The sequence below is a fragment of the Rothia sp. HMSC069C10 genome, from assembly GCF_001812205.1.
GTDB lineage: Bacteria > Actinomycetota > Actinomycetes > Actinomycetales > Micrococcaceae > Rothia > Rothia mucilaginosa.
Genome location: NZ_KV808297.1, coordinates 1 through 201,984, shown reverse-complemented (window position 1 = coordinate 201,984; position 201,984 = coordinate 1). Strand labels below are relative to the sequence as shown.

Annotated in this window: 135 protein-coding genes and 8 tRNA genes; 111 read left to right on the top strand and 32 right to left on the bottom strand. The window is 60.5% G+C overall.

Going from position 1 to position 201,984, the window contains the following annotated elements; genetic code table 11:
• Nucleotides 1-555 precede the first annotated feature (555 nt).
• The 19 genes from HMPREF2842_RS03075 to HMPREF2842_RS02985 all read left to right on the top strand — a co-directional run bounded on the left by HMPREF2842_RS03075 (nt 556) and on the right by HMPREF2842_RS02985 (nt 25,392).
• Nucleotides 556-627 (top strand) — tRNA-Gln (locus HMPREF2842_RS03075).
• Nucleotides 628-649: 22 nt separating this feature from the next.
• Nucleotides 650-722, top strand: a tRNA-Glu gene (locus HMPREF2842_RS03070).
• A gap of 510 nt (nt 723-1,232) precedes the next feature.
• A tRNA-Val gene (locus HMPREF2842_RS03065) sits at nt 1,233-1,307 on the top strand.
• Between the two features lie 108 nt (nt 1,308-1,415).
• A complete protein-coding gene (locus HMPREF2842_RS03060; protein ID WP_070642970.1) occupies nt 1,416-2,264 on the top strand; it encodes a PD-(D/E)XK nuclease family protein in 849 nt (282 codons plus the stop codon).
• A gap of 384 nt (nt 2,265-2,648) precedes the next feature.
• Nucleotides 2,649-3,254, top strand: coding sequence for a peptide deformylase (gene def, locus HMPREF2842_RS03055; protein WP_070506019.1), 606 nt, complete (start codon nt 2,649-2,651; stop codon nt 3,252-3,254).
• A gap of 6 nt (nt 3,255-3,260) precedes the next feature.
• On the top strand, nt 3,261-4,229 hold the full coding sequence (locus tag HMPREF2842_RS03050; RefSeq protein ID WP_070642664.1) for a methionyl-tRNA formyltransferase: 969 nt from the start codon (nt 3,261-3,263) through the stop codon (nt 4,227-4,229).
• Entirely contained in the window at nt 4,226-6,217 is a 1,992-nt protein-coding gene (locus HMPREF2842_RS03045) for an RsmB/NOP family class I SAM-dependent RNA methyltransferase (protein WP_070642662.1), read from the top strand. The genes HMPREF2842_RS03050 and HMPREF2842_RS03045 overlap by 4 nt, the downstream gene beginning before the upstream one ends.
• 54 nt (nt 6,218-6,271) lie before the next feature.
• Nucleotides 6,272-6,973, top strand: a complete 702-nt coding sequence (gene rpe, locus HMPREF2842_RS03040; RefSeq protein ID WP_070642660.1) for a ribulose-phosphate 3-epimerase — start codon at nt 6,272-6,274, stop codon at nt 6,971-6,973.
• 351 nt (nt 6,974-7,324) lie between these two features.
• Nucleotides 7,325-8,398: an ABC transporter substrate-binding protein gene (locus HMPREF2842_RS03035; RefSeq protein WP_049356631.1), complete on the top strand. Its 1,074-nt coding sequence runs from the start codon at nt 7,325-7,327 to the stop codon at nt 8,396-8,398.
• A gap of 140 nt (nt 8,399-8,538) precedes the next feature.
• Nucleotides 8,539-10,590, top strand: a complete 2,052-nt coding sequence (locus tag HMPREF2842_RS03030; RefSeq protein WP_070642658.1) for a peptidase — start codon at nt 8,539-8,541, stop codon at nt 10,588-10,590.
• A 198-nt stretch (nt 10,591-10,788) separates the two neighbouring features.
• A complete protein-coding gene (locus HMPREF2842_RS03025) occupies nt 10,789-11,835 on the top strand; it encodes a hypothetical protein (RefSeq protein ID WP_049342129.1) in 1,047 nt (348 codons plus the stop codon).
• Between the two features lie 145 nt (nt 11,836-11,980).
• Nucleotides 11,981-13,048 (top strand): FecCD family ABC transporter permease, encoded by a 1,068-nt coding sequence (locus HMPREF2842_RS03020; RefSeq protein WP_080974537.1) that lies wholly within the window; start codon nt 11,981-11,983, stop codon nt 13,046-13,048.
• The gene (locus HMPREF2842_RS03015; protein ID WP_049342128.1) at nt 13,048-14,154 is read left to right on the top strand and encodes a FecCD family ABC transporter permease; all 1,107 of its coding nucleotides are present in this window, start codon (nt 13,048-13,050) and stop codon (nt 14,152-14,154) included. Before HMPREF2842_RS03020 ends, HMPREF2842_RS03015 begins: the two co-directional genes overlap by 1 nt.
• Nucleotides 14,154-14,996, top strand: a complete 843-nt coding sequence (locus HMPREF2842_RS03010) for an ABC transporter ATP-binding protein (RefSeq protein ID WP_049347404.1) — start codon at nt 14,154-14,156, stop codon at nt 14,994-14,996. The genes HMPREF2842_RS03015 and HMPREF2842_RS03010 overlap by 1 nt, the downstream gene beginning before the upstream one ends.
• 532 nt (nt 14,997-15,528) lie before the next feature.
• Nucleotides 15,529-16,932: an enterochelin esterase domain-containing protein gene (locus HMPREF2842_RS03005; protein ID WP_141752173.1), complete on the top strand. Its 1,404-nt coding sequence runs from the start codon at nt 15,529-15,531 to the stop codon at nt 16,930-16,932.
• Nucleotides 16,933-17,199: 267 nt separating this feature from the next.
• A complete protein-coding gene (locus HMPREF2842_RS03000) occupies nt 17,200-18,900 on the top strand; it encodes a (2,3-dihydroxybenzoyl)adenylate synthase (protein WP_049354603.1) in 1,701 nt (566 codons plus the stop codon).
• A gap of 66 nt (nt 18,901-18,966) precedes the next feature.
• Entirely contained in the window at nt 18,967-19,194 is a 228-nt protein-coding gene (locus HMPREF2842_RS02995) for a phosphopantetheine-binding protein (RefSeq protein ID WP_005507422.1), read from the top strand.
• A 256-nt stretch (nt 19,195-19,450) separates the two neighbouring features.
• The gene (locus HMPREF2842_RS02990) at nt 19,451-23,845 is read left to right on the top strand and encodes a non-ribosomal peptide synthetase (protein ID WP_210398783.1); all 4,395 of its coding nucleotides are present in this window, start codon (nt 19,451-19,453) and stop codon (nt 23,843-23,845) included.
• A 680-nt stretch (nt 23,846-24,525) separates the two neighbouring features.
• Nucleotides 24,526-25,392: a hypothetical protein gene (locus HMPREF2842_RS02985; RefSeq protein ID WP_070642655.1), complete on the top strand. Its 867-nt coding sequence runs from the start codon at nt 24,526-24,528 to the stop codon at nt 25,390-25,392.
• Between the two features lie 83 nt (nt 25,393-25,475).
• Here HMPREF2842_RS02985 and aceE read toward each other — a convergent pair whose 3' ends face one another.
• Complete coding sequence (gene aceE, locus HMPREF2842_RS02980; protein ID WP_070642652.1) at nt 25,476-28,208, bottom strand: pyruvate dehydrogenase (acetyl-transferring), homodimeric type; 2,733 nt, start codon at nt 28,206-28,208, stop codon at nt 25,476-25,478.
• 480 nt (nt 28,209-28,688) lie between these two features.
• On the opposite strand from aceE, the gene HMPREF2842_RS02975 reads away from it, so the two are divergent.
• Together HMPREF2842_RS02975 and gndA are read left to right on the top strand one after the other, a co-directional pair.
• A tRNA-Val gene (locus HMPREF2842_RS02975) sits at nt 28,689-28,761 on the top strand.
• A 171-nt stretch (nt 28,762-28,932) separates the two neighbouring features.
• A complete protein-coding gene (gndA, locus tag HMPREF2842_RS02970) occupies nt 28,933-30,405 on the top strand; it encodes an NADP-dependent phosphogluconate dehydrogenase (RefSeq protein WP_005505596.1) in 1,473 nt (490 codons plus the stop codon).
• 220 nt (nt 30,406-30,625) lie between these two features.
• Here gndA and epsC read toward each other — a convergent pair whose 3' ends face one another.
• The 7 genes from epsC to HMPREF2842_RS09345 form a co-directional block, all read right to left on the bottom strand.
• On the bottom strand, nt 30,626-31,210 hold the full coding sequence (gene epsC / locus HMPREF2842_RS02965; RefSeq protein ID WP_049347410.1) for a serine O-acetyltransferase EpsC: 585 nt from the start codon (nt 31,208-31,210) through the stop codon (nt 30,626-30,628).
• Between the two features lie 298 nt (nt 31,211-31,508).
• Nucleotides 31,509-32,444 (bottom strand): cysteine synthase A, encoded by a 936-nt coding sequence (gene cysK / locus HMPREF2842_RS02960; RefSeq protein ID WP_005505601.1) that lies wholly within the window; start codon nt 32,442-32,444, stop codon nt 31,509-31,511.
• A gap of 401 nt (nt 32,445-32,845) precedes the next feature.
• Nucleotides 32,846-33,622, bottom strand: a complete 777-nt coding sequence (locus HMPREF2842_RS02955) for a DUF6318 family protein (protein WP_012903318.1) — start codon at nt 33,620-33,622, stop codon at nt 32,846-32,848.
• Between the two features lie 117 nt (nt 33,623-33,739).
• Nucleotides 33,740-34,720 (bottom strand): DUF6318 family protein, encoded by a 981-nt coding sequence (locus HMPREF2842_RS02950; RefSeq protein ID WP_049349020.1) that lies wholly within the window; start codon nt 34,718-34,720, stop codon nt 33,740-33,742.
• A 107-nt stretch (nt 34,721-34,827) separates the two neighbouring features.
• Entirely contained in the window at nt 34,828-35,670 is an 843-nt protein-coding gene (locus HMPREF2842_RS02945) for a DUF6318 family protein (RefSeq protein ID WP_070642649.1), read from the bottom strand.
• A 271-nt stretch (nt 35,671-35,941) separates the two neighbouring features.
• A complete protein-coding gene (locus tag HMPREF2842_RS02940; protein ID WP_070642647.1) occupies nt 35,942-37,138 on the bottom strand; it encodes a DUF6318 family protein in 1,197 nt (398 codons plus the stop codon).
• Nucleotides 37,139-37,406: 268 nt separating this feature from the next.
• On the bottom strand, nt 37,407-37,961 hold the full coding sequence (locus HMPREF2842_RS09345) for a DUF6318 family protein (protein WP_246823162.1): 555 nt from the start codon (nt 37,959-37,961) through the stop codon (nt 37,407-37,409).
• A 918-nt stretch (nt 37,962-38,879) separates the two neighbouring features.
• On the opposite strand from HMPREF2842_RS09345, the gene HMPREF2842_RS02930 reads away from it, so the two are divergent.
• Nucleotides 38,880-40,826, top strand: coding sequence for a dynamin family protein (locus HMPREF2842_RS02930; RefSeq protein ID WP_049342117.1), 1,947 nt, complete (start codon nt 38,880-38,882; stop codon nt 40,824-40,826).
• 48 nt (nt 40,827-40,874) lie between these two features.
• Complete coding sequence (locus HMPREF2842_RS02925; protein ID WP_070642643.1) at nt 40,875-42,752, top strand: GTPase; 1,878 nt, start codon at nt 40,875-40,877, stop codon at nt 42,750-42,752.
• Nucleotides 42,753-42,853: 101 nt separating this feature from the next.
• Here the strand turns inward: HMPREF2842_RS02925 and HMPREF2842_RS02920 are convergent, their stop codons facing one another.
• Nucleotides 42,854-43,750, bottom strand: coding sequence for an IclR family transcriptional regulator (locus HMPREF2842_RS02920; RefSeq protein WP_371259997.1), 897 nt, complete (start codon nt 43,748-43,750; stop codon nt 42,854-42,856).
• A gap of 410 nt (nt 43,751-44,160) precedes the next feature.
• Here HMPREF2842_RS02920 and leuC point away from each other — a divergent pair, with 410 nt between their 5' ends.
• On the top strand, nt 44,161-45,603 hold the full coding sequence (gene leuC / locus HMPREF2842_RS02915; protein ID WP_049356655.1) for a 3-isopropylmalate dehydratase large subunit: 1,443 nt from the start codon (nt 44,161-44,163) through the stop codon (nt 45,601-45,603).
• Between the two features lie 26 nt (nt 45,604-45,629).
• Nucleotides 45,630-46,223 carry a 3-isopropylmalate dehydratase small subunit gene (leuD, locus tag HMPREF2842_RS02910; protein ID WP_005505627.1) on the top strand — a complete coding sequence of 198 codons (594 nt, stop codon included), beginning with the start codon at nt 45,630-45,632 and terminating at the stop codon, nt 46,221-46,223.
• Between the two features lie 154 nt (nt 46,224-46,377).
• Here the strand turns inward: leuD and HMPREF2842_RS02905 are convergent, their stop codons facing one another.
• Nucleotides 46,378-47,829 (bottom strand): transcriptional initiation protein Tat, encoded by a 1,452-nt coding sequence (locus tag HMPREF2842_RS02905; RefSeq protein ID WP_070642639.1) that lies wholly within the window; start codon nt 47,827-47,829, stop codon nt 46,378-46,380.
• A gap of 691 nt (nt 47,830-48,520) precedes the next feature.
• On the opposite strand from HMPREF2842_RS02905, the gene murA reads away from it, so the two are divergent.
• From murA to mutM, 15 genes are all read left to right on the top strand, one after another.
• The gene (gene murA, locus HMPREF2842_RS02900) at nt 48,521-49,954 is read left to right on the top strand and encodes a UDP-N-acetylglucosamine 1-carboxyvinyltransferase (protein ID WP_049347430.1); all 1,434 of its coding nucleotides are present in this window, start codon (nt 48,521-48,523) and stop codon (nt 49,952-49,954) included.
• On the top strand, nt 49,954-50,811 hold the full coding sequence (locus HMPREF2842_RS02895; protein WP_049347432.1) for a lysophospholipid acyltransferase family protein: 858 nt from the start codon (nt 49,954-49,956) through the stop codon (nt 50,809-50,811). The genes murA and HMPREF2842_RS02895 overlap by 1 nt, the downstream gene beginning before the upstream one ends.
• A 111-nt stretch (nt 50,812-50,922) precedes the next feature.
• The gene (locus tag HMPREF2842_RS02890; RefSeq protein ID WP_070642638.1) at nt 50,923-52,041 is read left to right on the top strand and encodes an NAD(P)H-dependent glycerol-3-phosphate dehydrogenase; all 1,119 of its coding nucleotides are present in this window, start codon (nt 50,923-50,925) and stop codon (nt 52,039-52,041) included.
• A 141-nt stretch (nt 52,042-52,182) separates the two neighbouring features.
• Nucleotides 52,183-52,632: a hypothetical protein gene (locus HMPREF2842_RS02885; RefSeq protein ID WP_141752172.1), complete on the top strand. Its 450-nt coding sequence runs from the start codon at nt 52,183-52,185 to the stop codon at nt 52,630-52,632.
• A 115-nt stretch (nt 52,633-52,747) separates the two neighbouring features.
• On the top strand, nt 52,748-53,866 hold the full coding sequence (locus HMPREF2842_RS02880; RefSeq protein WP_049347437.1) for a D-alanine--D-alanine ligase family protein: 1,119 nt from the start codon (nt 52,748-52,750) through the stop codon (nt 53,864-53,866).
• A gap of 660 nt (nt 53,867-54,526) precedes the next feature.
• Nucleotides 54,527-56,185 carry a PT domain-containing protein gene (locus HMPREF2842_RS02875; protein ID WP_246823161.1) on the top strand — a complete coding sequence of 553 codons (1,659 nt, stop codon included), beginning with the start codon at nt 54,527-54,529 and terminating at the stop codon, nt 56,183-56,185.
• 78 nt (nt 56,186-56,263) lie between these two features.
• The gene (locus HMPREF2842_RS02870; RefSeq protein WP_070642634.1) at nt 56,264-57,619 is read left to right on the top strand and encodes a thiamine-phosphate kinase; all 1,356 of its coding nucleotides are present in this window, start codon (nt 56,264-56,266) and stop codon (nt 57,617-57,619) included.
• Between the two features lie 254 nt (nt 57,620-57,873).
• Nucleotides 57,874-59,214, top strand: a complete 1,341-nt coding sequence (locus HMPREF2842_RS02865; RefSeq protein ID WP_070642632.1) for a DAK2 domain-containing protein — start codon at nt 57,874-57,876, stop codon at nt 59,212-59,214.
• Nucleotides 59,211-62,858 carry an ATP-dependent DNA helicase RecG gene (locus tag HMPREF2842_RS02860; protein WP_083309200.1) on the top strand — a complete coding sequence of 1,216 codons (3,648 nt, stop codon included), beginning with the start codon at nt 59,211-59,213 and terminating at the stop codon, nt 62,856-62,858. Before HMPREF2842_RS02865 ends, HMPREF2842_RS02860 begins: the two co-directional genes overlap by 4 nt.
• Nucleotides 62,859-62,967: 109 nt before the next feature.
• Nucleotides 62,968-63,597, top strand: coding sequence for a 16S rRNA (guanine(966)-N(2))-methyltransferase RsmD (gene rsmD, locus HMPREF2842_RS02855; protein ID WP_070642630.1), 630 nt, complete (start codon nt 62,968-62,970; stop codon nt 63,595-63,597).
• 145 nt (nt 63,598-63,742) lie between these two features.
• Nucleotides 63,743-64,219: a pantetheine-phosphate adenylyltransferase gene (coaD, locus tag HMPREF2842_RS02850; protein WP_060824643.1), complete on the top strand. Its 477-nt coding sequence runs from the start codon at nt 63,743-63,745 to the stop codon at nt 64,217-64,219.
• 234 nt (nt 64,220-64,453) lie between these two features.
• Nucleotides 64,454-65,062, top strand: a complete 609-nt coding sequence (locus tag HMPREF2842_RS02845) for a YceD family protein (protein ID WP_012903341.1) — start codon at nt 64,454-64,456, stop codon at nt 65,060-65,062.
• 30 nt (nt 65,063-65,092) lie between these two features.
• On the top strand, nt 65,093-65,296 hold the full coding sequence (gene rpmF, locus HMPREF2842_RS02840; protein ID WP_005505656.1) for a 50S ribosomal protein L32: 204 nt from the start codon (nt 65,093-65,095) through the stop codon (nt 65,294-65,296).
• Between the two features lie 16 nt (nt 65,297-65,312).
• Nucleotides 65,313-66,002 (top strand): ribonuclease III, encoded by a 690-nt coding sequence (gene rnc / locus HMPREF2842_RS02835; RefSeq protein WP_049354558.1) that lies wholly within the window; start codon nt 65,313-65,315, stop codon nt 66,000-66,002.
• A 41-nt stretch (nt 66,003-66,043) separates the two neighbouring features.
• Nucleotides 66,044-67,060: a bifunctional DNA-formamidopyrimidine glycosylase/DNA-(apurinic or apyrimidinic site) lyase gene (gene mutM, locus HMPREF2842_RS02830; protein WP_070642628.1), complete on the top strand. Its 1,017-nt coding sequence runs from the start codon at nt 66,044-66,046 to the stop codon at nt 67,058-67,060.
• Nucleotides 67,061-67,261: 201 nt separating this feature from the next.
• On the opposite strand, the gene HMPREF2842_RS02825 is transcribed toward mutM, so the two are convergent.
• From HMPREF2842_RS02825 to HMPREF2842_RS02815, 3 genes are read right to left on the bottom strand one after another with little or no spacing between them, the layout of a single operon-like run.
• On the bottom strand, nt 67,262-68,518 hold the full coding sequence (locus HMPREF2842_RS02825; protein WP_070642626.1) for an NAD-dependent epimerase/dehydratase family protein: 1,257 nt from the start codon (nt 68,516-68,518) through the stop codon (nt 67,262-67,264).
• Nucleotides 68,519-68,551: 33 nt separating this feature from the next.
• Nucleotides 68,552-71,566, bottom strand: a complete 3,015-nt coding sequence (locus HMPREF2842_RS02820) for an alpha/beta fold hydrolase (protein WP_070642623.1) — start codon at nt 71,564-71,566, stop codon at nt 68,552-68,554.
• A 56-nt stretch (nt 71,567-71,622) separates the two neighbouring features.
• Complete coding sequence (locus HMPREF2842_RS02815; protein ID WP_005505662.1) at nt 71,623-72,675, bottom strand: 3-oxoacyl-ACP synthase III; 1,053 nt, start codon at nt 72,673-72,675, stop codon at nt 71,623-71,625.
• A gap of 321 nt (nt 72,676-72,996) precedes the next feature.
• Here HMPREF2842_RS02815 and HMPREF2842_RS02810 point away from each other — a divergent pair, with 321 nt between their 5' ends.
• The 6 genes from HMPREF2842_RS02810 to adhP all read left to right on the top strand — a co-directional run bounded on the left by HMPREF2842_RS02810 (nt 72,997) and on the right by adhP (nt 82,894).
• Complete coding sequence (locus HMPREF2842_RS02810) at nt 72,997-76,281, top strand: chromosome segregation SMC family protein (protein ID WP_083309208.1); 3,285 nt, start codon at nt 72,997-72,999, stop codon at nt 76,279-76,281.
• A 269-nt stretch (nt 76,282-76,550) separates the two neighbouring features.
• Complete coding sequence (trpB, locus tag HMPREF2842_RS02805; protein ID WP_049349065.1) at nt 76,551-77,888, top strand: tryptophan synthase subunit beta; 1,338 nt, start codon at nt 76,551-76,553, stop codon at nt 77,886-77,888.
• Nucleotides 77,888-78,742 carry a tryptophan synthase subunit alpha gene (trpA, locus tag HMPREF2842_RS02800; RefSeq protein ID WP_005505666.1) on the top strand — a complete coding sequence of 285 codons (855 nt, stop codon included), beginning with the start codon at nt 77,888-77,890 and terminating at the stop codon, nt 78,740-78,742. The genes trpB and trpA overlap by 1 nt, the downstream gene beginning before the upstream one ends.
• Nucleotides 78,742-79,758: a prolipoprotein diacylglyceryl transferase gene (gene lgt / locus HMPREF2842_RS02795; protein ID WP_049352449.1), complete on the top strand. Its 1,017-nt coding sequence runs from the start codon at nt 78,742-78,744 to the stop codon at nt 79,756-79,758. Before trpA ends, lgt begins: the two co-directional genes overlap by 1 nt.
• A gap of 290 nt (nt 79,759-80,048) precedes the next feature.
• Nucleotides 80,049-81,431 (top strand): phosphoenolpyruvate synthase, encoded by a 1,383-nt coding sequence (locus HMPREF2842_RS02790; protein WP_070605398.1) that lies wholly within the window; start codon nt 80,049-80,051, stop codon nt 81,429-81,431.
• A gap of 422 nt (nt 81,432-81,853) precedes the next feature.
• A complete protein-coding gene (gene adhP, locus HMPREF2842_RS02785) occupies nt 81,854-82,894 on the top strand; it encodes an alcohol dehydrogenase AdhP (protein WP_012903352.1) in 1,041 nt (346 codons plus the stop codon).
• Nucleotides 82,895-83,829: 935 nt separating this feature from the next.
• On the opposite strand, the gene HMPREF2842_RS02780 is transcribed toward adhP, so the two are convergent.
• A complete protein-coding gene (locus HMPREF2842_RS02780) occupies nt 83,830-85,752 on the bottom strand; it encodes a GH25 family lysozyme (RefSeq protein ID WP_070642614.1) in 1,923 nt (640 codons plus the stop codon).
• Between the two features lie 722 nt (nt 85,753-86,474).
• Entirely contained in the window at nt 86,475-87,047 is a 573-nt protein-coding gene (locus HMPREF2842_RS02775; protein ID WP_049354549.1) for a flavodoxin domain-containing protein, read from the bottom strand.
• Between the two features lie 522 nt (nt 87,048-87,569).
• Here HMPREF2842_RS02775 and pyk point away from each other — a divergent pair.
• On the top strand, nt 87,570-89,033 hold the full coding sequence (pyk, locus tag HMPREF2842_RS02770) for a pyruvate kinase (protein WP_070634728.1): 1,464 nt from the start codon (nt 87,570-87,572) through the stop codon (nt 89,031-89,033).
• A gap of 202 nt (nt 89,034-89,235) precedes the next feature.
• Here pyk and HMPREF2842_RS02765 read toward each other — a convergent pair.
• Nucleotides 89,236-89,318, bottom strand: a tRNA-Leu gene (locus HMPREF2842_RS02765).
• Between the two features lie 347 nt (nt 89,319-89,665).
• Between HMPREF2842_RS02765 and ffh the strand changes: the two genes are divergently transcribed.
• From ffh to HMPREF2842_RS02725, 8 genes are all read left to right on the top strand, one after another.
• Entirely contained in the window at nt 89,666-91,243 is a 1,578-nt protein-coding gene (ffh, locus tag HMPREF2842_RS02760) for a signal recognition particle protein (RefSeq protein ID WP_070642611.1), read from the top strand.
• 112 nt (nt 91,244-91,355) lie between these two features.
• Complete coding sequence (locus HMPREF2842_RS02755; RefSeq protein WP_070642606.1) at nt 91,356-94,208, top strand: hypothetical protein; 2,853 nt, start codon at nt 91,356-91,358, stop codon at nt 94,206-94,208.
• Nucleotides 94,209-94,220: 12 nt separating this feature from the next.
• Entirely contained in the window at nt 94,221-94,709 is a 489-nt protein-coding gene (locus HMPREF2842_RS02750; RefSeq protein ID WP_070642602.1) for an NUDIX domain-containing protein, read from the top strand.
• A gap of 272 nt (nt 94,710-94,981) precedes the next feature.
• Nucleotides 94,982-95,404, top strand: a complete 423-nt coding sequence (gene rpsP, locus HMPREF2842_RS02745) for a 30S ribosomal protein S16 (protein WP_005505689.1) — start codon at nt 94,982-94,984, stop codon at nt 95,402-95,404.
• 2 nt (nt 95,405-95,406) lie between these two features.
• The gene (locus tag HMPREF2842_RS02740; RefSeq protein ID WP_012903360.1) at nt 95,407-95,652 is read left to right on the top strand and encodes an RNA-binding protein; all 246 of its coding nucleotides are present in this window, start codon (nt 95,407-95,409) and stop codon (nt 95,650-95,652) included.
• A gap of 181 nt (nt 95,653-95,833) precedes the next feature.
• On the top strand, nt 95,834-96,508 hold the full coding sequence (gene rimM, locus HMPREF2842_RS02735) for a ribosome maturation factor RimM (RefSeq protein ID WP_012903362.1): 675 nt from the start codon (nt 95,834-95,836) through the stop codon (nt 96,506-96,508).
• 3 nt (nt 96,509-96,511) lie between these two features.
• Nucleotides 96,512-97,456, top strand: a complete 945-nt coding sequence (trmD, locus tag HMPREF2842_RS02730; protein WP_070642596.1) for a tRNA (guanosine(37)-N1)-methyltransferase TrmD — start codon at nt 96,512-96,514, stop codon at nt 97,454-97,456.
• A 209-nt stretch (nt 97,457-97,665) separates the two neighbouring features.
• Nucleotides 97,666-97,953, top strand: coding sequence for an antibiotic biosynthesis monooxygenase family protein (locus HMPREF2842_RS02725; RefSeq protein WP_012903365.1), 288 nt, complete (start codon nt 97,666-97,668; stop codon nt 97,951-97,953).
• Nucleotides 97,954-98,624: 671 nt separating this feature from the next.
• Here the strand turns inward: HMPREF2842_RS02725 and HMPREF2842_RS02720 are convergent.
• Nucleotides 98,625-99,041, bottom strand: a complete 417-nt coding sequence (locus tag HMPREF2842_RS02720; RefSeq protein ID WP_005505696.1) for an MmcQ/YjbR family DNA-binding protein — start codon at nt 99,039-99,041, stop codon at nt 98,625-98,627.
• Between the two features lie 92 nt (nt 99,042-99,133).
• Between HMPREF2842_RS02720 and ettA the strand changes: the two genes are divergently transcribed.
• Entirely contained in the window at nt 99,134-100,813 is a 1,680-nt protein-coding gene (gene ettA / locus HMPREF2842_RS02715) for an energy-dependent translational throttle protein EttA (protein WP_070642592.1), read from the top strand.
• Nucleotides 100,814-101,060: 247 nt separating this feature from the next.
• Nucleotides 101,061-101,636, top strand: a complete 576-nt coding sequence (locus HMPREF2842_RS02710; RefSeq protein ID WP_135007788.1) for an HdeD family acid-resistance protein — start codon at nt 101,061-101,063, stop codon at nt 101,634-101,636.
• A gap of 134 nt (nt 101,637-101,770) precedes the next feature.
• Here HMPREF2842_RS02710 and HMPREF2842_RS02705 read toward each other — a convergent pair whose 3' ends face one another.
• Nucleotides 101,771-102,679, bottom strand: coding sequence for an acyl-CoA thioesterase (locus HMPREF2842_RS02705; protein WP_049345634.1), 909 nt, complete (start codon nt 102,677-102,679; stop codon nt 101,771-101,773).
• Between the two features lie 205 nt (nt 102,680-102,884).
• On the opposite strand from HMPREF2842_RS02705, the gene HMPREF2842_RS02700 reads away from it, so the two are divergent.
• Both HMPREF2842_RS02700 and HMPREF2842_RS02695 read left to right on the top strand, forming a co-directional pair.
• On the top strand, nt 102,885-103,748 hold the full coding sequence (locus tag HMPREF2842_RS02700; protein ID WP_070642588.1) for a DUF8185 domain-containing protein: 864 nt from the start codon (nt 102,885-102,887) through the stop codon (nt 103,746-103,748).
• Between the two features lie 275 nt (nt 103,749-104,023).
• On the top strand, nt 104,024-104,629 hold the full coding sequence (locus HMPREF2842_RS02695) for a phosphatase domain-containing protein (RefSeq protein ID WP_049327794.1): 606 nt from the start codon (nt 104,024-104,026) through the stop codon (nt 104,627-104,629).
• Nucleotides 104,630-104,772: 143 nt separating this feature from the next.
• Here HMPREF2842_RS02695 and HMPREF2842_RS02690 read toward each other — a convergent pair whose 3' ends face one another.
• Complete coding sequence (locus HMPREF2842_RS02690) at nt 104,773-105,930, bottom strand: SGNH/GDSL hydrolase family protein (protein ID WP_246823160.1); 1,158 nt, start codon at nt 105,928-105,930, stop codon at nt 104,773-104,775.
• Nucleotides 105,931-106,180: 250 nt separating this feature from the next.
• The gene (gene pepN / locus HMPREF2842_RS02685) at nt 106,181-108,730 is read right to left on the bottom strand and encodes an aminopeptidase N (RefSeq protein WP_070642580.1); all 2,550 of its coding nucleotides are present in this window, start codon (nt 108,728-108,730) and stop codon (nt 106,181-106,183) included.
• Between the two features lie 379 nt (nt 108,731-109,109).
• On the opposite strand from pepN, the gene HMPREF2842_RS02680 reads away from it, so the two are divergent.
• The gene (locus HMPREF2842_RS02680; RefSeq protein WP_070642576.1) at nt 109,110-109,601 is read left to right on the top strand and encodes a ribose-5-phosphate isomerase; all 492 of its coding nucleotides are present in this window, start codon (nt 109,110-109,112) and stop codon (nt 109,599-109,601) included.
• Nucleotides 109,602-109,704: 103 nt separating this feature from the next.
• Entirely contained in the window at nt 109,705-110,589 is an 885-nt protein-coding gene (locus tag HMPREF2842_RS02675) for an Fpg/Nei family DNA glycosylase (protein ID WP_070599857.1), read from the top strand.
• Nucleotides 110,590-110,695: 106 nt separating this feature from the next.
• On the opposite strand, the gene HMPREF2842_RS02670 is transcribed toward HMPREF2842_RS02675, so the two are convergent.
• The gene (locus HMPREF2842_RS02670; protein ID WP_049327799.1) at nt 110,696-110,941 is read right to left on the bottom strand and encodes a hypothetical protein; all 246 of its coding nucleotides are present in this window, start codon (nt 110,939-110,941) and stop codon (nt 110,696-110,698) included.
• A 373-nt stretch (nt 110,942-111,314) separates the two neighbouring features.
• Nucleotides 111,315-111,388 (bottom strand) — tRNA-Gly (locus HMPREF2842_RS02665).
• Nucleotides 111,389-111,655: 267 nt separating this feature from the next.
• On the opposite strand from HMPREF2842_RS02665, the gene HMPREF2842_RS02660 reads away from it, so the two are divergent.
• From HMPREF2842_RS02660 to HMPREF2842_RS02635, 6 genes are all read left to right on the top strand, one after another.
• Nucleotides 111,656-111,730, top strand: a tRNA-Pro gene (locus HMPREF2842_RS02660).
• A 107-nt stretch (nt 111,731-111,837) separates the two neighbouring features.
• Nucleotides 111,838-113,139: a trigger factor gene (gene tig, locus HMPREF2842_RS02655; protein ID WP_070642571.1), complete on the top strand. Its 1,302-nt coding sequence runs from the start codon at nt 111,838-111,840 to the stop codon at nt 113,137-113,139.
• A 319-nt stretch (nt 113,140-113,458) separates the two neighbouring features.
• Nucleotides 113,459-114,112, top strand: a complete 654-nt coding sequence (locus HMPREF2842_RS02650; RefSeq protein ID WP_005505718.1) for an ATP-dependent Clp protease proteolytic subunit — start codon at nt 113,459-113,461, stop codon at nt 114,110-114,112.
• A 5-nt stretch (nt 114,113-114,117) separates the two neighbouring features.
• Entirely contained in the window at nt 114,118-114,807 is a 690-nt protein-coding gene (locus HMPREF2842_RS02645; RefSeq protein ID WP_012903382.1) for an ATP-dependent Clp protease proteolytic subunit, read from the top strand.
• Between the two features lie 500 nt (nt 114,808-115,307).
• Nucleotides 115,308-116,630, top strand: a complete 1,323-nt coding sequence (gene clpX, locus HMPREF2842_RS02640; protein WP_049342216.1) for an ATP-dependent Clp protease ATP-binding subunit ClpX — start codon at nt 115,308-115,310, stop codon at nt 116,628-116,630.
• A gap of 188 nt (nt 116,631-116,818) precedes the next feature.
• Nucleotides 116,819-117,460, top strand: a complete 642-nt coding sequence (locus HMPREF2842_RS02635; protein WP_070642565.1) for a DsbA family oxidoreductase — start codon at nt 116,819-116,821, stop codon at nt 117,458-117,460.
• Between the two features lie 157 nt (nt 117,461-117,617).
• Here the strand turns inward: HMPREF2842_RS02635 and HMPREF2842_RS02630 are convergent, their stop codons facing one another.
• The 3 genes from HMPREF2842_RS02630 to valS form a co-directional block, all read right to left on the bottom strand.
• Nucleotides 117,618-119,201 (bottom strand): LssY C-terminal domain-containing protein, encoded by a 1,584-nt coding sequence (locus tag HMPREF2842_RS02630; RefSeq protein ID WP_070642561.1) that lies wholly within the window; start codon nt 119,199-119,201, stop codon nt 117,618-117,620.
• A 183-nt stretch (nt 119,202-119,384) separates the two neighbouring features.
• The gene (locus tag HMPREF2842_RS02625; RefSeq protein WP_049345611.1) at nt 119,385-119,591 is read right to left on the bottom strand and encodes a hypothetical protein; all 207 of its coding nucleotides are present in this window, start codon (nt 119,589-119,591) and stop codon (nt 119,385-119,387) included.
• A 732-nt stretch (nt 119,592-120,323) separates the two neighbouring features.
• Nucleotides 120,324-123,056: a valine--tRNA ligase gene (valS, locus tag HMPREF2842_RS02620; RefSeq protein ID WP_070642557.1), complete on the bottom strand. Its 2,733-nt coding sequence runs from the start codon at nt 123,054-123,056 to the stop codon at nt 120,324-120,326.
• A gap of 537 nt (nt 123,057-123,593) precedes the next feature.
• Here valS and HMPREF2842_RS02610 point away from each other — a divergent pair.
• The 9 genes from HMPREF2842_RS02610 (at nt 123,594) to HMPREF2842_RS02570 (ending at nt 140,121) form a co-directional block, all read left to right on the top strand.
• Complete coding sequence (locus tag HMPREF2842_RS02610; RefSeq protein ID WP_070642550.1) at nt 123,594-123,911, top strand: penicillin-binding protein; 318 nt, start codon at nt 123,594-123,596, stop codon at nt 123,909-123,911.
• Nucleotides 123,912-124,034: 123 nt separating this feature from the next.
• Nucleotides 124,035-124,835 carry an SDR family oxidoreductase gene (locus HMPREF2842_RS02605; RefSeq protein ID WP_005505741.1) on the top strand — a complete coding sequence of 267 codons (801 nt, stop codon included), beginning with the start codon at nt 124,035-124,037 and terminating at the stop codon, nt 124,833-124,835.
• A gap of 539 nt (nt 124,836-125,374) precedes the next feature.
• The gene (locus tag HMPREF2842_RS02600; protein ID WP_070642546.1) at nt 125,375-127,201 is read left to right on the top strand and encodes an LPXTG cell wall anchor domain-containing protein; all 1,827 of its coding nucleotides are present in this window, start codon (nt 125,375-125,377) and stop codon (nt 127,199-127,201) included.
• Between the two features lie 740 nt (nt 127,202-127,941).
• Nucleotides 127,942-129,969 (top strand): adhesin, encoded by a 2,028-nt coding sequence (locus HMPREF2842_RS02595; RefSeq protein WP_070642544.1) that lies wholly within the window; start codon nt 127,942-127,944, stop codon nt 129,967-129,969.
• A gap of 297 nt (nt 129,970-130,266) precedes the next feature.
• A complete protein-coding gene (locus tag HMPREF2842_RS02590; RefSeq protein ID WP_070642539.1) occupies nt 130,267-132,072 on the top strand; it encodes a propanediol dehydratase in 1,806 nt (601 codons plus the stop codon).
• Nucleotides 132,073-132,521: 449 nt separating this feature from the next.
• Nucleotides 132,522-134,351, top strand: coding sequence for a hypothetical protein (locus HMPREF2842_RS02585; protein WP_246823159.1), 1,830 nt, complete (start codon nt 132,522-132,524; stop codon nt 134,349-134,351).
• Between the two features lie 474 nt (nt 134,352-134,825).
• A complete protein-coding gene (locus tag HMPREF2842_RS02580) occupies nt 134,826-136,304 on the top strand; it encodes an enoyl-CoA hydratase (protein WP_246823157.1) in 1,479 nt (492 codons plus the stop codon).
• A gap of 179 nt (nt 136,305-136,483) precedes the next feature.
• Nucleotides 136,484-139,297, top strand: a complete 2,814-nt coding sequence (locus HMPREF2842_RS02575; RefSeq protein WP_070642527.1) for an HtaA domain-containing protein — start codon at nt 136,484-136,486, stop codon at nt 139,295-139,297.
• 83 nt (nt 139,298-139,380) lie between these two features.
• Entirely contained in the window at nt 139,381-140,121 is a 741-nt protein-coding gene (locus tag HMPREF2842_RS02570) for a sirohydrochlorin chelatase (RefSeq protein ID WP_065423850.1), read from the top strand.
• Nucleotides 140,122-140,259: 138 nt separating this feature from the next.
• On the opposite strand, the gene nirD is transcribed toward HMPREF2842_RS02570, so the two are convergent.
• Nucleotides 140,260-140,586, bottom strand: coding sequence for a nitrite reductase small subunit NirD (nirD, locus tag HMPREF2842_RS02565; protein WP_049350096.1), 327 nt, complete (start codon nt 140,584-140,586; stop codon nt 140,260-140,262).
• Nucleotides 140,587-141,132: 546 nt separating this feature from the next.
• Between nirD and nirB the strand changes: the two genes are divergently transcribed.
• On the top strand, nt 141,133-143,802 hold the full coding sequence (gene nirB / locus HMPREF2842_RS02560; RefSeq protein ID WP_070642522.1) for a nitrite reductase large subunit NirB: 2,670 nt from the start codon (nt 141,133-141,135) through the stop codon (nt 143,800-143,802).
• Nucleotide 143,803: 1 nt separating this feature from the next.
• Nucleotides 143,804-144,715: a uroporphyrinogen-III C-methyltransferase gene (gene cobA / locus HMPREF2842_RS02555; protein ID WP_070642518.1), complete on the top strand. Its 912-nt coding sequence runs from the start codon at nt 143,804-143,806 to the stop codon at nt 144,713-144,715.
• Between the two features lie 313 nt (nt 144,716-145,028).
• Here the strand turns inward: cobA and HMPREF2842_RS02550 are convergent, their stop codons facing one another.
• Nucleotides 145,029-145,994, bottom strand: a complete 966-nt coding sequence (locus HMPREF2842_RS02550; protein ID WP_070642513.1) for a DUF6318 family protein — start codon at nt 145,992-145,994, stop codon at nt 145,029-145,031.
• Nucleotides 145,995-146,331: 337 nt separating this feature from the next.
• The gene (locus HMPREF2842_RS02545; RefSeq protein ID WP_070642510.1) at nt 146,332-147,276 is read right to left on the bottom strand and encodes a DUF6318 family protein; all 945 of its coding nucleotides are present in this window, start codon (nt 147,274-147,276) and stop codon (nt 146,332-146,334) included.
• A 1,461-nt stretch (nt 147,277-148,737) separates the two neighbouring features.
• On the opposite strand from HMPREF2842_RS02545, the gene ileS reads away from it, so the two are divergent.
• The 17 genes from ileS to HMPREF2842_RS02460 all read left to right on the top strand — a co-directional run bounded on the left by ileS (nt 148,738) and on the right by HMPREF2842_RS02460 (nt 171,355).
• Nucleotides 148,738-152,079 carry an isoleucine--tRNA ligase gene (gene ileS, locus HMPREF2842_RS02540; protein ID WP_070642507.1) on the top strand — a complete coding sequence of 1,114 codons (3,342 nt, stop codon included), beginning with the start codon at nt 148,738-148,740 and terminating at the stop codon, nt 152,077-152,079.
• 132 nt (nt 152,080-152,211) lie between these two features.
• The gene (locus HMPREF2842_RS02535) at nt 152,212-153,876 is read left to right on the top strand and encodes a bifunctional folylpolyglutamate synthase/dihydrofolate synthase (protein WP_070642503.1); all 1,665 of its coding nucleotides are present in this window, start codon (nt 152,212-152,214) and stop codon (nt 153,874-153,876) included.
• 432 nt (nt 153,877-154,308) lie between these two features.
• The gene (locus tag HMPREF2842_RS02530; protein WP_070642500.1) at nt 154,309-154,986 is read left to right on the top strand and encodes a TenA family protein; all 678 of its coding nucleotides are present in this window, start codon (nt 154,309-154,311) and stop codon (nt 154,984-154,986) included.
• A gap of 346 nt (nt 154,987-155,332) precedes the next feature.
• Nucleotides 155,333-155,995: a vitamin K epoxide reductase family protein gene (locus HMPREF2842_RS02525; protein ID WP_070642495.1), complete on the top strand. Its 663-nt coding sequence runs from the start codon at nt 155,333-155,335 to the stop codon at nt 155,993-155,995.
• Between the two features lie 283 nt (nt 155,996-156,278).
• The gene (locus tag HMPREF2842_RS02520; RefSeq protein WP_005505761.1) at nt 156,279-156,518 is read left to right on the top strand and encodes a hypothetical protein; all 240 of its coding nucleotides are present in this window, start codon (nt 156,279-156,281) and stop codon (nt 156,516-156,518) included.
• Between the two features lie 583 nt (nt 156,519-157,101).
• The gene (locus HMPREF2842_RS02515) at nt 157,102-160,917 is read left to right on the top strand and encodes an Rne/Rng family ribonuclease (RefSeq protein WP_070642492.1); all 3,816 of its coding nucleotides are present in this window, start codon (nt 157,102-157,104) and stop codon (nt 160,915-160,917) included.
• A 525-nt stretch (nt 160,918-161,442) separates the two neighbouring features.
• Nucleotides 161,443-161,754, top strand: coding sequence for a 50S ribosomal protein L21 (gene rplU / locus HMPREF2842_RS02510; RefSeq protein WP_005505764.1), 312 nt, complete (start codon nt 161,443-161,445; stop codon nt 161,752-161,754).
• 40 nt (nt 161,755-161,794) lie between these two features.
• On the top strand, nt 161,795-162,052 hold the full coding sequence (rpmA, locus tag HMPREF2842_RS02505; RefSeq protein WP_005505766.1) for a 50S ribosomal protein L27: 258 nt from the start codon (nt 161,795-161,797) through the stop codon (nt 162,050-162,052).
• A 194-nt stretch (nt 162,053-162,246) separates the two neighbouring features.
• Nucleotides 162,247-163,854: a GTPase ObgE gene (gene obgE, locus HMPREF2842_RS02500; protein ID WP_070642488.1), complete on the top strand. Its 1,608-nt coding sequence runs from the start codon at nt 162,247-162,249 to the stop codon at nt 163,852-163,854.
• Nucleotides 163,855-164,249: 395 nt separating this feature from the next.
• On the top strand, nt 164,250-164,999 hold the full coding sequence (nadD, locus tag HMPREF2842_RS02495) for a nicotinate-nucleotide adenylyltransferase (protein WP_049338424.1): 750 nt from the start codon (nt 164,250-164,252) through the stop codon (nt 164,997-164,999).
• Nucleotides 164,992-166,059, top strand: coding sequence for a sulfite reductase subunit alpha (locus tag HMPREF2842_RS02490; RefSeq protein ID WP_070642483.1), 1,068 nt, complete (start codon nt 164,992-164,994; stop codon nt 166,057-166,059). Before nadD ends, HMPREF2842_RS02490 begins: the two co-directional genes overlap by 8 nt.
• 66 nt (nt 166,060-166,125) lie before the next feature.
• The gene (rsfS, locus tag HMPREF2842_RS02485) at nt 166,126-166,563 is read left to right on the top strand and encodes a ribosome silencing factor (RefSeq protein WP_005505774.1); all 438 of its coding nucleotides are present in this window, start codon (nt 166,126-166,128) and stop codon (nt 166,561-166,563) included.
• A gap of 203 nt (nt 166,564-166,766) precedes the next feature.
• Nucleotides 166,767-166,839: transfer RNA gene (locus HMPREF2842_RS02480), tRNA-Ala, on the top strand.
• A gap of 112 nt (nt 166,840-166,951) precedes the next feature.
• A complete protein-coding gene (locus tag HMPREF2842_RS02475) occupies nt 166,952-167,926 on the top strand; it encodes a cation diffusion facilitator family transporter (RefSeq protein WP_070642480.1) in 975 nt (324 codons plus the stop codon).
• A gap of 344 nt (nt 167,927-168,270) precedes the next feature.
• The gene (locus HMPREF2842_RS02470) at nt 168,271-169,671 is read left to right on the top strand and encodes a glutaminase (RefSeq protein WP_070642477.1); all 1,401 of its coding nucleotides are present in this window, start codon (nt 168,271-168,273) and stop codon (nt 169,669-169,671) included.
• A gap of 307 nt (nt 169,672-169,978) precedes the next feature.
• Entirely contained in the window at nt 169,979-171,037 is a 1,059-nt protein-coding gene (locus HMPREF2842_RS02465; RefSeq protein WP_070642473.1) for a polysaccharide deacetylase family protein, read from the top strand.
• 45 nt (nt 171,038-171,082) lie between these two features.
• Nucleotides 171,083-171,355 (top strand): hypothetical protein, encoded by a 273-nt coding sequence (locus HMPREF2842_RS02460; RefSeq protein ID WP_239661600.1) that lies wholly within the window; start codon nt 171,083-171,085, stop codon nt 171,353-171,355.
• Nucleotides 171,356-171,452: 97 nt separating this feature from the next.
• Here HMPREF2842_RS02460 and HMPREF2842_RS02455 read toward each other — a convergent pair whose 3' ends face one another.
• The 3 genes from HMPREF2842_RS02455 to HMPREF2842_RS02445 all read right to left on the bottom strand — a co-directional run bounded on the left by HMPREF2842_RS02455 (nt 171,453) and on the right by HMPREF2842_RS02445 (nt 174,332).
• Nucleotides 171,453-172,034, bottom strand: a complete 582-nt coding sequence (locus tag HMPREF2842_RS02455) for an excalibur calcium-binding domain-containing protein (protein WP_070642470.1) — start codon at nt 172,032-172,034, stop codon at nt 171,453-171,455.
• Nucleotides 172,035-172,290: 256 nt separating this feature from the next.
• Complete coding sequence (locus HMPREF2842_RS02450; RefSeq protein WP_070642467.1) at nt 172,291-173,016, bottom strand: DsbA family oxidoreductase; 726 nt, start codon at nt 173,014-173,016, stop codon at nt 172,291-172,293.
• Nucleotides 173,017-173,207: 191 nt separating this feature from the next.
• A complete protein-coding gene (locus HMPREF2842_RS02445; RefSeq protein ID WP_070642463.1) occupies nt 173,208-174,332 on the bottom strand; it encodes a polysaccharide deacetylase family protein in 1,125 nt (374 codons plus the stop codon).
• Between the two features lie 177 nt (nt 174,333-174,509).
• Here HMPREF2842_RS02445 and HMPREF2842_RS02440 point away from each other — a divergent pair, with 177 nt between their 5' ends.
• The 10 genes from HMPREF2842_RS02440 to HMPREF2842_RS02395 all read left to right on the top strand — a co-directional run bounded on the left by HMPREF2842_RS02440 (nt 174,510) and on the right by HMPREF2842_RS02395 (nt 190,050).
• Complete coding sequence (locus HMPREF2842_RS02440) at nt 174,510-175,619, top strand: App1 family protein (RefSeq protein ID WP_070642460.1); 1,110 nt, start codon at nt 174,510-174,512, stop codon at nt 175,617-175,619.
• A gap of 786 nt (nt 175,620-176,405) precedes the next feature.
• Nucleotides 176,406-176,630 (top strand): glutaredoxin-like protein NrdH, encoded by a 225-nt coding sequence (nrdH, locus tag HMPREF2842_RS02435; protein WP_005505794.1) that lies wholly within the window; start codon nt 176,406-176,408, stop codon nt 176,628-176,630.
• 74 nt (nt 176,631-176,704) lie between these two features.
• The gene (nrdI, locus tag HMPREF2842_RS02430; protein WP_049338466.1) at nt 176,705-177,235 is read left to right on the top strand and encodes a class Ib ribonucleoside-diphosphate reductase assembly flavoprotein NrdI; all 531 of its coding nucleotides are present in this window, start codon (nt 176,705-176,707) and stop codon (nt 177,233-177,235) included.
• Nucleotides 177,208-179,388 carry a class 1b ribonucleoside-diphosphate reductase subunit alpha gene (gene nrdE / locus HMPREF2842_RS02425; protein ID WP_070642457.1) on the top strand — a complete coding sequence of 727 codons (2,181 nt, stop codon included), beginning with the start codon at nt 177,208-177,210 and terminating at the stop codon, nt 179,386-179,388. Before nrdI ends, nrdE begins: the two co-directional genes overlap by 28 nt.
• Before the next feature lie 147 nt (nt 179,389-179,535).
• A complete protein-coding gene (gene nrdF / locus HMPREF2842_RS02420) occupies nt 179,536-180,513 on the top strand; it encodes a class 1b ribonucleoside-diphosphate reductase subunit beta (protein WP_049342043.1) in 978 nt (325 codons plus the stop codon).
• A 300-nt stretch (nt 180,514-180,813) separates the two neighbouring features.
• Complete coding sequence (locus HMPREF2842_RS02415; protein ID WP_070642452.1) at nt 180,814-181,857, top strand: zinc-dependent alcohol dehydrogenase family protein; 1,044 nt, start codon at nt 180,814-180,816, stop codon at nt 181,855-181,857.
• A 232-nt stretch (nt 181,858-182,089) separates the two neighbouring features.
• On the top strand, nt 182,090-183,802 hold the full coding sequence (locus HMPREF2842_RS02410) for a formate--tetrahydrofolate ligase (protein ID WP_005508799.1): 1,713 nt from the start codon (nt 182,090-182,092) through the stop codon (nt 183,800-183,802).
• Between the two features lie 1,286 nt (nt 183,803-185,088).
• Entirely contained in the window at nt 185,089-185,862 is a 774-nt protein-coding gene (locus tag HMPREF2842_RS02405; RefSeq protein ID WP_070642449.1) for an MBL fold metallo-hydrolase, read from the top strand.
• Between the two features lie 126 nt (nt 185,863-185,988).
• Complete coding sequence (gene uvrA / locus HMPREF2842_RS02400; protein WP_070642446.1) at nt 185,989-188,877, top strand: excinuclease ABC subunit UvrA; 2,889 nt, start codon at nt 185,989-185,991, stop codon at nt 188,875-188,877.
• 45 nt (nt 188,878-188,922) lie between these two features.
• Nucleotides 188,923-190,050: a GNAT family N-acetyltransferase gene (locus HMPREF2842_RS02395; RefSeq protein WP_070642440.1), complete on the top strand. Its 1,128-nt coding sequence runs from the start codon at nt 188,923-188,925 to the stop codon at nt 190,048-190,050.
• A 200-nt stretch (nt 190,051-190,250) separates the two neighbouring features.
• On the opposite strand, the gene HMPREF2842_RS02390 is transcribed toward HMPREF2842_RS02395, so the two are convergent.
• Nucleotides 190,251-191,732: a glycoside hydrolase family 1 protein gene (locus HMPREF2842_RS02390; RefSeq protein ID WP_005508795.1), complete on the bottom strand. Its 1,482-nt coding sequence runs from the start codon at nt 191,730-191,732 to the stop codon at nt 190,251-190,253.
• A 142-nt stretch (nt 191,733-191,874) separates the two neighbouring features.
• On the opposite strand from HMPREF2842_RS02390, the gene HMPREF2842_RS02385 reads away from it, so the two are divergent.
• The 6 genes from HMPREF2842_RS02385 to HMPREF2842_RS02360 all read left to right on the top strand — a co-directional run bounded on the left by HMPREF2842_RS02385 (nt 191,875) and on the right by HMPREF2842_RS02360 (nt 201,706).
• Complete coding sequence (locus HMPREF2842_RS02385; protein ID WP_005508794.1) at nt 191,875-192,573, top strand: lipoate--protein ligase family protein; 699 nt, start codon at nt 191,875-191,877, stop codon at nt 192,571-192,573.
• Between the two features lie 68 nt (nt 192,574-192,641).
• On the top strand, nt 192,642-193,532 hold the full coding sequence (locus tag HMPREF2842_RS02380) for a fumarylacetoacetate hydrolase family protein (protein WP_070615825.1): 891 nt from the start codon (nt 192,642-192,644) through the stop codon (nt 193,530-193,532).
• A gap of 869 nt (nt 193,533-194,401) precedes the next feature.
• Nucleotides 194,402-197,116, top strand: a complete 2,715-nt coding sequence (locus HMPREF2842_RS02375) for a Rib/alpha-like domain-containing protein (RefSeq protein ID WP_070642437.1) — start codon at nt 194,402-194,404, stop codon at nt 197,114-197,116.
• A 116-nt stretch (nt 197,117-197,232) separates the two neighbouring features.
• The gene (locus HMPREF2842_RS02370) at nt 197,233-197,658 is read left to right on the top strand and encodes an ArsR/SmtB family transcription factor (protein ID WP_049356821.1); all 426 of its coding nucleotides are present in this window, start codon (nt 197,233-197,235) and stop codon (nt 197,656-197,658) included.
• Between the two features lie 132 nt (nt 197,659-197,790).
• The gene (gene thrS / locus HMPREF2842_RS02365) at nt 197,791-199,824 is read left to right on the top strand and encodes a threonine--tRNA ligase (RefSeq protein WP_070642434.1); all 2,034 of its coding nucleotides are present in this window, start codon (nt 197,791-197,793) and stop codon (nt 199,822-199,824) included.
• Nucleotides 199,825-200,191: 367 nt separating this feature from the next.
• Nucleotides 200,192-201,706, top strand: coding sequence for an ATP-dependent nuclease (locus tag HMPREF2842_RS02360; RefSeq protein ID WP_070642431.1), 1,515 nt, complete (start codon nt 200,192-200,194; stop codon nt 201,704-201,706).
• Nucleotides 201,707-201,984: the final 278 nt, after the last annotated feature.

Here is a 201,984-nt window from a genome sequence, read left to right as displayed (position 1 = left end):
GTCGCGAGTTCAAGTCTCGTCAACCGCTCCGCTCAAGCCCCGAGGTTCGCCTCGGGGCTTTTTTGTTGTCTCTGGGGTTTTATTGTCTCCGGGGTTTTAGTTTTTGGAGGTGCGGGGGGCGGGGTCCTGTGATCTTTCCCGAGGCGGTTGCTTGGGTGGGTTGACTGCCAGACTATCTGACTACCTGGCTACCTGGGTGCTGGCTGCCGGGCTATCTGACGACCTGACTGTCCGGTCATCTGGCTATCGGGAGGCAATACAGGAAAAATCTTCAAAAAAATTTGGGATGCAAAGCGTGCGGGGGAGAGGTTAAAGCCACTCTCTGAGCCCCTTGGAAGCTGCTTTGAGGGGTGAAAATCGGCCCCAAAACCCTCCTTTTGAAGAAATTTAAAAAACTTTTTAACCCCAAAAACCCCGGAAACACGCGGAAGTAGCGGGCATAAAACCGTGAATGTGAGGCGGCTCTCTAGATTTCGGCTTGCACGCCTCCAGAAAGACCCGTATAGTTATTACTCGTTCCGGTGATAAGTCGAAAGGCGAGAAACGGAACGGTAATGGGATATGGTGTAATTGGCAACACGAAGGTTTCTGGTTCCTTTGTTCTAGGTTCGAGTCCTGGTATCCCAGCTAACCTCCTCACGGAGGTTGCGGCCCCATCGTATAGCGGCCTAGTACTCCGCCCTCTCACGGCGGCAACACCGGTTCAAATCCGGTTGGGGTCACACTAGAAATAAACCCTCAGTCTTCTGGCTGAGGGTTTATTTGTTTATCCGGTAAAGACTGGTTTTAGATTCTACGGTGCCGCCGTGAGCCTCTCACGGCGCCGCTCCTTACGTCGCGGCACTCCGGGGCATGATGGATTTCCTCGCGCGCTCGGCATCATGCCCCTCCGTCACCGTTACAAACCGGTTGGGGTCACACTAGGAAAAGCCTGGTTTCTTCGGAAGCCAGGCTTTTTTGTTTATCCAGTGAAACCGGACTGAGATTCGGTAATGACTTAGCGACTTCAGCCATGGTTAAAAGCTATCCCTCAAAACGCTAACCCAGCCCCAAAGTCCGTACCTCATGACCAGAGTCCATAAGTCATTACTGAACCTGCAGTCACCTCTGGTGGGATGATCTTTTAGATTCCATGGTGCCGCCGCATACTCCTCGAGAAGGGAACGGGAAGAAAAAAAGGGGAGCGCAAAATTTGACCTTCACGCCAAGCCTCGGTATAGTCTTATCCGTAAGCGTGATTGGCGCAGTGGTAGCGCGCTTCGTTCACACCGAAGAGGTCACTGGTTCGAACCCAGTATCACGCACCAATAACCCCCGTTTCAAGGAACGGGGGTTTTATTATGCCCACCGGTATTTGTGTCCACAAGCAGTACAAACCCAGCCGCGGACACAACCACCCGAGAATGAGGTACCCCGTGACAACACCCGAACTCGCCGCAGCCACCGACTACGGACGCATGTACGCGCGCGTCCGCGGAGGAGAACCCCTCGTCCCCTCCATCACCACCGTCATCGGGCAGCACGCCAACGACCTCAGCGGCTGGCACGGGTACATGGCCGCCAAAGCCGCCCTCGAAGACCAGCGCGCCTACCGCGCCACCGGATCCCACGGCCTCAAATTCGCCATCATCCGCGACGCAGCCAGCGCCTCCGAACGATACCGCGACGCAGCCGCCGCCCGAGGCGACCGCGTCCACAACTACGCCGAAGCCGTCGCCCTACGCGCCATGGGCCGCGAACACAACCTCGACGAAAGCCGCGAACAGCTCATCATCAACGGCGAACAAGCCTACGCCGACCGCTTCGACGAATGGTGGGAAGCCTTCAAGCCCCGCCCCCTTGCCGCCGAAGTCACCATCTGGAACGACACCGTCGGCTACGCGGGAACCCTCGACCTCGTCGCAGAAATCGCAGGCCGAACCTGCATCATCGACTACAAAACCAAAGGCACCGACAAACGCGGCCGCGTCAAAGCACTCGACGAAAAAGTCGTCATGCAGCTCGTCGCCGGACTCAAAGCCGAAGAATCCCTCCTCGACCCCGACGCAGGCACCTGGGAACCCTGGAAATACGGCGACGCGCCCGTCCTCATGGGCGTGGCACTCGGCGAAACGCAGGTGCTGCCGCAGCAGGCAAACCCCGCGGTGCTCGAACGCAACTGGTACAAGTTCTGCGCCCTGCGCCGCGTTTGGGAATTCGACCGCCAGGTCCAAGAATTTGAAGACCCCGCGCTCATGCCCGTAGTACCGCCGCCCGCGGCATAAACCAGTACCCCCCGCCGACTAGAAGACTGGGCGGCATAGGGGAGTAGCGGGTATAGGGGAGAGGCTCAAACCCCCTGAGGAGGTGAGCACGGGGAGATGAGCGCTGGGAGGTGAGGCTCAGCCCTCACCCTGCCGCCTCCACCCCCAGCGCCTCGATTCGTTCTAGATTCGCGCTACTGAATCGGCGACAATAGAACAATAGGCAGAACGGCGTGCACCTGCTGTGAAGAATGCGCCCGCTGTGAAGAACCTGCTCCTGGGAGAACCCTCCTGCCGAGAGAGCCCGCCAGCGCAGTTTCACCCGCGAGGTTCTATCAGCGCAGTTCTGCCGCCATATTGAAATCCGTAAGCACATTCCCGGCACCCCGCCGGCAAAGGAGAACCATGACCATCCTGAGCATCCGCACCGTAGGCGACCCGGTGCTGCGCAGCGTTTGCGACCCCATCACCGTCTTCGACGACGACCTGGCACGACTTATCGACGACATGCTAGAAACCATGTACGACGTGGGCGGCGTGGGCCTTGCCGGCCCGCAGGTTGGCATCTCCAAGCAGATCTTCACCTTCGGCGGCATTGACGACCGCGAAGGCTACATCATCAACCCCGTGCTTGAAGTCGGCGAAGAAGACCAGGAAGGCGGCGAAGGCTGCCTGTCCGTGCCCGGTCAGAAGTCCGCGACCCCGCGCAAGAACTGGGCGCGCGTGACCGGCGTAGACCGCCACGGCGAACCCCTCGTGCTGGAGGGTGAGGGTCTGTTCGCGCGCATGCTGCAGCATGAGACCGACCACCTGCACGGCAAGCTGTTCATCGACCGTCTCGTGGGTGAAGACCGCCAGCGTGTGATGCGTGCCCTGCGCGCCGCAGACTACAACACTGTCGCCGCGAAGACCGTGACCGAGCGTGCAACCCGCGTGGGTGGTGCCTTCGGCGGCGGTGGCGCGTTCGGTGCAGGCTCTGCCGGTTCCTCCTTCGGTAGCTTCGGAAAGTAGGTCCACATGCTCAACATTATTTACGCAGGCACCCCCGACGTTGCTGTGCCTCCGCTCGACTACCTGGCGAACTCCGATAAGGTTCGCTTGGTTGGCGTGCTCACCCGCGAAGACGCCCCCGTGGGCCGCAAGCGCGTGCTCACCCCCTCCCCGGTCGCGCAGCGCGCCGAAGAGCTCGGCCTGCCCATCGTGAAGGCAAACCGCTGGAACGACGAAGCCGCCGCAGCCATTGCCGAGCTGAACGCTGACGCAGCCGCCGTGGTCGCCTACGGTGCGCTGCTGCCCCTGCCCGCGCTCGAATCCCTGCGTTACGGCTGGGTCAACCTGCACTTCTCCAATCTGCCCGCATGGCGCGGCGCCGCCCCCGTGCAGCGCGCCCTCATCGCCGGTGAGCAGGAAATTTTCTCCACCACCTTCCTGCTCGAGGAAGGCCTGGACACCGGCCCCACCTTCGAACAGGAATCCACCCCCGTAGCCGCCGACGACACCGCAGGCACCGTGCTGATGCGCCTCGCCACCAGCGGCGGCGCGCTGCTTGAACGCACCTTCGAACGCCTCGAAGCGGGCGAGAACGGCACCGTGCAGGTCGAGGACGAGTCGGTCAGCTACGCCTCCAAGATGAGCATTGCCGACGGCCGCCTCACCTGGACCGAACCCGCCGAGCAGATCCTGGCACGTTTCCGCGGCGTCACCCCCGAACCCGGCGCATGGTGCGAACTGGGCGAAAACCGCTTCAAGGTCGGTGGTCTGGCGGTTGCCGATGAGCGCCTGGTGCAGTCCCTGACCGAGGCGAACGGCGGCCCCCTCGCACCCGGTGCGGTGCGTCTGCACGCGAAGAAGGTACTGGTCGGCACCGGTACCAAACCCCTGATGCTGCTGCAGGTTCAGCCTGCCGGTAAGAAAATGATGGATGCGCCCGCGTGGGCTCGCGGCGCTGGCAAGGACATGGCGGAAGGCCTGGTGGTACTCGCATGAGCAACGAAAAGCGCCCTTACAAGGGAGGACACGGCAAGCCCGGTCACTCCGGTAACGCTGGCAACGGCAAGTTCGGCCAGGGTAGCGGTCAGGGTAAGTTCAATCAGGGCGGCGGTCAGGGTGAGGGCGGTGCGAAGCGTAAGCGTCGCCGCCGCTCCGGCGCTGGCAGCGGCTCTGGTGTGAGCGAGCAGAACCGCCAGCAGTCCCAGAGCTCCCAGCGTACTCAGAACCAGCGCTCCCAGAATCAAAGCTCGCAGGGCCGCCCGCAGAAGTGGGACAACAACTCCCGCAGCGAATCCCGCACCGGCCGCCGCTTTGACGGCCTGACCAGCGTCGAACGCGCCGCACGCCGCGCCAAGACCGAGCACGACGACACCAAACGCGGTGGCGGCGGCACCTCCCAGCGCAATAAGAGCGGCCACGAACGCAACCGCCGCTCCATGTCCGCCCGCGAATTCTCCGCGGCGGCACCCTCCGCACGCTCGCGTACCGCAGACACCGCACGCGCAACCGTCTTCGACGTATTGCGCTCCGTGGCGGAATCCGACGCCTACGCGAACCTCGTGCTGCCCAAGGCGATTCGTAGCCACCGCCTCGACCACCGCGACGCAGGCTTCGCAACCGAGCTGACCTACGGCACGCTGCGCCACCAGGGCACCTACGACGCAATCCTCAGCCGCTGCGTAGACCGCCCCATCGAGAAGGTCGGCACCACCACCCTGATCGTGCTGCGTATGGGCGTGCACCAGCTGCTGAACATGCGCGTTCCCGCCCACGCGGCGCTGAACCAGAGCGTGTCTCTGGCACGCGAAAAGATCGGTGCGGGCCCGGCAAGCTTCATCAACGCGGTGCTGCGCCGCGTCTCCGAGCGCACCCCCGAAGAGTGGTACGAACTCATCATCGAGAACGCGAAGGACGACACCGAGCGCATGGCGCTGCTCGCCTCGCACCCCGGCTGGATTGTGCGTTCCATGCGCCAGGCACTCGTCGCGCACGGCCGCCCCGCCTCCGAAATTGAGCAGCTGCTCGAAGCGGACAACCTCGCCCCCGTGGTGAACCTGGTTGCGCTGCCCGGCCTGGGTAGCCTCGACGAGGCACGCGAACAGGGCGCCGTCGACGGCGAGCTGGTTGAGGGTTCGGCACTGTACGCCTCCGGCGACTTGGCACGCCTGGAATCCGTACGTGAAGGCACCGTCCGCGCGCAGGATGCTGGCTCCCAGCTGGTGGCACGCGCGCTCGCCGCAGCACCCCTGGACGGCACCGACACCGCATGGCTCGACCTGTGCGCAGGCCCCGGCGGTAAGGCGGCGCTCCTCGGCGCGCTCGGTATTCAGCGCGGCGCATCCCTGGTCGCCAACGAGGCGGCACCGCACCGCGCGCAGCTCGTGGAATCCTCCATGCGCCCCCTGCCCGAGGACAGCTACACGGTACTCACCGGCGACGGCCGCCAGATCCGCGAGACCCTGCGCAAGAACGCCTCCGACCTGCCCGGATCCATTGAGCCCGGTCAGCTTTTCGACCGTGTGATGGTGGATGTGCCCTGCTCCGGTCTGGGCGCCCTGCGCCGCCGCCCCGAGGCGCGTTGGCGCAAGTCCCCGCGCGATATTGCCGAGCTGCTGCCCCTGCAGCGTCAGCTCCTGGATGCGGCCATTGAGGCGACCCGCCCCGGCGGCGTTATCGCCTACGTGACCTGCTCCCCGCACGCGGCAGAAACCCAGAACATTGTGGCTGAGGTGCTCGAAAGCGGCGCGGTCAGCCTGCTCGATTCCGCCGCAGTACTGCGCGAAGTCGCCCTGCACACCGAAGGCGCGAACGGCGAGCCCGTGAGCGTGCTGGCGGGGGAGAAGGACCCCGGCCACACCCCCGAGATCAAGGTCAAAAAGGGTGCGCCGGTCGTGAAGGCTTCGGAGAACCCGACCACCGCGCAGCTGTGGCCGCACGTGCACGGAACCGACGCAATGTTCCTCGCCCTGCTGCGTAAGAACTAGCCGCTTCACCGCCTAGCATCACCCGCCATACGGCACGGACTTGAAAGGAACCCCATGGGTATTGCCATTAACCCGTCGATTCTCTCGGCGGATTTCGCGAACCTGCAGCGCGAGCTGGAGCGCATTTCCACCGCAGACGCCGCGCATATTGACGTGATGGACAACCACTTCGTCCCCAACCTCACCTGGGGTCCGCCGGTGGTCAAGCGTCTGCGCGAAATCTCCCCGGTGCCGTTCGACGTGCACCTGATGATTGAGGACGCCGACCGTTGGGCACCCGAATACGCCAGCATGGGCTGCGAATCGGTGACCTTCCACGCGGAGGCGGCTATCGCCCCCATCAAGCTGGCGCGCACCCTGCGTGCTGAGGGTGCGAAGGCGGGTATGGCGCTGCGTCCGGCAACCGCCGTGGAACCCTACCTGGACATGCTCAGCGAACTGGACATGCTGCTAATCATGACCGTGGAACCCGGCTTCGGCGGTCAGGCGTTCCTGGAGGTGACCCTGCCGAAGATCGCCCGCGCCGCCAAGGCGATTGAGGGCGCGAACCTGCCGGTGACCGTGCAGGTGGACGGCGGCATCACCGAAGAGACCATCCTGCGTGCCGCGGAGGCGGGCGCAACCTGCTTCGTTGCCGGTAGCTCGGTCTACGGTGTGGATGAGGCGCTCGGCGGTCCGGAGGCGGCAATCGCCTCCCTGCGTGCGGCGGCCGCATCGGTCAAGCGTTCCGGCACCGGATGCGGTTGCGGCTGCTAGCGGCGTTTGCTTGTAACGGTGCCCCGCATCTATGACACCCCCGCGTCTATAAAACCTCAACGCCCCGTTGTGAAGTCTGCGCCCCGTCGCGGCTCTTCGCGGCGGGGCGTTTTGCGTGCCATGCTTTCTCAACCGCCGCAGATTTATAGCAGGGTAACAGCAGGGGAGAGGGCCTGTTTAAATGACATAGTGTCAGCAAGACTATGACAAAGCGTGATATATGTTACCCCGCGCAATTCCGCGGCAAAACCGGGTATCCTGGCGGTCAGAGAAGGCAAACAGAACACATCTTGATGTAACACTCAGATATCTGTAAGGTTAGGTATAGTTTAGTCAAATCTAGGGGGAACTATGTCTTTCAACCGAACCGAGCTGACCGACGCCGAAAACCACGGCGCATCGGGCGTTAACCGCCGCGCATTCTTCGGCCTGGCGCTCGCCTCCTCGGCTGCTCTCGCCCTCGCGGCATGCAGCAGCGAGACCACCACGACCACCACTTCCGGCGGTTCCACCTCCGGCGGCAACAGCGGTACCCGCACCATCAAGGACATTGACGAGGAGAACGTAGAAGTCCCCGCCAACCCGCAGAAGGTTATCGTCCTCTCTGAGCCCACCCTCGACGGCCTGCTCGCCCTCGGCGTGACCCCCGTCGGTTCCGTCTCCGGTCGCGGCCAGTCCGGCGTGCCCAACTACCTTGCCGACCGCGCCAAGGGCGTGCAGATTATCGGCACCGTCGCCCAGGTCAACTACGAGCAGATTGGCAACCTTGATCCCGACCTGATTCTGGTCGACTCCACCGGCGTAGACAAGCGCTCCGAGGCCTTCGAAACCCTCAAGAAGATCGCTCCCGTCGTCTACTGCGGCTACGCGGGTGGCGACTGGCGCATCAACTTCCGCAACGTTGCTAACGCCATGAACATGGTCGACAAGGGCGAAGAAGTCATCAAGGCATACGAGACAAGTGCCGCTACGCTGAAGAACCAGCTCGCCCCCAAGTACGGCGACAAGACCTTCTCCATCGTCCGCTGGGCAGGCAACGGCCCCGCCCTGATTCTCAAGGAACTGCCCGCCGGTCAGGTACTCAACGACCTGGGCCTCAAGCGCCCCGAGTCGCAGGACCGAAACGGTCAGGGCCACTCCGAGCCCGTCTCCCTGGAGAACCTGGCAACCATCGACGCGGACTACATGTTCCTGGGCACCCTCGGCGGCGCAAGCCAGCAGAACCCGAACGCGCAGGGCTCCGCAGGTCTGCAGGGCGCCGAAGAAGCACTGAATAAGGCGAAGGAAACCTCCGGCTTCACCAACCTGAAGGCAGTCAAGGACGACCACGTGATTCTCGTGGACGGCTCCAAGTGGACCTCCACCGGCGGCCCGCTGCTGCTCGAGGGCATTATCGAAGACGTCAAGAAGGCGCTTCCGCTCTAAACGCCCTGTTCTGAACACCCCGTTCTAAATACCCTGTGAAGCAATCACCCGCTGAAGCTTCCGCCACCCTTCCCGCCGCGACCTAAAAACCGCGGCGGGAAGGGGATGCACGACCCACCACACCATCCTCAAGGACCACAATGACCGAAACTCGACCCGTGCGCACCGCAGCCCGCTACGGTGCCGTCGTGGCTCTCGCCGGCGCGCTCATCACCCCCGGAGCAGCGCTGACCGGCACCACCATTGCTTACGCGGACACCCCCGCCGCCACCCAGCAGGCTGATAAGGCTACCGTGACGATTTCCACCGAGAAGTGGCGCGAAGGTAAGCTCGTGCTACGCGGCACCGGCTTTACCAGCACCGCACCCGGTCGCGGCGCAGTGTTCGCAGTGAAGTTCCTCGACGCCCTGCCGGATGAAGCGCACCAGGCGATTAACCCGATCACCAAGAAGGGTGGCAACTCGCCCGCAAACTTCATGGGAACCGCCAAGGAGGACGGCACCTTCGAGGTTGAGGTGTCCCTGCCGACCCCCGAAAACACCGGTCTGACCGCTGAACAGCTGAAGAACAAGGGCTGGACCGTGGAGGGTACCAGCCACCGTATTCAGGTGCTTTCCGGTTCCCTGGGCGGTACGGATGCGGACGGCAACACCTACGACCGTCGTGCATCTGTGTCGCAGAATATTACGTTGAGCGACCCGGCTCCGAGCCCGGCACCGACCGCGGATCCCTCTGCTACCGCTGAGCCCAGCGCAACTGTAGAGCCTTCTGCGACTGCCGAGCCTACTGCGGAGCCCTCTGCTACCGCTGAGCCTTCTGCGACTGCCGAGCCTACCGCGGATCCCTCTGCTACCGCAGAACCCACCCCGGCACCTACTGCAGACCCCACCCCGGCACCTACTGCAGACCCCACCCCGGCACCCAGCGAAGACTCGAAAACCTGCACCCCCGCTGACGGCTCCTTCACCCCGCGCCTGAGCATCGAGAACCCCAAGGCGGTTCAGGGCGGCAAGCTGCACCTGACCGGTGACGGCTGGTGCAACCCTGAAGACAAGAAGGCATCCGTTATCGGTCTGAAGATTGACGACGGCAAGGTATCCCGTAACGACGCCACCGCGGTCAACGACAACCGCACCATCTGGGCTGTTATCACCCCCGATGAGAACGGCCATATCGACGCCTGGATTGACCTGCCCACCCGCGACAACGCAGCCTTCAAGAATGACGAAGACGCCGCCAAGTACGCCTCCGGTGAGCACACCCTGCGCCTGCTGACCGGTAGCCTGCGTGAGGGCGACCGATCCGGAACCTACGGCGGCGCCAACAGCCAGGGCGGCATCAACACCACCTTCACCATCGGTGAGTACGCCCCCGTTGATGCACCCGAGCCGGTCAACGCCTCCGAACTGACCGCTGGTAATGGCGTGCAGGTGAGCCGTGACGGCTCCACCGTGACCGTGACCGTGCCGAACGCTGAACCGGGCACCTGGGTGTACGCCGCAACCTACCTCGGCAACTCCCCGCAGACCCTCTACGGCTCCGGCTGGAAGCGCCTGGATGGCAACCGTAGCTTCAGCTACGAAACCAGTGTGAGCATGCCCGCCGCAACCTACCGCGTGGTCGTGCACAACGGCAACCAGGGCGCTGACAATGCGGTGCTCGGTTTTGCTGACATGACCGTGGAACGTGCTGTTACCCCTCGTCAGGACGTTTCCCGCGATGAGCAGGACGCCACCGACCAGCTGGTCGAAGAGCTGAACGAGAACCCCGCAACCGCAACCTCCACGGCACCTGTGCCCATGCGTAACGCGGGCGGCCGCATCAGCACCCGCGCCACCGACGTGGACGCATCCCTCGCCGCGCTCTCGCAGAGCACCGCCCCGGTCGTGAACCGCGTGCAGGCTAAGGCGAAGGTTCAGAACGCGCAGAAGAACCTGGCAACCACCGTGCAGAAGACCGAAGCCAACGCGAAGAAGGCAGTGAAGGCTGCCGCCGGTTCGCAGAACTCGCAGAACACGCAGGGCTCACAGAACTCCGCCGCAGGCACCAAGGCACAGGGCCCGACCATTGAGGGTACTGAGCTGACCGGTCTGACCAAGTGGCTGGTCAACAACGCCAATAACCTGCTGCTCTCGGCGGCTGGCCTGGTGGTTTTGGCTGCGGCTCTGCTGCTGCGCACCTCCAAGAAGTAAGCTTTCTGACCACACATTCACACCGGCACCGGCTCACGCCCCACACTCTTGACCTCGAACCCTTGAACAGGGGAGTGGGCCGGGTGCCCCTCCAACCACTCGGGTCACGACCCGCTGAACTGCACCGACCTACTGAACTTCACTGACACGAACCCGGTAGCGTTCAGCTTCGACCCCGGTAATTTTGAAAGGACCACCATGCGTGCACCTTTTTCGGGAGCCCCGAAGGCATCCCTGACCTCTAAGGCGCTGACCGCCTGCGCTGCCGCAACCCTGGCGCTGGGCTTGGGCGTTGGCACTGCATCCGCTCTGCCTCCGGGCGGTGCGAAGGCATCTACCCCCGGCACCTCTTCGACTGTTTCCTCCTCTGTGAGCGAGCACGGCGTGATTTCCTTTAGCGTGAGCGGCTTCCCCGCAAACACTGTGGTGTCCGTGAAGGTGGACGACGGTAACCTGTGCCCCTCCGATGCGGCACAGGGCGCTTGCGTGGTGCACCAGCAGAAGACCGATGGCAACGGTAACGTCTCCGGTTCCTTCGTTCTGCCGGATGTTGGCGCTGGCACTCACACTCTGCGTTTCCTTGCAACTGGTGAGAAGCGTGACAAGGACGGCAAGTACCTGGGCACCGAGGCGTACAGCAACCGTAGCCCCGAGTTCACCGTGGTGGGTGAGGGCGGTTCGGATAATTCCTCCTCGAACTCTTCGGGTTCTTCCTCGAACCGCGGCTCTTCCAGCTCGAAGAGCAACGGTGGTTCCTCGAACGGCGGCTCGAACTCTAACAACTCAGACTCTGCAGACGAGGCTCAGGGCTCTAACGATTCCAACGAGTCCTCGTCCAATGGTGGTTCGAACGGCTCCTCGAATGGTTCTGCAGGTGGCGCGGCTGAGGCTGAGACCGTGTACACCGACGCTGAGGGCAACACCATCACTAAGGAGGAGTACGACCGCCTGAACGCGGAAGCTGACTCTTCCGGTACCTCCGGTACCTCTGGCTCTTCCGCTGCGCCTGCTGCTTCGGCTTCTGCAAATGCCCAGAAGAAGGCGACCGCTTCGGCGAGCGCATCTTCTTCGTCTTCTGCGCGCGGTACTGCGTCGAACCCGAGCGCTTCAGCTTCGGGCGCGGCTAACACCGCATCCACCGTTCAGACCGTGACTTACGGTGCTGCGTTCCCGTGGATTGGCGTGGTGGTTCTGGGCGTAAGCATTGTGGGTGCCGCTGCGCTGCTGCTGACCCGTAAGCGCTAAGACTTAACGTCGGATGCGGGTGGGGGAGTAACCCGCCCGCTCCGGCGTTTCTCTCATTATCTACCGGTGTGCCGGGTGCCCCTCGTGTGGTGTGGGTGCGCCGGGTGTGCCTCCCCGTTTTCTTGTATCGAGCATAAGGAGCATAGTGGCCTTCACGAGCTCATTGTCCCGAGATGTTCAGCAGGAGAGTACGTCCCGTCAGGGTTCTGTGATTCAGGGGCAGAAGTTGGGTAAGCGCCTGGCTTTTCTGTTCTTGTTTGCGGTGCTTTTGGTGGGGGCTGTGGCTGCTTCTTTGCTGTTCGGGTCGAATAATCTTCCGCCGGATCAGGTTCTGGCTGTTTTCAATGGCACTGCTTCTGAGCAGGCGCAGACGATTGTGATGGAGCAGCGCATTCCGCGTACCTTGGTGGGTCTTGCGGCGGGTGCGGCGTTGGCGGTTGCCGGGTCTTTGATGCAGTCGTTGACTCGTAACCCGCTGGCTGAGCCCGGCCTGATGGGTGTGAATGCCGGTGCTGCGGTGGCTGTGATTGCTTCCGTGGTGGTTTTTGGCGTGATGGGTATTTGGCAGTACATGGTTGCTGCGACGATTGGTGGCGCGTTGGCTGCGGTGCTGGTGTACACGCTGGGTCGTGGTCGTGACGGGTCGATTGTGAAGCTCGCTCTGGCGGGTGTGGCGATTTCTGCGGCGCTGTCGGCGATTGCACAGGGCCTGATTTTGGCTGATCAGGATGCATATAACGAGTTCCGTGTGTGGGTTGCCGGTTCGCTGGAGGGCCGCGGTATGGATATCGCGTCGACGGTGGGTCCGGTGATTCTGCTGGGTATGCTGGTGGCGTTCTTTGTGGCTCCTGCGATTAATGCTCTGAGTATGGGCGAGGAGGCGGCGACCAGCCTCGGCGTGAGTGTGCGTACGACCCAGAATTTGACGTTGCTGGCGGTGACGGTGCTTGCCGGTGCGGCGACTGCTGCGGTGGGTCCGATTGGTTTTGTGGGTTTGGCGGTGCCGTTTGTGGTGCGTGCCCTACTCGGTAATGATGTGCGCTGGGTGAATTATGGTTCGGCGCTGTTGGGTCCGGTGTGGCTGCTGTGTGCTGACGTGTTGGCGCGTGTGCTGGTGGCTCCGCAGGAGACTCAGGTGGGTATTGTGGCGACTCTTGCCGGTGCCCCGGTGTTCTTGTTCTTGATGACTCGTCGTAAGGTGGAGGCTCTCTAATGTCGAATTCTTCCGCTGTTTCGACGGCGACCGTCACCACTGCAGCTAATCGTTCTGCGCGTCGTAGCGGCCGCGATTTGGGTGGCCGCCCGGTGTTGACTGTGCGCGGTCCGCTGAGTGCTCAGGTGCCGTGGCGTGTGCTGATTTTGAATGTGGCGTTGGTGGTGCTGATTGCGGCGCTGGCGTTTTGGGGCATGTTGCAGGGTGATTATAAGATCGCCCCGGAGAAGCTGATCCCGGCGCTGCTGGGTGAGGGCAAGCAGATTACGGTGACTTTCGCTCAGCAGCGTGCGGCGCGTATTGTGGCGGCGCTTCTGGTGGGTGCGGCGCTTGGTCTCTCGGGTGCGATTTTCCAGGTGATTTCGGGTAATGCCCTGGGTTCGCCGGATATTATCGGCTTCACGAATGGTGCTGCGACCGGTGCGCTGTTGCAGATTATTGTCTTCAATTCCGGCCCCGTTGAGGTTGCTCTGGGTGCTGTGGTTGGTGGCTTGGCGACTTCGGTGCTGGTGTGGCTGTTGACGCGCCGCACGGGCCTGCATGGCTTCCGCTTGGTGCTGGTCGGTATTGGTGTGGGGTCGACCCTGGCGGCGTTCAATGCGCTGCTGGTGGTGCGTGCTTCGCTGACTCAGGCGCAGACCGCGGCGTCCTGGCTTGCCGGTTCGCTCAATGACATCACGTGGGAGCGCACCTACGCGCTGATGGGTCTGCTGCTCGTGGTGACTCCGCTGTTGCTGATGCTGGTCCGCCCGCTGGGCGCGATTCGTTTTGGTGACCAGGTGGCATCCGGTTTGGGTGTGAGCGTGAACGCGTACCGTGTGGCGGCTCTGTTTATCGGTGTGCTTCTGGTTTCGCTGGCGACCGCGACGACCGGCCCGATTGCCTTTGTCGCCCTGGCGGCACCGCACATCGCGAAGACCCTGTCTCGCAGTGGCGGGGTGGGCTTCACCTCCGCGGCACTTATGGGTGCGCTTATGGTGCTCGGCTCTGACCTGATTGGCCGATTCGCTGTTCCCGGACGCATCATTCAGGTGGGTGTGGTGACCGGCGCGATTGGCGGCCTGTACCTGATTTACCTGATTTACCTCGAAAGGAAGAAGAGCTAGTGAACGCTAGTGTGACGACCCGCCTTGAAGGCGAGAACATGGTGGTTGCCTACGGTGAGCATACGGTGCTCAACGGGGTAGATTTTCAGGTGCCGGAGGGGGAGCTGACCGTTATCTTGGGCCCGAACGCCTGCGGTAAGTCGACCACCCTGAAGGCTCTTGCCCGCGTGAACCCGCTCAAGCAGGGTGAGGTTCGCCTGGACGGCACCCCGCTGCCGCAGATGAAGTCCCGCGCTATCGCGAAGATCTTGGCGATGCTGCCGCAGACCCCGGAGGCGCCTAGCGGCGTGACCGTGGCAGATGTGGTGGCGCGCGGCCGCTACCCGCACCAGTCGCTGCTGCGTTCCTGGTCTGATGAGGACGAGCGCGCCTGTGTGGAGGCGATGCAGGCGGCGAACGTGCTGGAGCTTGCTGAGCGTCCCATTGAGGCGCTTTCGGGTGGTCAGCGTCAGCGTGTGTGGATTGCCATGACCCTGGCGCAGCAGACCCCGCTGATTCTGCTCGATGAGCCGACCACTTACCTGGACATCACGCACCAGATCGAGGTGCTGAACCTGACGAAGAAATTGCATTCCGAAGGGCGAACGGTAGCCGTGGTGTTGCATGACCTGAACCTTGCTTTCAGGTATGCTACTCATGTTGTGTTAATGAAGCAGGGCCGGATTATCGCTCAGGGCGATCCGCGTGCGATAATTACACCGGAACTTATCCAGGAAGTTTTTGACCTGCAATCGGTTATTATTCCTGATCCATGCACTGGCACCCCTTTGGTTATTCCGAAGGAGAACCAAACAATTCATATTGCCGCTGACGCTATTTCGGCGGCCCGCGAAAGCGAATAGTTTTCGCCCCTAAGCCGCGTGGGAGTTAGCGCCAACCGTCTCAGTACGGGTGGAAAAGCTCGGCATTGCGCCGAGTAGCGAACGTTAGGATCTGAGGGACCCAGGATCCCCTGCGCGTAGGGCGCCTACCCGGTGCTCGCCCGTCTTTGACGCATGAACGGCTCCGAGCACTGGGTAGGTTCCATTTTGGGAACCCGTAGATGAGGCACCGAGACTGCCGCATGAGACCTTCACTGTTTGAAGGTTTGATGCACGGTCTCGGTGCCTCATCTCTTTTAACTTCTGGGCTGGGCTGGTCTTAGGTGGGGCTGGGCTGGGTTGGTCTTAGGTGGGGTTGTGGCGGCTTGCGCTTGGGTTTTAGGAGCCCGCGCTCGCTGTCATGAATGTCATGTTGTGGTTCTTTCGCTTTTCCCTTTGGCTGGAGTTTGGGTAAGGGATACCATAGAGTGAGGTAGTAGAGGCTAACTAACGATAATGCGCCTCCTCACCGATTCTCACCGATTGAGTGTTTCCACAGACCAAGGAGGAACCGTTGGGCGAGCACGAACCCACCGCGACCGTTCCCGCGCAGAGTATTTCTGCACAGAATACTTCTGCCCAGAACACTTCTGAACAGGCTACTTCGGCGCAGCCGCGTACCGTTGCGCCGACCGTGCGCCCGGCCCCTCCCAAGATCCCGCGCCCCGTACCGGCACCGCGCGTGGACAGTCCCCTCATCAGCGCCCTCATCGCCGAGGCGGTCAGCCCCGAAGAGCTGAACGCCCGCATCCTTGAGGTCGTCTCCGAAGGCACCCCCATCATCGAGCCGGTGCACCGCGAAGACGGCAGCATCAGTGAGAACGAACGCATCGTTACCTTCCTGTACCACAACGAGCAGGCGGAGCAGGTGCTCATGTTCATTAACCGCCTGACCGATGAGAAGAACCTCGACCGTTCCCTCATGGCCCGCATCGAGGGCACTGGCTGGTGGCAGCTGAGCATACAGATGGAAACCACCTGGCGTGCCTCCTACAACTTCTTGCCGGCGCTGCCCGGCGAGCGCCCCGCCTGGCTGGGTGATGACGACCAGGTGCGCCTGCGCGCCGCCCTGGATTCCGGCGAGGGCGACCCGCTGAACCCCGAGACCGCGTGTAACCGTATCGGTCGTTGCATGGGTGTGGTGCAGCTTGAGCACGCGCCGGTGCAGGAGTTCCTCCTGACTCAGGAAGAGATTGACGCGCTGCCCGCCCCCGAGTGGATGCAGACCTCTGATGGTCACCAGTATGTGCTCGGTCGCGTGGGCGACCCCGCCCCGGATGCGCCGCTGTTCATCCAGTTCGACGGTGAGATGTGGTTCAGCCAGGGCATGGAGCAGACCCTCAACCGCGCCCACGAGGCCGGTCGTATTCCGGCGATGCACGTGTTCTTCCTGCACTCTGGCGGTCGTGAGAACCGCTGGAAGGAGCTGAACGGCGACAACCCGATTGCCGACTACCTGGTAGAGATCGCGTTCCCGCACCTGGAGGCAGTGCACGGCATTAAGACCGCGCCGCAGAACATTGTGATTAACGGTCAGTCGCTGGGTGGGCTGTCCTCCTTGCTGGCGGTGCTGAGCCGCCCGGAGGCGTTTGGCGGCGCGATCGCGCAGTCTTCGTCGCTGTGGCAGCCGCAGGTCATGGACCGCCTGGACGAGCTTGAGGCGGCGGGTGAGATCGACCGCCTGCGCCACCTTTACCTTGAGATTGAGGTGGGGGAGCAGGAGTGGGTTCTGGTACCGCCTCACCGCGAGTTGAAGGAGCGCCTGGAAAAGCTGGGCCTGAAGAATGCGCGTTGCACGGCCTTCAACGGCGGTCACGATTATGCGTGCTGGCGCGGTGCGATTGTGCCGGCGTTGGAACGTATTATTGCTGCCCGCCGGGAGGCTGAGCGCGCTGAGCGGAGCTTAGCTGAGGAGTAGCGAGAGATCGCCTAGGGATCCTGCACGGGTAGAGCACACCCCGCATGGTGGGCGTGCGGGGTTCCCGTTAGGGTAAACACCGCCGCGCCCGTATCCTAGAGAAGTACAGCCTAAGAGAAGTGCAACACTACCGCGCCGCGAGGGGTGCCGAAGGGTACCCGGCGCAGGTTGCGCACCCGCCCTCATTGACGAGATGGCATCACGCTGCGAACGCACGCAGCACGTGAGCGCTATAGAAACCGCAAACGACACAGAAATCGAGAGAAGATGACCGTAGAACGTAGCCCCCTGGCCCCCACGCCGCTCATCCCCGAGTCTTTTGCCGCGAAGTACCGCGAAGCCGGCTACTGGATTGACCAGACTATCCCCGAGTTCCTGCTAGATACATGCCGCGCAAAGCCGCACTTCCCGGCGCTGGTGGCGCTCTCGCACGCGCAGCTCGATGAGGACGGCAAGCCCCAGCAGATTCGCCTCTCCTACGGTGAGCTGGAGGCGGCAGGTCGTGCCGCTGCGGCGCGCCTCGTTCAGGCTGGCGTGCAGCCGGGCGACCGTGTGCTGCTGCAGCTGGGTAACACCGCCGAGTACCTGGTGTACCTGCTGGGTATTTTCTGGGCGGCGGCGCTGCCGGTGTTCTGCCTGCCGCAGCACCGCACCACCGAGCTCGTGCACTTTGCGACCCGCACCGACGCTGCGGCGCACGTGTTCTCTTCGCTGACCCCGGGCGCAGATTTCACCGCCCTGCACGAGGACGTTGCCGCCGAGCTGCGCAAGAACTCCCTGGAGCCGCCGGTTGCTATTGACGTTGCGGAGCCGCTGACCCCGCTGACCGAAGAGGAGCTCGCTGAAGAGTTCGTGCCCGGTGTCATTCAGAACACCGAGAACCTGCGTGCGAGCGAGCAGGTGGCGTTCCTGCAGCTCTCCGGCGGTACGACCGGCATTTCGAAGCTGATTCCTCGCACCCACGCCGCCTACCTGTACTCGGTGCGCGGCTCGGTCGATATCTGCAAGCTGAACAACAACACGACCATGCTCGTGGTGCTGCCCGCCGCCCACAACTTCACGATGAGCTCGCCCGGTATTCTGGGCGTCATGTGCGCCTCCGGCAAGCTGGTGTTTGCGGCGGATCCGTCCCCGCAGACTGCGTTCCACCTCATTGAGATGGAGGGCGTGACCACCTCCGCGCTGGTGCCGCCGCTGGCTCAGGCGTGGGTCGCCTCCGCGGAGAAGCGCGGCGTGTCCCTGCCGTCCCTGCAGACCCTGCAGGTGGGCGGTTCGAAGCTGGCTCCGGCGGTTGCAGGCAAGATTGAGTCGGTGCTCGGCTGCACCGTTCAGCAGGTGTTCGGCATGGCTGAGGGCCTGGTGAACTACACCCGCTCGACCGACCCGATTGAGATGCGTCTGAGGACTCAGGGTTACCCGATTAGCCCCGACGACGAAATCCTGATTGTTGATGATCAGGATCAGCCGGTTAAGCGCGGCGAGAGCGGCCACCTGCTCACCCGCGGCCCGTACACGATTCGCGGCTACTACCTGGAGGAGAACGCGAACCGTTACGGCTTCACCGAGGACGGTTTCTACCGCACCGGCGACATTGTGCGACTGGTCGCAGGCAAGTACCTTGAGGTGACTGGCCGCGCGAAGGACCAGATTAACCGCAACGGCGAGAAGATTGCCGTGGACGAAATCGAAGAGCTGGCGCTGACCCACCCCGACGTTTTTGACGCCGTGGTTCTGGGCATCCCGGATGAGACTGTGGGCGAGCGCGTGGGCCTGGTCATTGTGCCGCTGGAAGGCGCCGACCTGGGCGAAAACCCGCGCCGCACGATGCACGAGTTCTTCACTTCGAAGAAGCTCGCCGACTTCAAGATCCCGGAGCGCGTGCAGGTTCTGCAGGAGCTGCCCACCACGAACGTGGGTAAGATTTCTCGCCGCGAACTGCGCGCCAAGCTTGCCGAAATTTTCGGCTAAACCCTTTGAGCTGACCATTTTCGGCTAAACCGTACGCCCTTATTCCTACCCCTATTGAGGAGAAAAATGTCCGCATTTGAGACCCTGCGCCCCATCATGGAGAAGTACATCGTCGAGCCCGACTCCCTGCAGACCGCTTTTGACGAGCCGACCACCGACCTGTTCTCCCTAGGCATGGACTCTATGGGCGCATTCGCCCTGCTCGACGACCTTGCCGCTGAGGGCGCCGTGATTGAGTTTACCGAGCTGGTAGAGAACCCGACCGTGGAGTTCATCGCCTCCCGCCTGGGCTAAGCGTTACCGCACCCCGAGTGCCCGCCTGCCGCGAATGCAGGCGGGTACCCGGGGTGTTTGCTACTCGCCTCGTTTTTCTTTGCGCAGGTTTTGTGCCGTGTTGTGTGGCTGCGTTTACCCTTGTCAGCGCACTTCTGCCAACGCACTTCTGCCAGCGTGAAGCGGCGGAGCAGTAGCCTACCTTTCACACTTACCTTTCACACACCGCATATCATCCCTAATCCAGACCCCTAATCCAGACCTTTGAGAGGCCACCATGGGCGTAGCTGATACTACCGCACCCGCTAGCTTCGGGACTGCTTCCGACCTTCGCACCGCCGCGAACCCCTCCGCACAGCACAGCGCTGACAGCCCCTGGCTGCCGCTGACCACTAACGCGCGCGGCATCTACTTTGCCGCCGCGATTGACCCGACGAACCCCTGCTACAACACTGCGGAGGTTCTGCAATGCCCCGCAGATACCGACCTCGCTCTGCTGCGTGAGGCTTTTGAACAGCTCTACCGCGAGAACGAGGGTTTCCGCGTGCGCACCCGCATTGCCGATGGCGCCGCCTCCCAGCAGATTCTGCCGCTTGAGGCGTTCCTCGAGGGTATTGACCTGCTCGTGGACGGAGGCGAACTGGACGGGGGCGAACTGGAGGAGGGCGAGCTGAACGGCACCGCAGAGGCGGGGGAGGAGAACGCCTCTGACCTGCCTGACTCAGCCCTGCCTGACTCTGATTTGCCCGCGCCGGTGCGCGCCTGGGCACAGCGCCTGCTCGCCCAGCCCCTTACCACCGATGAGGGCGTGACCGTGCGCAGCGCCGTGGCGCGTTACGGCGGGTTCCTCTGGGTGTACCATTCCTTCTCCCACGTGGTTGCCGACGGATTCGCCGCGTTCAACGGCCTTTCCCGCGTGGCGGCGATATACCGCGCCCTGTCCGCCGGTCAGCCGGTTCCGGCAACCCGCCGCATGAGTCTGCAGCAGCTGCTCGACGCGGACGATGCCGCCTCCAGCGCCCGTGACGAAGACGTCGCCTTCTGGGAGGCGAGCGGCGCCCTGGAGCAGGAAGACACCTCCCTGGCGGGTCGTACCGCATCCCCGTCGGCGCAGTCTGTGCGCCTGGCGTTCAGCATTGATGTGCCCACCCAGCAGGCTCTGCTGGATGCGGCAAAGCAGCACGCCGTCTCCTGGCCCGTGCTGGCGACCGCCGCTGTCGGCTCGTACCTGGCGCGTGTGGGCGGCTACCCGCAGGCTTCGTTCGGCGTGCCGCAGATGAACCGCATGTTCGCCCGCACCCTGCCGGAGGCGACCCGCGCCCTGGGTACGGCGAGCGCGCAGACCGGCTGTACCGCGGTGAATGTGTTGCCGGTGCAGGTTGCGGCGACCGGCCCCATCACGGAATCCCTGCACTCGGTGAAGGAGCAGTACGCCCGCAACGCTGAGCATCCGCTGGCTCGTCAGGAAGACCTCGAGCGTACCGCGCGTAATGCCCAGTCCAGGCTGTTTGGTGCGCAGATTAACGTGGTGCCCTTTGACGCGGTGCTGCCGCTGGCGGCGCCCTCGAAGGACGAGTCCGGATCCGCGGTACCGACCGCGCGTATTCACAATATCTCTGCCGGTCCCGTTGCTGACGCGACCTTCACCCTGCGCGGCATGCCCGGCCGCGGCAACAGCATCTCCTGCGAGATTGACATGAACCCGGCGCTCTACACCGCTGAGGAGCTGGAACGTCACGCCGCCCGCCTGAGCGAGTGGCTACCCGCCTACGCCGCGGAGGCGCAGCGCGAGGACGCCTCCCTGAACAATCTCGGCTTGGCGACCGAGGCGGAGCTTGCGACCCTGCGCGAGCTGACCGCCCCGGCGCTGACCGAGCACCCGCTGGAGTACAAGACCCTGCTGGGTCGCTTCCATGACGCGGTGGCGGCACATCCGCAGGCGCTCGCGGTGCTGGATTCTGCCCCCGCGCCCGGTGAGGTGCTCACCCCCGAGTCGGAGCGCGCCTACGCTTTTGACCGCGCCCTCACCTACGCCGAGCTGGATGAGCGCGCCCGTGCGCTTGCCGCGCAGCTGCTGGACTGGGGTGTTCGCCCTTCCGACGCGGTGGGTCTGCGTGTGCACCGCGGCGCCGAGCAGTACGTGGCGCTGTACGCCCTGCTGTACGCTGGCGCCACCTATGTGCCGGTGCTTCCGGATCTGCCCGCTGAGCGTGTGGGCGTGATGATGGAGGACGCCGAGTGCTCCCTGCTTCTGCACGGCCCCGGCCTGCACCCGCTGAACGCGGAAGAGCTGAACCCGCAGGAACCGCAGCGTCACGCGAACCTGCCGCAGCATACTCTGCCCCTACTGAGCGCCGAGGAACCCAACGGGGAACACTCCTCAGCACCCGCCGCAGAGGAGCTTCCGGGCGCGAAAACCGGTCTGGACGAGGACGCTTACGTGCTCTTCACCTCCGGCTCCACGGGCAGGCCTAAGGGCGTTGCCATCAGCCACCGCGCGATTGATAACCGCCTGCGCTGGCAGCAGCACCAGATTCCGGTGGGGGAGGGCGACCGCGTTCTGCACAAGACCCCCATCTCCTTTGACGTGCACGTGTGGGAGCTGTACTGGCCTCTCGCCGAGGGTGCCGCCGTGGTCATTGCCGCGCCGGAGGGTCACCGCGACCCCGCCTACCTGGCGCGAGTGATTGCCGAGCAGTCCGTCACTGCGGTGCACTTTGTGCCGACCATGCTGTCGGCGCTGACCTCTTCGCCGGCGGCGCGCCGCATCCTGGCTGATGCTGGCTTCGGTCAGGATCGAGAGCAGCCCCTGCGCTACGTGGTCTGCTCGGGTGAGGCGCTGCAGAAGGACCAGGTGCAGGCTGCGGGCGAGGTTCTGGGCGTGTACCCGCTGAACCTGTACGGCCCGACCGAGGCGGCGGTGGATGTCACCTTCTGGGAGACGTCCAACGACCCGCAGCGTGAGAGCGTGCCCATTGGCGAGCCGGTCTGGAACACCGGAACCCTGATTCTTGACCCGACCGGCCACCCCGTGCCGGTGGGCGTGACGGGCGAACTGCACCTGTCGGGCGTGCAGCTGGCGCGCGGCTACAAGAACAACCCGCAGGCGACCGCGGCGGCTTTCGTGGAGCAGGCTCCCGCCGGTGCGCTCGTACTGCTGAACGGTGAGAGTCAGCGCCTGTACCGTACGGGCGATTTGGCGTGCTGGGAGATTCTTCCCGATGGCCGTGCCGTCATTGGTTACCGCGGCCGCACGGACTATCAGATTAAGGTGCGCGGTCAGCGCCTGGAGCTGGGCGATATTGAGATGGCTCTTGCAGCGGTTGAGGGCGTGAGCGCTTCGGTGGCTCTGCTGTACCGCGGCCTGCGTGAGCCCGCCCTGGCGGCGGTGCTGGAGGTCGGCGACGTGCCCGCTGAGCGTGCTGAGCAGCTGGTGGAGGCGGCGCGTGAGCATTGTGCGCAGGTTCTGCCGGACTACATGGTGCCGACCCTGTGGCACACCCTGCCTGCTCTGCCGGTGAGCCCCTCCGGTAAGGCGGATCGCAAGCTGTTGGCGTCCCTCGACCTGACCCCTCAGACTTCTGATGCTGAGGGCCCGCACGGCCTGCTGGAGCAGCAGCTGTGCTCGATTATTGCCGGTGTGCTGGGTCGTGAGCGTTTCGGCGTGGATGAGGATTTCTTCGCCTCGGGTGGTCATTCGCTGGCGGCTCTTGAGGTGATTGCCGCGGTTGAGGAGCAGCTGGGTCTGAGCGTGAGCATTGGTGCGCTGTTTGCGCATCCGACAGTGCAGGCTTTGGCGGCGTCCATTGCGGGCGAGCGTGGCGAGGGTGCGGAGTTCGCGCCGGTTCTGCCGCTGCGTGAGCACATTTTGACTCAGCGCGAACACGTTGTGACTCAGCGTGAGCAGCCCGTTGTCCCCGATACTACCGGTGCCCCCGCGCCGCTGTTTATTCTGCCGCCTGCTGGTGGTTTGGGCTGGTGCTATGCGGGGTACCTTTCGCATCTTCCGGCTCAGCAGGGTGTGTATGCTGTGCAGGCTGAGGCGTTCTCTGACCCGAATGCCGGGTTTGCGTCGAGTTTGCAGGAGCTGGCTGAGGGCTACCTGAAGCTGATCGAGAAGACCCTGGCGGAGCGTTCGTTGCCGCGTCGTTTTGCGTTGATGGGCTGGTCTGTGGGCGGTACTGCCGCGGTGCAGGTGGCGGCTCTGGCGCAGGCTGCGGGTGCGCAGGTTGAGCGCGTCATCCTGTTGGATGCGTATCCTTCGGAGCAGTGGCAGGGCGTGCCTGCGCCGGATGAGCAGGAGAGCTTCCGCGCGCTGTTGCGTATGGGCGGTTTGCCGGAGCCTGCCGCCGATGAGCGGCTTGATTTGCCGGGTACGTTGGAGCGTCTGCAGCGGGCGGGTTCGGCGATGGGTTACCTACCGGAGGAGAAGCTGGGCGTGTGCTTGGGTAGTATGCGTGCTTCAGCGGCACTGATGCGTGGTGCTGAGCAGGCGTTCTTTGAAGGGGACGTGTTGCTGGTGGGTGTGCCGCATGAGGATCAGCCGTACCTGGATGCGGAGGGTTGGTCGGCGCATGCGTCGTCGTTCCGTTCGGTGCTGCTGGAGGGTACGCACCCTGACCTGGTGAATCCGACGCGTCTGGCGGAGGTGACCGGCCACTTCGCCGGCTAACCCTCTATAACTGATGTAGCCCGGAGGTAATAGTCGTTACCTCCGGGCTACATCGGTTAAAACATGCATGCGTGTTCTTATCATAAAGAGTATCTTTTAGGTGATTTTAGTCATATAAAAGATTTGTGTAAAAAATTATCGGTACACAAATGGCGCAAAATGCCAAATTTTACAGACCTTATTATACACATACACTCTTAAATTTTGTGACACATGACTCATTTGTTGCTTGAAAAGACTCCTTAATGAGTGCTAGATTGAAGCCACCTCTTAAATATGATTCCGATTACATAGATTGGGATTGTATCTAAGAGAACGACTCGGCATACACCAGGTCTTGAAACGTATCTCACTCATGCAGAAGGATATCCTTCTCAAAACACTAGGAGTTTACGATGAAGCTCTAGAACATTCTCCTAGTAGTCATGACGCTGCAGACCCCCCTGTGTATTGTCTGCACATAGCGGCTTGATCCTTTCGTCATGGGTGCGCTCCCAAACTAGTAGGTATTCCCCCATGCCCGAAGTCCTGCTTGAACTTTGGTTCAGCATAGGGCTTAGCATAGACAACTGATTCCCTAAGCACCCGTATTACTGGGCACTACATGGTGATTATCGCCAGAGCATAACCCAGCTTTCTTTACTACCGCATATTCTTTATCCAATTAAGGAGGGAGAATTATGAACCTCAAGAAATTCTTTCAACCCGCAATGGCTATAACGTTTGCATTCACGTTAGCCTGCACATCCTGTTCTGCAGGCCCGCAACTAGAACGTGATGAAACAGCCCAAGCAACTCTAGACTATAAAAACAACCAAATCATTACTCCACTCGAAGAATACAATGACCTTTTAGATGAAAATTCCCAGTATTACACTCGAGCCTTGGAAATTCTCAGGCAGCGCTGTTTCGCAAAACACGGCCAATCCTATGAAATATATATCCCGGATGTAGAAGATAGGAAATTCTTTTCGTCCGGTCGCGAGTTTGGCCTCTGGAACCCCGAATACGCCGCCAAATATGGAAACTACAAGCGAGGGAATGCACCATCATCCGGGGGCTATGACACAAAAATCATGGAACAGTGCATGCCTGAAATCTTAGCCACGTTGAAAGAGATCGCGGGCATCAGCCTCGAAGAGCAAAGTGGCCTCACAGAAGCCTATCGTCGAATCCACGGCGAATCCTATGCAGCTGCCATGAATCATCCTGAATGGAAAAAATACCGTGAAGCATGGTGGAAATGCCTATCGGATAAAGGTCTAACGCCACGAAAAGGCGACGAAGAATGGGGTACAAAAGAACTATCAAATGCAACCCGTGCTAGCGGTGATAATAATGCCCCGGCATCAGAAGAAGAAATTCGACTCAGCGTCATTGAAGCACAATGCAGTAAAGATACAGGAATGGCTCAAGGTCTTGCTAATCTTGTAGCTTCGTATCAAAAACCGCTCATCCGGGATAATGAAACAAAACTAGAAGAACAGCGAAAGCAGCTATCAGAAGTTAATCTCCGATATAAAGAGTGGGTTCTCAAAAACCAATAAATATAATGCCCCCGGTTGATGAATCATCAACCGGGGGCATCGTTTAGCTTCTAACGCAGAACCGGGGTTCTACCGCTAAATGCTTAGTGCTGCTCCAGCTCGGAGTTAGCGTTCACGTTCAGCAGGTCGTACTTAGCGAATGCCTTCGCGGGAACGTCTGCTGCAACCTCGCCGCGCTTTGCCAGCATCTGCAGGGTACGGACAACAACCGACTCTGCATCGATGTGGAAGAAGCGACGTGCACCCGGGCGGGTGTCTGCGAAGCCGAAGCCGTCAGCACCCAGGGTTGCGAAGTCGTTCGGAACGAACTGGCGGATCTGGTCGGGAACATCCGAAGCGAAGTCGGTGGTCGCGACAATCGGGCCAGCAGCGCCAGCCAGCTTCTGGGTCACGTAAGGAACGCGAGCGGGCTGGTTCGGGTTCAGCAGAGCCTCTTCCTCAGCGGCAATGCCGTCGCGGCGCAGCTCGGTCCACGAGGTGACAGACCAGAGGTCTGCGGAGACGCCCCAGTCCTCAGCCAGCAGCTGCTGAGCCTTCTCAGCCCACGGAACAGCAACGCCGGATGCCAGCAGCTGTGCCTTGGGACCGGAGGTCAGCGGGGACTCGCTGATCTTGTGGATACCCTTGATGATGCCCTCAACGTCAACGTTTGCCGGCTCAGCAGGCTGGTGAATCGGCTCGTTGTACACGGTCAGGTAGTACATGACGTTGTGGTCTTCGTCCTTGGTACCGTACATCTGCTCGATACCGCGCTCCACGATGTGAGCAATCTCGTAGCCGTATGCCGGGTCGTAGATCTTGAACGCCGGGTTGGTGGACGCCAGGATGGGGGAGTGACCGTCGTTGTGCTGCAGACCCTCACCGGACAGGGTGGTACGACCTGCGGTTGCACCGATGACGAAGCCGCGGCACAGCTGGTCGGCAGCAGCCCAGAAGCCGTCGCCAGTGCGCTGGAAGCCGAACATCGAGTAGAAGATGTAAATCGGGATCATCGGCTCGCCGTGGGTGTCGTAGGAGGAGCCCAGAGCGATGAACGCAGCGGTTGCGCCTGCCTCGTTAATACCCACGTGAACGATCTGGCCCTCGGGGGACTCGGTGTAGGTGAGCATGAGCTGGTGGTCAACGGGCACGTAGTTCTGACCGTTGGGGTTGTACAGCTTAGCCGAGGGGAAGAAGGAGTCCATACCGAAGGTACGTGCCTCATCGGGGGTGATGGGAGCGATACGGTGACCGAAGCCCTTCACGCGCATGAGGTCCTTCATCAGGCGGACGAACGCCATGGTGGTAGCAGCGGTCTGCTTGCCGGAGCCCTTCTTGGTCTGTGCGTAGACCTTGGACTCGGGCAGGATAATCTCAGGCTGGGTGTTTGCACGGCCGGGGATGTAACCGCCGAGTTCCTTGCGGCGTGCCTGCATGTACTGCAGTGCCGGGTGGTTTGCCTCGGGCAGGTAGTACGGCGGGTTGTACAGATCCTTCTCCAGCTCCTCGTCGGAGATGGGGATGTTCAGGTGGTCACGGAAGCCCTTCAGTGCTTCCATGGTGAACTTCTTGATCTGGTGGGTGGAGTTACGTGCCTCGAAGTAGGGGCCGAGCTCTGCGCCCTTAATGGACTGTGCCAGGATGACGGTGGGCTTGCCCTTGGTCTCCATAGCTTCCTTGTAGGCTGCGTAGAGCTTCTTGTCGTCGTGGCCACCCAGGCGCAGGTTGAAGATCTGCTCGTCGGTCAGGTCTGCAACCAGTTCCTTGGTCTCGGGGTACTTGCCGAAGAAGTGCTCGCGGATGTAGCCACCGTCTTCGCCACGGAAGGTCTGGTAGTCACCGTCGAGGGTCTCGTTCATCAGCTGGATGAGCTTGCCGCTCTTGTCCTTCTTGAGCAGCTCGTCGTAGTCGGAGCCCCACAGGACCTTGATGACGTGCCAGCCTGCGCCGCGGAAGAATGCCTCGAGCTCCTGAACGATCTTGCCGTTACCGCGAACGGGGCCGTCCAGACGCTGCAGGTTGCAGTTGACGACGAAGGTCAGGTTGTCCAGGTGCTCGTTTGCAGCCAGCTGCAGTGCACCACGCGACTCGGGCTCGTCCATTTCGCCGTCGCCCAGGAATGCCCAGACGTGCTGCTCGGAGGTGTCCTTGATCTTGTGGTTGTGCAGGTACTTGTTGAAGGATGCCTGGTGGATTGCGTTCAGGGGGCCCAGACCCATGGAAACGGTCGGGAACTGCCAGAACTCGGGCATGCAACGGGGGTGCGGGTACGAAGGAATACCGTTTGCGCCCTTGGTCTTCTCCTGGCGGAAGCCGTCCATCTGCTCTTCGGTCAGGACGCCCTCAACGAATGCGCGGGAGTAGACACCGGGGGAGGAGTGACCCTGGAAGAAGACCTGGTCACCGCCACCGGGGTGGTTACGGCCGCGGAAGAAGTGGTTCTGGCCCATTTCGTAGAGGTCAGCCACACCTGCGAAGGTGGAGATGTGACCGCCAACGCCGATGCCCTTCTTCTGGGCACGCTGAACCATGATTGCTGCGTTCCAACGAATCCATGCGCGGTACTGGCGCTCGAGTTCCTCATCACCGGGGTACTCGGGCTGCTGGTCGACGGGGATGGTGTTGATGTAGTCGGTCTTGACCAGAGTCGGGACCTTAACACCCTTTGCGCCAGCCTCCTTGAGCAGTGCGCGAAGGATGTACTCTGCACGCTCGGTGCCGTGAGTCTTGATAAGGTCCTCGAGGGACTCGGCCCACTCCTGGGTCTCTTCTACGTCGATGTCCTTGAAGCCATCGAGAAGGGTGCTCAGGGAGTGCTCGTTCGGTACGTTAGCCAAACTAATCCAACCTCTCTTCTGTGCGGTTGTGAGATCGCCCGCCGCGCGTTGTTGCGTTGTCGAACAATCTTTGTGTTTAAGCGCCATAGATCCGTGGGGTCTACTTCGCTACTTATCTCTACTATCTTAGACCTAAATGTGGGCTTCTTGGCATCAAACGAAGGTTTTTGTGATGTGGGTTTCGCGGCTTAGCTCTCTAAGCGAAAAATATGCGCATCAAAAGTACTAGTTAGGGTCTTTTTGCACCTATATAGCGCGGAATGGTGGGGTGGGCGGAATGGCGCGGAATAAAAGGGTATGGTCTACCTAAAAGGTCAAGAATCACCATGGCTTGATGTGGCTTGTTGTGGGGTGGGTTGCGAAAAGGAAAAAAATACTGAGACATAGAACACATGTTTTCGATTTGCATGCCACACCAGAAGCCCGTATAGTTTTCTCTTGTGTTCGCCACTGAAACAAAAACAAATCAGTGAGAACTACGGGTCTTTAGCTCAGCTGGTAGAGCGCCACGTTTACACCGTGGATGTCATCGGTTCGATCCCGGTAGGACCCACCGATTACCCCGGTACCGCAAGGTGCCGGGGTTTTTCTTTACCCACTACCCGCCGCGAGGGTGCCCGGCGGGAAGCTCACGAAGATAATCCAGCCGGAACTGTGATTCCTCCAAGCATAAAACTGCACTCCACCTATATATAGCCTGCCCTAAGCGCGTATCCTTATATACATGACTGAAAACAAGAAGGCACAGATTGGTGTCACCGGCCTTGCTGTCATGGGCGCAAACCTCGCCCGCAACCTGGCACGTAACGGCTACACCGTGGCACTGCACAACCGTTCCGTAGAGAAGACCGACGCACTGCTGGCTGAGCACGGCGCAGACGGCGACTTCATCCGTACCGAGTCCCTGCAGGAACTCGTTGACTCCCTCGAGTCTCCCCGCCGCATCCTGATTATGGTCAAGGCGGGCGCACCCGTCGACGCAGTGATCGAGCAGCTCACCCCCATGCTCGATGAGGGCGACATCATTATCGACGGCGGTAACTCCCACTTCCCCGACACCATCCGTCGCGAGCACGCCCTGGCTGAAAAGGGTCTGCACTTCGTAGGCGTTGGCGTCTCCGGCGGCGAAGAGGGCGCTCTCTGGGGCCCCTCCATGATGCCCGGCGGCTCCGCAGAGTCCTACAAGCACCTGGGCCCGCTGCTCGAAAAGATCGCAGCGAAGGCACCGCAGGACGGCGCACCCTGCTGCGCATGGATCTCCACCGACGGTGCGGGTCACTTCGTGAAGATGGTCCACAACGGCATCGAGTACGCCGACATGCAGGTAATCGGTGAAGCTTACGACATTCTGCGCTCCATCGCAGGCATTGAGCCGGCACAGCAGGCAGAAATCTTCAAGACCTGGAACGAAGGCGACCTGAGCTCCTACCTGATCGAAATCACCGCAGAGGTGCTCGCACAGGTAGACGCAAAGACCGGCAAGCCCCTGGTTGACGTTATCGTTGACGCAGCGGGCCAGAAGGGTACCGGCCTGTGGACCGCTAAGGCCGGCCTGGACCTCGGTTCCCCCGTCTCCGCTATCGCAGAGTCCGTGTTTGCACGCGCCCTCTCCTCCTCCGAGCGTGAGCAGCGCGAGCAGGCACAACGCGAACTGCCCGCAGGTCTGATCGCAACCACCGGCATCGGTGCAGGCGACCCCGAGTTCGTTGAGGATGTGCGCCGCGCACTCTTCGCCTCCAAGCTCGTTGCGTACGCACAGGGCATGGACCTGCTCACCCGCGCAGGCAAGGAATACGGTTGGGATCTGAAGCTGGACACCATCGCATCGCTGTGGCGTGCAGGCTGCATCATCCGCGCCGAGCTGCTGGGCGACATCATGGCTGCCTACGCAGGCGAAGCGCCCGCGAACATGCTGCTGGCACCCGCCTTCAAGAACCTCATGGAGGAGCTCGTTCCTTCCTGGCGTCGCGTGGTGGCTAAGGCAACCGCACTGGGCATCCCCGTGCCGGTGTTCGCATCCGCACTGTCCTACTACGACGGCCTGCGCCGCGACCGCCTGCCCGCATCCCTGATTCAGGGTCAGCGTGACTTCTTCGGTGCACACACCTACGGTCGTATTGACGAAGAGGGCGCCTTCCACACCATGTGGAGCGGTGACCGTTCCGAGGTGAACGCAGCGGACATTCACGTTCACTAAGCTCACGTAGCTGAATACGTCAAAGCCCGCCTTCGGCTGGATGAGAATCCGGTCGAAGGCGGGCTTTCGTTATGTCTTGATGGGGCACCCCCGAGATGCCTCAGGGGTATCTTGAGGGGCGTATAGCAGGGGAGAAGACCTGCGGAGCCCGGTGAGGAGCTTGGAGCCTCGTGAGGAGCCGCCAGGTGCGCCTCTACCGCCTCAAAACGCTTGCTAAGCGCTAAATCCACATGGCGGGGTCAATGTACTCCACAGCGTCCACCAGAGGCTTCTTCTTCTCCGGGGTACGCGGGCGGTGCTTCGCCGGAATGCCGGTAATAATCGAATCGGCGGGGTGATCGTGGACCACCACAGCGTTCGCACCGATAGCGCTATCGGCACCAATAACCACCGGACCCAGCACCTTAGCGCCAGCACCAATGGTCACACGGTCACCAATGGTGGGGTGACGCTTCACCTTCTCCAGGGAGCGACCGCCCAGGGTCACGCCGTGGTACAGCATCACGTCGTCACCAACCTCAGCGGTCTCACCAATGACAATGCCCATGCCGTGATCAATGAAGAAACGGCGGCCAATGGTCGCACCGGGGTGAATCTCCACACCGGTCAGAAAACGAGCAAACTGCGAGAGAGTACGAGCCAGAGCCTTCGTCTCATCCTTCTGCCAGAGCTTATGGGTCAGACGGTGAACCCAAATCGCGTGCATACCCGAATAGTTCAGCGCAATCTCGACAGCGCCGCGCGCAGCAGGGTCGTGCTGGCGGACGTTCTCAATATCTTCACGCAGACGCGCAATAAAACTCATGGGTTCCCTTTCCCTCATCGGTCGCGCTCTGTGTATGCGACCTTTCCAAAGGTACCAACAACGGTGCTCATTCACCTATTCCCGAACTCTGTCGTCGTCATAGTGAGTGCTCTCTTTAACATCTCGGTCACAATTGCGTGCGGAACGTAATATTCGGGCTCGGGCGGGTCTCAGCGGGGGAGTATCGCGGGAAAACGCAAACGCTCCGCCCCGGCATGCAACCGGGACGGAGCGTCGAACACTGCGTACTGTTCTAGATGGCGGCCTCACGGGGAGGGGTGCCGAAGACCGGGGCCTATTAGCCGCGGATATCCTCGTACAGAGCGGTAGAGATGTAACGCTCACCGAAGTCGGGAACGATAGCCACAATCAGCTTGTCCTTGTTCTCAGACTTCTTAGCCTCCTCCAGAGCAGCCCACACAGCCGCACCGGAAGAAATACCGCCCAGAATACCTTCCTGGGTAGCCAGCAGGCGGGAGGTGCGCATAGCGTCCTCAGCGCTGACCGGAGTCACCGAATCGTAGATGCCGCGGTCCAGGGTGTCGGGAACGAAGTTAGCGCCCAGGCCCTGAATCTTGTGGGGACCAACGCGACCCTCGGAGAGCAGCGGGGAGTCCTTCGGCTCAACCGCAACAACCTTAACGTTCGGGTTCTGCTCCTTCAGGTACTTACCGGTACCGGAGATGGTGCCGCCGGTGCCAATACCCGCCACGAAAATGTCGACCTTACCGTCGGTTGCTTCCCAAATCTCGGGGCCGGTGGTGTTGTAGTGAATGGTGGGGTTCGCCTCGTTGGAGAACTGGGACGCCAGGATAGCGTTCTCGGTGGTCGCAACGATTTCCTTAGCCTTCTCCACAGCGCCGCGCATACCCTCGGTACCCGGGGTCAACACAATCTGAGCACCGTAAGCGCGCAGCAGCACGCGACGCTCAGCAGACATGGTCTCCGGCATGGTCAGGATGACGCGGTAACCGCGAGCAGCACCCACCATAGCCAGCGCAATACCGGTGTTACCGGAAGTGCCCTCAACAATGGTGCCGCCGGGCTTCAGCGCACCCGACTTCTCAGCAGCGTCAATGATGGCGCGACCGATACGGTCCTTAACCGAACCAGCGGGGTTGTAGAACTCAAGCTTGACCGCTACGTTACCGGGAAGACCCTCGTCCAGTCGGTTCAGCTTAACCAGGGGGGTCTGGCCGGTTGCTTCAACAATGCTGTTGAGAATCTTTGCCATGGGGTGCTCCTTCATGAGCTTGGGGGGAGGCCAGCCGCGATGGGGTCTCCGCAATGAATAATCGGTTACGTGGCAACTCTACTACTCACCGGCGGCAGGTTTAAACCTGCGGTCACAGTTCGTAATAATGCCAGAGAAAAACCTCAAGGAACGAGGTTCAGAAAGAGGGTACAGAAAAGCGCCGCACAAACCCTTTCTCGACAAAGGATGATGAATGTGCGGCGCTCTCTAGAAACATTATGTAGCCCAAAAGACAACCTCTGTATATAAGAGTAGTGGTGAACTCCGTTCACCGCAAGCTGGAGCCACAAATTTTATTGCCATCAATGGAAAAAACAGTAAAAACCGCATCCTGAGACGGCACAACGCTAAAAGCGGGGGAGAAAACCAGCCTCAGAGGACTAGTTGATGTCCATGTGAAGATCCCACTTGTTGTTCAAGTAGCGACCAACAGCCTCACCAAACATCTTCACGTGACGCTTATCAGCCGCCACAGTCTGCTCCTTGCCGTCCTTGAACAGCTTCTCACCTAGATCAACATTCAGAGTCACGGTCCAGTTGTACGCGCCCTGCGCCAGAACCGGCTGCTTAGTACCAATAGTCAAGGTAGCGGTCGGGTTCACGTACCAGGTCTTCTTCTCGTCAATACCTGCCTTAGTGGAATCCGCGTACTTCTTCATCGCCGCCAGGGTCTCCTGGTCGGTGCTGACCTCGTTCATGTAGTGCATATCGCCGGTACGCAGCAGGTACTCAAACGCCGCACCGAAGTACGCCAGAGCCGCCGCGAAGCCAGCCACCGAATTCTGGTGCATAGCCTCCGGAACAATCGGGGAAGGAACATTCTGCGGCGGGTGCTCAGCGTTACCCGGCTGGTACTCGCCGTGATCCTCCATCTTCTCCAGCTTCGCTACGCCACTGTAATCCTTATTGTCGTTAGGCAGCGGAGAGTTCGTTGCAGTAGCCGAAGCCGAAGCAGAAGCGGAAGGGGAAGCAGACGCCGATGCAGAAGCAGAGGGCGAAGCGGTAGCAGACTCAGAAGCAGCAGCAGAAGCGCTCTCAGAGCCAGAAGCGGAAGCAGACGCCTCAGAAGTAGCCTTAGAGCCACAAGCCGCCAGCAAAGCCATGGAGCTGACGCCCAGTACGCCCAGCGCCGCGCGGCGGGTCAGGTTCTCGGACATAGTGATACCTTTCAGTCAGTCGGTGATTGCAACCAGTTTAGCCGCAAACCCAACAGGATACAGAGTTGAGTGGACGAAGCGTGAGAAGCGCCTCGCAGATAAAAGCGTTATGACGAACTATGACGCCGCGGAAGTGGCGGACGCCTCAGTGGAAGCTTCAGCAGAAGCGGCGGCAGAAGCAGAAGCCGAACCGGATGCCGCGCCAGACGCCGCAGCACTTGCGGTGGATGCGCCTCCCTGGGCGGTACCTCCCTGAACAGTGGCACCGTACGCCACGCTCAGCTCCCACATCTTAGAATCAGCGTGGTAGCGGCCGCGGAAATCGCACTCCTGAACCGTCACCTGAGAAGCAGGACCCGCCGCAGTAGCAGAAGCAGAAGCCGAAGCAGTGGGGGACGCCGCATCAGACACCAGCGCATCCTCGGACGGCTCAGTAGGCTCAGCAGAAGCGCTCGCCGAGGCGACCACCGGCTGGATCTTACCCTCAGCCACCGCCTCCGTACCGAAGTCCAGAGTGTACCGGCCCTTAAACAGCAGGTTGCCATCACTCATAATGGACGGCTGCGCACTCGAAAGCGCATAGGAAGCCGACGGATTCACATACCAGGAACCCTTCTCCACACCCGCAAGAATAGAAGCCGACAGAGCATCCACCTCAGAGCGAGTCTTCGACGACAGCTGAATGCCGGTCGAGAACGCATCCGTGCTACCGGTCTTCACCAGATAATCCATAGCTGCCGCAAAATAAGCAATCGCCTCATGGAAACCCGTCACCGTATTTGCCGACAGAGCATCAGTCACCTTCGGCTTCGGAGCATTACGCGGCGGATGATCCACCGTACCCTGCTCATAATTCACCGCACCCTCATAGTGGGTGTACTCCACCAGACCCGAATAGTTCTTACCATCATCGCTGTACCCGTTCGGGTTAGCGCTCGACTTCGAACCGTTCAGGCTACCACCCTGAGAACCCGACTGCTGGCTAGAGCTACCCGAGCCGCACGCGCTCAACAGTGCCGCAGAACCCGCAACAGCGGATGCGCCCAAGCCCAGGCGCAGCAGGGAGCGGCGAGAGAAAGACTGAGAAAAAGAAGACATAAGAGAAAAAACCTTGAATCCAGGAAAGCTCGTTACTACCAGAGTAAAACAGATCATGCCCTAACCCGAGTGCGAGTTAGGGCATGATGCCTCATCCATCTGAGGGCTTAAAGGTTGTCACCATTAGAATTGCCGCCATTACCGGAGTTGCCGGAATTGCCAGCATTACCGCCGTTAGCGGCACCACCATTAGCGCCACCATTCTTAGGCTGAGTCGACGCTTGAGCCTCGTACTCATCCTGAATAGTCAAAGTCCAGTCATTATCGTGGCGCACACCGGTAATCACCAAGCCGCGCTCAGTACGGCGCACCTTCTCAGACATCTCCGCGGGAGCACCGTCAATCACCACGGTCGGACCCAAATCAATCACCAGATCAAAGGTCCACTGCACGCTCTTCTTCACCAGCGCAGGAACCGCAGTGAATGCAGACATGGTCACCTTCGGCGACACAAACCAATCACGATTCTGCGAGCTCTCATTCGACTCATCCATAAACGACGAGAACGAAGCAACGAACTTCTCATCAGCCTTCGACTCACGCAGCGGAGCCGCATCACCGGTCAGCACCAGGTAGTTAATCGCCGCATACACGAACGCAATCGAATCGTATAGACCCTGCACCGAGTTCTCCGAAGCGCTCGCCGGACGCTTGGGGAACGGCACGTTCTGCGCGGGAGCAGACTCGGTCGCCGGAATGAAATCACCCTTCTTCTCGTAGTTATCGAAGGTGACCTCGCCGCTAAAATCAGTACGCGAAGAAGCCGAAGGGGAAATCTGAGGGGTATCCGCATCAGCGTTTTCACTAGTGGAAGAAGAACCACCGCACGCAACCAGTAGGGCGCTCAAAGACACGCCCGCAACGCCCGCACCCGCGTAACGCAGAGCAGTACGGCGGCTGATGCCGGTAGTGGAACTGGGAAGCCCGGAGGTCATGGGGAAAAGCGCCACGGAGTACCTTTCGAGTGAGAATCTCAGGTGAGAGACGAGTGAGAGAACGCCTCGACGAGTGGATATCACACGCGGACATCCCTCTAGAGACAGTCCTAAGTATAACGCGCCCCCGCCTTCACACCCGTGCGTACCAGCGCTCAAATGAGCGTGATATGCCGCCCATCAGCGAACTTACCGTAGCCAGTGAACTCAGTGGAACCAGCGGGAGCATCGCACCAGATGAGGGTAGCGAAGGAGGGGACGCGTTCATCGTCTGTTAGAGGAGGGGCTACTGTGCGCCTTCACCAGGAATACCGCCGGGCGCCTCAGCGCCGGGAGCAGCATCTCCACCAGCGGCACCGGGCTGAGCGGCACCGGGATCAGGAGCACCGGGCGCTGCGCTCGGCTGAACCGTCGCAGCGGCAGGCTGAGTTGCCACAGGCTGCGCGGTAGCCGCAGGCGCCTGGGTAGCGGCAGGCTGAGGAGCCTGAGCCGCGCCACCCTGACCGGTGCCGGTCTGCGCGCTACCATTCTGCGCACCACCGTTCTGGGAGCCAGTGTACTGACGGGAACCGTTCTGGGCGGAAGGAGCCTGCGCACCACCGTTCTGAGCAGTGCCCTGAGCCGCGCCGTTACCCGAAGTATTCGCGCCGGTGTGTGCGCCAGCATTAGCCGCCACGGTGCTGTCATCAGTCACCGTCGGGGTATAGGTCGAGGAAGGATGCGCACGCGGAGTCTGAGTCGGCTTCGGGGTCAACGCGGGATCGTACTGCTGAGGCGAGATGACGACCCAGCGCTTCGCCTCCTCATCGTACTCAGCGTAGAGAGCCTTAATCTCCTGTGCCTCAGTGTCTTCCAGAGGCTTGGTCGTATTGGTCGCCTTCTCAACCTGCATACCGTGCGCCTGAGTTACGGTGCACGCCCACGCATACTTAGTGCCGCGGGTCGTCGGCTGCTTATCGGTCAGACGGAACGTCCACTCGCCGCCCACCAGCCAGTTCGTACCGGGAGCATAGAACGCACGCAACTTCTCCAGCGCCGCACGGTCGGTAGAGTTCTGCGCCTGAACCACCTGCAGAGCAGGACCGGGGTCACCAGTCATGCGGGCATAGTTCACCGCTGCCGCAAAATAAGCGAAGGTGGCGCGCAGGCTACGGGCGTTCTTCTCGTACATGCTCTCATCCTCAATGGGGATGGGCACGGCACTAGCCTTAGAATCAACGCTTGCCGGGCCGGCAGTCGGCTCAATCGTGTACACCTGACCGGTTTCCGGGTCGGTGCTACTCATCGGGGCTGCACCGTTACCCGCAATGTACTTAGTCCACTTCAGCTCGCCCGACAGATTGTCGTAGGCACCCGCAATCGAAGCGGAAGCAGTGGGGGAGGCAGTCGCCTCCGCAGTCTTTTTGGAACCGCAAGCGGCAAGCATCGCACCCAGGGCGGCGGTGCCCGTAAGCGCAATAAAGTGGCGGCGGCTGTGAATCATAGTGATCCCCTTGAATGTGCTGTGATGCGGAAGTATCGGTGATAAGTGAAGAGCTCACGCTCCAATTCTCAGCCTAACATCACGCCCCTACAGGAGGGCGCGAAGCAGTCACCCGCAGGGCGGGTAGACGCGTATTGAGGCGAAAATGGGCGGACCTCATCTAGCCCTAGCCTATAGATTTCACGCGTGGCACACAAATAAAAGCTCTTATCCGTGCCTCATATCACCCAATATGACGGGTTCTTTGAGGCACGGATGTAAAGAAGCTTTAGGCTGAGCCTCGAATATAACGAGTCGCCTTAGAAGAGGTGCTCTCATTCGGGGTCGGCTGTGCGCTCGGAGTATTCGCGGACGGTTCAGGGTTGGCCGCGGGGGTGGCGGTAGCACTCGGGGAAGAGTTCGGATCCTCCAGCATCTGCCAGCCCTCTTCACCAAAGTAGACGTAAGCATCCGCCTTCTGATTGCTGCCGTAGATACCGGTGAGCTGCTCACGCTGACGGGTCTCATGGTTGAACAGGAACGCGTTCTCGTCCACCTTCAGGGTCGCCTTCCAGCAGTAGACGTCCTGCTCGGTAGCGGGCACCGGCTGCGGGGAACTCAGGTTAATGCACATGGGGTGGTTGTTCTTAGAGACCAGCCAGCCGATGTTGTAGCGGTAGATATCGCGGTACATCTGCGCCATCTGACTAAAGTGCTCCTGGCCGGGCAAATCCATGAAGGGATTGGTGTCACCGGTGAGGAGCATGTAGTTCTGTGCCGCACCCCAGTACTGCAGGAAGGCATGCAGGCCCTCGACGGTGCGCTCTTTAGCTTCCGGGGGCATGGTGGGGCGGGGGACATTGACGGCTCGATGGCTCAGGGTGCCGTTTGAGAAATTTCCGGAACGCTCAAAGAACTGATCCGGCAAAAGAGCCGGTCCGCGACCATCCAGAGCCGATGCGGGCAGAGGCTCGGCATACGTAATACTGCGCGTGGTGGTCGCAGATTTAGTCTGGGCGCTCTGAGGAGCAACCTTGGTAGGGGAAGGGTTAGCGAGTGGTTGAGGGCGAGAAACTGCGCTGGGGCTGCAAGCGCTTGCGAGTGCACTCAATGCTGCTCCGGAAGAAAGAGCAAGAAGATGGCGACGTGACAGCGAACCGAACATACGCAACCTTTCGCAAGAGTAAAGACGGGCAGGCAGTAACGGGTAGCTCGGATGCAGTGAACCTCAACGGCAGTTGATTGCAGTTGCGTGAGGGGTCGGTGAGCGTTCCCGATGGGTGTGGCATACCGCGGTGAGTACGGATGCGATAGAAAGGGCAGGTCAAAAGCCATCTGAAGGAATCGGTGTGGGTTATGACCTGCCTGGTTGTCGTGCTCAACGATTCTAAGCGTACTTTCAGGTCCGCAATGACCATATCTGCGCTTAAAGGTAAAAAGTTATCAAATCTTAATATTTGCCCGTTTTATGCGGGTTATAAAACGTACCAATGTGTTCCGGGTAACCGCATTAAAATGTGCTTTTTTCCCGCGGAAACTCAAGGATTTTCCCACCTGCTCTTCTTATGAATAAATCATAAATTGGAGTTGTTGCACGCGGTGTGCAAGTAGTATTTCAACCTCTTCAGGTTGTCCAAACACCTATCAGAAATAGCCCCTCACACAGCCTCAACGCCCCCAACCGCACAACCTAGCCACAACGCGACCGTGCCAACACCCAAACATGGCATGAAGCTGGTGCACCCTATGGGACAATAGCGCTGTGACTACCACCGACTATGCGCAGCTCAAAGCAGCTCGCGAACTGCTCACTCGAATCCCCCTCCCGCTCGACGTAGAAGCTGGCGAAACCCCCGGCACCCCCTACGCCGTCACCCACGACGGCACCGCCGAGCACGGCACCGCCACCGCGCGCACCCTGCTCGCAGCCATGGCACGCCAACTCGACGACTACATCCTGCCGCGCAGTGCCAGCGTCGACAACCCCCTCACCATCGTGGTCGGAGGCTCCACCGGCGCCGGCAAATCCACCCTCGTCAACACTCTGCTCGGCGAACCGCTCACCCAGTCCGGCGCGATTCGACCCACCACCCGCCACCCCGTACTCCTGTACCGCGCAGAAGACGAAGCGGCGCTGTCACCCGAACGCTTCCTGCCCACCCTGCCGCGCACCCGCACCTCCGGTATGAACGCCGGATCGCAGGCACTACCCGGCCTCGACCCGAAGATTGCGCGCGCCCTCATTCCTATTACTACCTCGGCGCTACCGCAGGGCATCGCGCTCATTGACGCACCCGATATAGACTCCGTCTCCGAGGAAAACCGCACCCTCGCCAAGGAACTGCTCTCCGCCGCAGACCTGTGGCTCTTTGTCACCACCGCCAACCGCTACGCCGACGCCGTGCCCTGGGAACTGCTCCACGAAGCAGCCGCACGCTCCATCGCCATCGCCGTGGTGCTCAACCGTGTGCCCGAAGGTGACGAAGAAGCCATCGAAAACGACCTGCGACGCATGCTCGACGAAGCCGGAATCCACGCCGTCCTGATTCACACCGTCACCGAACAGCCCCGCGACGAAAGCGGCATGCTCGCACCTGTCAGCCTCGCCCCGCTGACCCTGTGGATCCGCGAACTCGGCGCCGACGCACCTGCCCGCGCCGCCATCGCCCGGCAGACCCTCGCCGGTGCCGTCGAAACCCTCGCCGGTAACCTGCAGGTGCTCGCCGCCGAACAGGCACGCCAGCAGGCGGCGCACCAGTCGCTTGCCACCATCGTCGCCGAAGAATACGAGGACGCGCTGACCACCATCGACGGGGCGCTCTCCGACGGCTCCCTGCTGCGCGGCGAAGTGCTCTCGCGCTGGCACGACTTCGTGGGAACCGGCGACTTCTTCCGCTCCCTCGACAGCACCATCGGTCGCCTGCGCGACCGCGTCAGCTCCGCCCTGCGAGGCCAGCCCGCCGCCGCCCAGAAGGTAGAAGACGCCCTTGAAAGCGGCATCCACGCCGTCGTGCTGGATGCAGCCGCCCGCGCCTCCGAAAACACCCGCACCCGCTGGCGTGCCAGCCGCGCCGGACGCTCCCTGCTGGCGCGCCTTGATGCGCCGCAGGCTGTTTCTGTTGCGCCGCAGGCTGTCTCCGCCGCACTCGAACAGAACGTAGGCGCAAACGGCGAGGCAAAGGGCAACGAAGCGAAGGGGGAAGTGCAGTCCGCCGAGGACATCTTCTCCGCAGCCGTTGCCGAACAGATTCGCCTCTGGCAGGGATCCGTCCTCGAAATGATCCGCGAAGAAGGAGCCGACAAGCGCAAACGCGCCCGCTTCCTCTCCCTGGGCGTGAACGCCACCGCCGTGATGCTCATGGTTGCCGCGTTCAGCCTCACCGGCGGCATCACCGGTATTGAGGCGGGTATCGCCGGCGGTAGCGGAGTGGTCGGCACCAAACTGCTCGAGTCCATCTTCGGTGAAGACGCGGTGCGCCGCATGGCAACCCGCGCCCGCACCGACCTGCTCGAACGCATGTCGGGGCTGCTCACTGAGCACGCTCAGCCCTTCACCGCCGTACTGGAAGAAACCGACCCGCAGGCTGATGCCGAGGACATTCACCGCGCCGCTGAGCAGGTGCAGGCAATCGCCGCAGAAATGAGCACCCAGAGTCAAACCACACAGCGCCAAGCCGCAGCCCACACTAACGGCACGGTTGCTCGCTAAACCACTCCGGACAGGCACCCCGCACCACAGACGAAGAAATAACGCACTATGACTACCCCCGAGAAGAAACTCGAGAACGCCGAGCGCAATACTACTGAGCGCAACACCGAGCGAGGCGCCACCCCCGCCGTGGCAACCTCGCCCTTCGCGCGCTCCGTCGCATCCCTCAAGGACGCCATCAGCTACGGCGAAGGACGAGTCCCCGAAACCGTGCTGCTCGACGCCGCCGCAACCCTCGAACGCCTCAGCCAACGCCGCGAACTCTCCACCGAACACACCGTCATCGGCTTCTTCGGCGCGACCGGCAGCGGCAAATCCACGCTCTTCAACGCCATCGCCGGGCAGAACATTGCCCTCTCCGCGCCCACACGCCCGACCACCTCCACCGTGCAGGCGGCAATCTGGGAAGCAGAAGGCAGCGAAGAGCTACTTGACTGGCTCGGTATCGACAAGCGCGTCTACCCGCAAACTCAGGCGCTCGCCGCCGAAGGTAACACTGCCGAGGGTAGCGAGGCTGCCGGGGGAGTAGCGGCACCCAACGCGGTAACCGAACCCGCTCCCGGACTCTTCAACCGCATCCGCCGAGCCGTCGGCGGACGCGGCGAAATGCGCACCCGAACCGGCGGTCTGATCCTGCTGGACATGCCCGACTTCGACTCGGTCACCACCACCAACCGCGACCTCGCCGCCCGCATGATGCGCTACGTGGACGTGCTCGTCTGGGTTGTCGACCCCCAAAAGTACGCCGACGCCGTCATCCACCGCGACTTCATGGTGCCGCTTGCCGCATCCGGCGCGCAGGCGCTCTGCGTGCTCAACCAGGCGGATAAACTCGCACCCGCCGAGGTGCCCGCCGTGCTCGCCTCCCTCACCCGCCTGCTCCAGGCTGAGGGTACCGAAGCGCACCTGCTTGCCGCACCCATCGCCGTCTCCGCACGAACCGGTGAGGGCGTGGACGTGCTCCGCGACCTGCTCGCCCAGGTAGCCGCCGCCAAGAGCCTATCCCTGCAGCGAACCGACGCGCAGCTGCACGCCACCGCCTCCCAGCTGCGCACCTACGCCGGGGGAGAGGGCACCGTACTCGCCGGAGCCTACGCCCTCGAAGCGGAGCAGAAGCTCGTGAAGGCATGCTACACCTCCAGCCAGGCAGAGCAGGTTTTGCAGGCGGCAACCGCCTCCTACCGCCGCACCGCGGGTCAGCACACCGGCTGGATCCTCACCCGCTGGATGAGCCGCCTGAAAGCTGACCCCCTGCGCCGCCTGCACCTGGGGCAGCAAGACGAAACGAAGAGCACGTCTAAGGCCGAGAAGTCCGCGGGCATGCTCGGTTCCGATAGCGAGAACGCACCCGAGCTGGTGGCATCCTCGCTACCTCCGCTGAGCGCCGCGCAGAAGGCTGGCATGGCAAACGCCGTGCGCCAATACAGCAAGCAGATGGCGGCCCGCATCGACGAACCGTGGAAACGCAGCATGAAGGAAGCCGCCCTCTCCCGCGAGGCTGAGCTACCCGAACTGCTCGAACGCGACATGATGCGCATCGACTACGGTCTGGGCCGCACCCGCGCCCCCTGGGTCATCTTCAATGCCCTGCAGTGGATCGCGCTAATGAGCGCCCTGGTAGGCGTCGGCTGGCTGACCCTGATTTCCGGCATGGCGTACCTGCAGATTCAGCTGCCGCCCGCCCCGACCCCCGAAGGCTCCCCGGTGCCCCTGCCGACCCTGCTTCTGCTGCTGGGTGTGCTGCTCGGTATCGCCTCGGCGGGTGTGGGCAGGCTACTTACCGCCATGGGTTCACGCTACTACGCACGTAAGCTGCGAGGTCGCCTGCAGACCGGCGTGGAGAAGGCGGTGCAGTCCTGCGTGGTCGCCCCGGTACAGCAGGAAGCAAAGCGCCTGAACGCCTACCGTAAGGCGCTGGACATCTAGCGGACCAGCTTCCGAGAAGCAAGAGCACACAAAAGAATCCCTCCCCACCTCAAACGAGGCAGGGAGGGATTCTTTTCGTTAGATCTACACGCTACTGAAGCTTAGTCTTCTTCAGTACTCTCAGCGCAGGGAGCCTGCTGAGACGCCGCAAGCTCACGCAGACCGTCCGTAATCGCCTGAGCAGCCTTAACGACCAGCTCAGGGTAGTTGCGGTTCGGCTGGCGGGTCATGCGGTCAATCGGACCCGAGATGGACACTGCCGCAATCACCTTGCCGCCGGGAGCGCGCACCGGAGCAGAAACCGAGGCGGTACCGCGCTCACGCTCACCTACGGACTGCGCCCAACCGATGCGGCGCACAGCCGCGAGCATGGCGGCGCTGAAGTGCGCATCGCGCAGGCCTTCAACAATGCGGTTCTGGTCTTCCCAAGCCAGCAGAACCTGGGCGGCGGAACCAGCCTGCATGGACAGCTGGGTACCGACCGGAATGGATTCGTGCATGCCGGAGGGGCGTGCCGCGGTCGCAGCGCACACGCGCCAGTCACCCTGGCGGCGGTACAGCTGGGTGGACTCGTCAGCTTCGAGGCTGAGCTTCTGCAGAATCGGGTCTGCCACGGTGATGAGCTCGTCAGCAATGGTTGCGGATGCGAGTTCGGTCAGGCGGGGTCCGAGCATGAAGCGCCCCTGCACGTCGCGGGCTACGAGGCGGTGGTGTGCCAACGCCACGGCGAGGCGGTGTGCGGTGGGGCGCGCCAGACCGGTTGCCTTGACGAGGTCACCCAGAGATACGGGTCCTGCCTCGAGGCAATCAAGAATGAGGGTCGCTTTATCGAGCACGCCAACGCCGGAGGAGCCGTGGGAGTGTACCTCTACCATCTGCTCGTCGGCGGCCATGTGTTCGGGCGGCTTGACGGGGTCAACAATCGGTGCGTTGTGGTGTGTGGATGCGTTGGGGTGACGCATTCCGTGTGCGTTAAAACGTGAGGCGGAAGGAGTCATTCTTATATTCTATCTCAGAATATGAAAGATACCCCGGACTTCATGGACTCTTTGAGATGCAGAGCTGAAGATGGAATCACCCCCTACGGGATAAATTGTGAACTTTTCATAATAAGTGTTTGTGTGGGTTTATGGGTGAAAATATGCGAAAAGACGCAGAAAAATGCGAATAATCTCGCAAAATTACCCTGGAGTCATAGAGTAAACCCACATAAAAACACTCGCTAGTTCGGGGTGTTTCTAGGCCGTCTCACAGGCTAAGAATCCGTGAAAAAATATGCGACACGCCGCAGGGAAATACCGATTTGAGGGTCCCATCGGGTACATAATCCGCCCCTCAACTCCGCAAACTTGCGGCACGCACCACACCGAACGCATCCACCGTAGGAACGCATCAAGCAGGAGAAAGCATGACTAGCGAACAGAACGCAACCACCGCGGGCACCCGTCCGCGCACCCTGGCAGAAAAAGTCTGGGACGCACACGTCGTCGTCCCCGGTGAAAACGGCAAGCCCGACCTGCTCTACATCGACCTGCAGCTACTGCACGAAGTGACCTCCCCCCAGGCATTCGAAGGCCTGCGCATCGAGAACCGCCCCCTGCGCCGCCTCGACCTGACCATCGCCACCGAGGACCACAACACCCCCACCGACAACATCTTCGGCACCATTGCCGACCTGACCAGCCGCACCCAGATCGAGACCCTGCGCCGCAACGCCAAGGAATTCGGCGTGCGCATCCACTCCCTCGGTGACGAGGAACAGGGCATCGTGCACGTGGTCGGCCCGCAGCTGGGTCTGACCATGCCCGGTATGACCATCGTCTGCGGCGACTCCCACACCTCCACCCACGGTGCGTTCGGCGCTCTCGCGTTCGGTATCGGTACCTCCGAGGTGGAACACGTCATGGCGACCCAGACCCTGCCCCTGGCACGCTTCAAGACCATGGCAATCAACGTTGAAGGCACCCTCAAGCCCGGCGTGACCGCAAAGGACATCATCCTCGCCGTCATCGCGCAGATCGGTACCGGCGGCGGTCAGGGCTACGTGCTCGAATACCGCGGCTCCGCGATCCGCTCCCTCTCCATGGAGGGCCGCATGACCATGTGCAACATGTCCATCGAGGCGGGCGCACGCGCCGGCATGGTCGCCCCCGACGAGATCACCTTCGAGTACATCAAGGGTCGCCAGCACGCGCCCAAGGGTGAAGAGTGGGACAAGGCAGTCGAGTACTGGAAGAGCCTGCCCACCGACGAAGGCGCCGTCTTCGACAAGGAAATCTTCATCAACGCTGACGAGCTCGAACCCTTCGTCACCTGGGGTACCAACCCCGGTCAGGGCATTCCGCTGAGCCACGCCGTTCCCTCCCCGGACGACTTCGAGGACGAGAACGACAAGGTCGCAGCAGAACGCGCCCTCGAATACATGGGCCTGGAGGCGGGCACCCCCATGAAGGAAATCCCCGTGGATGTTGTCTTCCTGGGTTCCTGCACCAACTCCCGCATTGAGGACCTGCGCGCCGCAGCGGACATCGTTCGTGGCCGCACCATCGCCGAGAACGTGCGCATGATGGTCGTGCCTGGCTCCCAGAAGGTCCGCGCGCAGGCAGAAGCAGAAGGCCTGGACAAGGTCTTCAAGGACTTCGGTGCCGACTGGCGCTTCGCCGGCTGCTCCATGTGCCTGGGCATGAACCCCGACCAGCTGGCACCCGGTGAGCGTTGCGCCTCCACCTCGAACCGTAACTTTGAGGGCCGCCAGGGCAAGGGTGGCCGCACCCACCTGGTCTCCCCGGTGGTCGCCGCCGCAACCGCTGTGCGCGGTACCCTGTCCGCCCCGTCCGACGTCGTGGCCTAGCACGCCGCTATAGCTAAGGAGCCATTATGGAACCCATTATTAAGCACACCGGCATTGGCGTGCCGCTGCGTTCTTCGAATGTTGACACCGACCAGATCATCCCCGCCGTCTACCTCAAGCGAGTGACCAAGACTGGCTTTGATGATGCCCTCTTCGCTAACTGGCGTAAGGACCCCGAGTTCATCCTGAACCAGGAGCCCTACAAGCACGGTAGCGTGCTGGTTGCGGGCCCGGACTTCGGTACCGGTTCCTCGCGTGAGCACGCCGTGTGGGCGCTGCGCGACTACGGTTTCAAGGTCGTTATCTCTGCTCGTTTTGCCGATATTTTCCGCGGCAACTCCGGTAAGCAGGGCCTGGTCACCGCACAGGTTGCACAGGACGATATCGAGCTGATTTGGAAGGCGCTGGAGCACGAGCCCGGCACCGAAATCACCGTTGACCTGGAGTCCAAGACCGTAACCGTGGGCGCGCTGGTTGTTCCCTTCGAGATTGACGACTACGTGCGCTGGCGCCTCATGGAGGGCCTGGACGATATCGGTCTGACCCTGCAGAACCTCGAAGCTATTGAAGCGTACGAGGCGAAGCGCCCCTCCTGGATGCCCCGCACTCAGGAGCTCTAAGTAGGGGAACTCTAAGCCGTAGATATATAAAGCTCGAAGGCGGCGACTGATTCAGTCGCCGCCTTCGAGCTTTTCTGTACCCAAAAACCTGGCACACATATGAATGTGCCTCCCCGGAACTTCCGGGGAGGCGTATTTATTCAATACCTAGAGCTTAGGCACCCTCAGTGATGGGGGTGTTCAAGGTTGCGTTCTCGGTACAGCTGTACAGCGCCGCCGAACCGGGGGAGCGCACACCCGCGGTCGGGTTCGCGTTCTGTGCGGTGGCAAGAGCGAAGTCAGAAACCACCTCGTGGTTAATGTAGCTGCCGCCTGCGCCGCCGCCGCTGCTCAGGGCGCTGAGCGAGTAGATGTTGCCTTCGCCCTCGAACTGCACCTGACGGCCGAAAACGCCCTCGTAGTATGAGCCAACGGTCCAGATGTTCAGGCCTGCGCCTCCGCCGCCGTAGCCGGCGCCACCACCGGATGCTACGGAGGTGAGGGAGAGCTTGCCGTGGGTTCGGGAAAGCAGCGCGCCGGAGCCGCCCTTACCGCGGTAAGAGCCGGTTGCGTTCGCACCGCCGGTGCCCTTCTCTCCCTCATGCACGGAGTCGCCCTCGTAGCGGTAGTAGCGCGGGAAATCGTAGGAGTCGAACCAGGATTCGGACATGGGCATGAGCTTTAGCTCGTTGTTCTCGTCGAGGACGCCTGCCAGTGCCTCACCGAGGGTGCCAGCTACGCCGGAGCGACCAGCGGTACCGCCGGTGACCATGAAACGCATGTCGAGGGTCTTATCGTCCTCGTCGAGGGGCTTGAACTCCTGGTAGGGGCTTGCCATGAGCATGCCGCCCTGACCGGTGTTGTCGGTGCCCAGGTCGCCGCCCGCGCTGCCGCCTGCGGTGGTGGATGCATCGCGACCGTCCAGCGCCACGCGCAGTGCCGGGTTCAGCTGATCCTTGGGCTGGGCGTTGAAGAGGCTCTGGTGGGTGGTGAGGGTGCCCAGCTGCGCGCCGCCGCCGCCAGCACCGGCAACGGCTACGACGGTGACTGCGCCGTCGCGGACGAGCTCGACCGCGGAGGAGCCGCCGCCGGACGCGCCGTACACGTAGCCGCTATCGGTGCCTCCTACTACCTGCGCTGCGCCGGTTGCGGTGCTGGAGCCGGTGGAGTCGCCGCCTGCTGCGTAGCCTTCGCCTCCGAGTGCGGGCTGTGCGCCGGCTGCGGAGCCGACGCCGCCGTTACCCGCCCAGACGCGCAGGATGTCGCCGGACTTGACCGCAAGAACACCGCTGAGCTGTGCACCGGCACCGCCGCCAGCCAGGGCCGCGTTCGTGACGTCGGTCAGGTATCGGGGAGTGAAGGAAGATGCGGCACCGCCGGCACCTCCCACGAGGTCGAAGCGTACTCGTCCAACGCCTTCAGGGACGAGCCATTCGGTGTATGCGCCAGCCTTGTCGTCGAAGCCGGTTGCGGTCGGCTTGAGGGTCAGAGCGGGGGAACAGGTGGGCTCGCCGCTTGCCGCCCATGCAGGGACGGTTGCGCTGGCGAGGATAACGGGAGCACTCCACGCCGCACCCTGTACGAGGCGACGGCGCGAAATGCGTGATGCAGTGTTGTGATGTGTCATATTTGGGGTCCTCCGGTAGTTCGCGGATGCAGCCGCGAAGCGACCTGTGGTTGGTTGCGATGGGCCCTGGTTTTTAGTTGACTTTCGAATATTTACGGTGATGTTGAAGTGAATTTTTGAAGTTGAAGTGAATCAGGAAGCCGAACCGTTTTGGTTGGGTACCATCGCAAAGGTTTATGCAGTGAATGCACGCCACGCGCCCTCCCGTGAGGCTCTGTACTGCGCGGGTGCAAGGTCGGTGCCGGCGCCTATGCCGCAGTGTAGAGCTGATTGGCTCCTCCGTGAGAGCGGAGGCGCCGTTCAGTGGGCACGAGTGTGCACGTTATTGTAGGGGTGAGGTTGCTCTCAAGTTCAAATTCGGACGTTAAAAAGACGAAACTAACGTCAAATTTCGGCGAAGAAACAGAAAATGTTTGCATTAGTGTGAATGTTTGTGTATCTTTTTGTTTTTCTGGCTCTGAATCTGAGGGGGCCAGAGCGGTTTTTCACATACACAACAGAGCAAAATCTCAGTCACGAGTTCCAAAGGTTCTTCAGTGTTTGGAGCACCTTTACGCAGGGCTTAGAATAATGATGAATATATGCGCCCGTTTCGCCCTGCTACCGGCAGGGGCGCGGCACGACAGAACGCGGCGCATCGGCACACTGTTAAAGTTCGGCCTAAACCAGCCGACTCCACAAAGGATTTTTAATGACTGAGAACATCAGCAAGCTTCGCATTGAAGGTGGCACTCCGCTCGTTGGTGAGGTTCACGTTCGAGGCGCCAAGAACCTGGTGCCCAAGGCGATGGTCGCAGCACTGCACGGTTCGACCCCCTCGACCCTGCGTAACGTCCCTGACCTGAGCGATGTCGAAATCGTTACCACCCTCGTGGAGCTGCACGGTGCAAAGGTCGACTACGACCGCGAAGCTGGTGTTCTGACCCTCAACCCCGCACAGGATGCAACCACCGCCGCAAAGAACGCAGAGGAGATTCAGCTCTTCGGTGGTAACTCCCGCATCCCGATTCTGATGGTGGGCCCGCTGCTACACACCCTCGGTACCGCACGCATCCCCAACCTGGGCGGCTGCAAGATCGGTGACCGCCCCATCGACTACCACATGTCTGCGCTGCGCAAGTTCGGCGCAGTCGTTGAGAAGGACGACGAAACCGGCACCACCTTGATTGTTCCCGAAGAGGGTCTGAAGGGTGCAGAGATTGTGCTGAACTACCCCTCCGTGGGCGCTACCGAGCAGGTCCTGCTCACCGGTGTGCGCGCTAAGGGTAAGACCATCCTGCGCAACGCAGCGATTGAGCCCGAAATTATTGACCTGATTGCTGTTCTGCAGAAGATGGGCGCGATTATCTTCATTAACGAGGACCGCACCATCGTCATTGAGGGCGTGGACGAGCTGACCGGCTACGATCACGCGTCCCTGCCCGACCGTAACGAGTCTGCTTCTTGGGCTTCTGCGGCGCTGGCTACCGGCGGCGACATTTTCGTGCGCGGTGCAGCCCAGAAGGACATGACCGCGTTCCTGAACCAGTTCCGCAAGATGGGCGGCCTGTACGAGGTGACCGCCGAGGGCATCCGCTTTACCCACCCGGCTCAGCGCACCCCCGGAGCTCAGCTGAAGCCCATCGTCTTTGAGACCAACGTGCACCCCGGCTTCATGACCGACTGGCAGCAGCCCCTCGTCGTGGCGCTGACTCAGGCTAAGGGCGCGTCCATCGTGCACGAGACCGTGTACGAGGAGCGTTTCGGCTTCACCAACGCGCTGAAGCAGATGGGCGCAGATATTGTCGTCATGCGTGACTGCGTGGGCGGCACGCCCTGCCGTTTCGAGGGTAAGGGCTACGGTCACTCCGCTATTATTTCTGGCCCCACCCCGCTGACCGGTGCCGACATTGAGGTTCCGGACCTGCGCGGCGGCTTCTCCCACATTATTGCTGCTCTGACTGCTAAGGGCACCTCTCACGTGAGCGGTGTTGAGCTGATTGCTCGCGGCTACGAGAACTTCGAGGAGAAGCTCAAGGGCCTGGGTGCCAACTTTGAGGTGCTGGCACGCAAGGCGTCGAAGGCTCCCAAGCCCGATGCAGCAATCGTCGTTGTTGAGCCCGAGGAAGTTGAGGTTCAGGACTAGTGAGCGGACAGCAGGGAAAGCAGGCTCTGCCTGAGATTGAGCCCACCGCCTCCGGTGATGCTCTGTACAAGGTGCTCGGTAACGCTGCGCGCGGGCTGTACAAGCTCATCGCGCGCGTTGAGATTACCGGCCGTGAGAACCTGCCTAAGAGCGGCGGGTACATTATCGTGGCTAACCACACCACCGAGCTTGACCCGGTGACTGTGGCTTTCCCTGCTTTCGTTGAGGGCGCCCTGCCGCGCTTCTTGGCGAAGGATTCGCTGTTCCGCGCCCCCGTGCTCGGCTACATTATGCGCAAGCTCGCGCATATTCCTGTGGTTCGCGGTTCGGTGGATGCGCGTAAGTCCCTGATTACTGCCCGCAAGATTGTTGAGGCTGGCGGTGCCGTCGTGATTTTCCCGGAGGGCACCACCACCCATGATCCGCAGCTGTGGCCCATGCAGGCGCGTACCGGCGCGGCTCGTCTGGCTCTTGCGACCGGTGCGCCCGTCTACCCGGTGGCGCACTGGGGTGATGAACAGATTCTCGGTTACGTGGATGAGGCTGGCGAGGACGGCCGCATCAAGGAGAAGCGTAAGATTTCGCTGTTCCCGCGCAAGACCGTTCGCGTAAAGGTTGGCAAGGCGCTGGATATCGCCTCCCTCGTTGAGGATACCAGCCCCGAGGCTAAGCACACCCGCACCGAACTGGGCGTGGTCACCGACGCCATGCTGGACGCTATTACCGCCGAGCTGGAGACGATCCGCGGTGAGAAGGCTCCTGAGGGTCGTTGGAACCCGCGCACGAAGCGTCGTGAAGCACCCGGTACCCCCTCGGGTCCGGTTGGTGGCGCGCTCGGCGAACCGGACGAAAAGTAGCATCCCAGATGGGAAAATCGTAGAGGCCCTGACAGAAGCCGCGGCTATTTGCTGAGGCGCCTGTCAGGGACTCGCACAATAACCTCACAAGGAAGAGAGGCAGGTGTTTTCGTGACCTTCTTTGGACGCACCCCCGCAGCAAGCCCTGAATTTACCCCTCCGGCAACCGTACAGTCTATTGCGGTGCTCGGTGCCGGTAGCTGGGGCACCGCTTTCGCTAAGATCGCGGCGGACGCTACCCGCGAGCGCGGCGATGACACCCGCGTGACCCTCATCGGTCGTGATGAGCAGGTGATGGCTGAGTGCGAACGCACCCGCGAGAACGCCCGCTATTTTCCGGGAATGAAGCTGCCGGATAACATGCACTTCACGGCGGATGCCCCCGCGGCGCTGACCGGCGCCGATATCGTGGTTCTTGCCTTGCCCGCGCAGGTTCTGCGTTCGCAGTTGCAGAGCTTCGCCCGCTATATTGAGCCGAATGCCATGCTGGTGTCTTTGGCGAAGGGCTTGGAGACCGGTACGGGTCTGCGCATGTCGCAGGTCATTACCGAGGAACTGGAAGAATCCATGGCTCTGCGTGGTGCTGATCTGCGCGCGATTGGCCATATTCCGCACCGCGTGTGCGTGTTGTCGGGCCCGAACCTGGCGAAGGAAATCATGGGGGAGGAGCCTACCGCCTCCGTGGTTGCGGCTCGTACCCTGCCGGTGGCTGAGGCTGTTGCTCACGCGATTGCGTGCGGTTACTTCCGCCCTTACACCAACACGGATGTGGTTGGTACTGAAATTGGTGGCCTGGTGAAGAACGTGATTGCCCTTTGCGTGGGTATTTGCGAAGGCCGCAATTATGGCGATAACTCGAAGGCGTCCATTATGACGCGCGGTCTGGCGGAGATTACCCGCCTGGCGGTGGCGTTGGGCGGCGAGGCTGCGACGATGAGCGGTCTTGCCGGTATGGGCGACTTGATTGCGACCTGCTCTTCGCCGCTGTCTCGTAACCACACGGCGGGCCGCCTGCTGGCTCAGGGTGTTACCCCTGACCGCCTGCACGAGCACATGAGCCAGACGGCTGAGTCGATTAAGTCGGCACCGGTGGTGGCTGAGCTGGCTCGTCGCCACGGCGTGGAGATGCCCATTGTTGAGGCTGTGGTGGCTGTGCTTTCGGGCCGTATTGGCATTGAGGAGTTGGCGCCTCAGTTGCTGGGTCGCCGCCTCAAGCATGAAGGGCATTAAGAGCACGCAATGAACCTGAGCTCGGTAACCACCGCTGTGTTGGGCTCCGCAGGGTATGGGGCGCTGTGTGCTGCAGCTACAGGGTCGGTAGCTCAAAAAACCGAGTGCGATCGCCCGGTATACCTGTGGGAACCCGCCGATATGGGAGAAACCGCGCACCAGCTTCCGGTGACTTACACCACCGATATATACGAGGCTCTTGAGAGTGCCGATATTGTGGTGGTTCCCTGGGGCGAACAGGCTGATTCGTGCCCCGAGGAGATGACGGGGGTCATGGCATTCCGCCGATGGGCATACCTGCTGCCTCAAACCGCTATAGTGCTCGCAGCCGCAGGTTCTGCCGAGGACACCATGAACGTGTCTGAATATCTGCGGCAGATACTGCACACTGAGTTTCCAACGCGGCGTGAACGTGTGGCGGTGCTAACTATTACCGCTCATCATCTGGCGGGTACAGGTGTGATGGAACCGGTAAAAACTCACCCCAGGCGCCCCCGCACCGCCACTCTCACCACCGACGATGCGCACATGCATCAGCTGATTACCGCCTTATTTGATGGGCCTGTGCTGCGTATTCACCGTGCGCCATGACCCCGGTATCTGCGGTTACCGCAGCTTGGGTACTAGTGTCAGAAAGGCCCGTAAGAGACGATACAATGGGCTGTAAGTGGGGCGGGTACGCCCCGAAACGAACAGGGAGAAATATATGACCGAGAAGAAGACCGTCGCCCTGCTGTGCGGTGGCCGCTCCTCCGAGCACCCGATTTCGCTCATTACCGCTGCCGGCGTTCTGGGCGCTATTGACCGCACCGCCTACGACGTCATCACTATCGGTATTACCCGTGACGGCCGCTGGTACCTGACCGACGAGCAGCAGCTTGCCGAGCTGACCGCTGGCACTCGCGGTACCGCAGAGTTCCCCGAGGGTACCCAGCAGGTGTTCCTGCCGATGGGCGCCGGCGATTCCCGCCTGACCCTGGTGGATGCTGAGGGTAACGTTACCCGCACCGCACCGGTGGACGTTGTGTTCCCGCTGCTGCACGGCCCCTTCGGTGAGGACGGCACCGTGCAGGGCCTGCTGGAAATGGCTGACCTGCACTATGTGGGTTGCGGTGTGACCGCATCCGCTGTGGGTATGGATAAGCACTTCATGAAGGTTGCTTTCGAGTCTGCTGGCCTGGAGGTCGGCCCCTACGAGGTTGTCACCAACCGCCAGTGGGAGCACGAGGACCGCGAGCAGATCCTGGAGCGCGTGCTGAAGCTGGGCTTCCCCATGTTCGTGAAGCCGACCCGCGCAGGTTCTTCCTTCGGTATTACCAAGGTGGATTCGGTGGAGGAGCTCGTGCCCGCGATTGAAGAGGCGCGCCGCCACGATCCGAAGATCATTATTGAGGCGGGTATTGTGGGCCGCGAAATCGAGTGCGCTGTGCTCGATGGCCACCACGGCGAGATGCCCCGCGCATCCTACCCCGGTGAGATTGAGGTTGTGGACGAGGATCACGGCTTCTACGACTTTGAGGCGAAGTATGTTTCTGAGTCTTCCGCTGTGACCGTGTGCCCGGCGAACCTGCCGCAGGATGTGCAGGATCGTCTGCGTGAGCTGGCTGTGAAGGCGTTCCTGGCGCTGGATGGTGAAGGTCTGTCTCGTGCGGACTTCTTCTACACCGAGGATGGCCGCCTGGTCATCAACGAGGTGAACACCATGCCCGGCTTCACCCCGATTTCGATGTACAAGACCATGTGGGAGAACACCGGCATCTCTTACACTGACCTGATTAGCGAGCTGCTGACCCTGGCGATGGAACGACCCCTGGGTCTGCGCTAGTTCTTGAGGCTGCGTTAGTTCTGAGACTGCGTTAGTTGTTCTTGAAGCTGCGTTAGTTCTTGGGCACGCTGTCGTTTTGACTGCGCTCAGTTATTGAATACGTAACGGTGGGGGAGTAGCCCCTGCTGTAAGGCGCCTCGGTGCGGATTCTTGAGGGATTCGCGCCGGGGCGCTTTTTGCGCGGTGGGCAAGTTCAGTCTGTGCGGGAGGGGTAATTGGTACGTATTGAGCCCCAAAAGCTTATGAGAATCGCTCGTTTTTCACTCATGAGAAAAATCACTTACACCCACCTCGGGGCTGCTTGGATGGTGGAGTGCAAGTTTTAAAGCGGTATTGATAAGGCAAAACGTAATTCTGCTCATAAGTGCATGAAATGATGCTTCTAGGTAACGAAAAGATGTCGTTGATGGTCGTTGCACATCTTGAAGCTCAAAGATTGGTATGAAAGCGCTAAAATGAGTAATGAAGAAAAAGCCGATTCGGTAGAATAGATGAAGGCATATCCAATCTGCCCTAGCGATTGGGTATCTATTCACTCACAACGTATTAGAAAGTCAAGGACAACCTTTGGGAAAACGAAACCGTAAGGTGGTCTCTGCGAGTCTGGCGACAGCACTGGTTGCTTCCGGAAGTCCATACGTAGCCTCATTTGCTCAAGATGTGCAGGAGGCAGCGTCACAGCTTCCGCCGAACCCTGTCGGCACCGCAGAACAAACCCAAGATTCCGCCGCGACCGCGGCATCCTCCTCCCAGACGGCAGTACCCACGCTCGCAACCGTGAGCGCATGGCCCACCGCTCAGGGGGACAATAAGACTGACAAAGCGCAGGCAGAGCCCACCGCTCAGCCTAGCGCTTCTTCGAGTGCTCAGCCCACCGCTAGTGCTGAGCCTTCCGCAAGTGCTACGCCCAGCCCGGATGCGACTCCTACCCCGAACGCTACCGCGCAGCCTACTGCCGAGCCCACCGCTTCAGCTAGTGCGACTGCAAACCCGAGTGCTACAGCGAGTCCTAGCGTAGAGCCCTCTAAGGATGCGACCGCTGAACCTACCGCTACGCCGACCGTAGCTCCTAGCGCAAGTGCCGAACCGAGTGTTGCTCCTACCGCAACTCCGACGGCTGAGCCGACTGTAGCTCCGACTGCGGAGCCTACGGTCCAGCCGACGGCAGAACCTACTGTCGCTCCCACTCCGGAGCCGACCGTTGCGCCTACTGTGGAGCCCACCGCGGAACCCACCAAGGATGCAACTCCTGAGCCTACTCAGGATCCGACCCCTGAGCCTACGGTAGAGCCCACCCCTGAACCTACTCCCGAGCCGACGAAGGATGTAACTCCCGAGCCGACCCCGGAGCCTACTCAGGACCCCACACCGGAACCGAATCCGGAGCCCGCTCCTGAACCGACCAAGGACGTAACTCCCGAACCGACCCCGGAGCCGACTGAGGACCCCACTCCGGAACCGAACCCGGAGCCGACCCAGGATCCCGTCCCGGTTCCCGAGCCGACTAAGGACGTAACTCCCGAGCCGACCCAGGAGCCCTCTCAGGTTCCGGTCGTCCCGGCCCCGGTTCAGGATCCGACTCAGGAGCCCTCCAAGGAAGCTAAGCAGGAGCCGACTAACGAGCCGACCAAGGACGCGGTCATCCCCGTGATTCCGGTAGCTCCCGTAGCTCCGGTAGAGGATAACAAGGACAGCTCGGACTCCAAATCGGTTACCCCGATCGAGACCGAACCTGTTGCTCCGATTCCTCCGGCGAACAACCCGGTGACCGTCCCCGGCAATCGTCAGGAAGTCTCTGGGGAAGATGTCATCATCTCCATTGAGCTTCCGCGACCGGGCAACTCCTCTGAATCCTCAAGTTCCTCTTCGGGATCTTCGAGCTCTTCACCGAGCAAGGCACCGAGCGACAGGCTTGATGGCGACGATGACGATCCGTTGCGTTCCGGCGGTACCACCCTTGGACGAATTGCAGCCAATAACGGCTCGAATGACTCCATCCCGGGTGCGGCAGACTGGGTTGCTGGATACCTCTCGCGCAATAAGACCGACGAGGACCACTCCCACGAGGTAAGCCCCTCGAGCTCCTCAAGCTCGGTATCGGCTTCGAAGTCGCCTAGCTCCTCCACCTCGGCTAGCGCCAGCCGCTCCGCAAAGAGCGTGGCAAAGGCTGACGGCGCGAACGCCGCCCAGGAGCAGGCCGTGAAGAATGCGGACGCGGACGATTCCGGACTTTCCGGCATTGCACCGCTGATCCTCTTCTCACTCATCGGTCTGGTGCTGATTGCTCTGGCAATCCGCTACTTCAGCCGCGGAGCATAAGGCAAACATAACGCGTAAGAATACGCGATAATAGAGGATGTGAATCCTCAGACTTTTAGCGAAACGCGGGACAACCCCATGCGAGAGACACCTCTCTCAAAGCTGGGGGAGTCCCGCGTTCTGCGCGCTTTCATGCCGATTATCAACGCCCACAACGAGCAGGTTGCCGCTGCAGCACGCCAGGCGGGGCGCATCGAACCCCTCGAGGTGGGCCCCGGCGACGACTGTGCCGTTCTCGCCGAGCCCGCGCCCGGTCAGCGTACCGTGGTCACCACCGACACTCTCGTTGAGGACCAAGACTTTATGAACCTCTGGCCCGGCGGTATCGCACGGGCGGGCGAAGACGGTGAGTTCAATCTGGAACCCGCCCGCAGTAGCGGCTACGATGTGGGGCGCAAAGCCGCGACCCAGAACCTCGCCGACGTTGCCGCTATGGGTGCGCGCCCGGCGAGCCTCTTCATCTCCTTGAGCCTGCCCGGTAGCACTCCTTACGGCTGGATTGACGGCTTCGCCCACGGCATTGTGGACGGAATCAACGCCTGCGGAGCCACCGAATGCGTGATTGGCGGCGGCGATATTGGCGACTCCACCGAAATGTCGGTGACCGTTACCGCCCTCGGCTACACGGACCGCGCCGTGCTACGCTCCGGCGCGCGCCCCGGTGACACTATCGCCCTGGCGGGGCGTACCGCCTGGTCCGATGCCGGTCTGCGCCTGCTACTCAACCCGCTCTCCCTGCCCGCCACGGCACTGTTGCGTGCCATCGCCGCAGGCCAGGAAGTCGAAGCGGCGCTGGATGCGGTGGGACAGGCGTGGGCTCAGAAGCAGATTGAAAAGCAGGGCGAGGGATCGGCTGTTGCTCTTCCCGAGGGGCTCATCGAGCTCGCCCGCACCCTCACCCCCGAAGATGCCGCGCACATGATTGCGGTCTGCGAGCGCGCCGTCGAATCACAGCACCACCCGGTCAGCCCCATCCCCGCCGGTGAGGTGGCACGCCAGCATAAGGCAAGCTCCATGCTGGATCTTTCCGACGGACTCGTCAAGGACGCCGGGCGAGTTGCCGCCGCCTCCGGGGTGCAGATGCGCCTCGACCGCGCCGCCGTGGATGCTTTCGCCGAGCCGCTGCTACCGTTGGCGCGCCTGCTGCTGGCGATTGGTGAGCGCAACGAGGCGGGGGAGAGCCCCGCATCCCTGGCGCGCACCTTCGTGCTGGTTGGCGGGGAAGACCACGGTCTGCTGGCGACCTTCCCCGGTGAGGTGCCCGAAGAGTTCGTGCCCCTGGGCACCTGCGTTGCGGATGCCCCGGAGCGCGGTCTGAGCGCCGAACTCTACGGTGCCGAGCGCCGCCACAATGCGGTGACCGGCGCGGTGGTCGTGATGGACGGCCGCTCCCTGGACGGCATGGGCTGGGAACACTACGGGGCTTCCGCGTAGGAGCTTCACCGAGTGCCGCGAGGTGCGTGCGGTTTATATGTTTAGTCCGTGCTTTCAGCCCGCGGGATAGACGACGGACAATACCGTACATTTAACCGAAATTGCCTAGAATAGAAGTACGAAATAGGCTGGATCCCGCCCGTGCCGCGGGCGCTGAGAAATCAGTCGGGAACTAACCGGGAAATCAGTCGGGAACTAGCCACAAACTCAGCCGAGAACCGCGCGAAACTGACGAAACCGACGAGGAGGGTAGCGTGAACGCAGAACAGAACCAGCGCACCGAAGAACGCGAAATTTACCGCCGCGCCTGCGTGCGCGCCTACCGCTTCGGCGTAGCGTGGTCCACCGCCGCCCGTACCACCATCGAACGCTACCGCGAGGCGCTCAACGAACTCAACGGGTTCCCCGTGCCCGATAAGGACACCGGCTCCAATATCGCCCACACCCTGCTGACCCTGACCGAAGAGTTTGAGCGGGGCATGGAACAGGTTCTGCCCAGTGAGGATCTGCCCCGTAAGGTTCTGCCCAGCGAGGTTCTTCCCGCCGGCAAAAATCCTGGCGGGGAGGGCGCGTGCGTGCCCGAGGCGGCGGGCGCCTCCGAAGAGGAAACCCTCGCCCACCTGTGGATTCAGCTGGGCGGCATCTATGAGCACGCGATTATGCGCGCATCCCGCGTGGCGCGCGGCAACTCCGGTACTCTGCTCTGCGCTTGGGCGCTGGAGGCGGTGCGTAGCTACTGGTTCCTGCCCGGAAACCTCGCCCAGGAGCTCGGCGACGCAGGCGATGAGCTGCCGCTCGTGCGCGCTATGGAAGCAGACTACGAACGTGTGCTGGCTGGCGGTTCCCTGCCGAAGCACCGCGAAGTGAAGCTGGAGTACGCCCACGCTGAGGCGCGCGCGATGGCGTTCGCGGCTGAGCGTATTCGCGCCAGCGTGGGGGAGCAGATGGTGCCCTCCACGATGCTGTCGGTTATGGTGGAGCTCGCCCGCCTGGACGCACACTATGATGCATCGCAGGACGCAGAAGTTGCCGATGAGGTGCTGAAAGAGCGTCGACGTGCGCTGATGCGTGCCGCGCTGGAACGCACCGCGCAGTTCCCGCCCTCGCCCGAGCTTGCCGGTTTCGTGGATGCCGGCGCGCTCGGCTTCTACCTTGCCGTGGTGCACTCCAACCCGCGTTGGGAAGGTGCGACCCTGAACGAGGCGCAGGTGGAGTCCATGCTGCGTGCCCCCTCTGCCGATGTGACTTCTGTAGCCGGTTCTGCGGCACGAGTGGGTTCTGAACAGGCGGGCGCTGAACCTGCCGAGCACGCAGAACACGCGGAGCAGAGCGGCTGGGAGCTCATGGGTACGCTGACCTGCGAGCCCCTCGCCCTGGCGCAGCTACGCCCGGAGCTTGAAGCCATAGGTGACAGCCTGCTCATTACGCCCCTGGACATGGCGGCGGGGCTCTGGGCACTGCACGTGCACGTGCCCGACATCGACCCCGCCCGCGAGCTGATTATGGGCTACGGTCAGTGGTCGGATGAGCGTATTTCCTCCCTGGTGGATGGTCGTCACGCCGACCACGCGTGCGGTGCGGAGGGCGGAGCATGAGCCCCGCCCGACGTTCCGTGAACCCGCAGCAGGAAGCCCTGGACTTGGGTCTTCCTGAGCCTGCTCCGGTCAAAACTAAGCCGACAAATAAGCCCGCGAAAGCTGAGGCAGCGCAGAGTGAGCCCGTAGATTCTGAGTCCGTAGATTCAACGGTTGTGGAGCCTGCCCGTGCCGGTTCTGCGACCCGTGCTGATTCCGCGACCCGAGCTCGGCAACGGAAAAAGGATGCGCCGCTACTGAGCGATGAACAGCTCCGCACCACCGCCGAGCTGACCGTGCGCGATCTTGCCGCCTACGCCCGGGGCAAGGCGAGCCGCGCCGAGCTGAGCGAACGCGCGGCACAGCGCGCCAGCGCACCCTACCGTAAGGCGCTCAAGACGCTCAAACATTCGCTGGGTCCCGCCGCGCACACCATGACCGACGACGCTCTCTACGAGCTGGTCGATATTGCGTTGGCGGCACGGCAGGCAACGCAACCGGATTTAAAACAGCCGGAAGTACATCAGCCGGGGGAACCTGCACGGAAAGCACCCGCCCGGAAGAAGCCGGCTCAGAAGAAGCTGGCTCAGAAGGAACTAACTCAGAACGAACCGATCCCGCAGGAGAGCGAAACTGCCGCGCGGGATATTTCGGCGCGCCCGCAAAAGGTAACGAAGGCAAGCGAAAAGGGCGAGCAGAAGCCTGCGCCGAAGAAGAGCGCGCCCGAGGCGGAAGCTGAAAAGCCTGCGCCCAAAAAGGCTGTAGCGAAGAAGACTGCGCCCGCAGAGAAAGCTCCCGCTTCCAAAGCCTCGGTATCGAAAACCGCAGCGCCGAAAACCCCTGCAAAGCCGAAAACTGCGCCGAAGAAGACTGCTCCTGCGAAGAAAACAACCGCTGCGAAGGTTGCGGCTGAGAAGCCCGCATCAGCCGCCGCGGAGGCTAAGAGCCGTGCCCTGGCGCGCTACGCCTCCGAAGACCGCATCGAAAACGCGCCGCTCAAAAAGTACCTTCCCGCACCCAGCGCCAAGGCAATCGCCACGCACCTGGACCTGCACACCGTCGGGGAGATGCTCGAATACTTCCCGCGCAAATACCTGCCGCGCGGCGAGCTCAGCTCCTTCGCCGAACTCGTTGAAGGCCAGGACGTCACCATCATCGCCCGCGTGGTGCACGTGAGCACTCGAACCATGGCGGCGCGCCGCGGCAAAATCACGGAAGTGACCATCACCGACCGGCTCTCCGACGCCACCGGGCAGGACGCACCCGCAGGTTTTGGGGCTGCCGGTTTTGGGGCTGGCGGTCCTGTATCCGTGGTGCCCGGGCGCGCTAACCGCCCCGGCGCATCCAGCGTATCCAGAGTATCCGGCGTGCCCGCGCAGAGCTGGCAGGCGACCGGGATGCACAACCCGCGCATTAATGCGCTCGCTAACTCCACGCAGAACCCAGCTGCCCAGAACCCGGCACAGGGCAGGGGAGCGCAACCCGCCTCCTACAGCGGCTACGCAGATAGCTACGGCCAAGATTCGTTCGCGCAGGACAGTTTTGCGCAGGATAGTTTCGCGCAGGGAGGCCTCTTTGGCGTGCCCGCGCCCAGTATGACGAACCCCGGCGCGGGCGTGCTCATTGGCTCGCAGATGAAGCTTTCCTTCTTCAACGCTTGGACCGCCGCCCGGGAAATCCGCGAGGGTGAAACCATGATGTTCTCCGGCAGGGTCGGCATCTACCGCGGCGAGTACACGCTCACCAACCCGCACTACGCCCTGCTCTCGAAGGACGCCTCCGGCGCGGACGTCACCGACGCCGCCACCGCCCCCGTGCCCGTCTACCGCGCCCCCGTGAAGCTGCCCACCGACCGCATTAGCGGCTACATGGCGCAGCTACTCGAAAAGGTGCCGCTCAAAGAATTTGAAGACCCGGTACCCTACACGATTCGTCGCGCCCGCAAGGTGCCGTCCCTGGAGTGGACGTACCGCGCCCTGCACACCCCCGACTCGGAGGACACTTGGCGTGCCGCGCAGGCGCAGATGCGTTACCGCGAGGCGTTCGTGCTGCAGAGCGCGCTCGCCCGCCTGCATTCAGTGCGTGCCGCGCACCTGACCCAGCCGCGCCCCGCCGTGGAGGGTGGACTCGCCGATCAGCTGCTTGAGGTTCTGCCCTACGAGCTGACTGAGGGGCAGCAGAAGGTGGGCGCTGAGATTGCCGCGGATTTGTCGAGCGAATCGCCCATGAACCGCCTGCTGCAAGGTGATGTGGGTTCCGGTAAGACCGTGGTGGCTCTGCGCGCCATGCTGCAGGTTGCCGATGCGGGCGGCCAGTCCGCGATGCTCGCCCCGACCGAGGTGCTTGCCGAGCAGCATTTGCGTTCGGTGCTGGACATTCTGGGGGATATGGCGGCGCCCGAAGGCTCTGACGCTGACGGTCCTGCTGATGCTGACGGCTCGATTGACGGCGGGGAAGAATCCGGCCGTGTGCGCGCGCGCCTGCTGACCGCCTCCATGGGCACCCGCGCCAAGCGCAAGGTACTGCAGGAACTCGCCGACGGCACCGCCCAGATTGTGATTGGCACCCACGCCCTGCTTTCCGACGAGGTGAGCTTCCACGATTTGGGTCTGGTCGTCGTGGACGAGCAGCACCGTTTCGGCGTGGAGCAGCGTGATGGCCTGCGCGGCACCGACGGTGCCCTGCCGCACCGCCTGGTCATGACCGCAACGCCCATTCCGCGTACCGTCGCCATGACCGTGTTCGGTGACCTGGATGTGTCCGTGCTCGACACCCTGCCCGCCGGTCGACAGAAAATCTCGACCCACGTGGTGCCCCTCGCCGAGAAGCCCGCCTGGGCGTCCCGCCTGTGGAGGCGCGCTCGCGAAGAAATCGACGCGGGCCACCAGGTGTATGTTGTCGTACCCAAAATCGGGGAGGACGGCGACAGCCTGGAGGAGGGCACCGCGTTCTTTGGCGCATCCAGCCTGAACGGTGCTGGAACCGGCGCGGGCAACTCAGCCCAGGGCTATTTCGGCCAGGGCGGTAGCGCCAGTAGCGACGGCAAGGTTCAGCTGACCTCGGTCGCCTCAATGTACTCCTACCTGAGTGCCGAGGACGCCCTCGTCGGCGTGCGTATCGGCACCCTGCACGGCCGCATGGACCCGGCTGAGAAGACCGCCGTCATGACCGCTTTCGAGCGCGGAGAAATTGACCTGCTCATCAGCACCACCGTCATTGAGGTGGGCGTGAACGTCCCGAACGCCACGCTCATGATCATCATGGATGCCGACCGCTTCGGCATCTCGGGCCTGCACCAGCTGCGCGGTCGTGTGGGCCGCGGCGGCTACGCGGGCACCTGCCTGCTGGTTACCCGCCAGGAGGAGGGCGGCGTGTCCCGCGAGCGCCTGGATGCGGTTGCCTCCACCACGGACGGCTTTGAGCTTTCCCGCATCGACCTGGCTCAGCGCCGTGAGGGTGATATTCTGGGTGCTGCACAATCGGGCTCGAAGAGCACCCTGCGGTTCTTGCGGGCGCTCGCCGATGCCGACATTATTGAGCGTGCCCGCGAGGATGCCCGCTCGGTGGTGGAGAAGGACCCGACGCTGGCTAAGCATCCGTCTTTGGCGCGTACGATTGACCGTGCCCTGGACGCTGACCGTGAGGCGTTCCTCGGCAGGGGATAAGCGCCTAACGGGGCAGAACGCCCTACCAGCCCCGCCCACCAACCTGCGTTGCCCACCACTCGCTGAAACCGTGACGTCAACACACCACACTAGTTAAGAGGAGAGACCTATGAGCCGTATTATTTCCGGTGCCGCCGGAGGCGTTCGCCTTGCCTCGGTTCCGGGGGATAATACTCGCCCCACCACCGACCGGGTGAAGGAATCCCTCTTCTCGAAGCTGGAGAGCTACGACATTATTCGTGGCGCCCGCGTGCTGGACGCCTTTGGCGGCTCGGGCGCGCTGGGCTGCGAGGCGCTCTCGCGCGGTGCCGCCTCCGTGACGCTACTGGACACGTACCCGAAGGCTGTTGCGGTGATTCGCAAGAACGTTGCCGCGGTGGAGAAAGCAATGGGTCGCACCGGCACCGGCTCTGCGGCGCGCGTGCAGCAGTCTCAGGCGCTGACCTACGTGAAGTCCGCCTCCGGTCCGTGGGACCTGGTGTTTGTTGACCCGCCCTACGCCATGCCGAACGAGCAGGTCAGCGAGCTGCTGGAGGCGCTCACCCCCAAGCTCGCCGAGGGTGCCGTGGTCGTGGTGGAGCGTTCTTCGCGCGATGCGGAGCCGGTGTGGGGCGAGGGCCTGTACTGTTTTTCGACCCGTCAGCACGGCGAGACGGTTCTCTACTATGTGGAGCCTGACGAGGTGGAGGAGCAGGCGGGCGACGAGTCTGGCGAGGACGCTGAAGAGCTCGCCGCCTAAAATTGCCGTCTGAGATTACCTGCTGATCTCACTGCCCAATCTTTCCGCTTCAGCCTGCGCTCGCCCGCATGCCACTAATCCGCATCCTAAATTCGCCCGCATCTACTCATTCCAACGTCTGATATTTATTTGTGAAGGGACCGCCATGATTGCCCTCTGCCCTGGATCTTTTGACCCCGTGCACCACGGCCACCTGGAAATCATTGCCCGCGCCGCTCAGCTCTTTGACGAGGTGATCGTGGGTGTGGCGCACAATAGCTCCAAGAAGTACCGTTTCTCCCTGGAGGAGCGCGTGCAGCTGGTGCGTGAGTCCCTGCAGGAGCTCGGCATTGAGGGCGTGAGCGTGGAGCCGATTCCGCCGGGCGTGCTGCTTGCCGAGTATGCGGCGGAGCGTGGCGCGAAGGTGCTGGTGAAGGGTCTACGTTCGGCGACGGACTACAGCTATGAGGCTCCGATGGCGAGCATGAACCGTCACCTGGCGCAGGTTGAGACGGTGTTCTTGGCGGGTGAGGACCGCTACGGGGCGGTGTCCTCGACCATTATTCGCGAGGTGGCTTCGCTGGGCGGTGACGTGACCCCCTTCGTGCCGGAGGCGGTCGCCCGCGCGCTGAAAAACGCCTAGAAAAATGCCTCATCAACCCGGGCGCACGCCACCGGGCGCGCACCCATCCGACACGCCCGACATGACCACCGGCAGGGCTCCGGCAGAATAACTCGCACCGCCGACCGGGCATTTAAGTCCCCCAGCAGTAGCCCCGACCGACCAATTAAATGCCGCGCGGCGCCTCCTTAAGGGGATATTTAAGAGGTGAGCGCCACTTAAAGAGATTTAAAAGGCGCTTAATCTTGATTAACGGTGCGAATGACCCCTAAAATGGGACTTTGGTTTATACATTTCGTAAGGAGAAACGCCATTTCACGTGCAGACGCATCGCCGCTGGTGGTATCGGTTACTAACCTGATTCACCGCCCCGGCACCATGGAAACTCTCACTGAGGTTCTGCCCGCACCGGCAGACCTGGGTAACACGCTCATCGGCGTGGAAGAGGGTTCGGATATTGACCTCGATATTCGTATGGAGTCTGTTGTTGATGGTATCCTAGTTACCGGCTCCGTCGTTGTGGATGTACACGGCGAGTGTAGCCTCTGCTTGGATCCGATTGATTACGAGATGTCGGCCAATATTCAAGAGCTTTTCGTCTTTGAGAAGGCCCCGGCTGGCGGCCCCGAAGATGAAGTAGATGAGCAGTACGCCGTTGAGGATGATTCCATCGACCTTGAACCGGCTCTGCGGGACGCAGTAATCCTTCAACTGCCGTTCCAGCCTGTTTGTAGGGACACCTGCCAGGGTCTGTGCGCCGATTGCGGTGCGCGCCTGGAGGATGACCCCGGGCATCATCACGAGGTGTTGGATCCGCGCTGGTCGGCCCTACAGGGCCTGCTCGGTGCAGATACCGAAAACTAAATTGTTGTTACTAGAGATTGTGAGATAGCTGTGGCTGTTCCCAAGCGCAAGATGTCCCGCGCTAACACCCGCGCACGCCGTTCCCAGTGGAAGGCATCCGTGCCCCAGCTGGTTAAGACCGTTGAAAACGGTCGCGTGACCTACAGCCTGCCCCACCAGGCAAAGGTTGTAACCGATGCTGCAGGCAACGCCCTGTTCCTGGAGTACAAGGGCCGTAAGGTTGCAGACGCCTAAGAAGCGGTGAATCCTTATGACTGAATTTCCTAGTGTTGATACTAGGGAGTTGCGTAAACGTCTCGGAGTCGATATCGACGCCGAGACGTTTTTGCTATCCCTAACCCACCGCTCCTACGCCTTCGAGAACCCCGGAGTGGAGCATAACGAGCGCCTGGAGTTCCTGGGCGATTCGGTGCTTTCCCTGGCGATCGCTGAAGAAGTGTACCGACGCTACCCCGAGCTGCCCGAGGGTGAGCTCGTGAAGCTGCACCACGTGGTGGTGTCTACGGTGGCGTTGGCGAAGGTGGCACGCGACCTGGATCTGGGCAGGTACATCCTGCTCGGTAAGGGCGAGATTCACACCGGCGGCGCCGATAAGGACTCAATCCTTGCTGACACCATGGAAGCGATTTTTGGCCTGACCTACTTGGAGTGCGGTCGCGAGGCGGCTCGTGACCTGGTGCTGCGCCTGATTGCCCCGCTGCTTGACGATGAGAAGGTCCTGAACTCTGGACGCGATTGGAAGACCGAGCTGCTGAACCTCGCCACCGCCCGCGGCTGGGGAGATGTGCGCTACGAGGTCACCGGCGAGGGCCCCGATCACGCGCGCGTGTACACTGCGGTCGCTATTGTGGCAAACCAGCAGGCAGGTACCGGTGTGGGTCCGAGCAAGAAGGAGGCGGAGCGCCTTGCCGCTGAGCAGGCGTACCGCGTTCTGGTTTAGGCCCGCCGCATTACCCGCGGGCCGTTGAAGGGAGAGAACCCATGCCCGAACTGCCCGAAGTAGAAACCGTCCGTGCGGGTATTGCCGACCATTCGCTGAGCCGCCCCGTGCGGTCGGTGCGCGTGGTCGATGCCCGTTCGCTACGCAGGCACCTGCCCGGTCCCGCCCACTTCGAGGCGGCACTCACCGGCAGGGTGCTGCGCGGTGCCTACCGTCGCGGCAAGTATCTGTGGCTGACCCTAAGCGAGCCGGACGGCACGCTTGCCGATGAGGCACTCGTGGTGCATCTGGGCATGAGCGGTCAGCTGCTCGTGCGCGATGAGCCGGGTGAAGCTTCGGAGAGCGATTCGGCCAGCGAGGCGGAGGCTCGCGCGGCGTTTGATGCGGAGCCACGGCACCTACGCGTGGCGCTGGAACTGGGACCATCAGGAGCTACCAGCGGCGCGGTGGGTGCAGGTCAGCGGTTGCTCTTCGTGGATCAGCGCATTTTCGGCGGCATGTTCCTCAGCCCGCTTGTACCGGACGTACCCGCGGCGGCGGGTGAAGCATCGCTGGGCGAAGTACCCGAGCGCTTTCTGGTACCCGAGGCGGTCAAGCACATTGCCCGCGACCCGCTGGACGAATTCTTCGACCCCGCGGCGGTGCGCCGCAAGTTCCTGCGCACCTCCAGCGGCATTAAGAAGGTGCTACTGGACCAGTCGGTGATCTCCGGCGTGGGCAATATCTACGCCGACGAGGCGCTGTGGCGTGCGCGGCTGCACTACGCGAAGCCCGCACGCACCCTCAGCGCCGCCCAAACCCGTGAACTGCTGGAGGCGGTCACGCAGGTGCTGCGCGAGTCCCTGGCGGCTGGCGGCACGAGCTTCGATGCCCTGTACGTGAACGTGCTGGGCGAGTCTGGCTACTTTGAGCGCTCGCTGAACGCCTACGGTCGTGCCGGGGAGCCCTGCCACCGTTGTGCGGAGGCGGGCCGCACCTCCCTGATGGTGCGCGAGCCGTTTCAGAACCGCTCATCCTACCGTTGCCCGCACTGCCAGCGGGCGCCGCGCTCCCGCTAGGTAAAAGCGCGGGCTAGGTAAAAGCTCCATAAAGCATCACGCTAGATAGACGCTCCGGCGCAAAAATGACGGCGTAGCTACGTTCCTCCCGTACGGGGGATGTAGCTACGCCGTCATTCGTTTAAACCTCAGTTGTATAAACCGGGGGTGGGGGGAGTCAACCCGAAAGCCACCCCGATAAGAAGCAACTGGCGGCTGTACCTATCGCTTGTACCTGTCCCCGTAGAACAAGCCCAGACGCTCGTAGCCTTCCTCAATCGATACGGCGGGCTCCCACTGCAGAAGCTCACGGGTGCGGCGCTGATCAAACCAGTGCGCGGTCGACAGCTGCTCGGCGAGGAACTCCGTCATCGGCGGCTCATCGCCGGCGGTCACGTTCTTCGGCAGATGCTCCCACACGCGCTCAATGACCTTACCAGCCAGAGCCGCAACCTTCGCCGGAACCGAGAAGCGCGGGGCGGGAACGCCCACCGCTTCACAGAAACCACCGAGCAGCTCGGCGATAGTGCGCGGCTGACCGTTCGTGACCACCAGCGCCTTGCCCGCAAAAGCGTCGAGGCGCTGATAGCCGCGCACCACGGCGTCCGCGGCGTTATCAATGTAGAGCGTGTCAATCAGGCCCGTACCGCCGGAGAGCAGCGGCAGGCGGCCCGCGGCGGAACGCTCCAGAATGCGCTCGACCAGCTGGGTATCGCCCGGGCCCCACATCAGGTGAGGACGCAACGCACCCACACACAAAACCCCGCCACCGGGCAGGCGAGTGCCGTTCGCCTCCAGCGCCAGCAGCTCAGCGGCAGCCTTCGAACGCGCATAGTTACCGCGCGCATGCTCCGGGGACGCCACGCCGGCACCATCACCCACAATCGCCGCACCGGCATGAGCCACCGACGGCGAGGAAATGTACAGGAAAGAACCCACCGAATGGTTCAGCGCCGCCTGCAACAGGGTGCGGGTGCCCTTAATATTGATGCGCTCATAATCAGCCCACTCGCCGCTAACCGAAACCTTCGCCGCGGCATGCACCACGCCGTTCACGCCGGTCATCGCCAGATCCACAGCCTGCGCGTTCGTAATATCGCCGCGCACCTGCTCAAAACGGGGGCGAATCGAATCGGGCAGAAGCGCCGCAATACCCGAATCACCACGCTGAAAAACGCGCACATCATAGCCGGCACGCAACAACGCCAGAACGCTCTCACGACCCAGCAGACCGCTCGCACCGGTAAAGAGGATGCGCTCGCCAATACGCGGCGCGAAGTCGGGCTCCTCAACCGGGCGCAACGAACGAGGGGCGGGGTCGGTGTAGCGTGCCGCCAGCGGCTGCGCCGGCTTGCGGAACCGCGCCGTCGGGGAGGTCACCGCATTCGCAGTCGACAGGCGGTGTCCAGATAGGCGGGGCGCAGACAAGCGGGGTGCGGACTCGTGGGAAGAGGACTCACGCGAAGAATGAGGGGACATCATACTCCTTAGACATAGGGACCCGGCAGGCGCTTACGCCCCCGCAAGGACCTTTGACGCCCACTCACCCAGGGCGGGGCGGTCAATCTTCGAATTATGGCGAATATCGGTCGGATGCTCGTGCACCACCAGCACTGCGGCAAGCTCCACGCCGGTATCCTCGGCAACCTTCTGACGCACCAGCTGCGACAGCTCGAAGGGTGCCACACCCTCCGCAATGGGGAAGCGGCGAGCGCCGGGCACGCGATCGAGCAGGGCACGCTTGAACGAGGATGCCGACTGGCGCGCCTCCAAAGCGGCAGTATTTGCGGACGCCTCAATGACCAGCACCGGGGCGGCAGTACCGGCAGGGCCCACTGCCACCAGGGCGGCGCGGCGCACCTCGGGCAGGGACTCGGCGGACTGCTCAGCCGCAACCGGGGTCAGCACACCCTGCGAAGTCAGCAGCACGTGCGCGAGGCGCCCCTCAACCCACAGGCGACCCGAAGCGTCCAAGTGGCCGACGTCACCGGTGTGATGCCAACCCGGAGTGCTAATGGACTGCTCCTCAGTCACCCACAGGGTGTCGTAGCGGTCCTTCACATGCGGTGCCGAGACCAGAATCTCACCGGTCACACCCGGCTCATGGGTCAGCTCATCCGCCACCGAACCGTCCTGCAGCAGAGGCGCAATAGCCACCGCCGCACCGTACACCGCGAAACCAACGCACACGCCGTCACGGGCGAACGGGTCAAGCACCTCACCGGCAGCATTCGGGGTGCCCTCAGCAATCGCCTGGCGAATCATCTCGAAAGACACATCGGTCACCGGCAGACCCTCGGTCATGCCGTACGGGGTGTGCAGGGAGGCGTTCGGCACCAGGGCGGAGAGCGCCTCCAGCAGCGGCACGGGAATCGGCGCGCCAGCACTCAGAACCGTCTGAACCTTAGCCAACGCCGCACGCTGCTCAGCGTTCAGCTCGTCGGCGGTCGCCACCACATTCACCAGGGCGGCGGGGGAAGCAAACACGACCGACGCATCAATAGCCGCCGCAGCCGACGCCAATGCCGAAGCCGTCAGGGTCTTCGGACGGGTCACATCCATCGTCGGGGTCACGCTGGTAGCACCCAGTGCCGGGCCCAACAGTGCAAACGGCGCGAAGCCAGCCACCAGACCGCTACCGGGCGCAAAACCGTACGTATTCGCAATGGCATCGCGCATACCCGCCAGCTGACGCTGCGTGTACACCACACCCTTAGCCGGGCCGGTCGAACCGGAGGTGTACAGCACCGCCGCATCAGCATCCGGCACGGGGGAGGGGAACTCCACCACGGTCGGGGTGGGCACCGGCGCACCCGGAGTACTGTCAGCGGCGGGCGCGGTAAACACCGAACCGGCAACGCCCAACAGCTTCTCCTGCACCGAACCCAGCGGCTCCACAGAAATACGCACACCCGGCCACAGCAGGGTACGGGCGGCACTGAGCGCGGCGGGAATACCCACCAGGAAGCTCGGGTTAGCGCCCTTCAACGCGCGAGTCAGACCCGGAATACCCAGACCGGTATCAGCCACCACAATAACAGCGCCCAGCTTCATGCAGGCGTAAATCAGGGTGGTCAGGCGGGCACCCGGAGGCACCATCAGGTTCACGCGGTCGCCCGGACGCACACCCAGAGCATGCAGGCGGGTCGCGGCGGCGTTGACCTGCTGGTTCAGCTCAGCCCAGGTCAGGGTCACAGAAACGGAGGTGCCGTCGCCCTTGGGGTCCATATCCACCACGGCGGTGGAGGCGTCGTTGGCGCGTTCAGTCAGGGCAGCGAGCATGGGGCGGAACGCCGCGGGAACAGCGCCCTCAGCGCCTTCAGCACCCTCAGTGGTAGCGCCCTCGCCGGCAGCAAGACCGTGGCGGCGCGCGCGGGCGGCACGATGCTCCGCCTCAACGTTGTGCGGGGGCACCAGAGCGCCATCCTCCCTTGTGCCGAAAGTCTGCGCAAGCCACGAAATCATGGGGGAGGCAATATCGTAATCCTCAATGACCAGGTGCGAGGCCTTCTCGTAGCGGTGCACCTTCGCCTGCGGCATGCGCTCCATCAGGTCGAACAGGTATCGGCGCTGGAACACCGGGTCCTTCGTGCCCCACTGGAAGAACGCGGGCACGTCCAGGTCACGGATCTGCTCGGCAATACGCTGCATCGGCGTATAGGAAGGAATGTCGGTGCCGGTCGGAATATCGCCCACAAAATTACGCACACCCTCACGCCACGCCGAATGAGCGTACGGCGCGCGGTAGGTGCGGTAAATCGCCTCGTTCAGAGGGCTCGGGTACAGGCGCTTGGGCTGCTGACCTACCGGCTGCGGCAGGGCACCATCAAGCGCCCCGGCACCGGCAGAACCCGGCGCGGGCAGGCGGCCCTCATTCTGAGCCAAACCCAAGGTCACATCAATAAATGCGGTCGAATCGTGAGTACCCCACTCGTGCACTCCCAACGCCAGGCGCAGGGCGGCAGGGATATTCTCAATGCCGTCATGGTAGACCGCGGTGTTCGTCAGCATCACGCCCGAAAGAATCTCGCGATGCTCCAGCGCCCAACCAAAGGACACCAAGCCACCCCAGTCATGGGCGAGGGTCACGACCGGCTTATCGGTCTCATCCAGGCCGAGCGCCTTCGTGAAATCACCCAGGTCAGCGATACGGTCGGTCAGGGAGCGGCGCTCACCCTCCAAATCCAGGTGGGTGCGCTCCGAATAACCCATATCAATCTGATCAACCGCAACCACACGCCACGGGGCGCGCTCATTCACGCCCGCATCCAGCACGGTACGCCACAGGTACGACCAGGTCGGGTTACCGTGCACGCACAGGATCGTGCCAATCGGCTCCAAACCCTGCTCGACCAGCACCGGAAGGTTATCCAGGTAGTGCCAGCGGCGCGCGCCAGCCTGCTGCGCCCGCTGCTCAATGGGGGCGGAGGTGGGCACCTCCAGAAGGTGGGAGTAGCGCGGGTTCACGCCCGCCCATTCCTCCGGGTTATACGGGGGCTGAGCCTTAGGGAAGTTCAAATGGCGCATGCTGGGGGAATCCTTCCGGATCGAATCGGTGAATGTCTACCGCAAAAGCTAACGGGTTACCACTGAATTTCAAGCAGGGCAGTGTTCAGGCCGGAACCCACACCCATGCACAGAATACGGTCGCCCTCCGTGTAGGTCGGCGCGCACTCGGCGAGAGTCATCGGCAGAGCCGCCGCAGCCACATTGCCCCACTTCGGGAAGGTCAAGGGGATGCGCTCACGCTCAATACCGACCGCCTCAATAATGGCGTTCGTGTGGGCGTTAGAAATCTGATGGGTCACGTAGGAGGTCATATCGTTCCACTCCCAGCCGTCCTGATGCGCCTGCTCCCACGCCTGCGCCACCAGCTCCAGGCCGTGCTTGAGCAGGCCCTCGGCGTCAGTGTTCATGCCCTGATCCGCCTCGCCACCAATGCACAGGTTACGGTGCTCAGTGCCCGCGCGGGACACCGAACCGACGATGCGGTGACCCTCCGGGTGGCGGTCAGCACGGCCAATCACAGCCGCCGCCGCGCCCGAACCGAGGGTCAGGGTCGCAAACTGAGCCAGCACATCCTCGCGGGTCGAATCGGGGTTGTTCAGGATGCGCACCGCGGTACGGTGCCACGGGGAGGGGTCCTCGCCAGCGACAATCAGAGCGTAGTCGATAGCGCCCGCATCAATCATGGTGGAGGCGACAGTCATCGCGTTCACAAAGCCCAGGCAGGCGTTCGTAATATCGAAGTTCAGGGCGTGACGCGGCAGCTCCAGACGGTCGTGCACACCCACCGAAACGGCGGGCTCAAAGTTATCGCGAGTCACCGAAGCGTTAATCAGCAGGCCAATCTGGGAGCGGTCAATACCCGCCTGCTCGATAGCCTTCTCGGCTGCGGCAACAACGCCGTCCTCGAAGGTCTGGCCCTCAGCCCAACCGCGGCGAGTGCTAATACCGGCAAGACGCTCCAGCAGGCCCTTCGGCATGCGCAGACGCTTGTAGGTTTGGGCCAGCTGCTCATCGAAGTAGTCGCTCGTGACGACCTCCGGAGGCAGCTCATGGGTAATAGACAGCAGAGCTGCGTTAGCGTGGCGAATGTCAGAGTTTGTGCCGACCTTATCGGCGGATGCATTCATCAATGGTGTGGCCCTTGTAAATAGAAGTCAGTGGGATACAAAGACGGCGGGGATGCGCACAGCGGCCCCGCAGAATTCGTGATGCTCATTCCAATCTACCGCACCGACCGGGCGAACCCGTATCCGTAGACCCAATATGAACGCGCCCGTTCACCCCGCGCGTAAGATGATGCACAATGAGGAACTTTGAACCCCCTTCACCCCGTGCACGTTCATGCCGCCCGCCCGCCGCACCGCGTACACTAGAGGGATGCCGCCACGCACCACAGAACGTGCCCGGCACACACCAGTTCTTCTGCAGAAAGGCCCCTTGTGCACCTGATGTCGCTGACCCTGCGCGGGTTCAAGTCTTTCGCCTCTGCCACCACTTTTGAGTTCACCCCCGGCATTAACGCGGTGGTTGGACCCAACGGCTCCGGCAAGTCCAATGTGCTGGATGCGCTCGCCTGGGTCATGGGTGAGCAGGGCGCTAAGAGCCTGCGCGGCGGCAGCATGAAGGACGTTATCTTCGCGGGCTCCGGCGAGGCTGGTTCGGGCGACGGCGCCCAGCGTGCACCCCTGGGTCGCGCCAAAGTCACCCTGACTTTCGATAATTCTGACGGCACCCTCAGCATTCCCGCTGATCGGGTGCAGATTTCGCGCACCATGTTCCGCTCCGGCGGTAGCGAGTACGAGATTAACGGCTCCCCGGCGCGCCTTGCCGACATTCAGGACCTGCTCTCGGAGGCGGGTCTGGGTCAGCAGATGCACGTGCTTGTCGGCCAGGGGCAGCTGGATGCGGTCCTGCACGCCACCGCGCAGCAGCGCCGCGACATGATTGAGCAGGCGGCGGGCGTGGTCAAGTACCGCCGCCGCCAGGAGAAGACCAGCCGCAAGCTGGAGTCTGTGGCATCGAACGTTACCCGCCTGAGCGACCTGGTTGCCGAGCTGGATTCGCAGCTGCAGCCGCTGAGCGAGCAGGCAGAATCCGCCGCGACTGCACGCCAGCTGCAGGCGCGCATCCGCCAGCTGGAGGCGGTACTTTTGGCTCGTCAGCTGGGTGTTCTGCAGGCTGAGCAGGCGCAGGCGCTCGCCTCCGAGGCGGAAGGTACCCGCCGCGCCGACACCCTGAAAGAACAGCTGGAGGCGGCGCGTGCAGCGTCAGCGAAGCATCAGCAGGAGCAGAACCGCCTGAACGCCGAGGTCACCGCCTGCCAGAAGGCCGTATCGACCCTGCGCGAGTCCGCCGCGCGCGTGCGCACCGTGCAGTCCATCGCCGCCGAGCGCGTGCGCACCTACCGCGTGGAGCTGACCGAGGCGACCGCCGCCGCCCGCGCCGGTTATGAACGCGCCCTGGAACTGCTGGAGGAGCGCCGCGAAGAGGCAGAACGCGCGGTGGAAAGCTACGCCAGCTTTGAGGAACGCTACGATGCGGCGCTAAAGAACGTTGAGAAGGCGGCGTCCGAGGTTGCGCAGACTGAGCGCGCCTCGGGTGAAGCGGCGCAGTCTCGTGCCCGCGCGCAGGCCCAGCTGGATGCCGCCCGCGCCGCTGCGGTGGAGGCGACCCGCGCCTACGCGGCGGCGGCCGAGCGTGCCGCAACTCTGCGTGAGGCGCTGGGCCAGAGCCTGGGCGAAGCACCCGCCGAGCCCGGCACTGAATCTGCGGAGGCGGTGTTCGACCCTGAGACCGGCGAGCTCATGGATCCTTCGAGCGAGGGCGCGAGCCTGCTGCGCGTGCTGGATGCCGTGCAGATTGACCCCGAGTATGCGCGTGCGGCTTCTGCGGCGCTGACCTCGCTGGCGACCGCGGCGTTGAGCGTGCCGGTTGAGGGCGCCGAGGTGTCGCAGCTGCGCGGTGATAAGGGGGACGAAAGCAGCGAATCTGCCGCGAAGGAACTTTCAACAGAACTGACCGAAACCACCCTGCCCGAATCCTGCGCCACCGAGCTGCGCGAGCTGGGTATCCGCCCCGCAACCGAGATGATTGAACCGCTCAACGAGGACGCCGCCGCGCTCGCCGGCATCGACGAGCACGCCCTGGCACGCGTCACCGCGGCGCTGGGTGAGCGCCTGGCGGGTGTGCTGTTCGCGCCGGATGCCGCCTCCGCAGAGCAAGCTCTGCACCTGCTCGCAGAGAATACCCTCGCAGGTCAGCGCACTATGTGGCGTATTTTTGACCCCGCAGGCACCGAGCACACCCGCTACAGCCTGCTCTACCCGGCTGAGGGTGCCAGCCCCCTGGAACTTGCCGCCGCATACCGCGCCGCCTCCCAGGTCGTGACCCGCACCCGCGCCGAACTGGACGAAGCCGAACAGGCCGTTCAGCAGGCTCAGACCGCGGCAGAATCGGCGGTCGAAGCAGAACGCGAGGCAGCGAAGGCGGCGGGCGTGGCGAGCGCCGAGCACGCCCGCGCCCGCGCCCAGGCGGAGTCCCTGGAAGCATCCGCGCAGAATATTCAGAATGAGCGCGCCCGCCTGAATGAGCGCCTCACCGCCGCGGAGGAATCCGTGGCACAGGCGCGTACCGCCTACGAGTTGGCGCGCACCCGCGAGGATTCCTACCTGGCGGGCACGGGGGAGCAGGCTCCCGCGGCGACAATTGAGCGCCGCGCCCAGCGTCTGGGTGAGGTACTTGCCGAGCAGGTGAGCGAGCGTGAGCAGCAGCTGCACGAGCTGAGCGGCGCCCTGAAGAACGCCCAGGAGGGTCTGACCGGCACGAACGAGGAGGCGCAGGATTTGCAGGCAGCGCACGCGGCGGCGCTGACCCTGCTGGCGCGCACCCAGACGGAGGCGGCACGTGTGCAGGAGCGCGTGCAGGCGCTGGCTGAGCGTGCCCGCCTGATGACCGGTTTGACCCTGGAGCAGCTGGAGGAGGAGTACTCCGAGCAGCTGCCGGTTGATGTGCCCGCTGAGGAGGCTTCCGAAAACGACGCTACCGAAACGGCATCAGAGACTACCGAAGCTTCCACCGAGAGCGTGCGCGCTCGCCTCAAGGCAACCCGCGCCGAACTGGAAGCACTGGGCGCCATTAACCCCCTGGCGCTGGAGGAGTACGAGGCGCTGTCCGAACGCCACGCCTACCTGAACCAGCAGATTGAGGATTTGAAGGCGACCCGCCGCGACCTGAACACGGTCATGGACGAGGTCAGCAGCCACATTGCGGAGGTGTTCACCGCCGCGATGGAGGACATTAACACCCACTACCGCCGCATCTTTGAGACCCTGTTCCCGGGAGGCGAGGGCCACCTGGAGCTGGACGACCCCTCCGATCCACTGAATTCGGGTGTGGAGATTCACGCACGCCCGGCGGGTAAGAAGGTTAAGCGCCTGTCGCTGCTGTCTGGCGGTGAGCGTTCGCTTGCTTCGCTGGCGCTGTTGATTGCGATTTATATGTCTCGCCCGTCGCCGTTCTACGCCCTCGATGAGGTTGAGGCGGCGCTGGATGACCGCAACCTCTCGCGCCTGCTGCAGGTGATTGGTGAGCTGGGGGAGCGTTCGCAGCTGATTGTGGTGACGCATCAGAAGCGCACGATGCAGATTGCGGAGACCCTGTACGGGGTGTCGATGCGCGGTGGCGTGTCGACGGTGCTTTCTCAGCAGATGGAGGAGCTGCGCGAGCTGCTGTAGCCCGCCGCGCCTTCCCAGCGTTTAAACCTTCCCATGCGAGCCGTCCATACCCGCGGGCGCACCCACCCCGGCGAACGTCACATGTCCTAGGAATGGTCATGTGCACTCCGGGGTACAGGTCACCGCCTGCGCCCGGGTACTATAGGGGGATATGTGCGAACACCGCCCACCTATTCGCGGTTGGCGTGGTGTTTCGCTGTGATCAGGCCTGATGCCCCGCCCTACCCACGGCGTGCATCCGGCGGCAACCATCCAGGGAAGGAATAGTGATGAGCGAGAACCTGGCAGATGCTTTCCTCAACGGCGAGTCGTTGAAGAATGCCCCCGGCCCCTATTTTGGTGAGTACGGCGGGCGGTGGATGCCCGAGTCGCTGATTGCCGCCATGGATGAGCTGGAGGCAACCTTTAACGAGGCGAAGAACGACCCCGAGTTCATTGCTGAGTTCCAGCGTCTTTCTGCTGAGTATTCGAACCGTCCGTCGCTACTGACTGAGGTTCCGAAGTTCTCTGAGCATGCTGGTGCGCGTGTGTTCCTCAAGCGTGAGGACCTGAACCACACGGGTAGCCACAAGATTAATAACGTGATTGGTCAGGCTCTGCTGGCTAAGCGTATGGGTAAGACCCGTCTGATTGCTGAGACCGGTGCGGGTCAGCACGGTGTTGCGACTGCTACCGCGGCTGCGCTCTTCGGTATGGAGTGCGTGGTCTACATGGGCGAGGAAGACACTGAGCGTCAGTCGCTGAACGTGGCTCGTATGCAGCTGCTGGGTGCGAAGGTGATTGCGGTTCAGAACGGTTCCCGCACCCTCAAGGACGCCATTAATGAGGCGCTGCGCGACTGGGTTTCGAACGTTGAGAACACCCACTACCTGCTGGGTACCGCTGCGGGTGCGCACCCGTTCCCGGCGATGGTGCGTTTCTTCCACGATGCTATCGGTGAGGAGGCGCGCGAGCAGATTCTTGCTGAGACCGGCCGCCTGCCCGATGGTATTGCTGCCTGCGTGGGTGGCGGTTCGAACGCGATTGGTCTGTTCCATGCGTTCTTGGACGATTCGTCGGTTGAGATTTACGGTTTTGAGGCTGGCGGCGACGGCGTGGAGACCGGCCGTCACGCGGCGACCATTACTCTGGGCCGCCCGGGCATGCTGCACGGCGCGATGACCTACCTGATGCAGGATGAGGACGGCCAGACCATTGAGTCCCACTCGATTTCTGCTGGTCTGGATTACCCGGGTGTGGGTCCGGAGCATTCCTACCTGTCAGATATTGGTCGCGTGACCTACGAGCCGGTGACTGACACCGAGGCGATGGACGCTCTGCGTCTGCTCTGCCGCACCGAGGGTATTATTCCGGCGATTGAGTCCTCGCACGCTCTGGCGGGTGCGTTGCGTGTGTGCCAGCGTTGGGCTGCTGAGGATCCGGAGGCGGCACGCGAGAAGACGATGATTGTCTGCCTGTCCGGCCGTGGCGATAAGGACATGGAGACCGCTCTGAAGTGGTTCGGTCTGGGTAAGGCGATTCCGTCCTCGACCCTGATGACCGGTAATAAGGAAGCTGCCGCATCCGCTGCTGCAGAAAACGCACAGGCTGAAAGTGAGGCTAAGTAATGAGCTACCAGGACGCTATTTCTCAGTCGGCACCTTTTACGGTGCTGGATGGTTCTTTCCCCGCTCCGAACGCGCAGTCGCCTCTGGCGGCTCGTCTGGCTGAGTGCGAGAAGCAGGGCCGCGCGGCGCTGATCGGCTACCTGCCGGTGGGCTTCCCGACCCTGGACGAGTCGATTGACGCGGCGATTGCTCTGGGCAATAACGGCGCGGACATTATTGAGCTGGGCGTGCCTTATTCTGATCCGGTCATGGATGGTCCGGTGATTCAGAAGGCTACCGGCGTGGCTCTGGAGAACGGTTTCAAGCTTCCTCAGCTGTTTGAAGCGGTCCGCCGCATTACCGAGGCGACCGACGCGGTGGTTGTTGTGATGACGTACTGGAACCCGGTTCTGGCGTACGGTGTGAAGAATTTTGCGCGTGATTTGGCGGCTGCCGGTGGCGCGGGCATGATTACCCCGGACCTGGTGCCTGATGAGGCGTCGGCGTGGTTTGAGGCTTCTGACGAGTACGGTCTGGATCGTATTTTCTTGGCTGCTCTGTCTTCTTCGCCGGAGCGTTTGGCGACTATTGCGAAGGCGTCGAGCGGCTTCGTGTACGCCGTGTCGGTGATGGGCGTGACCGGTGCCCGCACCTCCGTGTCGGAGGCGGCGCGCACCCTGGTTGCGGACATTAAGGCTGCCGGTGCGCCTCGTGCGTGCGTGGGTCTGGGCGTTTCGACTCGTGCCCACGTTGAGGAGATTGGCGAGTATGCGGACGGCGTGATTGTCGGTACTGCGCTAGTGAAGGCTTTGGCTTCTGGCGGTGTTGAGGCGGTGGCTAAGCTGACCCGTGAGCTGGCGGGGCGTGAAGGCTAATGTCTGATGTGCTGTCGCTGGCGAGCGTGCCGGTAGCTAACGTGCTGGCTTCGATTCCCTCTCCGAGCGTTTCGTACCTGCAGTTGGGCCCGTTCCGTGTGCATTTCTATGCCCTGTGTATTCTTGCGGGTATGGCGGTGTGCTTGTGGCTGGGTTCTCGCCGTTGGAAGGCGGCGGGTGGTACCCCTGAGCGCGTTTTTGACGTGGCGATGTGGGCTATTCCGGCGGGTATTATTGGTGCCCGCGCCTACCATGTGCTGATTACTGACCCGGGTAGCTATTTCGGTCCGAATGTTGCTGATCCGTGGGCTTTCCTGAAGATTTGGGAGGGCGGCATCGGCATTATGGGTGCCGTGTCGGTCGGTGCGTTGGGCGCCTGGTATGGTTGCCGCCGCTATGGCATGAATTTCCCTGCTTTTGCGGATGCGGTAGCGCCGGGTATTCTGCTGGCTCAGGCGTTTGGCCGCTGGGGTAACTGGTTCAACCAGGAGCTGTTCGGCAAGCCGACGACTCTGCCGTGGGGCTTGGAGATTAGCGCGTCGAGCGGTAATTTCCCGACCCAGTATCCGGCGGGTACGCTGTTCCATCCGACGTTCCTGTACGAGTCGCTGTGGAACCTGCTGGGTGTGGCGTTGCTGCTGTGGCTGGGCCGTAAGGGCGTGCTGAAGCTGGGTCAGACCCTGTGGCTGTACGTGTTCTACTACGGTGTGGGTCGCCTCTTCATTGAGATGTTCTTGCGCATTGATACCTCGGAGATGCTCTGGGGCGTTCGTATTCACGTGTGGACTGCTCTGCTGCTGGTTCTGCTGGGTGCTGCTGGTTTTGTGGTGGCTGGTCGTCGTGCTGCGGCGAAGGCTGCTGCGGGTATTGAGCCTGCACCTGCCGAGTTCGCTCCGAAGCCTGCCGCAGATGAGTCTGCAGAGGGCGCTGAGGAGAAAGCAACTGAGAAGGCATCCAAGAAGGCAGAGCCCGCGGAAGGATCTGACTCTTCTGAGTCTTCAACTAAGAGTTCCTAACTCAATCTAAATTTCATAGAAAACCGCCGGATGGGGGAGTGCCCCCGTCCGGCGGTTTTTTATGCCCGCTATTTGTGCTTGCTGTCTGCTTCTTGCTGGTGGATGTTCTCATGGTGGCATGCGCCGGGACCCTGTACGGATTTGGGCTGTTGAGAAGGCATAATAGAGGTATTGCGTGTGGCGGGCACCCGCGTAAGGGGCATGAGGCTCCGTGTAAGGAGTATGAGGCTCTTTGAGTGCCCGTCGCGTCTGCGTTTAGAAACACCCACTCAACGTACAGGATTTTTATCGTGAGCTCTTCTGCCGGCGATTCTTCGCGCCCCGTTTCTCCTTCTTCTCGTCCGGGTCTGACCCGTCGTCGTCTTGTGGCTGGTGCGGCGTGGGCTGCCCCGGTTGTTGTGGCGTCGTCGGTGATTCCGGCGTATGCGGCTTCTGATGAGGAAGGCGAGTGCACCGGACCTTACGAGGATTCGACGATGATCACTGCCGGTGACGGCGTAAAGAAGGTTGCCGTGCTGACGGTTCCTGCGGGCGCTAAGCGTATGCGTTTTACCGCTGTGGGCGGTGCCGGTGGCACGAACTACACTGTGGCTGATGCCGGTTCCGGTGCCATGGTGGAGGGTTCTATGGCTGTGCGCGGCGGCCAGACTATTACTCTGACTGCCGGTTCGGGTGGTATCGGTAATGGTGAGCTGAAGCCCGCTGAGGGCGGCGACGGCTACGGTGTGGGCGGCTCCTCGAAGGCTTCTTCGCCGGTTCCCGCGAATGTTGTTTCTGCGATTAATGCTTTGACCCGCATTTCTGGCGGTGTGACCGGTCGCGGCGGCATGAGCGCTGTGCTGTATTCGGCGTCCGGCGGTGGTTCGTCCGCTATTGAGGTGGATGGCGTGCCGATGATTGTTGCCGGCGGCGGCGGCGGTGCCGGTGTGCTGGCGTCGTATGCGACGGTTCTGCCGAACCCCGCGAATGCGGGTGCTGTGCGCCCAACTGCGCACTATTCGCTTGATAGCTCCGGTGGCGAGCACCAGTTCAGCACCGGTGGTGGCGCTGGTTCGGGTGACGGCGACGGTTCGCCCGGTTTTGTTGGTTTCACCTCGTATGAGGCGCAGTCTGAGCCGATTCTGACGGTGAACCCGGGTTCGGGTGCCGCCGGTGGTGTGGGCGGTGCTGGCGGTGAGAAGCTGAACCCGCCGACTGTTGATGGTTCGGTGATTGGTTTTTCGAGCACCTCCACCCAGAAGCTGGTGAGCACTGCGACTGCCGGTGCGGCGGGTGCGAGCGGTTTCCGCGCGAAGGGCGCCGATGGTGTGGCGAGCTATTCGTACCAGTGGGATCAGACTCCGGAGGGTACCGATAACCGCCCGTCGAACGCTGGCGAGCTGTTTAACGGCTACCAGTCTGTGGTTTCTGGAGGCGGTGGCGCCGGTTATGGCGGCGGCGGCTCCGGTGCTGCGTTGAGCGTTTCGGCTCGTGTGGTGTCGCAGAAGTGGAATAACGATTCGGCTCGTGCCCGCTATGCGGTGGGTTCGGTGCAGCTGGCTGGCGGTGGCGCTGGCGGCGGTACGTTCATGGATTCTACGGTGCGCATCATGGATCTGGGGTGGGCGTTGAACGCTCCGAATGGTCCGGGTGAGCGCGGCGCTGGCTATATTGAGGTTGCTTTCTGCTTCTAGGCAGCTAAGTCTCATCGGTTAAGAGTTCCTATAAGCCTGTAGGAATCGTATAGGTGTAGATTGAACCCTTTCTTTAGGGTGGTATGCGCCTCAAACTTAATATTTAAATTTTTTCTGAGTGCCTCCCAAACCGCTTATTTGGGAGGCATTCTCATCTTCTGTGTTGTTTCGTCATAGCGTCATATCAACCTTTGGCGGTTTAGCGCATTGGTCGGAATAGACCTTATCGAAAGATCATCCTTGCTCGTGAGAATGCCTCTATCTAACCCCTCTGTCATATTCGGGGAAGGTCCTTTAGATTGGGGGCTCCTCATTTTACGGTGGAAATGTAAAGAATACGCGCGCTCACCCCGCTAGGTTGCACAGCGCAGATTACAGATTGCGGTTTGAGCGCGACCACCGATGACTAAGGAGTTTAGATCATGTGCAAGGAAACCATGAAGGCTGTTGTTGTCCCTGAGAAGGTTGACGGTTCGGTTGTTGTCCGTGAGGTTCCCGTTCCGGCTGTCGGTCACGGCCAGGCGCTCGTGAAGATTGAGTACTCGGGCGTGTGCCACACTGACCTGCACGTGGCTTCCGGTGACTTCGGTGAGGTTCCGGGTCGTATTCTGGGCCACGAAGGCATTGGTCGTGTCGTCAAGGTCGGTGAGGGTGTTGAGTCCCTGAAGGAAGGCGATCGCGTGTCGGTGGCTTGGTTCTTCGAGGGCTGCGGCCACTGTGAGTACTGCACCTCGGGCCGTGAGACCCTGTGCCGTTCGGTGAAGAATGCAGGCTACTCGGTCGATGGCGGCATGAGTGAGTACACCCTGGTGACCGCTGATTACGCTGTGAAGGTTCCCGAGGGCCTTGACCCGGCGCAGGCTAGCTCCATTACCTGCGCTGGTGTGACCACCTACAAGGCAATCAAGGAGTCGCTGGTTCGCCCGGGTCAGTGGCTGGTTGCTTACGGCGCTGGCGGTTTGGGCAACCTGGCTGTTCAGTACGCTAAGAAGGTTTTCGGTGCCAAGGTTATCGCTGTTGACATTAACGACGACAAGCTGGCTCTGGCTCGTGAGACCGGTGCTGATCACGTCATCAACGGACGCGAGGTTGAGGACGTTCCGGCTCGTATTCGCGAGCTGACCGGCGGCGGTGCTCACGCTGCTGTGGTGACCGCGGTATCGAAGGTTGCGTTCAACCAGGCTGTCGAGTCGGTTCGTGCGGGCGGTTCCGTGGTGGCTGTTGGTCTGCCTTCGGAGATGATGGAGCTGTCCATTGTGAAGATTATTCTGGACGGCATCCGCGTGGTGGGCTCCCTGGTGGGTACCCGTCAGGATTTGGCGGAGGCGTTCCAGTTCGGTGCTGACGGCATCGTGGTTCCGGTGGTTCAGTTGCGTGAGGTTGACGAGGCACCGGCTGTCTTCGAGGAAATGGCGGCGGGTAAGATTACCGGCCGTATGGTTCTGGACTTCGCTAGCCTCTAAGCTAGCGGATGGTTCGAGGCGCCCGGTAGGGCTTCAAGGTCTCACTCGGCTGGGGTCTTGCCGGTAGTTTCGATGGTTATAGCGCCTAGGGCGCATCCCGTGTGGCGGGGGAGTAGGGGTACTCTTTCTGCTGTGCATACGACGCGGGGTGCGCCTTAGTGTTTTTAATGCGGCGTTTTAGGGCTCCGGGTTGTTGAGAGTCGTTATCGTGAGGAGCTGAAAACCTCTGTGAGTACTAGGCACCTAAACGTAATATATGTGGGAATTTATTTTTGAAATATCCGGTGGATTATCTCAAAATTCTCACTAAATTAGTTCAATATAGCATTTTGTTTGACATCTATAGGCCTCAAAATGCATACTTGTATTGTAAACATTCAACCACTGGTTGAGGCGTAATATTTGCCGAAGAGATAGGTTTCGAACGCCCCTGCACATACCCTTGAAGTAACGGGATATGACGTCTGAAGGTTTCGGCCCTCCTAGATACCGATTCCTTCTCCCGGAACGCCATACCCGGGTGAATTTCAGCATCTTCGTACCGTGCCGTTATTCACCGTTGAGTCCTTACTTCCGGTCAGGCGCCCCTCTAGACACCTTCGGGGTGAGGTCTCACAAGATTAGTGTGGGCCCCACGGACATAGTCAATGGGGACTATGTCCGCCACACTAATCCGGGGCTTTTAGGACATTGCATGACTTCGAGGCGGCACACCCGCCACGCTATAAATTTACCTGCCGGCACGGGTAACATAGCCGGGTTCTCTACTCACTCGGTAACCCACCCGCTGCAGAACGCATCTTGATTTTTGTGTTGTTCAGAAGATGCTTCCTGTAGCAAAAGAACGAGGGGCACCTCTGCCAGGTGCCCCTCGTTTTTATATGCACGTTGTAGTGTTTATTAGCTGCCGTGCTGTTGAGTAGATTCCACGCTGTTTAGTAGATTCCACGCTGCGCGGTCCAGCGGATCGTGCCGCGCTCAAAGTCCATGTAGTACACGCCGTTCACGTAGGATTCGTCACCGCGTGCCGCACCGTAACGGGCGGTATTCTTCTCCCAGTGCTTGAAGATTGCGCCGTTACCGTTGGTCTCGTACGCACCGTACGCATCCGACCAGAGCAGCACCTTGCCGGAGGCGAATCGCACCTGAGCACCCGTGGAGGTGGCGGTTTCGTCGGTCACCGGGGCACCCCAGGTGCCGCGGTGCTGCAGGAAGCGGTGGTAGAACGCGCCGCCAGTGTGCATGCGGTGGGTGCCGGTCCGTGCGGACCACACGTAGGTGGTGCTGCCTGTGAACTCCTGCTTGATGAGGCCGTTGCCCAGGTTCTGCTCATCGGTGGTGGGCACGCCCTTCATGCCAGCTGCACGCCAGGTCGCGTAGATGGAGCCACGCTCATTGATGATGTGGGTGCCGGTAGCGGCAGACCAGTAGGCGCCCTCACCGTTGGCGAAGGAGACTGCGATGGTGTCGGAGCGGGTTTCCTCGTCGGTGGTCAAGCCGCGGAATCGTGCCACGTCCGAGCGGAACTTATGATCCAGGCCGCCGTTGGTGACCAGCCAGTGCGAGCCGTGGGAGTTCGTCCAGTAGATGGTCTTGCCGTTGGTGAACTTCTGCGCATACACGCCGTTGGTCAGGGTGTACTCGGTACCGATCGGGTCGCCGTAGAAGGATCGGTTCTTATTCCAGAAGTTACCGATACCGGTACGAATATCAATCGAACCGGTCGCGGTGGTCACCACGTTCGAATCCTGAGCGGCGCGGTCTTCTGCCGCACGGTCCTCAACCGCGCGATCCTGGCCGTTCGACCAGTTGCGGTGCACAGCCTTCGGGTTCTTCGCCAGAACCTTCAGATCGTTCACGGTGCCGGGGAAGAAGTTCGAATCACCCACGAACGGGCCCGAATCGGTGAACTGCCAAATGTCGTAGCCGCTCCAACCCGCCGGAATTGCACCGACCACGGTTGAGTAGCTCGCCAGGTGCAGTGGCAGAGCGCCGAACTGCTGCGAACCCACGCACTGCGACCACCAGGAGGTTGCGGTGTACACCATCGGGGCGCGACCGGTCAGCGAACGGTAAGTGTCCACGAAGTCGCGGGTCCAGGCGGTCAGCTGCGCCGGGGTCATGTTGAAGCAGGTGTTGCCGTAGGCGGGGTAGGGGTTGAACTCGATGTCCAGCAGGCCGGGCAGGGTCTGGCCGTCGGCAGTCCACGCGCCACCATTCTGCACGAAGTAGCGTGCCTGATCGGCACCCGAGGAGGTGCGGGGGTTTGCGAAGTGGTAGGCGCCGCGCACCATGCCGACCTGCGCCGAGCCGTTGTACTGCTGACCGAAGTAGGGGTTGGTGTAGTAGGTTCCCTCGGTTGCCTTCACGTAGGCGAAGCGGGAACCTGCGGCGTAGGCGCTCGCCCAGTCCACGTTCTGCTGGTGCGAGGAGACGTCCATGCCGAGGGTGCCGCCGGTGGGGGTCCACGCGGAGCGGCCCTGCGCCAGCGCTTGACCGGCTGCCGGAGCTCGACCAGCTCCCAGACCCTGCGCGGAGCTCTGGGTCGCGGAAATACCGCTCAGGGTCGCGGTAGAAGCGGGGGAGGTGGCGCCGGTTCGCGCGTTGGCGGTGCCCAGGCGTTCGCGCTCGCCCGCACCCATGGCGGGGTTGGAGCGTTCGACCAGGGATGCATCCGGGGCGGGAGCGTAGGTGAGCTCCTCGTAGGATGCGCCGAGGTTGACCTCTGCGGTTGCGCTCGCACTGGGGGCGGCGAAGGCTGCGGGAACGGAGGTGAGGGATGCGGCGACCAGGGTGACTGCGGACGCCATGATGGAGCGGGCTGCCGCGGAGCGTGCGGCAGTCTGGAGTTTCTTCATAGATTTTGCCTGTGTTTGAGAGGTGGATGTGTCGATGTGGCCCTGTGTGGGGGCTTCTGACACGAGTGAATATGTGGGGTAGTTGAAGTGATGTGTGTGTCGGTTGCCGGGTATGTCATGCGGCTGACACAGCTAACAGCGTACGGTACCTGCACCGATGTGCGCAATGATTTGGGGTGTCATTCTGGCGGCATATCTTTCGCAGAGTGCACAGTAACCTGGAATCTTTGGGGTGTCTGTTTTACTTTGTGGCTTGTCGGTGCATTTATTGGCTCAAGTTTTTGGGACAAAATTTTAGGCACGCGACACGCCGAGGCGTTGCGAATTTCACTCTGTGGACCGCTGTATTGGGGTGTTGCTGCGTCGGTTCGTTGTCCAGGGTAGGCTGCAGCATCTAGAGCTACGTTGCCGGGATGCAGTCGGGTGCTGATGCGCCGGGCGGTGCCTCTTGCGACTTTTGAGTCGGCTTTTGGGCATAAGGAAAGGGGTGGGCCGCACACACAAAGACCCACCCCTCATGTTCCGGGTACTGTATTTGGCGCGGCCTCGCACCGGCACCCGGAGTTTCATGGTCGATGCAGGAGAGATGAAGAGTCATCGACCACGTATATGGTGCCTGTTGGCACGTTTTTCTCGGCTCTTCCCGCCCGCTCTTTCAGGTTCTGGTGTCCGGCTGAAAGAGACGGGTGGGAAGAGGCGAAAGCTTGTGTTTCCCGAAAGGCTTAGAGGAACTTTGCGATGTCCTCAATCAGCGGCTTGAGGGTCTCGCGATCGATGTACTCAGCCTTGCCAGTCTTGTAGCATTCGAGCATCTGCTGAATGCCCTCGTTCGGGTGCGGGTTCGCCATGAGCCATGCGCGCACCGGGCCCTTCAGGGCGGTCTTGTGAGCCAGCGAAATCTTGTCGAAGTCGATGCCGCCACGCAGGTGGTAGACGGGGCGACCTTCGGTCAGTTCGGGGGTGTAGCTCTTGGCGACGGCCTTGTCCAGCAGCTTCTTGGAGTATTCACCGGTGAAGGAGACGGTGAAGAATGCGGTGCGGTTCTTCTTGGGTGCAATAATCGGCAGAATCTTCTTGCGAAGTGCCGGTGCGCCGTTGAGGAATCCACCGTAGTCGCTGCCGGCAATGACGAAAGCGTCGAATGCCTCTGCCTGCTCGGGGGTGACCTTGGAGGCGGGGACAGTCTCAACTTCGGGAGCCTGCGGGAGTGCACGCAAATCTTCTGCCAGCCAGGTGGCGTACTGTTCGGTGTAGCCGTAGGTGGAGCCGAAGATAATCAGCACGCGAGTAGTCATCTGTGAACCTTCCAGATATATTTCGCATTTCAAATACTAATTATGGGTTCCAATATAGGCTAGGCGCGCGAAAATGTGAAATCGCCTAGCTCTTGGATGCCCTATCTATCTTCTCATAGCCCACTCTGAGTGTCTCTATGTTTTTGAAATATGCTCGAACGTTCTCGAGTGCGACTAAATATTGTGCAGTGCTGGCTATCTATGGGTAAAAAGTACCCTAATTTACTTTCCGGGCGAGGCGGGGGTGGTGGGGGTGAAAACCGGCTTTCTGTGGTGTACTCGATGGGGAAGGGGCGATATTTAAAATGCGACGTGAAACACAATTTCTTCGGTGGAAAGAGTTGGGAGAAGCATACCCAAGAGGGCGCAAAACCCCTATAATTGAGAAAGAGTCCCACGCATCCGGCATGTGGTTACCTGTTAGAACACGTGGGAATAATTGGGAATTTGACATTAGTCTTCCCCGGAAAATCAGTGTGAGCCCTCAGGGGCCACATGAAACAACACACAAAGGTTAGGTACATGAGGCGCGCAAAAATCGTTGCAACCATCGGTCCGGCAATCGAGTCCCCCGAGAAGATCTCCGAGGCAATCAAGGCTGGCCTGAACGTCGCCCGTCTGAACATGAGCCACGGTGACCACGCCGAGCACCAGGCACGCTACGACACCATCCGTGACCAGTCTGCAAAGCTCGGTAAGGACGTTGCTATCCTCGCCGACCTGCAGGGCCCCAAGATTCGCCTCGAGCGTTTCGCAAACGGCAAGGAATACCTTGAGCCCGGCGCAGACTTCACCATCACCTCCGAAGACGTTGAAGGTACCGCAGAAATCTGTGGCACCACCTACAAGGGTCTGCCCGGCGACGTAAAGCTCGGCGACAAGCTCCTGCTCGACGACGGCAAGATTCGCCTCGAAGCTATTGAGGTAACTCCCACCCGCGTTCGCACCCGCGTGGTCGTCGGTGGCCCGATCTCCAACAACAAGGGCATCAACCTGCCCGGCGCAGCAGTCTCCCTGCCCGCGCTGACCGAGAAGGACGCAAACGATCTGCGCTTCGCACTGAAGATGGGTGCAGACATCATTGCACTCTCCTTCGTCCGTACCGGCGCAGACGTTGACCCCGTCCACAAGATCATGGACGAAGAGGGTATCCGCGTACCCGTCATCGCCAAGATCGAGAAGCCCCAGGCAGTTGAGAACCTGCAGGACATCATCGACAAGTTCGACGGCATCATGGTCGCTCGTGGTGACCTCGGTGTTGAGCTGCCCTTCTCCGAGGTTCCCCTCGTCCAGAAGAAGGCAATCGACATGGCACGCCGCTGGGCAAAGCCTGTCATCGTGGCAACCCAGGTGCTCGAGTCCATGACCGACAACCCCGTCCCCACCCGTGCAGAGGTTTCTGACTGCGCTAACGCAATCCTCGACGGCGCAGACGCTGTGATGCTCTCCGGTGAGACCTCGGTCGGTAAGTACCCGATCCTGACCCTGCAGGCTATGGCTGCAATCGTTCAGGATACCGAAAAGGGCGGCCTGTACCGCGTGCCCGAGCTGGACCGCAAGCCCCGCACCCGCGGTGGCGCAATCACCCGCGCAGCTGTGAACATCGCTGACCAGCTGGATGCAAAGCTCATCGTTACTTTCACCCAGTCCGGTGACTCCGCACGTCGTCTGGCACGTCTGCGTCCCGAGACCCCGATTGTCGCGTTCACCACCAGCTCGAAGGTTCGTTCCTTCCTGTCCATGCTGTGGGGCGTTGAGGCTGAGCAGGTTGAGATGATCACCGATCAGGAAGGTCTGTTCCATTTCGTGGACGAGTACCTGCTGAAGAATAATCTGGCAGAAGCTGGCGACCTGGTCGTCGTTGCTGCCGGTGCTCCCGCAGGTCGCGCAGGTACCACCAACATGGTTCAGGTACACCGCGTCTACGGTGCTGAGGGCGAGCGCGAGGCTCTGCGTCCTTACGAGGAGAACGAGGTCAAGCGCTAAGCCGTTTACCAATCTTTCCGATGCGTAGCTGAGGGTAATCCTTCGCTTGTACGCTCGGTATGTAGAACCGCCGCCCGGTCGTGAATTCACGGCCGGGCGGCGGTTTTGTGTCTGTGTAGGGCCTCATCCGGTCAGCGGGCGGCGTATAAGCGGATACAGAAAAGCGGCGGGAAAGCTTGAGGCTTTCCCGCCGCTTTTGCGTTGGTGCCCGAGGTGGGACTCGAACCCACACTCCGAAGAACCTGATTTTGAGTCAGGCGCGTCTGCCAATTCCGCCACTCGGGCGTATCACGCATTTGTGCGTAACACCTTTAGAATTCTAACCCAGGCTGTCTAGAAAATCTAATCTATCGGACGTGTTGAGCAGGCTGAGGCGGGGCGCGGAACATCTACTGAGGGTTTCTGTCGCGCCTCTATGAGGGGGTAAGTCTGGTACCTGCCACACATTTGCTGAGGGGTGCGGGAGGGGACGTTGAGTGTAAATCCTGAGCTCAGGGTGAACCGGTGCCACTTATCCACAGGTGGAGGCGGGGGAGAAAGCGCGCATCCTGTATCCTTAAAGACTGACTAACCATCCCCGTTCGCCTTCGCGGCTGGGGGCCACCTCAACGTTAAGAAAGTGATCACGGCTCGTGTTCAATTCTCTCTCCGACCGCTTGACGGCAACTTTTAAGAACCTGCGCGGCAAGGGCCGCCTCTCCGAGGCAGACATTGATGCAACCGTCCGCGAAATCCGCCGCGCCCTGCTCGACGCTGACGTCGCCGTCCCCGTGGTCCGCGAATTTACCGCCCACGTGAAGGAACGCGCTCTTGGTGCGGAAGTTTCCGAGGCGCTGAACCCCTCCCAGCAGATCGTCAAGATCGTGAACGAGGAGCTGGTGAGCATCCTCGGCGGTTCGACCCGCCGCATCAACATGGCGAAGAGCGGCCCGACCATCATTATGCTGGCGGGTCTGCAGGGTGCCGGTAAGACCACCCTGGCGGGCAAGCTGGCTCACTGGTTGAAGGGCCAGGGCCACACCCCGATGCTGATTGCATCCGACCTGCAGCGCCCTAACGCGGTGACCCAGCTGAAGGTTGTTGGTGAGCGTGCGGGCGTGCCCGTGTACGCGCCGCACCCCGGTGTGACCAGCGAGTTTGACGTACCCACCGGCGATCCCGTGCAGGTGGCACGTGACGGTGTGGCTGAGGCTCGCGCTAAGCTGCACGACGTGGTGATTGTCGATACCGCGGGTCGTCTGGGTGTTGACGCTGAGCTCATGCAGCAGGCACGTAACATTCGTGACGCTATTGAGCCGCACGAAGTTCTGTTCGTTATCGATGCGATGATCGGTCAGGACGCTGTGAACACCGCTAACGCATTCAACGAGGGCGTGGACTTCACCGGTGTGGTCCTGTCTAAGCTTGATGGTGACGCCCGCGGTGGCGCAGCGCTGTCGGTGGCTTCGGTGACCGGCAAGCCGATTATGTTCGCGTCCATTGGTGAGAACGTCACTGACTTTGAGCAGTTCCACCCGGACCGTATGGCAAGCCGCATCCTGGATATGGGTGACATCCTGACTCTGATTGAGCAGGCTGAAGCTCAGTGGGATAAGGCTGAAGCCGACCGCATGGCGAAGAAGTTCATCGATCAGGAAGACTTCACTTTTGAGGACTTCCTGGCTCAGATGCAGCAGATCCGTAAGCTTGGTTCCATGAAGAAGCTGCTCATGATGATGCCCGGTGCGGCTCAGATGCGTCAGCAGCTTGAGGCTTTTGACGAGCGCGAGATTGACCGCGTGGAGGCGATTGTTCGCTCCATGACCCCGCATGAGCGTGTGGCTCCGCGCATCATTAACGGTTCTCGCCGTGCCCGTATCGCTAAGGGTGCGGGTGTGACCGTGTCTGAGGTGAACCAGCTGATGGAGCGTTTCGCTCAGGCTCAGAAGATGATGAAGAAGCTCGCTTCGGGCAAGATGCCCGGCATGCCCGGTGGCATGCAGATGCCCGGTATGGCAGCTGCGGCCGGTGGCGCTCGTAAGAACGCGAAGAACAACAAGAAGAAGAAGGCTCGCTCCGGCAACCCGCAGAAGCGTGCGGCGCAGGAGGCGGCAGCAGCTAAGGCGCAGCAGGCTCGCGCCGGTGCTGCATTCGGTCAGCAGGCTCAGAACCAGGAGATGGATCTGTCCAGCATGAACCTGCCGAAGGGCTTCGAGAAGTTCCTGCAGTAAGAGCAAATATGAGCCCCGGTAAGGGGTGGTACGGGTGCGCACGTGGTTACGGGGCGCACCCGTACCGGTATGGTGCCCGGTTTGGGCGTGGGTGTGTGAAGGGAAGGTATCAATGGCTCAGAACGAGCAGAATTGGAATCGAGAGAACGCGGATGATCAGCTGAATGAGCAGGTCACGCCGTGGTCTCAGCGCGCCTTCGCTGATGATGCTGTAGAGGACCCTGCCGGCGAGTCTGCAGTTGAGTCTGTAGCTGAGGAGGGCTCGCTGGGCTTCTCTGATGCTCCCGCAGAGGTTCTTGAAGACGACCTTTCGGGCGACTTTGTGGACGGCGCTTCGGACGACTTTGCGGACGGCTTCGATAATGATTCGAGCAGCCTTCCCGGGTACATCCCCGTCTGGGCGCGTATCGCCCTCGAGTACGGGGAGCACTCCGCCGAACTGGCGGGCGACCTCGTCTACTCCAGTGAGAGCGACGACCCCGCCGTTGACGACGTTGCCGCAACCATCCTGAACCTCATTCGTGAAGCCCGCAGCATGCACGATGAGGTGAAGGCGGAAGACCCCGATAAGCAGCGCGCCTGGAACGACCGCACGAAGGTCGACCGCCTCGCTGCAGCCCTTGAGAACGAAGAGTGGACCGTCGATAAGCTCACCGGCATGTGGGATGAGGCCCCCGCACCTGCCGGAACCGGCGAATCGGATAGCCCCGAGTACCTGCGCGCCCAGGACGAGGAGCGCACCGCCGAGAAGCAGCGCAATGAGCGCATCGAGCAGACCATGGAGCTGGAGGAGAAGATTCAGCGCCGCCGCATCATGGCTCGTTCCACTACCGATGAGGAGCTGATTGCCGCCCTCATTGAGGCGACCGCCGCCTCCCCAGAGCTGATTGCCTACGAGATGGGTGAGCATCAGGTGCAGCTCTACGTGCTGTGCGCCGTGGACGATGAGGGCTACATGAACGTGCTGGAGGTCGCTGACGGTCACCTGCACGTGGGTACTCCCGTTGAGGATTACGTGGCGCAGCTGGTGGATCAGCTACCGGTTACCGGTGCCGCCCTTGAGGGCGAGGCTACCGTGTGGGAGGAGCTGCCCAATGGACAGGGTGAGCTGGAGTTCCTGGTGGACGGTGACGCCGCCATGCTCGTTGACCTGCCCATTGACATGATTACCGGGCTTCTTTTGGCGTACCTTCCTGCCGGTACCCGGCAGGTTGTTGCCGCGCCGGCGGGGGAGTGGACCCTCATTTCTGCCGATCCGGTGGACCTCATGGCTCTGCTGGGCCTGCTGAACTGCAACGCCCTGATTGCTGAGGGCAACGCGAACCAGCAGCACCTGGTGGTGTACGAGGAACCCGCCCGCGAACCCTACTCGGATGAGGAGTGGTACCTGGAGGCGTTCGGTGAACCCTACGAGAATATCGTGGAGGAGTTCACCTGGCAGCGCGTGCCTAAGCGCCTGAACCGTGCCCTCAGCCGTGAGGAAGTCGCACGCTTTGGTGGTGTGCTGGAGGATCTGCTCTCGGAGCTTCCCGGTAGCGCCCCGGAGCTTTCGGGTTCGAAGATTTTTGGTTCCGATGAGGATGAAATCGAGCAGGGCATCGCTAATGTCATGGCGATGTTTGGTGTGGAGGCTGACTCCATTGCCGGTCGCCGCCTGAATGCGTACCTGCGCGATACGAGCAATACCCTGGCGTTGGAATCGGTGTTGCAGCTGCTGGATGTTCCTACGGAGCTGGCGCTGGTGCCGACCACCGGTTTTGATGTGGCGTCGATTAGCACGGCTCGCGTCTTCGGCAACGAGGATGAGGAGCTCGCGCAGACCGCCGGTTCTACTGAGCCTGCCGGTTCTGCTGAGCCTGCTGAGTCTGAAGCTACTGATGCGCAGGCATCTGAAGCTGTGGACGTTACCTTCCCCCTGGAAGACTCCGTTGCCGAGGCTACCTTCGCTGAGAACACTATCTCTGGGAACCCTGTCTCTGAGGACACTGCCGCAGAGGACGATTCCTTCGAGGACGACGAGGAGATTGAACCCTACCCGGGCGGCTACACCTCGCCCCTGGACCGTAGCTACCGACTGGTGGCGACCGGCCGCCGCGTGACCCTCGCCGAGTGGATGGACGCTCTCAATAACGCGCACATCCCCTACGAGTACACGCACATGGGTTCACCGGAGGGCTCTGCGCCGGATTCCTTCGTGGAGACTGAAGAGGGCTACCTGTCTCTTGACAGCGCCCTGCACGAGGCTGACTCTTCGCCTACCGAGGAGCAGGCATCGCACGAGGCAAAGGTAAGCCAGCAGGCTCCCGAGCCTTCTGCCGCGCTCGCGCATCAGGACCTCACTCATCAGGACCTTGCGCATCAGAACGATGCCGCGGCGGGCGATGAACCTGCGCCGAACTCATCGCAGGATGCCGAGCCTCAGTCACCGGCGTCCCAGAGCCCCGCACCGCAGAGTTCATTCACTCAGAATCCCGCTCCGCGTTCGCGCCGCAAGCGCCTGACTCCGGAGCAGATTCGTGCGAAGACCCGCCGCGTGGGTCTTGTCCTGGGCGCGGATGTGACGGCTCAAAGCGCTATTGCCTTGACCCTGGCGAATGTGGCGCGCCGCCGCCGTGCTCAGGGTAAGGCGAGCCGTAAGTTCTCGGTGGCGGCAGCACTCTTCGCCCTGAACGCTACGGTTGAGTCGGCTCTGATTCCGACGGTTCTGCGTTCATTTGAGCAGACGCAGATGAAGAAGCATGCCCGCCCGATGGCGGATGCTGAGCTGGTGCATCCTGGTGACACCGCAGGGGAGCATCCCTCGACCAAGAAGCGTACTTTGATTGATGATTTGCGTGAGGGCCACTACCGCACGGTGGAGGATGCCGCCCCGTCCACGGAGCAGGCACCCTCTGGACTGCGTAAGCGTGCCCTGGGTATAGTGCGTAGCATTAGGCAGCGCGCTGCGAAGAAAACCGACCGCTAAAGGAAAGAAGCCATGAAGGATTCCTATCTGAGCGATGAAGAGCTGAAGGCTTTTATCGCGACCCTGCCCACGCGCCGTTTGGCGGCGGGCGCGCTGATTTGTAATGAGCGCGGCGAGATGCTGCTGGTGAAGCCGAACTATAAGGACGGCTGGATTCTTCCCGGCGGCACCGTGGAGGCTGGCGAGGCGCCCAAGCCCGGTTGTGAGCGTGAGATTGTGGAGGAGCTGGGCCTGGATGTGAAGCTGGGTCGTGTGTTGCTGATTTTCCACGGCTTGTCGCTGGGTGTGTGGGGCGATTCGACCTACTACATGTATGACGGCGGCGTGATTGCGGCGGATACGAAGATTACCCTGCAGGATGCCGAGCTGGTGACCTATGAGTGGGTTGCTCCGGAGAACCTGGAAGGCTACGTGCGTCCGTCGATGGTGGAGCGTCTGCGTGAGTGCTACCGCGCCCTGGAGACGGGGGAGACTCTGGAGATGAGCAACCTCGACTCCTAACAACCTCGACTAGCGGCGGCTACAGGGCGGCTGCGCAGGGGGCTACCGGGCACAGAACGCTGTTTAAAAGTGATGTTCGGTGCCTGCGGCAATTATTTTTCCGTGTCGCTAGCTTAAAATCTTGGGCTCTGATACCCTAGCTGAGTACCCGGCGACGCGCGACCCCTCTCTTCGCGCGCCGTTGTGTCCATAGAGGCGCCGTGAATGGCCCGCCCCACGGGTGCTGAACCGCGTGCCTCGCACCAAATTATGAAACAGGAGTAACCACTAAAGTGGCTGTTAAGATTCGTCTCAAGCGTATGGGTAAGATCCGCGATCCTCGTTACCGCGTCGTGATTGCTGATTCGCGCGTCAAGCGCGACGGTAAGACCATCGAAGAGATTGGTATTTACCACCCGACCGAGCACCCCTCGCGTATCGAGATCAACTCTGAGCGTGCTCAGTACTGGCTCTCCGTCGGCGCTCAGCCGACCGAGCAGGTTCTGGCTCTGCTGAAGCTCTCGGGCGACTGGGCTGCATTCAAGGGCGAGAAGGCAGAGTCCAAGGTTCTGCCCGTCGAGGCTAAGGCTGAGTTCGTTGTTCCCGAAAAGGGTTCCGTGATCCTGCCCGAGGCTATCACCCCCAAGGCTGAGAAGGCTGAAGAGGCTGCTGAGGAAGCAGCACCCGAGGCTGAGGCTGAGGAAGCAGCTGAGTAATTATGTTGGCTGACGCACTCGAACACCTGGTTCGAGGGATTGTCGATCGTCCGGAGGACGTGAAGGTGCGCCTGCGCACTCAGCGTCACCGTGAAACCCTTGAGGTTCGCGTGCATCCGGATGACCTGGGCCGAGTTATCGGCAGGTCTGGTCGTACCGCCAAGAGCATCCGTCTGGTGATGGAGGCTATTTCTGATGGCGAGCCGATGCGTATCGACATTATCGACACCGACAAAAAGCGACGCTAGCTCGTAAACGCTTGAAGCCCCCGCTCCCGGAGTTTTTCCGGAAGGCGGGGGCTTTCGCGTACCCGGGTCCCGGTGGTAGTGCGGGCGGCAGAATGCGCCCGTCCTAAGTGCCCGGTAGAATAGTGGGAGCCGTGCACGTGCACGGCGTAGGTTTTTAGCTTGTATCCAGCGGAGGAAAATTATGCAGGTTGTGGTGGCTCGTATCGGTAAGCCTCACGGTATTCGTGGTGAGGTGACGGTTCAGCTCTTTACTGATGCCCCGCAGGAGCGTTTTGCCCGCGGTGAGGTGCTCGGTATCGAGAATTTTAAGCCCGGTTCTGCTGCCGCTTCGGTGGCGCCTACCGGTGAGCTGACGGTTGCCGGTGCCCGCTGGAACAAGAAGATTCTGGTGGTCCGTTTTGATGAGGTGACCACCCGCAACCAGGCTGAGGAGCTGCGCGGTAGCCGCCTGGTCTACGAGGTGCCCGAGGATGAGGGCGATGAAGAGGGCTTCTACGAGCAGGAGCTCGTGAACCTGCCCGTGTACTTGCTCGCTGACGTGCCCGAGGGTGAGAGCCCCGTGGATAACCCGGCTGTTGGCAAGCCGCTGGGCAAGGTGACCGGTCTGCAGACCATGCCGGTTCAGGATTTGCTGCTGATTAAGCTGGCTCGTTCGCCGCGCCTTGCATCCGGTGCGGGTGAAGAGATCATGATTCCGTTTGTTGAGGAGATTGTGCCCGAAGTGGTTCCCTCGACCGAGGATGAGCCCGGCTTTGTGCTGTTGACTCCTCCGGCGGGTTTGATTGACCTGGTCGAGGACGCTGAGCAGGATTCTGCGCAGGTGACCGAGCATGCGACCGAGCAGGCGGGGGAGTAGTCCGTGCGCTACGATGTGGTCACGATTTTCCCCGAGTACCTGGAGCCGCTGAAGCTGTCCCTGCTGGGTAAGGCGCGCGAGAAGGGCCTGGTGGACCTGCACCTGCACGACCTGCGCGATTACACCTTTGACCGTCACCGCACGGTGGATGACACCCCGTACGGCGGTGGCGCGGGCATGGTCATGAAGCCCGAGCCGTGGGGCCTGGCCCTGGACGAGGTACTTGCCGCCTCCCCGCTGAACGCTTCCGAAGACTCTACTGAGGGTGCCGAGCCTGTCGAACCCGCCGCTGATACCCGCCCGCTGCTGATTGTCCCGTCCCCGGCGGGTGCCGTTTTCGATCAGGCGATGGCGTATGAGCTGGCGGAGGAGAAGCATATTGTCTTCGCTCCGGCGCGCTACGAGGGCATTGACGAGCGTGTGCTGGACTGGGCGCAGGAGAGCTTCCGCGTGATGCCCGTGTCCCTGGGCGATTACGTGCTCTACGGTGGCGAGGTCGCGGTCATGGCGATGATTGAGGCTATCACCCGCCTGATTCCGGGCGCGATGGGTAACCCCGCCTCCCTGGAGGAGGAGTCGCACACGGGCGGTCTGCTGGAGTACCCGGTGTACACGAAGCCCGCCGTGTGGCGTGACCGTGAGGTGCCGGAGGTGCTGCTGTCGGGTAATCACGGTGCGATTACGCGTTGGCGTCGTGACCGTCAGATTGAGCGCACCCTGGAGCGCCGCCCGGACCTGTTGGAGGCGTACCCGGTGGAGCAGTGGGATAAGAAGGACCGCCGTTTCTTGGCTGAGCGCGGGGTGCATTTTGCGAACCCGGCGAAGGCGGCTCAGAAGAAAGCAAAGAAGAGCCCCGCAGTGCAGGCTGATACCGCCGCTCAGGCGGATACCGCACCTCAGGGTGAATCTACTCAGCCCGATACCGCCCAGCCCGAGGCAAATTCCTAGGCCTCGAATAGGCGCTCGCGAGCGCCTCGTAATCCTCTGAATGGGGGTTAGCGTCATATAACTGTTAGTTGGCGCTGACCCCTATTTTTTGTGCCTGCAAACCGTTATTCTGAGGGTAACCTCGCTAAGAACATAGCCTACCTATAGGTGGTGCGAGGTGGTAATACGCTTTCATCGTTGAAAGCACGTACTCAACAGAAGGAGGACACATGTCCGTTGTTAAGGTTCACCGTCTTGCTGTCGTTGGCGACAACCAGGCTGAGCTGGAGAAGCGCTTCGCTGCTGCCCGCCACATTGCTGACTCTTTCCCCGGCTTTGAGGGTTTTGAGCTGTGGCGCCCCCTGGATGAGGGCGGCGACTACTTTGTGGTGACCCGCTGGGTTGATGAGGCAAGCCACGATGCGTACGCGGCGGCTCGTCGTGAGCGTGACCCGAACACTGTTGTCTCTCACGCTGACGGCACCATGAGCTTCGAGAAGGTAGAGTTCGACGACTAACATCTGTGCTTGTCTGCGTCTGACCGGATTTATGGCTGAAGCCCATGTGAGATGAAGAATTTATCTCATATAGTGAGGGGTCGCGCTGACTTTTCTGAATATTGCTTTAAGTGGGTATTAGCCCATGTGGAGGCGGTATAAGGAAGGGTCAGCGTGGCCCCTCCTTGATTTTTCGGGGCATAAAATCTGCAGGTATTTCGTGGTTATTGGATATGTGGGTTCGGCGCTATAAAACACCTGAATTATGGTCAATAAATGCCCTCTATATCCTTCAATCCGAAAGTGACACTTTAATGCAAAAAGGTTATGATTGTTCCCGAGAGCACACTTCGTCCGTGCCGGTAGTTCGGGCGAAGACAGCGATCCCCTCTCGGCTACATCGCATGAGACAGCCGAGTCACTCAAGGGAATATTCAGCGCACCCGTGTGAGTACCTCCTCTGCATAGGAAGGTCTGGCAGGGGAGCCGACTCAACTATCACGTATTCACACAAGTGGTGCATGGTACTGGACCCCGCAATATATGGGATGGGAGCTTGGTGGTTCGAGCGTTCATCGTGGTTGATGACCCTCCCAGCCGCGGATAGAAAAGTGCTTTGCTTAGCGGGTGAGCAACTCGGTGGTCCGGACCGGTGCTCGCCCGCTCCGCTGTTTAAAAGATTCCTTCAGGCCCTAATGCTTTTCGGGCACTGGGCGCTCGCGGAACTCGATGGGTCGCTTCGCCTTGGGTAGCGAGTACATGACGCGCAGGTACGCATCCTCCACCAGCTCCTCCAGAACCCGCTCGGTTATGCCTTCGCCGGCGCCTACGGAAATCCAGTGTCGCTTATTCATGTGCCATGCCGGAATGATACTCGGGTAGATGCGCCGCAGCACCTCGGATTCTTCCGGGTCGGTTTTGAGGTTCACGATGGGGTGGCCGATGCCCTCCGTGTACATGGCGAAGATTTTGCCGCCCACCCGGTACACCGTGTGTTCGGGGCCGAACGGCTGATCACGCGTCGCCAGCGGCATGGCGAGCGCGAGGCGGTCAACGGCATGCTCGAGGTCTTCGGGTGCCAGAAGTTTGGGGGAGGGGCTTGTGCTCATAGCTTCGAGTCTAGTACCCGCGTGGTACTTCGCATAGCATGCAACCTAAAACTCTCGTACCCTCAGCCGAATCCACGCTAAAATAGGTAACTATGGCTGAATTTATTTATCAGATGATCAAGACCCGCAAGACTGTGGGCGACAAGGTCATCCTTAACGACGTGACGATGTCGTTCTTCCCCGGCGCCAAGATCGGTATGGTTGGTCCGAACGGCGCGGGTAAGTCGACCATCCTGAAGATCATGGCTGGCCTCGACCAGCCCTCCAACGGTGAGGCGCGCCTGACCGCAGGCTACAGTGTGGGCATCCTCATGCAGGAGCCGCCGCTGAATGAAGAGAAGACCGTTCTGGGCAACGTTGAAGAAGGCGTGGGCGAAATCAAGTCCAAGCTGGACCGCTTCAACGAAATCTCCGCCCTCATGGCTGAGCCCGACGCTGACTTCGACGCCCTCATGGAAGAAATGGGTCAGCTGCAGGAAGCTATCGACGCCGCTAACGCATGGGACCTCGACTCCCAGCTGGAGCAGGCGATGGAGGCGCTACGCTGCCCGCCCGCTGACATGCCCGTCACCCACCTCTCCGGTGGTGAGCGCCGCCGCGTGGCACTGTGCAAGCTGCTGCTGCAGAAGCCCGACCTGCTGCTGCTCGACGAGCCCACCAACCACCTGGACGCAGAGTCCGTGCTCTGGCTGGAGCAGCACCTGCAGTCCTACGAGGGTGCCGTCATCGCGATTACCCACGACCGTTACTTCCTCGACCACGTGGCAGAATGGATCGCCGAGGTTGACCGCGGTAACCTGTACCCCTACGAGGGTAACTACTCCACCTACCTGGAGAAGAAGCGCGCCCGCCTCGAAGTTCAGGGCAAGAAGGACGCTAAGCTCGCTAAGCGCCTGAGCGAGGAACTGGACTGGGTCCGCTCCAACGCTAAGGGCCGCCAGGCTAAGTCGAAGGCTCGTCTGGCACGCTACGAGGAGATGGCTGCGGAGGCTGAGAAGACCCGCAAGCTTGACTTCGAAGAGATTCAGATTCCTCCGGGACCCCGCCTGGGTAACTTGGTTATTGAGGCTGAGAACCTGCAGAAGGGCTTCGACGGCCGCTCCCTGATTAACGGTCTGTCCTTCTCCCTGCCCCGTAACGGCATTGTCGGTGTGATTGGTCCGAACGGTGTGGGTAAGTCCACCCTGTTCAAGACCATCGTTGGCCTGGAGCCCCTCGACGGCGGCGAGCTGAAGGTCGGCGAGACCGTGAAGATCTCGTACGTTGACCAGAACCGCGCGAACATCGACCCGGAGAAGAGCCTCTGGGAGGTCGTCTCTGACGGTCTGGACTACATCCAGGTCGGCAACGTTGAAATGCCTTCGCGTGCGTACGTTTCCGCGTTCGGCTTCAAGGGCCCGGACCAGCAGAAGAAGGCGGGTGTGCTCTCCGGTGGTGAGCGCAACCGCCTGAACCTGGCGCTGACCCTCAAGCAGGGTGGTAACCTGCTGCTGCTCGATGAGCCCACTAACGACCTGGACGTTGAGACCCTCGCATCCCTGGAAAATGCGCTGCTGGAATTCCCCGGCTGCGCCGTGGTCGTCTCTCACGACCGTTGGTTCCTGGACCGCGTGGCAACCCATATCCTGGCGTGGGAGGGCACCGACGAGAACCCGGATCAGTGGTACTGGTTCGAGGGTAACTTCGAGTCCTACGAGAAGAACAAGATTGAGCGCCTCGGCCCTGAGGCTGCTAAGCCGCACCGCGTGGTGCACCGCAAGCTGACCCGATAGGGTTTGGTGGTAAGCCCCGCCTCCTGATGCTGTTATGACGCAGGAGGCGGGGCTTCGCTGTGTCTGCTGGGGAAGGGGTATAGTCCTGCTATCTCACGTGTTGTTCCGCTACGTGGTGGGTTATTCGTCGGTAGAAATAGTTCGCTCAGTGGCGACCGATATATCGTGGCGGATTTCATATTCACGGTTTATAATGGGTATGCACGTAAGTGCAACTGACACATGTGATTACGAAGAGAAGAGCATTATGCTTTCAAAATATAACTGGATGTCCTTGGTTACCGGTCTGTTGCTGATTGCAGCGGCAATCTACATGTTCGCCAATCCCGCTATTCCGCTGGTAGTTCTGGGTTATGTGTTCTCCATTTCGGTGTGGCTTGGTGGCGTGTTTGAACTGGTGCGTTACTTCGGCACGCCAAAGCAGGCACGTACCGGCTGGGACCTGGTTGACGGCATCTTGACCGTGGTGGCTGGCCTGATTCTGCTGACTGCCTCGGTGGGTGCACAGGCAACCTTCATCCCGACCATTGTGGGTACGTGGATGATTATGTGGGCGCTGATTCGTCTGATGACTGCCCAGGGCGTGAAATACCTGAGCTACGCCGCCGGACGCCACCTGCAGCTCTCTGCTATTGGTACCCTTATTCTGGGCTTGCTCGTGGTGCTGTTCCCGATAATCTACGGCGTGGCGGCAGTATGGATGGCAGCACTGGGTCTTCTGGTGACCGGTCTGGTATTCGTGGGTGACTTCTTTGTTTCCCGCCGCACCAAGAGCACCGTGCACATTTCCCCGGACGGTGTGATTGACGGCGAAGCTAAATAAGAGCTTCCAAACGGCTTCTAGACCGTACACTAGAACATAAGAAAGACCGTGTGAGACAACCACCTCACACGGTCTTTCTGTATGCTCTGCCAGGTTCGCCTGACGCCTTCCGGTAGTCCTAGCGGTGCTCTGCTTTATCGATATTCCGGCAGGCGGAACATCATTTCCTGCGCCACAGTCGCCACCAGCTCACCGGAACGATTGAAAATCGAACCCTGCGCGAGCATCCTGCCACCCTGCGCGCTCGGGGAATCCAGCACGTACAGCAGCCACTCATCGGCACGCGCCGAACGGTGGAACCACATCGCGTGATCCAGCGAGGCGCTCTTGAGGCCCGGCTCCAGCCAGAACTTGCCGTGACGGCGCAGAGCCGGCTCCAGCGGCAGATAATCCGAAGCGTAGGCGATAGCGGCGCGGTGCTCCGCCTCCGATGCCTCAGAACCATCAGCACGCACCAGGCGGTCAAAGGTCTTGAACCACACACAGGCACGCGGCTGTGTCGAGGAGGCATCCGCCTGAGTGTACAGGGGCGCGTCCACGTGTCGCATATCAATCGGACGTTCCCACGAGACCGCCTGTGCAATGGGGTGGGGGAGCTGACCCAGGTAGTCGCTGACCATCGGCAATGATTCGGGGTCCGGCACCTCCGGCATGGTCACTGCGGTGTGCTCCGGGCCGCGGCTATCGGACTGGAACGACATAATCGCCGAGAACATGGGCGCCTCATCCTGGAACACCTGCACGCGGCGGGTCGAGAAGGAACGGCTATCGTTCAGGCGCTGAGTGGCGAAGAACAGTTCACGCTCAATATCGCCGGGGCGCAGAAAGTAGGCGTGAATCGAGTGGATGTCCTTGCCCTCCACCGTGCGGTCGGCGGCAATAATCGACTGGGCAAGAACCTGACCACCGAAAGTACGCGGCTGTTCGCGGGTGAGCGTCACACCGGTGGACACTTCATCACTACCGAAGGAGGCGGGCGCCGCCTCCACGGGGGAGAGGTCCAGCATCCGCATGAGGTTTTGGGTCACAGTGGGCTTGGTCATGGTTTTATTCTCGCACGTTTTCAATGAACCGGTTTCTGGCGTAGAGTGGGAGAGCATACTCTGAGACAACCACGACAGGTTGATTCGGAACATTGACTAGGAACAATGACCCGGATAGTCGATCCGGAACGTCTGCCTAACACACCATCGCATATATCACCCACCAACTTGCCACCGAGCAGGCCAACGCCGAAAAGGAGCAGAAATGACTACGCCGTCTGAAACCACCCCTGACAATACCCCCGTGCAGGAGAACGCTCCCGAACAGAACAGCGCACCGAACGCGGCAGCACCTATTGAGCTCAAGTACAACCCCCACGAAGGCGTGGAGGAGCCCTACCTGATCCTGCCCGGCGGCGCGCAGGGTGCCGCAGTGGTCAAGGACCTTGCCACCTACATTTCTCGCGCCCTGGCGGTGAACCCGGACGCCGCTATCCGCCTGACCGCGCGCGGCCGCGTGGTGGCGGTATTCGCCTGCTCCCTGGAGCCGCAGGATGCCTCTTCGGACACCCCGGTCATCATGGGTCTGCGTGCCCTGCACCTGCTGGCTGACTCCACCCTGGACATGACCGTACAGGCGCAGGCGCTGCTGGACCGTCTGGCGCGTCTGCAGAAGCAGGCAGAAGAACAGGGCAACGAAGAGAACTCGCAGCTGGTGCTGTTCATGCCGCCGGTGACCGTCAACGCTAGCTGGGCTGGCAAGTCAGCCCCGCTCAGCGGCTGGTACGAGGTTGGTACCGTCCCGATTGAAGAGTTCCACCGCGCCACCGCAGAAGGTCTGGAGGCGGTAGAACGCGCCCTGCCCGAGAACCCCGGCGCTGCTGTGCTTTCCACGGTGCGCTCGCGTATTTGGTCCTCCGATATGGTGCTGGAGTACCTACCTGAGTTCGATACCGTGCTTGTACCGACCGGCGCGGCATTCGCCCTGCGCGTGTTCGGTTTCATCCCGGAAGGCTTCACGGGCGATCTGCCGCTCTTCGCTGCGCATGTAGGTTCGGAGGAGTGGCTGCGCATTGTGGCGCCGGCCGGCATGGTGCTGGTGCGCCGCGGTTCCGGTTCGCTACTCTAACTTTCCTCGAGACATTTCTAGACTTTTTACGCTGGTGGTGTGGGTTCTTTGCCCGCGCCACCAGCGGTTTTTCTAGGCGTACTGAAATAAAGATGATGAGCTTAATATGACGCTTGATAGGGCATTACTTTACGAAAATAGGGTATTCTAGAAAAACTACGCCCTTTCACCGGGGCGTCTTTGACACACCGATTACCAGCCACACCGCACGGGAACTCTTCCGCTGCGCCCTCACCAGGCGCATTCTTCCCGTACGGATCGAAAGTGAGACCTATATGGATCTGATTGCAGTCGACATTGACGGTACCCTTGCCAGCAACCGAGATCAGATGGATAAGTACCTGACCGGTTTCTTCGCAAGCAACCGCCGATTCTTCAAGGCCATCCGCAACGCCACGGTCAATGTTGAAGTTGCCGACCGTGTTCGCGAAATCGCGGCAGAAACCGGCGCAGAGGTCGTAGTGATTACCGGCCGCGACGGCACCTACATGAAGGAACTGAACCAGTTCATCGCCCGCGCGGGTCTGGAACCCAAGCACGTGTTCGCTAAGCCCGGCAACGACGGCTCCAACAGCCCCGCATGGAAAGACTCCGTCATTGAGTCCCTGATTGCTGACGGCAACCGCATTATCCACGCTTTTGAAGACACCGACCACGAGGTGTACCTGCGCCGCGGCATTCCCGTCACCTGGGTCGCCCCGATTCGCGACTACATTGGCGAATGGCACTACGAGTCGATTGACATTGACCCGGTCGCCTGGGCTGCCGAGCAGCGTGAGAAGGAAGCCGCTCGTGAGCGTCAGAAGCGTCGCCTTGCGGAGGGCGTGCTCGCACACCAGAAGGCCGAGGCGAAGGAACGCCAGGCAAACGTCGCGGCATAAAACCCGCACACCAACTTGAGAGCTGCGGTGGGTAACCCACTCAAACGAATGAGGCGCCGGAAGGATTCAATCCTCCCGGCGCCTCATTCTAATGCTATATGCGTTGATCGAAGCTGATGTACTCGGCTGATTACACAGTTAGTTTACGCGGCGCCGAGCAGTTCACGCAGACGAGTCGCAAAGGGGACCGCCAGCTTATGGTGCGCCTTCTCCTTCAGATGCACGCCATCAGCCATGTCACCCTCAGCCAGGTAGAGGCTCTGCCAGCCCGAGGTGTCCATGAACAGCACGCCGGTCTCGCGGGCACCCTGCCTTGCCACCTCGTTTGCCACGTGACGCTTATGCGCCACCTGCTTATCCGGTGCAGACGCCTCATCCATAGACACCACACCACCGAACACAATCTTCGACGACGGGTACATACGTCGCAGCTGCTCAATGACCTGAGTCTGGTGAGCGTTCACGTGCTCGCGCGCCTTCGTCTCATCCTCGTGAATGTAAATGTCATTGCCGGAGGCGTCCAGGTAAATCACGCCGGGGTTACCGCTCGGCAGAGCCCAACGGCCACCCATCACACCCTGATAGTAGGAGGGGCACACACCCTCGCGGGCAGTCACAAAACCGATGCCGCCGCAACGGAACAGGTACGGGACGAAACCTGCCTGCTTCAGACCCAAACCAACCCAGGAGGTTGCGGTCACCTGCGAGTCACCAATCACCAGGGCATCCTTAGCGCCAAGAACATTGGTGTTACGCGGCAGACCGTTCGCCTTATCCCAGTAGAGTTCAGCCTTCTCAAACTTGGTGTACAGAACGCCCTTCTTGGATCGCCAGCTCACCGGCAGACCCTCCCAACCGGCAAAGTCGCTGTACCCACGCTGCTTCCACCAGTGCTCGTAGACGCCGGATTCCACCGCAACCGGACCGTACTTGGGGGTGTACATGACCACGCCACCCTTGAACTGCTGAACCAGCATGTCGGCGGCATCAGCGGAGGTGGGGAACGGCGCCTGAATCTCACCGGTTGCCTGCGCACCCTCCTTGCCGAAGGCGTTCTGCGCGGTGCGTTCCATCTTCTGCGCCGGGGTGGTCGGTTCCGGAGTCGGCTCGGGGGAGGGGGACTCGCTGGGGCTTTCCTGCGCCGACTGGGTAGGCTCGGCGCCCGCAGCAGCGGTAGCGGCAGTGCCACCGGGCGCGATGAAGCCTCCTGCGGAGTACACGCCAAAGGAACCGGCAGCAACCACAGCAAGGATTGTGCCGGTCAGAGAAACTTTCGCGATAGGAGACTTGATAGAAGGCATGCACAACAGTATACGATAGGCGCAACCCCAAGTAGAGAGCTTTTGAGGGATATTCAAATGAAAATACCAAAAAATATGCACCGCAGTGACAAGAATTAGACTCGGTGCGCAAACCGGTGCACAACTCAAAATAGAACCGGCATAAACCCCATATAGAAACGTCCCCTCCCACCCCGAATCTCGGGGTAGAAGGGGACGAATAAAAACTTATGAGAGCAGGTGGCGAACCCGCCTCAGCTCACAAGCATTGTTAAATGTCAGCCGCCTGAACCTTCAGCGCACGAGCCACGCCGTCGCGTGCCTCCGCAATCTGACGGTACAGAGCCGCAGCATCCTCAGGCAGAGATGCCAGGTACGCCTCGGTACGCTCCAGCAGCTCAGCGGTCGGCTCGCTCGGGTACATGCCACCAATAATCTGCATGGAAATCTCGTGCGAACGCGAACGCCAAATACCCTCAATCTGCTCGAAGTACGGCTCATCGTACTGGGCAATCAGCTCGGGCTTGCCGGACTTGAAACCGGAAATAGCGTAACGCTGAATCATGTTCGACAGCTCGCCGGTCACCATGATCTTGTTCCAGTACTCAGCCTTAGCCTCCGCGGTCGGAATCGACGCGTATGCCTGAGCGGCGTACTGCTGACCGTTTGCGGTGTTGTCGTTCTCCAGCTCCGCAGCAATCTGCTCGGCGGAGAAACGGCCACCGGTAGCCAGGCGGCACACCAGGTTCCAACGCAGGTCAGCGTCAATGTCCAGTCCCTCAAGGGTCAGCTCACCCTCGAAGAGGCGCTGCACGTTGTCGTACTGCTCCTCGGTGCGGGTCTGGTTGATGAACGCCTGCAGCAGCTGCAGCTGAGCATCCGAGTCGGGCTCTGCAACGCATGCCAGCTCCCACAGACGGTCAGCGGCACGGTGGCGGGTCTCCTCGCGAGCTTCAGGAGCTACGAAGGAGTGCAGAGTAGCGGACAGGTTGTTGATCTGGGTGCGCAGAGCGGTGGAGTTGGTCTCCTTACCGATGTTGTTCAGCACCAGGTCAACGTACTTACGTGCCGGCATCTGAGCGTCACGCACGGTATCCCAGAGCGAACCCCAGACCACGCCGCGAGCCACGGACGAATCAATGTCGCCCAGGTGCTTGATAGCGGTCTCGATGGAACGCTCGTCCAGGCGAATCTTGGCGTACGCCAGGTCCTCATCGTTCAGCAGCAGCAGGTCGGGGCGCTTCTTACCGAGAGCCTCCTCAACCACGGTCAGCTCGCCGTCAATGTCCAGCTCGATGCGGTCGGTGCGGGTCAGCTTGCCGTCCACCAGGTTGTAGAAACCAATTACGGCACGGTGCGGGCGCAGGGTCTCGAAGCCCTCAGCGTAGGACTGGCGGATACCCAGGTTCGAAATGTTGCCCGTCTCATCATTCTCAACCTCAACGGCGAGAGTATTCACGCCAGCGGTCTCAAGCCACTTAGCGCTCCACGCACGCACGTCACGGCCGGAGGTGCGCTCCAGCTCAACCAGCAGGTCGTCAAGAACGGTGTTGCCCCAGCTGTGCTTATCGAAGTACACCTTCAGAGCAGCCATGAAGTTCTCCTGGCCAACCCACGCCACCATCTGACGCAGCACCGAAGCACCCTTCGCGTACGTAATGCCGTCGAAGTTCACCTGAACATCGGCAAGGTCACGGATCTCAGCCACAATCGGGTGAGTCGAAGACAGCTGATCCTGACGGTACGCCCAGGTTTTCTCCGACGCGGCGAAGGTAGCCCACGCCTCCTTCGCGTAGCGGGTGTTCTCCGCAGCAGCCAGGGTCGACATGAACTCAGCGAAAGACTCGTTCAGCCACAGGTCGTTCCACCACTTCATGGTGACCAGGTCGCCGAACCACATGTGCGCCAGCTCGTGCAGAACAGTGATAGCGCGGCGCTCACGCAGAGCCTCCGCAACCTTGGAGCGGAAGACGTAAGTCTCCAGGTAGGTCACGCAGCCAGCGTTCTCCATCGCACCGGCGTTGAACTCGGGCACGAACAGCTGATCGTACTTCTCGAACGGGTACGGGGTCTTGAACTGCTCCTCGTAGAACTCGAAGCCCTGACGGGTCAGCTCAAACATGTCCTCAGCATCCACGAACGGCATGAGGGACTTACGAGCGTACACGCCCAGCGGAATCACGCGACCCTCAGAGTTAGTCAGCTCGCTGGTGACCTTCTCGTAGGGGCCAGCCACAATCGCGGTAATGTACGAAGACATGCGCGGGGTCGGCTTGAAGAACCAAGTCTTCGCACGGCCGCAACCGCACTCCTTCTCCTCAACCTTCACCTCGGGCTGGTTAGACACAACCACCCAGTGCGAGGGAACGCGCACAATAAACTCGAATTCAGCCTTCAGGTCGGGCTGTTCAAAGACGGGGAACACGCGGCGGGAATCCGGCACCTCAAACTGGGAGTACAGGTACACTTCGCCGTCGGCGGGGTCCACGAAACGGTGCAGACCCTCACCGGTGTTGGTGTAGAACATCTCTGCGTCAATGACCAGGGTGTTCTCAGCAGCAAGGTTCGGCAGCTGGATGCGCTCGCCATCCGCCAGGTCGGTGCTCAGCTCTTCGCCGTTGAGGTTAATGGACTTGACCGAGGAGGTGATGGCGTCAATGAAGGTGGAGGCACCTTCCTGAGCGTCGAAGCGGATTTCAACCTTCGAGGAGAAGACGTCTTTGTCCTTCGGCAGGTCGAGTTCAATACGGTACGAGTGCACGCGCTTAATAATGGATGCGCGTTCGGTTGCCTCATTGCGGGTTAGGTTCAGGCCGGGCATACAGCTCCCTCTCCTTAGATGTGAATAGCGTGCCGTGTTGACACGCCCTGTCATGGTGCGCTGGTTCCCGAGGTGCGCGGCTCCTGCGACGCTGCATACGTAGCGCTGGAGGCGTTCAAGTTTGGGCGCGGCGAATCGGGACACCAAAAAGTGCCATATCCCACAGTCTACCGTATAGGTGGGGGTCTAGAAGGCTCCGCATTACCCGAACCCGCGCGAATTCGATACAGTTAAGACAGAAAAAACCCAAACGGGGAAGCGTATCCCACCTGATGGATGCGCGGCGCACTCTAGCAACGGCGCTCAGAACTGAGAACCGGCGCCTCCCACGAACGCACAAACGCACGTCACACCAAGACAAAATCACCAGGAGAGTACCTTGCGCGTACACATCGCAACCGACCACGCTGGCCTCGAACTGAGCCACTACCTGATCGAGTCCCTCACCGCTGCGGGCTACGAAATGATTGACCACGGCCCCGCCGACTATGACCCGCTGGACGACTACCCCTCGTTCTGCATTAATGCAGCCCTTGGCGTGAAGCGTGACCGCGAGGCTGGCCTGGACTCCCTGGGTATTGTGCTGGGCGGTAGCGGCAACGGCGAGCAGATGGCTGCGAACAAGGTTGAGGGTATCCGCGCGGCTCTGGCGTGGAACCACGACACCGCGGCACTGGCTCGCGAGCACAACAATGCACAGGTCATTGCTGTGGGCGGCCGCCAGCACAGCAAGGAAGAAGCACTGGAAATCATCAAGGTCTTCCTGGCTACCCCCTGGACCAACGAGGAGCGTCACGCACGCCGTATCGGTCAGCTGGCTGAGTACGAGCAGACCGGCGACATTGCCGGCAAGCAGATTGACGCTGCCTAAGCTCTAAAATCTGAAGCGCATAGTGCAGGCTATGCGCCTCAGTCGTCTTTGCACCCCATATAATCCGCACTATTTCTAGCCGACAAGTTTTCGAGGAGAACCCGTGCCCGAAGGCCACTCCATCCACCGTATTGCCCGCCAAATCAGTGACGTCTTCACCGGCGAGCGCGTGCAGGTTTCCTCCCCGCAGGGCCGCTACGCCGAGGGTGCCGCCCTGCTGGATGGGCACACCATCACCGGGGCGTACGCGCACGGTAAGCACCTGTTCGTGACCTTCGAGAACGACCTGACCCTGAACGTGCACCTGGGTATTTACGGTAACTGGAGCTTCGGTGGGGATGAGACGTTCACGGGTGCTTCGAGCATTGGCGCGCCCCGCAAGATCGGCGAAAAAGAATACGCGGCGGGGGAGGGGGAACCCTACGCCGGTCCTCCCGAACGGAAGAGTACGGTGCGTTGCCGTATTGTTTCGGAGCACGGCTGGGCGGACCTGGTGGGCCCGACTATCTGCCGCACCCTCACTCCGGAGGAGGTGCGCACCGTCCGCTCCAAGCTCGGCCCCGACCCGCTCAACCCGGATGCCGACCCCGAACAGTTCTACCGCGCCGCACGTAAGAGCTCCCGCCCGATTGGCGTGATTCTGATGGACCAGGCGGCAATCTCCGGCGTGGGCAATATCTTCCGCGCCGAATCGCTGTACCGCCAGGAAATTGACCCGCTACGCCCCGGCAAGAGCCTCAGCGACGAGGAACTGGAGCGACTCTGGGAGGACAATAAGCACCTGCTGGTCATCGGCGTGCGCGTGGGGCGCATCATCACCACCGAGCCCGAAGACCGCCCCGGCGTGCCCGAAACCGAAGCGTGGCCCGACCACGCGAACTACGTGTACATGCACCACGGCGAGCCCTGCCGCCGCTGCGGAACGACCATCCGCATGGAGGAAATCGCCGGCCGCAAACTCTACTGGTGCCCCGGCTGCCAGGTCTAGTGATATTCGGCTCTAACTCACGGCTGTGGATACGAGAAAAGCGAGGAGTCCTCGATAGTAAATTGGGGCTCCTCGCTTAGCTCTACTGCTCTGATTTTGTGAGGGCTTATGAAGTGAAGATGAATTTCTCGCCCTTAGAGAGGCGCTGAGCCCACTCCTTCAGCTGTGCATTATCAACATTTCCACCCTGTTGCTTCACAAACTTCTGCAGTTCCGGCAGAATCAACTCCACCGGTTTGCCCTTCATAGTTGAGGCGATGCGGTCAAACTCATGCTGATATTTCTGAGTCGTTGCAGCAATCTGTTGCTGTACAAGCTTTTCCAAAGCTTTTTCATTAATCTTCAAGGTCACTGGATTTTCCTATCTAAAATAGAATATCTTCGAATAAGTGTACCATATTTTACGGTATATAATCCGCATTGATGCAAATATTCGTATTTGTCTCCGATTATTCTACTGGAGTGAAGTTTTTTGGGGTGAGGTAAGTGTGGTGGGGGGCCTGTATTGTTGGGTATGACGGGGGCGTGCGGATTCCGAGCGCGCGAGGAAACAAATCCGCATGTGGAAGCGGTTCTCACGATTCGTTCAGGATAGTTCTCGAGGGGGTGACGGGCTGGAGGGCGAAAATCCCGAGCGCGCGAGGGAATGTATTTTCGCCCGGAAGCGATTCCCGGAATCCCCGGAATGCAAAAAGGCCCCGACGCTTGCGTCGGAGCCTTTTTCATGGAGGGGATGACGGGAATCGAACCCGCGTAATCAGTTTGGAAGACTGAGGCTTTACCATTAAGCTACATCCCCGGAATGGAACTTGACCATAGTAGCGAGGTTCCATCTGTGCTGTCAAACTCTTTGGCGTGTTGGCACGGTTTTGTGTGCTGGCTTTGCCTGTTCTTGTGGGCGCTCGCCTCCTCTTTTTGTGCCGGTCTGCCCATCCTTATTAGGGGAGTACGCGCTCAGTGGAAATAAACCGCGCACGAGCTGCTGTGTTGGGCATTTAGCGGGAAAACAGGTAAACTAGGGCACTGACTGTGTTAAACACGCAAGTGTGCAACACGGTCGGTTTCACGGGGCGTGGCGTAGCTTGGCTAACGCGCCTGCTTTGGGAGCAGGAGATCGCAGGTTCGAATCCTGTCGCCCCGACGTGAAACGGTTGCCGCGACGCTACAAGGTCGTGGCGCTCTTTCCACTAAGCAACCGCGGCACACACGATTCGTGCCGCACCGAAACTATATGAGGAGATCACGGACGTGAAGACCGCCGTCGAGAAGCTCAACCCGACCCTCGCAAAGATTGAGGTCGAGGTTCCCTTCGCAGAATTCAAGCCCTACCTGGACCGCACCTACAAGAACCTCTCGGGTCAGATCAGCGTTCCCGGCTTCCGCAAGGGTAAGCTGCCCAAGCAGCTCATCGAGCAGCGTGCGGGCTTCGACTACATCGTCGAGGCATCCCTGAACGACGCTCTGAACGACTACTACGCACAGGCACTGGGCGAGAACGAACTCTCCCCCCTGGCACAGCCCGAGCTGGACGTTCAGTCCCAGCCCTCCACCGAGAACCGTGAGGCAGACGTCAAGCTGACCATCACCGTCACCGTCCGCCCCGAAATCGAGCTGCCCAACTACGAGGGCCTCGAGGTTGAGGTTGACGAGGTAGAGGTCACCGCTGAGGACGAGGTTCAGGCACTGGACGCTCTGCGTGAGCGCTTCGGCACCCTGAAGACCGTTGAGCGCCCCGCAGCTGACAAGGACTTCGTGACCATCGACATCGCCGCAGAAATCGACGGCGAGCAGGTTGACGCAGCAAACGACCTGTCCTACCAGATCGGTTCCGGCACCATGCTCGACGGCATCGACGAGGCTCTGACCGGCCTGTCCGCTGGCGAGGAGGCAACCTTCGAGACCAAGCTCTCCGGCGGCGAGCACGCAGGTGAGCAGGCAGTCATCAAGGTCAAGCTCTCCGCAGTCAAGGAGCGCGAGCTGCCCGAAGCTGACGACGAGTTCGCACAGCTGGCTTCCGAGTTCGACACCATCGACGAGCTGAAGGAAGACATCAAGAAGCAGGTTGCAGAAGCTAAGGTTGCCGAGCAGGGCACCCAGGCACGCGACAAGGTCCTCGCAAAGCTCGTTGAGCTCGTTGAGATCCCCGTCCCCGAGAAGGTTATCGAGGACCAGCTCGAGCAGCACTTCAACAACCCCAACGCTGAAGCAGGCCACGACACCGAGGAGCACCGCGCCGAGGTTCGCGCCAACACCGAGACCGCATTCAAGAACGAGATGGTTCTCGACGCTGTTGCGGACAAGGAAGAAGTGACCGTCGACCAGGCTGAGATGATCAACTACATCATCACCATGAGCTCCCAGTACGGCATGGACCCCAACCAGTTCGCACAGATGCTGGACGGCTCCGGCCAGGCTGGCGCACTGGTCGGCGAGGTTCGCCGCTCCAAGGCTCTGGCAGCAGTGCTGAAGACCGCAGTGGTCAAGGACACCAAGGGCAACGTTGTTGACCTGTCCAAGTACCTGGGTGAGGGCGAAGAGGCAGCTGCCTAAATCCCTGCCACGGTCTGCAAAAAGCCACCCCGCTAGAGGGCGTGCGCTGATTGCTTGAAACGTGTAGCCTCAGCGGGCATCCACCGAATTACCGGTTGGGTGCCCGCTGAGGCTCTTTTCACCCCAAACTATTCCGCCCTCAAGTTATTCCGTACCGAGGTTTTCGCATCTGCTTCACCCCCTGGCGAACGAACAACCCGAAGGGAAGCGGGGGAGAGCAACTATCGGTAAGGTAGTAGCAACGAAACTTTTCGCGTGCGCTCCGGCGCGTAAATCGCGCAAAGATGCAGCGAAGACCCATTAGAGAAGAAGAGGAAGAATGTCCAGCTACATGCCTCTGCCCATCGGCGCCTCCCAGGCAGCCGGCGTGGCGCCCGCGCCGTCTATGGCAACCCCCATCGTTGGTGCCCAGGAAGATTACGTCTACAACAGCCTCCTGAAGGAGCGCATTATCTGGCTCGGCTCCGAGGTGCGCGACTCCAACGCTAACCTCATCTGCTCCCAGATGCTGCTGCTTTCGGCTGAAGACCCCGAGGCAGACATCTACCTGTACATCAACTCTCCCGGCGGCTCCGTCACCGCCGGCATGGCCATCTACGACACCATGCAGCTCATCCCGAACGACGTGGTGACCGTGGTGACCGGTATGGCAGCATCCATGGGTCAGTTCCTGCTCACCGCAGGCACCATCGGCAAGCGCTACGCAACCCCGAACGCCCGCATCCTCATGCACCAGCCCCTCGGCGGTATTGGCGGTACCGCATCGGATATCCGCACCCAGGCTGAGCTGATTCTGGACATGAAGAAGCGCCTGGCAGAGATCACCGCTGAGCGCACCGGCAAGAGCCTGGAAACCATCCTGAAGGATAACGACCGCGACAACTGGTTCAACGCGGAAGAAGGCCTGGAATACGGCTTCTTCGACCACATTGCGACCACCGCCGGTAAGCTGCCCGAATCGAAGAACGCATAAGGGAGATGCACATGAACTACCTGCCGAACGATATCACCACCTCGGCGCCGGCTATGCCGAGCAACCGCTACGTGCTCCCCAGCTTCGAGGAGCGCACCCCCTACGGTTACAAGCGTCAGGACCCGTACGCAAAGCTGTTCGAGGACCGCATCATCTTCCTGGGCACCCAGGTGGACGACGCATCCGCTGACGACATCATGGCTCAGCTGCTGGTTCTGGAGGCACAGGACCCCGAGCGTGACATCACCCTGTACATTAACTCGCCCGGCGGCTCCTTCACCGCAATGACCGCCATCTACGACACCATGCAGTTCATCCGCCCCGAGATTCAGACCGTGTGCCTGGGCCAGGCGGCATCCGCTGCGGCGGTTCTGCTGGCTGCCGGTACCCCCGGCAAGCGTCTGGCGCTGCCGAACGCTCGCGTGCTGATTCACCAGCCCGCACTGAGCGGCCAGCAGGGCGGTCAGGCATCTGACATTGAGATTCACGCGAACGAGGTTATGCGTATGCGTGAGTGGACTGCGCAGACCCTGGCACTGCACTCGGGCAAGACCTACGAGGAAGTTGACCGTTCCATTGAGCGTGACAACATTCTGACTGCGGCTGCTGCCCTGGAGTACGGCCTGGTCGATAAGGTGCTGGAGTCTCGTAAGCTGCGTAAGCCTGCGACCAACACCGCTATTTCCCACACCTAAAGTTTTGAGGAATATCCCCGAGCGTTTTTCGGGGGAGGGGCGGCATCGCTTCGTGTGCGAGCCTTCGGGCTGGTGCGCGGTGCGGTGCCGCCCTTTTTGCGCCCGCCAGGGGTACGGCAAGGCAGGCTGATATGTTGCGTTGACCTGCGCTTTCTTGTCGGGCTTTAGCGTCACAGCCTACCGTCATATGCCGGAGTATCAGCCCCGCCGCCGTCATAAAAGACGCGCTTTGTCATATGCCCGGTAAGTCCGTTCATTTGCGGTGCGTAATTCTGAGTTCCGGGGTGAACTCCGGTAGCCTTAGAGAGGGAGAAAATTCGAGTATTTCATACCGGTTTCTCACTCAAACCACGGCGCCCACCACCCGCCGGTGCCCCTCCTGAGAAATCACCGCAGATATCAGGTCACTGACCCTTCTGCACCGATTTCACCACGCCGATCGAAAGGGAATCTTCGTGGCCACAGACATCATTGTGCCTCCCGAACAGCCCAACGCCAGCATGCGATGCTCCTTCTGCAAGAAGACTCGCGCGCAGGTTTTCAAGATTGTGCTCGGCCCGAATGTTTCCATCTGCGACGAATGCGTGGAGCTGTGCGAAGAGATCCTCACTGAAGAGCGTCTGAAGGTGAAATCCTCCGCGGCGGCGCCTGCATCTCAGCTGGCTACTCCGCGCGAAATTTACAGCTACCTCAACGACTACATCATCGGTCAGGACGCGGCGAAGCGGACCCTGGCGGTGGCGGTGTACAACCACTACAAGCGCATCCACGATATTGATAACCCGGTGCTGACCTCCCGCATTCTTTCGGCGACCGCGGGGGAGCAGGTGGAGCTGGGCAAGTCGAATATTCTGATGCTCGGACCGACCGGCTGCGGTAAAACCTACCTGGCGGCAACCCTGGCGAAGAAGCTGGATGTGCCCTTCGCCCTGGTCGACGCAACCACCCTCACCGAGGCGGGCTACGTGGGTGATGACGTGGAGAACATTCTGCTGCGCCTCATCAACGCCGCTGACGGTGATATTGCTAAGGCTCAGCGCGGCATCATCTACATTGACGAGATCGACAAGATTGCCCGCAAGGGCGGCGAGAACCTCTCCATCACCCGTGACGTGTCCGGTGAGGGCGTGCAGCAGGCGCTGCTGAAGATTATTGAGGGCACCGTGGCGACCGTACCGCCGGAGGGCGGACGCAAGCACCCGGCACACGCGAATATTGAGATTGATACCTCGAACATTCTCTTCATCGTGGCTGGCGCCTTCGACAATATTGACGACCGCATCGCAGCCCGAGTGGGTGCCGGCGGCATCGGTTTCGGCGCTGAACTGGGCGGTTCCGTGAAGAACCCACTGGACCAGATCATGCCCGAGGACCTGGCGCACTACGGCATTATCCCCGAGCTGATTGGCCGCCTGCCGGTCATCTCGACTCTGAGTGAGCTCAACGAAGAAGAGCTGGCTCGCGTGCTGACGGAACCGAAGAACGCGCTGCTCAAGCAGTACCGTCACCTCTTCGCCCTGGACGGCGTGGACCTGGTCCTCGACGACGCTGCGGTCGCGGCTATTGCCCGCCTCGCCGCCGAACGCGGCACCGGTGCCCGCGGCCTGCGCGCCATGATGGAGCAGATTCTGCAGCCGATTATGTTCGACATCCCGGACCGCACCGATGTGGTGTCCATCGTCATCGGTGAGGACACCGTGCTCAACGGCACGGAACCCCGCTACGTGCTGCAGGCGCCCGACCCCGAAACCGAGACCACCCGCACCGTAAAGGGGGAGGCGAAGGCCGCCTCCCTGAAGGAAGCGGACCGTCAGGCGGCATAACCGAATACTTCCAGCCGACAGGCTAGGGAATAAAGAAGCCGTCGCCCCTGTTATACGGGGTGACGGCTCACTAGCAGGTACTGCTCTCGCTGGCATGTCCTGAAGAACGTGTGCTGAAGAGCGTGTACCGAAGAATAAGCGCCGGCTCATAGAAGCGGCTGGCGCAACCGTATGAGAGAGGAACACTCATGGCTGAGAACGCACCCGCACAGATTGATTTCTGGTTCGACCCGATCTGCCCCTGGTGCTGGATTACCTCCCGCTGGATTGGCGAGGTGCAGAAGGTCCGCAACGTTGAGGTGACCTGGCGCCCCTTCTCGCTGTCCATGCACAACCAGGGCCGCGACCTGCCCGCCGACTACCAGGCAATGATGGACCAGTCCTGGGCGCCGACCCGCCTCATCACCGCTGTGCGCGAGCTGCACGGTAACGAGGTCATCAAGCCCCTCTACGACGCTCTGGGCGAGCAGATTCACCACAACAAGAACAAGGCTGATTCCTACCGCGACGCAATCGTCAAGGCGCTGGAGGAGGTTAACCTGCCCGCAGAGCTGGTGGATGTCGCCTTCACCGACCAGTACGATGAGCAGATGCGCGCCTCCCTGGATCTGGCGCTGGAGACTGTGGGCGGCACCGATGTGGGTGTTCCGCTGATTTCCATTAACGGTACCGCTTTCTTCGGCCCGGTCATCTCCCCGAGCCCTGCCGGTGAAGAGGCTGGTAAGCTCTTCGACGGCGCGCTGGCGCTGGCTTCCTACCCTGGTTTCTTTGAGCTCAAGCGCCCCCGTAACGTGGGCCCGATTTTCCACGGCGAAAACGGCGAAGCCTAAGAACCCTGCAATGTGCTGAGATTCCTGCAATGCGCGCAGGCTCGGTAGAGTCTGCGGTTTCAGAGCAAAAAAGTACCGCCCGGTCATGTTATTGACCGGGCGGTACTTTTCTATTCACTATGTTGCGCTGAAACGTGCAATCCCTGAAGCCTGCATTCTATGCGCGGTGAGCGCCGCTTGCAGAGGTAGCCTTGCGTGCCTTCTGCGCATTGTGCGTCTTCTGCGCCTTCAGTGCTTTCTGAGCCTTGCGCTGAGCTCTGTGCTCGAGAACCTTCGGGTGCGTTGCCCGCTGCACAATCTTCGTATCACGCATATGGAAGGTGCGGGTTGCCGTGTACTGAACCGCTGCGTCCGAGGTGAACGCCAACATTGCGAACACCGCAACGCCCAGCTGGAAGAAAATCGTGGACAGCGGCAGGGAGTGGCGCCCCCACAGCACGCCGCCGGTAATCGCCGCGAAGTTCAGCGCAGTCAACAGCAGAGCCAGTCGGCGCGCCTTCGACGAGCCGCGCAGCGTGCTCCACAGCAGGAACAGGTGCACCGCCGAATAAATCGCCACGAAACCAACCAGCACCGTACCGGTAATGGTCAGCAGCACGTCACTATCCACCTGATCGAAGAGGTCCAGCAACTCAATGTCGTTGCCGGAGCCTTCCTCCAGCAGCTTGGCACGCAGAGCTGGGCGGCTGAGCGCCAGAATGACGCTGTTGATAATGTCTGCGAGGGTCACGGCGATGAGCATACCCGAACCGACCAGCAGGCTCAGCGGCATGCGGTACGCCAGGTCGTGCGCGCTGGAGAGGTGAATTTCTTCCTGCTCCTGCGGCTCCAGACCCTCATTGTTCAGCACGATGACCGGGAGCGCGCCGTCCGTGCGGATCGCGTCGCCGCCGCCGTTACGGGCGTGGTAGCCGGAGGAAAAATCGTGCAGAATCTCAACGTGAGTTTCCGGGTGAGCGTACTGAATGGACTCCACAATGTAGTCGCGTTCAAAGTCGGTTTCAGAGTCAATGCGGTGCGTGACCTGCAGGGTGAAGAAGCTGAAACCCACACCGGAGTCGTACGTGCCCGCCGCCAACCAATCCACCTGGTGACCGCCCGGCAGAAGCCAGCCGTCCGGGGTTTTCCAGAAGCGCACGTGGTGGCGTTTCTCGGGGTTGCCGTCCACTTCCTTCTGGTAGGCGAAAGCCTGCGTCTTACCAAAAATTTTCAGCGGGGAGACCGGCGCCTCCGCGTAGGAGCGGCGGGTGATGGTGGAGAGAATAATCTTCCAGGAAGAGACGAGGGTGACGTTGTCAGCGCGGGTCCAGCCTGCGTCCTGCATGACCTGGTGAATCTGCTCCTCGGTGCCAATCAGACCGATATTGACCGGGTCACCGAGCAGACCGTCCGGGGTGCGGGTGCGCCCAATAAAGTAGTCGGGCACATAGATGCGGGTCATGATGGCGTGAAAACGCGGTAGCGTCAGATACGCGGTGACCGCCCAGAAAATGAAGGCAATGGGGAAACCCCAGAAAGAATGGCCGACCGTATTCGCCAGAATCATGAAGGTCAGCACGAGGGCCGCGATGCCGGCGAAGATGAAGAAGAGAGTGTCCCAGAAATCAACCCACAAGCTGCGCGGGACGAGGTCTTGCGCCGTACCGCGCGCGTCAATATCACCACGGTAGACCGGTGGCGAGGTAACTGGGGGAGCAACATCGCTACGGATAGGCCGCAGGACGCGTTTTTGGTGGGACATTCCCGCCCTTTCTGCAACATAGTTAGGGTCTTTGAATATCCATAACTATAGCAAGGGGCAGGTTATGTGAAGTACGCATTCCGGGCAGGGCTTAATCGCTTGGCTCGATAGCCCCGCCGCAGAAAAACGCGGTACCAACGCGAAAGTGCTGGCGTTGCCGCGCGAAAGAAATAAAGGGTGACCCTACTCGGGGAGGGGCTTAGCTTCCACAGCGGCACGTGCGGCGGCAATGGAGCTTTCGTGGTGCAGCATATCGCGGCTTTCACGCATGAAGCGCACCCACTTGCGGGTCAGGTCCTCAAGCTGCTGAGCGGTCAACGAACCGGAGGCGATGCTCGCCTCATCGGTGGCGGCGCTGGTGGAAATATGGTGAAGCCAGAGTTCATACACTTCGTTGGTGTAGCTGGCACGCAGCGCCTGGGCATGTTCACGTGCCTGGCTGATGTACTCGTTCAGGCTCGTGTGATAGTGCTGAAGCTGATTGGGGGAAATGTTGGTTTGCGCTCCTGGCGGCGTGCTCGGGGTTGAGCTCTGCCTCGCCTGAGGCTCTTGCGGTAATCCGGAAGATGAAGAGTGTGAATTCATAGTAATTATGGGTGCGCCTACTTTGGCGCGGGTCAGAGTCAGGACGCATCGCTGCGTCTGACGGGTGGTTTACTGTCGTGCGGTTGGTCGGGGTATGTCGTTACTCGTACCGGTGATTTGTCTGTTGCTGAAGTTGAATAGAGGGTTGTTCCTGATGGTAAAACCCTCGCATCAACAATCATACATAAAGTGACAGTCAATCTCATAAGGTTGATTATGCTCTTTGCACATTGATGAATATAAAAAAAGGGGTTGGAAATCCCACAGAATCCCCACAGATTAGCAGGTTAAACCCATATCGTTGGGGGAACCGCTAGTGAAGATTCTCAGAGGGCTGGAGCAGGCATCCACGGGCGCAGCTTGGACAAATCCTATAGTCAGAGCCGTAGAGGTCAGCCGCTGGGGCCTCACACCCGGCGAGCTACAACGAACAGTAGGCACAGAAAACGGGGCGGTACCGTCAACCGGTACCGCCCCGTCCTCAACGCTCAAGTAGCGTCATAAATTTAAGCGAACAACGCTCAAAATTAGGCGAAATTACTCAGCTGCTTCTTCCACAACGAGCACAACATCGCGAACCTCCAGCTCGCCCTCAGCCGCCACCAGGGACAGCTCACGAGCGTTACCGGCAGCCTTCAGATCAGCCATGCCAGCAGCAATGCGATCCAGCTGAGCCTGGGGAGCCGCAATAGTTGCGGACTCAACCTCGGTGCGCTGCTTAACCTTCGCGTCGCTCTTAGCCTTACGCAGGCCACCCAGAGCCTCAGCAACATCCGGCAGGATCTGCTTCAGCGACTCAATCTGAGCCGGGTCAGCGTCCGCCAGGACCCACTGAGCAGAAATGCCAGCAGTCGGGTTCTGTGCAGAGTACTCAGCCAGCAGTGTACCCTCCAGAATGGGCAGTGCCTGCGGCCACTCGGCGCGGTGCACGCTACCTGCACGCCACCAGGACCAAATCTCTTCGGTCACGAACGGCAGGAAGGGCGCGAACAGGCGCAGCAGAGCATCCAGGGTGGTTGCCAGCGCAGCCAGAACAGAAGCCTGCTCCTGCTCGCCGCGAGCACCGTACGCACGGTCCTTAATCAGCTCAACGAAGTCGTCGGTGAAGGACCAGAAGAAGCTCTCGCAAATCTGCAGGGCACGAGCGTACTCGTACTTCTCGAACGCTGCGGTTGCTTCCTCAATCAGGTACGCCAGGCGAGCCAGCAGGGAACGGTCCAGAGCGTTGATCAGCACGCGACCCTGAGCCTGAGAAGTAATCACGGACTTCTCGGTAGCGCCCAGGTTCAGCACGAACTTGGATGCGTTCAGCAGCTTGATGGCAAGGCGGCGGCCAATCTTCATCTGGCCTTCGTCGTAGGCGGTGTCAGCACCCAGGCGAGCCGAAGCAGCCCAGTAGCGCACAGCGTCCGAACCGTACTTCTCCAGCACCTCATTGGGGACCACAACGTTGCCCTTAGACTTGGACATCTTCTTGCGGTCCGGGTCGAGAATCCAGCCGGAGAGCGCGGTGTTGTACCACGGCACGGAGGAAGCCAGAGTCTCCGCGCGAACAGCGGTGGAGAACAGCCAGGTGCGGATAATGTCGTGGCCCTGCGGGCGCAGATCCATGGGGAAGGTCTTCGCGTGCAGGTCCGGGTCCACGCCCCAGCCGGTCGCAATCTGCGGGGTCAGGGAGGAGGTAGCCCAGGTGTCCAGAACGTCCGGGTCGGCGATGAAGCCGCCCGCTACGCCGCGCTGATCCTCGGTGTAACCGGGAGCAGCCTGAGATGCGGGGTCAACCGGCAGCATCTCTTCGGTCGGCAGAATCGGGTTCTCGTAGTCCGGCTCGCCCTCAGCGTCCAGCGGGTACCAGACGGGGAAGGGAACGCCGAAGAAACGCTGGCGAGAAATCAGCCAGTCGCCGTTCAGACCCTCAACCCAGTTCTCGTAGCGGCTACGCATGAAGGAGGGGTACCAGTTCATCTCACGGCCGCGCTCGATGAGCTTCTCGCGGCGTGCAGCGTCACGGCCACCGTTGCGGATGTACCACTGGCGGGAAGCAACGATTTCGAGGGGCTTGTCGCCCTTCTCGTAGAACTTCACGGGGTGGGTAATCGGCTTGGGGTCGCCGTCCATTTCGCCAGCCTCAACCAGCATTTCCACGACGGTCTTCTGCGCGGTGAAGACGGTGGCGCCCGCCATGCGCTCGTAGCGCTCGCGACCCTCGGCGGAGGTGATCCACTCGGGGGTTTCGCGGGAGAAGCGGCCGTCGCGACCGATGAGGGCGCGGGTGTCCAGCTGCAGTTCACGCCACCAGGTGACGTCGGTGGTGTCACCGAAGGTACAGATCATGGCGATACCGGCACCCTTGTCGGGCTGTGCCAGCGGGTGCGCCTTGATCTCGACCTCAACGCCGAACAGCGGGGAGGTGACGGTGGTGCCGAACAGCGGCTTGTAACGCTCGTCGTCCGGGTGTGCCACGAGAGCCACACAGGAGGGCAGCAGCTCGGGGCGGGTGGTCTCAATCCAGACCTTCTCGCCGTTGGGGCGGTGGAAGCTGATGCGGTGGTACGCACCGGGGCGTTCCTTATCTTCCAGCTCAGCCTGTGCCACTGCGGTGCGGAAGGTGACGTCCCACATGGTCGGTGCTTCAGCCATGTAGGCGTTGCCTGCTTCTAGGTCCTTCAGGAAGGCGAGCTGGGAGACCTTGCGGGAGTGCGCGTCGATGGTGCGGTAGGTGCGCGACCAGTCAACGGACAGACCCAGGGTGGTGAAGAGGTTTTCGAAGACCTTCTCGTCTTCAACCGCGAGCTCTTCACAGAGTTCAATGAAGTTGTTGCGGGAGATACGCGGCCACTTTGCCTGGCTGCGGTCGGGCTTGGGGGTGCCGTCTGCCTTCCAGGTGATCAGGTCACGGAAGGAGTCGTTGTCTGCCACGGAGGGGTCGCAGAGAACGCCGTAGTAGTTCTGAACGCGGCGTTCGGTGGGCAGGCCGTTGTCATCCCAGCCGAGGGGGTAGAACACGTTCTTGCCGGTCATGCGCTGGTAGCGTGCAATGACGTCGGTCTGGGTGTAGGAGAACATGTGACCCACGTGCAGGGAGCCGGATGCGGTCGGCGGCGGGGTGTCAATGGAGTAGACCTGTTCGCGAGTGGTGTTCTCGTCGAATGCGTAGGTCTTCTCGTCGGCCCAGCGCTGCGAGAGCTTCTCTTCGAGGCCTTCGAGGGCGGGGCGGTCGGGAACGTTAATCTGTACGGGCGAGTCTGAGCCCAAAATGTTTTCAGCCATAACGGCTATTTTCTCATATTCACGGCATTCTCTCAGCTCCAGGGGAATTCTGCGCTGTGCTTGCCTGTTCGTACTGCTCGATTGCGGCTTCTAGACGTGCCAGGAGGTGCCGGTACCGGCGCACAAATTGTGCCCTGCGTACTGCGGCGCGTACCCCGCCGGAGGCGGTGAGTTCCCGCCAGGAAGCGGGGTCGAGGTAGCTCTGCCCGAGCAGCAGATGCACCTCAGAACTGTAGGGGGTTCCGGTGGCGGCACGGATAGTGCGCGCCCTCTGTTGGAGGGTGCGGCGCCGCTCTTTAAGGTCGGTGATGTGCTGGTGCGGTATTGCTGTCATGTGGAGGCTCCCTATATGAGGAGTAATTGGCGATTCAGCGACAAACTCGGTGGAAACGGTAATGGGGGAGAGACCCCCTAATATGCTGCCCCTGATTACCTGCAGTGTATGCGCGAAAATCTGCAGTATCAATGCCCACGAATCCTTCTCAGCAGAGCGGGCGCGGCGTAGACTGAAGATACACGACCTTTGAGGAGTTGCCAATGAGTTCTCTGAGTATTTTTGGTTTGGGTACGTCTGAAACCGTTCTGCTGATACTGCACCTGGTGCTGGTTGCGTTGTGCCTCTGGCATTTGACGGTGCGTAGCGGCTATGGTGAGGCGCGTATGCGTTTCGTGCTACCCCTGATTGTGTTCATGCCCGGCGCTGCGGTTCTGTATCTGCTGTCTGCGCGTGAGGGCACGGTCCCTCCGGACACAATCAAGACTGGTAGTAGCTCGCCCGTGTACTTTGAGCACCGCCTCGGATTCCGTGACGGCGGTAGGAGTCGTTGGGGTCTGCCTCGCCGCCGCAAGAAGTAGCCTGACAGAGCGCCGGGCGGTTGTGGTACCAGCATCTATCTCACTATCGAAAATTTCAAAATATATGCCCGCGAGCCTGCTCGAACAGAGCACTCGCGGGCATCCTTCTCATAGGATTAAAGTATGACTGAGAACACCCACATTCCTGCATCTCCTTTCCTGCCCCATACCGGCGACGGCAAAGTTGCCGTGGTGACCGGCGCCTCCAGCGGTATTGGCCGAGCCACCGTGCAGCAGCTAGTAGCAAGCGGCTGGACCGTCTATGCTCTGGCTCGTCGCACCGACCGCCTCTACACTCTCTACGCGGAAACCGGCGCTCACCCGGTGACCTGCGACGTGACCGACGAGCATTCCGTCCGCTTTGTTGCCGAGCAGATCCTGGAGGAGCAGGGCACCATTGACGCCCTGGTCAATATTGCCGGTGGTGCTATTGGCGTGGATAAGGTTGCCGACGGCAAGCCTACCGATTATTTGAAGATGTACCAGATGAATGTTCTCGGTATTCTGCACATGGTGCGTGCCTTCGCGGAGGCGTTGCGCCTGAACGGTCACGGCACGATCCTGAACCTGACCTCCACTGCAGCCGAGCACGGTTACGAGGGCGGTGCCGGATACAATGCGGCGAAGTTCGGCGCTCGCGGCCTGACGGAGGCGCTCCGCCTGGAAGAAGCGGAACATAACGTTCGCGTGATTGAGATATGCCCGGGCATGGTGCACACCGAGGAGTTCTCCCTAAATCGTCTGGGTTCCAAGGAAGCCGCCGAGCGCGTCTACGCGGGTGTTGAGAAGCCGCTGACCGCAGAGGACGTGGCGCAGACCGTGACCTTTGCGCTGAACGTTCCGCACCACGTGAACCTTGACCGCATCACGATTCGCCCGGTGGCACAGCCGAGCCAGTTTAAGGTGATTCGTAAGGAGAGCTGAGCTTGCGGTGTGCCGTGACGATTGAGCCTTAGTGAGGCCTTGACTTTGGTAGCCCCGCCCGCATCCCTATCTGGATGCGGGCGGGGTGTTTCTCTGTGTTCTCGGCGTGTAGAGAAGGCATACATGAAGGTGCCCGTGGGGTGTTGAGAAGCGGGGGAGAGGCATGAAGGAGAACTTGAGGGAACTATAAAGTGGTACGTGAGACTTCAAGGTTCATTAGGGTGAAAATGGTGAGTCGAAATCACCTATGGAACACCCTATATTTTCTTCAAATGCAATCAAAAGATAGGGTTATATGCCTTCGTGTGTCAGTAGATGGGCGTAAAATTCCCGGATTGGTCTGCATTAAGCCTCAACTTAAGGGGTGGTTTTATAACGATTTCGTTACAGTTGGGCAAAGATGGCGGTAAGCATGCTAAACGTCCAGGGGCAAATGCTAGCCTTTTAGCAGTCACACCCATGTAGTGGGCCTACTGCACCTTCAAAGACGGGGGCGAACCACGGTAGGCTCAACACCGATAATCAGAGATCGAGGAAAAATGTCGAAGACTACCCGTCGCGTTTACAAGATCGCAGCAGCGGCAGCCTTTACTGCCGGTTCCGTGGCAGCAATCCCGGCAACTTTTGCGGCAGAAGCACCCGCTGACCAGCAGCAGGTTGTCGACCAGAAGGCAACTGCTCAGACTTCTTCCCTGCCTGGCGGCAACGCAACTGAGGCTCCTAAGGCAGAGACCCCCAAGGCTGAGGCAACTCAGGCTCCTAAGGCGGAAGCTCCTAAGGCTGAGGCTACCGAGGCTCCCAAGGCAGAGGCTCCTACCCCCACTGCTCCGGCAACCGAAGCTCCCAAGGCTGAGGCTCCGAAGACCGAAGCACCCAAGGCTGAGACCCCTGCCCCCACCGCTCCTGCAACCGAGGCACCTAAGGCTGAAGCACCCAAGACCGAAGCTCCTAAGGCTGACGCTACCGAGGCTCCCAAGGCTGAAACCCCCAAGGCAGAGACTCCTGCCCCCACTGCTCCTGCAACCCCTGAGCCGACCACCCCCTCCACCCCGGCTCCCGAGGCAAAGCAGGCTGATCCCTCCGTCATTATTGAGAATGCTCACTTCCCCGGTGACGCGCAGTTCAACACCGTGAACGTTGTTGGCACCGGCTTCTACGGTGAGAAGGTTGGCCCCGGCGTTCAGGTCAGCATCTACGCACTGGATGCAAACAAGCAGGTCACCGGCGATGCTATCGCTACCGTCTCTGTGTCTGCAGATCAGATTCAGGACGGCTCCTTCAAGACCGCCTTCACTGTTGAGGCAAGCAAGCTGCCCGCAGGCGCATCCTACGCTCTGGTTGCTGTCAGCAACCCGCAGGGTCAGCCCGATCAGAAGCTCGTGGCTCTCTCCTCCTTCAAGGTCACCGATTCCGCTTCTCCCGAAGCTCCGAAGACCGACGAGACCCCCGCCCCTGAAGCTCCCAAGCCTGAGACCCCCAAGGCTGACGAGACTCCCGCTCCCGTAACCCCGGCACCCGAGACCCCGAAGGCTGACGAGACCCCGGCACCCGAGGCTCCCAAGACTGAGACTCCCAAGGAAGAAACTCCTGCTCCGGAAGCCCCCAAGGCTGAGACCCCCAAGGCTGACGAGACCCCCGCTCCTGAGGCGCCCGCGGCACCCGAGAACGCAACCCTCACCACCGAGGATGCTTCCCTGAACCCGAACGACCAGTACAACGTTCTGACCTTCAACGGCTCCGGTTTCACCCACGAGTCCGTCGCTAACGGTGTGCAGATCGCTATCTTCCGCCTGGATGCAAACGGCAACATCACCGGTGATGCTCTGGCAACCCACGATGTGCCCGCTTCTGAAATCGTGAACGGCACCTTCCGCGTCAAGGTCAGCGTTCTTGCTGAACTGCTGCAGCCCGGTTACGCCTACGCAATGGTGGCAACCAGCGACCCCAACGGCCCGGTACACCAGGTGGCAGTCACCACCGCTACCGTGAGCGATGCGAACAACCCCGCACCGACCCTGCCGGCAGCTACCGAGGGTGACAACACCACTGTTCGCGATAACGGCGACGGCACCACCAGCGTCTTCACCGCTGAAATGCGCGAAGATGGTTCGGTTGTCGTAACCGAGACCCGCATGCCCACTTCTCAGGCACCCAAGGCTAAGGTTGGTAACGCATCCGCTGCTACCTCCTCTAACTCCAAGGGCCACACTGTAGGTGTCTCCGGCACCAAGGGTTCTTCTTCGGCTTCCTCGAAGCCGCAGCTGGCTAACACCGGTGCTGAAGGTGTTGCAGGTATCGCAGGCGTTGGCGCCGCAGCTCTGATTGCTGGTGCTGCACTGATGCTCCTGCGCCGCCGCAGTCTCTAATAGCTCAGCCTCTATAGGCTAGGCTCTGAATATCTGATACTCGCCGCAAGGTGAGTGATTCAAGTGCCGCCAATACTCTGAAAGGGTATTGGCGGCACTTTTGCATGCCAGCAGTTTTTGTTGAGCTGTTCTTTGGATCTGGGGGTAGTTGTGTGTGGCAAGGTGTGTGCGGCAAGCGGGGTGAGAGGGGTGGCTCTTCCGTATTGGGGGTGCAGGCTGGCGTAACGGAATGATTTTGTCGACTTATTTTGTGCGTGGTTATTGGTACGCACGCTTTTAATCAATGTGCGGGAAAAGGCGCTGTGACCTGCATTTTTTCACTTAAAAGAAATAAATTAAATGCATGAATGTGCAGAATATTTTTATCTCAAATCCATTAAAACTGCATATGCATGCAATAAAACCCTGAGTCTCAAGGGAGAGTTGAAAAATTTCGCCTAGTCCATGCATTTTGAGTGCTCTTGGTGATGTTATGGAGAGTAAAAAATATGCTGTGTGGGTTATTGCACAGGAAAATAGTCAGGATGTAAAGCGTCTTTACAGCAATAACAAGAAAAGTATTGTTAGTGTGGAATTACCGATAAATAGAGCGATTCCCTTCGCGGTAACTTCCACCATTACATGAACGTTATGGCTAGTCCGTACGTTATAGCGTTCATTCCCGAAGAGGCACCCGTCCAGCTTCGATCCGTGGCACCCTCCGGAGGGTATCGTTCACACTCACAGAAAAGGTGTGTTCCATGCCCGAACCCGCTCACTCAAAAACCCGTGCAACAGCCGCTATTGCTGCATCTGTCCTGTCCGTTACCGGTGTTGGTGCTGCGCATGCAGATGTGCAGGTGCAGAATACTGGCGGAATTGCTTCATCGACTGCGGTAGAACCCGACAATCCCCCCTCCGCAGCAAACGCAACCCCCATCGAAAACGTCGCTACCCAAACCTCCCCGCAGGTGTACGTCGAGCAGGGTGTCGTCATTAACCCGGCACGTTCCCAGAGCATCACCGTCACCGGTGAAGGCTTCACCGGCGGTGCCGTTGAACGTTACGGTGTGGCGGTGTACGTGAGCGAATACCGCCAGTACCCCCTCTACGCACTGGGTCGCGGCTCCGCAGTGACGATGACCCTCGTGCCCGAACTCGATGTGGACGGTGGCCGCTTCAGCACCCAGCTGACCCTGCCCGCAGGCACCCTCGACCCCAACCAGCAGTACGTCGTCGCAACTGCCGTGGTCGACCCCGGTAAGGGCTACGCAACCGAGGACCCCTCCTACAATTCCTCCGCACCCCTGGAAGTGCTGCCCGCAGACACCCAGGATGAGCCGCTCAACGTTCAGATTCTCTCCGGTCAACTGGAAATCCCGCAGGAGAAGAACCTGGTCGTCTACAAGGTCACCGGCCTGGGCGAGGCGCAGGCTTTCGAAGTCATGACCTACGCCTACGCCCTGGATAGCCAGGGTAATCGCATCCTGCTCGCTGCCTCTCCCGCGCATGCCGACGTTGTGAACGGCACCCTCCTGGACGGCATTGAGGTGCCCGGATCCAGGTTGGAAGAAGTGCAGGCTGTTCACGAAGACCTGCGCTATGTGCTGAGCGTTGAGGTTGCACCCTCTGCCGCTAATGGTTACACCGCCCAGGAAGTTGAGGTTCCTTTCATGAATGGTTGGAATGTACAGCACGGCTCCGCTCCGGTTGCCACCGCCGAGCGCGCAATGGCGGAGCAGGCGCAGTTTGAGAAGAAGCAGTTCCAAGAGGACGCGCAGCCCGAGCAGGTCGCCCAGGCTACCCCGAGTGCGCAGTCTGAGCAGGCTGCCTCGAATGCTCAGTCCGCTCAGGCAGTTGCCGCGAGCCCCGTCGAGCAGTTCGACCACGTACTGCCCGAGAACGACCCGCGCCGCCACTACAGCCTGCCGCGCAACACCGTCTTTGACCGCGTCCACGACACCACCGAAGAACAGACCAACAACACCGCTAACCCCGTGATGACCGCCCGCCTGCACGTAGAAGAAACCGTAGTTCCCGAAAACGACTCCGAGAAGACTCTGACCGTGCGTGGTGAGGGCTTCGCCGGCGTCGGCTCGGTGCACCTGATGGTTAGCGCTATCGATGAATACGGAGTGGCTACCGGCGGCGTGATTGCGTCGGCTGATGTCTCTGAGATTGATGCCTCCGGTGCTTTCACTGCCCAGGTGCAGATTCCTGGTTCGGCGCTCAAGCCCGGCACCACCTACCGTGTGAGTGCTGTGGCGGAGGATGAGCAGGGCACCGTGCGCATGGTCAACGGTGGCTTCACTGTCGAGCGCGATGGCGTGGATAGCCAGCCCGCAGCCCCCCTGCCCACTACCCCTGAGCAGGATGCGCCCACTGTCGAGGCTCCCGTAGCCGACACTCCCGCTGTCGAGACTCCCGCGGTCGATGCTTCGGTGCCTACTGAGCCTGCGGCTGATCAGGCTTCTGTTACCGAGCAGAAGGCGGGGGAGAGCGGTGCTGAGCAGAAGAAGGACGCTCCGGCTGGTGTTCAGGGTGCTCCTGCGCAGAATGTTTCTGCACAGAATACCTCTGTGCAGAAGACTGAAGCGCAGAAGGTCGAAGCACAGGCATCTGACTCCCAGAAGGTTGCCTCCGGTGCCCAGCAGAAGCGTGAGCAGTTGGCGGCTACTGGCGCCTCCAATATGTTGGTCATTAGTGCCGCTGGATCGCTGTCACTGCTTGCCGGTATGCGTTTGAGCCGCCGTCGCCGTAGTGAGATGCAGCTCAGTTCTCGCCGCTAAAACGGGTCAATTATTGCCCCACTAGGCAAAATACGCATATAGATGTAGGGATGTCCGAAATGCAAGATTCGGGCGTCCCTACATCTTTAACTTTTTCTAAGGTTATACCTATAATTTAGAGTGCTGTCATAGACGGTACTATCACTCTTTACCACCTCGTTCACCCGAGGTGAGGAGTCGCTGTGAAGCGCCTCCGGTCACCGATATCAGAGAACCGTTATTCTGCGCCTACTTCCGACCTTTGGGCGCAGGAGTCACACGACGATTCATCACACTCACTCACGAAAATAGGTGACCATGTTTTCCACGCAGCGAACTGCTCGCGGCGCGGCGCTAGTAGCGTCCGCAACCCTCGGTTTGGGGGGTGCTCTCGCGCCTGCAACTCTTGCTCCCGCAACTTTCGCGCCTGTTGCCTACGCTCAGACTCAGCAGCCTGAAAAGCCTGAACTTCCCATCGCCGTTGCCACTGATGTGGTTCAGCACAGTATCTCCTTGGTTTTACTGGCTCAGACTGGCGACTACACTCTTCTGCAAATCGGCGGTGTAAATTCCCTGGACCAGGTGAAGGTTCGCCTGTCCGCCATCTCCGTTGAAGATGGCGTTGTGGCGACCATGACCGTACCCGCAGCCCAGATGACTGCCTCAAAGAATGAAGAAGGCAATATTGAGCTGAGCATCCACCAGCGCCTCAACGTTGAGCAACCGTACATGGTGGAAATTGAGAATCTGAGCAACGGCGAGACTGTCTCCGTTGAGTTTATGCCCGAGTACGGTGTAACAGTCGACGAGATTATGGCTAGCAGCCAGAACATTTTCTTCCCTGACACCCCTGGCGTTCCCCGTGCTAACCGCGTAGAGGCGAATCCCGCCCCCGAGGTGTCCCTGAGCCCCAGTGCATCCCCGAGCGCCGCGAAGGATAGCCCGCGCCCGACGGTCGCCCCGGTACCTTCTGAAGCGCCGTCTGCATCGCAGAAAGTTTCGGCTCGTCCTTCTGCGAGTGCATCTGCTAGCGCCTCGGTGAGTGTGTCCGCGAGTGAGTCTGCTTCGGCGAGTTCTTCTACCGATGATGCGGCGCCCGCTGAGGTGACCGAGGATCGTCTGCTGGTGCACTCCCGCTCCGATCGGGCTCCCGCGGAGACCCGTGAGGCGACCCTGGAAATTTCCACCGCAGAGCTGCGCGGATCGGATGAGCTGCAGCCGATTAGCGTGCGCGCTAGGAACGTTGCGGAGAGTGGCCTGGGCTATGACGTGATGGTCTTTGAAATGCCTGCTGACGGCGGTGCCGTGGGTTCGCCGCTGGCGACCACGCATGTGAGCCCTCAGCAGGTGACTGATGCTTCTTTCTCTGCTGATTTGAAGGTTCCCGGTACCTCTTTGAATGCGGGTAAGCGCTACCGTGTGGTTGTGGTGGGTGGTAACTCCACTGAGGAGCTGCAGCTCATGGCGACCAGTGCTTTTGGTGTGAGCGTGATTCAGCGTGCGGTTCCTGTTGACCCGGCTCCGAAGCCTACGAATACTGTTGTTCACCCGCAGGTCCCGATGATTTCTGATGCGAACCAGCGTGTGAGCCCTTCGGCCCCTTCAGGTCGCGTGGGCTCTTCAGATACCTCTGCGGACGCTCAGGGTTTGGTGATTGATTCTGTTGCTAAGATTCCCTCGGTGGATAGCGCTCTGGGCTATATTGTGCAGGCGCAGCAGTCGGCGCGTGCGATTACCGCGCAGGCTCGTAGTTCTGTGGCTGAGACTGCGGTGGTTCCTTCGACGATGGTGATGTCTGGTTATGCAGTGATGTTGCCGGGGCGTACCGTGGTGAACCTGTTGGGTTACCAGTCTACTGAGGGGGAGACGGTGACTGTTGCTTCGCCTCAGGAGAATGTGGGTGCTGCAGGTTCGGGTAGTTTCTATACGCGTAGCTCGAAGTCGCGCGGTGATTCTGCCGGTTCGAAGCTGGAGGCGAGTGCTCAGGATAATGGCCCGCTGCCGGAGGGTACCTTGCCGCTGAGTATTGCTCTGCTGGGTTCGGTTGCCTTTGTGGGTACTGCTGTTGCGGTTAACGTGTATCGTCGCCGCCTTGAGGGTGCTGAGGAGCTGGGTGCCGAGTAGTTCAGCTATTTGTTGCTTAGCGCTGTGAGGCGTGGCTCTCTGTAGGGGAGTTTGTTGAGTGGGAGGCGTTCTGCTGGATGCGTGCTGAGTGGGTGCGTGTTTGGTGGGGCGCCTTCTGTGTGCCCGGATGTTTGACTCTATTGCGCGGTGGTCTGGTGCGCCTTAGGGTGGTGTAAAAATTTCTTTTTGGTGCACTCTGGGGAATATATTTTGACATTCGAATTTTGCGTTATTTATATCTCAGTAAAGTATTTAATTCCCTTTTATTTCGGCAATTATCGCGACATAAAGTTTTAGCACGTGAATGCAATGCAACATTAAGTGCAATATCCGTGTTAGGCTAGGGTGTAACCGACGTACTGGTGCGCAAATACCTGGATAGAAACACCGGCTTGTGGTGAGCCTTCCCTAGTCCACGCTTTGCGCCTACATCGATCGAAATGGCGCACATGACTATCACTCGACTTCCGAAACGCATTCATGCTCTTTCGCTTGTAGCCGCTTTAGGTGCAAGCGCTTTTGTGCTTCCTGGCGCCTCCGCAGTAGAGGCTGAAGCAATTAACGTGAATGATTGCCTGGCGGCTCTGGTTAATAGCGAATTTAATTCAAGCTGCCCCTACGAAGACCTCGAAATTGAGGTCGATACCATTGAGATTCAGATTCAGTCCATCAAGGACGGTCAGGCAACCATCAAGCTCACACCCCTCTATGAGGGCGGCTACGTGGGCGATGCCTCTAGGGTGTACCTGGTAGTGCAGTACTACGGCACCACCGGCACGGTGCTCGGATCTGATACCTACGAGCCGTCCGCACTGCAGGTTGAGCGTGCTGACGACGGCTCCATGCTGGTCACCTTTGAGATGCCGCAGATGCCCCAGGAAGGCTACTACTCCATGAGTGTCATGGACCTGGTGACCTCCGATGCGGGCTACGGCGAATTCATGATCTCTGAGGGCTCCCTTGTGCCGCACACTATCCCGGTAGAGGAGGACTCTGACGAGGTGATGGTGGACAAGAAGGAAGCTGCCCACCAGGTGCCCACCATTGACGAACTGAAGACGCTGGAAAAGCTCCGTGAAGAGGAGCAGAAGAACCAGCAGGATGCAGATCAGAAGGGTAGCAAGGATAAGGTTAAGACTGAGGTGCCTTCCGAATCTGCTGAAAACCTGAACCTCGAAACCCACACGCAGAAGCTAGAGCAGGTCCCCGGCGGATCGACCTCTTCTCGCGATACTCAGACCCTGAGTGTTGCGGAACTGAAGGTCGCCTATGCTGAGGTTCGCTCTGATAAGGAAACCAAGCCGGTGACTATCAGTGCAGCGCGTCTGCACGCGAATGCGGCTGGCTACGACCTAATCGTGGTTGAAACCGATATGAGTGGCAACCATAAGGGTGATGCGCTGTCCATTACACACATCAGCTCTGATCGCATCGTGAATGGCGCGTTCAAGGAAGAGGTTGGCATGCCCGGCTCTCTGCTGAAGACCGGCTCGGTGTACACCGCCTACCTGGTGCGTGCGGACGATACTGAGTATGCGGAAGAAGTTGTCTCGGTGCGATTCAAGGTCAGTGGCGAGGCGACCGGCAACTCAACCTCCTTGACGAAGGATGAGTCGCCCCGCCAGGATGCAAACGCATCGCTTACGCCCAGCGCCAATACAGCCGAGGCGACCGGCGCCACTCAGGGTAGCCCCTCCGCTGCTACTAACGCCGTCTCGACTCGTTCTGATGACACCCAGTCGGGCTCGGGTCAGTCTGCCGCGAGCGCACCCCGCTCCACTCTGGATGCGGTGAGCGCCATGTCCAAGGCAAAGGAAGCGAAGGCTGAGCGTCAGCGTCAGGCTCTGCAGGCTTTGGCTCAGGCACGTACGATCGCTCCGCGTTCGGCTTTTGAACCGACCCGCACCAATCAGATTTCGGCGTACAGTTCGGGTTCTGATCCGGCATCTATCGCTGCTACCGCGAAGCTGGATGCTTTGACGGATGAAGAAAAGGCAGCGTCGGTAGCTTCTGGTAACGGAAATAAGGGTTTCACCCCCGTGGTTCATTCGGAGTCTAATAATCGTTCAGCTACGGTGAACTCGAATACCACTCAGGTGCACTCCACCGCGAATGCTGATCGTCAGGATGGCGTGAAAGCTGTAGCTTCGGCGGCGTCTCCTGCTAGTGAAGAGGTTGCGCAGCACGGTGTAGCTTTCTGGGCTCTTGGAGGCGCCGGTTTGGCGCTGGTGGTTGGTGCCGCGTGGATGGCTCACCGCAGGGGAGTCCTCGGCGGCTAACGCCCCTAATCCGTGCTTTTTGACGGCATCGCATAGTATGTTCGTTGTTTCATGAGGAATGCTCGCCCCCGCTATCTGTTGGCGCAGATCGCGGGGGTGAGTCGTGCGTTCAGGGTGTTCAAAAAAACTCTACCCTCGCGTGAATAAACCTTAAGGTTCGTGATAGGGTTGAAATAACCGATAAATAGATGCGAGCTATTGTCAGGTCTTCTTCACCTGAAATATGAAGCGGAGTATGGTACGACGAATCCGGGTGTATGGCGCACTCGGGGGTCCGCGCGGCACATGAGGAACGGGCAGTAGCACGCACATTTCCACCATGAAAAGACGCATTGCATGAGTATTTATTCAGCGAAGCACCGTATTGTCACCGCAACCGTTTTGGTTGCGGGGCTTCAGTGCGGGCTTGTTGTACCCTCTGTCGCAACGGAAGCACCCGTCACGACGCACTCTGCCGTGCAAAAAACCGCGACCTTGAACGCGAACCAGGCTGAAGACAATCAGGAGGCACAGGGCGCCGCCTCCACCATCACCATGAAGGCGCAGCTCAAGGATGGCGGCTATCTTCTACGTTGGACGGGCTTCCCTAAAGATCTGGAGGCCTCCAGCGTTCTGGTTGACGTGAACTTCTACACCCCTTCCGGTGAGTACGGCGGCTCCGTCCTGGAAAGCCCCGCCCTAACTGAGGGGACCAAGGAGGGGGAGTTTCGCCTCCTGATGAGCCCGGCGACGGACTCTAATGTCGTGTACGTAATCGTTCTGGAGGATACCGCGCACGGTGTCTCCTACGAATTTTTTGTGACCGAGCGGGGGAACCGCCTGGTAGAGGCTGCTGACCCGCGCAACGGCAAAGCAAAGCCCACCGAACCTCCGGTCGATATTGAGCGTGAAGAAGCAGAAACCGCTGACGCAACTGTTACCCCAAGTCCCGAGGCGGTAAACCTGCCTTCGCCGACCGCTACGTCATCCACCGATGCGAACGGTGACGCGGTTCGCCGTACCGTAGACAACCCGCAGAACAAAGATTCTGGCCAGTACGTTATCTCCGAAGACAATAGCGTGTACGACCCGATGAACCAGCGCAAGGGCAAGGCGCACCTGTCCATTCAGGACTCGCAGGGTGACTCTCAGGATGATACGAAGCCGGTCACAGTCCGTGCCACGAACTTCCCCCAGAATGACAAGGGTTACGACCTGATCGTCATGGAAATCGACTCCAATGGCAACACCGTGGGTGACGCGCTCGCCATTGTGCACGTTGGCCCGGAATCTATTTCTGCGGGCGCTTTCGAAGCGGTGATTGGTGTGCCCGGTGCGTCCCTACAGATTGGTAGGACGTACCTGGTGGCGGCTTTTGATGCTGCCGGTGACGGTAACCTTCAGCTCAATACGGTGCGTTTTACGGTGACTCAGGCGTCTTCTGAGGGCGGTGGATCATCGTCCGGTTCTTCGTCTGTGAACGAGGAGAAACCGGTTGCTGTACCTTCCGCATCTACCTCTGAGACTGCGGACGCATCCGGCGCGAATGCACCCGCTACGGGTTCCACGTCTAAGACCCGCGGTATTCAGGCTGATACCGCCATGGCTCCGGGTACTAATGACGCCACGATTTCTATTCCGCGCGCTACCGGTAGCTCTGCCACCGCGTCTTCCTCGGCGCTGGGGTACCGCACCGGGGAGGCGCAGCCTGTTGAGGTCGCGACCCCCGAATCTAACCTACCTTCGGGTACTGATTCGGCGGCGCAGTCTCGCCGTGCCGCGATTCTGAACGGTTCTTCCTCTCAGGTTCGTACTGAGCCTGGATCGCCGAACGGTGTGAAGGCAACGGAGGCGCAGATTACCCGCAACATGGATAAGAGCTCGCCTCTTCTGCCGATTTTGGTGACCCTGGGTGGTGGCCTGATTCTGGGTGCTTTGGGCATGTCACGCATGCATACCTCGAAGAAGGATTAGTCGCGTAGGAGTTGGGGGTGGTGGCGGCCCCTGTTGCATGTTGAGGGGGTATTGCCCTGTCAGTGTGCTGTGAGGTGCTTTGTCATAAAACGGTTCACTTGGTATGTATCTTGAGAAATTCTCACTCTATCGATATAGTAAGCCTGTCCTAACAATGTCGATAGCATGGATACACACCAATGAAGATTTTCACATCTGGCACCCGCCTCTCCAAGGGAGCCTGCGCCCTCGCCGTCGCTGGCGCTGTCGCCCTACCCCTGGCACCCGTCCTCGCCGAGAACATTAATATCGCCGCACAGAATGTTGCCGCACAGAATGTCGTAGCTGGCGACCAGGCAAGCACCGGCGCATCCTTCGGTTGGGGCGTGCGCGCCTCCTTCCTGTCCTACAACGGTATGCCCCGCGAAATGACCGACGGCGCAGCCTGGGACGCAACTGCAAAGCAGTTCACCTTCACCCCGACCTCCACCACCGTCTCTGAAGACGGCAAGCAGGTCACCCTGCAGGCTGCCGGCCGCCTCTGGTTCACCGGCCACTGCGCCGAAGGTCAGGACCCCGAAACTGGTTGCGCCCTGAACCTCACCTTCTCCAACCCCCGCGTGGAACTGAACCTCGCTGACGGCACCGGCTCCCTCTACATGACCGTGCGCACTAAAAACTACGCCTCCGGCAAGTTCGAGGGCCCCATGGAAGTCAAGATGGCGACCCTGAGCACCGGCACCGCCAAGCAGAGCGAGAAGGACGGCTTGGTCAGCATCAGCGGCATCTCCGCGAACCTGACCGCCGACGGTAACCACGCCTTCTCCGACTTCTACAACGAAGGCGCCAGCCTCGACCCGCTGAGCATCTCCTACACCGGTAACGCAGCAAACACCCCCAAGAGCGCCTACAGCGTCGCCGAGTCCTACAACACCGGCGCGGGCGTGAACCTGCCCCAGAACACCGCACGTCTGGGCAAGAACCACATTGTGCATGTGGCACCCCCGAGCTTCAGCGGTGACACTACCTACACCGTGCTGACCAGCTCCAACCTGAAGATGACCGACACCGGCGTCCTGAAGGCAATCAAGGGCGTTTTCGCTGTGGACGCTGACGGCAACCGCATGCTCGTCATCGGCAGCGAGACCAACAAGCCCGAGCTGTACACCGTGACCGCTGAGGGTAAGCTCGTCTCCTCCGGCACCTACTCCGACGTAGACCTCGGTGCCAACACCGTCAAGGCAATCGGCTACAACCCCGCCAACAACACCTGGGGCATCCTCAGTATTGACGGCCAGGGCGGCGGCAAGCTGACCATCATTGACGCATCCGGCAAGGCAACCTCGCAGGCTCTGCCGAAGCCCGACTCTATCGACCCGCAGGTTGTGAACGCCTACTCGCTCGACGAGTACTACGGTGACTCGTTCTCCAATAACACCGTGACCCTCGCGCCGCTGCCCGACGGCAGCTTCGTGTACGCGCCGTCGACCTCCATCTACGATGCGGCCGGCGAAAAGGTGGTTCAGAAGGGTCACCTGCTGCACATGAGCAGCAACGGCGTGTCCCTGGTTCCGAACTCTTCACCCGCAGGCTACGACACCGCCCTGCCCTCGACCCTGGTCAGCCCCAAGGGCTACATTTACCGTTGGAACAACTGGTACGGCGGTAAGGTGCAGATCCTCAAGTACGAGAACGGCACTTTCAGCGTGGTCCGCGAGTCCGCAACTCTTGAGGGCTTCGAGAAGACCGAGGTTGCCACCATGTTCCTGACCCGCGCGGGCAACGTGGTTGTGGTGGATGCTTCCGGCTCCCGCCTGGTGTTCATGGATGACAACCTGAACAAGGTGAACGAGGTGGTGCTCTCCTCGATGCGCAAGACCGACAAGAGCGGCGGCTACAACGCTCTCGAGCTGCCCAACGGCGATATTATCTACCCAACCAGCTTCGAGAACCCGAACACCTATGAGGATCAGCTGTGGCTGAACCGCCTGGCAGCGAACTCGGCACCGACCCCGGCACCCGAGCCGACCAAGGCACCTGAACCGACTAAGGCACCTGAGCCGACTAAGGCACCTGAGCCGACTAAGTCTGCTGAGCCTACCGTGGCACCGACTGCTGAGCCGACCGTCGCGCCTTCTGCTGAGCCTTCTGCTGAGCCTACCGTGACTGCGGAGCCGACTGTTGCTCCGACCGAGGCGCCGACCGCAGAGCCCACTAAGTCTGCTGAGCCGACTGTTGCGCCCACCGAGGCACCCTCTGCTGAGCCGACCGTTGCTCCCACCGCTGAGCCGACTGCGGAGCCTTCTGCTACTGCAGAACCTTCTGTCACCGCAGAACCGACTGCTGAGCCGACCGTGGAACCCTCTGCAACCGCTGAGCCCAGCGTGACCGCAGAACCCACCGCAGCACCTTCGGAAGAGCCCACCTCGCCGTCTCTGCCGACCGCATCCGTGGCTCCTTCTGTAGCCCCGAGTGCTTCTGCAACTCCGAGCGCATCGGTGAGCGCTTCCCCGACCGCGGTTCCGAGCGTTCCCGCTGTGACCCCCTCGGTGAGCGCGTCTGCATCCGCTAGCGCGTCTGCTTCTTCGAGCGCTTCTGCGAGCGCATCGAGCTCCGCAAGCAGCTCCAGCAGCGCATCGGTGACCGCATCGGCTAGCGAGTCTGCATCTGCGAGTGCATCCGCGTCCGCGAGCGCTTCCGCAAGTGAGTCTGCATCCGCGAGCGCTTCTGCTTCTGAGAGCAGCACCGCTGACCAGAACGCAGCCGGCCACAAGGGTGGCTCCAACGGCGGTTCTGACGCAGGTTCCGGCGCCTCCGACAACTTGGGTGTGAGCGGCTCCAACGGCGGTTCCTCTAACGGTGGTTCTTCCGCAGGTGGTTCCTCGACCTCCGGTAGCTCCTCCTCGAAGCTGGCACAGACCGGCGCATCCGGCGCTATGTTCGCAGCAGCAGCTGGTGCTATCACCCTGGCTGCAGGTACCGCACTGGTCGTGGCACGCCGCCGCAAGAGCTAAAATTTAGCCTTCGTGCAACACCCCGTTTCGTCACTCGTGTTCATGAGTGGGGAAGCGGGGTGTTCCTTTCATACAATGGAAATATGACTATTCTGAATGTAATCGCAACCTCGCACGGCACCGACTCGGTCGCCGGTCGCGAGGCTATTACGCTGATTCGTGAGCAGATCAAGTTCCTGCTCGCGCAGCGTAACGACGGCGTGGAGTACCGTATCCACGCCGCATATGTGGATGTGGAATCTCCCAGCGTTGATGATGCCGCAGCCTCTCTGCCCAATGATGAGCCCTGCGTGATCGTGCCGATTCTGCTGTCGACCGGTTTCCACACTCAGGTGGATTTGCGCCGTGCCGCACGCAATAGCGGTATTGAGCGTATTAGTATTGGCGAGTCTCTGGGCCCGGATGCGCGCCTTGCCGCACTGACCCGCGCCCGCCTGGAAGAGGCTGGTTGGACTCCCGGCGACGGCCCTGTTGTGCAGGGTGCTGCGGGTTCTTCTCGTGCTGATGGCCGTGCGGACATGAGCCGTGCCGCTGAGTTGCTGGCTGAGGAACTGAACACCCCGGTGCATCACGGCTTCGTTGCCGCTATCGATCCGAAGTTCCACGAGGTTGTTGCCGAACATCAGCCTAAGTTTGCCGCGACCTACCTGCTAGCGGAGGGTTTCTTCGCCGGTAAGATGCGCCGTGATGCTGAGTCGACCGGTGTGCCGGTGAAGGTTGCCTCGCCGCTGGTGAACGCGCAGGGTGGTGCTTCTGCTGCCGTGGTGGCGGAGTGCTTTATTGACCGCATGGATGCCGCTATTGCCCAGCTGGATGCCGCCTAGATGACTTAAAATCAGGCTAGTGCGCTCGCTGTTCACTCACCTGATTCGGGGCTTCTGAAAATCCATACAAAAAACCTCGGGACGTTATGTTCCCGAGGTTTTTTGTGTTGCTGTGTTTGAGTTGTGAAGTGTGAGTGTTTAGGCGGTCTTGAGGTAGACGTCGCCGTCGCGGACCTCTACGGGGTAGACCTTGATGGAGTAGGAGGGGTCAGAGACGCACTCGCCGGTGGTCAGGTCGTAGACCTCCTTGTAGAGGGGGGAGGTGATGGTGGGGTTGCCGTTCTTCTCGCCGACGATGCCGCGTGCGAGGACCAGTGCCTGGCTGTGCGGGTCGAGGTGGTCGCTGGCGAAGATGCCGTGCTTGGTCTTGTAGATCGCGTACTGGTAGCCGTCGACCAGGGCGACTTCACCCCAGTTTTCTTCGAGGTCAGATTCGGCGCAGATGCGTACCCAGTTCTCAGCCATGGGGGTTTCCTTTCGAAGTGGTGGTCTGCGCCGCGCGGGGTGCAGGACACAATAGCGGTTCGTGTGTTCTTTGTTTGGAGTTTACCTTATGAAACCCACATTTGGAAATGGGGCACGCGGAGGGTGCTAAAGGTTATTTTTACCCTAAAAAGACGACCTTGAATTTTGTAGATTAGCCTTACCTAATTTAATTTCAGGTAAGGTAAGAATACCCTATTTCAGCCCGATATTCCGCGGATTTTTTAGAAAATTTTCCCAAAAAATGCGGATTTTCGATGCCTCGACCCCGCGCTAGAGTGTACGATAAAAGTCGTAGTTTAAAACGCCTTTTGACTGCCTGAAGAAAACAACATAATCCCACACAAAAATGTTTCGTAATTTTCAGATGCATTCTAAAGAAGCGGGTGCTTCAACTACTCGGTACGCATCAGGTACGAGCCCAACGGTACGGAAACTAGGAGTTCCAATGCTGGGCACGATCCAGTCGCACACTGAGGGTAGATAAGTGCCATGAACTACCTGCATTACAACTAGGAAGGAAAATCCATGTCGCACACCCCCCGCAACATTCTCGTTGTCGGCGCAGGCCCCGCTGCGTGGCGTTTTGTACGCGCGTACCACGAAGGCGCTGAAGCTGCCGGTCGCGCAGCGGACACCATCACCGTCCTCAACGATGAGCCTTACATCCCCTACGACCGCGTTGCTATCGAGCAGATTTTCAAGGACACCGAGAAGGACCTGACCCTCGGTGATCCCGAACTGTGGAATGCAGAGAACATCAACCTGGTCAACAACTGCCACGCAGAGAAGCTTGACCGCACCCGCCGCGTTGTTACCGACACCGAGGGCAACGAGTACCCCTACGACGTGCTGGTCTTCGCGACCGGTTCCCGCGCGGTTCGTATCCCCATTCTTAACTCGGACGCCGCACACGTCTTCCGCACCATTGACGACGTGAAGAACATGGTCTCCGAGGTCAAGCGCCTGCAGTCCACCCTGGGCCGCGCACCCCGCGGTATCGTCGTCGGTGGCGGTCTGCTCGGCCTCGAAGCAGCTGAGGGTCTGAAGGACCTGGGCGCAGAGCCCACCATCCTGGATGTGGCTCCCTGGCTGCTTTCCGTTGAGGTTGACCAGGGTGGCGGTTACGCCGTGAACGCCCAGATTAAGGCAACCGGCATTGAGATTGAGACCGGCGTGTACATCTCCGGCATCAACAAGGATGCTGACGGCAACGTCGTCTCCGTCTCCATCGCAGATTCTCCCTCTGAGGATGCAGAAATCCGCACCCTGCCCGCCGACATGGTGGTCTTCGGTGCCGGTATTCGCCCCAACGACGAGCTGGCACGCGACGCCGACCTGGCACTGGGCGAGCGCGGCGGTATTCTCGTCAACGACGCATGCCACTCCTCCGACGAGCACATTTGGGCTATCGGTGAGGTCGCCTGCGTGCTGGGCCGCACCTGGGGTCTGGTCGCACCGGCTAACGCTATGGCTGATGCTGTGGCAGCTAACCTGCTCAACGACAACGAAGAAGCTCAGGTTGAAGAGTTCGACATCGCAACCAAGCTGAAGTTCTCCGGCGTTCAGGTGGCTGGCTTCGGTGACCGCCGCGGCACCACCGAGGGCTGCCTCGAGGTTCTGTTCGCAGACCCCGCACGCGGTATGTACCAGAAGATCGTGACCAGCGGCGACGCAAAGACCCTGCTCGGTGGCGTGTTCGTCGGTGACACCGCTCCCTTCGACTCCCTGAAGCCCCTGCTCGGTCGCGAACTGCCCGCTGAGCCGAACGTCTACCTGACCGCAGCTGGCGGCGGCGACGGCATCCCCGACACCGAACTGCCCGACGACGCAATCCTGTGTTCCTGCAACAACATCAGCTTCGGCGCTGTCCGCGAGGCTATCGTTGACGGCAACCACGATGTTGCATCGCTGAAGTCCTGCACCACCGCGGGTACCCAGTGTGGTTCCTGTGTCCCGATGCTGCAGAAGACTTTGGAACAGCAGATGAAGAAGATGGGTCTGACCGTCTCCAAGGCACTGTGTGAGCACTTCGACTTCTCCCGTGCTGAGCTGGCTGAGGCTGTGCGCCTGACCAGCCTGGATGACTTCGACTCCGTGCTGGCACGCTTCGGCCGCGGTGGCGACGGCTGTGCTATCTGTAAGCCGACCGTTGCGTCGATTCTCTCCTCCTTCCGCAACTCCTACGTCCTGGACGCAGGCCGCGGTGGTATTCAGGAGACCAACGACCGTGCGCTGGCAAACATGCAGAAGAACGGTACCTACTCCGTCGTTCCGCGTATTCCCGCAGGTGAGATTCCCGCTAAGAAGCTGGCTGTTATTGCAGAGGTCGCTGACGAGTTCGGCCTGTACGTGAAGATTACCGGTGCGCAGCGTATCGGTATGTTCGGTGCTCGCCTGGAGCAGCTGCCCTACATTTGGGAGCGTCTGGTGGATGCTGGCTTCGAATCCGGTCAGGCATACGGTAAGTCCCTGCGTAACGTGAAGTCCTGCATGGGTTCGACCTGGTGCCGCTTCGGTGTTCAGGACTCGACCGGTATGGCAGTCAAGCTCGAGAACCGTTACCGCGGTCTGCGTTCCCCGCACAAGTTCAAGTTCGGTGTTTCCGGTTGTAACCGTGAATGTGCTGAGGCACAGGGCAAGGACGTTGGTCTGATTGCAACCACCAACGGCTGGAACCTGTACTTGGGTGGTAACGGTGGTGCGAACCCCGCTCACGGTCGCCTCTTCGTCAAGGACGCCTCCAGCGAGGACATCATCCGCTACATTGACCGCTACCTGATGTACTACATCCGTACCGCAGACAAGCTGCAGCGTACCGCTCGCTGGCTCGAGGATCTGGATGAGGAGCACGGCGACGGTCTGGCACACCTGCAGTCCGTCCTCATTGAGGACTCCCTGGGCGTGTGCGAGGACCTGGAGCGCGACATGCAGCGTCACGTTGACTCCTACGAGGACGAGTGGGCGGCAACCCTGCGCGACGAGCGCCGCCTGCGCCGCTTCCGTGCCTTCATCAACGAGCCCAACGGCAGCGACGAGGGTTCGCACCTGTACGTGCTGGAGCGCGAGCAGATTCGCCCCGCAACCCCCGAGGAAATTGCGGCGGCAGAAGCTGGCGAGTCCAACACCGTCCTGCTGACCGGTGCCAAGATTCCCGTGGGCAAGCCCAGTGACCTCAACCCGGTCCCGGCAGCGTAGTATGTGCCCGAAGATTCCTCCGTTCCCGCCCCGCGAGTTCGCCACTATTGACGAAATCCTCGCGGGCGGGGCGCCCGGGCACACCCTGGACGATAGCGTGACGGAACGCGGCATCCTTCTGCCCGGCGAGCCTGCTGAGAACCCCGGCAAGGTCTACATTGTGGGTGGCGGCCCCGGTGCCGCTGACCTGCTGACCCTGCGTGCGGCACGTGCCCTGAGTGAGGCGGACGTGGTTCTTCTGGATCACCTCGCCCCGCAGGAGTACGGTGAGTACGCGCCGAACGCCCTCATTGTTGATGTGGGCAAGGTTCCCGGTAAGCACGCTGTTCCGCAGTCCCGCATTCAGCAGCTCATGATTGATTACGCGCTCTCGGGTAAGACCGTGGTGCGTTTGAAGGGTGGCGACCCGTACGTGTACGGTCGCGGTGCTGAAGAGCTGGATGCGTGCATCGCCGCAGGCCTGGAGGCTGAGGTCATCCCCGGCATTACCAGCGCCATCGCGGTTCCTGCGCGTGCGGCGATTCCGGTGACCCTGCGTAAGGTATCCTCGATTTTCACCGTCATTTCTGGTCACTCCGGCCTGTCGGAGACCGAAGTGTCGGCGGTTGAGGCGACCCTGCGTGCCCAGGGCACCGTGGTGCTGCTGATGGGCGTTCGTACCCTGCCCGATACGGTGGCGTCTCTGCTCTCTCGTGGGATTGAGGCTGACACGCCGCTGGCAACCATTGAGAACGGTTTCTCTGAGAAGGAGCGCGTGACTGTCACGACCCTTGAGAACGCTCAGGTAGATTGCGCATCGGTTAGGGCGCCGGCTATTACCGTCATCGGTGAGGTCGTGCATTATGCTCGCGATGATCAGAACCGCTTTGTGAGCGAGGTTCACGAGCGTCTGCGTGAGCGTTCCACCTCCTAGAGGTGGTGCGCTAGATAGCGCGGTGCGTTAGATAATATTGCGCAGCCCCGCATCCTTGGTTTTTCCTAGTTGCCAAGGAGCGGGGCTGTTGCTGTGCCTGCTGTTATTGCTGTGCGTGCAGATGCTAGATGTTGGGCGGCTGAGGCGCTCGCAGGCGGAGTAGCGCCGGGAATGCCGCGGCGCAAAAACAGCGTCAAAAAAACATATGAAAGCGGGGCGGGTATCAGTTGATACCCGCCCCGCTTTCGTCAGGGGTATTGCTCTCAGAGCCTAGTCTCGGAGCTTAGAGTCTCAAATCCTAGAGCCTCAGAGCCTAGACCTTGAAATCGCTGCTGCTACCGGAGCTAGAGCCACCGGAGCTGCCGGAGCCGCCACCGCTAGACTTGCTTGCAGAAGCAGAGGGACCCTCAAAGACCTTGCGGAATTGGTCGCTGTACTCCGACACGAAGTACTCGCGGCTGGTCACGCGCCACTTGCCCTCGGCGTACACCACGTAGATCACGACATCCAGGGTGCTTGCCTTCTGAACCTCACCCGTGCCCTTCTGGTAGATGGTGTATTCCTTGACGACATCCCGGCAGGGGAACGCCACAACAGCCAAATCGGAAGAGGCAAGAGCCTTCGCATCGAGATCGTCACGGATGCTCAGCTTACTCTCGTAGTCCTTAGTCCAACCACCCGCAGCGTAGAGCTTAGCAATAGCCTTCAGATTGTTGACCAGACCGCTGTCAGCGCCGTGGACCAGACCCTTGAGGTACTGCAGGTCGCCGTTGTACATCGCAGCAATGTACGCGCTCTGGTAAGCAGCCAGGGTCTTGTAGGCGCCCTCGAGACTGACGGTACGCTGAGCCACCGTATCAATGACCGGGATCGGGACGTTCTTCGCGGGGGAGGTGTCGGTCGGCTCAACATAGTGCGCAATGGCGGGCTTGTACTCGTACTTGACGTCGCCAATGTACTTCTTATAGTCCTTCAAGAACTCGTCGGACGGAATAATCTTCGCGCTACTACGGCTTGACGAGGACGAAGACGAAGCGGAGGCCGAAGCCGAGGCAGACTCAGAAGGCGAAGCCGACACAGACGCCGAGGGGGAGGCGGAGGCGCTCGGGGAGCCGGAGAAAGTGTCGCCGCTACCGGTGGGGCGAATATCCTTGTTGAAGGCGCATCCTGCTAGAGCCAAAGCACCGGCGGTCAGACCGCCAAAAAGAACGGTGCGGCGGGTCAATCCGTTTCGGTCGTTAGCAGAGAAGCTGGTGTGTGCACTCGGCCGGAAGGACATGGTATCTCCTGAAAGTGGTTGATCGAGGTAGCTCGCTTCACAACGCTGTGATGCGTACGAAAGGATCCGCCTCATCGTTTTTGTATTGTGTGCGGTACAGGGGGGGTACCGGGATACGGGTGTGCCGGAGCGTGAACTGCGGCGGTATGAAGTATCCACTTCTTACTATAGAAGACTGGTTTTAAAACTTCGTCAAAAAACCCTGAACATTGTCTTTAAGACGCAATAACCCAAAGTCGGTGAGGTGCAGGGGAGTGCGCCTCCTCGACTTTGGGCTAGTGCATATGGAATTGATGAGACGGGCTGCTCTCGACTAGGGTATTAGACCCCTGCGGATTTAGACCTTAGTGGAGCCGCGACCCGAGGACGAAGAACCGCTAGAACCTGCGGAACTGGAACCAGCGGAACCAGCGGAACTAGAAGAGTCGGAAGAGCCCTTGCCGCCATTCAGACGCTCGTTCAGATAATCGTTGCCGATTCGCCACCACTTACCCTCGGTGTAGAGCATCACGTGCGGAATGGCTACCTGAGTAATCGCCGGTATCTTGCGTTCGGTGCCGTCCGGCTGATGGATGGCGGTGGCAGAATACTTGGCGTCCATCATGATTTCTACGTAGCCGTCACCGTTCTTCAGGGCGGTTCGAGGCTCCGTATTCCGCATGGAAATGCTGCACGTGAAGTCCATGTACCAGCCGTTCTGCTCATACAGTTCCTTGACTGCTTTAACCTCGTCGATGGCGCTCTTGTCTGCCGGGTAGGTCAGCTCAATCGCCTGATCTGCATAGTGGCCATCCTTGAGCGCGGTGATTTGAGCACTGTAGTAGGCACGCAACGTCTCGTAGGCGCCCTGGAAGGTCGGTTCTTCACGGTGCGGAACGGTCTTGAGGGGCTTAGGTACGTTCTTCGCAGGGGAAGAATCCGTTGCGGGCTGGTACTCGCCCATGTATTCGCCGGTCAGCTTCAGAGGGCCGGGGTACTTTTCCCAACCCTCAACAAGTGCGTCCTCAGATACGGGTACGCGTGCCGCGCTGGACGAGCTGCTCTTAGCGCTTGCTGATGCGGTCGCCGAAGCAGACTGTGAAGCAGACGGCGAACTAGACGCAGAAGCGGTCGCGCTCGCGGAAGGGGTGGGGGAGCCTACCTTAGCTTTTGCTTCTTCGCTCAGCGGGCGAATATCGGAGGCGCAACCGGCCATGAGGGAAACCGCGCCACCGAGCAGCAGGGTACGGCGGCTCATAAGGCGGGAAACGGCGGAACGGGTGCTCGAAGAGGGTGAGAGCATCGGTGAACTCCTTGATTATTCCCGAGGCGGGCTCGGGGCACCCGGCGGCGGGCGCGTGGTTGTATGGCGTGTTGGGTGAGGTCGTGAAAGGGGGTAAAACTTCAGGCAAATGCCGCGGTTTCAGTCCACATCCGGAAGTGACCTCGGGCGCGTACATGCTGCTGGTGGAGCGAACGGATACGCGGTGAACTCATCTTTGAGACTGCTATGTTCACACTCCGGTGAGAGGGTAGATGCTATCGAATCATCATTGATGTGTTGCACGATTCATTTTAGACTACTTTGAATTCAAAATGCACGAAAATACACCTTAGTAATCTCTGTGAGTCTATGGATCACTCAAGATATCAATCACCGTAAAGTATTGCGACTATGCTCTGTTGATGGGGAGCTATTTGATGAGGTGGATGCTTTGGTGAGAGGTGGCGCGCATGTTAAATTAAGTGATTTCAATCATATTTATGGTCTGAAAAATGAAAGAGTCTCACCCCAGTGTTCGCAAAAGATGGGGGAGAGGAGAGGGATTGGCTCAACCTTCTGGTTGTGAGGAGGCCTTCAGTAGTTCAGGAGAAATACCCGATTCAACAAGGGGAAACCCGCTCAACAATTCCCAAATATGCACTCTATTCACCCGCTATGCATTGCTGAATCATTCAGAAAAACCGGTTCCCACACGGGGTGTTGAAGAGATGAAAACGTGCAGGGGTGAATATCTAGTGGAATTACATCGGTGTTCACCCCATATCTTGTGGTTGCACTGACTGCAATCCCATGGGCTCCCACGAAAAAATCGAAACCCACTTAAAGCAACACCGGGGGAATGCAAAAACATACATCCTTAAACACGCCCGAGCGTGGGGTGAGGCAAGACCCCTTAAGCCCCCTACTCGCTCTAAATATCGCCGAACGAAGAACCATTCTGTTTTGTGTCCCCGGCATCGGCGCATCTGAATAGTACTGTTCAAACCCACACCCCGCGGGGTTGCATACAGGCACAAAAGCCACATAAACTATTAGTGTTTGCAACGACCCGGCCATCACCGGCGAGCAATTCGGAAGAACGGACCGCACCTGCGGGCACCCGCCAATCGCTGCGGCGAGGGTGTCTTAGCGGAAGAGATGTAGTCCCAGTAGAACCGGACGGTTAAGCCCGATATAGCTGTAATAAGCGACTGATACCCGCCCAACGCGCCGCTCTTCCGGTGGCTAGGTATCGCGGACACGCGACACCCCGCTAGCCCCGGGAGGGTTCGGTGCGTTGAGCTGTTAAATCAGTAAGCAAGGTGGTACCGCGCCGCATCCCGACCCCCGGAACAGCCCGGGCAGGTCAGTGATGCCCAGGCGTCCTTGCACCCGTCATGTCAATCCTCACCCGCTGAAACGGTGCGGACGACGAGTGCTACGTACCCTGTCGCCCCAACCTCTCAGCGTTGAGAACAACAGATAAGGGCGCACAAACACATGTCCCATGTTTACCCCAAGGCGAGCGCCTTCGAAGCCGCAGGAAGCGGCGTCACCGCATCGCCCAAGTTCCCCGCACTCGAAGAGGCAGTCCTCGACTACTGGAAGAAGGACAACACCTTCTCCGCATCCGTCGAGAACCGCCCCGCAGGCGAAAACGGCGAAAACGAATTCGTCTTCTACGACGGCCCTCCCTTCGCTAACGGCCTGCCCCACTACGGCCACCTGCTCACCGGCTACGCCAAGGACCTCGTCGCACGCTACCAGACTCAGCGCGGCCACAAGGTAGAACGCCGCTTCGGCTGGGACACCCACGGCCTGCCCGCAGAACTCGAGGCAATGAAGCAGCTCGGCATGACCGACAAGCGCGAAATCCTCGAAATGGGCATCGACAACTTCAACGACGCTGCCCGCGCATCCGTGCTCAAGTACACCAACGAGTGGGAAAAGTACGTCACCCGCCAGGCACGCTGGGTCGACTTCGAAAACGACTACAAGACCCTGAACGTTGAGTACATGGAGTCCGTCATCTGGGCGTTCAAGCGCCTCTACGATAAGGGCCTGACCTACCAGGGCTTCCGCGTGCTGCCCTACTGCTGGAAGGACGAGACCCCCCTCTCCAACCACGAGCTGCGCATGGACGACGACGTGTACAAGGACCGCCAGGACCAGACCGTCACCGTCGCATTCCGCCTCACCGCAGACACCGCCCTCGGCGCTGACGAGAAGGTCGCCGCAGAACTCGACGGCGTCGAAGCACTCGCATGGACCACCACCCCCTGGACCCTGCCCACCAACCAGGCGCTCGCCGTTGGACCCGAGATTGAATACTCCGTCGTACCCGGTGCAGGCAAGTTCGAGGGCCGCTCCTTCCTAATCGCCTCCGACCTGCTCGGCTCCTACGCCAAGGACCTCGGCTACGAAGGTGACAACCCCGCCGAGGATGCCGCCGCAGCCGTCACCGCACGCTACACCGGCTCCCAGCTCGAGCACGTGCGCTACACCCCGCTCTGGGACTACTTCGCGGACACCGAAAAGTGGGGCACCGAAACCTCCTGGCAGATCCTCGTCGCCGACTACGTCACCACCGGTGACGGTACCGGCATCGTCCACCAGGCACCCGCCTACGGTGAAGACGACCAGAAGGTCTGTGAAGGCTACGGCATCCCCGTGATCCTCTCCCTCGACGAAGGAGCAAAGTTCCTGAACCTCTTCGCCGAGCCCACCGCCTCCGGCTCCACCGCCCTGGCTGAGATTGCAGGCGTGCAGGCATTCGACGCGAACCGCACCATCATCAACGCCCTCAAGGCAGACGATGTGCTGATCCGCGAGAAGTCCTACGTGCACTCCTACCCGCACTGCTGGCGCTGCCGCACCCCGCTCATCTACCGTGCAATCACCTCCTGGTACGTGAAGGTCACCGACTTCAAGGACCGCATGTACGAGCTGAACAAGCAGATCAACTGGATTCCGGAAAACGTGAAGTACGGCCAGTTCGGCAAGTGGGTTGAGAACGCACGCGACTGGTCCATCTCCCGTAACCGCTTCTGGGGCTCCCCGATCCCCGTGTGGGTTTCGGACGACCCGAACTACCCGCGCATGGACGTGTACGGCTCCCTCGAAGAGCTCAAGGCAGACTTCGGCCGCCTGCCCCTAAACAAGGACGGCGAACCCGACCTGCACCGCCCGTACATTGACGAGCTGACCCGCCCGAACCCGGACGACCCGACCGGCAAGTCCACCATGCGCCGCGTGGAAGACGTGCTCGACGTCTGGTTCGACTCCGGCTCCATGCCCTACGCACAGGTGCACTACCCCTTCGAGAACCAGGAATGGTTCGAGAACCACTACCCGGCAGACTTCATCGTCGAGTACATCGGTCAGACCCGCGGCTGGTTCTACGTGCTGCACGTACTGGCGACCGCGCTCTTCGACCGCCCCGCGTTCAAGAACGTCATCAGCCACGGTATTGTGCTCGGCTCGGACGGCCAGAAGATGTCCAAGTCCCTGCGTAACTACCCGGACGTCTCCGAGGTCCTCGACCGCGACGGCTCCGACGCAATGCGCTGGTTCCTGATGTCCTCCCCGATCCTGCGCGGCGGCAACCTGATCGTGACCGAACAGGGTATCCGCGAGGGTGTTCGCCAGGTCATGCTGCCGCTGTGGAACGTCTACCACTTCTTCGCCCTGTACGCTAACGCCGCCAACAACGGCGAAGGCTACAGCGCAAAGCTCAAGTACGACTCGCAGCACGTGATGGACCGCTTCATCCTCGGCAAGACCCGCGAACTCATCGAGCAGGTCACCGCAGCGATGGACTCCTACGACATCTGGAACGCCTGCGAATCCCTGCGCCAGTACGCCGACGCACTGACCAACTGGTACGTGCGCCGCTCCCGCGAGCGCTTCTTCAACGAAGATACCGACGCATTCGACACCCTCTACACCGCACTGGTGACCGTGTCGAAGGTCGCCGCGTCCCTGCTGCCGCTCAGCAGCGAGGAAATCTACCGCGGCCTCACCGGTGAACGCTCCGTGCACCTGGCTGACTGGCCCGAGGCATCCGCTTTCGCTGACGAGTCTGACCTGCTGGCTCTCATGCAGACCGTGCGTGAGGTCTGCTCCGCAGGTTCGGCACTGCGCAAGGAAAAGAAGATCCGCGTGCGCCAGCCGCTGCAGAAGATGACCGTGGCAATCGCACCCGAGCAGTTCGCTGCCCTGGGTACCGCTTTCGGTGAGAAGGGCGCGGAGTACTTCGCGAACATCGTCGAGGACGAGTTGAACCTGCGCCAGGTGGAGCTGGTCAGCGCCGACACCGTCGACCCCGCCGACTACGGCATCTCCCAGCAGCTGAAGGTCAACGCACGTGCGGCAGGTCCGCGCCTGGGCAAGCAGGTGCAGGTTGCCATTAAGGCATCCAAGTCCGGTGACTGGACCGTGACCGAGGACGGTACCGTCCTGGTCGGCGTGGCAGCTCTGGACGGCGGCCTGGCTCTGGAAGAGGGCGAATACGAGCTGGCAACCGTGGTTGCCGCTGACGCTGAGGGTGCTGAGCACACTGCGGCTGCGGTTCTGCCCGGCGGCTTCCTGGTCCTCAACATTGAGCTGACCGACGAGCTGGTTGCCGAAGGCATCGCCCGCGACACCATCCGCGCTATTCAGCAGGCACGTAAGGACGCCGACCTGAACGTTGCGGACCGCATCAACCTGAGCATCGCGGCACCGGAGGAAACTCTGGCAGCTCTGCGCACCAACGAAGCACTGGTGACCGGCGAAACCCTCGCCGTGTCCCTGCAGCTGAGCGAAGCAGCCGAGCTGAGCATTAGCGTAGCCAAGGCATAAAACGCCTGAATCGTACGGCCGTCCCGCCCCCTTGATTGGGCGGGGCGGCCCGTCGTCTATCCCGCCGCACGGTTATCCCGCCGCACGGTGGGCCCCTGCCGGCACTGACCGGCTATCCCAGTGAGGAGAACAATGAGCGAGAAGAATTACCCCGCAATTCCCGACCCCGAGGGCGTGGAGCGGGTCTACGGTGAACTGCTGGCGCGAGCACCCGAAAACAAGATGTCGCCGCGCCTGGACGCTGTGGCGCGCGCCGTCGAAATCCTCGGCGACGTGCACCGTGCCGCGCCGGTCATCCACATCACCGGCACAAATGGCAAGACCAGCACCGCCCGCATGATTGAGGCGCTGCTGCTCGGCCACGACCTGCGTGTGGGCCGCTTTACCAGCCCGCACCTCGAGAGCGTCACCGAGCGTATCTGCATTAACGGCGCGCCCGTACCGGACGCCACCTTCGTGCGCATTTGGGAGGAAATCGCCCCCTACCTGCAGATTGTGGACGCGGAGATGACCTCCCGCGGCGAGCCCGCCCTGACCTTCTTCGAGTCCGTTACCGTGCTCGCCTTCGCGATTTTCGCGGACGAGCCGGTGGACGTGGTGGTGCTTGAGGTCGGTATCGGCGGCACCTGGGATTCCACGAACGTTGCCGACGGCGTGGTTTCCGTGGTTACCCCGATCGGTCTGGACCACACCGACATGCTGGGCGAAACCCTCGCCGAGATTGCGACCGAAAAGTCCGGCATTATCAAGCCCGGTGGCTTCCTGGTTTCTGCGGCACAGGACCCGGAAGCGGCGGACGTGCTGCTCGCCTCCGCCCGCGAGAAGGAAGCATCCTTCGCCTTTGAGGGCGTGGAGTTCGGCGTTGTCTCCCGTGAGCTTGCGGTCGGCGGTCAGCTGCTGACCCTGCGCGGACTGGCGGGCGAGTACCCGGATGTGCCGCTGTCCCTGCACGGTGCGCATCAGGCACAGAACGCCGTGGTGGCTCTCGCCGCCGTGGAGGCGTTCTTCGGCGGTCAGCGTCAGCTGCCCGAGAACGTGGTGCGTACCGCGTTTGAGACGGTGCGCTCGCCGGGCCGTCTGGAGGTTGTGCGCACCGAGCCGCTGACCATCCTGGATGCGGGCCACAACCCGCACGGTGTGCGTGCGTCCGCGGCTGCGCTGACTGAAGCGTTCAAGCTGTCCCACCTGCACGCCGTGGTCGGTATTTTGGGTGAGAAGGATGCTCTGGGCATGTTTGAGACCATGCGCGAAGAGTACGTTGACGCTTCTGACGGCACGTTCCGCCTGTACTTGGCGGCGTCGGATTCGCCGCGTGCGATTGCGCCGGAGCGTCTACACGAGCTGGCGCTGGATGCGGGTCTGGACGAAGACTCGATTGAGGTGTTTGAGCACCTGGACGAGGCGATTGCCACCGCCATGGAGAACGCACTCTTTGAGCAGGAGTCAGCGGGTGTGCTGATTACCGGTTCGATTACGGTCATTGGTGAGGCGCGTACCCTGCTGGCGGCGCATGAGGAGGCGAAGACCCCCGGCGCTGAGGCTGAGGAGCTGCCGGATGAGCTGCCCGCCGAGGCTGGCCTGTACGCCGGTTCTGCGGGCGCGGCGTCGGCTTCGACTCTGGCTGCCGCGGCCGCTGAGGCTGCTGCCGCCGAGCCGGATGAGCTGCTGAACGACATCATGGCCGAGTTGGGTGGCGAGTCTGCGCCGGGTTCTTCGCTGGAGGACTCGCTGGGCCTGCCGCTGGGTGATTCGTACACCGATGATTTCTTCGGTGACGATGACTCCGAAGACGAATAAAGCCCACTGAGGTTATTGATGAGAAAGCGGGGCGCCGCTCTCCGGTTGGTTTTACTGGGCTAGTATTACCGGCTGGGGGAGCGGTGCCCCGCTTTTTCGCACCCAGCCTTTTTGTGCCTCCGCCTTTCTGTCTTTTGCCTCTGCCCTCGCGCTCCCACTCGAACCCCACTTGAACCCACGTTCCCTCACGCGTTCCCAGGGGCTCTCACGCAACCCCAATCGCCCGATTTTTTTCGGCATACCCCACCCCCACCCACCCAAAAATCGAAAATAACGAAAATTTGCGGGCACCGGGGCGCAAAACCGGGCACGCCTTGGCGTCACGGTGCTATATTCGCTGAGGCGCCGGCCCCAACGCCTGAGGCCGCACCAACACACCCGCACACATACGCATACCAGCGACGGTATGCCACATAGTGAAAGGCACCCATCATGCCCGCACCCTTCACCGATTTGATCGGCACCGATTCGTTCACGGAGACGCTGCGTCAGGAGAACCTCGACACCTGGCTTGCCGCCACGAATCACCGCTTTGTTGCTGAGCTTTTTGACGGCTCGATCGCCCCGCAGGTCATGGCGGGTTACCTGGTGCAGGACTACCGCTTCCTCGATACCTTCCTCGCCCTGATTGGTGGCGCGATTGCTAACGCCGATACTCTCGCGGGTCGTCTGCGCCTCTCCGAGTTCGCGGGCGAAATCGCGGGGGACGAGAACACCTACTTCCTGCGTTGTTTTGAGACTCTGGGCGTGACCGAACATCAGCGTAACTCCATGCCCGATACGGAGGCGACCACCGGCTTCAAGCGTCTCTTCCTCGACGCGGCGGCAAGCGGCAGCTACGCGGCGATCCTGTCGGTGCTTGTGGTTTGCGAGGGCCTGTACCTGGATTGGGCGTCGAAAGCTCCCGCCAAGCGCCCCGAATCTTTTGTGCACCACGAGTGGATTACCCTGCACGACTACCCGGAGTTCCGTGAGCTGGTTGATTTCCTGCGCCGCGAACTGGACCGTGTGGGCCCGTCGGATGCGCAGCGTGCCCGCGAGTTCTTTAGCCGCGCGGTAGAGCTGGAGCAGCTTTTCTTTGATGAGTCGTACACCCACCCGCTGCCCTAAGTAATGCCCCAGATAAAGCCCTAGAAATATCCCGTTGAAACCTCCGGAAGGTTCCGCCCGCCGCTGAATGGCGGGCTCCTCCCGGGGGTTTTCGCGCGTTAAAGACTTCCCGAAGACACCTCGAAAGCGCCCCGAACGAGCCCTGAAAGTGCCCCGAAAAAGCTCAGAAAACGCGCCCATCTGCGTAAAATAGCACGTCATAAACGGAACATACAGGCTAACAGTGTGCCATTTGGCGGTGTGAGAGGCTAGGATAAATGGGGTACCGCTTCCGGGGTGCTGGCTATGCCGCGCCGGTATGTACCCGCTACTACACGAGGTGAAACACACTATCTAAAGGAGTCGTATGAGTACCGCCGCATCGAGTACTACCGAGCCCAACCACGCTGAGGCAGAAAAGCAGCAGGGGCGCAGGGGAACCCGGGCTGGCTACTCTGACCGACAGCTCGGGTTCTGGCTGATTGGTGCGGGTCTGATTGCGCTGATTTCTTCGGCGATTCTGGTGTATGAGCGCCTGCAGATTTATATTGATGCCGGCCACTCCACGGTCTGCGATATTAACGCCCTGCTTAGCTGCGGTACGGTGATGCGCACTCCGCAGGCAGAGGCTTTCGGCTTCCCGAACCCGTTCATTGGCCTGGTGGGCTTCTCGATTGTGGTGACTATCGGCGCTGCGATGATGGCGGGTGCACAGTTCAAGAAGTGGTTCTGGGTCTGCATGGACATTGGTTTGGCTGCGGCAACCGCGTTCATCATGTGGCTGTGGTACCAGACGACCTTCCAGATCAACGCCCTGTGCCTGTTCTGCATGATTGTGTGGGTTATGACCATCACGCTTTTTGTGAAGACCACGGTCCGCAATGTTTCGGTGGGGGTTATCCCGGCGTCGCAGTCGGTGCGTGAGAGCGCTCGCGGCTGGTCGTGGTTTGCGATTAGCCTGTGGGTAATCCTGATTTTCGGCATTATCGTGATCCGCTTCTTTGAGGTCATTGTGAATATGATGCGCTAAGCATTGAACTGTACCGCCCCGGTGCCTGTTGGTGCCGGGGCGTTGCTGTACCCGCAGGCAGATTGTGCCGGGAAGAATGCGGCGGGTAGATTGCGGTGGGTAGCGGAGGGGGGCGCCGGTGACCCGAGCCGTGAAGTCAGCGGGGAGGCGGCGCGGGTGCGTATAATGGTCAGGTATATTCATGAGCGGCATCAGCCGGGGCCGTCTGCGGGGTTCGCCTGCGGCGTCGACTGCCCGCCGTTCTGTTGGACACTAGATTCTTGATACCCCTTCGAGGAGAACCGTGAAGACTGCCGGAATCGCCGCAATGGGCGCTGCTGCCGTTATTTTTCTGACTGCCCTGCTGTTGCTGACCGCCGGTCACTTCTCGCTGCTGTGGGTAATTCTGCTGGTGGTTTCTCCGTTTGTTTTCATTCTGGGTGTTCCGTTTGCGACCGGTTCCGGTCCGGAGTACCTGCCGACCGACCCGAAGCTTGCTCAGCAGGCTCGTGAGGCGCGCGATGCGGAGCTGGGTCTGGACTAGCCCCTCCTCTGAAAGTTTTTTGAAGCCGGGTGATGCGTAGTGGCACGCCCGGCTTTGCTGTACCCGCTAGACGACTGCCGCAATGTGCCCCGCTGCAATGTGTCCCGCGTATCCTGCCGGGAGGTGGAGCCCAGATAGGATGGGCGGGGTGGCTTAGAGGTACCCTCTACCGGGTATAATGAAAAACGGTGTCTTGTGCGCCCCGCACGCGCATAAAGATCCCCACCAACGCATCGAGGGAGAGTACCCGAAGAGCGCCGGCTATAAGCCGCGGAGCATAACTGTCGCACCGCGCGGGCCCGCCCGCCTCGGCGAAGAAACCCGAAGACCGGCAGAGCACCCAGGAAGGGTGTGAGCGTGCCGTGCTCGAGAGCGAGGTGGCTGTGACCGTCGCGGCGCGCTCTGCGTTCCGCCCGCTCGCCCCCTACGGCAGAAGCACTGAACGAGATAGTGCCCGGTAGCGCCAATGAACGCGCACCGTAGGGTGAGGCTTGAGCCACGGTGACGGCAACTAGGCTTTGCGCTGTATGCGCGCTGTCAAAAATCCTCGCGATGCGGAGCGGGGTATGACGAAAGAAGATTAATGTCTGACGAGAAGAACGTCGAACTTGGGGTTTTTGAGGCGCTGAACGCCCTCGCGGAGGAGAAGAACGCCTCCGCAGAAACCCGCGAAACTCTGCGTAAGAATGTTCGTGAGAGCTCTGACGCCCAGCAGGGTACTGAGCGCCGCCGTCCGGGTCGCCCGAAGAAGGAGAAGGCTCCTGAGGTTCCCCTGGATGAGGCGATTGCGGCTGGCCTGACCAACCTGCGTAACGCTAAGGCTAAGCACGCGCCGGCACCGAAGGTTGCCGCTCCCGCTGCGTCTGAGACCGAGGTTGCTTCTACTCTGGATAGCCTGTTTGAGGCTGCTGAGAAGAAGGCGGCTGAGCCTGCTGTCGTGGAGAACACCGCGAAGGTCGAGACCGTCGAGAAAACCGCGAAGGTGGAGGAAGTTGTTGCTCCCGCCGCTGAGCCGGTTGCTGAGCCCGCCGCTGAGTCTGCCGTTGAGGTGAAGGAAGAGACCGCCAAGGTTGAGGTCGTAACCCCCGCAAAGGCTGAGGAAGCTGAGAAGACCGAGGCTGCCGTTGAAGCTCCTGTTGCTGAAGATACTGAGCAGAAGGCTGAAGAGGCTGCCGCAGAGCAGCCCGCTGAGGCTGCTGTAGTTGCTGAGGAATCCGCATCCGAAAAAGCTGCATCTGAGGCACCCGCCGCAGAAGAGTCTGCAGAAAAGCCCGCAGCTGAGGAACCCGTAGCTGAGGAACCTGAAGTAGCTCCCGAGCCCGTAAAGACCATTAGCGACCTGCAGCGCGAGAAGCTGCAGGAGCTGCGCTCGCGTACCCCCATGGGTGCGATGCCGCTGTTCATGGCACCCGAGCCGGAGGAGCTGAGCGAGCTCGCTGTTGCCGCCAAGCTGGAGCGTGAGGCACGCCGCGCCGCTGCCGAGGAGCAGAAGCGTAAGGAGCGCATGGAGCGCCGCCGTGAGGAGGCTGCCGCTGAGGCTGAGGTGACGAGCCACCGTCGCCGTCGCCGTCGCCGCGGTACCGAAGATATTGAGATTGAGGGCGGCGTTGATGATGAGGTTGAGACCGTCACCAAGGTGCGTGCACCGCGCCTGCCTGACTCTCACGCATCCAACACTGTGACCGGTGTGCGCGGTTCTACCCGCCTGGAGGCGAAGCGTGTGCGCCGCCGTGAGTCCCGTTCCCTGGGTCGCCGCCGCCACATCGTGACTGAGGCTGAGTTCCTGGCTCGCCGCGAGTCCGTGGACCGTCAGATGCTGGTTCGTCAGAAGGACGGCCGCATCCAGATTGGTGTGCTTGAGGACGGCGTGCTGGCTGAGCACTTCGTGTCTAAGACCCAGCAGGATTCCCTGATTGGCAACGTGTACCTGGGTAAGGTTCAGAACGTTCTGCCGTCCATGGAAGCTGCGTTCGTTGACATTGGTCGCGGCCGCAACGCTGTGCTGTACGCGGGCGAGGTCAACTGGGATGTCACCGGTCTGGACGGTGCACCCCGCAAGATTGAGAACGCCCTGAAGCCCGGCGATTCGGTTCTGGTGCAGGTCACTAAGGACCCGATTGGTCACAAGGGTGCCCGCCTGACCAGCCAGGTTTCCCTGCCCGGCCGCTTCCTGGTGTACGTGCCGGGTGGTTCGATGACCGGTATTTCCCGCAAGCTGCCCGACACCGAGCGTGCTCGCCTGAAGAAGATTCTGAAGGACAAGCTGCCCGAGGGTGCTGGCGTAATCGTTCGTACCGCGGCGGAGGGTGCTTCTGAAGAGGAGCTGACCCACGACATTAACCGTCTGCGTGCGCAGTGGGAAGAGATCCAGGAGAAGGCTAACTCCCGCAAGGTGCTGGCTCCGGAGATGCTCTACCAGGAGCCCGACCTGATGATTAAGACCGTGCGTGACGTCTTCAACGAGGACTTCACCGCGATGATCGTTCAGGGCGAGAACGCGTGGGATTCCATCGAGGCGTACGTGACGTACGTGGCGCCGGACCTGGTTTCCCGCCTGCAGCAGTGGGATTCCGCGGATGACCTCTTCGACCACTACCGCATTAACGAGCAGCTGGCGAAGGCACTGGACCGTAAGGTGTACCTGCCTTCGGGTGGTTCGCTGGTGATTGACCGCACCGAAGCCATGACTGTGGTGGACGTGAACACCGGTAAGTTCACCGGTAGCGGCGGCAACCTGGAAGAGACTGTCACCAAGAACAACTTGGAAGCGGCTGAGGAGATTGTCCGTCAGCTGCGTCTGCGTGATATCGGCGGCATTATCGTCATTGACTTCATTGACATGGTGCTTGAGTCGAACCGTGACCTGGTTCTGCGTCGCCTGATTGAGTGCCTGGGCCGTGACCGTACCAAGCACCAGGTGGCTGAGGTGACTTCGCTGGGTCTGGTTCAGATGACCCGTAAGCGTCTGGGCACCGGTCTGCTTGAGGTCTTCTCGGAGCCCTGCGAGCAGTGTGCCGGCCGTGGCCTGGTGGTTCACGATCAGCCACTAAGCGGTCGTAGCGGTGGCGCGTCGGATTACATCCACCGCCATGAGCGTAATGACCGTAAGCGTAGCCGTGCCGCTGCCCGCGAGGATTCTCGTGACCAGCAGAAGCAGGATGCCCTGGAGTCGAAGAAGGCTGAGCGCCGTAACGCTATGGCTGCGGTGGCTGCCGCATCCGCTCAGAGCGAGGACGTTTCGGAGGAGACCGCTTCGACCCGCAAGAAGCGTAAGCGCCGCAAGCGTTCGCGCCGCGCGGAGACCGCTGAGCTTTCGCTTGAGCAGGAAATTCAGGGTATTGCCGAGGCTGCCAGCGAGCAGGCTCACGCCGAGGTTGCTCAGCGTGAGGACAAGGTCGCTGAGGTCACCGAGGGCAACTGGATTGGTGAGCAGGGTGGTTTCTCCCTGGAGCAGCTGGCGAGCGCGTTCGACCGCGTGGAGGAGTCCGCTGAGGATTCCTCGAAGGACTCTGCTGAGGAGCGTTCTGACCAGGAACGTTCGGAAGAGCGTCGTTCGTCCAAGCGTGGCGAGAAGAAGTCTTCTCGTAACCGTAAGCGCCGCGAGCTGACCGATGCGGATATTGCCGCTGTGGAGGATTCCGGTGCGGGTGCGCTGGAGGACGAGCACCACGTTGACCCGGAGCTCGACCCGCGCTTTAGCCGCTCTTCGGATCGTTTCGAGGCGATTCGCGCTGGCGAGGCGAAGGCTCGTGCTTCTCAGAAGGCTGGCCGTCTTGCCCGCACCGAGGGTGAGTCGTTCCGTTCGGGCCGTGAGGATCGTGCGGCGAAGCGTCAGAACCGCGAGCAGCAGAACGCTGAGGCAACCTCCGAGAAGGCTCAGGAGTCCAAGCGTGTTGAGCGTGAGGACCTGCGCATTGAGGATGTCCGCGAGACTCCGCGTGCGTCCCGCCGCCGTGCTCGTCGTGCCGCTGATGAGAAGCGTGCCGAGAAGGCAGCTGAGCAGAGCGTGGCATCCGAGCAGGCACCCGCAAAGGCTGATAAGGTTGAGAAGTCTGAGTCTCGCACGGTTGTGACCGGCGTGATTGGTGCTCCGGCGGTGACCGGTGTGGTGGGCGCAGCTCCCGTAGCGGTTGAGGCTCCGGTTGAGGAGGCTCAGAAGCCTGCGGCTCAGGTGCCCGGTTCGACCCCGCGTAAGCGTCGCACTCGCCGTGCGGCTTCGAGCGCCGGTGCCGGTGCTCAGGTCGTGACCGTGGACGCTTCCGAGCGTGCTGAGGGTTCCGTGGTTGCTTCCGCTTCTGTTGCGGATGTGGCTCCGGTGGCTGATGACGCTTCGGCTCCTGTCTTGTTCGGCATTGGCGTTGCTGCTGCCGACATTAAGCGTGAAGGTAAGGACGATTAGTCTTTAGCTTCCGATCATCGGAATTCCGATGGTGTGTGTATATGAGATAGCCTCGGTAGGGCGAGCCGGAACTTCCCTACCGAGGCTATTTTTTCTGTGCGTGTGCTGCGTCATTTTAAAGGCGCTACTAAGAGTGCGGTGCAGTATTAGAGGAGCATCACGTGGTGTCTGCGGATAATCCGCAAAATTATCTATTGCGCGGCGCGTAGATCATGCCGTATCCTTAAGGACTGGTGTTTATCTCAGTGAAGCCCTATCGACGCAGGGCCAGCGGGAGACACCGCTCCCACCCGCATCGTCTTCGGCACGGTCGAGTATTTGGCTGAGTCGAAACGTGCGGGAGAGAGACACCACCGGTGAGCCTCGCGTGTTGGCTTCGGCGGGCAATCCCGCCGGAACGCACGGGCCGTTCCTCCTTATTCGCGGTCATTCGACTGGCGGGGGAGGGCGCACAGCAATGAAAGCGCAGGCTGCTCATTCGTGTGAGATCCAAGAAGCAAGTTGTCGAGAAAAGTGAGTCCCATAGTGGCATACGCGATTGTACGCGCTGGCGGCCGCCAGGAGAAGGTTTCCGTAGGCGACCTCGTTACCCTTGACCGTGTTGCAGGCGAGCCCGGCAGCACCATCGAGCTGCCCGTGCTGCTGCTCGTCGACGGTGACAAGGTCACCGCTGATGCAAAGTCCCTGGCTTCCGCCAAGGTTGTTGCTGAGAAGGTTGAGGACCTGCGCGGTCCGAAGATCGTTATTCAGAAGTACAAGAACAAGACCGGTTACAAGAAGCGTCAGGGCTTCCGCGCCGAGCTGACCACCGTCAAGATTACCGCTATCAACGCGTAATCGAAACGACCGGAATTCAACCCTAAGGTAGGAATACAGAATGGCACACAAGAAGGGCGCAAGCTCCACCCGTAACGGCCGTGACTCGAACCCCCAGTACCTCGGTGTTAAGCGCTACGGCGGCCAGTCCGTCAACGCAGGCGAGATTCTCGTTCGCCAGCGCGGCACCCACTTCCACCCCGGCCTGAACGTTGGCCGCGGTGGCGACGACACCCTGTTCGCTCTGGCAGCAGGCACCGTCGAATTCGGTACCCGCAAGGGCCGCAAGGTCGTTAACATCCTGGCAGCAGCTGAGTAATACTCACCGCTAGGGCAGAGGGGGTAGGCGTTAGTCTACCCCCTCTCGCTATGACCTCGAATGCCGTGGACGCCCGTGCTGGGCTCCACGATGAGGCGCACCCCAACCCGGTCGCGCCTGCCGCCGCATCCGCAACATGATTGGTGTGTGCCGTGCGGTGGCGAAGTGAAGATTTTCCAAGATAAGGAGAACCCGTGGCAGAATTCGTGGACCGCGTGGTCTTGCATGTATCTGGCGGTCGCGGAGGTAACGGCTGCGTCTCCGTGCGACGTGAAAAGTTTAAGCCCCTGGGCGGCCCTAACGGCGGTAACGGTGGTAATGGTGGCGCGGTGATTCTGCGCGTGGATAACCAGACCACGACCCTGCTGGAGTACCACCACAGCCCGCACCAGCACGCCCCGAATGGCGATATTGGTCGTGGCGATATGCACCACGGCTTTAACGGTGAGGACCTGATTCTGACCGTGCCGCAGGGTACTGTGGTGAAGGACCGCGAGGGTAATGTTTTGGCTGACCTGCTGCGTGTGGGCGACGAGTATGTTGCGGCCCGTGGTGGTATGGGCGGTCTGGGTAACGCTGCGTTGGCTTCGGCTAAGCGTAAGGCTCCCGGTTTTGCTCTGCTGGGCACCCCCGGTGAAGAGGCTGATATTGTTCTGGAGCTCAAGTCCATTGCGGATGTGGCTCTGGTGGGTTACCCCTCGGCGGGTAAGTCTTCGTTGATTGCTGCGATTTCTGCGGCGCGTCCGAAGATTGCTGACTACCCGTTCACCACTTTGATTCCGAACCTGGGTGTGGTGCAGGCGGGCGATGTTCGCTACACCGTCGCGGATGTTCCGGGTCTGATTGAGGGCGCTTCGGAGGGCCGCGGTCTGGGTCACCGCTTCCTGCGCCATGTGGAGCGTTCTTCGGCTCTTGTGCATGTGATTGACTGCGCTACTTTGGAGCCGGGCCGCGACCCGATCAGTGACTTTGAGGTGATTCGTGGCGAGCTGCAGAACTATGAGGTTGACCCGACTGCGGGTGTGACCGTGCCGCTGCATGAGCGTCCGCAGATTGTGGTGCTCAATAAGATTGACGTTCCTGAGGCTCGTGAGCTGGCGGAGTTTGTTCGCCCCGAGTTCGAGGAGATGGGCTTCAAGGTCTTCGAGATTTCGACTGCTTCCCATGAGGGTCTGAAGTCCCTGATCTTTGCGATGGCAAAGCTCGTGGAGGAGGACCGTGTGTCTCGTGCCGCTGCCGAGAAGGAAGCGGAGCGCGTGGTTGTTGAGGCTCCTGTGGTTCGCCCGAAGGGCTTCCGCGGTAAGAAGAAACAGGAGTTCACTATTCGCCGCGAGGAGCGTAACCTTGAGCCGCTGTTCCGCGTGATTGGTGAGAAGCCTGAGCGTTGGATTCAGCAGACTGACTTCAATAATGATGAGGCTGTCGGCTACCTGGCGGACCGCCTGGCGCGCCTGGGTGTTGAGGATGAGCTGTTCAAGGCTGGTGCTCGTGCCGGTGACGCCGTGGTGATTGGTGAGAATGACAACTCGGTGATCTTCGATTGGGAGCCGACCATGGTCGGTGGCGCTGAGTTGCTGTCCTCCCCGCGTGGTACGGACGCTCGTCTGGAAGAGATCATTCGCCCGACTCGTGCGCAGAAGCGTGTGGAGTACAAGGAGCGCATGGACGCGAAGGCGGAGGCTCGTGCCGAGCTGGAGTCCGAGCGCGCTGCAGGCGTGTGGACCGAGTCGGTTGAGTACCGCAAGAAGTTGAAGGAAGGCAAGGTCGACGAGAATATCGACATGCCGAACGTCGACGACTAATAGCTCAGCGTAGCTGTTGCCTAGACAGCTGTTTCCTAGGCAGCTGTTTTCTAGACAGTGAATGGTGCCGCGTACCGGGGTTTGGCTCCGGTGCGCGGCGCTTTCTTGTGCGCGGCGCTTTCTTTTGTGCACTGTGACTGCCTCTTGCACCGATTTCGCGCGTCGGAACATGCGGGTGAGCCTGCGGGTGGGCGTGCTGGCTGGGTATTCCACTGGCGGCTTAGCTCACCCCCGTCATTTCGGTGTTTTTGACCGTAAGAAGGTAGCATAGAGGGGAATGTACGCGGGCACCGTTTTCGGTGTTGCGTACCTTCTGTGTACCTGCCCGCATCCGCGCCTGTGGCGGCTCCCAAGTTGCCGTGGTGCGGTCTCTGTCCCCAGCAAGGACGGCATTTGTGACTGACCAGCCTGTTCACCTTGATTTTGGTGCTCCGAGCACCGAGTCGATTCCCCCGCGCACTCCCGGTCGGGTGCGTCTGGGCGTGATGGGTGGAACCTTCGACCCGATTCACCACGGACACCTGGTGGCAGCTAGTGAAGTTGCCGCCGTGTTCGACCTGGACGAGGTCGTGTTCGTTCCGACCGGTCAGCCCTGGCAGAAGGTGGGGGAGCGGCACGTGAGTGACGCTGAGCATCGCTACCTGATGACGGTGATTGCGACCGCGTCGAACCCGCGTTTTACGGTGAGCCGTATTGATATTGACCGTGGCGGCGCAACCTACACCTTTGATACGCTTAACGAGCTGCGCGCCCTGCGCCCGGATGCTGACCTGTTCTTCATTACCGGCGCGGACGCGATTAGCCAGATTATGACCTGGCGCAATGCCCATAAGCTGTGGGATTTGGCGACTTTTGTGGGCGTGACCCGCCCCGATCATGATCTGGATCCGCCGCTGGCTGAGGGTCGTCATATTACGACCCTGAAGATTCCTGCGATGGCGATTTCTTCGACCGATATTCGTCGCCGCGCAGCTGCAGACGCCCCCATCTGGTACCTGGTGCCCGATGGTGTGGTGCAGTACATTGCTAAGTACGGCCTGTACAAGAAGGACGCCTTGACGGCGTACCGTGACGGCTTGCCCCACGTGAAAGATGAGTCTGGGCAGGCACCCCAATCGACGAATAATGAGGGAACACATGAGTGAAGCTACGGGTTCGAAGCCCTATAGCGAGGACGAAGCGTACCTCTACGAGACGTACGTGACCGAGGACGGCATTGAGGTGCCGCCGCCTACTAAGGTGATGGGTCCGCGCCGTCTTGCCCGCTACCGTGAAGAAGTTGCCGAGTACCTGCGTGCGAACCGTCGTGGTGAGCATCCGAAGCCTGTTGAGAACATGGGCTCCGTGATTTATACGGACGCTATTGACCCGCAGGTTCTGGCTGTTCAGCGTCGTTTTGCGGCGCTGGCGGCTCAGGGCAAGATTGACACTGAGGCGAACGATGAGGAGAAGCTGCACGAGCCTGCTCCTCTGACCAGTAGCCTGCGTATTCTGCGCCCCGAAGAGATCGCGCAGAACCGTGTGGATGCGACCAGCCCCTCCGCGGTGGATAACCCGATGACTTCTTCGATCCCGGTCATTGCCGTGGTTAAGGAGGAGAAACCGGAACCCGAGCTGCACCAGTACCTGGTGCGCGATGAGCCGAAGGTTGAGGAGCTGGACAGCTCTGACGTTGAGACTGAGCAGACCGAGGTTGCTTCCGTTGAGGAAGAGACTGTTGAGGTTGCTGAGGTTGAAGAGTCTGCTGACGAGCTGCCCACCCGCGTGAGCGCGGTGGACGCGCAGGGTCTTGACCTGAGCGTGCTGGATAGCGCCTCCGCAGGGGATACCGTGGATTCGGTGGACGGCGACCCGACTGTTGCTCTGAGCCCGGATGAGGTTGAGGAGCTGCTGCAGCGCATGGTGGATCGTCAGGATCCCGAAGAGTCTGCTGCTCTGGTCGAAGAGGTCACCGAGGAAGCTGAGGAGTCTGAGGAAGTCGCGAAGGATGCAGAGTCCAAGGTTGCTGATTCTAAGGTTGCTAAGTCCAAGTCTGCTCCGGTACCTTCCGCTGAGGCTTCCAAGGAGTCCGCTTCTAAGGGCGCTGTTGAGAAGACTGAAGAGGTTCTGCAGCCTGCGCAGAAGGCCTCCCTGGCGTGGCTGTGGATTGTGCTGCTGCTCGCCCTGGTTGTTGTTGGTCTGATTATGATTTTTGGCCCTAAGTAGGCCGTGAACAATGCACCCCTGTTGCGGGTGCTGCCGGCGGGTGTTCTGCCGGCAAGGAAGGAAAATATGACTGCTGCACAGTCCTCGATTGAGGCTCTGCGCATTGCCGCCCGCGCTGCGGAGGAGAAGCAGGGAACTAACCTGTTCGCTGTGGATGCATCCGACGCGATGGGTCTGATTGATGGCTTCCTGGTGGTTTCTGCCCACAATGAGCGCCTCGTGAACGCTGTTGCGGATGAGGTTGAGGACGCTCTGCGTGAGCAGGCTGACCTGAAGCCGGTCCGCCGTGAGGGTCGTTCCTCGGGTCGTTGGATTCTGCTGGACTTCGGCGATATTGTCGTGCATGTTCAGCATGAGGAGGACCGCGAGTTCTACGCTCTGGATCGTCTGTGGGCTGAGGCCCCGCGTATTGAGCTGGGGGTTGAGAACGAGGCTCCCTTCGACATTGAGGGTGAGACTGAGGAAGATGCTGCGCGCATCATTCCCGCTCAGGATGAGGCGTAAGCTTGATTTTTAGCTGATGAGGGGTGGGCTCTGCTGGCGCTGTATGGTGCCGCGGGTCCGCCCCTTTCGGCGTGTTTGCGGGTATTTCTGCATGCCCGGTTGCCCCGGAACTTTTTTGGATTTTTGGGTGCGCTGGTTTGCATCGTTGTCCGTGGTGTGTGTAATATATTCATGTTGCCTCGTTGAGGTCACTAACTGAATATGGGGATATGGCGCAGCTGGTAGCGCACCTGCATGGCATGCAGGGGGTCAGGGGTTCGAGTCCCCTTATCTCCACGTTTTCCTCGGTTGAGGAGCTTGTCGCCCGGTTCTTGTGAATCGGGCGATTTTGCTATCTGCCGATAACTCTCGATAGTCAACAACACAGTTCATAGTTGAGGAGTCACTCATGGGAGCGCACGCACATCACGGCCACGGCGGGCATCACGGGCATCACCACGACCATTCGCATGCCCCGAGCCCGGAGGACGCCGCCTCGATGCGTCCGCGCCTGCTGATTGCGTTCAGTCTGGCGGTCGTTATTGTGTTGGCGCAGGCGATTGGTTCGTTGGTCACCGGAAGTCTTGCGTTGCTGACTGATACGGCGCACGCTGTTACGGATGCCTCGGGCCTGCTGGTGGCGCTTACGGCGGCTTCGCTCATGACGCGCCCGGCAACGTCCCGCCGCACGTGGGGTTTCCGCCGTATTGAGGTGCTTGCCGCCCTCGGGCAGTCGGTGCTGCTGCTGGCGGTGGGTATCTACACGGCGGTGGAGGGCGTGCATCGCCTGTTCGCCCCGCCGGAGGTGCCCGGCACCGAACTGCTGATCTTTGGTGTGGTCGGCCTGGTCGCAAACGTTATTGGCATTGCGGTGCTGGCTACGGCGAGGAACGCGAACTTCAATATGCGTGCCGCGTTCCTGGAGGTGCTCAATGACGCCCTGGGCTCGCTGGGCGTGATTGTGGCGGCTATCGTGATTTGGCTGACCGGCTTCTACCAGGCGGACGCCCTGGCGGGTCTATTCATTGCGGCGCTGATTGTGCCGCGTGCAGTACGTTTGATGAAGCAGACCACGGCGGTGCTCATGGAGTTTACCCCGGACGGCCTGGACCTGGACGCGATGCGTGAGCACATGCTGCGCGTTGAGGGCGTTGTGGAGGTGCACGATGTGCACGCCTCGATGGTGGCGACCGGTCTGCCGGTGGTGACCGCGCACGTGGTGGTTGCCGATTCGTGCTTCCATGATGGGTCTGCAGTGGAGATTTTGGACCGTATCCGTTCGTGCGTGGCGAGCCATTTTGAGGTGTCGGTGGAGCACTCGACTTTCCAGCTGGAGACTGCCGAGTTGGGTGGTCGTGAGTCGGCTTCGATTCGCCACCCGTAGGTTTTGCCCGGGCTTCGCCGGAGGTTCTGCCCGCCGCGGTAAATTACGGCAGAAAACGGCAAACCAGAACAGGTACCAGAGCCTGAAATAGCGGGGGAGTAGTGACCGTTATATTTGGTGGCTTCAACACGCAAAAGATACACTCTTTAGGGAGCAAAAGGTGCTCCTCACCCGCACACTTTGACAGGCCCGCTGGCTGGCTCTTTAGTTTGGCAGCCGCGGTAGCCTGTAACGATGAGCGCCTCAGCCCAGCTGAAACGGAATAGCTGAAACGGAACAGCGGGCGGGCGCATCCTAGAATTTTTGACGAGAACAACCACGATTAGCAGCAGATACGGAATACCATGCATTCACCTATTGCCACTTACCTGACCGAGACCCTCGAGTCGGTCGCTTCTGATACCTCCGGTGAGTTGGCAAACTACATTCCGGAACTTGCCGCCGTGGACCCGGACAAGCTTGCCGCGTCTATCGCCATGGTTGACGGTGAGCAATACGCCGCCGGTGACTCCGATGTGGAGTTCACAATTCAGTCGATTTCTAAGCCGTTCGTGTACGCCCTGGCGCTCGCGGACCGCGGCTATGATGACGTGCTTGCGAAGGTGGGCGTGGAGCCTTCCGGTGAGCCGTTCAACGAGCTGTCCCTGGAGGACGGCTCCGGTAAGCCGCTGAACCCGATGATTAACGCGGGTGCGATTACCACCCATTCGCTGGTGGGTCCTCCCGGTGCGACTCAGGGTGAGCGCATGGAGCGCGTCATTTCTGGTCTGTCTGCGTTTGCGGGCCGTCGCCTGTCGGTGAATGAGCGCGTGTACGAGTCTGAGCTGGAGCACGCGCACCGCAACTACGCGATTGCGCACATGCTGCGCGGCCACGGCATCCTGACCGGTGACCCGACCGTGGCGGTGCAGGGTTATACCCGCCAGTGCTCGCTGATGGTGACGGTCAAGGATTTGGCGTTGATGGCGGCGACTTTGGCGAACTATGGTGTACATCCGGTGACGGGTGAGCAGGTGGTTCCTAAGACTGTGGTGCGTCAGGTACTGAGCGTCATGTTCACGTGCGGCATGTATAACTCTGCGGGTGACTGGGCGACCCAGGTGGGTGTGCCGGCGAAGAGCGGCGTGGGCGGCGGCATTATTGGTGCGGTGCCCGGTCAGCTGGGTGTGGCGACGTTCTCGCCGCGTCTGGACGGTCACGGTAACAGTGTGCGCGGCGTGGAGCTGTTCGAGCAGTTCTCGGATGACATGGGCATGCACGTGATGAACGTGCCGACGGTGGCTCGTTCGGCGTTGCGTGCGAACTACCAGATTGGTTCGGGCGATGAGTCTATGCGCCTGATTCAGTTGCAGGGCCGCATCCGTTTTGCGGGTGTGGAGCGCGTGATTCGTGAGATTGTGGAATCTCCGATGGAGGGCTCCAAGGTTGCCCTGGACGTAACGCGCGTGTACGCAGTGGATGAGGTTGCTCAGAGCATGCTCCTGGAGCTGATGCGTCGTCTGCGGAATGACGGGTACAAGGTGTACCTGATTGATAATGACGAGACGATCACGAACACGGAAGCGCTACGCAGCATGGGTGTGAAGGTTCTGACGAACCCGGCGGCGGTGACTTCTGCCGAGTCGGATGCTGAGCGCGTGGCTGAGGCTGACGCTGAAGAGGCTGCGGAGGCTGCGGCTCTGGAGACGCTGAATGCGTTGGAATCCGCTCAGGCGGAACAGCCGGAAGCATCTGAATCTGAGTAGGTTTCTATCCGCGTACTTGATTGTACGATTGTGTGAACTTATATATTGAGGCCCCTTTCCCAGGCGCGTTATGAACGTGTTCTGGGGGAGGGGCCTTGCTGTGCTTACCTAGAATTGCGCCTTGCGCTGTAGCTGGAGCCGTACCTGGATTGCCTGGCGTGGGGGTAGCTTAGTGTACTGAGCGTGGTCTTCGGTGAGTGAGTGGACTGAACGTGTATAAAGGTTCTTTAATAGCGCCGTTGTTAATCATTAAGTAATATTTTGAATTTTTCGATAGCTGACGGCGGTCTCATCATACACTCGTAATATGAACACTGTTCCACACCCAGAAACACCTATCGCTCCTCGTCAATCCGCTATTACTGATCCCACCGCTGACCGGGCGGTGGCGGGTGCTTCTGCCCGCGCCTCCATGGGGCGACGGGAACTCTTACAACACGTTGGTACCTTTGGTCTGGGCGCGGTGAGCTTCGGTGTGCTGGGTCTTGGCCTCACCGGTTGCACCACGTCCGCGGCGGATGACGCTCACGAGGTAACGGCTAGTGGGTCTGCCTCGGGCAGTACCCCGTCGAACACCCCGTCCGGTAGTGCGTCGGGTAGCGCCTCGGCGAGCCCTTCTTCGACCCCTTCGGCAAGCTCGGCGGCTGCCCCTTCCGCATCTGGCTCTGCAACGGGTACCCCATCCCCGACCGCTGCGGCATCTAAGACCGCTTCTGCGACTGCGACCTCGTCGAACCCGGTTCCCGAAGCTCGTGCCTGGACTGGCCCGCAGACCGGCCTGCCCGGTGAGGGCAAGTATATTGCGTGGACGGTCGATGACGGCGCCGACCCGGAGGTGGTACGCGCCTACGCGGAGTTTTCTCGCCGTACCGGCACGCGCCTCACCTTCTTTATCAACGGTCAGTACCCGGCGTTTAGGCAGCATCGTGACCTGTTGTTGCCGCTGGTGAAGAGCGGTCAGTTGCAGATTGCGAACCATACGTATAGTCATGCGGCGTTGACGAGCCTGACGGATGAGCAGATTGTTCAGGAGTTGACCCGTAATGATGAGGAGATTAGGCATCTGTTTGGGGTTTCGTCGAAGCCGTATTTCCGCCCGCCGTACGGGTATTATGATGCGCGCGTGTTGGCGGCTGCGGCGTCGTGTGGTTTTACGCGACCGGTTCTGTGGTACGGGTCGTTGGCGGATTCGTCTAATATTTCTTCGGCTGAGGTGTATGCCTATGCGGAGAAGTATGCGTTGGCTCAGCATATTGTGATTGGGCATTTGAATTATCGGGGTGTGGTGTCTGAGCTGGACCGTATTCGGGCGTTGTTGGATCGGCGCGGGTTGAAGACGGTGACGATTCGTGACTATTACGGGTAGTGCGGGGGAGCCCCGGTGAGGGTTCTGGTGGGTATACTGGGAGGCATGATGAAGCTTCCTCAGAACCCTCTCCTTCGGCAGGTGCACCGTTTCCGTGAGTCGCTGCTGCTTCTGCTGTATTACTCGCTGTCTTTTCTGGGTGTGCGGTGGATGCGCACGGGGCATCCGCGTGTGGCGGCGGTGTGGTCTGTGGGTTTGTGGCTGAATTTGGTGCTGCGTGGCATGGGCCAGGTGGTGCGTATGCTGGTGCCGGTCCTGCAGGATGCGGAGGCGCGCCGTGCTCGTGCTGAGCGTGCCCGCGCCTACCAGCCGCGCTAACCTCACCGGCTGAGCTGACAGAACGAGGCTGATATGACGAAGCCCCCTCGTACTAGAAATAGTACGAGGGGGCTTCGCTATAAGGGCAGACGGAAGCCTAGCGCTTCTTCTTCGGCTCGCACGCCACACCGTCACCGTCTTTATCTAGACCCGGGCGGTAACCCGGCTCGCCACGATGCAGGGGCGCCGCACCAGCCGCACGAGCATCAGCGCATGTTTCGTAGTAAACACTCGACCGCGCAGGAGCCTGCTGAACCGGCTGCGCGGGAGCTTGCTGAGCGGGAGCCTCAGCCGCCGGTGCCTGTGCGGGCGCCTGCTGGACGGGCGCCTCCGTAGCTACCGGCGCCTGCTGAACAGGCTCAGCCTGTTGCGCGGGAGCCGCAGAAACCGGAGCCGCCGGCGCCTCCGCGGAAGGTGCCTGCACGGGCGCCTCAGTAGTCGGAACCGGAGACGGGGTTACCGTCGGGGCAGGAGACTCCGAAGGAGTCGCAGACGCACTCGGCGTCGGAGAAGAACTAGGAGTAGCTGAAACCGAAGGGCTAGCAGAAACAGACGTCGACGATGACGCAGAAGGCACAGGCTTCGGAGCGCGAACAGACGAAGAGCAACCAGTCAGCAGCAGAGCACCCGCAAGAGCACCCGCAAGAACACCAGCGGTCGCGGTGTGAATTTTCAACACAATATTCCTTTATAAAGTGAGTGGATAAGCGTGTTCACCGTAGAACACACACTCAAGTGTAAATGAAAACGGCCCCATCCGCAGGTAGTATTGAGCCCCCAAAAATTTCTCACAAGGGAAGATGTAGCGTGCGGGCATAGCAAAGCCCCCTCGTACTGGAAATAGTACGAGGGGGCTTCGCTATATCTGAGGCTGCATTAGCCGGGGCTCTAGGGGAGTATCGCCTCCTCCAGGACGGCTCTAGCCAGAGCCGCCGCTAGGAGCAGTTGCCGTTCACATCGCAGGACGCGCCAGACTCAGAAGCCTGAGCGTTCTCGGTAACCAGCGGGTTCAAAAACTCAACACGGTGAGTCTCCTCCCACACCTGACGCAGCGCCTGCACCAGCATCTTCGCAGGCTGCGCACCACTGACCGCCCACTTCGACTCAATCAAGAAGAACGGCACACCATTAATGCCCAGCTGGCGCGCCAACTGCTCATCAGCACGCACATCCGCCGCGTAACGGTCGCTCTTCAACACCGCCTCAACCTCGGCGGTATCCAGGCCAATCTCAGAAGCAATATCCAGAATCGACTCGTGATCCTGCACCGAACGGCCCTGCGTAAAGTACGCCAGCTTAAACGCCTCCTCCGCCGCCGACGCCAAGCCCTGCTCCGCCGCATAGTGAATCACACGGTGCGCATCAAACGTGTTACCGTAGCGTGCCTGACGCCAATTGAAATCCAAACCCACCTCGCGGGCACGCTCCGCCAACGACTCCTGGCTCGCAATCGCCTGCTCCAGCGACATCTGATACTTACCGGCAATCATCTCAGGCAGCGAACCGGCAGGATGCTCCGTAGCCGACGGGTCCAGCTCAAAACTATGCCACACCACCTCAACCTCGTCACGGTGCTCAAACTCGGCGAGCGCCTGCTCCAGGTTACGCTTGCCCACGTAGCAGAATGGGCACACAATATCGGACCAAATATCAATACGCATGTTATCTATTCCTCTCATACTCGGATGCGGCACACTGCCGCCTGTACGCTCACCTAACGCCCCGGTTGCCGCGTTTATTCCCCAGCCTTTATTCCCGCGCGTTTATTCTCGCCGGGTACGGCAAAGCCCCCTCGTACCGGTCCGTAGGGGAACCGGGTCAAGGGGGCTTAGCACACGTGAAATACGCGACCCTATCGGCGGGCAGCCGCCGGTGCGGTAGTGGCAGTGGCCGCGGGAGCAGTCGTAGCCGCAGGTGCGGCGGTCGCACGAGCCGGCGGAGCCGTCGTTGCCGCCGGAGCGGTCGTAGCCTGCTGATTAGCTGCCGCCTCATCCTCATAGCGGGTAGTCGGCGCCTGAGTCGGAGCCTCAGTAGTCGGCTCCGGGGTAGGGGTAGGCGCCTCCGTAGTTGCCTCGGGGGAGGGGGTGTTCTCCTCCGGGGTGGGGGTCGGCGAAGGAGCCGCCGCCTTAATCTCTTCCTCGGATGCGTCACCGTAGTAGTCACGAACCGTCACCGCAGTCAGGCCGCGGTCATCAATCAGACCCTTCACCTTATCCAGAATCGGGATGATCGTCTCATAGTTCAGGTGGCCCAACACAATCTGCTGCGGCAGCATGTAGCGGATGCAACGCATGTAAATCACACGGGAGCTGGTCTTCGCCTCGTCGCCGGTAGTGCCGTTCCACATGACCGGGCGGGTAAAACCAATCTCACCGGCAGCCTTCAGCACCGCATCGTTGTAGCGGCCGTAGGGCGGGCGGAAGTACGGCTTCGACGAGACACCGAACATGCTCATAATCTCGTCTTCGTTACGCTGCAGCTCTTCCTTCACGCCCTCAGCGTCCAGGGTGGTCAGATCGGCGTGGCTGTAGGTATGGTTCGCAACCTGAATCTGGCCGCTCTGAACCAGCGGACGCAGCAACGACACATGCTCCTTAAAACCGGTGTAAGAAGCGTTAATGAAGAAAGTCAGGCGAGTATTCGTACGCTTCGAGAACTCAGCGTAGCCGCGAATCGCCTCCGGGCTTGCGCCGTCATCAACAGTCCACGCAACATACTTGCCGTCACCAACGAGGGAGTTGCCGATGCCGGGCCATTCGCGCGGCTTATCAACCGGGTTGCCAGCAGCGGCAACGGTCGGCGAATTCGTGGGTGCGGGGCGAGTAGCAGCAGCAGAGGTCTCGCCGCCAGCCTGATACGGAGTGAAATTACCGCTGGTGCCGTCGTAGTCATTCGACTTCTTCGAGCAGGCAGCAATCAGCGGAAGCATAGCAGTGCCGAGCACAAAAAGTCGGCGGTTAGGCTGTGAGTGGGTCATACTCTCCAGGATAACGCCCCCACCTGCAAGGAACGAATCTGAACAGCGAATACACCCTAAATAATGTGCACATCACACCCCGCGCTCAGCACCACAGTATTAATAGGTATAAAAACTAGGTATAAGAACACAAAATCCTAAAGCCGCAAGCCGGTAACGCTCCGCTACACTAGTGGGATGGAGAATTTGGGCACTCACGAACTGCGCAACCTTGTGAACGATGCTGCCGACGAGGCAGTCAACATCGGCTACCGTGTTGCAGACCGGCTGCACAGGTGGCGCGAAAAGCGTGCCATCGCCGCCGGTCGCGAGCCTATCCTCGTGCCCACCGAAGGCTACGGACGCGCCGCCTCCGAAGGCAACCCCGGCTGGGTCCGCATCATCGCCCGCGCACTCTACAAGACAGTCAACCTCGAACGCCTCCTGCAGGTCGTAGAAGGCACCCAAGACACCGCCAACCCCATGCGCGGCTGGCGCTCCTTCACCGCAACCGCAATGTCCGATGCGCCCGTCACCATCGTCATCGACGGCACCAAGTACGAGGCGTACACCGACCGCGGCGGCGTGCTCGACGTCAAACTCAGCATCGACCTGGAACCCGGCATGCACGAAGTCATCATGTATGTGCCCGGCTCCCGCGCCGTAGCAACCAGCGTCTACATCGTTCCCAAAAGCCAGAAGCTCGGCGTCATCATGGACGTCGACGACACCGTCATGGTCACCATGCTGCCGCGCCCCCTGGTTGCCGCCTGGAACTCTTTCATCCTCGACGAGCACGCACGCATCCCCACCCCCGGCATGGCGGTCATGACCGACCGTATCCGCCGCAGCCACCCGAATGCGCCGTTCATGTACCTGTCCACCGGCGCCTGGAACATCACCCCGACCCTGCGCCGCTTCCTCAGCCGCAACGGCTACCCGCGCGGCACGTTCCTGCTGACCGACTGGGGCCCCACCCCGGACCGCTGGTTCCGCTCCGGCACCAACCACAAGGTTGAGTCCCTGCGCCGCCTCGCCGAGGAATTCCCGCAGATGAAGTGGATCCTCGTCGGTGACGACGGGCAGCGCGACCCGTACATCTACAACGGCTTCGCGGTACGCTACCCGGACAAGGTGGCGGCAATCGTCATCCGCAACCTGACGGTGGGGGAGACCATGCTCGCCTCCGGCCGCGTGTGGAGCGACTACCGCGCCGAACAGATGATGCGCTCGCCTCTGTGGATTGAAGCCACCGACGGCGTAACGCTGAGTAAGAAGCTGCGTGAGCTGGGCCTGATCGATTTCTAGGCGGCAGCCGCACCGGTACTTCTCGCCGGTTGCTAAAACCAGCGCCGATACCCAGTAAACCCACCGTAAATACCGTGAAATACCGGTATATGCGGTGGGTTTTGCCATTCCAGAAGCATTAACCAACTTAAACCCACGACACACCGGCTACCGAAAAAGAGTTAAAAATCTTTTCTACAGCCTTAATCACACAGCTTAGACCCGCTCGAAGGGGGTTAACCCCCGCCTTTAAGAAAGTCTGTTCTGCTTTAAAACCGCGCCGTTCCGCGCAAGAATGGGCGAGAGTTAAGATCTCTTTAAAATCAAGCCCGAATCTGCCGGGTTTTATGCCCCCAAACGCATACATGAGGTTAACTGAACCTCAACTCAGCGGGCGAATGAACCCTTAAAAATCCTGACCAACTTAAACCCCACCTGTGGATAACCCGGCACACCCCGCGAAAATACGGCGAACTAGCCCCGCGGCAGGGTGTGGATAAGCTGTAGACACCCTCTCTTAAGTGGGTTCAACTGTGGGTTTATCGAACGAAACACGACCCTCGCACCACATCATCTTGTGGTGAAGAAAAATCTCGACACTAGATGTAGTATTAATACTCGGTTCCACCACTACGGCACGTTTAGGCACCCTGCCCCAGCGCAGGAAACCGCCACACCCCCACTAGAAGGGGGCAGTGGAGGGCACAGCGCCCGCCGTAAACAACATGTGGTGAACCACCGACGAAACACGCCAGATTCATTCACGAGATAGCCCCGCCCGAGCGGGAGAAAGTAAGAGGCACTCCCATGGTAGTGACCGTGTACACCAAGCCCCAGTGCGTCCAGTGCAACATGACCTACCGCGCCCTCGACGCGAAGGGTATCAGCTACACCAAGGTTGATATCACCGAAGACGCTCAGGCCCTCGAAATGGTCAAGTCCCTCGGCTACATGCAGGCACCCGTCGTCATCGCAGGCGACGAGCACTGGTCCGGCTTCCAGCCCGACAAGATCAACGCTCTGGCAGCGTAACAGCCCTGCCGAAACCCGTACAAACGGAAAATCGGCACGGAACCACACCGGCACACGAGAATAAGGAGTACAGATTGAGTACCGCCCTCACGCCCAACCCCGTCGACGAGCACGCAGAAATCCGCAAGATCCTTCTGGATGCACGCAACGCCTCCGAGGGTCGAGCGACCGAGGTCGGACTGGACGACACAGCGCCACTCATCGTGTACTTCTCCTCCATCTCCGGTAACACCCACAAGTTCGTGGAGAAGATCCGTGCCCGCCGCCTCCGCCTGCCCCTGCGCACCGGCGAAGACACCCTCATTCTTGATGAGCCGTTCGTGCTCATCGTCCCCACCTACGGCAAGCCTGAAGGCGCCGGTAACGTTCCCCCGCAGGTGGTTAAATTCCTGAACGTGGAGCAGAATCGCCACCACATGCTCGGTGTGATTGGCTCCGGCAACACCAACTTTGGTCCGCTCTTCGGTATCGCGGCAGACATTGTCGCCAAGAAGTGCGATGTGCCCGTGCTCTTCAAATTTGAGCTCATGGGCACCGATTCAGATGTAGAAAAAGTCAACGAAGGATTGGAAGCATTTTGGACGCAAAACTGCCCTCAGCACTAGAAACTCTCGGTGCAGGCCACAACGGCAAGAGCGTGCCCGAGAAGTTCAAGGGTATGAGCTACCACGAGCTGAACGCACTGCTGAACCTCTACGATGAGAACGGCCAGATCCAGTTCGATGCAGACCGCCAGGCGGCACGTCAGTACTTCCTGCAGCACGTCAACAACAACACCGTCTTCTTCCACGACCTGGAAGAGAAGATCGAGTACCTGATCGAGAACCAGTACTACGAGCCGGAACTCTTCGACAAGTACAACTTCCAGTTCATTAAGAACCTGTTCAAGCGCGCCTACGCCGTGAAGTTCCGCTTCCCGACCTTCCTGGGTGCCTTCAAGTTCTACACCTCCTACGCGCTCAAGACCTTCGACGGTCAGCGCTACCTGGAGCGTTTCGAAGACCGCGTCTGCATGGTCGCACTGCTGCTGGCAGAAGGCAACGAGAAGCTCGCCGAAGACATCGTCGACGAGATCATCTCCGGCCGTTTCCAGCCGGCAACCCCCACCTTCCTCAACGCAGGTAAGAAGCAGCGCGGCGAGCTCGTCTCCTGCTTCCTGCTGCGCATGGAAGACAACATGGAGTCCATCGGCCGCTCCATCAACTCTGCACTGCAGCTCTCCAAGCGCGGCGGCGGCGTGGCATTCGCCCTGACCAACCTGCGCGAGTCCGGTGCGCCCATTAAGAAGATTGAGAACCAGTCCTCGGGCGTTATCCCCGTCATGAAGCTGCTGGAAGACGCCTTCTCCTACGCAAACCAGCTCGGCGCACGTCAGGGTGCCGGTGCCGTGTACCTGCACGCACACCACCCCGACATCTACGCCTTCCTGGACACCAAGCGTGAGAACGCTGACGAGAAGATCCGCATCAAGACCCTCTCCCTGGGCGTTGTCATCCCCGACATCACCTTCGAGCTGGCGAAGAAGAACGAGGACATGTACCTCTTCTCCCCGTACGATGTGGAACGCATCTACGGCGTGCCCTTCTCCGACATCAACGTCTCCGAGAAGTACTACGAAATGGTCGACGATGCACGCATCACCAAGACCAAGATCAACGCGCGTGAGTTCTTCCAGACCATCGCAGAGATCCAGTTCGAGTCCGGCTACCCGTACGTGATGTTCGAAGACACCGTCAACCGCGCGAACCCCATCGCCGGTAAGGTCATCATGTCCAACCTGTGCTCCGAGATCCTGCAGGTTTCTGAGCCGTCCACCTACCACGCTGACCTCGGCTACGAGACCGTCGGTAAGGACATCTCCTGCAACCTCGGTTCGCTGAACATTGCACTGACCATGGACGGCGACGACTTCGGCAAGACCGTGGAAACCGCGATTCGTTCGCTGACCTCCGTCTCCGACCAGTCCGACATCCGCTCCGTACCCTCCATCGAGCGCGGCAACAACATGAGCCACGCCGTGGGTCTGGGCCAGATGAACCTGCACGGCTACCTGGCACGCGAGCACGTCTACTACGGTTCTGAAGAAGCACTGGACTTCACCAACATGTACTTCTACACCGTTGCCTACCACGCAATCCGCGCCTCCATGCAGATTGCTAAGGAACGCGGCCAGCGTTTCGAGGGCTTCGAGAACTCGAAGTACGCATCCGGTGAGTTCTTCGCAAAGTACATTGAGAAGGAATGGGCACCGCAGACCGAGCGTACCCGCGAACTGTTCGCTAAGCACCACATCCCAACCCGTGAAGAGTGGATTCAGGTGGCTGCTGACGTGGCACAGTACGGCATGTACAACCAGAACCTGCAGGCTGTTCCGCCGACCGGCTCCATCTCCTACATCAACGGTTCGACCTCTTCGATTCACCCGATCGCTTCGAAGATTGAGATCCGTAAGGAAGGCAAGCTCGGCCGCGTCTACTACCCGGCACCGTACATGACCAACGAGAACCTGGAGTACTACCAGGACTCCTACGAAATTGGTTACGAGAAGATCATCGACACCTACGCTGTGGCAACCCAGCACGTGGACCAGGGCCTGTCGCTGACCCTCTTCTTCCGCGATACCGCAACCACCCGCGATATCAACCGCGCCCAGATTTACGCATGGCGTAAGGGCATCAAGACCATCTACTACATCCGTCTGCGTCAGATGGCTCTTGAGGGTACCGAGGTTGAAGGCTGCGTATCCTGCATGCTCTAGCCCGAATGCTGTGACGCATTCAGCCTGAGCTGGCACACTATAACTAAAGACTGGAAGGGGCGGTTACGGTAAACACGCAAACCGCCTGCGCGACTGGCTGGCCGCGCGTGGCACCGTAACCGCCCCTTAAGAATCGGAGAATTACTAATGAGCGAAAAGGTGAAGCTCGTCGACCACGTGGTCGAGGCTATCAACTGGAACCGTATTGAGGACGAGAAGGACCTTGAGGTTTGGGATCGTCTGACCGGTAACTTCTGGCTGCCGGAAAAGGTGCCGCTGAGCAACGACGTGCCCTCCTGGAAGACTCTGACCGAGGAAGAGAAGCAGCTGACCATGCGCGTCTTCACCGGTCTGACCCTGCTGGACACCATCCAGGGTACTGTCGGTGCTGTGTCCCTGCTGCCGGACGCTGTGACCGCGCACGAAGAGGCCGTGTACACCAACATTGCGTTCATGGAGTCCGTGCACGCAAAGTCGTACTCCTCAATCTTCTCGACCCTCGCCTCCACTAAGGAGATTGACGAGGCGTTCCGCTGGGCTGCTGAGAATGAGCACCTGCAGAAGAAGGCGAAGATTGTTCTGTCCTACTACACCGGTGACGACCCGCTGAAGAAGAAGGTCGCCTCCACTCTGCTGGAGTCCTTCCTGTTCTACTCGGGCTTCTACCTGCCCATGTACTGGTCTTCGCACGCGAAGCTGACCAACACCGCTGACCTGATTCGTCTGATTATTCGTGACGAGGCAGTGCACGGCTACTACATTGGCTACAAGTTCCAGCGCGGCCTGGCGAAGGAGTCCGCGGAGCGTCAGGCAGAGCTGAAGGAGTACACCTTCAACCTACTGTACGAACTGTACGAGAACGAGGTGGCGTACACCCACTCCCTGTATGACGGTGTGGGTTGGAGTGAGGACGTGAAGAAGTTCCTGCACTACAACGCTAACAAGGCTCTGATGAACCTGGGCTACGAGCCGATGTTCCCGGCGTCCGTGACTAACGTGTCCCCGGCGATCCTGTCGGCGCTGTCCCCGAACGCGGATGAGAACCACGACTTCTTCTCCGGTTCCGGCTCTTCCTACGTGATCGGTAAGGCCGTGAACACCGAGGACGAGGACTGGGACTTCTAAGCACCCTTCTCGCCTTCAGATATAAGGCTGAATAAACCGAGCGGAACCCCCGCGTGTCCACTGTGGATGCGCGGGGGTTCCGCCATTTAACCGGGCTATTTAGCGTGCCGGGATGCGGTGCGGAAGCGGGGGAGAGGCAGCAGAGAAGCGGCGGAGAAGCAGGGGAGTAGGAGCGGTTGTTCTGGTTCCGGTTGTCGGAATTTTTACCTTCACCCCGTAGCATAAAAAATTATTGATATATCGGGGTGTGGGGCGTACTCTGATACGACTAACCATCAACGCAGATTTGAAAGGAACATCATGCGTTCAGTTGTTATGGAAGCCCCCGGCAAGGTCGTCGTCAACGAAGTCGACAAGCCGACCCTGCTCGAACCCACCGACGCCATCATCAAGCTCGCAGCATCCTGCATCTGCGGCTCCGACCTGTGGCCCTACCGCGGCGCACAGCCCGTCGACCACCGGGCAATGGGCCACGAATACATCGGCGAAGTCGTCGAAGTAGGCTCCGAGGTCACCACCGTAGCCCCCGGCGACTTCGTCGTAGGCTCCTTCTGCATCTCCTGCGGCGAATGCGAAACCTGCACCGCAGGCTACCCCTCCCGCTGCCTCAAGGCAATCGCAACAGGCGACGCCTTCATCGGCGCACGCTCCAACGGCACCCAGGCAGAATACGCCCGCGTACCCTTCGCAGACGGCACCCTCGTCAAGACCCCCGCCGCACCCACCGCAGAGCAGATCCCGCACCTGATGGCGGCATCCGATGTGCTCGGCACCGGCTGGTACGCAGCGGACGCCGCGAAGGCAGGCCCCGGCAAGACCATCGTCGTTGTTGGCGACGGCGCAGTCGGCCTGAGCACAGTCATCGGCGCTAAGCAGCTCGGCGCGGAGAAGATCATCATCATGTCCCGCAACCCCGAACGTCAGGCGCTCGCTAAGGCATTCGGCGCAACCCACATCGTGGAAGAGCGCGGCGAAGAGGGCATCGCCAAGGTCATGGAGCTCACCGACGGCGTGGGCGCACACGGCGTCGCGGAGGCTGTTGGCACCCAGCAGTCCTTCGACCAGGCTCTCGGCTGCGTACGCCACGGCGGCTACATCGGCTTCGTGGGCGTGCCGCACGACAGCTCCATCGGCACCGATAAGCTCTTCGGCAAGCAGGTTCACCTGGAGGGTGGCCCCGCCCCCGTGCGCAAGTACCTGCCGACCCTCATCGACCTGATTTACAAGGGCGAAATTGAGCCCGGCCGCGTCTTCGACATGGTTCTGCCCATTGACGAGGCGGCTAAGGGTTACGAGGCAATGGACCAGCGTACCGCCACCAAGGTTCTGCTGACCATGCCGTAATACCTGCTGTAGCACCGGTTCCTATACCGGCTCCTGTACCGGCAGCCCGGCGTGTATGCGCTACTAATCCCCGCACCGACCCTGCCGCTCCACGTGAGCGGAGGGCACCGGTTGCGGGGATTAGTGCATTAAAAATTGGGTTTATTTGCCACCTTCCGGCGAGGTGAGGGACAAATGAGTGAGCCAAGGCATAGAATAAAAGAGCATGATTCGTACAACTCGAAGGATGACAATGACGAAGAAGCCTTTCCCTTCCGACCTCGAAATCGCACTTGCCGCCGATCTTTGGCCTATTAACAAGATCGCAGCAGACAACGGCATCAGCGAAGATCGCCTTGAACCCTACGGCAAGTATGTCGCTAAGGTCCTCCTCGACGAAACCACCAACGCAGAGACTGCCCGCAAGCGCGGCTCCAAGTACATCGTGGTTACCGCAGTCACCCCCACCCCGCTCGGTGAAGGTAAGACCGCAACCTCCGTCTCCCTCGCACAGGGCTTCGCACAGACCGGCCGCAAGGCAATCCTGGCTCTGCGTCAGCCCGCAATGGGCCCGACCTTCGGCATCAAGGGCGGCGCAGCAGGCGGCGGCTACTCCCAGATCGTTCCCATGGAGAAGCTGAACCTGCACCTGACCGGCGACTTCCACGCCGTCACCGCAGCACACAACCTGCTTGCCGCCATGATCGACAACCACCTGCACCACGGCAACGAGCTGCGCATCGACCCGCGCGCAATCGAGTGGCGCCGCGTTATCGACATGAACGACCGCTCCCTGCGCAACATCGTCGTGGGCCTGGGCGAACGCATGGACGGCGTGGTCCGCGAGACCGGTTTCGACATCACCAGCGCCTCCGAAATCATGGTGATTCTCTCGCTGGCAACCTCCTTCAAGGACCTCCGCGAGCGCCTGGCAAAGATTGTGATCGGCCTGAACTACGACGGCGAGCCCGTCACCGCAGCCGATCTGAAGGCTGACGGCGCAATGTCCGTCATCCTGGCAGACGCAATCAACCCGAACCTGCTGCAGACCCTGGAGCACACCCCCGCACTGATTCACGCGGGCCCCTTCGGCAACATCGCAACCGGTAACTCCTCCGTGGTCGCCGACTACGTTGGTCTGGAGTACTCCGACTACGTGATTACCGAGGCTGGCTTCGGTGCCGATATGGGTGCGGAGCGTTTCTTCAACGTCAAGTGCCGCGTCTCCGGCCTGAAGCCGGACGCAGCAGTGCTCGTCGTAACCGTGCGCTCCCTGAAGTCCCACTCCGGCCTGTACAAGATCGTTCCGGGCAAGCCCCTGCCCGAAGGCATGCTGCAGGAAAGCCCCTCCGACGTGGAGAAGGGCGCAGAGAACCTGAAGAAGCACATCGAGATTGTGCGCAACTTCGGTGTTCAGCCGGTCGTGGCAATCAACGCCTTCCCGACCGACTTCGAGTCCGAGCACGAGACCATCCGCCGTATTGCTGAGGAAGCCGGTGCTCGCGTCGCTATCCACCGCGGTGTGGCTGAGGGCGGTAAGGGCACCACCGACCTGGCGGACGTGGTTGCTGAGGCATGTGACGACGTTTCGGATCTGAAGTACACCTACGATCTTGAGGACTCCATCGAGACCAAGATTGAGAAGGTTGCGACCAAGGTCTATGGCGCGGACGGCATCTCCATCGCTCCCGCCGCCGCTAAGCAGCTGAAGCGTTTCGCTGAGCTGGGCTACTCGCACCTGCCCGTGGTTATCGCGAAGACCCACCTGTCCATCTCTTCGGATGCAACTCTGAAGGGCGCACCGACCGGCTGGACTCTGCCCGTGCGCGAGGTTCGCCTGGCTGCAGGTGCAGGCTACGTCTACGCTATCTGCGGCACCATGCGCACTATGCCGGGTCTGAGCAAGAGCCCCGCAGCTGAGCGCATCGGCTTCGACGAGAACGGCGTGATGGTCGGCCTGTCCTAAGGCGGCTGTTCCAGCTGATTTATAGCTAGTGGAGGCGGCGCTCCTTCCCCACAGCGGGGGAGGAACGCTGCCTTTGCTGTGCCCTATGGTGCTTTTGTGGAATGCTCTGCCCCAGATACATGGAAGCATGAGGGGCGAATACGAGGTGTGCAACGCTTGAGGGCGGGGGAGCGGAGCTCTTGAAAACAGAATGAAACTAGGCTGCAACCGGGGGGAGTGAAGGATTCTGAAACCCCTAGTGGAGGGGTCTTTCAATCTTTCATTGAGGCTTCTAGAGCGCCTGTTTTGAGGGCGGAATTGGTACGTGCTGGTTAATAATTGGGCTCTATTTGTGCTTGAAGGTCAGGTTTTATTAAACAATCTGTAGAGGTTGATTTTTTAGTGACACACTGTCTTGCATTTTGTGAAAATACGGCATTGACTAGGTATTTTGCTTTTTGAAAGGGGTTTTAACGGGTGCACTCAGTGAACCTGAAAGTGGGGCTGATGTTATTGTTTTGTAATAAAACCTCTACTTTAGAGGGTGCCTACAGGGATAAAACAGACCAATTGATTTTGCCCTCGCGCGAATAATTGTGCAGATTTTGAACGGTGAGCAGTATATTTTTTCCCGCTCATGAAGTTGCAAGTACTTGAAGATACTTTCACCTTAACCCTCTACTTCCGCAGAATACCAGGCTAAAACTGGGTATTGAACCTTTGGGGTTGCCGAGTGTGGAGCTTAAGTTAAAGGTGCACCGAAGTGCCAAAAGAGGGAAATTCTAAAATTATTTTGAGTGAAATAAGTCACGCTAAAACTCGAAAAAAATGAAATTGGTACGTATGGATACCCTAAAAAACACCTGTTTTTATTACAGAATGATTACAATGAGGCGCGGGTCACTAAATCAGGCTCTCCGTACCAAATTGGGTGGTAAAACAGCCCCCAAAAAGTTCGCTACTATTGAGTCATCAAGTAATCGTGAGATTTCCAAAGTCCTCGGGTTGCTTGTGTTTGAGTGAGTGATAGATACCCCTGGGTGTCATGAGAAGCGACTGTGTATCGATGCGCAGTCGCTTCTCTGTTTAACTTTTGAATTTCAGTGGAACCTCAGCCGGGCGGGATCCAGCCGAAACCTAATCCGCGCTGAACCCAATCCGTACCGAGCGTGCTCCAGAATCTGTTCCCTGTGCATCCTATACATACAACCCGCACATGTATCCCGCGCGTTCAACGCCGAATGCGCTGATAGGGGAGCGAACCGCATAGGCGCATGCTGTGCGGTCACAACCCCTACACTGGAACTATGACTACTTACCCCGAACCCACCCTCATCTTCGAGAACCCCGAACTGACCGTCCGTGCGTTCAGCGTCTCCGAGATGGACAACAGCGTCTACCTCATCACCATGCGCGCCACCGGCGAGCAGGTGCTCATCGACCCTGCAGACGACGCAGAAGAACTCTACGCTTTCACTCTCGACGCGCTCCTGAATGACTGCCCGCAGCTTGAACTGGCAGACGGCGAAGAACGCCGCGTGCGCGTCATGGAGAAGGAAGAGGATTTCAACTCCATCAGGCCCCGCGCAATCGGTCTGACCGGCATCCTGGTCACCCACGGCCACTGGGACCACATCCGCGCTATTAAGGATCTCGACCACCTCACCGGTGCCGTGACCTCCGCGGGTGCAGCTGACGCTGCTGAGATTAAGGAACTGGAAGACTACACCGTCGAAGAAGAACTGACCGGCGGCGAAAGCTTCGACTTCTACCTCTCCGACACCGTCATCCGCGCCCTGCACGTGCCCGGCCACACCCCCGGATCCATCGTCTACACCCTCGAAGCCACCTGGGAAGACGGTACCCCCGCAACCCTGCTGTTCACCGGCGACACTCTCTTCCCCGGCGGCGTGGGTAAGACCGACTCCCTGCAGCAGTTCGGTGAGCTCTTCTCCAACGTGCTCGAAAAGCTCTTCGGCGGCTTCGAAGATGACGCCATCGTGCTACCCGGCCACGGCCGCTCCACCACCCTTGGCGACGAGCGCCCCCACCTGGAAGAGTGGGGAACCCGCGGCTGGTAAACCGCGCCTGACAGTCCACCTCATATAAGTACTGCACCCTCATGCCTTCACCGGCCGCATAATCCCGCTGGTGAAAGGCGTGAGGGTGTAGAATTTAAGTTCGAAGATAAGACGAAAGGATTTTCGATGACACCCCGCCCGGCACACGGTAGCACCGCACTCAAAGCGAACGACCTGACCAGTATCCGGGTTCAGGGTGCCCGCGAAAACAACCTCAAGAACGTAGACCTCACCATTCCGCGTGATGCGATGGTCGTCTTCACCGGCCTCTCCGGCTCCGGTAAGTCCTCCCTCGCCTTCGACACCATCTTTGCGGAAGGTCAGCGCCGCTACGTCGAGTCGCTGTCCTCCTACGCGCGTATGTTCCTCGGACAGGTCGACAAGCCCGACGTAGACTTCATCGAGGGCCTCTCCCCGGCGGTGTCTATCGACCAGAAGTCCACCTCCAAGAACCCGCGCTCAACCGTCGGTACCATCACCGAAATCTACGACTACATGCGTCTGCTCTGGGCGCGCATCGGCCACCCGCACTGCCCCGAATGTGGCGAAGAAATCACCCAGCAGACCCCGCAGCAGATCGTGGACATTCTGCAGGAGTACCCCGAACGCACCCGCCTGCAGATCCTCGCGCCCGTCGTCAGTGCACGTAAGGGCGAGTTCGTAGACCTCTTCAAGGACCTGCTCACCCAGGGCTATTCGCGTGCCCGCGTGGACGGCGAAACCGTGCAGCTCTCCGACCCGCCCAAGCTCGCCAAACAGTACAAGCACACCATCGAGGTGGTCGTCGACCGCATCGTCATTAAGGACGGTATTCACCAGCGCCTGACCGACTCCATCGAAACCGCGCTCAAGCTCGCCGACGGCCGCGTACTCATCGACTTCGTGGACCGCGAGCAGGACGACCCCGAACGCACCCGCTCCTTCAGCGAAAACCTCGCCTGCCCCAACAACCACCCGCTGCAGATCGACACCATCGAGCCGCGCGCCTTCTCCTTCAACTCGCCGTTCGGCGCATGTAGCGCCTGCGACGGCATCGGCTCGCGCCTGGAAGTAGACACCGAACTGCTCGTACCCAACCCCGACCTGACCCTCGGCGAGGGCGCTATCGCACCCTGGTCGCAGGGCAAAGCAACCACCGAATACTGGCTGCGCCTGCTCGCAGGCCTGGGGGAGGAGCTCGGCTTTGACCTGAACACCCCCTTCAAGGACCTGCCCGCCAAGACCCGCGCCGCCATCCTGGACGGCAAAGACTACAAGGTTGAGGTGTCCTACCGTAACCGATTCGGCCGCGAACGTCGTTACACCTCCGGATTCGAAGGCGTGAAGGCGTACATCAAGCGCAAGCACGAAGAAACCGAATCGGACTTTGCCCGCGACCGCTACGAACAGTACATGCGCCAGGTCGCCTGCCCCTCCTGCGGTGGCGCGCGCCTAAACCCGACCATCCTCGGCGTGAAGGTCGGCGGCAAGTCCATTGCAGACATTACCGACCTGTCCCTGGCTGACGCGCTCGCCTTCGTGCGCGGTCTGCAGCTCAGCGCCCGCGAAGCCAAGATTGGCGAACAGGTCCTCAAAGAAATTGACGCGCGCCTGCAGTTCCTGCTGGACGTGGGCCTGGACTACCTGACCCTCTCACGCTCCGCCGGTACGCTCTCCGGCGGTGAGGCGCAGCGCATCCGCCTCGCAACCCAGATTGGTTCCGGCCTGGTCGGCGTGCTCTACGTGCTCGATGAGCCCTCCATCGGTCTGCACCAGCGCGATAACCGCCGCCTCATCGAAACCCTGACTAAGCTGCGCGACATGGGCAACACGCTCATTGTGGTTGAGCATGACGAAGACACCATGCGCGAAGCCGACTGGATCGTGGACGTAGGACCCGGCGCCGGCGAGCACGGCGGCGAAATCGTACACTCCGGCAGCTTTGAGGAGCTGCTGAAGAACACCAAGTCCATTACCGGCGACTACATGGCTGGCCGCCGCAGCATTGAGGTGCCCGCATCCCGCCGCCCCGTGGACAAGGAACGTCAGCTGATCGTGCGCGGCGCCCGCGAAAACAATCTCAAGAACGTGACTGTGTCCTTCCCGTTGGGCGTGTTCACCGCGGTGACCGGTGTGTCCGGCTCGGGTAAATCGACCCTCGTCAACGACATTCTGTATACCTCTCTGGCGAACAAGCTCAATGGCGCCAAGCAGGTGCCCGGCCGCCACAAGAGCATCGACGGCCTGGAGCACCTGGACAAGGTCATTCACGTGGACCAGTCGCCCATCGGTCGTACCCCGCGTTCGAACCCCGCCACCTACACCGGCGTGTTCGACCACATCCGCAAGCTGTTTGCAGAGACCAGCGAAGCGAAAATGCGCGGCTACACCCCGGGTCGATTCTCCTTCAACGTCAAGGGCGGCCGCTGCGAGGACTGCTCCGGCGACGGCACCCTGAAGATTGAAATGAACTTCCTGCCGGACGTGTACGTGCCCTGCGAAACCTGCCACGGCAAGCGCTACAACCGCGAAACCCTCGAAGTGCATTACAAGGGCAAGACCATCGCCGACGTACTCGAAATGCCCGTGGAAGAAGCCGCAGAGTTCTTCGCTGCGTTCACCCCGATTGCGCGCCACCTGAACACCCTCGTGGACGTGGGCCTGGGCTACATTCGCCTGGGCCAGCCCGCAACCACCCTCTCCGGCGGTGAAGCGCAGCGCGTGAAGCTCGCAACCGAACTGCAGAAGCGCTCCAACGGCCGCTCCATCTACGTGCTGGACGAGCCGACCACCGGCCTGCACTTTGAAGACATCCGCAAGCTGCTCGCCGTGCTGCAATCGCTGGTGGACAAGGGCAATAGCGTCATCACCATCGAGCACAACCTGGACGTGGTCAAGTGCGCCGACTGGATTATCGACATGGGCCCCGAAGGCGGTAGCGGCGGCGGCACCGTCATCGCCGAAGGAACCCCGGAACAGGTGGCTCAGGTGAAGGGCTCGCACACCGGCGCGTTCCTTGCTGAAATCCTGAGCTAGCCGAGATTCTGAACTAGTCAAAAATTTGCCCTAGAGGAAACCTACGTGACTGATACTCAAGGAACCGAACCCACGCGGGGAGCTCAGGCAACCCGTGGCGCTATGAACCGTGGCGCTGTGACCACCGCGGACCGTGCGCGGCACATCCTGCACACCCAGCTGGAGGCGGACTTCTGCCAGGCGCCTGGCTCGATTAGCCGCGCCCTCGAAGAGCTACGCGACTACCCGGACGCCGAGAGCCTGCCGCTGCTCGCCACCGTGCAGCCTCCCTCCGAGAAGATGGGTGCCGCACGCCGCCGCAACGACGACATCTGGGAGTTGCGCGTCGCCAACTACGCGAGTGTCGGCATTCTCTGCGCCAAGCATCCGCGCGTGCTGGACAAGGCCATCGACTACATGCTCGGCGACCAGTCGAACTGGCTGGGCGATTACGCGCAGCTGCGCCAGCTCAACGAACTGCTCACCCCCTACACCCAGCAGGTCAGCGGCACGAGCATCTACTACACGCCCGGCCGCGCCCTGCTGAACTCGGTCGTACCCGAGGGCGTGCAGGCGCAGGAGGTCAAGTGCGCCGTGCCCGGTGTGGGTATGATGCGCCGCGTTGACCCCGCCGAGCTGAAGGTTGCGCTGCTCGCCGAAATCACGGGCGAGCGCAGCATCCGCAGGGAGGCAAACGCCTCCGCGGGGGCGCTTGAGGCCGACCCGCAGGACATGCAGGCGCGCGTAACCCGCCTGCGCGTGGAGCTGCTGGCCGCTGAACAGTTTGAGCGCTTCCGCGGGGATAAACGCTACTCGAACGCGCTGGGCTTTAGCGTGACCCGCCCGGATGTGCTGGTGCTTGCCGCATACCCGGTGGATGGGGATACACCTGATGCACCCGCGGCGGGGGAGAGCCCCGCGCTCGCAGACCCTATCGCTATGGTTGGCCTGAGTGACGATTCGCCGATTATGCGCCAGATTGGCATTGACGTGCTGCCCGCCTTCCGCGGCGCGGGTATTGCGAGCGCCCTGGTGCGAGATGCCGCACGCCTGACCCTGGCGGAAGGGTACCTACCGTTCTACGGTACGAGCCCGTCGCACATGCTGTCGCAGAGGGTTGCGATGAATGCCGGGTTGGTGCCGACCTGGTGGGAGTACGTGTCCACCAGCCTGAATGACCTACCTATGGACTAGATTTGCCTACAGACTAGAGCCGCCCGCGCTAGGCATAACGACATGTAGAAAGCCCCCGAGATTCGGAGTCTCGGGGGCTTTTGCTGTACTAATTTCGCGGGCTGAGAGTTTCACGCGCTGCGGATTTCGTGTGCAGGGATTTTCGCGGGGTTCAGCGTCTAGGGTTGCCGCATAAGGAACAGCCTCTAGAGCCTTACCAGTTAAAGCTCCGCGCCGTTGCTGGCAATCACCTCGCGGTACCAGTGGAAGGACTTCTTACGGTAGCGCGCCAGGGTGCCGGTGCCGTCGTCGTTGCGGTCCACGTAGATGAACCCGTAACGCTTGGACATCTGCGCGGTGGAGGCGCTAATCATGTCGATGCAACCCCAGGTGGTGTAGCCGAGCACGTTCACGCCGTCCTCAATCGCCTCGCGTACCGCGTGCAGGTGCTGGCGCAGGTAGTCGATGCGGTAGTCGTCCTCCACGGTGAGCTCACCGTTCACCTCGACCAGTTCGTCGCGGGCGCCCAGGCCGTTCTCCACGATGAACAGCGGCTTCTGCCAGCGGTCCCAATACTGGTTGAGGACCACGCGCAGGCCGGTCGGGTCAATCTGCCAGCCCCATTCGCTGGCAGGTAGGGTCGGGTTCACCACGCCGCCGAGGATGTTGCCTTCGCCGCGTTCGCCTCGTGCCGGGTCGCCGGTCGCGCAGGTGGACATGTAGTAGCTGAACGACACGAAATCCACGGTGTTCTTCAGGTCCTCGCGGTCCTGCTCGGTGATGTTCAGCTCCACGCCCTTCTCACGCAGGGCACGCAGGAAGTAGCCGGGGTATGCGCCGCGCACGTGCACGTCACCGAACGCGAAGTTCGCCTGCTCCGTCTGCATGGCGGCGAGTACGTCGGCGGGGTCGGGGGTGAGCGGGTAGGTGGGCATGGCAAGAATCATGCAGCCGACCTGGGCGCCGGGCGCCAGTTCGCGTGCCGCAGCGGTGGCGCGTGCGGAGGCGACCAGTTCGTGATGCATTGCCTGGTACAGGTCGGCGTCGCTGAGCTGATCCGCCGGGGTGTTAATGCCGCCGGACATGAACGGCAGGTGCAGCATCGAGTTGATTTCGTTGAAGGTCAGCCAGTACTTCACGCGCTTGCCGTAGCGGGCGAACACGGTGCGGGCGTAGCGTTCGTAGAAGCCGATGAGTTCGCGGCTGGTCCAGCCGTTGTACTGTTCGACCAGGTGCAGCGGGGTTTCGTAGTGGCTGAGGGTGATGAGCGGTTCCATGCCGTGCTTTTCGAGCTCGTCGAGCACGCGGTCGTAGAAGGCGAGGCCCGCCTCGTTCGGGGTTTCTTCGTCGCCGCGGGGGAAGATACGCGACCAGGCGATGGAGAAGCGGAAGACCTTGAAACCCATCTCCGCGAGCAGGGCGATGTCTTCGCGGTAGCGGTGGTAGAAGTCGATGCCCTCCAGCTTGAGGTTGTCCTCGGTGGGTTCCGCGGTGCGCGGGTACAGGCCGCCGGCGGGCAGCACATCCTGCAGGCTGGGGCCCTTGCCGTCTTCGTTCCAGGCGCCCTCGAACTGGTTGGCGGCGGTGGCGCCTCCGAAGAGGAAACCGGCGGGGAACGCGCCGAGCGGTTGCGGTTCGGTCAGGGCCGGGTTGGAGTTGGGCAGAGGGGTGGTTTGGGCGGTGATGTGCTGGTCCTGATGCACGGCATCCTCCAAGGTGCTTTAGGTCTTTCTTCTACCCTAGCGGAGGGGGAGGGGGATTACTAGGTTTTAGCTACCCGGGTGGGCGTTTTCGCATTGTGGGGAGACGTAGGAGCTGTGGCGGGCGTAACCGTAAAATAGGAACGTGCAGATTATTCGAGAGACCGGCCCCGAGTCCGGCGATATCCTCATTCACCACGACCAGACGGTGCAGATGCTCCGCGAGGTGGCAAGCGGGCAGCGTGAAGCTACCCTACGCATGTATCAGCCGAACCCGACGGTCGCGTTCGGCCGCCGTGACGAACTGAACCCCGGCTTCGCGGCCGCCTCCGCGGCGTGCGCCAAGCACGGCTTCGAGGTGCTGGTGCGTAAGGTCGGTGGGCACGCCGCCGCCTACCATCAGGGGTGCCTGGTCGTGGACCATTTTCAGCCCGCCTCCGACGCCCGCAGCGGCAACACCCTACGCTACGAACTGTTCGGTTCCATGTACGCGCAGGCGCTCCGCGAGGTTGGCGTGGACGCGCGCATGGGCGAGATCCCGGGGGAGTACTGCCCCGGCGAGTATTCGGTGCACGCGCAGCTTCCCGCCTCCGCAGGTGGTGGCCGCATTAAACTGGTTGGCACCGCCCAGCGTGTGGTGACTGGCGGTTGGTGGTTCAGCACCGGCATCGTGGTCTCCGACTCTGCGCCGCTGCGGGCGGTCACCGCGGATGTGTACCGTGCCCTCGGCATGGAGCTGGACCCCGCCACGGTTGGCGCGGCGCAGGACGCGAACCCCGCCCTGCTCATGGAAGACCTGGAAGACGCCATCGTTGAGGTGTACGCCCAAAACGGTTTTCACTAGGTTGTTTTATTTCTGACTTTTATCCGTAACTTATTCGATATATCCCCACCTGAAGCGAAGGAGCATCCATGCGTTGGGCACAGATTAAAGACTCGAAGGGCAGCCGCGCGGTCTGCTTCTTCGAAGAGACCGTGTACGAGCTTCCGGCGAAGCTCAGCCCGCTACTGAATTTCTACAGCCGGTTCCGCCTGAACTTTGGCGACCCGAAGAACGCCGTGGCAATCCTGAAGGAGAACGGCGCGACCGTCATGGGCCACGGCGAGGAACTATGGAACTCCCTACCCTTTATTCGCCCGCTGGATAAGCCCGGCAAGATTGTGTGCGCCGGCCTGAACTACCGCGACCACGCCGCGGAAATGAACCTTGAGGTGCCCGAGCATCCGGCGCTGTTCGCGAAGTTCCCGAACGCGCTGATTGGCCCCGGCGAGCAGATCCGCATGCCCGCCGCCGACGGCACCGGCAGCACGAAGGTCGACTGGGAGGTTGAGCTGTGCCTGGTCGTGGGCGCTCGCCTGCGTAATGCCACGGAGGAGCAGGCACTTGAGGCTCTGATGGGGTACGCGGTCATGAATGATGTGTCGGTGCGTGACTGGCAGGGTCGTTCTTCGGAGTGGTTCCAGGGTAAGAACTGGGATGCGATGACTCCGTTTGGTCCGGTGATTGTGAGCCCCGATGAGGTTGACCCGGTTGCCGGCCTGGAGCTGGTCTGTGAGGTGGATGGTGTGGTGCGTCAGCGCGGCACGACGGCGGATATGGTGTTCACTCCGGCGCAGCTGCTGTCCTATATTTCGCGGTTTATGACCCTGGAGCCGGGTGACCTGGTGGCGACGGGTACCCCGGCAGGGGTTGGTTTGTCGCTGCATCCGCGTCAGTGGTTGAAGCCGGGGCAGACGGTGCGCACCCGTATTGAGGGTATTGGCGAACTGGTGAATGTCTGCTCGGAGGCGGGTGCGCTGTAGCTATTCGGTAGCTCTGTGAGTAACCGCTATTGAACCCACCTGAACCCACAGAGGCGGGTGCGGCACCTGCTATTGGGTGCACCGCAAGGCACCCACAAATGAATATCTATGCACCCCGCATGTGTTTTTGAGGCGCATGCGGGGTGTTTCTATGCTTTCTAAAGCTCCCGGTGGGCGGCTTGGAATTCTTGGAATGTACAATGAAGGGCGTCCTGCGTGGGGGAGTGTGGTGCATGCATGGTTACACACTGACAAACACATAGAAACTTTGAACTTTTACGTGAATTTTAGGGTTTTGGGTGGGTTTTGTGGGTCTATAGGGGTGAAACAAGGGGGTGCTCCCGGTGGTGATTGCGACTCAAAAATGGTTGACGGGGCTCACAGAAGCCCCTGTTTCAGTGACTGAGACCATATCTACCTTTGGTGCGGAATCCCAAATTGTGGTCACGTGTGAGAAATTCAACAGACCGTTTTGGCGCGTCATTCCGGGAACTTTGAGGTTGAGGGTTTAGTTTCCCGTGCGCATTTTTCGTTTTTCTGAAGCTATACTCGCTTGACTAGGGGTAAAGCATAAACACTGCGGTGCAAATTCCGAAAACCTGAACATCTATCAATGCACACAGGTGTAAAGAAATATGAGTCTAAACCTGAACCTTTATCAAAAAATCGGTGCCCCAAATCACAAACTCGTTTTGCGTTCGCCCAAAAGACTATGTAGGGTATGGGGATTATCTGAGAGTTTCCTGAGAATTCCTGCCAGAAGATCGGGGCCCACCCGGGCACACCCTCAGATGCATATTTCACTCACGTCCGTGTTTGTTCATACAAACGCACTCACTCAAACAAGCCGACACGAACGGAAGAAAAACATGACCGCAACTGCATCCAAAAATCCGGCACAGCGCCCGACAAACCGCCGCCGTGCCACCATCGCTGCCTCCGCAGCACTGGCAACCGTCATCACCGGCGCGAACCTCCCCGCGACCTTCGGTGCCACCGCCTCCACCCGCAACGTATCCGGTACCACCTGCGTCGACGCAGGCTACCGCACCGTGCCGACCCTCGCGAACATCACCAACGTCGCGCCCGGTCCGACCTGCTACTGGAACCCCGACCAGCAGGCACAGACCATTGACACTCTCGCACCGGTCAACTCCTCCCTCACCAAGGAGCAGCTGACCACCACCGAGAACACCTCGCCGCTGAGCGGCAAGCTCGCCAGCGACTCCTTCGCAGCCCAGAAGCTCACCGGCACCGAAGCCGTCGCGCCCAACAGCAGCGAAATTAGCCGCACCTTCCTCGAATACAGCGGCGATGCGGGCAACCACCCCGTCACCACCGCCATCAACGGCGGTACCCTCAAGAAGATTCGCACCCAGACCGTCGGCGGCCACGAAAACATCCCGACCCTCGCCGTGAACTCCGCGAACCCGCACCAGGAGTACGTCGAGGTCGTCTCCCGCGATGGCCGCGTCAACGCCAACGCAGAGAACAAGCGCATCCTCACCGGCGGCATCCCGATCCCGAACTGGCTTGCCGAGGACCACGGCCTCTCCGGCGACCAGTCCGTCGCCCTGTACGACGAGGCGACCGGCATCTGGCGCTCCTACTTCAAGTTCGTCAAGGATGCAGACGCACAGACCTACACCAGCACCGCCCGTGTGCAGGTCGGCGGCGGCAACGCGTCCACCCCCAAGAGCGCCAAGATTCAGTACGACAACGTTGGCCGCGGCAACGCAGGCCAGACCGTCACCATCAAGGCGCCCGTCAGCATTGACGTGAAGTCCGGCAACGCCCGCACCTCCTACCCGATTGCTCGCGGTGCGAAGTTCCGCCTGGCGAAGAACGTGCCCGGCGCGTCCATCAACGAGACCACCGGCGAGATTACCTACAAGATTCCCGCAGGCACCCGCGGCACCGTGGACATTCCCGTGGCGGTTGACTACCCGGCAACCTACCACGTGTCCTCCGGCGGTTACATGCTCGCTAAGCCGAACTTCGGCGGCGTGGGCGAAGACAACTACTGGCTGACCCTCAAGAACGGCACCTCCTCCGTGGTGGGCCTGGCAAATGAGCTCACCCAGATTGGTGTGGACGAGCTCAAGGCCGGCAAGATCAACCACATGGTGTCCATCACCGCGGCTGACTACGCTGCACTGGTCTCCTCCTTCCCCGCGAAGGGTACCGACGGCAAGATTGACGCGAGCAAGTACCCGAACGCACCCCGCGCGGGTCAGCGTGGCTTCCTGCCCGCAAGCTTTGATGTGGAAGAGCACCTGGCAAACACCGGCCACGCTGACGACCAGCTCACCCGCATGATCCTGACCGCAATGAAGGAATACGGCTTCATCCTCACGGACCACAACCTCTTCACCAACGCATTCAACCTGGAGGCGGCAAGCTCCTACGCGCCCTACGCCCGCCAGGGTAAGAACGTGTATAAGGAAGACCCGCAGCTGGCGGCAATGTTCGCGAACTTCGTGCCCAGCGGCTTCACCGGCAACCAGTTCCCCTGGCAGCAGGTGCAGTGGATGCCCGTGAACTACACCGAGTCCGCTGAGAACACTGCACGCCGCGAGGGCACCCAGGTTCTGCCGCAGAGCAACAACCAGGCTGCCGACTCGAACGCTGACGCGCACAAGATTGCACGCCCCGTGACCGTGCGCCGCTCCGCCGTGCGCACCCCCAAGGCCGTGCGCATCAGCGACGCCGAGACTCAGAACGCGGCAGTGAACCAGGCTTCGGACGCCGTGAAGTTCAAGTACCCCTCGGATTCCTACGGTAAGACCGGCACCGGCTCCGGCGTGTTCTACCAGCCCGCCGAGCACCACGCCACCGTCTACTCCGGCGAGACCGCAGTCGCGCAGAGTGTTCACCAGTCGCACAAGGTTTCCCCGAACTACCGTTACGCGCGCGACTACAACTTCCAGGAAATCCAGCAGACCCCGAACTTCCGCCCCAGCCGCTGGGTCAACAAGGAGAAGGTCAACACTGCTGGCGGCCAGTTCTCCAGCGCGGAGACCGGCATCCGTTTTGCCTCCAACGGCAAGACCGGCACCTACTCGATCGATCTGAACACTCACGAGGTCACCGGCACCACCTGGGATCTGCGCCGCGACAACGGTACGAACATCACCGTGAACCGCACCGGCAAGGCACCCGCACGCATGTCCGATGTGAAGGCGAAGAGGGGCGCAGCCGCACAGCTGTACTCGATTCCGCTGAAGGTGCACGTGGTTGACAAGAACAGCCCCATCGCGCGTGAGGACTCCGTCTCCCTGTACTCGGGCACCACCCAGAACGTGGCAGTCCTGAACAACGATGAAGCATCCTTCGGCGCATACAGCCGCGGCGAAACCGTGAAGAAGCTGGAGCTGCTCAACCAGCGCGGCCAGGCCGTCAGCGCATACAGCGACGAATACGGCACTTACCGTGTGGTGACCCTGCCCGACGGCACCCAGGGCATCGCGGTATCCGCTAAGGATAAGCAGGGCTTCGCACCGCTGGTCCGCTACCGCGCAGTGACCGACAAGGGCGTAAAGTCCGCTGAAGGTTACCTGCAGGTGGCAGTCGCTAACCGCTAGCCGGACGCACCTGCAGTATTAGTGCACATAGGGGAGAGGGGCACGTCAAGAAAGCACGCCGCACAGGCGTAACTTCCTTGACGTGCCCCCTTTCCTGTACATAAGGTGAAAATACTATGACTCAGAGCCAGCACACAGACCAGACCGAAACTAACACCACCCACACTGACCATGCCCACGAGCATGCATCGGACCATACCCACGAGGCGCCCACCAACGCGCCCCTCCTCGAAGGCAGCGGCCCCAAAGACTGGGAGGAACAGTTCGGCCCGTCCGTAGCGATTTTCTCTGCGCTCGCGAACCCGCTACGCCTGGCGATTGCGCACCACCTGATGCACCGCCCGCACAGCGTGAGCGAACTGCACACCTGCCTGGGTATTTCGCAGCCGCTCGCCTCGCACCACCTGCGCATCCTGCGTGAGGCGCACGTGATTGACCGTGAGCAGCAGGGCCGCACCACCATTTACCGTCTGAAGGACGACCATATTAGCCACATTGTGGTTGACGTGTATGAGCATACGCGTGAGCATCATGCGGACTAGTTTGCCCTCAAGCTGAGCGTTGGCTGGGAGCCGTTGTAAGATGGTGTGTGTCCGTGCACCAGTACAGTGCGGAATAGTATGCGCACCGGCGGCGCCCCGAGTGGCACGCTTGCGCCTGAGTTAAGGAGACTTATGTCTGCCGCTGATTCTTCAGCAATTGTTATTAGCGTTTCTGGTGAGGAGCGCGAGGTCACCGCGAAGACTGCCGCTGAGCTGTTCGCTGACGACCCGAAGATTGTTGTGGCACGCGTGAACGGCGTGCTGGTTGATCTCTCCCACGAGCTGTCTGCTGGCGATTCCGTTGAGCCGGTTTTCATTCACGAACCGGACGGCCTGAACGTTCTGCGCCACTCCGCCGCGCACGTGATGGCGCAGGCGGTGCAGGAGTACCGCAAGGACGCCAAGCTGGGCATTGGTCCGTACATTACTGACGGCTTCTACTTTGACTTTGATGTGGCTGAGCCGTTCACCCCGGAAGATCTGAAGAAGATCGAGAAGTCGATGATTAAGATCATCAAGTCCGGTCAGCTGTTCCGCCGCCGCGTGGTCACCCACGACGAGGCTGTCGCCGAGATGGCGAACGAGCCGTACAAGCTGGAGCTGCTCTCCCTGACCCAGGGCCCCGGTTCTGGTGCGGATGCTGCCGAGGGCGCATCCGTGGAGGTCGGCGAGGGTGAAATCACCATTTACGACAACGTGCACCCGAAGACCGGCGAGACCGTCTGGAAGGACCTCTGCCGCGGCCCGCACCTGCCGAACACCAAGCTGATTGCTAACGGTTACGCCCTGATGCGTGCCGGTGGCGCGTACTGGCGCGGTTCTGAGAAGAACCCCATGCTGCAGCGTATTTACGGTACCGCTTGGCCGACTAAGGACGAGCTGGTGGCGTACAAGGAGCGCATCGCTGAGGCGGAGCGCCGCGACCACCGCCGCCTGGGCCGTGAGCTGGACCTGTTCTCCTTCCCGAAGAACATTGGTCCCGGCCTGCCGGTGATTCACCCTAAGGGTGGCGTGATTAAGCGCGAAATGGAAGACTACGTGCGTACCCGCCACATTCAGGAGGGTTTCCAGTACGTCAGCACTCCGCACATTTCGAAGGAAGACCTGTTCTACACTTCTGGTCACCTTCCGTACTATGCGGACGGCATGTTCCCGCCCATGGAGCTGGATAACGGTCATTACCGCCTGAAGGCTATGAACTGCCCGATGCACAACGAGATTTACCGTTCTCGTGGCCGTTCGTACCGTGAGCTGCCGCTGCGTTTCTTCGAGTTCGGTACCGTGTACCGTGACGAGAAGTCCGGCGTGCTGCAGGGCCTGACCCGTGTGCGCATGATTACTCAGGACGACTCGCACTCGTATGTGACGAAGGAGCAGGCACCGGACGAGGTGCGTCACCTGTTGAAGTTCATGCTGAGCCTGCTTGAGGACTTCGGCATGACTGACTTCTACCTTGAGCTGTCGACTCGCGACACTGAGGGTGATAAGAAGGATAAGTTCATCGGTACTGATGAGCAGTGGGAGGCGGCTACCGCGGTTCTGGAGCAGGTTGCGAAGGAGACCGGCCTGGAGCTCGTCCCGGATCCGGGTGGTGCTGCGTTCTACGGCCCGAAGATTTCGGTTCAGGCGAAGGACGCGATTGGCCGTACCTGGCAGATGTCGACCGTGCAGTACGATTTCAACCAGCCGAGCCGTTTCGGTCTGGAGTACCAGGCTGCTGACGGTACCGTGCAGGAGCCGGTCATGATTCACTCGGCGAAGTTCGGCTCGATTGAGCGCTTCTTGGGTGTGCTGACCGAGCACTATGCGGGTGCGTTCCCGGCATGGCTCTCGCCGGTCCAGGTTATTGGTGTGCCGGTGGCTGAGGCGTTCAACGACTACATGACCGAGATCGCGGATAAGCTGCGTGCGCACGGTGTGCGTGTTGAAGTGGATTACGGTTCGGACCGCTTCACTAAGAAGATTCGTACCGCGTCTACTGAGAAGGTTCCGTTCATTCTGATTGCTGGCGGTGAGGATGCGGAGCACGGCGCTGTTTCGTTCCGTTTCCGCGGCAACAAGCAGGAGAACGGTGTGCCCGTGGATGAGGCTGTGGCACGTATTGTGGAGCATATCCGCAACCGCGTGAACGAAGACCCTAAGCCCAGCACTGAAGCTGCTGAGTAGTACTAGGCTTTCTGGTCTAACTCATATATAGAAACCACCCCCTTTGCGGCGACAAGCTGCGGAGGGGGTGGTTTCTTTGTGTGCTTTGGGGAGGCGCGGGTGGGGGAGTGTGGTTGGGTGTAGAAAGCTGTGTTGTGCGGGAGTTTTTCCTAGTCCGGGCGGGTGTCTTCGTGCTAGTGTAAGTGATGGTGCTAACGTTCGTTGCCGTTCGGAGGTGCCGGTAATTGTACGATTCGGATAAGGATGTCTGGATGTATATGAGTACCTTATGTGACGGGTTTATTGTTCGCAATTTTAAGGAGGAGCTTATCAGGTAAATGTTTCTGAAACTTATTTTAATTATTTCGTAACTATACAAGGAGGTATTGTGTACATCAAGCGCGTTGAGCTAGAGAATATACGTTGTTTCTCTGGAAAAGAAGAAATTTTCTTATCGCCGGGCTTAAATTATTTTGTGGGTGAAAACAATAGCGGTAAATCGAGTGTAATGCACGCACTTGACTATATAAGGAGCTTTTCGTCTAAGGATGAGTCAAAAATTTATGCAAATAATACAGATTTATCAAAAGTTATTATAGATATTGCTGAAGATAATTGGGATGAAATTTTACAAGAGGGATCTTTAGCAAAGCTAGCTACATATCTATTTGACGACCCTAACGGGGAGGGGCAAATTTTACGAGTGCGACGCCAATCGAGAGAAGAATCTGTTATTCAGAATGGGAAGAAAGTAAATATTGATTCTAAAAAAGTTGCTTTCTGGAACCAGGAGAATAAACAGTACGAAAATGCTACGGGAATCGATGCGACATTTAAAAAATTATTAGATTTAAATTTCATATATGCTGATGAAGCTCCGGGAGACCATTCAGATATGTCGGGTACAAAAACTCTTGGAAAGCTTATTGCGGGATGTATATCTGATATTGCTTCACGCGAATTATGGGACAGTTTTAACATAGCTCATCGTAATTTATTTATTGAAAATGGCAATGGTGGTGTTCAGGACGCACTGTTTGGTTTGGGTAAAGAGCTGAGTGAGATACTTGCCAAGCAATATGCGACTGGTATTCAGGCAAAGTTTATGTTTGAAATGCCAGATACCTCCTCTTTCCTCAAATCGGGATATGTTTCTATATCTAATGGCAATAATGGGGAGGATGAAACCGACCTGGCAAATAAAGGCACAGGGTTGCAGAGGGCGTTTATGTTGGCCTTACTGCAACTTTATGCCAGGAAATCTACAGGAGGTTTTGATAAGCCTCATCGTATTACTTTTGGCTTGGACGAGCCTGAAACATGGTTGCATCCGAGGGCTCAGATCAAGTTGATCGAGGCAGTAAGGGAAATTTCTAAAAAGCAACAGGTTCTCCTTGTGACACATTCCCCCTATATGTTACAAAATTTCAGCCCTGATGACTCTGCCGTTATTATTTTTGGTGATAATCAGAATGGTGGAAGGACTTTTGCATATACTGAATTAAACAAATGCAATTTGCCATACATTTCATGGAATGCAATTAATTATTATGTTTTCGGTGTTCCAAGTGTTGAATTTATGGATGAACTTTATGGCCATTTTCAGGTAAAGGTCAATAAAGGTAAGCCTTTACGGGAAAATGAAATAATTAAGAGTCTAAATGAGCGTGGTGTAAATTCAACTGAGATTTGGCTAAAGGAGTCTGTGAGGAAGGATGTTAATGGAAATGAGGTAAAGTCTTATAAACCTTTTAATGTTCCTCTCTGTGTTTATGTGAGAAATTCAGTTCATCATCCAGAAAATCGTAAGAATGACAAATATACAACAGATCAACTGGGGAAAGCTATTAAGGAGCTCGAATCTGTCATTAAAAAATTAAATGTAAGCGGTGCAAGTAGTTAATGAATTTAGTTGTATGTCAAATTTGTTTTAATTTATATATTGATAGCATGTTCCATATGTAGGTAAATGGAATTTTTAAAATTTTAGATGAAGAAGACCTGGTGGGTATTATTAAAGTAATATCCACCAGGTCTTTTTCTATGTGTTAGGGGCGGGGGAGCTGACCCTGAGAACCTTAATGATTTGCAAAGGATGCATCTAGCGAATAGCCTGACCAACAGTTGCAAGCTATGAACTTTATTGACGTTAAGGGGCTCTTCAGAGTTGAGTGTGGTTGG

Excerpts from the sequence above, each read along its gene's own strand:
- def (WP_070506019.1), top strand. The coding sequence starts at position 2,649 with ATGACCATCCTGAGCATCCGCACCGTAGGCGACCCGGTGCTGCGCAGC.
- HMPREF2842_RS03050 (WP_070642664.1), top strand. The coding sequence starts at position 3,261 with ATGCTCAACATTATTTACGCAGGCACCCCCGACGTTGCTGTGCCTCCG.
- HMPREF2842_RS03045 (WP_070642662.1), top strand. The coding sequence starts at position 4,226 with ATGAGCAACGAAAAGCGCCCTTACAAGGGAGGACACGGCAAGCCCGGT.
- rpe (WP_070642660.1), top strand. The coding sequence starts at position 6,272 with ATGGGTATTGCCATTAACCCGTCGATTCTCTCGGCGGATTTCGCGAAC.
- HMPREF2842_RS03035 (WP_049356631.1), top strand. The coding sequence starts at position 7,325 with ATGTCTTTCAACCGAACCGAGCTGACCGACGCCGAAAACCACGGCGCA.
- HMPREF2842_RS03030 (WP_070642658.1), top strand. The coding sequence starts at position 8,539 with ATGACCGAAACTCGACCCGTGCGCACCGCAGCCCGCTACGGTGCCGTC.
- HMPREF2842_RS03025 (WP_049342129.1), top strand. The coding sequence starts at position 10,789 with ATGCGTGCACCTTTTTCGGGAGCCCCGAAGGCATCCCTGACCTCTAAG.
- HMPREF2842_RS03015 (WP_049342128.1), top strand. The coding sequence starts at position 13,048 with ATGTCGAATTCTTCCGCTGTTTCGACGGCGACCGTCACCACTGCAGCT.
- HMPREF2842_RS03000 (WP_049354603.1), top strand. The coding sequence starts at position 17,200 with ATGACCGTAGAACGTAGCCCCCTGGCCCCCACGCCGCTCATCCCCGAG.
- HMPREF2842_RS02995 (WP_005507422.1), top strand. The coding sequence starts at position 18,967 with ATGTCCGCATTTGAGACCCTGCGCCCCATCATGGAGAAGTACATCGTC.
- HMPREF2842_RS02990 (WP_210398783.1), top strand. The coding sequence starts at position 19,451 with ATGGGCGTAGCTGATACTACCGCACCCGCTAGCTTCGGGACTGCTTCC.
- HMPREF2842_RS02985 (WP_070642655.1), top strand. The coding sequence starts at position 24,526 with ATGAACCTCAAGAAATTCTTTCAACCCGCAATGGCTATAACGTTTGCA.
- gndA (WP_005505596.1), top strand. The coding sequence starts at position 28,933 with ATGACTGAAAACAAGAAGGCACAGATTGGTGTCACCGGCCTTGCTGTC.
- epsC (WP_049347410.1), bottom strand. The coding sequence starts at position 31,210 with ATGAGTTTTATTGCGCGTCTGCGTGAAGATATTGAGAACGTCCGCCAG.
- cysK (WP_005505601.1), bottom strand. The coding sequence starts at position 32,444 with ATGGCAAAGATTCTCAACAGCATTGTTGAAGCAACCGGCCAGACCCCC.
- HMPREF2842_RS02955 (WP_012903318.1), bottom strand. The coding sequence starts at position 33,622 with ATGTCCGAGAACCTGACCCGCCGCGCGGCGCTGGGCGTACTGGGCGTC.
- HMPREF2842_RS02950 (WP_049349020.1), bottom strand. The coding sequence starts at position 34,720 with ATGTCTTCTTTTTCTCAGTCTTTCTCTCGCCGCTCCCTGCTGCGCCTG.
- HMPREF2842_RS02940 (WP_070642647.1), bottom strand. The coding sequence starts at position 37,138 with ATGATTCACAGCCGCCGCCACTTTATTGCGCTTACGGGCACCGCCGCC.
- HMPREF2842_RS09345 (WP_246823162.1), bottom strand. The coding sequence starts at position 37,961 with ATGCCCCCGGAAGCTAAAGAGCGCACCGTCGAGGGCCTGCATGCCTTC.
- HMPREF2842_RS02925 (WP_070642643.1), top strand. The coding sequence starts at position 40,875 with ATGACTACCCCCGAGAAGAAACTCGAGAACGCCGAGCGCAATACTACT.
- HMPREF2842_RS02920 (WP_371259997.1), bottom strand. The coding sequence starts at position 43,750 with ATGACTCCTTCCGCCTCACGTTTTAACGCACACGGAATGCGTCACCCC.
- leuC (WP_049356655.1), top strand. The coding sequence starts at position 44,161 with ATGACTAGCGAACAGAACGCAACCACCGCGGGCACCCGTCCGCGCACC.
- leuD (WP_005505627.1), top strand. The coding sequence starts at position 45,630 with ATGGAACCCATTATTAAGCACACCGGCATTGGCGTGCCGCTGCGTTCT.
- HMPREF2842_RS02905 (WP_070642639.1), bottom strand. The coding sequence starts at position 47,829 with ATGACACATCACAACACTGCATCACGCATTTCGCGCCGTCGCCTCGTA.
- murA (WP_049347430.1), top strand. The coding sequence starts at position 48,521 with ATGACTGAGAACATCAGCAAGCTTCGCATTGAAGGTGGCACTCCGCTC.
- HMPREF2842_RS02885 (WP_141752172.1), top strand. The coding sequence starts at position 52,183 with ATGGGAGAAACCGCGCACCAGCTTCCGGTGACTTACACCACCGATATA.
- HMPREF2842_RS02880 (WP_049347437.1), top strand. The coding sequence starts at position 52,748 with ATGACCGAGAAGAAGACCGTCGCCCTGCTGTGCGGTGGCCGCTCCTCC.
- HMPREF2842_RS02870 (WP_070642634.1), top strand. The coding sequence starts at position 56,264 with ATGCGAGAGACACCTCTCTCAAAGCTGGGGGAGTCCCGCGTTCTGCGC.
- HMPREF2842_RS02860 (WP_083309200.1), top strand. The coding sequence starts at position 59,211 with ATGAGCCCCGCCCGACGTTCCGTGAACCCGCAGCAGGAAGCCCTGGAC.
- rsmD (WP_070642630.1), top strand. The coding sequence starts at position 62,968 with ATGAGCCGTATTATTTCCGGTGCCGCCGGAGGCGTTCGCCTTGCCTCG.
- coaD (WP_060824643.1), top strand. The coding sequence starts at position 63,743 with ATGATTGCCCTCTGCCCTGGATCTTTTGACCCCGTGCACCACGGCCAC.
- rnc (WP_049354558.1), top strand. The coding sequence starts at position 65,313 with ATGACTGAATTTCCTAGTGTTGATACTAGGGAGTTGCGTAAACGTCTC.
- mutM (WP_070642628.1), top strand. The coding sequence starts at position 66,044 with ATGCCCGAACTGCCCGAAGTAGAAACCGTCCGTGCGGGTATTGCCGAC.
- HMPREF2842_RS02825 (WP_070642626.1), bottom strand. The coding sequence starts at position 68,518 with ATGTCCCCTCATTCTTCGCGTGAGTCCTCTTCCCACGAGTCCGCACCC.
- HMPREF2842_RS02820 (WP_070642623.1), bottom strand. The coding sequence starts at position 71,566 with ATGCGCCATTTGAACTTCCCTAAGGCTCAGCCCCCGTATAACCCGGAG.
- HMPREF2842_RS02815 (WP_005505662.1), bottom strand. The coding sequence starts at position 72,675 with ATGAATGCATCCGCCGATAAGGTCGGCACAAACTCTGACATTCGCCAC.
- HMPREF2842_RS02810 (WP_083309208.1), top strand. The coding sequence starts at position 72,997 with ATGTCGCTGACCCTGCGCGGGTTCAAGTCTTTCGCCTCTGCCACCACT.
- trpB (WP_049349065.1), top strand. The coding sequence starts at position 76,551 with ATGAGCGAGAACCTGGCAGATGCTTTCCTCAACGGCGAGTCGTTGAAG.
- trpA (WP_005505666.1), top strand. The coding sequence starts at position 77,888 with ATGAGCTACCAGGACGCTATTTCTCAGTCGGCACCTTTTACGGTGCTG.
- lgt (WP_049352449.1), top strand. The coding sequence starts at position 78,742 with ATGTCTGATGTGCTGTCGCTGGCGAGCGTGCCGGTAGCTAACGTGCTG.
- adhP (WP_012903352.1), top strand. The coding sequence starts at position 81,854 with ATGTGCAAGGAAACCATGAAGGCTGTTGTTGTCCCTGAGAAGGTTGAC.
- HMPREF2842_RS02780 (WP_070642614.1), bottom strand. The coding sequence starts at position 85,752 with ATGAAGAAACTCCAGACTGCCGCACGCTCCGCGGCAGCCCGCTCCATC.
- HMPREF2842_RS02775 (WP_049354549.1), bottom strand. The coding sequence starts at position 87,047 with ATGACTACTCGCGTGCTGATTATCTTCGGCTCCACCTACGGCTACACC.
- pyk (WP_070634728.1), top strand. The coding sequence starts at position 87,570 with ATGAGGCGCGCAAAAATCGTTGCAACCATCGGTCCGGCAATCGAGTCC.
- HMPREF2842_RS02755 (WP_070642606.1), top strand. The coding sequence starts at position 91,356 with ATGGCTCAGAACGAGCAGAATTGGAATCGAGAGAACGCGGATGATCAG.
- HMPREF2842_RS02750 (WP_070642602.1), top strand. The coding sequence starts at position 94,221 with ATGAAGGATTCCTATCTGAGCGATGAAGAGCTGAAGGCTTTTATCGCG.
- HMPREF2842_RS02740 (WP_012903360.1), top strand. The coding sequence starts at position 95,407 with ATGTTGGCTGACGCACTCGAACACCTGGTTCGAGGGATTGTCGATCGT.
- rimM (WP_012903362.1), top strand. The coding sequence starts at position 95,834 with ATGCAGGTTGTGGTGGCTCGTATCGGTAAGCCTCACGGTATTCGTGGT.
- HMPREF2842_RS02725 (WP_012903365.1), top strand. The coding sequence starts at position 97,666 with ATGTCCGTTGTTAAGGTTCACCGTCTTGCTGTCGTTGGCGACAACCAG.
- HMPREF2842_RS02720 (WP_005505696.1), bottom strand. The coding sequence starts at position 99,041 with ATGAGCACAAGCCCCTCCCCCAAACTTCTGGCACCCGAAGACCTCGAG.
- ettA (WP_070642592.1), top strand. The coding sequence starts at position 99,134 with ATGGCTGAATTTATTTATCAGATGATCAAGACCCGCAAGACTGTGGGC.
- HMPREF2842_RS02710 (WP_135007788.1), top strand. The coding sequence starts at position 101,061 with ATGCTTTCAAAATATAACTGGATGTCCTTGGTTACCGGTCTGTTGCTG.
- HMPREF2842_RS02705 (WP_049345634.1), bottom strand. The coding sequence starts at position 102,679 with ATGACCAAGCCCACTGTGACCCAAAACCTCATGCGGATGCTGGACCTC.
- HMPREF2842_RS02700 (WP_070642588.1), top strand. The coding sequence starts at position 102,885 with ATGACTACGCCGTCTGAAACCACCCCTGACAATACCCCCGTGCAGGAG.
- HMPREF2842_RS02695 (WP_049327794.1), top strand. The coding sequence starts at position 104,024 with ATGGATCTGATTGCAGTCGACATTGACGGTACCCTTGCCAGCAACCGA.
- HMPREF2842_RS02690 (WP_246823160.1), bottom strand. The coding sequence starts at position 105,930 with ATGCCTTCTATCAAGTCTCCTATCGCGAAAGTTTCTCTGACCGGCACA.
- pepN (WP_070642580.1), bottom strand. The coding sequence starts at position 108,730 with ATGCCCGGCCTGAACCTAACCCGCAATGAGGCAACCGAACGCGCATCC.
- HMPREF2842_RS02650 (WP_005505718.1), top strand. The coding sequence starts at position 113,459 with ATGTCCAGCTACATGCCTCTGCCCATCGGCGCCTCCCAGGCAGCCGGC.
- HMPREF2842_RS02645 (WP_012903382.1), top strand. The coding sequence starts at position 114,118 with ATGCACATGAACTACCTGCCGAACGATATCACCACCTCGGCGCCGGCT.
- clpX (WP_049342216.1), top strand. The coding sequence starts at position 115,308 with ATGCGATGCTCCTTCTGCAAGAAGACTCGCGCGCAGGTTTTCAAGATT.
- HMPREF2842_RS02635 (WP_070642565.1), top strand. The coding sequence starts at position 116,819 with ATGGCTGAGAACGCACCCGCACAGATTGATTTCTGGTTCGACCCGATC.
- HMPREF2842_RS02630 (WP_070642561.1), bottom strand. The coding sequence starts at position 119,201 with ATGTCCCACCAAAAACGCGTCCTGCGGCCTATCCGTAGCGATGTTGCT.
- valS (WP_070642557.1), bottom strand. The coding sequence starts at position 123,056 with ATGGCTGAAAACATTTTGGGCTCAGACTCGCCCGTACAGATTAACGTT.
- HMPREF2842_RS02610 (WP_070642550.1), top strand. The coding sequence starts at position 123,594 with ATGAGTTCTCTGAGTATTTTTGGTTTGGGTACGTCTGAAACCGTTCTG.
- HMPREF2842_RS02605 (WP_005505741.1), top strand. The coding sequence starts at position 124,035 with ATGACTGAGAACACCCACATTCCTGCATCTCCTTTCCTGCCCCATACC.
- HMPREF2842_RS02600 (WP_070642546.1), top strand. The coding sequence starts at position 125,375 with ATGTCGAAGACTACCCGTCGCGTTTACAAGATCGCAGCAGCGGCAGCC.
- HMPREF2842_RS02595 (WP_070642544.1), top strand. The coding sequence starts at position 127,942 with ATGCCCGAACCCGCTCACTCAAAAACCCGTGCAACAGCCGCTATTGCT.
- HMPREF2842_RS02590 (WP_070642539.1), top strand. The coding sequence starts at position 130,267 with ATGTTTTCCACGCAGCGAACTGCTCGCGGCGCGGCGCTAGTAGCGTCC.
- HMPREF2842_RS02585 (WP_246823159.1), top strand. The coding sequence starts at position 132,522 with ATGACTATCACTCGACTTCCGAAACGCATTCATGCTCTTTCGCTTGTA.
- HMPREF2842_RS02575 (WP_070642527.1), top strand. The coding sequence starts at position 136,484 with ATGAAGATTTTCACATCTGGCACCCGCCTCTCCAAGGGAGCCTGCGCC.
- HMPREF2842_RS02570 (WP_065423850.1), top strand. The coding sequence starts at position 139,381 with ATGACTATTCTGAATGTAATCGCAACCTCGCACGGCACCGACTCGGTC.
- nirD (WP_049350096.1), bottom strand. The coding sequence starts at position 140,586 with ATGGCTGAGAACTGGGTACGCATCTGCGCCGAATCTGACCTCGAAGAA.
- nirB (WP_070642522.1), top strand. The coding sequence starts at position 141,133 with ATGTCGCACACCCCCCGCAACATTCTCGTTGTCGGCGCAGGCCCCGCT.
- cobA (WP_070642518.1), top strand. The coding sequence starts at position 143,804 with ATGTGCCCGAAGATTCCTCCGTTCCCGCCCCGCGAGTTCGCCACTATT.
- HMPREF2842_RS02550 (WP_070642513.1), bottom strand. The coding sequence starts at position 145,994 with ATGTCCTTCCGGCCGAGTGCACACACCAGCTTCTCTGCTAACGACCGA.
- HMPREF2842_RS02545 (WP_070642510.1), bottom strand. The coding sequence starts at position 147,276 with ATGCTCTCACCCTCTTCGAGCACCCGTTCCGCCGTTTCCCGCCTTATG.
- ileS (WP_070642507.1), top strand. The coding sequence starts at position 148,738 with ATGTCCCATGTTTACCCCAAGGCGAGCGCCTTCGAAGCCGCAGGAAGC.
- HMPREF2842_RS02535 (WP_070642503.1), top strand. The coding sequence starts at position 152,212 with ATGAGCGAGAAGAATTACCCCGCAATTCCCGACCCCGAGGGCGTGGAG.
- HMPREF2842_RS02530 (WP_070642500.1), top strand. The coding sequence starts at position 154,309 with ATGCCCGCACCCTTCACCGATTTGATCGGCACCGATTCGTTCACGGAG.
- HMPREF2842_RS02525 (WP_070642495.1), top strand. The coding sequence starts at position 155,333 with ATGAGTACCGCCGCATCGAGTACTACCGAGCCCAACCACGCTGAGGCA.
- HMPREF2842_RS02515 (WP_070642492.1), top strand. The coding sequence starts at position 157,102 with ATGTCTGACGAGAAGAACGTCGAACTTGGGGTTTTTGAGGCGCTGAAC.
- rpmA (WP_005505766.1), top strand. The coding sequence starts at position 161,795 with ATGGCACACAAGAAGGGCGCAAGCTCCACCCGTAACGGCCGTGACTCG.
- HMPREF2842_RS02490 (WP_070642483.1), top strand. The coding sequence starts at position 164,992 with ATGAGTGAAGCTACGGGTTCGAAGCCCTATAGCGAGGACGAAGCGTAC.
- rsfS (WP_005505774.1), top strand. The coding sequence starts at position 166,126 with ATGACTGCTGCACAGTCCTCGATTGAGGCTCTGCGCATTGCCGCCCGC.
- HMPREF2842_RS02475 (WP_070642480.1), top strand. The coding sequence starts at position 166,952 with ATGGGAGCGCACGCACATCACGGCCACGGCGGGCATCACGGGCATCAC.
- HMPREF2842_RS02470 (WP_070642477.1), top strand. The coding sequence starts at position 168,271 with ATGCATTCACCTATTGCCACTTACCTGACCGAGACCCTCGAGTCGGTC.
- HMPREF2842_RS02465 (WP_070642473.1), top strand. The coding sequence starts at position 169,979 with ATGAACACTGTTCCACACCCAGAAACACCTATCGCTCCTCGTCAATCC.
- HMPREF2842_RS02460 (WP_239661600.1), top strand. The coding sequence starts at position 171,083 with ATGATGAAGCTTCCTCAGAACCCTCTCCTTCGGCAGGTGCACCGTTTC.
- HMPREF2842_RS02450 (WP_070642467.1), bottom strand. The coding sequence starts at position 173,016 with ATGCGTATTGATATTTGGTCCGATATTGTGTGCCCATTCTGCTACGTG.
- HMPREF2842_RS02445 (WP_070642463.1), bottom strand. The coding sequence starts at position 174,332 with ATGACCCACTCACAGCCTAACCGCCGACTTTTTGTGCTCGGCACTGCT.
- HMPREF2842_RS02440 (WP_070642460.1), top strand. The coding sequence starts at position 174,510 with ATGGAGAATTTGGGCACTCACGAACTGCGCAACCTTGTGAACGATGCT.
- nrdH (WP_005505794.1), top strand. The coding sequence starts at position 176,406 with ATGGTAGTGACCGTGTACACCAAGCCCCAGTGCGTCCAGTGCAACATG.
- nrdF (WP_049342043.1), top strand. The coding sequence starts at position 179,536 with ATGAGCGAAAAGGTGAAGCTCGTCGACCACGTGGTCGAGGCTATCAAC.
- HMPREF2842_RS02415 (WP_070642452.1), top strand. The coding sequence starts at position 180,814 with ATGCGTTCAGTTGTTATGGAAGCCCCCGGCAAGGTCGTCGTCAACGAA.
- HMPREF2842_RS02410 (WP_005508799.1), top strand. The coding sequence starts at position 182,090 with ATGACGAAGAAGCCTTTCCCTTCCGACCTCGAAATCGCACTTGCCGCC.
- HMPREF2842_RS02405 (WP_070642449.1), top strand. The coding sequence starts at position 185,089 with ATGACTACTTACCCCGAACCCACCCTCATCTTCGAGAACCCCGAACTG.
- uvrA (WP_070642446.1), top strand. The coding sequence starts at position 185,989 with ATGACACCCCGCCCGGCACACGGTAGCACCGCACTCAAAGCGAACGAC.
- HMPREF2842_RS02380 (WP_070615825.1), top strand. The coding sequence starts at position 192,642 with ATGCGTTGGGCACAGATTAAAGACTCGAAGGGCAGCCGCGCGGTCTGC.
- HMPREF2842_RS02375 (WP_070642437.1), top strand. The coding sequence starts at position 194,402 with ATGACCGCAACTGCATCCAAAAATCCGGCACAGCGCCCGACAAACCGC.
- HMPREF2842_RS02370 (WP_049356821.1), top strand. The coding sequence starts at position 197,233 with ATGACTCAGAGCCAGCACACAGACCAGACCGAAACTAACACCACCCAC.
- thrS (WP_070642434.1), top strand. The coding sequence starts at position 197,791 with ATGTCTGCCGCTGATTCTTCAGCAATTGTTATTAGCGTTTCTGGTGAG.